The sequence below is a fragment of the Marivivens marinus genome, from assembly GCF_035969385.1.
Lineage (GTDB): Bacteria > Pseudomonadota > Alphaproteobacteria > Rhodobacterales > Rhodobacteraceae > SELP01.
This window is the reverse complement of sequence record NZ_JAYKKJ010000001.1, coordinates 1-224,145: the sequence shown is the minus strand read 5'-3', so window position 1 is coordinate 224,145 and position 224,145 is coordinate 1. Positions and strand designations below refer to the sequence as shown.

234 protein-coding genes, 3 tRNA genes, 1 other RNA gene and 1 pseudogene (1 of these 239 only partly in view) are annotated in these 224,145 nt (G+C 61.3%); 90 read left to right on the top strand and 149 right to left on the bottom strand.

All coding sequences use genetic code 11. The features are described from left to right. From U3648_RS01195 to U3648_RS01170, 6 genes are all read right to left on the bottom strand, one after another. On the bottom strand, positions 1-1,076 hold the 5' portion of the coding sequence (locus tag U3648_RS01195; RefSeq protein WP_420857410.1) for a glycerate kinase type-2 family protein. The gene continues 196 nt to the left of window position 1, outside the view; 1,076 of the gene's 1,272 nt are visible here — the first part of the coding sequence; it begins with the start codon at positions 1,074-1,076; its stop codon lies beyond the left edge, outside the window. Further along, complete coding sequence (locus U3648_RS01190) at positions 1,076-1,387, bottom strand: Dabb family protein (protein ID WP_420857409.1); 312 nt, start codon at positions 1,385-1,387, stop codon at positions 1,076-1,078. The genes U3648_RS01195 and U3648_RS01190 overlap by 1 nt, the downstream gene beginning before the upstream one ends. A 228-nt stretch (positions 1,388-1,615) precedes the next feature. Then, positions 1,616-1,735 carry a helix-turn-helix domain-containing protein gene (locus tag U3648_RS01185; protein WP_420857408.1) on the bottom strand — a complete coding sequence of 40 codons (120 nt, stop codon included), beginning with the start codon at positions 1,733-1,735 and terminating at the stop codon, positions 1,616-1,618. After that, complete coding sequence (locus U3648_RS01180; protein WP_420857407.1) at positions 1,732-1,929, bottom strand: hypothetical protein; 198 nt, start codon at positions 1,927-1,929, stop codon at positions 1,732-1,734. Before U3648_RS01180 ends, U3648_RS01185 begins: the two co-directional genes overlap by 4 nt. 111 nt (positions 1,930-2,040) lie before the next feature. After that, positions 2,041-2,169, bottom strand: coding sequence for a hypothetical protein (locus U3648_RS01175; protein WP_420857406.1), 129 nt, complete (start codon positions 2,167-2,169; stop codon positions 2,041-2,043). 124 nt (positions 2,170-2,293) lie between these two features. Then, the gene (locus U3648_RS01170; RefSeq protein WP_420857405.1) at positions 2,294-2,554 is read right to left on the bottom strand and encodes a hypothetical protein; all 261 of its coding nucleotides are present in this window, start codon (positions 2,552-2,554) and stop codon (positions 2,294-2,296) included. 548 nt (positions 2,555-3,102) lie between these two features. Here U3648_RS01170 and U3648_RS01165 point away from each other — a divergent pair. Next, positions 3,103-3,903, top strand: a complete 801-nt coding sequence (locus tag U3648_RS01165; protein WP_420857404.1) for an EAL domain-containing protein — start codon at positions 3,103-3,105, stop codon at positions 3,901-3,903. A 75-nt stretch (positions 3,904-3,978) separates the two neighbouring features. On the opposite strand, the gene U3648_RS01160 is transcribed toward U3648_RS01165, so the two are convergent. Then, the gene (locus U3648_RS01160) at positions 3,979-7,014 is read right to left on the bottom strand and encodes a calcium-binding protein (RefSeq protein WP_420857403.1); all 3,036 of its coding nucleotides are present in this window, start codon (positions 7,012-7,014) and stop codon (positions 3,979-3,981) included. 490 nt (positions 7,015-7,504) lie between these two features. On the opposite strand from U3648_RS01160, the gene U3648_RS01155 reads away from it, so the two are divergent. Both U3648_RS01155 and U3648_RS01150 read left to right on the top strand, forming a co-directional pair. Next, on the top strand, positions 7,505-10,123 hold the full coding sequence (locus U3648_RS01155) for a sialate O-acetylesterase (RefSeq protein WP_420857402.1): 2,619 nt from the start codon (positions 7,505-7,507) through the stop codon (positions 10,121-10,123). A 365-nt stretch (positions 10,124-10,488) separates the two neighbouring features. After that, positions 10,489-11,511 (top strand): calcium-binding protein, encoded by a 1,023-nt coding sequence (locus U3648_RS01150; RefSeq protein WP_420857401.1) that lies wholly within the window; start codon positions 10,489-10,491, stop codon positions 11,509-11,511. A gap of 79 nt (positions 11,512-11,590) precedes the next feature. Here the strand turns inward: U3648_RS01150 and U3648_RS01145 are convergent, their stop codons facing one another. The 3 genes from U3648_RS01145 to U3648_RS01135 all read right to left on the bottom strand — a co-directional run bounded on the left by U3648_RS01145 (position 11,591) and on the right by U3648_RS01135 (position 15,565). Next, complete coding sequence (locus U3648_RS01145; protein WP_420857400.1) at positions 11,591-13,618, bottom strand: M10 family metallopeptidase; 2,028 nt, start codon at positions 13,616-13,618, stop codon at positions 11,591-11,593. A 265-nt stretch (positions 13,619-13,883) separates the two neighbouring features. After that, positions 13,884-14,072 (bottom strand): hypothetical protein, encoded by a 189-nt coding sequence (locus U3648_RS01140; RefSeq protein ID WP_420857399.1) that lies wholly within the window; start codon positions 14,070-14,072, stop codon positions 13,884-13,886. Positions 14,073-14,938: 866 nt separating this feature from the next. After that, entirely contained in the window at positions 14,939-15,565 is a 627-nt protein-coding gene (locus tag U3648_RS01135; protein WP_420857398.1) for a hypothetical protein, read from the bottom strand. A gap of 614 nt (positions 15,566-16,179) precedes the next feature. Between U3648_RS01135 and U3648_RS01130 the strand changes: the two genes are divergently transcribed. Continuing rightward, positions 16,180-16,899: a class I SAM-dependent methyltransferase gene (locus tag U3648_RS01130; protein ID WP_420857397.1), complete on the top strand. Its 720-nt coding sequence runs from the start codon at positions 16,180-16,182 to the stop codon at positions 16,897-16,899. A gap of 72 nt (positions 16,900-16,971) precedes the next feature. Here U3648_RS01130 and U3648_RS01125 read toward each other — a convergent pair whose 3' ends face one another. Then, positions 16,972-17,733: an ABC transporter permease gene (locus tag U3648_RS01125; RefSeq protein ID WP_420857691.1), complete on the bottom strand. Its 762-nt coding sequence runs from the start codon at positions 17,731-17,733 to the stop codon at positions 16,972-16,974. 195 nt (positions 17,734-17,928) lie between these two features. Between U3648_RS01125 and U3648_RS01120 the strand changes: the two genes are divergently transcribed. From U3648_RS01120 to U3648_RS01110, 3 genes are read left to right on the top strand one after another with little or no spacing between them, the layout of a single operon-like run. Then, on the top strand, positions 17,929-19,122 hold the full coding sequence (locus U3648_RS01120) for a KpsE/RkpR family capsule polysaccharide export protein (RefSeq protein WP_420857396.1): 1,194 nt from the start codon (positions 17,929-17,931) through the stop codon (positions 19,120-19,122). Between the two features lies 1 nt (position 19,123). Continuing rightward, positions 19,124-19,804, top strand: a complete 681-nt coding sequence (locus tag U3648_RS01115) for an ABC transporter ATP-binding protein (protein ID WP_420857395.1) — start codon at positions 19,124-19,126, stop codon at positions 19,802-19,804. Continuing rightward, positions 19,801-20,724, top strand: a complete 924-nt coding sequence (locus U3648_RS01110) for a glycosyltransferase (protein ID WP_420857394.1) — start codon at positions 19,801-19,803, stop codon at positions 20,722-20,724. The genes U3648_RS01115 and U3648_RS01110 overlap by 4 nt, the downstream gene beginning before the upstream one ends. A gap of 606 nt (positions 20,725-21,330) precedes the next feature. Here U3648_RS01110 and U3648_RS01105 read toward each other — a convergent pair. The 3 genes from U3648_RS01105 to U3648_RS01095 form a co-directional block, all read right to left on the bottom strand. Then, the gene (locus tag U3648_RS01105; RefSeq protein ID WP_420857393.1) at positions 21,331-22,197 is read right to left on the bottom strand and encodes a hypothetical protein; all 867 of its coding nucleotides are present in this window, start codon (positions 22,195-22,197) and stop codon (positions 21,331-21,333) included. A 530-nt stretch (positions 22,198-22,727) separates the two neighbouring features. Further along, positions 22,728-23,990 carry a rhamnan synthesis F family protein gene (locus U3648_RS01100; RefSeq protein WP_420857392.1) on the bottom strand — a complete coding sequence of 421 codons (1,263 nt, stop codon included), beginning with the start codon at positions 23,988-23,990 and terminating at the stop codon, positions 22,728-22,730. Between the two features lie 439 nt (positions 23,991-24,429). Then, positions 24,430-24,603: a transposase gene (locus U3648_RS01095; RefSeq protein ID WP_420857690.1), complete on the bottom strand. Its 174-nt coding sequence runs from the start codon at positions 24,601-24,603 to the stop codon at positions 24,430-24,432. Between the two features lie 635 nt (positions 24,604-25,238). Here U3648_RS01095 and U3648_RS01090 point away from each other — a divergent pair. Beyond that, a pseudogene (locus U3648_RS01090) lies at positions 25,239-25,366 on the top strand (transposase); the annotation flags it as partial. A gap of 757 nt (positions 25,367-26,123) precedes the next feature. Here U3648_RS01090 and U3648_RS01085 read toward each other — a convergent pair. The 10 genes from U3648_RS01085 to U3648_RS01040 form a co-directional block, all read right to left on the bottom strand. Next, positions 26,124-27,059, bottom strand: a complete 936-nt coding sequence (locus U3648_RS01085) for a portal protein (RefSeq protein ID WP_420857391.1) — start codon at positions 27,057-27,059, stop codon at positions 26,124-26,126. Next, positions 27,052-27,513: a hypothetical protein gene (locus U3648_RS01080; RefSeq protein WP_420857390.1), complete on the bottom strand. Its 462-nt coding sequence runs from the start codon at positions 27,511-27,513 to the stop codon at positions 27,052-27,054. The genes U3648_RS01085 and U3648_RS01080 overlap by 8 nt, the downstream gene beginning before the upstream one ends. Next, positions 27,510-29,270: a hypothetical protein gene (locus tag U3648_RS01075; protein WP_420857389.1), complete on the bottom strand. Its 1,761-nt coding sequence runs from the start codon at positions 29,268-29,270 to the stop codon at positions 27,510-27,512. Before U3648_RS01075 ends, U3648_RS01080 begins: the two co-directional genes overlap by 4 nt. Beyond that, on the bottom strand, positions 29,270-29,683 hold the full coding sequence (locus U3648_RS01070) for a hypothetical protein (RefSeq protein ID WP_420857388.1): 414 nt from the start codon (positions 29,681-29,683) through the stop codon (positions 29,270-29,272). The genes U3648_RS01075 and U3648_RS01070 overlap by 1 nt, the downstream gene beginning before the upstream one ends. Then, complete coding sequence (locus U3648_RS01065) at positions 29,680-30,303, bottom strand: terminase small subunit (protein WP_420857689.1); 624 nt, start codon at positions 30,301-30,303, stop codon at positions 29,680-29,682. Before U3648_RS01065 ends, U3648_RS01070 begins: the two co-directional genes overlap by 4 nt. Positions 30,304-30,702: 399 nt before the next feature. Beyond that, entirely contained in the window at positions 30,703-31,980 is a 1,278-nt protein-coding gene (locus U3648_RS01060) for an integrase (RefSeq protein ID WP_420857387.1), read from the bottom strand. Between the two features lie 131 nt (positions 31,981-32,111). After that, positions 32,112-32,188 (bottom strand) — tRNA-Arg (locus tag U3648_RS01055). Between the two features lie 74 nt (positions 32,189-32,262). Continuing rightward, on the bottom strand, positions 32,263-33,648 hold the full coding sequence (locus tag U3648_RS01050; protein ID WP_420857386.1) for a sensor histidine kinase: 1,386 nt from the start codon (positions 33,646-33,648) through the stop codon (positions 32,263-32,265). A 19-nt stretch (positions 33,649-33,667) separates the two neighbouring features. Continuing rightward, positions 33,668-35,032 (bottom strand): dihydrolipoyl dehydrogenase family protein, encoded by a 1,365-nt coding sequence (locus tag U3648_RS01045; protein WP_420857385.1) that lies wholly within the window; start codon positions 35,030-35,032, stop codon positions 33,668-33,670. A 1-nt stretch (position 35,033) separates the two neighbouring features. After that, positions 35,034-35,765, bottom strand: a complete 732-nt coding sequence (locus U3648_RS01040; RefSeq protein ID WP_420857688.1) for a TVP38/TMEM64 family protein — start codon at positions 35,763-35,765, stop codon at positions 35,034-35,036. Positions 35,766-36,058: 293 nt separating this feature from the next. Between U3648_RS01040 and rpmH the strand changes: the two genes are divergently transcribed. The 4 genes from rpmH to U3648_RS01020 all read left to right on the top strand — a co-directional run bounded on the left by rpmH (position 36,059) and on the right by U3648_RS01020 (position 37,863). Then, a complete protein-coding gene (gene rpmH / locus U3648_RS01035) occupies positions 36,059-36,193 on the top strand; it encodes a 50S ribosomal protein L34 (protein WP_026757035.1) in 135 nt (44 codons plus the stop codon). Positions 36,194-36,216: 23 nt separating this feature from the next. Beyond that, positions 36,217-36,612 (top strand): ribonuclease P protein component, encoded by a 396-nt coding sequence (gene rnpA, locus U3648_RS01030; RefSeq protein ID WP_420857384.1) that lies wholly within the window; start codon positions 36,217-36,219, stop codon positions 36,610-36,612. Further along, positions 36,609-36,830, top strand: coding sequence for a membrane protein insertion efficiency factor YidD (yidD, locus tag U3648_RS01025; RefSeq protein WP_129678884.1), 222 nt, complete (start codon positions 36,609-36,611; stop codon positions 36,828-36,830). The genes rnpA and yidD overlap by 4 nt, the downstream gene beginning before the upstream one ends. A gap of 85 nt (positions 36,831-36,915) precedes the next feature. Next, positions 36,916-37,863, top strand: a complete 948-nt coding sequence (locus U3648_RS01020) for an NAD(P)-dependent oxidoreductase (protein ID WP_420857383.1) — start codon at positions 36,916-36,918, stop codon at positions 37,861-37,863. 44 nt (positions 37,864-37,907) lie between these two features. On the opposite strand, the gene U3648_RS01015 is transcribed toward U3648_RS01020, so the two are convergent. Next, positions 37,908-38,852 (bottom strand): alpha/beta hydrolase, encoded by a 945-nt coding sequence (locus tag U3648_RS01015; protein ID WP_420857382.1) that lies wholly within the window; start codon positions 38,850-38,852, stop codon positions 37,908-37,910. Positions 38,853-38,971: 119 nt separating this feature from the next. On the opposite strand from U3648_RS01015, the gene ttcA reads away from it, so the two are divergent. From ttcA to U3648_RS00975, 8 genes are all read left to right on the top strand, one after another. Then, positions 38,972-39,838 (top strand): tRNA 2-thiocytidine(32) synthetase TtcA, encoded by an 867-nt coding sequence (gene ttcA / locus U3648_RS01010; protein ID WP_420857381.1) that lies wholly within the window; start codon positions 38,972-38,974, stop codon positions 39,836-39,838. Between the two features lie 64 nt (positions 39,839-39,902). Further along, positions 39,903-41,429, top strand: a complete 1,527-nt coding sequence (locus U3648_RS01005) for a putative bifunctional diguanylate cyclase/phosphodiesterase (protein WP_420857380.1) — start codon at positions 39,903-39,905, stop codon at positions 41,427-41,429. A gap of 172 nt (positions 41,430-41,601) precedes the next feature. Continuing rightward, positions 41,602-43,446, top strand: a complete 1,845-nt coding sequence (gene yidC, locus U3648_RS01000) for a membrane protein insertase YidC (protein ID WP_420857379.1) — start codon at positions 41,602-41,604, stop codon at positions 43,444-43,446. After that, positions 43,446-44,201, top strand: coding sequence for an MOSC domain-containing protein (locus tag U3648_RS00995; RefSeq protein WP_420857378.1), 756 nt, complete (start codon positions 43,446-43,448; stop codon positions 44,199-44,201). The genes yidC and U3648_RS00995 overlap by 1 nt, the downstream gene beginning before the upstream one ends. Before the next feature lie 2 nt (positions 44,202-44,203). After that, entirely contained in the window at positions 44,204-44,854 is a 651-nt protein-coding gene (gene yihA / locus U3648_RS00990; RefSeq protein ID WP_420857377.1) for a ribosome biogenesis GTP-binding protein YihA/YsxC, read from the top strand. A 39-nt stretch (positions 44,855-44,893) separates the two neighbouring features. Next, positions 44,894-45,769, top strand: coding sequence for an acetylglutamate kinase (argB, locus tag U3648_RS00985; RefSeq protein WP_420857376.1), 876 nt, complete (start codon positions 44,894-44,896; stop codon positions 45,767-45,769). Continuing rightward, complete coding sequence (locus U3648_RS00980; RefSeq protein WP_420857375.1) at positions 45,769-46,407, top strand: ferredoxin; 639 nt, start codon at positions 45,769-45,771, stop codon at positions 46,405-46,407. Before argB ends, U3648_RS00980 begins: the two co-directional genes overlap by 1 nt. Further along, positions 46,404-46,910: a SixA phosphatase family protein gene (locus tag U3648_RS00975; RefSeq protein WP_420857374.1), complete on the top strand. Its 507-nt coding sequence runs from the start codon at positions 46,404-46,406 to the stop codon at positions 46,908-46,910. The genes U3648_RS00980 and U3648_RS00975 overlap by 4 nt, the downstream gene beginning before the upstream one ends. Positions 46,911-46,964: 54 nt before the next feature. On the opposite strand, the gene U3648_RS00970 is transcribed toward U3648_RS00975, so the two are convergent. The 11 genes from U3648_RS00970 to U3648_RS00920 form a co-directional block, all read right to left on the bottom strand. Further along, a complete protein-coding gene (locus U3648_RS00970) occupies positions 46,965-47,756 on the bottom strand; it encodes an amino acid ABC transporter ATP-binding protein (protein ID WP_420857373.1) in 792 nt (263 codons plus the stop codon). A gap of 12 nt (positions 47,757-47,768) precedes the next feature. Then, positions 47,769-49,076 (bottom strand): ABC transporter permease subunit, encoded by a 1,308-nt coding sequence (locus tag U3648_RS00965; RefSeq protein ID WP_420857372.1) that lies wholly within the window; start codon positions 49,074-49,076, stop codon positions 47,769-47,771. 1 nt (position 49,077) lies between these two features. Continuing rightward, entirely contained in the window at positions 49,078-50,355 is a 1,278-nt protein-coding gene (locus U3648_RS00960) for an amino acid ABC transporter permease (protein ID WP_420857371.1), read from the bottom strand. A 133-nt stretch (positions 50,356-50,488) separates the two neighbouring features. After that, positions 50,489-51,508 carry an amino acid ABC transporter substrate-binding protein gene (locus tag U3648_RS00955; RefSeq protein ID WP_420857369.1) on the bottom strand — a complete coding sequence of 340 codons (1,020 nt, stop codon included), beginning with the start codon at positions 51,506-51,508 and terminating at the stop codon, positions 50,489-50,491. Between the two features lie 214 nt (positions 51,509-51,722). After that, entirely contained in the window at positions 51,723-52,439 is a 717-nt protein-coding gene (locus U3648_RS00950) for an ATP12 family chaperone protein (RefSeq protein WP_420857368.1), read from the bottom strand. Next, complete coding sequence (locus tag U3648_RS00945) at positions 52,436-53,113, bottom strand: HAD-IA family hydrolase (RefSeq protein WP_420857367.1); 678 nt, start codon at positions 53,111-53,113, stop codon at positions 52,436-52,438. The genes U3648_RS00950 and U3648_RS00945 overlap by 4 nt, the downstream gene beginning before the upstream one ends. Further along, positions 53,106-54,161: an RluA family pseudouridine synthase gene (locus U3648_RS00940; RefSeq protein ID WP_420857366.1), complete on the bottom strand. Its 1,056-nt coding sequence runs from the start codon at positions 54,159-54,161 to the stop codon at positions 53,106-53,108. The genes U3648_RS00945 and U3648_RS00940 overlap by 8 nt, the downstream gene beginning before the upstream one ends. Then, the gene (gene crcB / locus U3648_RS00935) at positions 54,158-54,535 is read right to left on the bottom strand and encodes a fluoride efflux transporter CrcB (protein ID WP_420857365.1); all 378 of its coding nucleotides are present in this window, start codon (positions 54,533-54,535) and stop codon (positions 54,158-54,160) included. Before crcB ends, U3648_RS00940 begins: the two co-directional genes overlap by 4 nt. Positions 54,536-54,566: 31 nt before the next feature. Then, positions 54,567-55,889: a replication-associated recombination protein A gene (locus tag U3648_RS00930; RefSeq protein ID WP_420857364.1), complete on the bottom strand. Its 1,323-nt coding sequence runs from the start codon at positions 55,887-55,889 to the stop codon at positions 54,567-54,569. 38 nt (positions 55,890-55,927) lie between these two features. Beyond that, positions 55,928-56,518 carry an acyl-homoserine-lactone synthase gene (locus tag U3648_RS00925; RefSeq protein ID WP_420857363.1) on the bottom strand — a complete coding sequence of 197 codons (591 nt, stop codon included), beginning with the start codon at positions 56,516-56,518 and terminating at the stop codon, positions 55,928-55,930. Between the two features lie 60 nt (positions 56,519-56,578). After that, complete coding sequence (locus U3648_RS00920) at positions 56,579-57,190, bottom strand: autoinducer binding domain-containing protein (protein WP_420857362.1); 612 nt, start codon at positions 57,188-57,190, stop codon at positions 56,579-56,581. 75 nt (positions 57,191-57,265) lie between these two features. On the opposite strand from U3648_RS00920, the gene U3648_RS00915 reads away from it, so the two are divergent. After that, entirely contained in the window at positions 57,266-57,439 is a 174-nt protein-coding gene (locus tag U3648_RS00915; protein WP_420857361.1) for a hypothetical protein, read from the top strand. A 70-nt stretch (positions 57,440-57,509) separates the two neighbouring features. Here the strand turns inward: U3648_RS00915 and rplQ are convergent, their stop codons facing one another. From rplQ to rpmC, 20 genes are all read right to left on the bottom strand, one after another. Then, complete coding sequence (rplQ, locus tag U3648_RS00910; protein WP_420857360.1) at positions 57,510-57,932, bottom strand: 50S ribosomal protein L17; 423 nt, start codon at positions 57,930-57,932, stop codon at positions 57,510-57,512. Between the two features lie 153 nt (positions 57,933-58,085). Beyond that, positions 58,086-59,102 carry a DNA-directed RNA polymerase subunit alpha gene (locus U3648_RS00905; RefSeq protein ID WP_420857359.1) on the bottom strand — a complete coding sequence of 339 codons (1,017 nt, stop codon included), beginning with the start codon at positions 59,100-59,102 and terminating at the stop codon, positions 58,086-58,088. A 113-nt stretch (positions 59,103-59,215) separates the two neighbouring features. Beyond that, positions 59,216-59,608, bottom strand: coding sequence for a 30S ribosomal protein S11 (rpsK, locus tag U3648_RS00900; protein WP_129678859.1), 393 nt, complete (start codon positions 59,606-59,608; stop codon positions 59,216-59,218). 15 nt (positions 59,609-59,623) lie between these two features. Then, positions 59,624-59,992, bottom strand: coding sequence for a 30S ribosomal protein S13 (gene rpsM, locus U3648_RS00895; RefSeq protein ID WP_129678858.1), 369 nt, complete (start codon positions 59,990-59,992; stop codon positions 59,624-59,626). Between the two features lie 201 nt (positions 59,993-60,193). After that, positions 60,194-60,772: an adenylate kinase gene (locus U3648_RS00890; RefSeq protein ID WP_420857358.1), complete on the bottom strand. Its 579-nt coding sequence runs from the start codon at positions 60,770-60,772 to the stop codon at positions 60,194-60,196. Continuing rightward, complete coding sequence (secY, locus tag U3648_RS00885; protein WP_420857687.1) at positions 60,769-62,115, bottom strand: preprotein translocase subunit SecY; 1,347 nt, start codon at positions 62,113-62,115, stop codon at positions 60,769-60,771. Before secY ends, U3648_RS00890 begins: the two co-directional genes overlap by 4 nt. 126 nt (positions 62,116-62,241) lie before the next feature. Then, a complete protein-coding gene (gene rplO / locus U3648_RS00880; protein ID WP_420857357.1) occupies positions 62,242-62,712 on the bottom strand; it encodes a 50S ribosomal protein L15 in 471 nt (156 codons plus the stop codon). 159 nt (positions 62,713-62,871) lie between these two features. Further along, positions 62,872-63,213: a hypothetical protein gene (locus U3648_RS00875; protein ID WP_420857356.1), complete on the bottom strand. Its 342-nt coding sequence runs from the start codon at positions 63,211-63,213 to the stop codon at positions 62,872-62,874. A gap of 149 nt (positions 63,214-63,362) precedes the next feature. Beyond that, entirely contained in the window at positions 63,363-64,220 is an 858-nt protein-coding gene (locus tag U3648_RS00870; RefSeq protein ID WP_420857355.1) for a DMT family transporter, read from the bottom strand. A 368-nt stretch (positions 64,221-64,588) separates the two neighbouring features. Further along, positions 64,589-64,777 (bottom strand): 50S ribosomal protein L30, encoded by a 189-nt coding sequence (rpmD, locus tag U3648_RS00865; protein ID WP_129678852.1) that lies wholly within the window; start codon positions 64,775-64,777, stop codon positions 64,589-64,591. 12 nt (positions 64,778-64,789) lie between these two features. Continuing rightward, a complete protein-coding gene (rpsE, locus tag U3648_RS00860; protein WP_129678851.1) occupies positions 64,790-65,353 on the bottom strand; it encodes a 30S ribosomal protein S5 in 564 nt (187 codons plus the stop codon). Between the two features lie 112 nt (positions 65,354-65,465). Continuing rightward, the gene (gene rplR, locus U3648_RS00855) at positions 65,466-65,825 is read right to left on the bottom strand and encodes a 50S ribosomal protein L18 (RefSeq protein WP_129678850.1); all 360 of its coding nucleotides are present in this window, start codon (positions 65,823-65,825) and stop codon (positions 65,466-65,468) included. An 11-nt stretch (positions 65,826-65,836) separates the two neighbouring features. Next, positions 65,837-66,370 (bottom strand): 50S ribosomal protein L6, encoded by a 534-nt coding sequence (rplF, locus tag U3648_RS00850; protein ID WP_420857354.1) that lies wholly within the window; start codon positions 66,368-66,370, stop codon positions 65,837-65,839. Positions 66,371-66,382: 12 nt separating this feature from the next. Continuing rightward, entirely contained in the window at positions 66,383-66,775 is a 393-nt protein-coding gene (gene rpsH / locus U3648_RS00845; protein ID WP_129678848.1) for a 30S ribosomal protein S8, read from the bottom strand. Positions 66,776-66,788: 13 nt separating this feature from the next. Beyond that, entirely contained in the window at positions 66,789-67,094 is a 306-nt protein-coding gene (gene rpsN, locus U3648_RS00840; RefSeq protein ID WP_420857353.1) for a 30S ribosomal protein S14, read from the bottom strand. 21 nt (positions 67,095-67,115) lie between these two features. Next, on the bottom strand, positions 67,116-67,679 hold the full coding sequence (rplE, locus tag U3648_RS00835) for a 50S ribosomal protein L5 (RefSeq protein ID WP_420857352.1): 564 nt from the start codon (positions 67,677-67,679) through the stop codon (positions 67,116-67,118). Further along, entirely contained in the window at positions 67,679-67,984 is a 306-nt protein-coding gene (rplX, locus tag U3648_RS00830) for a 50S ribosomal protein L24 (protein WP_420857351.1), read from the bottom strand. The genes rplE and rplX overlap by 1 nt, the downstream gene beginning before the upstream one ends. After that, positions 67,984-68,352 (bottom strand): 50S ribosomal protein L14, encoded by a 369-nt coding sequence (rplN, locus tag U3648_RS00825; RefSeq protein WP_038073566.1) that lies wholly within the window; start codon positions 68,350-68,352, stop codon positions 67,984-67,986. Before rplN ends, rplX begins: the two co-directional genes overlap by 1 nt. A gap of 79 nt (positions 68,353-68,431) precedes the next feature. After that, a complete protein-coding gene (gene rpsQ / locus U3648_RS00820) occupies positions 68,432-68,662 on the bottom strand; it encodes a 30S ribosomal protein S17 (RefSeq protein ID WP_420857350.1) in 231 nt (76 codons plus the stop codon). A gap of 3 nt (positions 68,663-68,665) precedes the next feature. Beyond that, the gene (gene rpmC, locus U3648_RS00815) at positions 68,666-68,872 is read right to left on the bottom strand and encodes a 50S ribosomal protein L29 (RefSeq protein WP_129678843.1); all 207 of its coding nucleotides are present in this window, start codon (positions 68,870-68,872) and stop codon (positions 68,666-68,668) included. A gap of 235 nt (positions 68,873-69,107) precedes the next feature. Between rpmC and U3648_RS00810 the strand changes: the two genes are divergently transcribed. Next, the gene (locus U3648_RS00810) at positions 69,108-69,728 is read left to right on the top strand and encodes a 2OG-Fe(II) oxygenase family protein (RefSeq protein WP_420857349.1); all 621 of its coding nucleotides are present in this window, start codon (positions 69,108-69,110) and stop codon (positions 69,726-69,728) included. Positions 69,729-70,628: 900 nt separating this feature from the next. Here U3648_RS00810 and rplP read toward each other — a convergent pair. From rplP to U3648_RS00640, 34 genes are all read right to left on the bottom strand, one after another. Then, on the bottom strand, positions 70,629-71,042 hold the full coding sequence (gene rplP / locus U3648_RS00805) for a 50S ribosomal protein L16 (RefSeq protein ID WP_129678840.1): 414 nt from the start codon (positions 71,040-71,042) through the stop codon (positions 70,629-70,631). Between the two features lie 12 nt (positions 71,043-71,054). After that, complete coding sequence (gene rpsC / locus U3648_RS00800) at positions 71,055-71,762, bottom strand: 30S ribosomal protein S3 (protein ID WP_420857348.1); 708 nt, start codon at positions 71,760-71,762, stop codon at positions 71,055-71,057. Next, complete coding sequence (gene rplV, locus U3648_RS00795) at positions 71,762-72,142, bottom strand: 50S ribosomal protein L22 (protein WP_420857347.1); 381 nt, start codon at positions 72,140-72,142, stop codon at positions 71,762-71,764. Before rplV ends, rpsC begins: the two co-directional genes overlap by 1 nt. 3 nt (positions 72,143-72,145) lie before the next feature. Next, positions 72,146-72,424 carry a 30S ribosomal protein S19 gene (gene rpsS, locus U3648_RS00790; RefSeq protein WP_129678837.1) on the bottom strand — a complete coding sequence of 93 codons (279 nt, stop codon included), beginning with the start codon at positions 72,422-72,424 and terminating at the stop codon, positions 72,146-72,148. 3 nt (positions 72,425-72,427) lie between these two features. Beyond that, entirely contained in the window at positions 72,428-73,267 is an 840-nt protein-coding gene (rplB, locus tag U3648_RS00785) for a 50S ribosomal protein L2 (RefSeq protein WP_420857346.1), read from the bottom strand. A gap of 244 nt (positions 73,268-73,511) precedes the next feature. Further along, positions 73,512-73,862 carry a DUF2200 domain-containing protein gene (locus tag U3648_RS00780; RefSeq protein ID WP_420857345.1) on the bottom strand — a complete coding sequence of 117 codons (351 nt, stop codon included), beginning with the start codon at positions 73,860-73,862 and terminating at the stop codon, positions 73,512-73,514. 133 nt (positions 73,863-73,995) lie between these two features. Continuing rightward, positions 73,996-74,406, bottom strand: coding sequence for a hypothetical protein (locus U3648_RS00775; RefSeq protein WP_420857344.1), 411 nt, complete (start codon positions 74,404-74,406; stop codon positions 73,996-73,998). A 196-nt stretch (positions 74,407-74,602) separates the two neighbouring features. Next, on the bottom strand, positions 74,603-74,899 hold the full coding sequence (locus U3648_RS00770) for a 50S ribosomal protein L23 (RefSeq protein WP_129678833.1): 297 nt from the start codon (positions 74,897-74,899) through the stop codon (positions 74,603-74,605). Next, on the bottom strand, positions 74,896-75,516 hold the full coding sequence (rplD, locus tag U3648_RS00765) for a 50S ribosomal protein L4 (protein ID WP_129678832.1): 621 nt from the start codon (positions 75,514-75,516) through the stop codon (positions 74,896-74,898). The genes U3648_RS00770 and rplD overlap by 4 nt, the downstream gene beginning before the upstream one ends. Further along, positions 75,506-76,252, bottom strand: a complete 747-nt coding sequence (gene rplC, locus U3648_RS00760) for a 50S ribosomal protein L3 (RefSeq protein ID WP_420857343.1) — start codon at positions 76,250-76,252, stop codon at positions 75,506-75,508. Before rplC ends, rplD begins: the two co-directional genes overlap by 11 nt. Before the next feature lie 14 nt (positions 76,253-76,266). Next, entirely contained in the window at positions 76,267-76,581 is a 315-nt protein-coding gene (rpsJ, locus tag U3648_RS00755) for a 30S ribosomal protein S10 (protein ID WP_129678830.1), read from the bottom strand. A 126-nt stretch (positions 76,582-76,707) separates the two neighbouring features. Further along, positions 76,708-77,883: an elongation factor Tu gene (gene tuf / locus U3648_RS00750; RefSeq protein ID WP_420857330.1), complete on the bottom strand. Its 1,176-nt coding sequence runs from the start codon at positions 77,881-77,883 to the stop codon at positions 76,708-76,710. A gap of 83 nt (positions 77,884-77,966) precedes the next feature. After that, positions 77,967-80,084 (bottom strand): elongation factor G, encoded by a 2,118-nt coding sequence (gene fusA, locus U3648_RS00745; protein ID WP_420857342.1) that lies wholly within the window; start codon positions 80,082-80,084, stop codon positions 77,967-77,969. A gap of 15 nt (positions 80,085-80,099) precedes the next feature. Next, a complete protein-coding gene (rpsG, locus tag U3648_RS00740; RefSeq protein ID WP_129678828.1) occupies positions 80,100-80,570 on the bottom strand; it encodes a 30S ribosomal protein S7 in 471 nt (156 codons plus the stop codon). A gap of 12 nt (positions 80,571-80,582) precedes the next feature. Further along, positions 80,583-80,954: a 30S ribosomal protein S12 gene (gene rpsL / locus U3648_RS00735; RefSeq protein WP_129678827.1), complete on the bottom strand. Its 372-nt coding sequence runs from the start codon at positions 80,952-80,954 to the stop codon at positions 80,583-80,585. 265 nt (positions 80,955-81,219) lie between these two features. After that, complete coding sequence (locus U3648_RS00730) at positions 81,220-82,113, bottom strand: DMT family transporter (protein ID WP_420857341.1); 894 nt, start codon at positions 82,111-82,113, stop codon at positions 81,220-81,222. A gap of 63 nt (positions 82,114-82,176) precedes the next feature. After that, positions 82,177-82,644 (bottom strand): SRPBCC family protein, encoded by a 468-nt coding sequence (locus U3648_RS00725; RefSeq protein WP_420857340.1) that lies wholly within the window; start codon positions 82,642-82,644, stop codon positions 82,177-82,179. Further along, positions 82,634-82,981, bottom strand: a complete 348-nt coding sequence (locus U3648_RS00720; protein ID WP_420857339.1) for an ArsR/SmtB family transcription factor — start codon at positions 82,979-82,981, stop codon at positions 82,634-82,636. Before U3648_RS00720 ends, U3648_RS00725 begins: the two co-directional genes overlap by 11 nt. A gap of 165 nt (positions 82,982-83,146) precedes the next feature. Beyond that, entirely contained in the window at positions 83,147-87,394 is a 4,248-nt protein-coding gene (gene rpoC, locus U3648_RS00715) for a DNA-directed RNA polymerase subunit beta' (RefSeq protein ID WP_420857338.1), read from the bottom strand. Beyond that, complete coding sequence (locus U3648_RS00710; protein ID WP_420857337.1) at positions 87,394-87,747, bottom strand: hypothetical protein; 354 nt, start codon at positions 87,745-87,747, stop codon at positions 87,394-87,396. Before U3648_RS00710 ends, rpoC begins: the two co-directional genes overlap by 1 nt. Then, positions 87,744-91,883 (bottom strand): DNA-directed RNA polymerase subunit beta, encoded by a 4,140-nt coding sequence (gene rpoB, locus U3648_RS00705; protein ID WP_420857336.1) that lies wholly within the window; start codon positions 91,881-91,883, stop codon positions 87,744-87,746. Before rpoB ends, U3648_RS00710 begins: the two co-directional genes overlap by 4 nt. 245 nt (positions 91,884-92,128) lie before the next feature. After that, complete coding sequence (gene rplL / locus U3648_RS00700; protein ID WP_420857335.1) at positions 92,129-92,503, bottom strand: 50S ribosomal protein L7/L12; 375 nt, start codon at positions 92,501-92,503, stop codon at positions 92,129-92,131. Positions 92,504-92,575: 72 nt separating this feature from the next. Next, positions 92,576-93,088, bottom strand: coding sequence for a 50S ribosomal protein L10 (gene rplJ, locus U3648_RS00695; protein ID WP_420857334.1), 513 nt, complete (start codon positions 93,086-93,088; stop codon positions 92,576-92,578). Positions 93,089-93,344: 256 nt separating this feature from the next. Further along, positions 93,345-94,043, bottom strand: coding sequence for a 50S ribosomal protein L1 (rplA, locus tag U3648_RS00690; protein ID WP_420857333.1), 699 nt, complete (start codon positions 94,041-94,043; stop codon positions 93,345-93,347). Next, a complete protein-coding gene (rplK, locus tag U3648_RS00685) occupies positions 94,043-94,468 on the bottom strand; it encodes a 50S ribosomal protein L11 (protein ID WP_420857332.1) in 426 nt (141 codons plus the stop codon). The genes rplA and rplK overlap by 1 nt, the downstream gene beginning before the upstream one ends. 104 nt (positions 94,469-94,572) lie before the next feature. Beyond that, positions 94,573-95,106, bottom strand: coding sequence for a transcription termination/antitermination protein NusG (gene nusG / locus U3648_RS00680; protein ID WP_129678818.1), 534 nt, complete (start codon positions 95,104-95,106; stop codon positions 94,573-94,575). A gap of 189 nt (positions 95,107-95,295) precedes the next feature. Further along, positions 95,296-95,532 (bottom strand): preprotein translocase subunit SecE, encoded by a 237-nt coding sequence (secE, locus tag U3648_RS00675; protein ID WP_129678817.1) that lies wholly within the window; start codon positions 95,530-95,532, stop codon positions 95,296-95,298. A gap of 56 nt (positions 95,533-95,588) precedes the next feature. Then, on the bottom strand, positions 95,589-96,479 hold the full coding sequence (locus U3648_RS00670) for a hypothetical protein (protein ID WP_420857331.1): 891 nt from the start codon (positions 96,477-96,479) through the stop codon (positions 95,589-95,591). A 47-nt stretch (positions 96,480-96,526) separates the two neighbouring features. Continuing rightward, positions 96,527-96,602: transfer RNA gene (locus U3648_RS00665), tRNA-Trp, on the bottom strand. Positions 96,603-96,724: 122 nt separating this feature from the next. Beyond that, on the bottom strand, positions 96,725-97,900 hold the full coding sequence (tuf, locus tag U3648_RS00660) for an elongation factor Tu (RefSeq protein ID WP_420857330.1): 1,176 nt from the start codon (positions 97,898-97,900) through the stop codon (positions 96,725-96,727). A 142-nt stretch (positions 97,901-98,042) separates the two neighbouring features. Next, a complete protein-coding gene (locus tag U3648_RS00655; RefSeq protein ID WP_420857329.1) occupies positions 98,043-98,684 on the bottom strand; it encodes a hypothetical protein in 642 nt (213 codons plus the stop codon). Between the two features lie 82 nt (positions 98,685-98,766). Beyond that, the gene (locus tag U3648_RS00650) at positions 98,767-99,894 is read right to left on the bottom strand and encodes a M48 family metallopeptidase (RefSeq protein WP_420857328.1); all 1,128 of its coding nucleotides are present in this window, start codon (positions 99,892-99,894) and stop codon (positions 98,767-98,769) included. Continuing rightward, positions 99,891-101,267, bottom strand: coding sequence for a YjgN family protein (locus U3648_RS00645; RefSeq protein ID WP_420857327.1), 1,377 nt, complete (start codon positions 101,265-101,267; stop codon positions 99,891-99,893). Before U3648_RS00645 ends, U3648_RS00650 begins: the two co-directional genes overlap by 4 nt. A 71-nt stretch (positions 101,268-101,338) precedes the next feature. After that, complete coding sequence (locus U3648_RS00640) at positions 101,339-103,789, bottom strand: DNA topoisomerase IV subunit A (protein WP_420857326.1); 2,451 nt, start codon at positions 103,787-103,789, stop codon at positions 101,339-101,341. Positions 103,790-103,924: 135 nt separating this feature from the next. Between U3648_RS00640 and U3648_RS00635 the strand changes: the two genes are divergently transcribed. The 6 genes from U3648_RS00635 (at position 103,925) to U3648_RS00610 (ending at position 108,132) form a co-directional block, all read left to right on the top strand. Further along, complete coding sequence (locus tag U3648_RS00635; protein ID WP_420857325.1) at positions 103,925-104,524, top strand: SH3 domain-containing protein; 600 nt, start codon at positions 103,925-103,927, stop codon at positions 104,522-104,524. A gap of 48 nt (positions 104,525-104,572) precedes the next feature. Next, positions 104,573-105,400 (top strand): SDR family NAD(P)-dependent oxidoreductase, encoded by an 828-nt coding sequence (locus U3648_RS00630; RefSeq protein WP_420857324.1) that lies wholly within the window; start codon positions 104,573-104,575, stop codon positions 105,398-105,400. 66 nt (positions 105,401-105,466) lie between these two features. Then, positions 105,467-105,673, top strand: a complete 207-nt coding sequence (locus tag U3648_RS00625; protein WP_420857323.1) for a twin transmembrane helix small protein — start codon at positions 105,467-105,469, stop codon at positions 105,671-105,673. A gap of 2 nt (positions 105,674-105,675) precedes the next feature. Continuing rightward, positions 105,676-106,248, top strand: coding sequence for a cob(I)yrinic acid a,c-diamide adenosyltransferase (locus U3648_RS00620; protein ID WP_420857322.1), 573 nt, complete (start codon positions 105,676-105,678; stop codon positions 106,246-106,248). A 199-nt stretch (positions 106,249-106,447) separates the two neighbouring features. After that, complete coding sequence (locus tag U3648_RS00615) at positions 106,448-107,206, top strand: electron transfer flavoprotein subunit beta/FixA family protein (protein WP_420857321.1); 759 nt, start codon at positions 106,448-106,450, stop codon at positions 107,204-107,206. Further along, positions 107,206-108,132 (top strand): electron transfer flavoprotein subunit alpha/FixB family protein, encoded by a 927-nt coding sequence (locus U3648_RS00610; RefSeq protein ID WP_420857320.1) that lies wholly within the window; start codon positions 107,206-107,208, stop codon positions 108,130-108,132. Before U3648_RS00615 ends, U3648_RS00610 begins: the two co-directional genes overlap by 1 nt. Before the next feature lie 57 nt (positions 108,133-108,189). Here the strand turns inward: U3648_RS00610 and U3648_RS00605 are convergent, their stop codons facing one another. Next, the gene (locus tag U3648_RS00605; protein WP_420857319.1) at positions 108,190-109,044 is read right to left on the bottom strand and encodes a DUF6473 family protein; all 855 of its coding nucleotides are present in this window, start codon (positions 109,042-109,044) and stop codon (positions 108,190-108,192) included. Positions 109,045-109,210: 166 nt separating this feature from the next. Here U3648_RS00605 and U3648_RS00600 point away from each other — a divergent pair, with 166 nt between their 5' ends. Continuing rightward, positions 109,211-110,086, top strand: a complete 876-nt coding sequence (locus tag U3648_RS00600) for a 3-hydroxybutyryl-CoA dehydrogenase (protein WP_420857318.1) — start codon at positions 109,211-109,213, stop codon at positions 110,084-110,086. A gap of 83 nt (positions 110,087-110,169) precedes the next feature. Here the strand turns inward: U3648_RS00600 and U3648_RS00595 are convergent, their stop codons facing one another. From U3648_RS00595 to U3648_RS00565, 7 genes are all read right to left on the bottom strand, one after another. Beyond that, entirely contained in the window at positions 110,170-111,027 is an 858-nt protein-coding gene (locus tag U3648_RS00595) for a lysophospholipid acyltransferase family protein (protein ID WP_420857686.1), read from the bottom strand. A gap of 68 nt (positions 111,028-111,095) precedes the next feature. Beyond that, positions 111,096-111,371, bottom strand: a complete 276-nt coding sequence (locus U3648_RS00590; RefSeq protein WP_129682725.1) for an HPr family phosphocarrier protein — start codon at positions 111,369-111,371, stop codon at positions 111,096-111,098. Positions 111,372-111,374: 3 nt separating this feature from the next. Then, complete coding sequence (locus U3648_RS00585) at positions 111,375-111,779, bottom strand: PTS sugar transporter subunit IIA (RefSeq protein WP_420857317.1); 405 nt, start codon at positions 111,777-111,779, stop codon at positions 111,375-111,377. After that, positions 111,776-112,708 (bottom strand): RNase adapter RapZ, encoded by a 933-nt coding sequence (rapZ, locus tag U3648_RS00580; protein ID WP_420857685.1) that lies wholly within the window; start codon positions 112,706-112,708, stop codon positions 111,776-111,778. Before rapZ ends, U3648_RS00585 begins: the two co-directional genes overlap by 4 nt. A gap of 2 nt (positions 112,709-112,710) precedes the next feature. Beyond that, complete coding sequence (locus U3648_RS00575) at positions 112,711-113,127, bottom strand: HPr kinase/phosphorylase (protein ID WP_420857316.1); 417 nt, start codon at positions 113,125-113,127, stop codon at positions 112,711-112,713. Between the two features lie 20 nt (positions 113,128-113,147). After that, the gene (locus tag U3648_RS00570) at positions 113,148-114,899 is read right to left on the bottom strand and encodes a sensor N-terminal transmembrane domain-containing protein (protein WP_420857315.1); all 1,752 of its coding nucleotides are present in this window, start codon (positions 114,897-114,899) and stop codon (positions 113,148-113,150) included. Between the two features lie 3 nt (positions 114,900-114,902). Continuing rightward, a complete protein-coding gene (locus tag U3648_RS00565) occupies positions 114,903-115,604 on the bottom strand; it encodes a response regulator transcription factor (RefSeq protein WP_420857314.1) in 702 nt (233 codons plus the stop codon). Between the two features lie 302 nt (positions 115,605-115,906). Here U3648_RS00565 and U3648_RS00560 point away from each other — a divergent pair, with 302 nt between their 5' ends. After that, positions 115,907-117,505: a phosphoenolpyruvate carboxykinase gene (locus U3648_RS00560; protein ID WP_420857313.1), complete on the top strand. Its 1,599-nt coding sequence runs from the start codon at positions 115,907-115,909 to the stop codon at positions 117,503-117,505. A gap of 60 nt (positions 117,506-117,565) precedes the next feature. Further along, complete coding sequence (locus U3648_RS00555) at positions 117,566-118,114, top strand: DUF3859 domain-containing protein (RefSeq protein WP_420857312.1); 549 nt, start codon at positions 117,566-117,568, stop codon at positions 118,112-118,114. Here the strand turns inward: U3648_RS00555 and U3648_RS00550 are convergent. Then, positions 118,111-118,887, bottom strand: a complete 777-nt coding sequence (locus U3648_RS00550) for a sulfite exporter TauE/SafE family protein (RefSeq protein WP_420857311.1) — start codon at positions 118,885-118,887, stop codon at positions 118,111-118,113. The genes U3648_RS00555 and U3648_RS00550 overlap by 4 nt on opposite strands. Before the next feature lie 144 nt (positions 118,888-119,031). Here U3648_RS00550 and U3648_RS00545 point away from each other — a divergent pair, with 144 nt between their 5' ends. Continuing rightward, a complete protein-coding gene (locus tag U3648_RS00545; protein ID WP_420857310.1) occupies positions 119,032-120,714 on the top strand; it encodes an acyl-CoA dehydrogenase family protein in 1,683 nt (560 codons plus the stop codon). Between the two features lie 3 nt (positions 120,715-120,717). On the opposite strand, the gene U3648_RS00540 is transcribed toward U3648_RS00545, so the two are convergent. Then, the gene (locus tag U3648_RS00540) at positions 120,718-121,338 is read right to left on the bottom strand and encodes a hypothetical protein (RefSeq protein WP_420857309.1); all 621 of its coding nucleotides are present in this window, start codon (positions 121,336-121,338) and stop codon (positions 120,718-120,720) included. Between the two features lie 48 nt (positions 121,339-121,386). Beyond that, on the bottom strand, positions 121,387-122,613 hold the full coding sequence (locus tag U3648_RS00535; RefSeq protein WP_420857308.1) for an MFS transporter: 1,227 nt from the start codon (positions 122,611-122,613) through the stop codon (positions 121,387-121,389). Between the two features lie 121 nt (positions 122,614-122,734). Between U3648_RS00535 and U3648_RS00530 the strand changes: the two genes are divergently transcribed. After that, positions 122,735-123,133, top strand: coding sequence for an META domain-containing protein (locus U3648_RS00530; RefSeq protein ID WP_420857307.1), 399 nt, complete (start codon positions 122,735-122,737; stop codon positions 123,131-123,133). Here the strand turns inward: U3648_RS00530 and recO are convergent. From recO to folK, 13 genes are all read right to left on the bottom strand, one after another. Beyond that, complete coding sequence (recO, locus tag U3648_RS00525) at positions 123,130-123,852, bottom strand: DNA repair protein RecO (RefSeq protein WP_420857684.1); 723 nt, start codon at positions 123,850-123,852, stop codon at positions 123,130-123,132. The genes U3648_RS00530 and recO overlap by 4 nt on opposite strands. Positions 123,853-123,894: 42 nt before the next feature. Continuing rightward, complete coding sequence (locus tag U3648_RS00520) at positions 123,895-124,221, bottom strand: DUF1491 family protein (protein ID WP_420857306.1); 327 nt, start codon at positions 124,219-124,221, stop codon at positions 123,895-123,897. Beyond that, positions 124,218-125,138 carry a GTPase Era gene (gene era / locus U3648_RS00515; RefSeq protein ID WP_420857305.1) on the bottom strand — a complete coding sequence of 307 codons (921 nt, stop codon included), beginning with the start codon at positions 125,136-125,138 and terminating at the stop codon, positions 124,218-124,220. The genes U3648_RS00520 and era overlap by 4 nt, the downstream gene beginning before the upstream one ends. Beyond that, positions 125,135-125,815, bottom strand: a complete 681-nt coding sequence (gene rnc / locus U3648_RS00510) for a ribonuclease III (RefSeq protein WP_420857304.1) — start codon at positions 125,813-125,815, stop codon at positions 125,135-125,137. The genes era and rnc overlap by 4 nt, the downstream gene beginning before the upstream one ends. Further along, on the bottom strand, positions 125,812-126,852 hold the full coding sequence (gene lepB, locus U3648_RS00505) for a signal peptidase I (RefSeq protein ID WP_420857303.1): 1,041 nt from the start codon (positions 126,850-126,852) through the stop codon (positions 125,812-125,814). The genes rnc and lepB (U3648_RS00505) overlap by 4 nt, the downstream gene beginning before the upstream one ends. A gap of 10 nt (positions 126,853-126,862) precedes the next feature. Further along, entirely contained in the window at positions 126,863-127,708 is an 846-nt protein-coding gene (lepB, locus tag U3648_RS00500; RefSeq protein ID WP_420857302.1) for a signal peptidase I, read from the bottom strand. A 51-nt stretch (positions 127,709-127,759) separates the two neighbouring features. Further along, positions 127,760-128,182 (bottom strand): holo-ACP synthase, encoded by a 423-nt coding sequence (gene acpS, locus U3648_RS00495; RefSeq protein ID WP_420857301.1) that lies wholly within the window; start codon positions 128,180-128,182, stop codon positions 127,760-127,762. A gap of 9 nt (positions 128,183-128,191) precedes the next feature. Then, positions 128,192-128,794 (bottom strand): LysE family translocator, encoded by a 603-nt coding sequence (locus tag U3648_RS00490; protein ID WP_420857300.1) that lies wholly within the window; start codon positions 128,792-128,794, stop codon positions 128,192-128,194. Next, positions 128,791-129,540, bottom strand: coding sequence for a pyridoxine 5'-phosphate synthase (locus U3648_RS00485; protein ID WP_420857299.1), 750 nt, complete (start codon positions 129,538-129,540; stop codon positions 128,791-128,793). The genes U3648_RS00490 and U3648_RS00485 overlap by 4 nt, the downstream gene beginning before the upstream one ends. 32 nt (positions 129,541-129,572) lie before the next feature. Then, positions 129,573-130,229 (bottom strand): DUF2062 domain-containing protein, encoded by a 657-nt coding sequence (locus U3648_RS00480; RefSeq protein WP_420857298.1) that lies wholly within the window; start codon positions 130,227-130,229, stop codon positions 129,573-129,575. A gap of 20 nt (positions 130,230-130,249) precedes the next feature. Continuing rightward, a complete protein-coding gene (locus U3648_RS00475; protein WP_420857297.1) occupies positions 130,250-132,406 on the bottom strand; it encodes a RelA/SpoT family protein in 2,157 nt (718 codons plus the stop codon). A 33-nt stretch (positions 132,407-132,439) separates the two neighbouring features. After that, positions 132,440-132,793: a DNA-directed RNA polymerase subunit omega gene (gene rpoZ / locus U3648_RS00470; RefSeq protein WP_420857296.1), complete on the bottom strand. Its 354-nt coding sequence runs from the start codon at positions 132,791-132,793 to the stop codon at positions 132,440-132,442. A 107-nt stretch (positions 132,794-132,900) separates the two neighbouring features. Beyond that, positions 132,901-133,488, bottom strand: coding sequence for a 2-amino-4-hydroxy-6-hydroxymethyldihydropteridine diphosphokinase (folK, locus tag U3648_RS00465; RefSeq protein ID WP_420857295.1), 588 nt, complete (start codon positions 133,486-133,488; stop codon positions 132,901-132,903). Positions 133,489-133,585: 97 nt separating this feature from the next. Here folK and U3648_RS00460 point away from each other — a divergent pair, with 97 nt between their 5' ends. Further along, positions 133,586-134,155: a LabA-like NYN domain-containing protein gene (locus tag U3648_RS00460; protein WP_420857294.1), complete on the top strand. Its 570-nt coding sequence runs from the start codon at positions 133,586-133,588 to the stop codon at positions 134,153-134,155. Between the two features lie 75 nt (positions 134,156-134,230). Here U3648_RS00460 and U3648_RS00455 read toward each other — a convergent pair whose 3' ends face one another. Then, positions 134,231-134,401, bottom strand: a complete 171-nt coding sequence (locus tag U3648_RS00455) for a hypothetical protein (protein WP_420857293.1) — start codon at positions 134,399-134,401, stop codon at positions 134,231-134,233. Positions 134,402-134,570: 169 nt separating this feature from the next. Between U3648_RS00455 and U3648_RS00450 the strand changes: the two genes are divergently transcribed. The 5 genes from U3648_RS00450 to selD all read left to right on the top strand — a co-directional run bounded on the left by U3648_RS00450 (position 134,571) and on the right by selD (position 140,249). Further along, positions 134,571-134,699 (top strand): hypothetical protein, encoded by a 129-nt coding sequence (locus U3648_RS00450; RefSeq protein WP_420857292.1) that lies wholly within the window; start codon positions 134,571-134,573, stop codon positions 134,697-134,699. Next, positions 134,696-134,965, top strand: coding sequence for a hypothetical protein (locus tag U3648_RS00445; RefSeq protein WP_420857291.1), 270 nt, complete (start codon positions 134,696-134,698; stop codon positions 134,963-134,965). Before U3648_RS00450 ends, U3648_RS00445 begins: the two co-directional genes overlap by 4 nt. Positions 134,966-134,991: 26 nt before the next feature. After that, positions 134,992-135,642, top strand: coding sequence for an ABC transporter ATP-binding protein (locus U3648_RS00440; RefSeq protein ID WP_420857290.1), 651 nt, complete (start codon positions 134,992-134,994; stop codon positions 135,640-135,642). Next, on the top strand, positions 135,639-138,023 hold the full coding sequence (locus U3648_RS00435; RefSeq protein WP_420857289.1) for an ABC transporter permease: 2,385 nt from the start codon (positions 135,639-135,641) through the stop codon (positions 138,021-138,023). Before U3648_RS00440 ends, U3648_RS00435 begins: the two co-directional genes overlap by 4 nt. A gap of 63 nt (positions 138,024-138,086) precedes the next feature. Then, positions 138,087-140,249, top strand: coding sequence for a selenide, water dikinase SelD (gene selD / locus U3648_RS00430; protein WP_420857683.1), 2,163 nt, complete (start codon positions 138,087-138,089; stop codon positions 140,247-140,249). On the opposite strand, the gene mnmH is transcribed toward selD, so the two are convergent. Further along, complete coding sequence (gene mnmH / locus U3648_RS00425; protein ID WP_420857288.1) at positions 140,236-141,288, bottom strand: tRNA 2-selenouridine(34) synthase MnmH; 1,053 nt, start codon at positions 141,286-141,288, stop codon at positions 140,236-140,238. The genes selD and mnmH overlap by 14 nt on opposite strands. A 75-nt stretch (positions 141,289-141,363) precedes the next feature. On the opposite strand from mnmH, the gene U3648_RS00420 reads away from it, so the two are divergent. Further along, entirely contained in the window at positions 141,364-142,695 is a 1,332-nt protein-coding gene (locus U3648_RS00420) for a CoA transferase (protein WP_420857287.1), read from the top strand. Positions 142,696-142,698: 3 nt separating this feature from the next. On the opposite strand, the gene U3648_RS00415 is transcribed toward U3648_RS00420, so the two are convergent. From U3648_RS00415 to clpS, 3 genes are read right to left on the bottom strand one after another with little or no spacing between them, the layout of a single operon-like run. Next, positions 142,699-143,502 (bottom strand): SDR family NAD(P)-dependent oxidoreductase, encoded by an 804-nt coding sequence (locus U3648_RS00415; RefSeq protein ID WP_420857286.1) that lies wholly within the window; start codon positions 143,500-143,502, stop codon positions 142,699-142,701. Between the two features lie 38 nt (positions 143,503-143,540). After that, complete coding sequence (locus tag U3648_RS00410) at positions 143,541-144,512, bottom strand: class I SAM-dependent methyltransferase (RefSeq protein ID WP_420857285.1); 972 nt, start codon at positions 144,510-144,512, stop codon at positions 143,541-143,543. A gap of 24 nt (positions 144,513-144,536) precedes the next feature. After that, positions 144,537-144,878: an ATP-dependent Clp protease adapter ClpS gene (clpS, locus tag U3648_RS00405; RefSeq protein WP_129682663.1), complete on the bottom strand. Its 342-nt coding sequence runs from the start codon at positions 144,876-144,878 to the stop codon at positions 144,537-144,539. 80 nt (positions 144,879-144,958) lie between these two features. Here clpS and U3648_RS00400 point away from each other — a divergent pair, with 80 nt between their 5' ends. Then, the gene (locus tag U3648_RS00400) at positions 144,959-145,129 is read left to right on the top strand and encodes a hypothetical protein (RefSeq protein WP_420857284.1); all 171 of its coding nucleotides are present in this window, start codon (positions 144,959-144,961) and stop codon (positions 145,127-145,129) included. A gap of 12 nt (positions 145,130-145,141) precedes the next feature. Here the strand turns inward: U3648_RS00400 and U3648_RS00395 are convergent, their stop codons facing one another. The 4 genes from U3648_RS00395 to U3648_RS00380 form a co-directional block, all read right to left on the bottom strand. Then, entirely contained in the window at positions 145,142-145,609 is a 468-nt protein-coding gene (locus tag U3648_RS00395) for a hypothetical protein (protein WP_420857283.1), read from the bottom strand. Continuing rightward, positions 145,606-145,737: a type II secretion system protein gene (locus U3648_RS00390; RefSeq protein ID WP_420857282.1), complete on the bottom strand. Its 132-nt coding sequence runs from the start codon at positions 145,735-145,737 to the stop codon at positions 145,606-145,608. The genes U3648_RS00395 and U3648_RS00390 overlap by 4 nt, the downstream gene beginning before the upstream one ends. A 36-nt stretch (positions 145,738-145,773) precedes the next feature. Beyond that, positions 145,774-146,307, bottom strand: a complete 534-nt coding sequence (locus U3648_RS00385) for a hypothetical protein (protein ID WP_420857281.1) — start codon at positions 146,305-146,307, stop codon at positions 145,774-145,776. 104 nt (positions 146,308-146,411) lie between these two features. Continuing rightward, positions 146,412-147,011 (bottom strand): RHS repeat domain-containing protein, encoded by a 600-nt coding sequence (locus tag U3648_RS00380; protein ID WP_420857280.1) that lies wholly within the window; start codon positions 147,009-147,011, stop codon positions 146,412-146,414. A gap of 104 nt (positions 147,012-147,115) precedes the next feature. Between U3648_RS00380 and U3648_RS00375 the strand changes: the two genes are divergently transcribed. Beyond that, a complete protein-coding gene (locus U3648_RS00375) occupies positions 147,116-148,570 on the top strand; it encodes a serine hydrolase (protein ID WP_420857279.1) in 1,455 nt (484 codons plus the stop codon). Between the two features lie 3 nt (positions 148,571-148,573). On the opposite strand, the gene U3648_RS00370 is transcribed toward U3648_RS00375, so the two are convergent. From U3648_RS00370 to U3648_RS00350, 5 genes are all read right to left on the bottom strand, one after another. Then, positions 148,574-150,424 (bottom strand): ABC transporter ATP-binding protein, encoded by a 1,851-nt coding sequence (locus U3648_RS00370; protein WP_420857278.1) that lies wholly within the window; start codon positions 150,422-150,424, stop codon positions 148,574-148,576. Further along, positions 150,421-151,527, bottom strand: coding sequence for an ABC transporter permease (locus U3648_RS00365; protein WP_420857277.1), 1,107 nt, complete (start codon positions 151,525-151,527; stop codon positions 150,421-150,423). The genes U3648_RS00370 and U3648_RS00365 overlap by 4 nt, the downstream gene beginning before the upstream one ends. Before the next feature lie 4 nt (positions 151,528-151,531). Further along, on the bottom strand, positions 151,532-152,686 hold the full coding sequence (locus U3648_RS00360; RefSeq protein WP_420857276.1) for a microcin C ABC transporter permease YejB: 1,155 nt from the start codon (positions 152,684-152,686) through the stop codon (positions 151,532-151,534). Between the two features lie 21 nt (positions 152,687-152,707). Beyond that, entirely contained in the window at positions 152,708-154,630 is a 1,923-nt protein-coding gene (locus U3648_RS00355; protein ID WP_420857275.1) for an extracellular solute-binding protein, read from the bottom strand. Positions 154,631-154,817: 187 nt separating this feature from the next. Beyond that, positions 154,818-155,345: a c-type cytochrome gene (locus U3648_RS00350; RefSeq protein WP_420857274.1), complete on the bottom strand. Its 528-nt coding sequence runs from the start codon at positions 155,343-155,345 to the stop codon at positions 154,818-154,820. A gap of 117 nt (positions 155,346-155,462) precedes the next feature. Between U3648_RS00350 and U3648_RS00345 the strand changes: the two genes are divergently transcribed. Next, a complete protein-coding gene (locus U3648_RS00345) occupies positions 155,463-156,311 on the top strand; it encodes a prephenate dehydratase (protein WP_420857273.1) in 849 nt (282 codons plus the stop codon). On the opposite strand, the gene U3648_RS00340 is transcribed toward U3648_RS00345, so the two are convergent. Together U3648_RS00340 and nudC are read right to left on the bottom strand one after the other, a co-directional pair. Next, a complete protein-coding gene (locus U3648_RS00340) occupies positions 156,312-156,779 on the bottom strand; it encodes an SRPBCC family protein (RefSeq protein ID WP_420857272.1) in 468 nt (155 codons plus the stop codon). It lies immediately after the preceding gene. A 55-nt stretch (positions 156,780-156,834) separates the two neighbouring features. Further along, entirely contained in the window at positions 156,835-157,803 is a 969-nt protein-coding gene (nudC, locus tag U3648_RS00335; RefSeq protein ID WP_420857271.1) for an NAD(+) diphosphatase, read from the bottom strand. Between the two features lie 119 nt (positions 157,804-157,922). On the opposite strand from nudC, the gene U3648_RS00330 reads away from it, so the two are divergent. The 4 genes from U3648_RS00330 (at position 157,923) to rsgA (ending at position 161,498) form a co-directional block, all read left to right on the top strand. Continuing rightward, positions 157,923-159,806: a bifunctional 2',3'-cyclic-nucleotide 2'-phosphodiesterase/3'-nucleotidase gene (locus tag U3648_RS00330; RefSeq protein ID WP_420857270.1), complete on the top strand. Its 1,884-nt coding sequence runs from the start codon at positions 157,923-157,925 to the stop codon at positions 159,804-159,806. 51 nt (positions 159,807-159,857) lie between these two features. Further along, entirely contained in the window at positions 159,858-160,196 is a 339-nt protein-coding gene (locus tag U3648_RS00325; protein ID WP_420857269.1) for a hypothetical protein, read from the top strand. 41 nt (positions 160,197-160,237) lie between these two features. Continuing rightward, positions 160,238-160,334: signal recognition particle sRNA small type (gene ffs / locus U3648_RS00320), an RNA gene on the top strand. 141 nt (positions 160,335-160,475) lie between these two features. Continuing rightward, positions 160,476-161,498, top strand: a complete 1,023-nt coding sequence (gene rsgA, locus U3648_RS00315; RefSeq protein ID WP_420857268.1) for a ribosome small subunit-dependent GTPase A — start codon at positions 160,476-160,478, stop codon at positions 161,496-161,498. Here the strand turns inward: rsgA and serB are convergent. Together serB and U3648_RS00305 are read right to left on the bottom strand one after the other, a co-directional pair. Beyond that, a complete protein-coding gene (gene serB, locus U3648_RS00310; protein WP_420857267.1) occupies positions 161,495-162,379 on the bottom strand; it encodes a phosphoserine phosphatase SerB in 885 nt (294 codons plus the stop codon). The genes rsgA and serB overlap by 4 nt on opposite strands. 12 nt (positions 162,380-162,391) lie before the next feature. Continuing rightward, positions 162,392-163,234, bottom strand: coding sequence for a Stf0 family sulfotransferase (locus tag U3648_RS00305; protein WP_420857266.1), 843 nt, complete (start codon positions 163,232-163,234; stop codon positions 162,392-162,394). A gap of 194 nt (positions 163,235-163,428) precedes the next feature. Here U3648_RS00305 and U3648_RS00300 point away from each other — a divergent pair, with 194 nt between their 5' ends. From U3648_RS00300 to U3648_RS00280, 5 genes are all read left to right on the top strand, one after another. Then, positions 163,429-164,583, top strand: coding sequence for a phosphoserine transaminase (locus U3648_RS00300; RefSeq protein WP_420857265.1), 1,155 nt, complete (start codon positions 163,429-163,431; stop codon positions 164,581-164,583). Positions 164,584-164,674: 91 nt separating this feature from the next. Then, positions 164,675-166,270, top strand: a complete 1,596-nt coding sequence (gene serA, locus U3648_RS00295) for a phosphoglycerate dehydrogenase (RefSeq protein ID WP_420857264.1) — start codon at positions 164,675-164,677, stop codon at positions 166,268-166,270. Positions 166,271-166,418: 148 nt separating this feature from the next. Then, entirely contained in the window at positions 166,419-167,030 is a 612-nt protein-coding gene (locus tag U3648_RS00290) for a dimethylsulfonioproprionate lyase family protein (protein ID WP_420857263.1), read from the top strand. 82 nt (positions 167,031-167,112) lie between these two features. After that, a complete protein-coding gene (locus U3648_RS00285) occupies positions 167,113-167,862 on the top strand; it encodes a metallophosphoesterase family protein (RefSeq protein WP_420857262.1) in 750 nt (249 codons plus the stop codon). After that, positions 167,859-168,209 (top strand): VOC family protein, encoded by a 351-nt coding sequence (locus U3648_RS00280; protein ID WP_420857261.1) that lies wholly within the window; start codon positions 167,859-167,861, stop codon positions 168,207-168,209. The genes U3648_RS00285 and U3648_RS00280 overlap by 4 nt, the downstream gene beginning before the upstream one ends. Before the next feature lie 3 nt (positions 168,210-168,212). On the opposite strand, the gene U3648_RS00275 is transcribed toward U3648_RS00280, so the two are convergent. Further along, positions 168,213-168,602: a hypothetical protein gene (locus U3648_RS00275; RefSeq protein ID WP_420857260.1), complete on the bottom strand. Its 390-nt coding sequence runs from the start codon at positions 168,600-168,602 to the stop codon at positions 168,213-168,215. A gap of 99 nt (positions 168,603-168,701) precedes the next feature. On the opposite strand from U3648_RS00275, the gene hemF reads away from it, so the two are divergent. Next, entirely contained in the window at positions 168,702-169,595 is an 894-nt protein-coding gene (gene hemF, locus U3648_RS00270; protein ID WP_420857259.1) for an oxygen-dependent coproporphyrinogen oxidase, read from the top strand. Next, entirely contained in the window at positions 169,586-170,215 is a 630-nt protein-coding gene (locus U3648_RS00265; protein ID WP_420857258.1) for a LysE family translocator, read from the top strand. Before hemF ends, U3648_RS00265 begins: the two co-directional genes overlap by 10 nt. 279 nt (positions 170,216-170,494) lie before the next feature. On the opposite strand, the gene ribA is transcribed toward U3648_RS00265, so the two are convergent. Continuing rightward, the gene (ribA, locus tag U3648_RS00260) at positions 170,495-171,583 is read right to left on the bottom strand and encodes a GTP cyclohydrolase II (protein ID WP_420857257.1); all 1,089 of its coding nucleotides are present in this window, start codon (positions 171,581-171,583) and stop codon (positions 170,495-170,497) included. A gap of 163 nt (positions 171,584-171,746) precedes the next feature. Here ribA and U3648_RS00255 point away from each other — a divergent pair, with 163 nt between their 5' ends. The 3 genes from U3648_RS00255 (at position 171,747) to U3648_RS00245 (ending at position 174,595) form a co-directional block, all read left to right on the top strand. After that, positions 171,747-172,433 carry a response regulator transcription factor gene (locus U3648_RS00255; RefSeq protein ID WP_129682552.1) on the top strand — a complete coding sequence of 229 codons (687 nt, stop codon included), beginning with the start codon at positions 171,747-171,749 and terminating at the stop codon, positions 172,431-172,433. A 227-nt stretch (positions 172,434-172,660) separates the two neighbouring features. Then, on the top strand, positions 172,661-173,776 hold the full coding sequence (locus U3648_RS00250) for an aminotransferase class I/II-fold pyridoxal phosphate-dependent enzyme (protein ID WP_420857256.1): 1,116 nt from the start codon (positions 172,661-172,663) through the stop codon (positions 173,774-173,776). 30 nt (positions 173,777-173,806) lie between these two features. Continuing rightward, entirely contained in the window at positions 173,807-174,595 is a 789-nt protein-coding gene (locus U3648_RS00245; RefSeq protein ID WP_420857255.1) for an exodeoxyribonuclease III, read from the top strand. Here U3648_RS00245 and U3648_RS00240 read toward each other — a convergent pair. Further along, entirely contained in the window at positions 174,592-176,112 is a 1,521-nt protein-coding gene (locus U3648_RS00240; protein ID WP_420857254.1) for an ABC-F family ATP-binding cassette domain-containing protein, read from the bottom strand. The genes U3648_RS00245 and U3648_RS00240 overlap by 4 nt on opposite strands. Before the next feature lie 430 nt (positions 176,113-176,542). Here U3648_RS00240 and rsfS point away from each other — a divergent pair, with 430 nt between their 5' ends. The 9 genes from rsfS to U3648_RS00195 all read left to right on the top strand — a co-directional run bounded on the left by rsfS (position 176,543) and on the right by U3648_RS00195 (position 181,892). Further along, complete coding sequence (gene rsfS / locus U3648_RS00235; protein ID WP_420857253.1) at positions 176,543-176,905, top strand: ribosome silencing factor; 363 nt, start codon at positions 176,543-176,545, stop codon at positions 176,903-176,905. A gap of 3 nt (positions 176,906-176,908) precedes the next feature. Continuing rightward, positions 176,909-177,379, top strand: coding sequence for a 23S rRNA (pseudouridine(1915)-N(3))-methyltransferase RlmH (rlmH, locus tag U3648_RS00230; RefSeq protein ID WP_420857252.1), 471 nt, complete (start codon positions 176,909-176,911; stop codon positions 177,377-177,379). Positions 177,380-177,541: 162 nt separating this feature from the next. Further along, positions 177,542-178,351 carry a phytanoyl-CoA dioxygenase family protein gene (locus U3648_RS00225; protein ID WP_420857251.1) on the top strand — a complete coding sequence of 270 codons (810 nt, stop codon included), beginning with the start codon at positions 177,542-177,544 and terminating at the stop codon, positions 178,349-178,351. Then, complete coding sequence (locus U3648_RS00220) at positions 178,348-178,782, top strand: PaaI family thioesterase (RefSeq protein WP_420857250.1); 435 nt, start codon at positions 178,348-178,350, stop codon at positions 178,780-178,782. The genes U3648_RS00225 and U3648_RS00220 overlap by 4 nt, the downstream gene beginning before the upstream one ends. A gap of 42 nt (positions 178,783-178,824) precedes the next feature. Beyond that, complete coding sequence (gene ispH / locus U3648_RS00215) at positions 178,825-179,778, top strand: 4-hydroxy-3-methylbut-2-enyl diphosphate reductase (protein ID WP_420857249.1); 954 nt, start codon at positions 178,825-178,827, stop codon at positions 179,776-179,778. Beyond that, positions 179,775-180,224 carry a DUF3429 domain-containing protein gene (locus U3648_RS00210; RefSeq protein WP_420857248.1) on the top strand — a complete coding sequence of 150 codons (450 nt, stop codon included), beginning with the start codon at positions 179,775-179,777 and terminating at the stop codon, positions 180,222-180,224. The genes ispH and U3648_RS00210 overlap by 4 nt, the downstream gene beginning before the upstream one ends. Further along, positions 180,224-180,817, top strand: coding sequence for a class I SAM-dependent DNA methyltransferase (locus tag U3648_RS00205; protein ID WP_420857247.1), 594 nt, complete (start codon positions 180,224-180,226; stop codon positions 180,815-180,817). Before U3648_RS00210 ends, U3648_RS00205 begins: the two co-directional genes overlap by 1 nt. Before the next feature lie 2 nt (positions 180,818-180,819). Beyond that, the gene (gene rnhA / locus U3648_RS00200; RefSeq protein ID WP_420857246.1) at positions 180,820-181,275 is read left to right on the top strand and encodes a ribonuclease HI; all 456 of its coding nucleotides are present in this window, start codon (positions 180,820-180,822) and stop codon (positions 181,273-181,275) included. Beyond that, positions 181,275-181,892 carry a trimeric intracellular cation channel family protein gene (locus U3648_RS00195; protein ID WP_420857245.1) on the top strand — a complete coding sequence of 206 codons (618 nt, stop codon included), beginning with the start codon at positions 181,275-181,277 and terminating at the stop codon, positions 181,890-181,892. The genes rnhA and U3648_RS00195 overlap by 1 nt, the downstream gene beginning before the upstream one ends. Here U3648_RS00195 and dapE read toward each other — a convergent pair. Continuing rightward, on the bottom strand, positions 181,889-183,040 hold the full coding sequence (gene dapE / locus U3648_RS00190; RefSeq protein WP_420857244.1) for a succinyl-diaminopimelate desuccinylase: 1,152 nt from the start codon (positions 183,038-183,040) through the stop codon (positions 181,889-181,891). The genes U3648_RS00195 and dapE overlap by 4 nt on opposite strands. 320 nt (positions 183,041-183,360) lie before the next feature. Between dapE and U3648_RS00185 the strand changes: the two genes are divergently transcribed. Together U3648_RS00185 and U3648_RS00180 are read left to right on the top strand one after the other, a co-directional pair. Further along, on the top strand, positions 183,361-184,908 hold the full coding sequence (locus tag U3648_RS00185) for a Hint domain-containing protein (RefSeq protein ID WP_420857243.1): 1,548 nt from the start codon (positions 183,361-183,363) through the stop codon (positions 184,906-184,908). An 11-nt stretch (positions 184,909-184,919) separates the two neighbouring features. Then, complete coding sequence (locus tag U3648_RS00180; protein ID WP_420857242.1) at positions 184,920-185,996, top strand: Hint domain-containing protein; 1,077 nt, start codon at positions 184,920-184,922, stop codon at positions 185,994-185,996. A gap of 33 nt (positions 185,997-186,029) precedes the next feature. On the opposite strand, the gene U3648_RS00175 is transcribed toward U3648_RS00180, so the two are convergent. Together U3648_RS00175 and dapD are read right to left on the bottom strand one after the other, a co-directional pair. Further along, entirely contained in the window at positions 186,030-186,389 is a 360-nt protein-coding gene (locus tag U3648_RS00175; protein WP_420857241.1) for a hypothetical protein, read from the bottom strand. After that, complete coding sequence (gene dapD, locus U3648_RS00170; RefSeq protein ID WP_420857240.1) at positions 186,382-187,209, bottom strand: 2,3,4,5-tetrahydropyridine-2,6-dicarboxylate N-succinyltransferase; 828 nt, start codon at positions 187,207-187,209, stop codon at positions 186,382-186,384. Before dapD ends, U3648_RS00175 begins: the two co-directional genes overlap by 8 nt. A gap of 166 nt (positions 187,210-187,375) precedes the next feature. Here dapD and U3648_RS00165 point away from each other — a divergent pair, with 166 nt between their 5' ends. From U3648_RS00165 to U3648_RS00130, 8 genes are all read left to right on the top strand, one after another. Then, positions 187,376-188,698 (top strand): 3-deoxy-D-manno-octulosonic acid transferase, encoded by a 1,323-nt coding sequence (locus U3648_RS00165; RefSeq protein WP_420857239.1) that lies wholly within the window; start codon positions 187,376-187,378, stop codon positions 188,696-188,698. Beyond that, positions 188,695-189,672 (top strand): polysaccharide pyruvyl transferase family protein, encoded by a 978-nt coding sequence (locus U3648_RS00160; protein ID WP_420857238.1) that lies wholly within the window; start codon positions 188,695-188,697, stop codon positions 189,670-189,672. Before U3648_RS00165 ends, U3648_RS00160 begins: the two co-directional genes overlap by 4 nt. Then, the gene (locus U3648_RS00155) at positions 189,669-190,292 is read left to right on the top strand and encodes a glycosyltransferase family 29 protein (protein ID WP_420857237.1); all 624 of its coding nucleotides are present in this window, start codon (positions 189,669-189,671) and stop codon (positions 190,290-190,292) included. Before U3648_RS00160 ends, U3648_RS00155 begins: the two co-directional genes overlap by 4 nt. 63 nt (positions 190,293-190,355) lie before the next feature. After that, entirely contained in the window at positions 190,356-191,201 is an 846-nt protein-coding gene (locus U3648_RS00150; protein WP_420857236.1) for an LOG family protein, read from the top strand. Between the two features lie 3 nt (positions 191,202-191,204). Further along, positions 191,205-191,693: a gluconokinase gene (locus tag U3648_RS00145; RefSeq protein WP_420857235.1), complete on the top strand. Its 489-nt coding sequence runs from the start codon at positions 191,205-191,207 to the stop codon at positions 191,691-191,693. A gap of 42 nt (positions 191,694-191,735) precedes the next feature. After that, on the top strand, positions 191,736-192,461 hold the full coding sequence (locus U3648_RS00140; RefSeq protein WP_420857234.1) for an ABC transporter ATP-binding protein: 726 nt from the start codon (positions 191,736-191,738) through the stop codon (positions 192,459-192,461). Then, on the top strand, positions 192,458-194,821 hold the full coding sequence (locus U3648_RS00135; protein WP_420857233.1) for an ABC transporter permease: 2,364 nt from the start codon (positions 192,458-192,460) through the stop codon (positions 194,819-194,821). Before U3648_RS00140 ends, U3648_RS00135 begins: the two co-directional genes overlap by 4 nt. Positions 194,822-194,828: 7 nt before the next feature. Next, on the top strand, positions 194,829-196,064 hold the full coding sequence (locus U3648_RS00130) for an efflux RND transporter periplasmic adaptor subunit (protein WP_420857232.1): 1,236 nt from the start codon (positions 194,829-194,831) through the stop codon (positions 196,062-196,064). Positions 196,065-196,072: 8 nt separating this feature from the next. Here the strand turns inward: U3648_RS00130 and U3648_RS00125 are convergent, their stop codons facing one another. After that, positions 196,073-196,972 carry a lysophospholipid acyltransferase family protein gene (locus tag U3648_RS00125; protein WP_420857231.1) on the bottom strand — a complete coding sequence of 300 codons (900 nt, stop codon included), beginning with the start codon at positions 196,970-196,972 and terminating at the stop codon, positions 196,073-196,075. 140 nt (positions 196,973-197,112) lie between these two features. Between U3648_RS00125 and U3648_RS00120 the strand changes: the two genes are divergently transcribed. Further along, a complete protein-coding gene (locus U3648_RS00120; RefSeq protein WP_420857230.1) occupies positions 197,113-200,676 on the top strand; it encodes a hydantoinase B/oxoprolinase family protein in 3,564 nt (1,187 codons plus the stop codon). On the opposite strand, the gene U3648_RS00115 is transcribed toward U3648_RS00120, so the two are convergent. Continuing rightward, the gene (locus U3648_RS00115) at positions 200,673-201,668 is read right to left on the bottom strand and encodes an asparaginase (RefSeq protein ID WP_420857229.1); all 996 of its coding nucleotides are present in this window, start codon (positions 201,666-201,668) and stop codon (positions 200,673-200,675) included. The genes U3648_RS00120 and U3648_RS00115 overlap by 4 nt on opposite strands. A gap of 211 nt (positions 201,669-201,879) precedes the next feature. On the opposite strand from U3648_RS00115, the gene U3648_RS00110 reads away from it, so the two are divergent. Then, positions 201,880-202,407 (top strand): invasion associated locus B family protein, encoded by a 528-nt coding sequence (locus U3648_RS00110; protein WP_420857228.1) that lies wholly within the window; start codon positions 201,880-201,882, stop codon positions 202,405-202,407. A gap of 106 nt (positions 202,408-202,513) precedes the next feature. Then, positions 202,514-203,695, top strand: a complete 1,182-nt coding sequence (gene rlmN, locus U3648_RS00105; protein WP_420857227.1) for a dual-specificity RNA methyltransferase RlmN — start codon at positions 202,514-202,516, stop codon at positions 203,693-203,695. Here the strand turns inward: rlmN and U3648_RS00100 are convergent. Then, on the bottom strand, positions 203,692-204,279 hold the full coding sequence (locus tag U3648_RS00100) for a hypothetical protein (RefSeq protein ID WP_420857226.1): 588 nt from the start codon (positions 204,277-204,279) through the stop codon (positions 203,692-203,694). The two genes, rlmN and U3648_RS00100, sit on opposite strands and share 4 nt — an antisense overlap. Positions 204,280-204,438: 159 nt before the next feature. Here U3648_RS00100 and U3648_RS00095 point away from each other — a divergent pair, with 159 nt between their 5' ends. Beyond that, positions 204,439-204,663: a hypothetical protein gene (locus U3648_RS00095; protein WP_420857225.1), complete on the top strand. Its 225-nt coding sequence runs from the start codon at positions 204,439-204,441 to the stop codon at positions 204,661-204,663. An 89-nt stretch (positions 204,664-204,752) separates the two neighbouring features. Here U3648_RS00095 and U3648_RS00090 read toward each other — a convergent pair. After that, a tRNA-Met gene (locus U3648_RS00090) sits at positions 204,753-204,829 on the bottom strand. A gap of 149 nt (positions 204,830-204,978) precedes the next feature. Between U3648_RS00090 and U3648_RS00085 the strand changes: the two genes are divergently transcribed. Both U3648_RS00085 and U3648_RS00080 read left to right on the top strand, forming a co-directional pair. Then, positions 204,979-206,388, top strand: a complete 1,410-nt coding sequence (locus U3648_RS00085) for an FAD-binding oxidoreductase (RefSeq protein ID WP_420857224.1) — start codon at positions 204,979-204,981, stop codon at positions 206,386-206,388. Then, complete coding sequence (locus U3648_RS00080; RefSeq protein WP_420857223.1) at positions 206,385-207,587, top strand: MFS transporter; 1,203 nt, start codon at positions 206,385-206,387, stop codon at positions 207,585-207,587. Before U3648_RS00085 ends, U3648_RS00080 begins: the two co-directional genes overlap by 4 nt. Here U3648_RS00080 and hemC read toward each other — a convergent pair. Next, positions 207,584-208,531, bottom strand: a complete 948-nt coding sequence (gene hemC / locus U3648_RS00075) for a hydroxymethylbilane synthase (protein WP_420857222.1) — start codon at positions 208,529-208,531, stop codon at positions 207,584-207,586. The genes U3648_RS00080 and hemC overlap by 4 nt on opposite strands. Positions 208,532-208,624: 93 nt before the next feature. Between hemC and hemE the strand changes: the two genes are divergently transcribed. From hemE to U3648_RS00060, 3 genes are all read left to right on the top strand, one after another. Then, complete coding sequence (hemE, locus tag U3648_RS00070; RefSeq protein ID WP_420857221.1) at positions 208,625-209,659, top strand: uroporphyrinogen decarboxylase; 1,035 nt, start codon at positions 208,625-208,627, stop codon at positions 209,657-209,659. 335 nt (positions 209,660-209,994) lie between these two features. Beyond that, a complete protein-coding gene (locus tag U3648_RS00065) occupies positions 209,995-210,732 on the top strand; it encodes a sterol desaturase family protein (RefSeq protein WP_420857220.1) in 738 nt (245 codons plus the stop codon). Between the two features lie 54 nt (positions 210,733-210,786). Then, positions 210,787-211,281 carry a L,D-transpeptidase family protein gene (locus U3648_RS00060; protein ID WP_420857219.1) on the top strand — a complete coding sequence of 165 codons (495 nt, stop codon included), beginning with the start codon at positions 210,787-210,789 and terminating at the stop codon, positions 211,279-211,281. On the opposite strand, the gene U3648_RS00055 is transcribed toward U3648_RS00060, so the two are convergent. Then, the gene (locus tag U3648_RS00055; RefSeq protein WP_420857218.1) at positions 211,282-211,935 is read right to left on the bottom strand and encodes a YggS family pyridoxal phosphate-dependent enzyme; all 654 of its coding nucleotides are present in this window, start codon (positions 211,933-211,935) and stop codon (positions 211,282-211,284) included. A 234-nt stretch (positions 211,936-212,169) separates the two neighbouring features. Between U3648_RS00055 and U3648_RS00050 the strand changes: the two genes are divergently transcribed. Next, the gene (locus U3648_RS00050) at positions 212,170-213,204 is read left to right on the top strand and encodes a porin (RefSeq protein ID WP_420857217.1); all 1,035 of its coding nucleotides are present in this window, start codon (positions 212,170-212,172) and stop codon (positions 213,202-213,204) included. Positions 213,205-213,333: 129 nt separating this feature from the next. Here the strand turns inward: U3648_RS00050 and U3648_RS00045 are convergent, their stop codons facing one another. After that, positions 213,334-214,917, bottom strand: coding sequence for a tetratricopeptide repeat-containing sulfotransferase family protein (locus U3648_RS00045; protein WP_420857216.1), 1,584 nt, complete (start codon positions 214,915-214,917; stop codon positions 213,334-213,336). A 172-nt stretch (positions 214,918-215,089) separates the two neighbouring features. Here U3648_RS00045 and U3648_RS00040 point away from each other — a divergent pair, with 172 nt between their 5' ends. From U3648_RS00040 to holA, 4 genes are all read left to right on the top strand, one after another. Then, positions 215,090-215,539 carry a DUF3576 domain-containing protein gene (locus U3648_RS00040; protein ID WP_420857682.1) on the top strand — a complete coding sequence of 150 codons (450 nt, stop codon included), beginning with the start codon at positions 215,090-215,092 and terminating at the stop codon, positions 215,537-215,539. A gap of 84 nt (positions 215,540-215,623) precedes the next feature. After that, a complete protein-coding gene (leuS, locus tag U3648_RS00035) occupies positions 215,624-218,269 on the top strand; it encodes a leucine--tRNA ligase (RefSeq protein ID WP_420857215.1) in 2,646 nt (881 codons plus the stop codon). Continuing rightward, a complete protein-coding gene (gene lptE, locus U3648_RS00030; RefSeq protein ID WP_420857214.1) occupies positions 218,259-218,756 on the top strand; it encodes an LPS assembly lipoprotein LptE in 498 nt (165 codons plus the stop codon). Before leuS ends, lptE begins: the two co-directional genes overlap by 11 nt. After that, entirely contained in the window at positions 218,753-219,778 is a 1,026-nt protein-coding gene (gene holA, locus U3648_RS00025; protein WP_420857213.1) for a DNA polymerase III subunit delta, read from the top strand. The genes lptE and holA overlap by 4 nt, the downstream gene beginning before the upstream one ends. On the opposite strand, the gene U3648_RS00020 is transcribed toward holA, so the two are convergent. The 4 genes from U3648_RS00020 to U3648_RS00005 all read right to left on the bottom strand — a co-directional run bounded on the left by U3648_RS00020 (position 219,744) and on the right by U3648_RS00005 (position 224,039). Further along, on the bottom strand, positions 219,744-221,006 hold the full coding sequence (locus U3648_RS00020; protein WP_420857212.1) for a sugar transferase: 1,263 nt from the start codon (positions 221,004-221,006) through the stop codon (positions 219,744-219,746). The genes holA and U3648_RS00020 overlap by 35 nt on opposite strands. A 35-nt stretch (positions 221,007-221,041) precedes the next feature. After that, positions 221,042-221,251 (bottom strand): hypothetical protein, encoded by a 210-nt coding sequence (locus U3648_RS00015; protein ID WP_420857211.1) that lies wholly within the window; start codon positions 221,249-221,251, stop codon positions 221,042-221,044. Between the two features lie 104 nt (positions 221,252-221,355). Further along, positions 221,356-221,946: a YjbF family lipoprotein gene (locus U3648_RS00010; RefSeq protein ID WP_420857210.1), complete on the bottom strand. Its 591-nt coding sequence runs from the start codon at positions 221,944-221,946 to the stop codon at positions 221,356-221,358. 26 nt (positions 221,947-221,972) lie between these two features. Continuing rightward, a complete protein-coding gene (locus tag U3648_RS00005) occupies positions 221,973-224,039 on the bottom strand; it encodes a YjbH domain-containing protein (protein ID WP_420857209.1) in 2,067 nt (688 codons plus the stop codon). Positions 224,040-224,145 lie beyond the last annotated feature (106 nt).

The window sequence follows — 224,145 nt, the reverse complement described above, 5'->3', positions numbered from 1 at the left end:
CCGTCGATCCCGTCGGTATCGGCGGCCATGGCCACGATCCCGTCCTGCCCATCGATGGCCCCGGCGAAGGACAACAGAAACTCGGTGTTGCGCCCGCCCCGGCCGCCGCCGCTGCCGCGCAGGGTCACGGTGGTTTCGCCGCCCGACAGGATCACCACCGGCGCGGCAAAGGGGCGACCGCGCGCCGCCACCTCGCGGGCGATGGCCGCATGGACCAGCCCCACATCCCGCGCCTCGCCCTCGATCGCGTCGGACAGGATCACGGCGGGGATGCCCGCGGCCTCGGCCCGCGCCGCCGCGGCCTCCAGCGACAACCGGGCCGAGGCGATGACCCGAACCTCGTGACCGGCCAGCCGCGGATCGTCGGGGCGCGGCGCCCCCTGCCCCCTGGCCAGATGCGCGGTGATCGCGGGCGGCAGGGCGATGCCCCGGTTGCCGATCATCGCCAGCGTCTCCTCCAGCGTCACCCGTGACGGAACCGTCGGGCCAGAGGCCACCTCGGCCGGGTCGTCACCGGGCACATCCGAGACCACCAGGGTGACTACCTTTGCCGGATGGGCCGCCAGCGCCAGCCGCCCGCCCTTGATCCCGCTCACATGCTTGCGGATCGCGTTCATCACCCCGATCGGCGCGCCGGAGGCGAGAAGCGCCGCGTTCAGATCCTGTTCATCCTGAAGGGTCAGCCCGTCGGCAGGCATCGGCAAAAGCGCCGATCCGCCGCCGCAGACCAGCGCCACGACCAGATCGTCCGGCGTCAGGTTCGAAACCGCCTGCATCAGGGCCGCGCTGGCCGCCAGCCCCGCCGCATCCGGCACCGGGTGGGCTGCCTCCACCACACGGATGTGGCGGCAGGGCGCGGCATAGCCGTAGCGGGTCACCACCACTCCCTCGACCGGTCCCTCCCACAGGTCCTCGAAGGCGGCGGCCAGCTGCGCCGCGCCCTTGCCGGCGCCGATGACAACAACCCGGCCCTTGGGCCGCGCGGGCAGATGCGGGCGCAGGGCCTGCACCGGGTCAGCCGCCGCAACGGCCGCATCGAAAAGCCCGGCCAAAAAGGCCTTATCGTCAGGGGTCATCAGATCTCCACATCACAGACGAACACGCCCTCGGCCCCGCCCTCCAGCGCCGCCACGATATCGGCGCCGATGACCTGATGCACCTCGTCCACCAAATAGGCGTCCCGAACGGAAACATCGCGAAAATCGAACCAGAACATGTCCAGAAAGCCCCGAACCAAGGGCGTCTCGACCGAGACATTCGCCCGATGCTGGAAATCCAGAACCCCGTCGATCCGGTCCGCAAGACCGGCCAGACGGTCAAATAGTTGCTGTTTTTCAGCCTGCGATACATCCGCACGAAACCGAAGATGAACAAGATGACGGATCATGGGTTTCCTTTCTGGCCAAAGTCCGGCTGATGCTACTCGGCACGGGCAGCAACGCAATCCTTCCGCGCGCCACCGCAGCGGCACTGATGCAACGGTTCCGTCGGGATCAAACCGTCGAAGGCGAGACCTGACCCAACCCTAACAAAAGTTTGGCGGCCCTGCTTTCCCAGTCAACGACAAACTGGCCCTGGTCGACCGACACGTCGGGTCCGGGGCTGACGGGCCCGGCTATGCCAGAGCCCCGCCGGTGGCTCGGAACTCGGCCGGGGTGCGCCCCGTCCAGCGGCGGAAGGCACGTAGGAAGGAGGAAGCCTCCGAGAAACCGACAAGATAGGCGGTCTCGTTCACCGAGACCTTGCGGGCCGCTTGGACGCCGCAACCAGCGCCTTGTAAAGAGCGAGCGGGATACGCGCGTCCTGATCCGCGAGATCGGCGGCAGAGAGCCCAAGGCCTTTTGTGAGCGCCGTCGCATCAACACCTCTTTGGGCGACATGGTCGACAACCGAGCGCACAAGGCCCGCCGCCACGGTGGGTGTCTTCATCTGATCCTCGCGCTCGCCGTGCGTGCGGTGGCCCTTTGGGATCGGCACGGCCGGACTATCGACAGTGCTGCCGACACTCGCGCCGGTGACCGGGGCGGTTTTCGGGCTTGGCTACATAGTGTGGTTCGCCTGGGTCGGCGTGGCCCTCCGGCACCCCATCGACTGATCGGCCATCCCAATCAGCCACAACCAGCTCTGCACAGAACCGGCCGTCAGCCGCAGCGGCATCCAGAACAGCATCTTCGGAGACAAACAGGCCTGAATTGCGGCGTCGCTGGAACACTGTGGGCGTCTGCGCAGCGATGGAACCTAACCCATCTAGAAATCAAACCAAGTCGACAACGATCCGCGTCGTTTCATGCTGTCAGTGCGTGTCGACCAGACCGTGGCCTTGTGCTTTCAGTGGCTCCAATTGCTCATACCTTCCAGCGATCACGCCGGGGTCCAACAGGGAAACCCAGGCCTTGATTTGGGCAACAAAGCCGCGCTTGATGGTCACATCGGTGTTCAGTGTGACCACACTAGATTTCATTTGGATCAATGTCGCGAGGTCACGATATGGCGGTTTGAGCCATTTGGTGTGGCGGTCGACAAAAGGGAAAGTGGCGGACTGGGGATCCGTCATATCAATCCGTATTGTATTGTTTTTATTGTATTTTCTTCCTCAAGGTTGCCGGAAATGGGTTGCAAAATGGGTTGCAACTATTTGAACGCAATGCTCGAATCTCGAGGAGTTCTGGCGATCGCGGATGTCGACACGCCGAAACGCCAAGTGTTTGATGGTCTCTGACCTTGCAGCCTAAATCACTACGCCACTGAGCACGTCTGGGTTGATTCTGCATACATCGCCACCCAGCAAGTTTTGGTACCGAGTAATGCCGTAACGATTGAAACTCCGCGTTAGGGCCAAATTCATAGCCGAACTCTAGTTGAATTAGTTGACCAAACGATCGTCAAAGCCGGGCGTCGAAACTACGAAGCCTGATACATAATACCCCGGTAGGTCATCCAACCCGAGCCGAACGAGGACCGTCAGCTTCGAGTGAGAAATTAGCCGCTTCGATCCCTTGCGAGCGGGTCGATCAACGATCTCACAGCACAAGTTTCGGATTTGCTCAAACTTAAGACAATCCGCGTAGCCTTGCCGAAACCGCAACTACGGGATGCGACAAGATGGGGCTAGAGCACTCGGATTTCCCAACATTTCTAGACGTTGCGCGACCATCGAAGAGCGCGACTCCCGGCACAATAAGTGAGACCGATCTTCGGAGCGGTAACTACCTCGTCGCCTACCAACCGATTGTGGATATCCAATCCCAATCCATTCCATTCTATGAGGGTTTGGGGCGCCTTGTTCTTCCCGACGGTCGAGTCGTTCCAGCTGGTGCCTTCGTTGAGAAGATAAGGAATACGTCGCTTGGACGTTTTGTCGATTTGGAAATTCTTCAACGTTGGCGGTTGGATCTAACAGAGAACCCAAAGTTGAGAATATCGGTAAATGTGCCTGTGAACTCTATCGCGCATCGTGCTTGGTATGACGCTTTCGAAGCGACAGTTGCAAGCGTTCCAAGTCTGGACGGCCGTCTCGTCGTTGAGATCGATGAGCAGTCTACACTAGTGATGCCTGACCTTGTGGCCGACTTCATGAAGGAGTTCCAAGCAAGAGGCGTGCGTTTCGCTCTCGACAACTTTGGCAAGGAACACTCATCGCTGAGAAACATTGCGAATTTTCACTTCGACCTTCTCAAGATCGACGAATATTTCATACGAGACATTCATCAGAATGCGGACAAGGCGGTCCTGATGCGAGTTATCGTCAACATGTCACAAGAGCTCGACGTCATCTGTGTCGCTGAGAAGGTGGAAACAGGAGATGAGGCCAGAGCACTAAAGGCATTGGGAGTAAGATTGATGCAAGGTATGCTGATTGGCCCACCAGTCTATGCCAGTGTAATTCGAGAACGACACATCTGACCACAATTGCCGTCGCCACCTATGGCGATATGGCCAGCCTAGCACAGGTCGCGCACGCCGAGATTCGATCCAACTCTAGAATTCTGCAAGTAGGTGTTCCTCAGCTTCATCTGCGCCACATTGATCATGCCAATCGCCCTCCGTTGATGCAGTTGGCAACTCTTGTTCATCCAAGCTGTTCACATCAGGATGCCCCATGTCAGGTCCTCGACCTTCCTGAGAGTTAGCCAGCACAATCAAATGCTCGTCGGCAGTCTCCTGTATGGCGACTTCACTCACTTTTGCCGATACATCTTGGACAGATGCGTCTGCCAACCCCACCGTGATTTCGAAGATCTGCCAGTCGGAGTCGAAAGATAGACTCAGGGTTGGGGAAGTGAGTGTCTCAGTCCAAGATTCGATATCGAGCTCAAGAAAGAGGTCCCTTTCCCCGTAGAGGTCCTCGTCAAGAATTGGCAGGTCTGTTGCAACCCCGTAGATATCCCTCCACCCTTCAATCTCGTTGGGTGTCATGCTCTTGATGTCGACATGGCTGAACTCCCCCTCAATCCCGGAGAGATCGAGCTCATAGTTCATGACACCGTCTGCTGAGGTTATGTCCGTCGCACTCAAATAGATCACAACTTCACCGGACCCAGCGAATACATTCATGTTGGTACTGTCATCGGCTTCGGTAAGGCCTTGCCCGCTTACAAGGCTCTTGCCGGAAATGCTGTTTGCCAACTCCATGTACATCTGACCACCTGCCAACAGATCCAATTGCCCGGTGTCTAGGTTCTCGGCAGTGAGCATACCTGCGAGATTGTTGTCCTTGAGGCCAGCATCCTGGATGATATCAGCGGTATAGACCAAAGCTTGATCCACTCCCGCTCCTGAAAGCTCAGAAACCAGCTCAACAATTGCAGCCGGCAGCTCCTGGCCATATGGCCCATCGGCCAGACTGTCCTGATAGAACTCTTCAAATTCAGCGTTCGATCGGGAGTTCAGTTCTTCAGCGCTCAGGGCGCCATTCTCCGCCGCCCACTCATTATGGATTTCAGTTCGGGTATGATTTGCGATGCTCGTCCCAGCGATGAGTTGAAATCCTTGCTCCGAACCTGTGAGTTCCACCGAACGCAGCTCCCATGTCTGGATGGCGCTCTCCAATGTGTTGTCTGGGTCCCCACGACCTTCGCTGTAAAGATCGTCAATACCCGCAAACCTCGGAATGTATCTTTGGAAGAGAAGGCTATCTATGGCGGCGATCCCGTCGGCATCAAACTGATCCTGCAACACCTCGAGGTCGTCGACAGAACCGTTAAAGGCTCTCGCAGGGTCATCATAGGCCGGAGGGCGTTCAAATCGCCCTAGGTGCATAGCGACCTCCAGGTTCATATCGCTATGTTGGTATGCGTCTGGGTTCGCTTCAATTTCGTTGAGGGCCCCACCTATCGCCTTGGCCATTGCATTGTAGAGCTGACCTGTGGCCTCCACATAGCTGGCCCATACAGCTTCATTGCTCGCAGGGTCAGAGAACTGAAAGTCAAATTTCTGCTGACCTATCCAGTAGTACTCCTGACCGATTTGAAGAATGATCTTTTCGGGAAGCGTGTAACTCACATCCTCTCCGAACCGCGTCCCGCTCGCTAAAGACGTCACAAAGTCATGCAGATCAGAGGCAGCGGTTTCCAGATCAACCTCGAAAGTGTCTCCATCTTCGCTCTGGGTGATATACCTTGTCGTGGGCAGAACAATTATCAAATCTTGGCCCGCCTGGACCGAGAGCTGCAGGATCTCGTCCAGGCCATCCTTGTTGAACTGCTCGGTGTCGATCAAATATGGATTGTTGAGATCATAATCGTCGTCTTCAAGGTGGCCAACACCGTCGGCGATATATTGGCCAGGCCATCTGACCGCAGATGATGGCAGGAAAGTGCTGGAAGCTGATGTTGGGTCGTCAATTGCATCCCAAAGATAGTCATCTTTCCATTGGGCGCGCGCGCCCAACACATCCACTCCAAACAAGCCAGTTGAGTCATGATCGGCTTCGATCTGGCTGGCGGTTGCTTCCACGATGCCGTCCGGAAGGCCAACAAACAACTCCGCCACGCTTAGGTCTGCGACATTGGCTTCACTTAGGCCAAATAGATTGATCGAAAACTCCCCATCCGCATCACTGATGACGGTTGCTCCTGATGCGTCATCATAGCTGAAATCTAGCTCGTGCAATGACTTGTTCCAGCCATCAATCTGAATACGATCAACGCCCAGCTCAAAATCTCCAATTTCGAGGCTACCCGGTTTGGCCGACACTTGTGGCACCCAGGCTCTGAACAGATCTTCACCACCTCCCCCGTAGAGCACATCACCTCCCGAGATCGATCCGGCGTGGATCACATCATTCCCGGCCCCTCCCCAAACCGTATCCTTTCCCGATCCCGCGGTGAGCAGATCATCTCCGTGGCCACCCCTCAGAAGGTCATCGCCATCTCCTCCGAAGATATCGTCGTTCCCGAAACCACCAGAGATCCGATCAGATCCATCGCTTCCAATAATCGTATCATTCCCACTACCGGCAAAAGTGAGAGCTCCCGAACTCTTCGCTGTGAGGGTTTCCGAGACCGACGATCCAACCAGGCGGCCGTTTGCGGGAACCTCAGCTGCCTTGGATTGTACAGAAACAGTTGCCATCTGAGCGTCTTGCAACTGCGACACTGAAGGCTGCGGGTTCAAGGGGGGTGCTTGCTCGTCGGAGATACGTCGGGCTTCGGTTGACCCGATCACGACCTCGTTGCGGCTTTCGTCGCCGCTTGGACGCAGCTCGCTCTCCGTTCCATCTTCGTCTAGATCGCTGGAGTGTTGGAATGAGCCTTCCAGTGACTTGAGGGTCCGTGCCAAATCCGCAAGCGAGCCGCCGATCGAGATCCGATCCAACTGTTCAGCGCTTTGGCCGACTTCAAACAGGCTCTTGTTTTCCCACGGGCTCCCGATTGAGCCGTCTGGAGCCAGTTCGACCCCACGGATCTGATCCGGCGAACCCCAATCTACGTTACGATCCGAGCTCAAACCAAACGCCGATGGTTGTTGGACAGTTCGGCTGAATCCGAACTCCGAAAAGCGAATATACTTCATCTCGACCCACCATTCTCACCACGGATTGATCGTAGCAGGATCGAACCTCATCCCTCCACTGGAACGATCGCCAATGGTAAGTAGAAGCCTAACGAACAGGGTTGACATCTCGCTAGGCGCGTCGAGTTTGTTAAGTCATACCTCCAAAAACCACCAAAACAATATCCCTAAGGCACTGGTAATAATGAAACTTGTCAAATATCGACCCTGAAACTGAGAACTTCAATTCCTTTACCTACTAGCTACGATTAGAAGTAATTCTCTCACTCTGCTCAACGGCTCAACCGCACATTTTTGCGTCGGCCAGACAAGCCAATGCGGCCAGTCAATGACCAACGTCGTCCTTGGGCGCAGCTATTGACTCGGATGAAGCGAGAGCAAATCATGAAGCCTAGCATTGTAAGCAGCGATAGATATTCCGATCTTTTGATGAAAGACGCCGAAAGCCAAGATGTACAAGTTATTTAGATCGCCAGGAACTGGCGCATTTATGGGAGAGTTCGAAACGTTTGAAGAAACTGTTTCGGAACTGCGGGACAGGTTTAGCATCCAGCTACCAACCAGCCACGTCAATTACGAACCTATCACGATTTCAACCTACGGGAATCACCTACACACCGATGGGGGGTTCCTGACAATTCAGCTATCCGGCGATGCCACGCTTTTCTCGGTAACCGGTACGGCCGACACGGTGCTGTGGGCATCCAATCAAGAGTCTAGAATAAACCTTGGCGATGGTCGGGACATCGTTCATGGGGGAGCTGCCCGCGACATCGTTCACGCCGGCGGTGGCGATGACATGCTCTTCGGCGGGGCAGGAAATGACGTTCTCTTTGGGGATGAAGGCGACGACTTTATCTCAGCCGGATACGGCTCGGACCGTATCTATGGTGGAGATGGGCAAGATGTATTGCTGGCATCGTCTGGCCGAAACCAACTCTATGGTGGCGAGGGCGCCGACATATTTGTGCTCAACTCAACACCTGAGGCAGTACACATCATCAGAGACTTCAATCCGGACGACGGCGATGTGCTTGTCTTCAGCGGCAGTAGTAACATCGACGACTTCGCCGATTTCCTGAACGACGTAGAGATCCTGCAATCCGGTCAGAATGTTGTAATCAGAGACAATGGGTCTGACATAATCCTGATCGACACCGACATTTCCGAGTTGACGGAAACAACCGTTGAATTTGATGCGGTTCCCTATCTTCCTGAATACGCAACAGTCGAAGAGTACATCGCGAGCAATCTGTGGCAGGACGTTGATGAGATCTCAATCGATGGGGTCATCTATCATCGTCGGGCTGGAGAACCGCCGCACCAAGACCATAAATTTCAGGACGGAGCCGGCGATTGGTGGTCACCAGACTACCTAGTGGTTGTTGCCGCTGGTCAGTCCAATATGCTAGGTGCCGGCGCGGGAGGGGACATGACCATCGACCCCAACGTAGTGGCATACGATTGGGTGAATGGGGGCATCGTAGCAGCCGACTATGGAAGTGCCCCCGCAGGAGGAGATGGCGTAAGGACTGGCGACGCCCTCCGAAACAATCTCTTCTTCCCATTTGCAAATGAGCTCGCAGCGAGTTCTGGGCAGCCGGTGCTTGTCATTGCACATCCTGTGTCGGGCTCCCAGATACAAACCTGGCTTGATAGCGGTAGCGGCGAAAACTGGGGAGCGCTTTCCTCAGACATCGATGCTGCTCTCGAAATGGTGGGGCAGAGTGAAGTCGATATCGTCTTGTGGCATCAGGGTGAGTCGAACCATTCGATTCCGACAGATACCTATGCAGCGATGGTCCTAGAACTGATCGACCAAATGCGTGATGCCGCATGGGGCACGCCAGATATGAACATCTTGATCGGGGAACTGTCGCGTGACGGTGTCAACTTCGTTCAGAATGCAGCGCTTCAAACCCTTGAGCTGTTGAACGAAGACCCGAATATCGGCTTTGTTTCGTCCGTTGGACTTCAGGCCTTTGATGCCTCTGGCGTACATTTCGACGGCGCTTCGCTTGTAGAATTTGGAATCCGGTACTTCGAGGTCTATCAGCAGCTGATGAGCCAAGAGGAGTTGGCAGTCCCGCAACAGCCCAACTCCGCACCTACGGTGGGTCCCCTCGCCATCATTCCTGAGTCGATAACAATTGGAGAAGGGGAGTGGGTTTGGCTTGACACCGCTGGTTGGTTCACTGACCTCGAAGGCGACCAGCTCTACTCCTACGGCTACCTAGATGATCGCAGCGAATGGTGGGTCAGGTCCGATCCAGAGATCGGAGGAGTATGGCTCCGGCCAGACTTCGATGCCGCCGGAGACTATTTACTGAACATCTATGCCAGTGACTTCGCTTTGGACGGGGAAACTGTCTCGATTGCTTTGAGCGTTCAGGAGGTTGATCCCGGTCTTGAGATGTTTGCGAATAACTCGTGGTCGCGCTCCCTTGGATACTTCAAAGACTTCACAATATTGCAGCAAGTCGCGAGCGAAAATCGGGCTATCACGATCCTTGACAGTTCTGCATTAGAGCAAGACGCTCCAACAATCATTTCTGTGAATTCGCTCTGGATTGAAGGGAGCGAAGGAATTTCAGGTGATTTTGAATTTGCCCCCGATGTTTACCGGATCTACTTCGAAGGCGATGCGGACTTCAATGCCACTGGCGCTGCCTTGGATGACTATATTGTAGGCAATCGGGGCGACAATCGACTGCTGGGCGAGGGGGGAGATGACCGGATCTACGGCGGAGACGGTCAGGATCTGATCTTCGGTGGATCGGGAAATGACAAATTGTACGGCGATGAAGGCAACGACTTGATTGATGGGCAAGAAGGGCGTGATGTTGCGTACGGCGGAGCCGGAGCAGACACCTTCGTTTTCGAGGCGGGGGATGAGTTTCTTTCCATCAGAGATTTTGACGGCGAATTCGAGATGGATGTCATTTTCCTTGCAGGTTTCGATGGCATCACAAGCTATGAAGACATGCTCACCATGACAACGCTGCGACATTATTCAGATGGGATAATTTTGGACATCGGCGAGGATCGACTGATGATCAACGGCTTGGATGTCGACGAGCTTTCGTCCGACTTTTTTGTCTTTGCCTGAGCCGCCCTCATGCAATGAAATCGAACTGCCACCGGCTGCGGAAGAACCACCCTCGATAGCGTCATTGCTCAGCGTCCATAGGTGCGACTACCAACGCGTTGTTACGATGACCGCTTGCCGGCAGGTCGGCGACTTCAGATCGAACAGCCAGTCACACTGATTGCCTTATGCAGCCTCGTTCGGGGGAGCTGACGAAATAGCCTGGCTTATCCGAGACAGTTTTTCTTGCCATATCTGGCGCCTGGTGAATGAGAATAGGAGGTTCTTTGAGGAATAACTGACTAAAATATTTCGGTCTTGTCGGAGACACTTCATCAATGTGAAACCTATTATGGATGACGATCCCAGAAAATCGGGATTGGACCATGGAAGCGTTACTTCTTTTGCTAGTTGGCACCATCGCTCTTGCAGCTGCGTTTAGCGGATTTGAAGGCATGAGCGACGATGAGTTTGATGAAGGCTCTTCAACCGACGACACAGCCACAGGAATTCTTGAGCTTACAGGTCCAACAGTTGGGACGGACGGAGTGACCCTGGAGGGTAGTTCGATCTCAGAAATTCTTGAAGGGACTGAGAGCGACGAGACGCTGCATGGCTACGGCGGCGATGATGTGATCCTGGGTGGCGGGGGACATGACGAAATCTATGGGGGAGAAGGAGACGATCGATTTCTCGACCAGTCGCCCAATGACGTCGAAGATGATGGGAATGACACGATTTTCGGCGGCAGTGGCAACGACGTTGTCGCAGATACGTTTGCCCCATACGGGCCAACCAATGATCGAGGAGGAGACGATACTTTCTACGGTGGAAGCGGAAATGACCGGTTCGTTGACTTTGCCGGTAGCAACTTCGCATTCGGCGGAGACGGAGATGATATCTTGTCGGGACTGGACAGCGACGTTTGGGAAGACTCTTCCGGTTTTTCCAGCAGCGGTCCTTATGCGACACTTTTCCCAAGTACCGGTGATCCAGGCAATGTCGATTCCCTATTTGGCGAAGCCGGAAACGATACTCTGATTGGTGATGCGGGAGATCTACTCGTAGGAGGGGACGGCTTCGACACTTTCAAAGTTGAGCAGCATTTCGGTGCAATTACACCAACCACGATCGCAGACTGGGAGTCGCTGGGATTGTCGGGCGCCGAATCTATAGAGGTTCAAATCTGGATGGATGCCGCTACATTTCAGAGCTTCTTCCCTGGGGTAGACCCCTGGTCGGCGGAAGGTGTCCAAGCAGAAATAAGCCTCTTGAAAGTGAACCAGACTGTCCAAGTTGAAGCGCTAGGTCAAACCGTTTTGACAATCCAAGGTATTGACGACAGCACTAGCCTGTCTGAGCTTCATTCAAGCATTGTCATCAGATGCAATGCCGCGCTCTACACCTGAGCTCCAACGTTCGTCATCTCCAATAGGCCCAACAGAAGGACAGAGAACGTTTGGGCCAGGGGCGCGCTTGCTGTTCTCATCAGATCAAGAAATCGTTGCCGTCGATTTCAGTTGAGTTGACACCCAAGAGCGTAATCGTCGAATTTCCGTAGCTCAGCAGAGTGTTTGCCCCGTCCTGCGACACGACTATGTCATCCAGTTGCCCAGACTGACCAAGATACTCATTGAATGATATTTGGATGATATCAACGCCATCCTCGAAATCTACAATTACATCTTGGGTGGCCGATGTCATGTCAAGAAAGACGAAGACATCGTTTCCAACTCCACCAGACAGGGTGTCATCTCCGTCTCCCCCTGATATCCAATCATCACCGGCCCCACCATATAGGCTGTCGTCCCCACTCCCACCGTTCAGGTGATCGTTTCCGTCGCCTGCATAGATCTCATCATTGCCACTGCCGCCTGACATGCGATCGCCACCGGCCTCACCATGAAGAATGTCGTCGCCAGGACCACCGATACCTCGATCATTGCCGTCGCCAAGAAAGAGAACGTCGTCTCCGCCGTGACCGTCTAGGAAATCTGAACCACCAAGACCCTCAATCCAATCGCGACCAGAACCGCCAAGAAGGCTATCGGCCCCAGCGGTGCCATTCAACGTGGCTGGTCCAGTCGCCAAATCCAGGAGGCCTTCCATCGAGATCGTTTCGATTGGGCCATCGGTGATCGACCCGACAGCTACCTGTTCGACGTCGTAGAGCACCAATGAATTGTCTGTGTTATTGTTCTCTTGGAACTGAACAGCTCCACCTCCCAAGTCGGTTAGAACCGTGCCGTCAAGTAGCTCTGCAATGGAGGCGAAGGCCGAGAAATAGAACGTGTCAACACCGTCTTCGCCGTAGACTACCGCTTGGCTAGTCTCATCAAGGAAATAATCCTCGACTCTATCATTTCCGGATCCGCCATAGACTCTATCGTCGCCAAGACCGGCCATGAAGACATCATCCCCCCCCCCACCATACAGGTAGTCGGTGCCCAACCCGCCGATCAGGGTATCATCCCCGTCCTCGCCCAGGATCGTGTCGTTACCGGCACCACCGTTGAGCGAGTTGTTACCTTCGTTGCCGGTGATGTGGTCGGCGGCATTGCCGCCAATCGCGTTTTCGATCATCACACCGTTGGCGATGGTGAATCCACCGATGATCCCATCGGCATATGACACGAACCCGCCCGCATTGGCCGGGTCTGCCGCAAGCGGGGCATCATTCAGGTTGATGACGGCCGCATTGGTACCGCCCGCATGGCTGATGGTGTCATTGCCGCCGGTATCCCAGATGCAAGACCAAAAGGTTCCCGCGCCATTTGCGTCCGGCATACTATAGGTATCGTTCCCCGACGCATGGGTCGTGTTCGCCCCATATAGTTCCTGGATCGCCGCAATATCCAAAGCCATCGGCGTGGCCTGCCAACCATAGTTGGCATCGAAAAACGTCGGATACTCGGTTTGCCAGCCATCGTTGTAGGACATCGTGGTCCAGATGCCCTGGTTCAGGTCGTAATCACCGAAGTCACCGAATGGAGAAGTCACGCCCGGGAAATTCGTCGCGTCGATTGAACTGCCGCCGTCGTGCGGATGGGCAAGGCCCAAGCCATGGCCGATCTCGTGAATGAGCGTCACAAAACCATAGCCACCAGATTGCAACCCGGACAAAGTCCAGCCTGTGCCTTCATTGCTGAACACCCCATAGAGCGGCATGGCCGCGTTGTTTATCGGGATGTTATGCCAACCAAGTGCGCCAACCTGGGCAGCCGATCCAAGCCAGTTCTCGATATTGGCGTTACTGGTGACCAGCTGGAACTCGATGTTCGCGACCGCTTCCCATGCTGCATAAGCGGCCTGCAAAGCCGCGATCTCGTAAGCAAACCATGCAGCACCATCTCCGGTGGTGTCGAACAGCCCGCTTGGTGGCGTGCCGGATTCAATCGAATAGGTGATGGTTACGATGCCGCCAGCGTCCGTCCAATGACCGCCCCAAACAAGGCTGTCGATCCACGGATCCGATCCGTTCGTGGGGGTTCCGTCCGAAGATGTCGTCGTTGCCATCAGCCAGGCCTCCAGTCTAATGTGGGCGCTCAATCATTCCATGATGGTCCAGCACCCATCAATACCAAAACGATTGCCTGATCGAAAACCACGTTCGAAGAACGAATTTGTCTCCAATTTGTCAGCAACCTGGCTCGCTTCACTTTGCTCCGGTCGCGTCACTCGCGACAAGAATGTCGCCGTCGCCCCGAAACTCGATGGACAAGAACACACCGCGAGCAAACACCTCGTCCTCGAGTGACCAATGCCACCGAACCCGGACCAGTCAATCTTTCTGTTTGTCTCGAACCGTCAGCATCCAAAGAGAAAACCGTATCCCGACATGATCAGCCTCACCGTCGGACCAAAGGTCGAGCGCGGGCAACTGGCTTTGCGCTTCATCCGCGGCGCCAAGGGCGACTGAATTGCCGAGAACTCTTGGGGATTTGCTCATCACGAGGGAATCACTGGGCATCTGGCATCTTTTCCAAAACTTCGGAACCTGACAAAGTCTTCCGTGAAAGGGTAAATCCTTTCTTAAGAGGACCCCGAAACCTATGTCACGAGTGAGAAAACTCTACATCAGAACGAAGTACGCTTCCGGTCACAGATTAGCCCTAATCCGATCCAAGTGTTGGAGGCGGATCGATTGGCACACGCCAAGTGCGGAAAGGCGGGACCGCGTCATCGGCAGCCTCGTCCCCGCCCCGGTGGCATTACCAAAGTCCCTCGGAGCCGGTGCGCGACCAACCATCGCAGGAAGACCAAGCTCCAAGCATTGCTTGCCCCCTTAAACGCACCCCGGATCGAAACCATGGGCCGAAGCAGGAAGTGTCTAGCCTAGCCTAAACTCAACAACATTTGCGCGACTGCGTTGGCCGAACTGTCCTACACTATCGAAACAGTTCTCGATGGCTCGAGCGGCCGCGAAGATGGGAAAGGACAACTCACGTTTCCCCGATCTGGCGACCATGCAGGCAGCAAATTCGACAATGTGTGTCAAGTTTGTTGCTACGGCGTCAAACTCTCCACGCTCCGCGGCATCCATGAATGCATCACAAAGCTCTATTGTTTGGGATTCAAAGTCTGGCATGTGTCCTCCAATTCTTCGAAAAAACAGAGAACCTGGTAACGGATTGCTAACCAAAACCAGAAATGTGACCTAAATTTGACACGCCAGTGAACACTACGTGATTACCCAGGAGCCGCGACAAAGGGCAACCGGTCGGCAGCCCGGTTCCGCAGGACAGGCTGCCAAGGCCCGCAGATTGATTTGCACTGAGAAGGACCTAGACGCCTTTATCCACGAGACGTGTGAGATCCACCTTGGTTCACGATGCCCTACGGTGCCCCCTGAACCCCAAGAAACTCACCGGACAAGTCCGCAGCCACTCCGTCGACCATTGCGTCGCCGATCACATCACCGACCACAAAGGTGTATCCCAAACCATAGAGATCGCCAATGGTCAGACCATCCACGGAAATGACTTCACCATTGGGACCAATAAGGTCACCATCGATAAAGCTATCGAGGGTTGCGCCAGCTGCCGGATTGACCAGCCGAAAAATCTGCCCACCCGAAATGATCAGAGTTCCGGAGTAGTCCTGATCGTTGCTGTCAATAAAGCCGGACGCTGCACCGTCAAATGCGCTGCTGTTGCCGGCAGCGAATGAGACATCAATGTAGAAATCACCGACTATGGATCGATCTGGTCCGGCGGTGGGTGAGACGTCCAATCTCATGTCCCCCTCGTAGGTCGCGCTACCAGAGGTTGGAAGTGCAACCGTGTCTTCTCGTCCCAATGCCATCGCATCCGACCTTGCTGTCGCCAACTCACTCACACGACTATCGTAAAGGCTTTCGATGGGCGTACTGCCGGTCGAACTACCTCCGCAACCTGTCAAGGAAAAAGCGACCAAGGCAATACACGGCAGGACCCGCTTTGACTTGTTCAGTTCATACCCCATTGCAGCCTCCAGCAGCTTTCTAGCGGTTCAGTTCAGATCGCCCGGCAGTGCAAATCCAGTCGATCCAGTTGTTCTTAGAGTCTTATTGCTGTTCAACTCGCCTCTTGCGCCAAGAAGGCACGAATATCTAGATTGCCACCCTAGGGCGCCCCGATTGGCGGCTGACAACTTGTTCGCGCAACTCGACGTTCAGGGAATTGGATAACATTGCACCCTAGATGCGGAAAGCGGTTGCCGACTTCCAGTGTTTCCGGTCCTTCTTGAGCCGTTTCGACGAGGTACATCAGTTCAGTATTCTTGAGTTCCTCTGCAGTCCGTGTCAATCCAGACCGGAAGGCGGCTGTCGCAAGATCTGACAAGACCTCTTGGATCCAACTATGGTCCATACTTCGAACCTCCTGTTCGTTCCTGTCGCACGCTATTGAGGCAAGGTTAATGCATCGTAAATCAACCCACCGTTGCGTTACGTGTAGCAGTGGTCTATGTGTGGTGCATATCGATTGAAAGGCCATTGTGTGCAGTCAGGGATGGGCGCCACGGTGGTTGTTGTGGGCATTGCTTCGGACAATCGGGCTTCATTCCCCGCGCACATAACAGCTTGATGGGACAATTGGATGGCTGGCTTCTTTCGTTTCTTGAGAAATGTGCCCTCTTACCATTTCCGAAAGGGTGACATTCAGCGCCTGAACAAGCGACATCGTATGTTTATCGAACCGATCAAGTCAGAGATCGCTGGCGCCCGGATACTAGATATTGCTGCACACGACGGCCGTTGGTGCATGGCATATGCGGCGGCAGGTGCTCGTGAGGTCATCGGGATTGAAGCCCGGAGCGAATTGGTGCAGCGGTTCCGCGAGTTCCCTGTCCAATCCTATTCACACGCGATTGACCTGCAAGTCGGCGAGATGCTCACGACGATGGAGAGCATGGTAGCAGCAGGTGAGAGGTTTGATATCGTCAGTCTCCTTGGGATTTTCTACCATACGATGGAGCACCAACGCCTGCTCAATCTTGCGAGCCAACTTGGACCAAAACTGATCGTTATCGACGGTGAATTTGCGCTGAGAGACTATTCTGTAATCATCCTGACACGTGAGCGGACGGACAACGAGCTCAACACGGTCGAGCAGATTCCAGGGCAAGAGGTTGCGATGGTCGGAATTCCTTCACCCGCCGCAACGGAGGCCATGGCCGCGGTTGTTGGTTACGACTGCATCTGGGCCGACTGGGACCTGCTTCCGGTTGGAGATCGACAGTATCTTGATGACTACTACCGCACCGAAAAGAAGCGACGGCGGACATGTTTTCTGCAGCCCACCAGGGCTACGGGTTGACCCCATCAACGCATTCCGACGGCCCTCCAGAACCCTCAAATCATGTCTGGAGGACTCGTTTTTGAATCGACGCTACCGTTGGTTTATGAGTTCCTTGTGAAATCTCTGTAGCAGTTGCAGGCCGACGACAAGAACGACTAGACTGACTCCAAGCACATACGCTGGACTGACATAGTCGGCGCGATAGTCGGGGTAGAGTCCATGCCGCATTGAACCGACCAGATGAACAATCGGGTTGTACCAAAGGAACCCCCTGTAGGGATCCGGTATGCTCTCAAATACGAAGAAGACCCCTGATATGATGAATAGTGGTCGGTTCGCGATCCCCCATAGCCGCTCCCAAAGCGGGAACCGCATGAACATGAAGCAATTCATGACACCGACGCTGCCACCAAGCATGCCTGCAAGAAACAACGAGAGCGCGACGGATTCAAATCGAATTTGCAGTTGTACACCGTAGGCCACCGCAATTCCTGACACGACGATCGCGAAGACCAGCATATGGGTCAAAGCATTCAGGATCCAACGTGCGATGATCGCATCAATGTATGTGACACGAGGGTAGAACAGGAGCGGACGGGAGAACCGAATTGATGTGGCGACTTTGGCGGCAAGATCGGAGTACATCATGAAAGGCAGATAACCGGTCGCGTAGAACAAGGGGAAGTTGCTACCCAAAGATGGCGCATGGAACGCTATGGAGAACGCGACACTTAAGACTGCAATGGCTCCGACGGGTTCGGCAATGGCCCAAACATAGCCCCCCGGGGATCGTCCGTAGGTTGTTGCCATTTCCCTCAAGATCAACGCAACGACAGCTCGCGCGGTGGTCACATGAAGACGTCCGATCTTTGCCAAAGTCTACTTCCCAGAAGAACAACTCCGTCTGCACTAAGTCATATCCGAGGGTTTCTCAACGATTTGGGGAACCCTCCAGCAACACTGTGCCGACCAAAAGACCGCCTTGGGCTTGCGAACTGCACGGATGAAGCGATAACTCCCTCTACGGACCACAACCGGGGATTTCGCATGACGGACGTTCGAAGTGAGACCGCTTCCGAGCTGGACCAGAAATCGACGGAACGTGCGAGCTCGAAGCAGCCAACGCCAAACTCGAGAAAGCCGCGATGGAAGTTTCGCCACCGGCTGCTGCTCTGGAGTTTCGTGATTTGGGTTCTGGTTCCCAGTTTGCTGACAGCCTACTATATGTTCGCCCGCGCTGAAGACCAGTTCTCATCAGACGTGGCATTTTCCGTTCGCTCCGAGGAACTATCGCCGACCCTTGACCTCTTGGGTGGTTTGCAGGCCCTGGGCGGTTCAAGCTCCTCCGATACTGATGTCCTTTATCGATTCATTCGCAGCCAGGAGCTTGTCGAGCGCCTAGATGCGAACGTAGACCTCCGATCAATCTACTCAAGAGGATACGATACTGATCCTGTCTTTGCGTTTGACCCCAACGGTTCTGTCGAGGACCTAGTGGACTACCTTGAGCGTATGATCCTCGTGAACTACGATCGAAGCACAGGATTAATCGAAATCCGGGTGAAGGCCTTTGACAGCGAGAGTGCCACTCTCATTGCCTCCGAAATCAAGGCTATTAGCACGGAGATGATCAACTCGCTCGCGGCAACCGCCCGCGATGATGCCACCAGATATGCTTCATCTGAGCTGGCCCAGTCCTTGGAAAGGCTTCGAGCAGCTCGACAAGCGATGACCGAGTTTCGCTCGCGAAACCAAATCGCCGATCCACAAACCGAAATTGGCGTTCAGTCTGGACTTTTGACTGCCCTCCAAACTCAGCTATCCGAGGCTCTGATAGAACTCGACCTCCTGACTGACAGCACAAGATCAGGCGATCCTCGCCTTGACCAAGCACGTTCCAGAGTAGAGGTCATACAGGCGCGCATTGATGAAGAACGCTTGAGATTTGACGAGAATGGCACCAACGGCGGCTTGTCGAAGCTGATCGGTGAGTATGAAAGCCTGTTGGTTGACCGCGAATTTGCGGAACAGGCATATCTAAGCGCTCTTGCGGCCCACGAACTCGCACAGACCGAAGCAAGGCGCCAATCCCGTTATCTTGCTGCATATGTCAACCCGACGAGCGCAAGCGAGGCCCGTTATCCCCGCCGCTGGACAACTCTGCTACTTTTGGCAGCAGCCTACCTGTTGACTTGGGTCTCGGCTGCTCTCGTCGGCTACACACTCGCGGACCGTCGCTAAAATGATCAATATCGAAGGCCTCTGGAAGAGCTACAAGGTTGGCAATACGCGAAAGTACGTCGCGCGCGGCATTGATCTCACCCTGCCCACCGGCAGTTCGGTCGCACTCCTCGGTCGAAACGGCGCGGGGAAGTCAACACTCCTCAGGATGATCGCGGGAATTGAAGATCCAGACGAAGGACAAATCACATCCACCGGCTCGATCTCGTGGCCTGTCGGCTTTGCCGGCAGTTTTCACCCTGATCTAAGCGGCGCTCAAAATGTACGATTTGTCGGCCGAGTCTATGGCGTCGACACTGACGACCTCGTCAGCTATGTTCGCGAATTTTCAGACATCGGGCCGCACTTCAATGCACCCTTCAGGACATACTCAGCAGGTATGCGATCACGGCTGGCCTTTGGCCTTTCCATGGGTATCGATTTTGATACCTACTTGATTGATGAAGTTACCTCCGTAGGGGATGCTGCCTTCCGGGAAACAAGTGCCAAAGTGCTCCAAGAACGAACCAAAGACAGATCTGCCATAATAGTCACGCATTCGATGCCGCTGCTGAAACAACTCTGCAGTACAGCAGTGCTTTTGACGGAGGGTCGGGCAACCTTTTTTGACGACATCGAGGATGCGATAAAGGCACACGAAGATGCAATGAGCGCGAACCGATCTGAAGGTCGGCAGAAATGAGAAGCCAACATGTCTGCATCTTGCTGGCGGCCTTTGACGGCGAACGTTTCATAAGGGATCAAATTGATAGCATAATCAAACAGACACACTCAGATTGGATGCTAGTTGTATCCTGTGATCCGTCGAATGATCGTACACCTGACTTACTCACTGAAATCTGCCTAGAAAACCCAGAAAAAGATATTAGAATCGTGAGAGGGCCTGGAAAGGGCTCGACGGCGAACTTCATCAGCATGTTTGATCTTGTCCCGGACGAAGCCAGCTTCGTCGCATTTTGCGACCAAGACGATGTTTGGCTTGAAGACAAGCTCGCTTACCAGGTCTCGCTACTAGAACATGAAGACGAACCGACGATGGCCTGCGGAGCCACATTTGTCGCGAACGAAGACCTAAGCACTATGCACCTATCGCTAATTCCGAGGCGCCCACCTGGGTTCGGTAACGCGCTCGTTCAGAACATTGCGTCTGGAAATACAATCATGCTGAATCGCGGAGCATTCGAATGCCTACAGGAGGCAAAACATCACCTTTGCACTGAAATCGTCCATGATTGGTGGTGCTACCTAGTCGTTACGGCCATGGGAGGTAGGGTTATCTATGACTCTCACCCTCTCGTGCTCTATCGTCAACACACCAACAACCAAATCGGTCAAAGCAACGATATCCTATCAAAGGTTCGGCGACTTAAGCGCCTATTTTTGGGAGACCATCGCAGGAGAAACGACAGGATTGAAGAGTCTTTAGTGCCTTTGAAAGACAGGTTTCTCGATCAGAACCAAGAAATACTGGATGCATTCAACCAGGCGAGACGATCTGGCACCTTGAGGCGGCTGCTAGCATTTGGACAAACTGGTGTGTACCGCCAAAGAAGAAGCAGTCAGATGCTGCTGCTCCTCTCATTCGTTCTCGGAAAACTATGACGGCAGTTTCGATTTGGAATAGCCACCTGAATTTGGCCAGCCAACTAGGTTAGATCTGTCCCGCAATTGGAGCATCACCGATGGCCGGAAAACGATATAAGCCCGAAGATATTGAGTCGAAGTTTTGGCAAGTTGAAGCGTGGGCGGACGATGCGGGTCACGACGAAGCGGCCCGGCACATACTCCAGTTCCTCGTGACCTGCCACGGGATATTTCCTCCACCGTCGAGTAGAGTCCGGCCCAACTTGTGGACAAAAAATGAAGCGAACGAGATTCATGGATGAACAGATCATCGGCATCCTGGCTGAGCGACGGAAACGCCCGGGACATCGCCTGCAAACAGATCGGCCGGCTCTGCTCGTTCATCCAAAGCCGCTTCGTCAGTCGCACAATTACGCACCCAAAGTACCCGCTACCCCATAGCGGAAACTATCGTTCACCCTCCACCCGAGGCATTGCAGAGACACCGGACGATGACCCCAAGAATTCATTGCCAATCAATCCATATATGCCCGCCAGAACGAGCATGAAAACATGTTCAAATAGATCCAACCTCAGTGCAGCCTGAGAGTGATATCGGATCATTTCTCAACGAAAATCAAAAATCTAGATCTCCACAGCAGTTCTAGAGTTGGCGCCTTCAACTTTCTGAGATTCCACTGAATACTTAGTCTGCGAAGAAATCAGATAAAGCTCGGGAGAATTTTGAATATTTGAAACGGCTTCCTTGAACTCATCAGGTGTCGGATTACAACCCACGAATTGCACAAGAGTCTCCACGAATTCTTCAGGTATTGACATAACCTTTTCATAGCTTACTAACATCTTTGGCACATCGATACTCAGTGCGAAATCAATTAGATCACTAATCTCCCTGGCCGCGTTCCGAAGGGCCATTTCAATGGACACATCAACAGATATGGCATTTCGTTTGGAAATTGCCAGAGGATCTCGAAACATAACTACGATTCGCGGGTTTCGAAATCTCTTTATGTGCTTCTTCAGTAGCTTGAAAGCCATAGGACGCTTGAAACCCCAAATATCATACCGACTATTGTAGTCCTGAATTACACCTGACAGATCCTCGACTCTTCTTTCTAGCGCATCTGCCAATCTTACATCTTCAAAGACAGCCTGGTCGATGCCATCCCCCATCCAAACGCCAAGATCATGCAGAGCTTTCGCTGGCATACTAGTTCCAGATCTAGGGAGGCCCACAATTATTATTGTGCGAAAATGAGGACTATCGTTATCTCCGAGAATAACAATTCCATCATTTCCAAGTTGGCTAATGTCCGATAACGGCGGAAGCCCCCTTGGCCTCGGCAAGCCCTCTGAAGGCTTGTACTTCCTACCCTCCTCAATCCCATGTTCCAAATAATGCCGCGCGGCGTCTACTCCAGCAGCCCTGACGTCACGATGCAACTCCAAATATACTTTGGCATCAAAATCTCTTGGCAACTTCTTTTTCATGACTTCTTCCGCCCGTCCGCGAAGCTCAACTTAGCGCCCCTGTAGCAAAGAACAAGAGCTTAGAATGAGTGCTCTACTTCCTCAAATGAATAGGCAAGCTCGTTCTATAAGGTTCAGAAGTATCCTGCCGACTTTCTTCTATTCCGGATCTCAGTTCATCGCCGGAATTTCGCAACCTCCAAGACCTCAGTCATTTGGCCAATGGTCATTATGTTAATTGGCCGCCCATACAACTTAGGGCTGCTTAGCGATTGACGAATTCTTTCTCGTTGCCAAGCGAGACAATGTTCTACATGGCATTTGCGAAATTTTGCACACCCATCATTGTAACACCATTCCACCCGTCGATCCACCTGCATCTTCAGAGTGGCGTTCGACGTGAGCTCTGTCTCATTTTGCTCGACCACGACAGATGGGAAGCCCCACAGCTCGTCGATGCTATCCAGTTCACGGGTGAACCGGATCCCCCAAAGAGCGGTGTCAAGACCGTCGCTAGACATTCCCGGCAGAAATAATCCGGCGCTTCACGATTATATCAACCCTGCCTCAAACGCCGCTCGTTTCCATCCGGTTAGATACCGTCCACCGTAGGGGCGTGAGACCAAAATGGAGAGTAGCTCGACCGCCTCCGACGGTTCGATCAAGGCGGAAATTCGATTGACATCCTCCAAAGAAAATATGCCCCTATAGAGACCATCGTTCTTTATGAAGGGCAAACCTATTTCGAGAAGTATACAAGCGTTCTGATGCACTTGACTTCCGGATAGAAATCCCTCGCCCAATTCCGCGACTACCATATTTCGCAAATCGCTCTCATTGATATTATCGGCCTTCAAGACTTCTTTGAAGTATGATTGAAGAGAGTCGAAATTGGCAAGATAAACTTCCTCAAAGCTCTCATGCGACGACACCTCGACACCCTTGGTGAATGCGCTAGGGTCTTCCTTTCGCATAGCATATCTGTCACGGAACTCGACTGCGACGCTCTTCAAAGATGCGCGTTTCCAAGCGAAAATTTTCGAAGTTCTGACATTTGCGATTGCGAAGTCCAACAATGCAAGGTCTGTTTTGATTGCCTGGATATAGCGTGCTGCGCCATATAGTGCAGCGAACTGATCGGGTCCTGTTGCGCACCTCTTGAGGACTTTGGATAGCTTCAATTCGCCCCGGTTGATCACAATCGGGCGCACGTCGGTCAGCCGATAACTGTTCCAGTACTTTCTGAACAGTTTGTGGCGCAAGATTACCGATCCAAATGCGATACAGAAAGAACCCATGTGGTGTTCGATATCGAAATTCTCGGTGCTGCCGAGGACCTCGATGTCGGATGCCATCATGTCATTGAGAAATTTGGGAAGCCGTTTTTCTGAGTAGAACACACTATCGTTCAACATCAAGAGGCGTGGACAATGACCTTCCCACCGACGATGGAAAATATGTAGAAAGCCCGTCTTGTAGCTTCCGAAGTCCCGACCAAAATTTGGGCGCTCAATATAGCAATCGACCAGATCGCGCAATTCCTCGGGATGTGTCAGCTTTAGAGTATTGACGCCCAACACATAGAGGCCCTGCGCCCTTGCAGCCTCTATCAAGCGGATGAGATCGGGACGCAGCCGGCCTTTCTGATAGAGCGCCAGAAGCATGATGGGCTGACCACCATATGGTTCGTCGAAATGGACTACCGGAGACTTGCCCACGGTTCGGATCCGCTGCAACTCGGATTGTGCGGTTACGATGACGCGCGCGGCCGGATACAGTAGAATGGAGAGAGCTTTTCGAACAAAACCAATCACTTTGTTACCTTTGTATTGAGAGGATGCGGTTAATCGGCGATAGTAGTGCCAACGCCCCTGCAACCGTCAGGAACCTGTTCCCAGTTTTCGGCGCTGAACTCTCGTCCGGTGGCCACGCTTCTCAACCTTCTGCACCAACTTGCGTGATGGTTGCAACCCTTACGAATGGGGCTTGGTGGATCGCGGGATGAGTCAAGGTAAAGTTGCTAGGCGAGCGAAGCGAGCACGTTGCTTTCACTACTAGATACTGTATCTCTCAAGCCGTCGCCGTAGTCCATTTCCGACGGATCTTACACGTTGCGTTCGCGATGGTGACGTGCTTTGTGGCGACGGCAGTGATGGTTTTCTTGTGCGGTTTTCCTGTCTTGCGGAGGCGAACTGCGAAGGATTCTTGGCTCAGGTTGCGATATGCCGCGAGCAGTGCTGCCCGAAACATCATCTATCGCAGAGTACGGCGACCTCGTGCAATAACCCGTTTCCCGCGACGGGTTCCACTGTTGTGCGCGACCGGGGCCAATCCATTGAGCGCGGTAGCCTCTTCGCCGGTGATTTTGCCGAACTCGGACATTTTGGCGATCAGCATCGCGCTAGCGACCGGTCCGATCCCCGGGATGGAACGAAGGACGATGGCGGCCTCCTACAGGCGATCGTCAATGGCGATGGCTTGGGAAATCCGGTATTTCAGTACCTGAAACAGGCTGTCGATCCGTACCCGCAAATCAGCGTTGCGTCCTCGAGAATCACGGCGGCGCCCAGTTTCCGATGCGCTCGAATCTGGGTCGGCAGCTGTTTGCGCGACTCGACAAGCTGCGCTCTTTGGACGTCAAAGCTCTGAGAATGCGTAGCTTTTCCGCAGGAAGACAGCGGCCCTCTTCGGGTCGGAAATCAGATTAGTGGGCGACGAGGTCGGCATCGTTTCGGTCTATATTGGCGCGTTTGCCAAGGCTCTACGCAAACCCTTTTAACTGAGCCGGCGGGGGGGGGGCACATGGCGCACTGCAAGACTCTCTGTCTCTAGAAGCGCCAAGAGTTGCTACTCCCGGTCGCCAATCAAATCAAAGCAGGCCATGGTGCCGAGGGGTTAGGAGACGTGGTGGTAACACAGGCTCAGACGTCGTGCACCAGCCCGTCAACGGCCCTAGCTTGGGAGCTGACAGGGTCAGTTAAGCAGAAACCAGATACAGAACGCTCTGGACCCATTGGTCTCCACAAGGGGTCATGATTCACCGCCGAAGAGTGAGCTGGGACATGTCTGATCTTTTCTGGTTGAGCGACACATAGATGGCACATCTTGAGACCGCCTTCCCAAGTCCCGCGTCGATGACCGGCTTGTCTTGAACGGCATGAACTTCATCAACCGCAATGGTTTAAGGTGGTAAGATTAGTTGCGCCTAGATCTTCGGACGCTTTGCCCCCTAGGATTGAGACTCTCGGAACGATCCTGTTTTGTCCAACAGCCGTCTTGCCAATTCCCCGTCAATCTTGCTAGTTTCAAACTGCGGAACGGGTTGCACCCAAACATCCGGGTGTACTTCTCCCCACTCTGACCTTGGAAGAACACGCCTAACTCGCCGCGAAGTTCTCTCGCTGCCCGTAACTAGTGAGCTAAACTCCACGCTACACCGAACATATCGACCATTCTTTTTCGAACAGATGTGCAGATGAAAATCTGAGAACTTGCTTAGAAAATCCACATCCGCGTCGCTTCCAAGTCGATAGCGAATGGGATTTGTACTGACCAAACGGAATGCCTCTTCAGCCTCCTCCAGGTTTCTGGCCTGAAAAAGCACAAAGGAGATGAGAACGGCCTCCAGGTAGCTTCTCGGACCATCCTTAACAAGCTCTAGGAGCTCACTTGCAGCCAGATTCCAATCACCTTTGGCCCGAAGCTGCCTTGCTGACGGGAGGCGCCTCGGCATTCTAAACCACCGAGTAGTATCAATGAGCTTCTGCAGCATTCGTCTTCCGCTCGGGCTCGCCACACCATAGTGGGCATTCACTTCGGCATTCGACACAGTACCAGGTTGGCCTGATGGCGAAGTGCCTGTCGATCAGACCATATAGCAATCTTTGACAAGACTACCAGCGCTTGCGCACCGCATGGGCAGTCGGAAATGACGGCATCTCATGGACTCAGCTGCTGGAAAGGTTCGACATCCATTTCTCGCTCTCCGGGATGCGCAACCAGCATTTAATGAGCCTGACCTGCTGATGGCTTGAGGCGCAATTGTACGGGGCAAGGGTGGCACTGGTGAGGCCAGCATCGTCAAGCTGCTCCTCTTTCTCGTCCATGGGGTCATCAAGCCCGCCTCCGAGACCGGAGAAATAGTCGAAGGTGTCTTGAGCGGATGCCATGATCATGGCTTTCCGGTCGGGGAAGAGCGCGCAGGCGGTGTCGACATCAGTCCAGCGGACCCGGAAGAGGTAGCGGGCATCGCTCAGATCATCCTCGGTGGCCCGGCTGTCATGGATCATGTTCCGCCAGCTTTCGTAGCGGTCATACACGGGTTCGCGGTTGTCGGCGTCCTGCACCCCGGATTCCAGCCAGCCAAGCCCGGTGATCGTGCTGTCCTTGAAGGCGCGTGAGATACCAAACTCTGACCGGTTCACATCGGAGAGGTATTTCATGATCGAGGTTTTGTGTTCGGCGGCCTTGGTGCCTTCCTTGCGGCGGGCGAGGAGGCGGAAGTCGGTGCGTCCGCGTCTCTCGGTCCCCAGAAGCCAGTTCACAGAGGTAGCGGAGACGTTGAAGGTCAGAGGCACTTGGCCGCGGTAATTTAGGACCTCTTTATCGTCGGGATCCCATTGCCCCCAGCCATCATAGAAGCTTTCGTATTCGGCGCGGCGGCGGCGGTTGCTGTTCTGGATCTCCAGTTCGGTGAAGAAATGGCTGATCAGAGCGGTGTGGCGGCTGACAATCGCGGTGCTATCCAATTTGGACGGGGCCACGGCTTTGAGGTCCGGTGTCGGATCCTTGAGGTGCCGCATTGGGTCGGTGTCGATGGCGCGGGCGAACTTCGCACCCTCGGGGCGCTCGGGGTCGTAGTCGTGCTCGTTGTTCTCAAACATGTCGGGATACCTCGATCTGGCGGGTCTTCCCGGTGTTGCGGTTGGTTACGGTGAGTTCGGCGACCACGGCATGGGACTCGGTGTGGGTCATGTTGGGTAGGGCCAAGAGTTCGCCCAGATTGTCGCGGATGATGGAAAGGATGCGGTGGGTCATGGGGATCGATCGGGTGAACCCCAGCGCCTCGGTGAAGATGCCTGCGGCGTCATATGCCCAGCGGGTGTCTCCGATCTTCTCATCCCAGCGCCAAGCGTTGGTCAAAAGGATGATGGGCGGGACAAAGGCGGCTTTGTGACGCTGAAGAACCGGGGTCAGCACCATGCAGGGCTGACCGTCCGGGATATACCAGGTCAGGGTGAGGCGGATGTCGCCATAGTCGGCTTCCATGGCGGGGTAGCGCAAATCCACGGCCATTTCCGGGGTGTTGGCGATCTGTTGGGGCTGGGTCTGCATCATACTGCCATTCCTGAAATTGCGCGGCGGTGGGGTCTGGGCCGTCTGCCGTGGGCTTCGTGGTTGCGAGGGATCGATGCGAGGGGCCGGTAGCCTTGCGCCTTCTGGCGCAGCGCGTCGGCGGCCTCGGAGTGTTCGTCATGGAGCGGTTCATCGGTGTATCCGCCCTGCACGGTGTTTCGCTTCTTCGAGTAGCGTTCGAGGTGCACGATCCCAGCCGCACATTCGGTGGCATCGAACCAGTAGGAGGCGAACTCTTCGCGCACCGCATTGATGCCGTTGATGACGCGATCCACGCGCGGGACGATGTGAAACCGCCAGTCCGGTCGGAGGGTTTGAAGCATTTCCTCGGCGCTGTTGACCCGGCGGCCCTCACGTCCGACACGGGCCTTCATCTGCTGGCGCTTCTGGATCGCGTCGTGGGGGAGGTGGTGATAGCCCCAGCGATAGCCGTGCTTGTCGGCTTCCTCGTCCAGCCTGCGGCAATAGAACTCGTAGTCCTCTTCCCATTCCTCGATGAAGCCGACCCAACGGAACTGAGCGCCTACCTCTTGACCCAGCCAGATCGAGGTTCCGTCGCCGTGGCCGATATCCCAGAAGGTGTGGGTCGCAACGGTGGTCAGCTTGGGAAGGCTCGGGACGATACGGCCCTGTTTGCGGGCGGCGGCAAGCTGCTTGGCAAACCATGTCCCTTCTGTGCTGGCCTTCCATGCCTCTTCCGGGGTGGAGGGATACTCCTGCCACATCTTTTCGGCATCGCCGCCCTGCTCGTCTTCGCGGGTCATCACATACCAGGCGCGTTGCTCCGGTGTGATTTTGCGACCGATCTGGGATTCGAGGTTGAGGAAGTATTCCTCATCCGCCGGCGTCAGATCCACATTGGCGGGGTCTTCGACATAAGCGGCCTCTTCCCACCACGGGAAGAAATGGAAGTTCCAAGCCTTTGCGGCCAGCCTGCGGCCTGTGGCCTCCGCGATCTGGGTATTCTTTTCCGCGCGGGTGGCGATGCGGTAGAACTCGCCCGATCTTCCCTCTGCGGTGGACTCGATGACGGTGATCCCGGTCTTGGGAACCGTGGGAAGCGAGCCTGTGACGATTTCCTTGGCCTTCAGGGGGAACTTGGCCCCGATCTTCCCCATCTCGGAGACATGAAGCCGGTGGTAGGTGCCTGACCGGGCAGATGTGGCGACCCGAACGGAACTGTTGTTGTGGCCGAAGACAATCTCGGTCTCGCTATCCTTGGAAAGCCAGAGAAGCGGCAACTCGTTTTGCCCTTCCTCGCCGATCAGGTAGGAGGGGAGATTGTTGAAGGCGAACTTCACCTTGTCGCGCAGGATGACGCCAGCATCTTCGAGGCTGTGCGCGATGATGGCGCAACGCTGGTCCGCGTTGAACAGGGCGTGGTCGAGCCAAAGGATGGCGATCAGGGTGGTAAAGCCCAGCTGACGGGCCTTGAGGATGACATTGCGGGTGTGGAGCCGGTCGAGGAACTTCCGCTGCGCCCGGTTAGGGATGAAGGGGACGACGAGAACGGCGGTTTCGTCGTCCTCGTCGGCCTCTGGATCCTTGGTCATGATCTTGTAGAGTTGGCCGCTGAATATGCGCCACTCCCAAGAGGCGAGACAGGCGATCAATTCCACATCGGTCTGCGGCACCATGTCCGGTGTGACGCTTAGGGCAAGCGCCTCACTGACGATTTCGGGCGGCGCATCGCGCAGCGTGTCGATCATCCGCCGGTTTATGATGCCGCGTTGTGCCATCAGTGGATGGTCTCGCCGGTCGACGGGGTGTCGCTGCGGTCGTCCTCTTCCGGTTCATCGAACTCCCGGCCCTCGGAAGCGGCTTGGAAGTAGTCAGCGGACAGACAGAGGCAGGAGGCAACAATCTCGGCGACAATGACTTCCCTGCGAACCATGCCGGGGACGAGAAAGGCGATGGGGCAGCGTGTCTGCGAAGGCGATCCCGCCCATTCGATCACAAGAGCGACAAGCGGGTTCCCGGGTTCCAGGACTGTCCCAGCGGATTCGACGTGACAGTTGCGGGCGATGCGGTGGGGGAGGTCGTTGCCCTGCTTTGAAAACTCCAGGAGCGCCGCATTGGCGACCTCGACAAGGTTCTGTCGGGTGCCATCGGCGTCGTTGATGTAGATCGGGGCAATGTTGAGCATAGTCATGGGTCAATATCCTCTTCTTCCAAATCACTTTGAGGCTGCGAGCCTTGCCCGGTCTTGATCGGGGCGGAAGAGCCGCGTGACTGGATTGTCGCGATTGCGGCGGCCAAACGGTCGATGCTTTCCGCCGGATCGCGTGGCGCATCCTCCAGCTTGGTGAAGCGGGACAGAAACTCGGTGGCCTTGATCTGATCGTGAAACAGCACCTCGATGCCGTGCTGGGTCTGTTTGACCCCTTTGATCAGGGCCTTGGCCTGCGGGGGCAGACTTGCCAGATCGGCGATGTAGATCTCGGGTTCCCCTTCCCCCTCGCAGTAGGGACACTCGGGATGAGGGGGACGGAGGCGCTTGTAGCCGAAGCCCCCTTCCATCGAAGGCGCCTCATGGGCGTGCTTGGCCTTGTAGTCCTCAGACCTCGCATTGAAGCGGGCGCATTCCTTCAGATACTCGGCCTCATTCCGCCACTGGTATAGATGGCTGGCTCCGTAGCAGTAGCGGCAGGGGACACGCCTGATCTTGATGGCGTCGGTTGGGTCGGCCCGGAAGATGTTGACCCACTTATCCAGCACCTCAGTTGCGGTGATCTCGGCTTTCTCGATGTGCTTGTTATCGAGGCGATCGATCTAAGCGATGATGTTAGGTTTCTTTAACATCCGCGTTGCCGCAAGACTGCCATTCACGGCAAGAAATCATGGGAACAGGGCAGCAATCGTTGGTGAGCCCAACGGCATAGTGAGCCAATTCGCCAGAGGCTGGATTTCTACTTCTAGTGATGCGTTCGAAGCTTAGGATTCCTTAGCATCCCACATCGCAAAATTATAGGGAAATCATACCGTTGAGTCCAAGGTCCAATGAGGTGCCCGAAACCTCAACTGAGTGGACATTTGGAGAACCTTGGGCGAGTTCCGTCGCCGCCCATCCACCTCGTCCAAACCCACAGATGCCATTCCGAAAATGTAATGTAGTGATGGCAATACATACACACGCCTCGCAGAACTTGTCCAAGCACAAGAACTAGCAAATCAATAGATAGCGGCGGCCCGCAACTGATCCCGCTTCACATCAAGACCGGGGTCGCCATACTTCTCTTCGGTCAGCCGGTGGCCGAAGAGTTCCCGCCTGATCCGGTCATCGACCCTGGCCGCGATCATGCGTTCCTGAAACGAGTGCCTGAGACTGTAAAGGGAATGGGCCGGGGTTTCGCGTAGCCCGTTCTCGGTCAGATACTTGTTGATCGTGTTCGAGACGTTCCCGCTCTTGTGGTAGCGCTCAAACCCGTTGGGGAACTCCCGGAAGATTTCGAGGCTTACACCAAGAAGCGGGATCTTCCGTTTGGCCTGCTTGGTCTTCAATGTGCGCCCAACCGGTTCAATCGAAATATAGGGGATGTTGACGTCGAGGCGGATCTGCGCCGATGTCAGGCAAGCACCTTCGGAGGGGCGGTAGCCTGTGTTGATCATCCCGATGACCAGCCCGCGGGCGTCCGGGTTCAACCCGGCCAGCGCGTCAGGCGCCAGCAGTTTCTCCTTGATCCAATCTGTCGAAAAGGCCGGACGCTCCGGCCGATCCTCGCGGTTCCGAATGTTCCAGCCGCGCACAGGAAGCGCGAGACCGAGACGCTTGCCCTGGTTCACTGTCTCCATGATATCGCCGAAGTAAACAAAATCCTTGTTCGCGGTCCCCGCGGTGACTTCGCCAGACCGCACGCGGTCAAGCCACCATTCCTTCCAGTCGAGCATGTCGTCGGCGGAGATATGGTCGATCCGAATATCGCCGACGGCCTTGATAAAGTTTGCTACCGCCTTCTTTCGCGGGTTCTCCCATCGCCGGATCTGGTCCGTATTCTTTCCAAGGGTTCGGTCGGCCGCCAGATCCCAAAAAGCTTTGAGCGCGCGTGACACGGTTATCTCTGGGGCACGGGCGGTGCCAAGGGTGCCCTTCGAAATTTCGATAGATGGCTTCCCGTTCGGCCCGATGGTCGCCAGCACGCGGTCAATGATCTCGTCGATTGGTAGCTCTGCCACCTCCTTGACTGGCATAAACCGGAAGCCCTTCGATCTCGCGATCTCCTTCGCCGCTTTGTAGCTTTCCTCTGCGTCGTTACTCCGGCCTCGCAGCCGCAACTCCCAACTTTCAATCAAGCCGGACCAGGCCCCGGCGGCCCTCGTTTCAGCTTCCCGTCTGCTATCGGTGTGAAGGGATATGCAGACCTTCTCGCGTGAATCTACTTCGGCGTATCGCGTTGGAACGCGCCGCAGCAGGTGGAACGTCTTGCTCTTTCCGCGCTGAATCAGGGTCATACGACCGGCATACATTCAAGCAAAGCCGTGGCGCAAGACGGCAAATGGGTCGCAAAATGGGTTGCAAAATGGGTCGCAACTTTAAGGAATCCCCTAAAAATAACGTGTTTTCTCAAGTTTTTGGGGATATCTGGCGGACTGGGGAGGATTCGAACCCCCGACCCCTTGATTCGTAGTCAAGTACTCTATCCAACTGAGCTACCAGTCCGCAGTAGAGTGAGCGCGATGTAGCCCTATGGGTCGGCCAATGCAAGGGGGCTTGGCAAGAAATTTCAGACCATACTATCCGGCCATCCCGGCCTTGGGCAGGCAAATGGCAAAGACGGTTCCGGCCTCGTCGGTCCGCCCCAGTTCCAGCCGTCCACCGTGGCCCCGGACAAGCTCTGCCGCGATCACAAGGCCCAGCCCGGCACCGCCTTTCCGGGTTCCACCCTGAAAGGCCTGGAACAGGTGTTCGCGGGCCTTGGGCGGCAGGCCGGGACCGGTATCGGCCACTGTTATCCACCAATGGTCTTCGTCCTCGTGGGCGTGAACGCTGATCTCGCCGCTTTTGCCGGTGGTGACGATGGCCTGACGGGCGTTGCGAACAAGGTTTCCGATCACGCGGTAGAGCTGTTCTGCGTCCGCCCTGACGATCAGATCGGCGGGTATGTCTTCCGAGAACGACAGGTCATGGTCACCCGCTGCAAGCCGTTCGCTGTCGATCACCTCGGCCACAACCTCGGCCAGACGGATCCGCTCAAGGCGGGGCGGCGGCTCTTTGGCGCCGCCAAAGGCAAGGGTGCTTTCACACAGGTGCACCGCGCGGGTGATCGAATTCACCAGCTTGGGCGCCATGCGTTTGACCGCCGGGTCTTCTGACGCCTCGATCCGGTCGGTGAACAACTGCGCCGAGGTAAGGATATTGCGCAGATCGTGGCTCACCTTGGCGACGCCTTCGCCAAGCTGGGCAAGCCGCTCACGCTGTTTCAGGGCGGCGGCAAGCTGGGTCTGAAGGTCGTGCAGCGCCATTTCGGCCTCGTGCAACTCGGTCACGCCGGCACTGGGTTCGATGATCCGCCGCGCGTCTTCCGGGGCCTGCGCGAAGGACTGCATATGCCGCACCACGCCCTTGATCGGTTTCACCAGAAGCATCTGAACCGCAAAGAACAAGAGGCTGGCGGTCATCACCGAAATCACCGCCGACAGGGCAAGAATATTCAGACCATAGTCGATCATCGCCGCGCGCAGCGGCCCCTGTTCCATCGTCACCTCGATCAGCAACCCGCCATCCTGAACCGGGTTGCCGATCACCCGGATAATCGGGTTGCCGGGATTGAACAGGGTGCTCATCGCGTCGCGGATCAGCATCCATCCGGGCGTGCCCCGCATATCGAATGTCGCCTCGATCGGGGCCGGGATGGGGGACGACAGGGCAAGTTGCCGAACCTCGTTGCGGCGCAGGACAACGTTGAAAACACCGGCGTTCTTGAGAAGTTCAGCCTCAAGCTCGGGCGTGATCATGTCGTCCGCTTCCAGCGACAGCGAGGCGATCTGTGCCCGTTCCAGCCGGTTCATAAGATAGTCCTGCCGGAACCGCGCGATGGAGGGCACGAAGATCATCACTTCGGCCAGCATCACGAAGATGACCGTCAGGACAAGGAACCGACCGGACAGGGTTCTGAACATCACACCTCCGCGCCGGGCTTCAGGGCAGCCAACGCTGCACGAAACCCACCACCCGTTTCACCATGGGGCTGTCGAACAGCCTTGGGCTAAAATAGGCGCCCGCGGCGCGTTTGTTAATCTCGCCCATGGTCGGATAGGGCAAAACGGTGCCCGCGACGGCCGACATTTTCAGATTGTTGGCAATGGCCATGGCCCAGAGGCCGATCAATTCACCCGCGCCCGCCCCGACAATCGAGGCACCAACGGGCCGTCCCTTGACCACCATGACCTTGATCAGGCCCGTGGTCTGGCCGGTCGCAATGGCCCGGTCGTTATGGTGTAACTCAAACCGGGCGACCTCGGCACGGTCACCGTATCGGGCCTGTGCCTCGGCCTCGGTCAGGCCGACCTGCGCCAGTTCCGGGTCGGTATAGGTTGCCCAGGGGATATGGCTGACCTTGGCCTTTGACGGCAGGCCAAACAGCATCGACCGGATGATGACCCCGGCGTGATAGCCGGCCACATGGGTAAATTGCAGCCCACCGGCCACATCGCCAATCGCGTAGACACGGCGGTTTGACGTTGACCGCAGGCCCGCATCCACGGTGACCCCGCGCCGGTCATGGGCCACCTGCCCCGCGTCAAGGTTCAGCTTGTCGATGTTCACCTTGCGGCCCACTGCCATCAGCAGGTGCGATCCGGTGAAATCGCCCTTTGTGGTGTGGACCGTCACGCCGCCCTCGGCGCTGACCTTTTCGGCCTGTGCCCCTTCAACGATCTCGATCCCGTCGGCACGCATCCGGTCCAGCACAATCGCGGCCAGCTCCGGGTCGTCTTTGCCCAGCGCCTTTGCCCCTTCGATCACCGTGACCTTACACCCAAGCCGCCGGTGCGCCTGCGCCATTTCCATCCCGATCGGTCCGCCCCCGATGATCAGCAGGTGATCGGGCTTTTCGCGCAGGTCAAAGATGGTTTCGTTGGTGTGCACGGTGACGGTATCCAGACCCGGAATCGGCGGCACGAAGGGCGACGACCCGGTCGCAATCACGAACCGGCGGGCGGTGATGATCGTGTCACCTGCCTGCACCTCGCGCGGGCTGATGAAGTGTCCGTAGTCGCGGATGACAGTGCAGCCCAACCCTTCGAACCGTTCCTGGCTGTCGACTGGCGCGATTGTGTCGATAACGCTGGCAACATGGTCCTTCGCCTCGGCATAGCCCAGCCCCATTTTGCCCGCCGCCAGCAGCGCCTTGGAGGGAACACAGCCGTAGTTCAGGCAGTCACCCCCCATCTTGTGTCCTTCGATCAGCACGACAGAAGCCCCCATTTGCACCGCGCCGGCCGCAACCGAAAGCCCGCCCGATCCAGCCCCGATCACACAGATATCTGTCTTGATCCGTTTCATCTCAGGCTCCTTTCCGGGCCGACACGGCCTTGATCACGATGGGCAGGGCCGCCAGCAGGCACAGGCCAAGAATGGGCAACAGGATGTGGGGTTCGAAAATGATCCCAAGGTTCGGGGTCTCGCCCCGTGCGAAGACTTCGCCCAGTCCCGCACCCACGCTGGTATAGACGACTGCACCGGGAATGATCCCTAGGAAGGTGGACACGACAAAGCGGTAAAGCGGCACCTCAAGGAAGGCCGGGACAAGGTTCGCCACAAAGAAGGGCACCGCAGGGACCAGTCGGATCAGGAACAGCATCGACCACTGGTTTTCGTCGATCCCGTCCTTGATTCGCTTCACCGCGCCGTCCGACCCTTCCAGTTTCGCGCCCAGCCGGTCGCCCAGTCCCCAGCGGGCCGCAAGGAAGATCAGCACAGCGCCGATCGTGGCCCCGGTGACGTTGAACAATGCGCCGGGGAATGTCGCAAACAGGAACCCGCCGGTCAGCGTGGCGATGGTCGCCCCGGGAAGTGAGAAGGCCACGATGACGACATAGGCGGCGATGAACGCCAGAACCGTCAGGACATAGTTGGCATCCCGGAACGCAATCAACGCCTCGCGGTTGTCGCGCAGCGCCTCGAAGCTCAGGTAATCGCGCAGGTAGATCGCCCCCAAGACCGCAGCGGCAGCGATGGCGATCAGCGGCAAGCGCCGCAGCAAGGGATGTTGGGTGGGCTCGGTCGGGTTTGTCATCTCGGCCATGTTCTGTCCTGCGTGTTGTTTGATAGGGCCCTAGATGACCGCCAAGGTCCAGCACGGGAAGCCTCCTCACCATTCGGTGATAGGTGGTGAACGGCTGTTTCAGGAATTGCAGGCCACGCGACCATTCCTGTAACAATCGGCGCGGGCGGAATCGGCAATTGTTGCAGGATTTCCCCGCCACCTATGTTGACAGCCTGCCGGTGCCGCCTTATTGGCAGGGCTTCGAATGCCCCGGGCCTCGAATCTGATTGGTTCGGCCCCAACGATGAATACGGAGAGACGCGATGAAGCGCACGTTCCAGCCCTCGAACCGGGTTCGCAAGAACCGCCACGGTTTCCGCGCCCGCATGGCCACCAAGGCCGGCCGGAAGATCCTGAACGCCCGTCGCGCCCGCGGCCGGAAATCGCTGAGCGCGTAATGCCGCTTGGCGCGGGGTCAGACATGACACCGCAGGATGTGGAAAAGACCGAAACCGCCGGGGCCTCGCCCGCGGCGGTTTTGCTTCGTCCCGAGGTCATGAAGAAGCGGGCCGATTTCCTGCGCGCGGCACAGGCGCTGCGACAGGGCACGCCGTCGTTTCACCTTCAGGCCCGGAACCGCAAGGACGATGTCCCCGCCGTCCGTATCGGGTTCACCTGTTCCAAGAAGGTCGGCAATGCCGTCGCCCGTAACCGGGCCAAACGGCGGCTGCGCGAAATTGCCCGGCTGGTTCTTCCGGTGCACGCCCGTCCCGGCTGGGACTATGTGTTGATCGGCCGCCGCGACGTGACGGCAACCCATGACTTTGCCCAGATGCAGGATGATTTGATCCGCGCGCTTGAGAAGGTGCACGGATGAGCCCCCTTGCCTGGACCCTGTCGCTGCCGGTGAAGTTCTACCGGATGGTGTTTTCGCCATGGGTCGGGCACGGCTGCCGGTATCAGCCGACCTGTTCGGCCTATGCGCTGGAGGCGCTGGAAAAACACGGCGGCATCAAAGGGGGCTATCTTGCCGCCCGCCGCATCCTGCGCTGCCACCCGCTGGGCGGGTCCGGCATCGACAATGTGCCAGACTGATTTCTATGCGGATTGAGGCGCAGACAGGCTAGACGCGGTCGGTTTTCCCTGTTCGGGTGCGGGCAACCACGAACGGGAGGAATACATGAAAGTTGGTTTTATCGGGCTGGGCAACGTCGGCGGCAAACTGTCCGGCAGCCTGCTGCGCAACGGGATGGACCTGACGGTGCACGATCTGGACGCCGAAAAGGTCGCCAGTTTCGTTGCCCGCGGCGCGAAATCGGCGGATAGCCCGGCCGAACTGATGCGGGTCTGCGACGCGGTCATCACCTGTTTGCCCTCGCCCGCCGCGTCCGATGCGGTCGTCACCCAGATGCTGCCCGAGGTCGGCCCCGGCAAGATCTGGATGGAAATGTCCACCACCGACGCCAGCGAGATTCAGCGCCTTGCAAAAGAGGTCGAGGCGCGCGGCGGCACCGCCGTTGAATGCCCTGTATCGGGCGGGTGCCACCGGGCGGACACCGGCAATATCTCGATCTTCTGTGGCGCCCCGCGCGACACCTTTGAACGCATCCTGCCCTTCCTTACGGTCATGGGCCGCCGCGTCCTGCACACCGGCGATCTCGGTACCGCTTCGATCCTTAAGGTGATGACCAATTACCTTGCCACCGCGAACCTTCTGACCCTGTGCGAGGCGCTGGTGACGATGAAGGCGGCGGGCCTCGACATGGCGACCACCTACGAGGCGATCAAGATCAGCTCGGGCACCTCTTTCGTTCATGAAACCGAAAGCCAGTTGATCCTGTCGGGATCGCGCGACGTGAATTTCACCATGGACCTTGTCCAGAAGGACATCGGCCTGTTCCAGAAGATTGCAGACGATCACAACGTTCCCCTCGAAATCTCGCCCCTGATGATCGAGATCATGACCGACGGGCAGAAACGCTATGGCACCCGCGCGCAATCGGACAAGATCGTCGAACGACTGGAAGAAGCGACCGGGCTCAAGGTTCTGGCCGACGGGTTCCCGATGGAACTGATCGACGACGAACCGGAAGAGCCGGGCTACGAGGTGGTCCCCCCCGGTCGCTAGGCCCAGATCCGGCGCAGCCGACGGTTTCGGCTGCGCCCCCGACGTCACGGCAAAAGCACGAGATTCCCCTCGGACCCCATCGCACGTCCGGGGATCAGGTTGCGGTCGACATCGCCCCGCAGGGTGAACAAGACATCGCGCAGGAAATCCGGGTCATAGAAATAGAATGTGTGCGGCGCGCTTTTCACGCCGCCAAAGTTCGCCTTGCGCGCATCATACCAATTGCCCACGTTCACGTTTACGGCCTTGCGCGGCACATTCGCCGGTGCCCCGACCCGGCCTGCGCGCGGCGCAACGCCAACCCGCTTGACGTTGGACAAGCTGAGGACATCGTCAAAGGGATTGAAGTAATTGGTCAGCCGGACGCAATGCCGGTAGAGCGACGACGATTTCGCATTCCCGTCCTCCAGCGACCCGGCCGAGATATCCGCCCCGCACAAAATCACCTGGCTGGCCGACCAGCTGTGCGCCGCAACGCCGGGGCGGTCGTCCGCGTCGTCGAATGCCTCGCGGACCACATAGCTGCCCATGGAATGCGCCATAAGATGCACATTGATCCGGCAGTCCGGCCGCTGGATCGCGGCAAAGGCGGCAATGCCTTCGTCCACCAGCCGGATCGCGGTCATCTTGGCGTCGGTCCGGTCCTCCAGATAATTCAGCGCGGTCGAGGCGCAGGGCCAGTCAAAACTGATCACCGCCCCTTCATAGCCCAGCGCCTCCAGCCCGGCGCGCAGGTTGCGGTGCCGTTCCATCATCACGTCCTGCGGCGTGTTGAACCCGTGAACATAGATCAACACATCCCCGACCGGGCCGTTGTCCTGCGGTCCGTGGCGGGCAATCTGCTGCACCTCCTTGAACCATGTCGACTTGGCGATCTTATGGGCCGGATCGGGCGACTTGCCGGACGGAACCTTTAGGAAATGGGTCGCGCCCGGCTCGTCCCCGAACGCCCCGTTCTTGATACTGCGCACACAGAAAACATAGTCCATCGGTCGGTCCCCCCATTTTGATCCCAGAATGCAGGTTCTTGCCCCAACCGCCTAGTCAGGTATTCCGGCCCCTGCCGCCGCCCCTTGCCGGAACGCCCCAACTGCACTAATCCCGCGCCATGCTTGACGATCTTGATGACATCCATCCGCTGTTCCACGGCGCTCCGAAATCGACGGAGTTCAAGAAGCTGCGCAAACGGATCGTCCAGAACGTGCGCGAGGCGATTGACCAATACGGGATGATCGAGCGGGATGCGCGCTGGCTCGTCTGCCTATCGGGCGGCAAGGACAGCTATACCCTTCTGGCCATCCTCTATGAACTGAAGTGGCGCGGCCTGCTGCCGGTGGACCTGCTGGCCTGCAACCTTGACCAGGGGCAACCGGGGTTTCCATCGACCGTGTTGCCGGAGTTCCTTGAAAAGATGGGCGTCCCGCACCGGATCGAATATCAGGACACCTATTCCATCGTCGTCGACAAGGTCCCGCAGGGACGGACCTATTGCGCGCTGTGTTCCCGGCTGCGGCGCGGGAACCTTTACCGGATTGCGCGGGAAGAAGGGTGTTCGGCAGTGGTTCTCGGACATCACCGCGACGATATCCTTGAAACCTTCTTCATGAACCTGTTCCACGGATCGCGCCTTGCGACGATGCCGCCGAAACTTGTGAACGAGGAAGGCGACCTCTTCGTCTATCGCCCGCTGGCCCATGTGGCCGAGGCCGATTGCGAGAAGTTCGCCAAGGCGATGAACTATCCGATCATCCCCTGCGACCTGTGTGGATCGCAGGACGGGCTGCAACGGCAGCAGGTAAAGGCGATCCTTGACGGCTGGGAAAAGAACGCCCCCGGTCGGCGGCAAAAGATGTTCCGCGCCCTGATGAACACAAGGCCATCGCACCTGCTCGACCCTGCGATCTTCGACTTTAAAGCGTTGACGATATCCAAAGGAAAATCGGAAAATTCTTCCGACATTCCTGTATTGCGTTAACAGACCCCTCAGTTTTCGGCCCCTAGGGTTCAGGTAATCACGACCGACCCGAAAAGGCCGAACAATGGCAAGCCCTGCTTCAAACCTGTTATTCCCCCTTCGCGCGCTGCGTCGTCCCCATCTACTCGCATTCCTACCCCTGACGTTTCTTGGGGCCTATCTGGCGGCCGGACCTGCGGGCGTGGCGGTGGCGGCGGTCGTGGTGCCGATCCTTCTGGCCGTGGCTGCCCCATCGGATCTGGCGCTTTCCAGCGGCGCAATCGACAAGGTCACAGGGCTGGCTCAACGCGAAGCAATCATCGACAAGCTCAGGAACGGGTTGGACCGTGGCGCGAAAACCGGGCGGGTGACGGGTGCGCTCGTTCTGGAAATCGACCGGTTCAAGCTCTTGGAAGAAAGGCACGATCGGGCGGCGATCGAACGCATCCTTCGCGAAACCGCCGACCGGGTTACTTCGGTGCTGCGCGATACGGATCTTGCCGCGCGCCTGGAAGGGCCGACATTCGCGATCGCGCTTTGCCCGGTCCGGCGCCTTGACCTTGAGGTTGCAATCCAGCTGTCCGCGCGGGTGCAACAGGCCGTCGCCCAACCGATCGCCATCGACGGCGCCAACGTTTATGTCACCGCTTCCATAGGGTTCAGCCTTGCATCGCGGCTGTCCAACCCGACGCCCGAGAACCTCCTGCAAAGCGCAACAAGCGCCCTGATCGAGGCGCAGCGCTATGCCCCCGGCGCCATTCGCAGTTTTTCCGAAGCGATGCAAAGCCGGATCAGCAGCCGCAACGAACTTACCGATCATGTCGCCGCCGCAATGGAGCGCGGCGAAATCCGTGCCTTTTTCCAGCCCCAGGTTTCGTCCCGCACCGGGGCCATAACCGGCTTTGAGACTCTCGCAAGATGGCAACACCCCGGACGCGGGTTGATCCCGCCGGTCGAATTCCTGCCCGCATTGCAACAAGCGGGGCTGATGGACAAGCTGGGCGAAATCATGGTCTACGACGCCCTGACCGCGCTGCGCCGCTGGGACGAGGCAGGGTTCAACATTCCCCGCGTCGGCGTCAATTTCTCGAACGAGGAATTGCGCGATCCGCGACTGGTCGACAGGATCGCCTGGGAACTGGACCGCTTCAACCTGCAGGCCGAACGGCTGGCAATCGAGGTGCTGGAAACCGTCGTCGCGAACCATGCCGAAGATATCGTGCTCCGCAACCTGAAGTCCCTGTCGCGCCTTGGCTGCAGCCTCGACCTCGACGATTTCGGAACCGGCCATGCCTCCATCACTTCGATCCGGAACTTTTCGATCGAACGGATCAAGATTGACCGGTCCTTCATCACGAATATCGACGCTGACCCCGAGCAGCAGAAAATGGTCTCTGCGATCCTGACCATGGCCGAAAGGCTGGGGCTTGATACCTTGGCGGAGGGGGTCGAAACCCCCGAAGAACAAGCGATGCTGGCCAAGCTGGGCTGCGGCCACCTGCAGGGCTTCGGGATTGCCCGCCCGCTTCCCCCCGAAGACGTCGATGCCTGGATTTCCGGCCACAGCGCACGCCTGTCGGGGGCGATTCCCTTTCGCCGCAAAGCGATCTGATTTCGCCACCAGCGTCCGCGCTGCGTGCGGCCCGCGCCGGTGCCGGATGCCCGTCCGGCGTCCAAACGCCGCCCCCGGGGCATTTGCCCCCGATTTCCCTGAAAACCGCTTGACCTTTGGGGTTCCGGCCTGTTGAACCGGCCTGACCTATCCATACCTTATGGCGGCTTTGATGGACGATCAGAACAAGAACCTCATCCTCGCAACCGGGCTCAGCTTCCTCGTAATCCTTGTCTGGTTCTGGCTGTTTCCCCCGGAAACCCCGGTCACCCCGACCGGAGAGGATGCGGCCAGTGTCACCGTCACCCCGGATGCGGGCGATGCCCTGACCCCGACGGCCAGCGCCGAGGCCGGCACCAGCCCCGGGACCGAACCGGCAGCAGCGGAGACGGCCGGTGCCGAAGCCGCGCGCATCGCGATCGAAACGCCCGAGATGACTGGCTCTATCTCGCTTCTTGGCGGCCGGATCGACGACGTCTACCTGTCGCAATACCGCGAAACACTGGACCCAAACTCTGACACTGTCCGCCTGCTGAAACCGGTGGGCGAAAATGACGCCTATTACACCGCCTTCGGGTGGGCCGCGGTCGATGGCGTGGACGGCTCTGCCGTGCCCACCCCCGATACGCTCTGGACCCTTGAAAGCGGCGACACCCTGACCCCGGACAGCCCCGTGACGCTGATCTGGGACAACGGCGCCGGGCTGATCTTCCGCCAGACCTATGAGATCGACGATCAGTTCATGTTCACCATCACGCAGGATGTCGAGAACGCCAGCGGCGCGGCGGCCAGCCTGCGGCCCTACGGGCTGATCCGCCGTGTGACGCGCCCGGACAACCTGACCGGCATCTTTGTCGTGCACGAAGGCCTTGTGCGCCTTTCCGACGGCACGCTCGACATCCAGAAATACAGCAACATCGAAGACTATTCCGAAGTGAACGGCAGCCAGATGGAGCGGATCGAGGTCGCCGAGGACGGCTGGATCGGCTATACCGACCACTATTGGCTGACCACACTGATCCCGGCGCAAGGCACGCCGTTCCAATCCAACTCTCGCTATTTCGAGGGCCGGGAACTGTTCCAGGCAGAGGCCGTCATGCCGGTCGAGGCGGTTGAGGCTGGCGCATCTGCATCCGTTGCGACCCGCCTGTTTGTCGGGGCCAAGGAATGGGAAACCATTCGCCACTACCAAAGCGAAGAAGGCGTACGTGGCTTCATCGACGCCATCGACTGGGGCTGGTTCTTCTTCCTGACGAAACCGATTTTCGCCGTGTTGCACTGGCTGAACGGGCTGATCGGCAACATGGGTTGGGCGATCATGGCGCTGACCCTTGTGCTGAAGATCATCGTGCTGCCGCTGGCCTATAAATCCTACGTCTCCATGGCGCGGATGAAGGAACTTCAGCCCGAGATGGAGAAGCTGAAGGAACGCGCTGGCGAAGACCGGCAGGCCATGCAGCAGGGGATGATGAAACTGTATAAGGACAACAAGGTGAACCCGGCCTCGGGCTGCCTGCCGATCCTGATCCAGATCCCGATCTTCTTCTCGCTTTACAAGGTGATCTTCAACACCATCGAGATCCGCCAGGCGGCCTGGGTGGGCTGGATCAAGGACCTGTCCGCGCCCGATCCGTCGACCATCTTCAACCTGTTCGGCATCCTGCCCTACAGCGTGCCGAACCTTGGGTTCCTTGAAATCTTCAGCCTTGGCATCCTGCCGATCCTGCTGGGTGTGTCCATGTGGCTTCAGCAGAAACTGAACCCGGCGCCCACCGATCCGACGCAAAAGATGATCTTCGCCTGGATGCCCTGGGTCTTCATGTTCATGCTGGGCAGCTTTGCCAGCGGGCTTGTCCTGTACTGGATCACCAACAACGTGATCACCTTCATCCAGCAATACACGATCATGCGCAGCCACGGGCATAAGCCTGACGTCTTCGGCAACATCATCGCCAGCTTCCGCCGCAAGCCGGCGCAGGCGGCGGCGAACAGCACCAAGAAGCCGGGCGACAAGTGATGGCGGCTGTCGCCGCGCTGTGGCGGCACCCGATCAAGAGCCATGGGCGCGAGCCCCTGACCGGCGTCAGTCTGACCGCCGGTCAGGCCATGCCCTGGGACAGGACATGGGCCGTGACCCATGACAACACGCGCGACGACCCCGAAAGCGGCTGGATCTCCTGTCAGAATTTCATGATCGGCACCCGGACCCCGGGCCTGGCCGGGATCACCGCCCAGTTCGACGAAGCCACCGGGCAGATCACGTTGACCCATCAGGACCTTGGCAGCCTTACTTTTGATCCCGACGCGCTCGGCGCCAGCAGCACCCTTACCGCCTGGACCGCGCCGCTGTGTCCCGCTGACCGGGCGCGCCCGGTTGCCATTGTCCGCAGCAAGGGCGGCCGCGGCTGGACAGATACCGATTTCCCATCGGTCACGATTATGAACCGGGCCTCACACCGGGCCGTGTCACAGCGGTTGGGCCGCCCGATCGAAGAAGAGCGTTGGCGCGGCAACATCTGGGTTGACGGGCTTGCCCCATGGGAAGAACGAGAGTGGATCGGGAAAAGCATCCGGATCGGCGCCGCGGTCCTGACCATCCGCGAAGAGGTGGTGCGCTGCCTGCACACCGCCGCGAACCCCGTGACGGGCAAGCGCGATACCGATACGCTGGGCACATTGGAAGACGGCTGGGGCCACCGTAATTTCGGGGTCTATGCCGAGGTCACCACGGGTGGCGACATCCGGGTTGGCGACCCGCTGGAGGTTCTTTGACCATGCAACTCCCCTTTCCCGAGGTGGAAACCCCAAGCGATGCCGCACTGGAAACCGGGCGCAAGCTGTTCGCCGGGCCCTGCGATTTCCTGAAAGGTGTCGTGGCCATGTCCGGGATGCCCCCGGCCGATAGGATCGAGTTCTGCTTTGCCGGGCGATCCAACGTCGGGAAATCGTCGCTGATCAACGCGCTGACCGGGCGCAAGGGACTGGCGCGGGCATCGAACACGCCGGGCCGCACGCAAGAGATCAACTTTTTCGGGCTGGGCGACGAACGGTATCTGGTGGACCTTCCCGGCTATGGCTTTGCCAATGCGCCGGTGGCCGTTGTCGAAAAATGGCAGCGGCTTTTGAAATCCTACCTGTCGGGCCGGCCGACCCTGCGCCGCGCCTTCGTCCTGATCGACGCACGGCACGGGGTAAAGCCCGTCGATGAAGAGATCATGAGCCTGCTGGACAAATCCGCCGTGGCCTTTCAGGCGGTGCTGACCAAGACCGACAAGGTCCGTAAATCGGAACTGGATGCCAGCCTGACCAAGACCCGCGCGGCCCTGAACCGCCATCCCGCCGCCTATCCCGAAATCGTCCTGACGAGTTCGGAAAAAGGCGATGGGATCGAGACGCTTCGCGCTATCATCGCCGCGCTGGACTAGCGCAGGAACAAGGACAAGACGCCCGTGAGGACGCAGAACATGAACCGTGACTGGATCGCCACCGCCCGCACCCTTTCCGAAGCGCTGCCCTATTTGCAGCGCTATTCCGGCGCGGTCGTCGTCATCAAATTCGGCGGCAACGCCATGGGCGACGACAAGGCCATGGCTGATTTTGCCCGTGACATCGTGCTGATGCGACAGGTCGGCGTGAACCCGGTCGTCGTCCACGGTGGCGGCCCGATGATCAACGATCTTCTGGGCAAACTGGGGATCGAATCGAACTTTGTGCGGGGCAAGCGCGTCACCGACAAGGCCACCGTTGAAGTGGTTGAGATGGTCCTGTCCGGCCTTGTGAACAAGCGCATCGTGCAGGCCATCAACGATCAGGGTGGCCGCGCCGTGGGCCTGTCTGGCAAGGACGACGACATGATCGTGTGCGAGGCCGATGATCCGGAACTGGGGTTTGTCGGGCGCCCTGTGGAAATGAACGTTCAGGTGCTGCGTGACCTCTTCAATGCTGGGATCATCCCGGTCGTTGCCCCCGTCGCCACCGGTATGGCCGACAATGAAACCTTCAACGTCAACGGTGACACCGCCGCCGGTGCCATTGCCGGGGCGTTGAAAGCAGACCGTCTTCTGCTTTTGACGGACGTCGCGGGTGTGAAGGACGACAGCGGCGAGGTGGTGACCCAGCTGACCCCCGATCAGGTGCGCGACATGACCGCCAAGGGCGTGATCGCGGGCGGCATGATCCCCAAGACCGAAACCGCGCTCAAGGCGATCGAAGACGGCGTGCGCGCCGTGGTCATCCTTGACGGGCGACTGCCCAATGCCTCGCTGCTTGAACTGTTCACCGAACACGGCGCCGGGTCGATCATCCGGTCCACGGAACCAAGCGTAAAGCCCCGCCGGTGATGACCCCGCTGGCCGAGATCGAGGCCCTGGCTGCCCGCAACCACCTGATGGTGGCCGGGGTCGTGACCGGGGTCGGGTCTCTGCCCAAGGGCACGCAAAGCCTGATCCTTCTGGCCCCGGACGAACCCGCCTTCTGGCCCGGGATAACCGACAGCACCGAATGGCAGGACGGGCAGGCCGACCCGATTGACCGCTGGTCCAAGCGGATCATCGGCAGTCTGTCGCAGACGCTTGGTGGCACTGCGATCTTCCCCAGCGACGGGCCGCCCTATGCGCCCTTCTTCACATGGGCGCTGCAAAGCGGGCGCTGCTGGGCCTCGCCGGTAAACCTGCTGGTCCACGACGTGGCGGGCTTGTTCATTTCCTTTCGGGGCGCCATCGCCCTGCCCCATGCCCTGCCCGCCGTCTCCGAAACCCGGCCCTGCGATACCTGCACGCAGCCCTGCCTTGCCGCCTGCCCCGTGGGCGCCCTGACGGACGCGGGCTATGACGTGCCTGCATGTCACACGCATCTGGACGCGGCAGAGGGGGCGAACTGCCTGACCCGGGGCTGCCTTGTGCGCCGCGCCTGCCCGGTTGGGCAGGACCGGCGGCTCCCCGAACAATCCGCTTATCATATGGGACGGTTTCACCGATGACCCTGCGCCTGATCCTGACCCGCCACGCGAAATCAAGCTGGGACGATCCCTTTGCCGAAGACCATGCACGGGTGCTGAATGCACGCGGCCGGGCCTCGGCCACAGCGATCGGCAAATGGCTGGCCAGCAATGGCTACCTGCCGCGGGAAGTGCTGTGTTCCGATGCCGCGCGAACGGCCGAAACCTGGGCGCTGATCGCGGCGGAACTGCCCGACCCGCCTGGGGAGGAGTATTTCCACCGGCTCTACCATGCGCCCGCAACCCGGATGCTGGCAACGCTGGCCATGGCCGGGGCCGATACGGTCCTGATGGTTGGGCACAATCCGGGTATCGGGGATTTCGCCTCTGGCCTGCCGGCTACGCCCCCGGCCCATCCCCGGTTCTTCGACTATCCAACCGCGGCGACGGCCATCTTTGACTTTGACGCAGACAGCTGGGCCGATGTGCGCCCCGGCACCGGGCAGGTGGTGGATTTCACGACCCCCCGTGACCTGATTGGTTAGGACAACGAAAAAGGGCGGGCCAGACGGCCCGCCCTTGTCGCTCATTGCAATCGCTTAGTGACCCAGGATCTGGCTGAGGAACAGCTTGGTCCGGTCCGACTGCGGGTTGTTGAAGAAGGATTCCGGCTCGTTCTGTTCGACGATCTGGCCCTGATCCATAAAGATCACGCGGTTCGCCACCTGCCGGGCAAAGCCCATCTCGTGCGTGACGCACAGCATGGTCATGCCTTCCTCGGCCAGTTCGATCATGGTGTCGAGAACCTCCTTGATCATCTCGGGGTCAAGCGCCGAGGTCGGTTCGTCGAACAGCATGATCCGCGGCTTCATGCACAGCGACCGGGCGATGGCCACACGCTGCTGCTGACCACCCGAAAGCTGGCCGGGATATTTGAGCGCCTGATCGGGGATCTTCACCTTTTCAAGGAAGTGCATCGCCGTTTCTTCGGCTTCCTTCTTCGGCACCTTGCGGACCCAGATCGGCGCCAGCGTGCAGTTCTCAAGGATCGTCAGATGCGGAAACAGGTTGAAGTGCTGAAAGCACATGCCGACCTCGGACCGGATCTTGTCGATGTTCTTGAGGTCCGACGACAATTCCGTGCCATCCACCACAATCTGCCCGGCCTGATGTTCCTCAAGCCGGTTGATGCAGCGGATCAGCGTGGATTTGCCAGACCCGGACGGGCCACAAATCACGATCCGTTCGCCGCGGTAGACCGTCAGGTCGATATCCCGCAGGACGTGGAACGTTCCATACCACTTGTTCATATTCGTGATCTGGATCGCAACCTCGTCAGAGACCTGCATGTGGCTGCGGTCGATTTCACGTTCGATAGCAAGTTCAGACATTGCTGGTCTCCCTTAACGGTGTTCGCGCTGGAGTTTCTTCTCCAGGAATAGTGAGTAACGGCCCATGCTGAAGCAGGCGATGAAGAACATCAGGCCGATGAAGATGAACAGTTCCCAATAGACGCCGTTCCAATCCGTGGTGGCACGGATGGCCGACGCGATCCCAAGCGGGTCGAACAGGCCGATGAACACGACGAGCGTGGTATCCTTGAACAGGCCGATGAAGGTGTTCACGATCCCAGGGATCGAAATCTTCAGCGCCTGCGGCAGGACGATCAACTGCATGGACTGCCAGTAGTTCAGGCCGAGACTGTCGGCCCCTTCGTATTGTCCCTTCGGCAAGGCGGCCAGGCCGCCCCGGATCACCTCGGCGATGTAGGCCGAAGAGAAGAAGGTCACCATGATGATCACCCGCAGGGTCAGGTCAAAGTTGGTCCCCGGCGGCAGGAAGTAGTTCAGAAGAAGCTGCGCCGTGAACAGCCAGACGATCAACGGGATACCCCGGATCACCTCGATGAAAGTAACCGATGTATACTTGATGATCGGCAAGTTCGACTGGCGGGCAAGTGCCAGAAGAATGCCAAGCGGCAGCGACAGAACGATGGCCGAAAGCCCGATCACAGCCGAGAGCATAAAGCCCCCAAAGGCGCGGGATTCGACGAACTCGATCCCGATCGGGACTGCGTTGCCCAGCCCACTGCCCAAGGGGCCGGCAAGGAACAGCCAGTACAGGATCGGCACAAGGATGGTCAGGACCGTTCCTGCAAGCGTTCCGATCACGGGGGCCAGCACCTTCAGCACAACAAACCCAAGGACGAAACCCAGCGCCACCGTCACAGGAAGCCAGATCGACCCACCCCACAGCAGCCAGAAGGCCGCGAAGGGGGCAAGGGCCGTCAGGATCAGCATCTTGCGCGACAGGCCGGTGAACAGCACCGGCGCAAGCCCGGCGAGGAAGATCGCCAGCGCAAGCGCGGGACGCCAGTACAGCTCGGACGGGTAGTAGCCAAAGACGAGCTGGTGCCAGCGATCGCCAAGAACCGCGAAACAGGCGCCGCCATGTCCTTCAACCTCATGGGCGGCAAGGATTTCACGGCACTCGGTCAAGCTGTCTGCGTCCCAGACGGAATTCAGCAACCAAGGTGCGAGGGTCGAGACCACGACGTAGATCACGATCAGCGATGCGATTGTCAGCAACGTGTTCACAACGGAGCTGAACAGGTTTTCCCGCATCCATTTGAACACCCCCTTTTCCGCCAGCGGCGGTTCTTGCTGGGGCAGCATTTCGGTGCGGACGTAGCTGAGATTGGTATTGCTCATATCACCGCTCCTTCAGCTTGACGCTGTTGTTGTAGAGGTTCATCCCGCCAGAAATCAGCAAGCTGAGGATCAGGTAGAACAGACCCAGAAGAAGCATCCCCTCCAGCTCTCGACCCGTCTGGTTGATGGTGATGCCGCCCAGCGTGGCGCGCACGTCCATGTAGCCCACCGCAATGGCAAGCGAGGAGTTCTTTGTCAGGTTCAGGTATTGCGAAATCAGCGGCGGGATGATGACCCGCATCGCCTGCGGCAGGATGACAAGGTTCATCGTTTTGCCGGGACGCAGGCCCAGTGCAAAGGCAGCCTCGGTCTGGCCCTTGTTGATGGCAAGGATACCGCCCCGGACGATTTCAGCGATGAAGGCGCCGGTATAAAGGGTCAGCGCCAGCCACAACGCCATGAGAGAATTGCGGATATGGGTGCCGCCAGAGAAGTTGAACCCCTTCAGTTCGGGATACCCAAGGTGGAACCCGAGCACCCACAAGAGCGCCCCAAGCGGCACGAAGAACACAAGTAGATTGACCCACCAGGTTGTCGGTCGGACCCCGGTTGCGTTCTGAATGCGGTGTGCCCGTTGATTGTTCAGCCGGATCAGCAGGATGCTGGCGACAATCGTCATGACGATCACCACAAGGTCGATGCTGACCGCAAAATAGAGATCGGAGAAGATCCAGCCCGGCTTTACGTCAACATCACCCAGGCCATTGGAAAACAGCGGTTCGGGAATGTAGGTGCCGCGGTTGGTGATGGCTACGGTGTCCCCAAGGATCATCGAGGCCGCCGGGTCTTCACCACGAAAATCACGCGGCTGCGGGGTGGATTCGTTGAAAACCGCAAAGATCAGCACGATCCACAGAAGCAGGGGAACGTTCCGGAACCCTTCGACGTAGACCGACATCAGCCGCGACACGATCCAGTTCTTCGACAGCCGAAGAACCCCTGCGATAACACCGACGATGGTGGCAGCAACACAGCCCAGAACGGCCACAAGCAGCGTGTTCAGGATACCGACAAGCGCCGCGCGCCCGTGACTGGCCTGACTGTCGTATTCGATCAGCCGCTGGTTGATGTCGTATCCCGCAGGCTGCCCAAGGAACCCAAAATTGAAGTCCTTGCCCAGCGCATTGAGGTTTTCGATCGTGTTCGACACGAGCCAGAAGATCGCCGCCATCAACAGGATGAAAGCGACGGTCTGGATCGTCATCGATCGGTAGCGCGTGTCGTAGATAAGCTGACTAGGCCGAAAACCCGGTTTCGGCGGGTCGGATAGGGTCGTCATTGATGTCTCTCCCCGGCGTCCCTTGGTGCGGTCCACCGGTTGATCCGGCGTGACCCTTGTGTTGTGGGACTGCGTGCTTCGTCTTGTTGGAAAAAGGGCGCGGGTCACCCCGCGCCCTTTTCCGTTTTGAAACTTACCGGAACGGCGGCGAGTAGATCAGGCCACCTTCGGTCCACTGAGCGTTCAGGCCACGAGCCAGACCGATCGGGGTGTTCTCACCGATGTTGGTTTCGAACAGTTCACCGTAGTTGCCGCCGGCAGCGATTGCCTTGACGGCCCAGTCGGCCTCGAGGCCGAGCATGGCGCCCAGTTCACCTTCGGTGCCAAGCAGACGGTTGACTTCGGGGTTGCCGGTCGGGCCAGCGGCCAGTTCAGCAACGTTGGCCGAGGTCACGCCCAGCTCTTCGGCGGAAACCAGAGCGTTGAGGGTCCAGCGCACGATGTCGCCCCACTCGTTGTCGCCGTGGCGAACCAGCGGGCCCAGCGGCTCTTTCGAGATGATTTCCGGCAGGATCACGTGATCGCCCGGGTTCTCGAAGGTGGCGCGGGTCGCGGCAAGGCCGGACGCGTCGGTGGTATAGGTGTCGCAGGAACCGGCCAGGTACAGCTGCTGACCTTCGGCGTTGGTTTCGATCGGCACCGGTTCATAGCTGATGTTGTTGGCGCGGAAGAAGTCCGCGAGGTTCAGTTCGGTGGTGGTGCCGGTCTGGATGCAGACGGTCGCGCCGTCCAGATCTTTGGCCGAAGACACGCCGAGCGAACGCGGCACGATGAAGCCCTGGCCATCGTAGTAGTTGATGCCGGTGAATTCGAACTTCAGGTCAACGTCGCGCGAGAAGGTCCAGGTGGTGTTCCGGGCCAGCATGTCGACTTCGCCCGAAGCCAGAGCGGTAAAGCGGGTCTGACCGGTGGTCGGAACGAATTCAACGGCGGTCGCGTCGCCCAGAACGGCGGCAGCAACAGCGCGGCAAACGCCGACATCAAAACCTTCCCAGACGCCGTTCGCATCGGGGGCTGCAAAGCCGGTCAGGCCGGTGGTGACGCCGCAGTTCAGCTTGCCGCGAGCGCGCACGTCATCAAGAGTGGCCGCCGAGGCAGCACCGGCAGCAAGACCAGCAACGGTCAGGGCGCCGAGGATTACGGATTTTTTCATTTTTACCTCTTCCTGAGTTTCCGCCCCTCGCTCGAGGCGGCTGTTATCTTCCGTTCAGTTCAAACGGTGGCGATACTTGAGAAGTTTCTCCCCTCTCAACAGGACATAGAGTGTTCGGATTCATACCGGATGGTCAAGTGCGCCGGCTCGAATTAACCCACCGTTCATCAGGAAATCAGCCTTTGCTTGCCTCGAATCGCAGCCGATCTTCCCGCTATGCCTTAGAACTGGCCAAAGAGAAAACCTTGGCCGCCATCGCAAATGCCTCTTGTTTGATCGCTGCGGCCTCGGCCGCTTCGTCATCGACGCCCCACTGCTCTGCTTGCCAATCCTCGTCCAGCCGGGACAGCGACCATGCTGTATCCGCAGCAAGTTGACCCGACGTCACCGCCAGCCCGAGCACAAGAGACCCCGACAGGGCGACGAGATCATGGAACGCCGCCAGAGAGAACGAATCGAATTTCGCGATCTCCTCGCGCAGGCGGGGCAGGCTATCGACGGGTTGCTGCGCGAACATGACCCCCGAAATCGGCCGCAGCGCGACCCCATATCGAGCGTTGGCCCAGGCAAGGACAGGGTCCCATCGCTCTGCCTGACGCAGGACCAGTTCCTGCGGGTCCGTTGCGCGATAGCAAAGAAGGTCCGTCTCGCCATAGGCAGCAAGCATGTCGATGACCTCTTCCCGTTGGATGGAAAGCTTGTCGATGGCGGCATTGGCTGACCGGGTCACCGGCATGGTCGCGGGGTCGACCTCTTCCAACTGGGCATCCCATTCGGCGGCCACGGCCTCGGCATAGGCGCGGGTCGGCACCGACAGGGCCGCCTTGGCCGGCGTCCGCACCCGCCGCCCATCCAGAAGGACCTGCCAACCCGTATCGGCCTTGACGACAGTGGCTTCTTTCCAGAACCGCTTTGGTTTCCAGTTGCTCATCTCGCGTGCTCCAATACCTCTGCAATCAGGCCGGGCAGGTCCGCCGCCGTCCTTGCGATGGCGTCCGCCTGCAAGCCTTCCGCCGGATGGTAGCCCCAGCCAACCCCGATCGTGCGAACCCCGGCCGCCCGGCCCATATCCATATCAAAAGTCGTATCCCCGATCAGGACCGTATCCCCGGCACCCACGCCGGTTTCGGACAGGGCCGCAAGAACCATCGACGGGTGGGGTTTGGACGGGTGGTGATCGGCCACCTGTCGGGTCACGAAATACTGGTCCAGCCCATGCCCTTCGATCAGCTTGGTCAATCCGCGTAGGGATTTCCCGGTCGCCACACCGATCAACGTCCAGGGATCGGCGGACAGCGCGTCCAGCACCTCGCGGATGCCCGGATACAGCGGGCTTGTCTCTTCCACCGGGGCCGCCTGCCGCAGGGCGACGTAGGTGTCTTTATAGGCTTCGACCATCCGGTCGCGCCGCGCCGGTTCCACGCCCGGCAACAGCCGTTCCATCGCAACCGGCAGGGACAGACCCACGATCGAAAGGGTGTCTTCGCGCGACGGCGGCGTCAGCCCTTCTGCCGCGAAGGCCGCCCCCATGGACGAAACGATATCCGCCTGACTGTCGACCAACGTGCCGTCGACATCGAAAAGGACAAGGCGCAGTCTACTCATCGGGCATGTTGAACGGATCAAGCGGCGCGTGGGTCACATCCCAGCCGACATAGTCCCATGTGGCCTGCATGTGCGGCGGCAGTGGCGCCTCGAGCGTGATCATCTTCTTGGTGATGGGATGTTCAAAGATCAGCGTCCGCGCGTGCAGATGAAGCCTCGCATCCGACACGCCGCCGCCCACGCCAGCGCCCCAGCCATCGCCCTGATTTTCCTGCGCCGACCCGCCGTATTTCCCATCGCCGATGATCGGGTGGCCGATTTCGGAGATATGGGCGCGCAGCTGGTGCGTCCGGCCCGTGACCGGAACCATGGCCAGCCAGGCCATCCGGGTGCCAAGCGAGGTCAGCACGGCATAATCCGTGACCGCCCGCTTTGCGCCTTCGGTCGCCTCCACCTCCTTGGGGTGAATGCACAGCATCTTTTCGCCCTCACCGCCGCGTCCGCGACCCGGCGCCTTGACCAACCCATACTTGATCGTGCCCGCGCGGGGGTGCGGTGTGCCTGCGACAGCAGCCCAATAGATCTTGCGCACATTGCGGTGCCGCAGCGCCTCGGACAGGCGGCGGGCGATCCGGTCGGTTCGGGCCAGCAGCAAAAGGCCAGAGGTGTCCTTGTCCAGCCGGTGGATCAGCTTGGGCCGCTCCTTGTAACCGAATTTCAGCGCCTCGCTGAGGGCATCTACATGGCGGTCCCCCTGCCCCGATCCACCCTGCGACGGCAGGCCAGAGGGCTTGTTGAGCGCGATGATGTGTTCGTCTTTCCACAACACGCAGGATTGGATCATCTGCGCGTCGGTCGGCTTGATCTTGCGTTCCATCTTGGGGGCGGGCTGGTCAGCGGCATCGCCCAGCGGCGGGATGCGCACGGTCTGCCCTTCATCCAGCCGGGTTGCCGGTTTGACCCGGCCACCGTCGACCCGCAACTCGCCCTTGCGGCACATCTTTTCAATGCGGCCCTGTGTCAGGTGGGGGAACTGTTTCTTCAGCCAGCGATCCAGCCTCTGTTCGGCGTCATCGGGGCCGATCTTCCGGTTCTGAACGCCACTCATGCCACTATCCCCCGTGCCAAGACCATGCCGACGGCCAATGCCGTGACAGACAGAACAACCGACCCAATCACATAGGCCCCCGCCTGCGCCGTTGCCCCCCGTTCGATCAGAATCATCGTGTCCAGCGAAAACGCCGAAAACGTGGTGAACCCACCGAGAACCCCGGTCATCAGGAAGGGCGCGAACCGCATGCCGCCCTTATGGGCCAGCACCACGACCAAGACGCCCATCAGGAACGATCCGGCCACATTGGCCACGACCGTGCCCCAGGGAAATCCCGGCCCGACAAGGCGCATCACGGCCGTGTTGGTCAGGTAGCGGGCCGTGGCGCCAATGGCCCCGCCAGCGGCAATGGAAAGGAGTGTTGTCATCATGCGCACCCCTTGGCCCTTTGGGGGGCAAGAGTCAATTCCGGCCCTTGGCCTGCCGCTTGGCCCGCAGGCCCGCAAAGAAATCGACCCGCTTCTTCAGATCCCTTTCGAAGCCTCGATCAACGGGTTGGTAATAGACCCCGCGCTTCATCCCGTCCGGGAAATAGTTCTGCCCCGAAAACCCGTCTTCCGCGTCATGGTCATAGGCATAACCGGCCCCGTACCCCTGATCTTCCATCAGTTTGGTCGGGGCGTTCAGGATGTGCTTCGGCGGCGGCTCCGAGCCGGTTTTCTTCGCCGCTGCGCGGGCGGCCTTATAGGCGACATAACCCGCATTGGATTTCGGGGCGAGCGCGAGATAGGTCACCGCCTGCGCCAGGGCCAGTTCACCTTCGGGGCTACCCAACCGTTCGTAGGTTTCCCAGGCATGCAGGCAGATCGTCTGGGCCTGCGGGTCGGCCAGACCGATGTCCTCGACCGCCATCCGGGTCAGGCGGCGGGCCAAGAACCGTGGGTCCTCCCCCCCTTCCAGCATCCGGGAAAACCAGTAAAGCGCCGCGTCCGGGTCGGACCCACGCACGGATTTATGCAGCGCGGATATCAGGTTGTAATGCTCGTCGCCCGATTTGTCGTATTTCGCCGCCCGCTTCATCAGCCGGGTGGTCAGCGCGTCCGGCCCCAGTTTCCCGTCGACCTTCCACGCCGCGACCTGTTCGATCAGGTTCAACAGCGCGCGCCCGTCCCCGTCGGCCATGTCCAGCAGCGCCTCGCGCGCGGGGCCGTCTAGCGGCAGGGCGCGGCCCAATTCCTTTTCGGCCCGCTGCGCCAGCCGCTCCAGATCGGACAGGGACAGCCGGGTCAGGACAAGGACCTGCGACCGCGACAGCAGGGCGGCATTCAATTCAAAACTGGGGTTCTCGGTCGTGGCCCCGACCAGAAGGATCGTCCCGTCTTCCATATGCGGCAGGAACCCGTCCTGCTGGGCCTTATTGAAGCGGTGTATTTCGTCCACGAACAAGAGCGTTCCCTTGCCGTTCCGGTGGCGCAGCTTCGCCGCCTCGAACACCTTTCGCAGCTCTGGCACGCCCGTGAAAATCGCGCTGATCTGTTCGAAGTGCAGATCGGTTTCGCGGGCAAGAAGCCGGGCGATCGTCGTCTTGCCAACGCCGGGCGGACCCCAGAAGATCAGCGACGACAGCGAGCCGGATGCCAGCATGACCCCTAGCGGGGCGTCCGGCCCCAAAACCTGTTCTTGGCCGATTACTTCGGCCAACGTGCGTGGACGCAGCCGATCGGCCAAGGGGCGCGGGCCCTTCGGCGTATCGGTGTTTGTCGCGGTATCGAACAGGTCTGCCATGGCCGCAGATTATGCCGCCACCTTGGGCTTGGAAAGACTCAGTGAAGCTGGGTGGAGAAGTCGATCCAGACCGCCTGATAGTCGATCCCGCCCATGTTCATATTGCGGCCAGCGGCCTTCATCTCAAGACTGCACCGGGCTGCCCAGCGATGCCAGTTCGATGGCAGCAGCGCCAGCATCCGGCGGATGCCCTCTTCGCGCGAGGTGCGCAGCATCTGCAGCACCAACCGCATCCGGACCCGATGCCGAAGAGACGCCGGAATGTCGTGAACGACGAAACCGCGTGTGACCTCCCATGTGCCGTCGTCCACCGGGGCCTGATCGAACAGCAGATCATCGGGGATCGACTCCAGAAGGCCCCGCTGCGCATCCCTGATCATGTAGGAATAGATGCCGCAGCGGGCCGTTGTCGGGGTCAACCGAACCCCGGCCAGAACCCGGCCCGTATCATCGTGAACAGCCAGCCAGCGGCTTTGGGGCGTGTCGTACTGGTCGTATTCCATGCCCATGGTTTCGGGCAGGTCCCACCGATTGCGGACAATGAAGGATTCACGCCGGGCGCGCAGAAGGTTAACAAAAAGCTCGCCATGGTTGTGCATGTTGGCGAAAGATAGCGTGGTGCTGTGCATCATCGTCTCCAGCGAGAAGGTTAGGGTTACACAACCCTGCCGTCACATCGCGAAGGATGGTCAGAGCAGCCGGTAGTCCCTCGCCCGCTGGATCGCTTCGGCGGTGGTTCGGGCCAGGAGGGCGCTGCGCGCCGAAGAAAGTCTGGCCTTGAATGCGCTTTCGGATATCCCCAATCGTGCGGCGGCAGCTGCGTGACGATCCCCTTCGGCGACACACCGCAGGGCTTCTACTTGGGCGTCCGTCAAGGACGATGGGGGTTCAGTTATGTCATGGAGTTTGCTGATCTCGTGGGCGAAGTCCGCGATTTCGTCATCCCGAAACTCGCGATCCGCACGCGCGGCAGAGGCAATGGTGCGGGATTTCATCGGTCCGCAAGACACCGCCACCCCAAAGATCATTCCAAATTCCTTGGCCTGTCCAAGAATATTGAACGGGTCCGGTATGTCGATTTCGCTCCAACGTGCGGCCCCGATCTGGCTAAACCCCCAGGCAATGATCGGATCGCGAAGCGCATAGGCCTCCTCTGTATATCTATCGGTCCAGCCCTTGGGATAGGTTTGGTGATGAAGCAGCGGCAGCGCGAACCGAATGTGCAGCGCATAGAAGAAACCACTCGGCGCGAGCAGCGCGAGCCTGGTGGTATGTGCTTCGATTCCCGACCTCAAGGACATATCCTTTTAGACAAGTTGCCCGAATCTTGGTCAACTTTAAATTGAGTTTGGTCGCAATTATCAATGAGTAGAACGATGGGTAGCAGAGATATTGATCTGGAAAGTGCTTTCAAGAAAATCGGCGCGGCGCAACGCGCTGAAATCATTTCCTTTCTTGGCTTTGAAAGCGATGCGAGTGAGGAGCCGAAACGGAGTTCTGCAGAAATATCCGCCGACTCGACAAGCAATTCGGACCGGAAAACCAATTGACGTAACGTAAATCAAAAAGGGCCCCGTCCTACGACAGAGCCCCTTGAAAATTCGAACCGTTCGATACGGCTTATTCTTCGGCGTCAGCCTCTTCTTCGGCCAGACGTGCCTTGTCGGCTGCGCCCTTTGCGGCCGGGTCGCGGTCGACCAGTTCAATGATCGCCATCGGGGCCATGTCGCCGTAGCGGAAGCCGGCCTTCAGGACGCGGGTGTAGCCGCCGTTGCGTTCGGCGTAACGGGGCCCGAGCACTTCGAACAGCTTGGCAACGTGCTGGTCCTGCTTGAGCTGCGCCGCGGCCTGACGGCGGGCGTGCAGATCGCCACGCTTCCCAAGGGTGATCATCTTGTCCATGATCCGCTTGAGTTCCTTGGCTTTCGGCAAGGTGGTCTTGATCTGTTCATGTTCGATGAGCGAACCGGCCATGTTAGCCCAAAGGGCCTTACGGTGTTCGTGGGTCCGGTTCAGGCGGCGGTATCCGCGAGCGTGACGCATTTTCGATCTCCTAATTCGTCTTTTGCTTTGTCTGGCGACCGATGCGTGTCAGCCGCTCTCCTTGGGGCGTTTTGCCCGGTTTGTACAAATCCGGGACAGTGAAATGCCCGGTTTGTACATCGGCCCCCAACCGAAATCGGGGGCCGAAATTCCTTAGAACTGGTCTTCGAATTTCTTGGCCAGGTCTTCGATGTTGTCCGGCGGCCAATCCTCGACATCCATGCCAAGGTGCAGGCCCATGCCCGACAGAACTTCCTTGATCTCGTTCAGCGACTTGCGGCCGAAGTTCGGGGTGCGGAGCATCTCGGCTTCGGTTTTCTGGATCAGGTCGCCGATGTAGACGATGTTGTCGTTCTTCAGGCAATTCGCCGAACGGACGGAGAGTTCCAGCTCGTCCACCTTCTTGAGGAGGAGCGGGTTGAATTCCAGACCGTCGTCGTCGGAGGACGCAGAGGCGCTTTCCGGCTCGTCGAAGTTGACGAAGATGCCCAGCTGGTCCTGAAGAATGCGGGCGGCATAGGCCACGGCATCTTCGGGGCTGATGGAACCGTCGGTTTCGACCTTCATGGTCAGCTTGTCATAGTCCAGAACCTGACCTTCGCGGGTCGGCTGCACGTCATAGCTGACTTTCTTGACCGGCGAATAGATGGCGTCGATGGCCATCATGCCGATCGGCGCGTCTTCCGGCTTGTTCTTGTCGGCCGAGACATAGCCCTTACCGGTGTTGACGGTCAGTTCCATGTAGAGGTCGGCGGCTTCGTCGAGGTGGCAGATCACGTGATCCTTGTTCAGGATCTCGATCCCGGCGCTTTCCGAAATGTCGGCAGCGGTGACGATGCCCGGGCCCTTGGCCTGAACCGTCAGGCGCTTCGGCCCTTCGACTTCCATGCGGATCGCGACACCCTTGAGGTTCAGCACGATGTCGGTCACGTCTTCACGGACACCGGACACCGAGGAGAACTCGTGCAGGACGTTGTCGATCTGGACGGCAGTGATCGCGGCGCCCTGCAGCGACGACATCAGGATGCGGCGCAGCGCGTTGCCCAGCGTCAGACCAAAGCCGCGCTCCAGCGGTTCGGCGACAACGGTCGCGGACCGCATCGGGTCGTTGCCCGGCTTTACTTCAAGCTGGTTCGGCTTGATCAGTTCTGCCCAATTCTTGTGGATCATGCGTCCCTCCATTCCTGTCTGTGCCCCATGTCCTAAAGGCCCAGACGCCCGAGGTTTCAAAATGACGGACTGGGGCCGCACCAAACGGGCGGGCCCCAGCCAATAAAATTCGCTTAGACGCGGCGGCGCTTCGGCGGACGGCAGCCGTTGTGTGCGATCGGCGTCACGTCACGGATCGAGGTGATGTTGAAGCCAACAGCAGCCAGAGCGCGCAGTGCCGATTCACGGCCCGAACCGGGGCCCTGAACTTCGACTTCCAGCGTCTTCACACCGTGTTCCTGGGCTTTCTTGCCAGCGTCTTCAGCAGCAAGCTGAGCGGCGTAAGGGGTCGATTTCCGCGAGCCCTTGAAGCCCATGGTCCCGGCCGACGACCAGGCAATCGCGTTGCCCTGCACGTCCGAGATCAGGATCTTGGTGTTGTTGAAGGTGGAGTTCACATGCGCCACACCGGCGGCGATGTTCTTGGAGACCTTTTTCTTGCCCCCGCGGCGGGTATCACGTGCCATGATTGCAGCCCTCCCTTATTTCTTCTTACCGGCAATGGCCTTTGCGGGGCCTTTGCGGGTGCGAGCGTTGGTGTGGGTCCGCTGGCCGCGGACGGGGAGGTTGCGGCGATGACGCAGGCCACGGTAGCAGCCGAGGTCCATCAGGCGCTTGACGTTCATCTGCACTTCGCGGCGCAGGTCGCCTTCGACAGTGTAGTTGGCGTCGATATGTTCGCGGATGGCGAGCACTTCGGCGTCGGACAGTTCGTTGACCCGGCGGGTCAGGTCGATGCCAACGGCTTCGCAGATTGCGACGGCCGAGGTGTTACCGATACCGGTGATGTAGGTGAGGGCGATGGGAACCCGCTTTGCAGTCGGGATGTTCACGCCGGCAATACGTGCCACGTTTAGCTTCCTTTCGTTGCGGTTCCGTATTCCCGGAACCTTTTTTCACAACGGAGGCCCGACGGGTTTCCCCACGGGCCGCTGTCATTCGAGGTGATTGTCAGATGCGGGAGCGACCCGGAGCCAACAGATTGATTCCCTTGCGGGATGGGGCTGATTAGAGGGGATTGGGCAGAGGGTCAAGCCCCTGCCCGCCCGTTCTTAGCCAAGCACCGCTGCGATGCTGGCGGCGACGTCGTCCATGCTGGCCAGACCGTCGACCGACTGCAGCTGACCCTTGGCGTGGTAGTAGCCGATCAGCGGGCTGGTCTGTTTGTAATAGGCCATCAGACGGATCTTCAGGCTTTCCTCGTTGTCATCGGCGCGGGCGGTGCCGCCGGCGGCCACGGCCTCGGCCGCGCGGCCAAGGATTCGCTCGACAAGAACGTCGTCGTTGACCTGAAGCTCGATCACGTGGTCAAGGCTTTGGCCCAGTTCGTTCAGAAGCGCGCCAAGGGCATCGGCCTGCGCCAGCGTGCGCGGGAAGCCGTCGAAGATGAACCCGCCGTGATCGCCGCCTTTTTCCAGCTGTTCGCGGATCAGGCCGATCACGATCTCGTCGGTGACAAGTTCACCGCGGTCCATGACCCCGGCAACGATCTTGCCCATCTCGGTCCCGGACGTGCGGGCGGCGCGCAGCATGTCACCGGTCGACAGCTGCACCATGTTGCGTTCGTCCACAAGCCGAGCAGCCTGAGTACCTTTGCCCGCCCCCGGCGGTCCGAGAAGAATGATGTTCATCGACGCGACGGTCCCTTCGTCCGTTTCTTGGTTCCACGCTTTCCGCGCAGTTGCGATTTCTCGATCAGCCCTTCGTACTGGTGCGCCAGCAGGTGCGACTGGATCTGTTGGATCGTGTCCATCCCCACGGACACGATGATCAGCACTGACGTACCGCCAAAGTAGAAAGGAATCGAGAGTTGCGAGCGGATAATCTCGGGCATGAGACAAACTAGCGCAAGGTAGGCGGAGCCGAGGACAAGCACGCGGGTCACCACGTAGTCGAGGTATTCGGCGGTCCGCTTGCCCGGGCGGATACCGGGGACAAAGCCGTTTTGGTTCTTCAAGTTGTCGGCCACGTCATCGACCTTGAACGCCACTTCCTTGGTGTAGAAGTAGGTGAAGAAGACGATCATCGACGTGAAGAACAGAAGATACAGCGGCTGGCCCGGCCCGAAGTAGGCAAGGATCCAAGACATGACCGGCCCGGCGGAGCCGCCCGAGAAGGTCGACAGCGTGGTCGGCAGCAGCAGCAGCGCCGAGGCGAAGATCGCCGGGATCACCCCCGCCGGGTTGACCTTGATCGGCAGGTGGCTGGACCCGCCGTCATAAACCTTCATGCCCACCTGACGGCGGGGATACTGGATGTGGATCTTGCGCAGCGAGCGTTCCATGAAGACGACGAAGGCCAGCAGCAGGGCAAGGCCAATGATCACGCCGATGATCAGAAGCGCGCCGGTTTCCCGGTTGGCGGCGGCGGTCGACAGGAATTGCGCGGCGGCGGCGGGCAGTTCGGCGACGATGCCCACGAAGATGATCAGCGAAATCCCGTTGCCGATCCCGCGCGAGGTGATCTGTTCACCCAGCCACATCAGGAACATGGTGCCCCCGACCAGCGTCACCACGCAGGAGGCCTGGAAGAACAGGCCCGGATCGGACGCCAGGCTGCCAGCCTCGAGGCTGCGCGCAAGGGCGAAGGCCTGGAAGGTGGCCAGAACCACGGTGCCGTAGCGAGTGTATTGGTTTAGCTTCTTGCGGCCCTGTTCGCCTTCTTTCTTCAGCTGCTTCCAGGGTTCGTACATGGACCCGAGAAGCTGCACGATGATCGAGGCGGAGATATAGGGCATGATCCCCAGCGCGAAGATGCCCATCCGGCTGAGCGCGCCTCCGGTGAACATCGACAGGATGCCCCCGATACCGCTTGCCGCCTGTTCCATGAAGTCACGCAGGGCGCCCGTGTCGATCCCGGGAACCGGGATATAGGTGCCAAGACGGTAGACCATGAGAAGGCCGATGGTGAACAGGATGCGTTGCCGAAGCTCGGTCGCCTTGCCGAAGGCAGACCAGCTCAGGTTTGACGCCATTTGTTCTGCTGCTGAAGCCATTTAGGATCTCTTTTCGCTGAAACGCCGCCAACCGGGTCCCCGGGCGGCGGCGTTGGGAAAACTCTGCAAGCGATGTAAGCGCCCCGCAGGGCGCCGACAACCCTTTTACTCGGCCGCCACCGCGGAAGTGACCGTCAGCGAGCCGCCGGCCTTTTCCACCGCTTCGACAGCGCCCTTGGAGGCACCGGTCACGGTGATGGTCGCCTTGGCGGTCAGTTCGCCCTTGGCCAGAACGCGGATGCCGTCCAGCTTGCGACGGATCAGGCCGGATTCAACAAGGGTGTCCTCGGTGATGTTCTTGGCGTCGAGCTTCTTGTCGTCGATGAACTTCTGGATCAGGCCCAGGTTGACGACGGCGAATTTCTTGCGGTTCGGCTTGTTGAAGCCACGCTTGGGCAGACGCTGGTAGAGCGGCATCTGGCCACCTTCGTAGCCCTTGATCGCCACACCCGAGCGGGATTTCTGACCCTTGATACCACGGCCACCCATTTTACCCTTGCCAGAGCCCGGGCCGCGGCCAACGCGCATACGCTTCTTGGTTGCGCCTTCGTTGTCACGAAGTTCGTGAAGTTTCATGTCGCTTCTCCTTTGCCGGAACTGCCCCCCAGCGACGGAACGGGCAAACACGGCTTTTCCAATTGAGTCGGGCCCCGTCACGAGGCCACCGGGGGCGTATACGGGTTGGGGGCGGGACGTTCAAGCCCTCTGTGTACCGTCGCGCCGGGTCTGCCAGGTTCAGGAAGTCGGCGACACCTCCGGGCACCGGACCAGAAACGCGGAGCAGTCAAAAAAGCTCCAGTGCGTTGCCCGCCAGCAGAGCGCGTCAGGGCCGGCAAATCGCAGTTCCCAGACGACGGGAATGCCTTCGTTCGTCATCCGGGTTTCGCCGTCGATCTCCATGGTAATGGAATTCGGGCCGTATTTGTGAACGCGGTAGACGACAAGTTCTTCAAACTCCTCAATGTCGCTATACATGACGTCCATTTCATCGTTGAACGTGAAATGGCGGAGGTCGTCGACACAAACATTCTCTGAGACGGTCCAGCCCCAGGGCGTCCTTTCGATCAGGTCGACCATCTGTCTGAGGTCATAGGCCGACGTCGCCCCAGCAAAGCCGACGGCAAAGACAATACTCGTAATCAACCTTGTAATCATGTTCGCCCCTCGATTTTGCTGAGGTCATGTTAGATACCCGGGCGTGCATCGCAAGGTGCCAACGCGAGGTTCTAACGGCCCGGTTTGTTCCTTGCGGTGAACTGCACGACGCCCAATGCGATGCCGCCCAGAACCAAGACCGAGGCGAGCACGGCCCGTGTGGTCAGTGGTTCCGACAGGAACAGCGCGCCGCCGATGAGTGCGAGAACCGGGGCGGACAGCTGCGCGATTGCGCCTTTGGTGGCCCCCAGTGACGGCAGAACCCGATACCAGAGCGCATAGCCAAGCCCCGAGGTGATGGCGCCGGAGAGAACGCCCAGCCCGATCCCGGGTGCCGACAGCGCCGGACTTGGATGCAGCGCCAGACCGGCCAGAACCACCACGGGGCTGGCATAGATGAAATTGGTGGTCGTGGCGGCCAGCGGGTCCGACACGCGCCGCCCGGCCAGCGAATAGACGCCCCAACCGACCGAGGCGATCACCATCAACCCGATGGAGAGCGGTGGAAGGGCGACGGTTTCGGTCGGCCAGACCAAATAGGCCAGCCCCGCCAGCGACACCGCCATGCCAAGCCAGCGGGCCGCAGGTGGGTTTTCCCCTTCGGCCAGCGCCCCGGCGAACATGGTCAATTGGACCCCGCCGAAGAGCACCAACGCGCCAAGACCGGCGTCGACATGAAGGTAGGCGTAGGAAAACCCGACCAGATAGGCCACCAGCCCGGCAACACCGCGCCAATCCGGGCGGCGCAGGACCGGTCGCGTCCGGGACTGGAGCGTCATGAGAAGCCAAAGCATAATCGCGCCGCTGAGGACCCGGACCGAGGCGAATTCAGAGGCGCCGATGTGTCCGCCTGACAGGGCCGCCCTGTTCAGCAGCGAATTTGCCGCGAAGGCGATCATGGTGAGGCTGGTCAGCAGGAACAGACGCATCGGCGGGGCTTTCGTTGGGGTGGCCCCAGCATTGCCACAACCGGGTCCGGTTCCCAATCGCCTTTGCGCTGGTGGTGTGTGATCCCTACTGACGGGCACCTTGGGTTTGGTGCAGGTATTCGGTCCAGCAGGGGACGGGGCCGTTGGCCCAGGTGGCTTTGATCTTGGCGGCGAGGGTGCGGAGGAAGGTCATTGTGGTGCCTTTTGTCTGGGGTTGACCGCTGCCTACGCCCACCGCGCGCGCCGCACCACCGCCAATCCCGAAGCCCCGGAATGCAGAAAACGCATGGGACTACCAAGGGGGCCAAACGAAAACGCCCCGGCCGTTGCGGGCCGGGGCGCTGCAGGGTTGCGGTGCAACCGATGACTTAGCCGCGCTCTTCGATGATCTCGACGAGGTGCGGGATGCTTTCGACCATGCCGCGGATCGACGGGGTGTCTTCCAGCTCGCGGGTCTTGTGCATTTTGTTCAGGCCAAGGCCAACCAGCGTGGCACGCTGCTTGGCGGGGCGACGGATCGGCGAGCCGATCTGCTTGACGACGATGGTTTTTGCCATGGGTCCGTCTCCTTACGCTTCGGCTTCGGCAGGGGCATCGCCCTTGGAGCCGAGGATGTCAGCGACCTTCTTGCCACGACGCTGAGCGACGTTGCGCGGCGACTGCGACTTCTGCAGGCCGTCGAGGGTGGCGCGGATCATGTTGTAGGGGTTCTGCGAGCCGTTCGACTTGGCGACGACGTCCTGAACACCCAGCATTTCGAACACAGCACGCATCGGACCACCGGCGATGATCCCGGTCCCGGTCGGCGCGGTGCGCATGATGACCTTACCGGCGCCGTGACGGCCTTCGATGTCGTGGTGCAGCGTGCGGCCTTCGCGCAGCGGCACGCGGATCATCTGGCGCTTGGCTTGCTCGGTGGCTTTGCGGATGGCCTCGGGGACCTCCTTGGCCTTGCCCTTACCAAAGCCGACGCGGCCTTTCTGGTCGCCCACGACGACGAGAGCGGCGAAGCCAAAGCGCTTACCACCTTTCACGGTCTTGGACACACGGTTGATCGCGACGAGGCGATCGGCGAATTCGGGGGCTTCTTCGCGTTCGCGACGATTCCCACGCTGTTGCGGTTCACGAGCCATTTGGCTTCCTCTCTCATGGCGCGACGGGCGCGCCGTTCAACTCGATCCTTGGTGCACGCGACAGGCGCGGGCCCGGATCATCGGGGGGGCGCGAACGCCCCCCGCAAGACATTTAGATCTTCAGGCCGCCTTCACGCGCGGCGTCGGCCAGGGCCTTCACCTTGCCGTGGAACAGGAACCCGCCACGATCGAAGTAGGCTTCGGTCACACCGGCCTTCTTGGCGCGCTCGGCAAGAGCGGCACCAACCTTGGCGGCGGCTTCGATATTGTTCTTGCCGACCACGCCGAGATCTTTCTCGAGCGAGGAGGCAGAAGCGAGGGTGACGCCGTTCACATCGTCGATCAGCTGGGCGCTGATGTTCTTGTTCGAACGGTGCACCGACACGCGCATCTTGCCGTCGTTGACCTTGCGAAGCTTGTTCCGGACGCGCAGGCGACGCTTCAGAAACAGGGTACGTTTGCTGTTTGCCATCTGTCTGGTCCTTACTTCTTCTTGCCTTCCTTGCGGAAGATGTACTCGCCCTTGTAGCGGATACCCTTGCCCTTGTAGGGCTCGGGCTTGCGCCACTCGCGGATGTTGGCAGCAACCTGCCCCACCAGCTGTTGGTCGATACCTTCCACAACGATTTCGGTCTGCTTGGGCGCGGTCACGGTCACGCCAGCGGGGATTTCGAAATCCACGTCGTGGCTGTAGCCGAGAGCGAGCTTGAGCGTGTTGCCCTGCATGCTGGCACGGTAACCAACCCCGGTGATCTCGAGCTCTTTCTTGAAGCCCTCGGTCACGCCGGTCACAAGGTTTTCCACCTGGCTGCGGGACATGCCCCACTGCTGACGGGCCCGCTTGGACATGCCACGCGGGGTGACCTTGATCGCGTTTTCTTCAACGGTCAGGGTCACATCGTCGGTTGCGGTGAAGCTGCGGGTCCCTTTCGGGCCCTTCACTTCGATGGTCTGGCCGGAGATGGTCGCCGAAACACCCGACGGCATCTCGACCGGCTTTTTCCCAATACGAGACATTGCCAATCCTCCTTAGAAGACCGTGCAAATCACTTCGCCACCAACATTGTTGGCGCGAGCGTTCGCATCCGACATCACACCCTTGGGGGTGGAGACAATCGACACACCCAGGCCCTGACGGACCGACGGAATGTCCTTGACGCCCATGTAGACGCGACGGCCGGGCTTGGAGACCCGCTTGAGTTCGCGAATGACAGGGGTGCCTTCGTAGTACTTCAGGCTGATTTCAAAAGCCGGGTGGCCGTTGACATCAGTCGAGCTTTCATAGCCCCGGATGTAGCCTTCGTCGGCCAGCACATCCAGAACCCACGCACGCAGCTTGGACGCGGGGGTCGACACGGTCGACTTGCCACGCATCTGGCCGTTGCGGATACGGGTCAGCATATCACCGATAGGATCGTTCATTTCTCAACCCTCCTTACCAGCTGGACTTGACCAGACCGGGAATCTCGCCGTTCGAGCCAAGCTCGCGCAGCATGATCCGGCTGACCTTGAGCTTACGGTAGTAGGCGTGGGGACGCCCCGTGAGCTGGCAGCGGTTGTGAAGACGGGTGGGCGAGCTGTTGCGGGGCAGCTTGGCCAGGGCCAGGCGCGCCTTGAAACGCTCTTCCATCGACTTCGTTTCATCGTTCGCGATTTCTTTCAGCGAGGCGCGCTTGGCGGCGTATTGCGCCACCAGCTTTTCACGCTTCTTTTCGCGTTCGACCATGGATTTCTTAGCCATTTCTCTCTCTCCTCCCGCGCGTCACGAGTTGAAGGGCATGTTGAAATGCTTCAACAGCGCCTTGGCTTCCGCGTCGGTTTTCGCGGTGGTGCAGATGACGATGTCCATCCCCCAAACTTCGTCGACTTTGTCGAAGTTGATTTCGGGGAAGACGATGTGTTCCTTCAGGCCGGTGGCATAGTTGCCGCGGCCGTCGAAGGAGGTGCCCGAAACGCCGCGGAAGTCGCGGATACGGGGCATCGCCACGGTGATCAGACGATCGAGGAATTCATACATCCGGTCGCCGCGCAGAGTGACCTTGGCGCCGAGCGGCATGTCTTCACGGACGCGGAAGCCGGCGATCGACTTCTTGGCCTTGGTGGTGACAGCGCGCTGACCGGCGATGGTGGTCAGATCGTCGACAGCCGACTTGGCTTTCTTGGAGTCGCGCACAGCTTCGGCACCACAGCCGATGTTGAGCACGATCTTATCCAGGCGCGGGATCTGCATGTCGTTCTTGTAGCCGAACTCTTCTTTCAGAGCGGCCTTGATCGACGCAGCGTACTGGGCCTTCAGACGCGGGGTGTAGTTCGCGGTATCGAGCATCAGATCACGTCTCCCGTGGTCTTGGCGAAACGAACCTTCTTGTCGCCTTCCATGCGGAAGCCAACGCGGGTCGCCTTGCCATTGGCATCGACGATGGCCAGGTTCGACAGGTCGATCGGCATCGCCTTCGGCGTGCGGCCACCCTGGCTGGTCTGGCTTTGCTTGACGTGACGGATGGCGATGTTCACGCCTTCGACGACGGCCTTGCCGGCCTTCGGATCGACGGACGAGATTTCACCGGTCTTGCCCTTGTCCTTACCGGCAAGAACGACGACCTTGTCACCTTTTTTCAGCTTGGCGGCCATTAGAGCACCTCCGGAGCGAGCGAGATGATCTTCATGAAGTTCTTGGCACGCAGTTCGCGCACGACCGGCCCGAAGATACGGGTGCCGACCGGTTCACCTGCGTTGTTCAGGATCACGGCGGCGTTACGGTCAAAGCGGATTGCGGTGCCGTCTTCACGGCGAACTTCTTTGGCGGTGCGCACGACGACGGCCTTGCGGACGTCACCTTTTTTCACGCGACCACGCGGGATGGCTTCCTTGACGGAAACGACAATGATGTCGCCGACCGACGCATAGCGACGGTGCGAACCACCCAGAACCTTGATGCACTGAACCCGGCGAGCGCCAGAGTTATCAGCAACATCCAGATTGGTCTGCATCTGGATCATTTGGTTTCTCCCGACCTTTGGGGGGGCTTGCAGTTTGCCCTAGTCCCCAGGGTTTCGATTAACTGGAGTGTCCCCGCCCTTAGGAGGCGATGACCTCCCAGCGTTTGGTCTTCGACTTCGGCGCACATTCCTGAATACGGACGGTATCGCCGACGTTGAATTGGTTGTTTTCGTCGTGGGCCCGGTACTTCTTGGACTTACGGACGGTCTTTTGCAGCAGCGGGTGCTTGAAACGACGTTCGACCTGAACGGTGACGGTCTGGGCGTTCTGGTTCGAGGTCACGACACCCTGAAGAATACGCTTGGGCATGGATTAGGCCTCCGACGCGGCAGCGGCCGCTTTTTCGTTCAGGATGGTGTTCACACGGGCAACGGACCGCTTGACGGTGCGCATGCGTGCGGTGTTCTCAAGCTGGCCGGTGGCCTGCTGGAAGCGCAGGTTGAAGGCTTCCTTCTTCAGGTTGACAAGCTCTTCCCGGAGCTGGTCCGGGGTCTTGTCGCGCAGTTCATTGGCGTTCATCGCCTTTTTCCTTTCAACATCACCGGCGAGCCGCCCATAGGGACGTGACCCGATTCTCCGGTGGAGTGGGTGTAGAAGTGGGCCGTATAGGGGGGTTCCGGGGGGTTGGCAAGGACTGTTTTCCCGGTTTCTTGCCGGGGTGTCTGTCCCTGCCCCAGATGTAGCGGTTCGCGGGGCGAAGGCCAATAAACAAAAGCCTCTCGCGCCGGAAAACGCCCTGCGCTATGACGGGCCTATGGCTGATATCAAATCCCTCTTCGTGACCCGCCTTTACCGTGCCGAACTGTCCGAGTTCGGCACCCCCGTGGACAATGACGAACTGGTCGCCTCCTGCTATTCCATCGCGGAGGATGACGAGGCCGGGCAGGAATGGTGCGAGGAGAAGGGATACCCCGGATACACCTCTTACGCCTCGCTGACCGACCTGCCGTGGCGGTTTCCGGTGTTCAAGCAGATCGCCGATGCGCTGGACCAGCATGTCGCGGCCTTTGCCGAGGATCTGGAGTTCGATCTGGACGGACGGGCGCTGGTGCTGGAGGACCTGTGGATCAACATCCTGCCGGAAGGCGGAATGCATTCGTCGCACATCCACCCCCATTCGGTGATTTCCGGCACCACCTATGTGCAGATGCCCGACGGGGCCAGCGCGCTGAAGCTGGAAGACCCGCGCTCGGCCCGGATGATGGCCGCCCCGACCCGCAAGAAGGGCGCGCGGGAAGAGCTGCAGACCTTCGTCTACGCCGCGCCCAAGGTGGGCGAGGTGCTGCTGTGGGAAAGCTGGCTGCGGCACGAGGTGCCGATGAACATGGCCGAGGACGACCGGATTTCAGTGAGCTTCAACTACCGGTGGGAGTGAGGGGAGGCGTCCTGCCCCCTCGCCCGGACCCCAACGGCACATCTTTCGATTGACCCATCAGGCACGTGCCCGACCGGGTGGGCGTGGAACACGCCCGCCTTGGGGGCGGGCGGGCGTGTGCCGGGCCGCAGGCGTCCCGGCGGGTTCAAGGGATCTCTTCGCGCATTCATCCCTTTTCATAAGCCCAATTCGTGGTCAAACTACCAACTACCAACTACCAACTACCAACTACCAACTAACGACTAACGACTAACGACTAACGACTAACGACTAACGACTAACGACTAACGACTAACGACTAACGACTTGTTTCATGGACATACCACTCTTGAGGACGCTTCACGCGAGGCCCTGACACAGTCGAAAGAAGGAAGCGTTTCATTATTCCATGACAGGCAATTCAAGGGTTTCGATCAACCGGAATTATTTCTTGCCCAAGAATGATGATATCAAAATGTGCCCAGTTTGCGGATATCCGGCGTTTGAAGCATTTGACCAAAATGGCCTCACGACGTTCGAGATTTGCCCGTGTTGTCGCTGTCAGGCTGGCTACCACTATGTCGAATCTCATTCGATTGATCGTTTCGTGGAGCTGCGGCGAAAGTGGATCACCGACGACGGTGCCAACTGGCAGTCAGAGAACGAAAGCCCGCCTAAAGGCTGGAGCGCTGCTAGGCAGCTGAGGCTAGCAGGCTTTGACAACTAGCTCATTTCCGACAGCGTTTGACTTCGGCGAATAGCGAGCGGATCGGAGACACATGGCTTCGTCGCGTTGTGGCAAAATGGCAAAACCCCCGCCGATCTCTCGGCGGGGGTCTTTTCGTTTCGATCCGGGCGGGGCCGCAATTGACTGGGTCAATCGCTTTCCCCCGCTGGCTCAAATCCAATGGATTTGACCAGTTACCAGTCTTCCCGAACGACGGTGCGGGTCTTGACCGGAAGTTTCATCGCGGCGAGGCGCAGGGCTTCGCGGGCGATTTCTTCGTTCACGCCGTCGATTTCGAACATCACGCGGCCCGGCTTGACCTTGCAGGTCCACCGGTCAACAGAGCCCTTACCCTTACCCATACGAACTTCGATGGGCTTGGCGGTGACGGGGGTGTCCGGGAAGATGCGGATCCAGACCCGGCCCTGACGCTTCATGTGACGGGTCAGGGCACGACGGGCAGCCTCGATCTGGCGCGCGGTGACGCGCTCCGGCTCGGTGGCTTTCAGACCGTAGGTGCCGAAGTTCAGGTCAGACCCGCCCTTCGCCTGACCCTTGATCCGGCCCTTGTGCATCTTGCGGAATTTCGTGCGCTTCGGTTGCAGCATCTGTTCTACTCCTTAGCGACGGCCACCGGCACCGCGGGGCGCGGGGCCATCCTGCAGTTCGGCAGCTTTGCGGTCACGCGCGCTCGGGTCATGTTCCATGATCTCGCCTTTGAAGATCCAGACCTTGATCCCGATGATACCATAGGGGGTCATTGCTTCGGAGAGAGCATAGTCGATGTCGGCACGCAGGGTGTGCAGCGGCACGCGGCCTTCGCGATACCATTCAGTCCGTGCGATTTCCGCACCGCCAAGACGGCCGGCAACGTTCACGCGGATGCCAAGGGCACCCATACGCATGGCGTTTTGCACGGCGCGCTTCATGGCGCGGCGGAAGGACACGCGGCGTTCAAGCTGCTGCGCGATGGATTCACCCACAAGGGCAGCGTCCAGTTCGGGCTTGCGCACTTCAACGATGTTGAGGTGCAGTTCGCTCGAGGTCAGGTTCGCAAGCTTCTTGCGGAGCGTTTCGATATCGGCGCCTTTTTTACCGATGATCACGCCCGGACGTGCAGTGTGAATGGTCACACGGCACTTCTTGTGCGGACGCTCGATGATGACGCGGCTGACGCCGGCCTGCTTGCACTCTTTCTTCACGAATTCCTTGATCTTGAGGTCTTCGAGCAGAAGGTTGCCATAGTCCTTGGTGTCGGCGTACCAGCGGCTGTCCCAGGTGCGGTTGACCTGGAGGCGCATCCCGACGGGATTGACTTTGTTACCCATTAGGCTTGCTCCTCGACTTGACGCACCTTGATGGTCAGTTCCGAAAACGGCTTGATGATCTTGCCGAACCGGCCACGCGCCCGCGGGCGACCGCGCTTCATGGTCAGGTTCTTGCCGACATAAGCCTCGGCGACGACCAGTTCATCGACATCCAGGTTGTGGTTGTTCTCGGCGTTGGCGATGGCGGACTGAAGGCATTTCTTCACGTCCTGCGCGATCCGCTTTTTCGAGAAGGTCAGATCGGCCAGGGCCTTTTCCACCTTCTTGCCACGGATCATGCCGGCGACGAGGTTCAGTTTCTGCGGGCTGGTGCGAAGCATGCGCAGTTTTGCCATTGCTTCGTTGTCGGCCACGCGGCGGGGGTTCTGTGCCTTGCCCATGACTTACTTCCGCTTCGCTTTTTTGTCGGCAGCATGCCCGTAGTAGGTACGGGTCGGCGAATATTCACCGAACTTCTGGCCGATCATGTCCTCGGTCACGTTGACCGGAATGTGCTTCTGGCCGTTGTAGACGGCGAACGTCAGACCCACGAATTGGGGCAGGATCGTCGACCGGCGGGACCAGATCTTGATGACTTCGTTCTTGCCCGACTCGCGAACAGCTTCGGCTTTCTTAAGCACGTAAGCGTCAACGAACGGACCTTTCCAAACAGAGCGTGCCATGTGTTAGCGCCCTTTCTTGGCGTGACGCGAGCGAAGGATGAGCTTCTGCGACGCCTTGTTCTTGTTGCGGGTCCGACGACCCTTCGTGTCCTTGCCCCAGGGGGTAACCGGGGTCCGGCCACCCGAGGTGCGGCCTTCACCACCACCGTGCGGGTGGTCGATCGGGTTCATCGCGACACCGCGGACCGACGGACGCTTGCCGTAGTGACGGACGCGACCGGCCTTGCCGAGGTTCTGGTTCGAGTTGTCGGGGTTGGACACGGCACCGACGGTGGCCATGCATTCCTGACGCACCAGACGCAGTTCGCCCGAGGACAGACGGATCTGGGCATAGCCCCCGTCACGACCAACGAACTGGGCGTAGGTGCCTGCAGCGCGGGCGATCTGGCCGCCTTTGCCGGGCTTCATTTCGATGTTGTGAACGATCGTCCCGATCGGCATCCCCGAGAAGGGCATCGCGTTGCCCGGCTTGATGTCAGCCTTGGCCGAAGCGATGACCTTGTCACCAACAGCCAGACGCTGCGGGGCAAGGATGTAGGCCTGTTCGCCGTCTTCGTACTGGACGAGGGCGATGAAGGCGGTCCGGTTCGGGTCATATTCGATGCGAACGACGGTCGCGGAGATGTCGAACTTGTTCCGCTTGAAGTCCACGATGCGATAGAGACGCTTTGCGCCACCACCACGACGACGTGCCGTGATCCGTCCGGTGTTGTTCCGACCGCCCTTTTTGGTCAGACCCTCGGTGAGGGACTTGACCGGACGACCTTTCCAAAGCTCCGAACGGTCGATCAGCACCAGCCCACGCTGGCCAGGCGTCGTCGGCTTATACGACTTGAGTGCCATGTTTTCTGTCTTCCGTTGCTTTGCGGGCGGTAAGGCCCGGCAGGTGAAGGGCCCCGAAGGTCCCCATAGTCAAAAACACACGGCCCCGGACGAATCCGGGGCTGTGGATGGGCGGGGTTTAGAGGGGGACGGGGGTGGGGTCAAGCCCATTGGTGCAAGCCATGCATCGCAGCGCGGCGGCCATCCTATTGCCGAAGTGCCCGGGCAGGAGCATCTGCACCGACGGCCGTCGTCAAGATCAAGCCTAGAGCTTAACGATCCGTTCAATCGGGCGTCCTTTGGAGACCTCTTCGACCAGCTTGTCGAGATAACGTATCTCGCGCATCAAGTCTTCCTCGATCTCTTCCACCCTGATCCCGCAGATCTTCCCCTTGATCCCTGCCCGCGCCGGATTGAGCGCCGGCGCCTCGGCAAAGAACGTTCGGAAATCGGTCTTTTCGGCAAGAACCCGGTCCAGCCCCACGGCGTCATAGCCGGTCAGCCAGTGGATCGCCTGGTCAATCGCGTCTTTCGAGGACTTCCGCCGCTCGGCCTTGGCCACGTAGTGGGGGTAAACCGATGCGACAGAAATGCTATAAATACGATGTTCGGACATGAGGGCCTCCACCCCAAGAATACATCAGCCCGCATCAGCACAAAACAAAAACCCCGACCGCAAACGCAGCCGGGGGTCTTGCTGTTCCAGACCGCGTCCGGGCCATAAAAGGCGGACGCGTCGCTTCTTCTGCCTACCGCCCCAACAACCGTTTCAGGAGCGAGCCGGATTTGGGGCTGGGGGCGGTGTCCTGGGCCGGGGCCAGTGGGACGGCGGACTGGAGTTTGGTCGCCGGGCTGGCTGGCCGTGCGGGGGTGACGGGCCGGGCCGGGGTCACCGGTTTCGCGGCGGCGCGCATGTGCGGCGGCGTTTGCAGCGGCAGGACGTGCGGCGAGGCCTCTGGCTCGGCCGGTTGCGGGGCCGGGGCGGGGGTCTGTTTCCGCTCGGCCGTCGCGGCCTGCTGTCGGATTACCTCTTGCACGGCTGCCCTGTCGCCTGTCCGCGCCAGTTCCTCGTCCAGAAGCTGCTTGATCGACTTCATCGTGACCGCGGTCTCTTCCTTCCCCGAGACGCCGGCGATCGGTTCAATACGGCCATATTCCATTTTCGACCAACCTTTCGTCTGATCCAGCCCATTTGATTCAACTCGGGCCCTACAAACCCCCGATTTCGCCAGCCAAAAGCGGCGATTCAGAGGCGGGACCAAGGCAAAACAATGCGCCTTCGGACGGACCGGCAGGCAAAGAAAAACCCCGGCCGCTGACGCAGCCGGGGTTCTGTTCGTTTCCGATGTGCGGGCCTTAGAGGCCGGTCGACACGTCGATGGTGTTGCCTTCGGCCAGCGTCACATAGGCCTTCTTGACGTCAGCGCGCTTGCCGAGGGAGCCCCGGAACCGCTTGACCTTGCCTTTGGTGATGGTGGTGTTGACGGCCTTCACCTTCACACCAAAGAGAGCCTCGACGGCTTCCTTGATCTGCGGCTTGTTGGCGTCCATGGCCACTTCGAAGACGATCGCACCGTTTTCCGACGCCATGGTCGCTTTTTCGGTGATGATCGGCTTGCGGATCACGTCGTAGTGTTCTGCTTTCGCGCTCATTTCAGACGAGCCTCCAGAGCTTCGACACCAGCCTTGGTGAGCACGAGCGTGTCACTGCGGAGGATGTCGTAGACGTTGGCACCCATCGAGGGCAGCACGTCCAGGTTGGCGATGTTGCGCGCAGCCTTGGCGAAGTTTTCGTTCACCGCGGCCCCGTCGATGACGAGCGCACGCTTCCAGCCCAGAGCGTTGACCTGCTTGGCCAGCGCGCCGGTCTTGGCTTCTTTCACGTCAGCCACGTCCAGGATGACCAGCTCGCCCGCCTTCAGCTTGGCCGACAGCGCATGGCGCAGGCCCAGCTTGCGGAACTTCTTGGTCAGGTCGTGGGCGTGCGACCGCGGGGTCGGGCCCTTGTAGACGCCACCGTGACGGAAGATCGGGGCCTTCTTGGAACCGTGACGTGCGCCACCGGTGCCCTTCTGGCGGTAGATCTTCTTGGTCGAGTAGCTGACTTCCGACTTGGTCAGGACCGAGTGAGTCCCGGCCATGGCCTTGTTCCGCTGCCAGCGAACGACGCGGTGCAGGATGTCGGCGCGGGGCTCGAGGCCGAAGATCTCGTCCGAGAGATCGACAGCGCCGGCGGCTTTGCCGTCAAGCTTGATCGCTTCAGCCTTCATTGTTCTCGCCTCCTTCAGCGGCTTCAGCCGGAGCGTCAGCAGCGGTTGCAGCGGTCACGGCAGACCGCAGCGCGGCCGGGGTAACCAGGTTTTCAGGGAGCGGCTTTTTCACGGCGTCCTTGATGGTGACCCAGCCACCCTTGGAGCCCGGAACGGCGCCCTTCACCATGATCAGGCCACGGTCCACATCGGTGCGGACGACCTGCAGGTTCTGGGTGGTGACACGGGCAGCGCCCATGTGACCGGCCATTTTCTTGCCCTTGAAGATACGGCCCGGATCCTGACACTGGCCGACCGACCCGTGCGAACGGTGCGAAATCGACACACCGTGCGAGGCCCGCAGACCGCCGAAGTTGTGCCGCTTCATGGCACCGGCAAAGCCTTTACCGATCGAGGTGCCGGACACGTCAACGAATTGGCCTTCGTTGTAGTGGCTGGCGACGATCTCTTCGCCGACTTCGATGAGGTTGTCGGGGGACACGCGGAATTCCGCGACCTTCCGCTTGGGTTCAACCTTGGCAGCGGCGAAGTGGCCACGCATGGCCTTCGTGGTCCGCTTGGCCTTGGCCGTGCCGGCGCCCAGCTGAACAGCGGTGTAGCCGTCCTTGTCCTGGGTCCGCTGGGCCACAACCTGCAGGTTGTCCAGCTGAAGAACGGTCACAGGGATCTGCTTGCCGTCTTCCATGAACAGTCGGGTCATGCCGACTTTTTTCGCGATAACGCCAGAGCGCAACATAGCTGGTGCCCTCCTTAGACCTTGATCTCGACATCCACGCCAGCGGCGAGGTCGAGCTTCATCAGGGCGTCAACGGTCTGCGGGGTCGGGTCCACGATATCAAGCAGGCGCTTGTGGGTGCGGATCTCGAACTGGTCACGCGACTTCTTGTCGATGTGCGGACCGCGCAGAACGGTGAATTTCTCGATCTTGTTCGGCAGCGGAATCGGCCCGCGCACGGATGCGCCGGTCCGCTTCGCGGTGCTTACGATCTCGGCGGTGGACGCATCCAGAACGCGATAATCGAAAGCCTTGAGCCGAATGCGAATGTTTTGGCTTTGGACTGCCATTTTCATTGCCTTTCGCGGCTTAAGGTTGAGAGGTGAGAGGAGCGGGATTGCCCTGCCACGTCGAACCCGAATTCAACGGTGTGGGGCGGGCCTTACAGCCCGCCCCACGAAATTGCAATCACCGAATTATTCGATGATTTTGGAGACGACGCCGGCGCCGACGGTGCGGCCGCCTTCGCGGATGGCGAAGCGCAGGCCGTCTTCCATGGCGATCGGCGCGATCAGTTCGACGCCGAACTTCAGGTTGTCGCCCGGCATCACCATTTCGGTGCCGGCCGGCAGTTCAACGGTGCCGGTCACGTCGGTGGTCCGGAAGTAGAACTGCGGGCGGTAGTTGGCGAAGAACGGGGTGTGACGGCCGCCTTCTTCCTTGGTCAGGATGTAGGCTTCGGCTTCGAACTTGGTGTGCGGCTTCACCGAACCCGGCTTGCACAGCACCTGGCCACGCTCGACGCCGTCACGGTCAACACCACGCAGCAGGGCGCCGATGTTGTCGCCGGCCTCACCACGATCCAAGAGCTTGCGGAACATTTCCACACCGGTGCAGGTGGTCTTCTTGGTGTCGCGGATGCCGACGATTTCAATTTCGTCGCCAACGTTGATCACGCCACGCTCCACACGACCGGTCACAACCGTGCCGCGGCCCGAGATCGAGAACACGTCTTCGATCGGCATCAGGAACGGCTGGTCAACGGCGCGCTCCGGGGTCGGGATGTAGCTGTCGACAGCGGCCATCAGCTCGCGGATCGAGTTCTCGCCGATCTCCGGGTCACGGCCTTCCATCGCGGCCAGGGCCGAACCCTTGACGATCGGAATGTCGTCGCCCGGGAATTCGTAGGACGACAGCAGTTCGCGGATTTCCATCTCGACGAGCTCGAGAAGCTCTTCGTCGTCGACCTGGTCAACCTTGTTCATGTAAACGACCAGCGCCGGAACGCCGACCTGACGGGCCAGAAGGATGTGCTCGCGGGTCTGCGGCATCGGGCCGTCAGCAGCGTTCACAACCAGAATGCCGCCGTCCATCTGGGCCGCACCGGTGATCATGTTCTTGACGTAGTCGGCGTGGCCGGGGCAGTCGACGTGGGCGTAGTGACGCGCCTCGGTCTCATACTCAACGTGCGCGGTCGAGATCGTGATCCCGCGGGCCTTCTCTTCCGGCGCGCCGTCAATCTGGTCATACGCCTTGAAATCACCGAAATACTTCGTGATCGCAGCCGTCAGCGTCGTCTTGCCGTGGTCAACGTGACCAACAGTCCCGATGTTCACGTGCGGCTTATTACGTTCAAACTTTTCCTTAGCCATTGTGGCCTCCTTGATGTCGAGCGGTGCGTTGGAACACGCACCCTACAGGGGTGGTAGGGTGGGCCGGTCGGCCCACCGCGGGTTTAGGCGAATTTCTTCTGAATCTCGTCCGACAGGTTCTGCGGGACGGGGTCGTAGTGGTCGAACTGCATCGTGAACTGCGCACGGCCCGAAGACATCGAGCGCAGGGTGTTGATGTAGCCGAACATGTTGGCCAGCGGCACCATCGCGTCGATGGCAATGGCGTTGCCGCGGGTGTCCTGACCCTGCACTTGGCCCCGACGCGATGTCAGGTCGCCGATGATCCCGCCGGTGTATTCTTCCGGGGTAATCACTTCGACCTTCATCACCGGTTCCAGCAGCTTGGCGCCAGCTTTCCGCATCCCTTCGCGCATGCACATACGGGCAGCGATTTCGAAGGCCAAAACGCTGGAGTCCACGTCGTGGAACTTACCGTCGACCAGAGCAACCTTGAAGTCGATCACCGGGAAGCCAGCCAGCGGGCCGGAGTCCATGACCGAGGTGATGCCCTTTTCCACGCCGGGGATGTATTCCTTCGGCACGGCACCGCCGACGATGCGGGATTCGAAGGAGTAGCCTTCGCCCGGCTCGGTCGGGGTGATGATGAGCTTGACCTCGGCGTACTGACCCGAACCACCCGACTGTTTCTTGTGGGTGTAGGTGTGTTCGACCTCGTGCGAAATGGTTTCGCGGTAGGCCACCTGCGGAGCACCGATGTTGGCTTCGACCTTGAATTCGCGCTTCAGACGATCGACGAGAATGTCGAGGTGAAGTTCGCCCATGCCCTTCATGATGGTCTGGCCCGACTCGAGGTCGGTTTCGACACGGAAGGACGGGTCTTCGGCGGCAAGCCGCTGCAGGCCCTGGGACATCTTTTCCTGGTCAGCCTTGGTCTTCGGTTCGACCGCGATCTCGATCACCGGATCCGGGAAGGTCATGGTTTCCAGGACGACCGGGTCGTTGACGGCGCAAAGCGTGTCACCGGTGGTGGTGTCCTTCAGACCTGCCAGGGCGATGATGTCGCCGGCGAAGGCTTCGGTGATCTCGTCCTGCTTGTTGGAGTGCATCATCACCATGCGGCCGATGCGCTCTTTCTTGCCTTTGGTCGAGTTCAGCAGGGTGTCGCCCTTGGCCAGCTTGCCCGAGTAGACGCGGGTGAAGGTCAGGGTGCCCATGTAGGGGTCGTTCATGATCTTGAACGCAAGGCCCGAGAACGCCATGTCGTCGTCCGCGCGGCGGGCGATGTTACGGGTTTCGGTTTCGTCGCCCGGTTTGAAGCCCATGTAGTCGACCACGTCGAGCGGGCTCGGCAGGTAGTCGATCACGGCGTTCAGAAGCGGCTGGACGCCCTTGTTCTTGAAGGCGGAGCCGCCAAGGATCGGAACGAAGGTCAGCGACAGGGTGCCCTTGCGCAGCAGTTTGCGCAGGGTCGGCACGTCGGGCTCTTCCCCTTCGAGGTAGGCCATCATCGCGTCGTCGTCCATTTCGACGGCGGCTTCGATCATCTTGCCGCGCCATTCGTCGGCCAGGTCCTTCAGGCTGTCACGGATCGGGGCCTTGACCCACGATGCGCCAAGGTCTTCACCCTGCCACAGCCATTCTTCCATGGTCACGAGGTCGATCAGGCCTTCCAGCTCGTTCTCGGCGCCGATCGGAATACCGACGGGAACGGCGCGGGCGCCGGTGCGGTCTTCGATCATGCGAACGCAGTTGAAGAAGTCGGCGCCGATCTTGTCCATCTTGTTGACGAACACGATGCGCGGAACCTTGTAGCGGTCAGCCTGACGCCACACGGTTTCGGTCTGGGGTTCAACGCCGGCGTTGGCGTCGAGAACGGCAACGGCACCGTCAAGCACAGCCAGCGAACGTTCGACTTCGATGGTGAAGTCAACGTGGCCGGGGGTGTCGATGATGTTCATCCGGTGCTTGGGCGTGTCCGGGTTCACGCCATCTTCGGTGCGTTCCCAAAAGGTGGTGGTCGCAGCCGAGGTGATCGTGATACCGCGTTCCTGCTCCTGCTCCATCCAGTCCATGGTGGCGGCACCATCGTGCACCTCACCGATGTTGTGGGATTTGCCGGTATAAAACAGGATCCGCTCCGAGCAGGTGGTCTTGCCTGCGTCGATGTGGGCCATGATGCCGAAGTTGCGGTAGCGGTCGAGGGGATAATCGCGAGCCATGGAAAGGTCTTCCTCTTACCAGCGGTAGTGGCTGAACGCTTTGTTCGCGTCGGCCATCTTGTGGGTGTCTTCCCGCTTTTTCACAGCCGAACCGCGGCCGTTGACCGCGTCCAGAAGCTCGCCGGCAAGGCGCTCTTCCATGGTGTTTTCATTGCGGGAGCGCGAAGCGGTGATCAGCCAGCGGATGGCGAGCGCTTCACGGCGTTCGGGGCGAACTTCGACCGGAACCTGATAGGTGGCACCACCAACCCGGCGCGAACGAACTTCGACCGACGGTTTGATGTTGTCCAGCGCCTCGTGGAACACTTCCACGGGGGCCTTCTTGAGCTTGCTTTCGACCCGGTCGAAGGCGTTGTAGACGATCCGTTCGGCAACAGATTTTTTGCCATCGATCATCAGGTTGTTCATGAACTTCGTGACAACCCGGTCGCCAAACTTGGCGTCGGGCAGGATTTCACGTTTCTCGGCGGCGTGACGACGCGACATTGCGGTCTCTCCTTACTTCGGACGCTTGGCGCCGTACTTCGAACGGCGCTGCTTACGATCTTTGACACCCTGGGTATCGAGGACACCGCGCAGGATGTGGTAACGGACGCCCGGAAGGTCTTTTACCCGGCCGCCACGGATCAGAACCACCGAGTGTTCCTGAAGGTTGTGGCTTTCACCAGGGATGTAGCTGATCACTTCGAAACCGTTGGTCAGGCGCACCTTGGCGACCTTCCGCATGGCCGAGTTCGGCTTCTTCGGGGTGGTGGTGTAGACGCGGGTGCAAACACCACGCTTCTGCGGGCAGCGCTCGAGGTGCTGCGACTTGGACTTGGTGACTTTCGGCTGCCGCGGTTTGCGGATCAGCTGCTGGATCGTTGGCATTGGGCTTTGTTCCCTATCCTACACTAGTGTAGCGGCCCCGTAGGTCCGCGGTTTTCGATGACGTGCCGCACGCGTCCGCAACAGCACAAAAAACCCGCAGTCGATCCCTTACCGGAGGATCGGTGCGGTGTGTCTTCAGAGGATCGGGGAAGTAGTATCCCGGATCATGACCACGACGACTCTGATATCGGGCACGGGAAGACCCCCGGACCCGGATGGGCGGCGTATAGGGGGAGTCGTTCCCCCTGTCAACAGCACCCGGTGGTTATGCCGCCGCGCGGGCGTTTCGCCGCGCGATCCGCCGTTCCCGATGGAAGGTATAGAGCCCAGTACCCACCAGAATGGCCGCCCCCAGAAGCGTCGGCCAGGCGGGCCAGTCGCCGAAAACAAGGAACCCAAGGACCAGCGCGACCAGCAGGCTGGAGTAGCGGAACGGGGCGACGATGGCGATTTCCCCGATCCGCATAGCCGAGACCGAGGCGACATAGCCGACCATCAGGCAGAGCGCGGCACCACCGAGCATCAACCCCCCTGCCCCGTCGACCGGGACCCAGTCTTCGCTTAACCCGCCGATGATGCCGAAGGCTGTCACCCCGAGCGCGGCCACGACCGCAACCATCAGGCTGGGCACCCCCGCCGACAGCCGCCGCGCTGCAAGATCCCGCACCGTCACGGCCAGAACCGCACCGACCCCGAGGACGGAATAGATGGTGAACCCCTCGGTTCCCGGCCGCACGATCAGAAGCACCCCAAGAAAGCCGACCCCGATCGCCGTCATCCGCCGCCAGCCAACCGGTTCGCCCAGAAAGATTGCGGCGGCCAGTGTGACGGTCAGCGGCAGCGATTGCAGGATCGCCGACAGATTGGCGAGCGGCATATGCACCAGCGCGGTGAGGAACAGAAGCGTGCCGACGATCTCGGCCGCGGTGCGCAACCCGATCCGGCCCCAGTCGCGCCGGGGCAGGTTGACCCGCAATTGCCCCCGCCACAGCGCCAGCGTGATCAGCCCGATGGAAATACCGACGCCCCGCAGGGTGATCGCCTGATAAAACGGCACATGCGCCGCCGCCGCCTTCATGAAGGTATCGTTGACCGTGAAGGCGGCCATCGACAGCATCATCAAAAGGGCGCCAGAGATATTGGGACTGAGGGCTTTCATGGGCAAAGCATTAGCGGGCGACTTGGGGAGGCGCCAGAGGGTTCGCCCGCTTTGTCTTTGGCGTCAGGACAGGCTTTGCGCGTAGGCCTCCAGCTGCGTTACAACGGTGCCCCAGCCATCGAAGAAGCCCATGGATTCGTGGTTCTGGGCGGCTTCCTGCGACCGGTGCCGCGCGGTTGCAGTATAGATGGTGCCGCCGTTGCCATCGTCCTCAAGGTCGATGATGGCGGTCATGAAGGGGTCGGCCGCCGGCTTCCAGCCTTCGCTGTAGCCATCGGTGAAGACAAGCCGCGTGCCCGGCACGATTTCCAGATAGACACCTGTGTTTTCCATCACGTTCCCTTCCACCTCGAAGGTGGTGTTGAACCGGCCGCCGACCCGCAGGTCGATATCGCAGGCGGTGACGCTGTGCGGCTTGGGGATGAAGAAATTCATGATGTGTTTCGGGGTCGTCCAGCATTCCCAGATAAGCTGCCGGGGCGCGGCAAGGGTGCGGGTGAAGGAGAGGTCGGTCTGAGGATCAAGGTTCATCGGGATTATCTTTCAGAAGTGAAGTCACATAGGTGTCGAGGGTATCGAGGCGGTGTTCCCAGAGGTCTTTCTGTTCGTCGAGCCACGACCGCGCCGGGAGAAAGGCATCGGCCGAGAGGGTGCAGAACCTTGTCCTGCCACTTTTCCGGGTAACAACCAGTCCGGCCTCCTCCAGCCGCCGCAGGTGCCCCATGAAGGACGGCAACGCCATGTCATGCGGGGCCGCCAGTTCGCTTACGGTTGCCTCGCCGCGCGCAAGGCGGGCAAGGATCGCGCGTCGGGTGGGATCACTCAGCGCCGCGAAACAGAGGTCGAGAGTCGCTCCATACTTAGCCATGTAGCTAAGTATGACCGGAAACCGACCCCTGTCAATATTAGTTAGCTATAATCCTAACTTTCCCGCGGGCCGCTACGGTGAGGTTTGCAGAAAAGGGCCGTGACGGAAACGAAAAGGCCCCCGCGTTTCCGTGGGGGCCATTCGGTGTTCCTAGGTCAGTCGCGATTATTCTTCGCGGCTTTCGGGGATGTCTACGACCAGCGTGTCGAAGTCGTCCCCGCCGACCACATCATCCATGTCCGGCGCGGCAAGGGCGACGGCGGCTTCGGCTTCTTCGCGCCGGGCCTCGATCACCTTGTTGTCGCGTTCGCTGGCGATGCGGCGCACGCGGCTGGTGGCGCCACCGGTCCCGGCCGGGATCAGACGACCAACGATGACGTTTTCCTTCAGGCCGACCAGCTTGTCGCGCTTGCCCTGAACCGAGGCTTCGGTCAGCACGCGGGTGGTTTCCTGGAAGGATGCGGCCGAGATGAACGAGCGGGTCTGGAGCGAGGCCTTTGTGATCCCCAGAAGGATCGGCTCGCCCTGAGCCGCACGGCCACCGCGGGCCAGTGCCTTTTCGTTGGCGGCGTCGAATTCCGACTTGTCGACATGTTCACCCTTCAGAAGGGTGGTGTCGCCGGAGTCCATGATCTCCCACTTCTGCAGCATCTGGCGAACGATCACCTCGATGTGCTTGTCGTTGATCTTCACGCCCTGAAGCCGGTAGACGTCCTGCACTTCGTTGATCATGTAATCTGCAAGGGCCTCGACCCCCATGATCGACAGGATGTCATGCGGAGCCGGGTTGCCGTCCATGATGTAGTCACCCTTCTGGACGAAGTCACCTTCCTGAACCGGAATGTGCTTGCCCTTGGGCACCATGTATTCGACGCGCAGATCCGGATCCTCGGCGGACTCGATCGCGATGCGACGCTTGTTCTTGTAGTCCTTCCCAAAGCGCACATAGCCGTCGATCTCGGCGATGATGGCGTGGTCCTTGGGACGGCGGGCTTCGAACAGTTCCGCCACGCGGGGAAGACCCCCGGTGATGTCCTTGGTCTTGGCGCCTTCGCGCGGGATACGCGCGACCACGTCACCGGCCTCGATCTTCTGACCGTCTTCGATCGACAGAATGGCATCCACCGACATCGGATAGGTGACGGGGTTGCCGTCCTCCTTGCGCACCGGTTCGCCATCTTCGCCCGCGATGATGATCTCGGGCTTGAGGTCGCTGCCGCGCGGCACCGACCGCCAGTCGGTCACGATCCGCTGGGTCATGCCTGTTGCATCGTCGGTTTCCTCGCGGACGGCGATGCCGTTCACAAGGTCGACGAAGCGGGCGATACCGCCCTTTTCGGCGATGATCGGCAGGGTGTAGGGGTCCCATTCGAACAGCTTGTCGCCACGCGCAACCTTGGCGCCTTCCTTGACGAACACCTTGGAGCCGTAGCCCACCTTGTGCTGCGCCAGTTCCTCGCCGTTGTCGTCCATGATCGCGATGACCATGTTCCGGCCCATGACGATCTGTTCGCCCATCGCGTTTTCCAGCAACGAGGCGTTGCGGAATTCGACCTTGCCGTTGGTGGACGCCTCGAGGAAGGACTGCTGCCCGCCCTGCGCAACGCCGCCGATGTGGAAGGTCCGCATGGTCAGCTGGGTGCCCGGTTCGCCGATCGACTGTGCCGCGATGATCCCGACGGATTCGCCGATGTTCACCTTGGTGCCGCGGGCAAGATCACGCCCGTAGCAGGTGGCGCAGACGCCATCCTCGGCCTCGCAGGTCAGCGGGCTGCGGATGCGCATCTTGGCGACGCCGGCGGTTTCGATCAGGTCGGCGCGACGTTCGTCGATCAGCTCGCCTGCGGCGACGATGACCTCGTCCGTGCCCGGACGTAGAACGTCGTCGGCGGACACACGGCCCAGCACACGCTCGGCCAGCGAGGACACGACCTCACCGTCGTTCACGGCTGCTTCGGCGGTGATCGCAAGATCGGTGCCACAGTCGTTCTGACGCACGATGCAATCCTGCGCCACGTCGACCAGACGACGGGTCAGGTAGCCCGAGTTCGCGGTCTTCAGAGCGGTATCCGACAGACCCTTACGGGCGCCGTGGGTGGAGTTGAAGTACTCCAGCACGGTCAGACCTTCTTTGAAGTTCGAGATGATCGGCGTTTCGATGATCTCGCCCGACGGCTTGGCCATAAGGCCGCGCATGCCGCCCAGCTGCTTCATCTGGGTGACAGAGCCACGGGCCCCGGAGTGGGCCATCATGTAGACCGAGTTCGGTTCCTGTTCGGCGCCGTTCTCGTCGACCTTGTTGGCAGAGATGGTGGACATCATCGCCTCGGTGACCTTGTCGTTACACTTCGACCAGGCATCAACGACCTTGTTGTACTTTTCGCCCTGGGTGATCAGGCCGTCCATGTACTGCTGTTCAAAGTCCTTCACCTGTTCGCGGGTCTCGTCGACCAGCGTCCACTTGGTGTCGGGGATGACCATGTCGTCCTTGCCGAAAGAGATCCCGGCCCGGAACGCTTCCTTGAAGCCCATGCCCATGATCTGGTCGCAGAAAATGACCGACTCTTTCTGACCGCAGTAGCGGTAGACGGTGTCGATGACCTGCTGCACTTCCTTCTTGCGCAGAAGACGGTTCACCAGATCGAAGGGCGCCTTGGCGTTCTTCGGCAGAAGCGCACCCAGCCGCAGGCGGCCCGGAGTGGTTTCCACACGTTCGATGACTTCGTTGCCTTCTTCGTCGATCTGCGGAATCCGCGCGGTGATCCTGGCGTGCAGGTGCACTTCGCCAGCGGCCAGCGCATGTTCGACTTCTTCGATGTCAGAGAAGGCCATGCCTTCGCCCTTCATCCCGTCACGCTGGATGGTGGTGTAGTAGAGGCCAAGGATCATGTCCTGCGACGGAACGATGATCGGCGCGCCGTTGGCGGGCGACAGAACGTTGTTCGTCGACATCATCAGAACGCGAGCTTCCAGCTGCGCCTCAAGGCTCAGCGGGACGTGCACGGCCATCTGGTCGCCGTCGAAGTCGGCGTTGAAGGCCGAACAGACCAGCGGGTGCAGCTGGATCGCCTTGCCTTCGATCAGGACCGGTTCGAACGCCTGGATGCCCAGACGGTGCAGGGTCGGCGCGCGGTTCAGAAGAACCGGGTGCTCGCGGATCACCTCGTCAAGGATATCCCAAACCTCGGGGCGTTCCTTTTCGACCAGCTTCTTCGCCTGCTTCACGGTCGAGGACAGCCCTTTGGCTTCCAGACGCGAATAGATGAACGGCTTGAACAGTTCGAGCGCCATCTTCTTGGGCAGGCCGCACTGGTGCAGCTTCAGTTCGGGGCCGGTCACGATGACCGAACGGCCCGAGAAGTCGACCCGCTTACCCAGAAGGTTCTGACGGAAGCGGCCCTGCTTGCCCTTGAGCATGTCCGAGAGCGATTTCAGCGGACGCTTGTTGGCGCCGGTGATGACGCGGCCGCGACGGCCGTTGTCGAACAGCGCGTCAACGGATTCCTGCAGCATCCGCTTTTCGTTGCGGACGATGATATCGGGCGCGCGCAGTTCGATCAGCCGCTTGAGGCGGTTGTTCCGGTTGATCACGCGGCGATAGAGGTCGTTCAGGTCCGAAGTCGCAAAGCGGCCACCGTCCAGCGGGACCAGCGGGCGCAGTTCCGGCGGGATGACCGGCACGACGGTCAGCACCATCCATTCCGGGCGGTTACCGGATTCGATGAAACTTTCGACGATCTTCAGTCGCTTGATGATCTTCTTGGGCTTCAGTTCGCCGGTGGCTTCCTTCAGCTCTTCACGCAGCTGTTCGGCGGTCGATTCAAGATCGATCATCGACAGCATTTCCCGGATCGCCTCGGCACCGATGTTCGCCTGGAAAGCGTCCATGCCATAGACGTCCTGCGCGTCGAGGAACTCTTCCTCGGTCATCAGCTGGCCAAAGGACAGGTCGGTCAGGCCCGGTTCGATCACCACGTAGTTTTCGAAGTAGAGAATGCGTTCCAGATCCCGCAGGGTCATGTCCAGCATCAGGCCGATCCGGCTGGGGAGCGACTTGAGGAACCAGATGTGCGCGACGGGCGCGGCCAGTTCGATGTGGCCCATGCGTTCGCGGCGAACCTTTTGCAGGGTAACTTCGACCCCGCATTTTTCGCAGACAACGCCGCGATACTTCATCCGCTTATATTTGCCGCAGAGGCATTCGTAGTCCTTGATCGGCCCGAAGATGCGGGCACAGAACAACCCGTCGCGCTCGGGCTTGAAGGTCCGGTAGTTGATGGTCTCGGGCTTTTTGATCTCGCCATAGGACCACGAGAGAATCCGCTCGGGCGAGGCAAGCGAGACCTTGATCTCGTCAAATGCCTTGGCCGGGGTGAGCGGGTTGAACGGGTTGTTGGTCAGTTCCTGGTTCATCAGGTATCCTTTCCAGGCTGGATGCATTCGAAGAAAGCTGAGCGACGGTAAACATCGGCACTCATTCGGCCTTCTTGAGTATCAGTTTGATAGTAGCCAAGTGCTTGAAGCGGGGGGCGCTGCGCAATGAGTTGGAACCCGTTGCCACACGAATGGGAAACATGTTCCGGAGGGAAAAATTGCGCGACCAACGGCAGGCTGCGCACTCCGATAGGAGCAACAGTCTGCACATAATGCATCTGTCGGTCTTCAACGGTGTAGACAACCCCTGGGGTCGGGTTGACGTGCGTATTCGCCGCCAACCCAAGCAAGGTTGCAAACACCGTCAAGACAGTGACAGACAGCCCCTTCACTCGTCCTCCTCCGCATCCAGAAGTTCCATGTTGAGGCCGAGGCCCCGGACTTCTTTCACCAAGACGTTGAACGACTCGGGCACGCCGGCCTCGAAGTTGTCCTCGCCCTTGACGATCGACTCGTAGACCTTGGTCCGGCCTGCCACGTCGTCCGATTTCACCGTCAGCATTTCCTGCAGGGTGTAGGCGGCGCCGTAAGCTTCCAGAGCCCAGACCTCCATTTCCCCGAAACGCTGGCCACCGAACTGCGCCTTACCACCCAGCGGCTGCTGCGTGACGAGGCTGTACGGCCCGGTCGAACGGGCGTGGATCTTGTCGTCGACAAGGTGGTGCAGCTTCAGCAGGTACTTCACGCCGACCGTCACCTTGCGGGCGAACTGCTCGCCGGTGCGGCCATCGTAAAGAACCGACTGACCGGATTCGTCGAAGCCTGCCCGCTTGAGCGCGTCGTTCACGTCGGCCTCTTTCGCGCCGTCGAACACCGGGGTGGCGATCGGCACACCACGGGTCACGTTCGACGCGGCGTCGATCAGGTCTGCCTCGTCCATGCCGGCGATGCCTTCGTCATAGACATCGTCGCCATAGGCAAAGTGCATCGCTTCACGAACCGGAGTCAGGTCGCCGGACCGGCGGTATTCCTGCAGCGCCTCGTCCACCTGGATGCCCAGACCGCGCGCGGCCCAGCCCATGTGGGTTTCGAGGATCTGACCGACGTTCATACGCGACGGCACACCCAGCGGGTTCAGCACGAAGTCGACGGGCGTCCCGTCGGCAAGGAACGGCATGTCTTCCATCGGCACAACCTTGGAAACCACACCCTTGTTCCCGTGACGACCGGCCATCTTGTCGCCCGGCTGAAGCTTGCGCTTCACGGCGACGAAGACCTTGACCATCTTCATCACGCCCGGCGGCAGGTCGTCGCCACGACGGACCTTTTCGACCTTGTCTTCGAAACGGGCGTCCAGCTGGCGCTTCTGCGCCTCGTACTGTTCGTTCAGGGCCTCGACGATCTGCGCATCGGATTCTTCCTTCAGCGCAAGCTGCCACCACTGGCCACGGGTCAGGTCGGCAAGGACCTCTTCCGTCACCTCGGTGTTGGCCTTGAAGCCCTTCGGCCCCTTCACGGCCACCTTGCCCAGAAGCATCGACTTCAGGCGGGCATAGATGTTCCGGTCAAGGATCCCCATTTCGTCGTCCCGGTCACGGGCAAGGCGTTCGACCTCTTCCCGTTCGATCTGGAGCGCACGTTCGTCCTTTTCCACGCCGTGGCGGTTGAACACGCGGACCTCGACCACGGTGCCGAAATCACCCGGCGGCAGGCGCAGCGAGGTGTCGCGCACGTCAGATGCCTTTTCACCGAAGATGGCGCGCAGAAGCTTTTCTTCCGGCGTCATCGGGCTTTCGCCCTTCGGGGTGATCTTGCCGACGAGGATATCCGCGGGCCCGACCTCGGCGCCGATGTAAACGATGCCAGCCTCGTCGAGGTTGCGTAGCGCTTCTTCACCAACGTTCGGGATGTCGCGGGTAATCTCTTCCGGCCCCAGCTTGGTATCGCGGGCGGCGACTTCGTATTCCTCGATGTGGATCGAGGTGAAGACGTCGTCACGGACGATCCGTTCCGAGATCAGGATGGAGTCTTCGTAGTTGTAGCCGTTCCAGGGCATGAAGGCGACGACGACGTTTTTGCCGAGCGCCAGTTCACCCATGTCGGTCGACGGACCATCGGCAACGACCTGACCCTTCTGCACGGTGTCGCCCACCTTCACCAGCGGACGCTGGTTGATACAGGTGTTCTGGTTCGACCGCTGGAACTTGCGCATCCGGTAGATGTCCACGCCCGGATCGCCCACTTCGAGGTCTTCGGTGGCGCGTACAACGATACGCTGCGCATCGACCTGGTCGATGATCCCGGCGCGCTTCGCCATGATCGCAGCACCCGAGTCGCGGGCCACAACGCCTTCGATCCCGGTGCCGACCAGCGGGGCCTCGGCCTGAAGAAGCGGCACGGCCTGACGCTGCATGTTCGACCCCATGAGGGCGCGGTTGGCGTCGTCGTTTTCAAGGAACGGGATGAGCGAGGCGGCAACCGACACCAGCTGCTTGGGCGACACGTCGATCAGGTCCACGCTTTCGCGCGGGGCCATGGTGTAGTCGCCCGACTGGCGGGTGTTGACCAGATCGTTCTGGAACGCGCCCTTGTCATCCAGCGTCGCGTTGGCCTGGGCCACGGTGTGACGCATTTCCTCGGTCGCGGACATGTAGATGACCTCGTCGGTCACCTTGCTGTCCACAACGCGGCGGTAGGGGGTTTCGATGAAGCCGTATTTGTTCACGCGGGCGAAGGTGGCCAGCGAGTTGATCAGACCGATGTTCGGCCCTTCCGGCGTTTCAATCGGGCACATCCGGCCATAGTGGGTCGGGTGCACGTCGCGCACTTCGAAGCCTGCACGTTCACGGGTCAGACCGCCCGGCCCAAGGGCCGACAGGCGGCGCTTGTGCGTCACTTCGGACAGCGGGTTGGTCTGGTCCATGAACTGCGACAGCTGCGAGGAGCCGAAGAATTCGCGCACGGCGGCGGCGGCCGGTTTCGCGTTGATCAGGTCCTGCGGCATCACCGTGTCGATTTCGACCGACGACATGCGTTCCTTGATCGCGCGTTCCATCCGCAGAAGGCCGACGCGGTACTGGTTTTCCATCAGTTCGCCGACCGACCGGACGCGACGGTTGCCGAGGTGGTCGATGTCGTCCACGTCGCCCTTGCCGTCACGCAGTTCCACCAGCGCCTTGACGCAGGCAACGATGTCTTCGTTGCGCAGGGTGCGCTGGGTGTCTTCGGCATCCAGATCGAGGCGCATGTTCATCTTGACCCGGCCAACGGCGGACAGGTCATAGCGCTCGCTGTCGAAGAACAGGCTGTCGAACAGGGTCGAGGCGGCGTCGACGGTCGGCGGTTCACCCGGGCGCATGACGCGATAGATGTCCATGAGCGCGCTTTCGCGGTTCATGTTCTTGTCCGCGGCCATGGTGTTGCGGATGTAGGGGCCGACGTTGATGTTGTCGATGTCGAGCACCGGGATATCGGTGATGCCCGCGTCCAGCAGATCCTTAACGGTGCCGCCGATCACGTCGCCGTCCTTGTCCATCTCGAGCGTCAGTTCGTCACCGGCTTCGACATAGATCGCGCCGGTTTCCTCGTTGATGATGTCCTTGGCGACGTATTTGCCCACGATGTGGTTGAAGGGCACCAGCAGGTCGGTGACCTTGCCTTCGTCCTTCAGCTTCTTCACGGTGCGCGGGGTGACCTTTTCACCGGCCTTGGCGATGACTTCGCCGGTCTTGGCGTCGACAAGGTCATAGGTCGGGCGGGTGCCGCGGACACGGTCGGGGAAGAACTTGGTAACCCAGGCCCGGCCCTTCTTCTCGAACTTGTAGTCCACGGTGTTGTAATAGGCATCCATGATCGCCTCCTGGTCCATGCCAAGGGCATAGAGCAGGGTGGTCACGGGAAGTTTGCGGCGACGGTCGATCCGCGCGAACACGAGGTCCTTGGCGTCGAATTCGAAGTCCAGCCAGCTGCCGCGGTAGGGGATGATGCGGCAGGCGAACAGCAATTTGCCCGAAGAATGGGTCTTGCCCTTGTCGTGGTCGAAGAACACGCCAGGCGACCGGTGCATCTGGGACACGATGACGCGTTCGGTCCCGTTCACGATGAAGGTGCCGTTCGGGGTCATCAGGGGCATGTCGCCCATGAAGACGTCCTGTTCCTTGATGTCCTTGACCGACTTGGCGCCGGTGTCTTCGTCGACATCAAAAACGATCAGGCGCAGGGTAACCTTCAGCGGGGCGCTGTAGGTCAGGTCGCGCTGCATGCATTCTTCAACGTCGAACTTCGGCTTTTCCAGTTCGTACTTCACAAACTCCAGAACGGAGGTTTCGTTGAAGTCCTTAATCGGGAAAACCGACTGGAACACGCCTTTGATGCCTTCGCCGTCGGCGGGAATATCCGCGTCGCCGGACCGCAGGAACAGGTCGTAGGACGACTTCTGAACCTCGATCAGGTTCGGCATTTCAAGAACTTCGCGGATCTTGCCGTAGTACTTGCGCAGGCGTTTCTGGCCAAGGAACGATTGAGCCATGTGCGTCATCACCTTTTCATATCTCGTCGCGGGATCACGCCGCTGGGCTACGGCACGAGACCCATCTGAGAGCGGGCTTTCCGGTCAATTCCTGGCGTCCGTCCCACCGGACACCTCCCGACCATTGGAACCTACCCAAGAAGGGGGCCTTCGCGTCGCCCCCTGCTAAGACAGGTTCGGCTGGACCCGCGATTTCGCGGGCCCAGCCTGTGTTTGCAGGGCCAGAGCGGCCCCGGTCGTCTGGCTTAGGCCAGCTCGACGGTGGCGCCAGCGGCTTCCAGCTTCGCCTTGATTTCTTCGGCTTCGGCTTTGGCAGCGCCTTCTTTGACCTTGCCACCAGCTTCGACCAGGTCCTTGGCTTCTTTCAGGCCAAGACCGGTGATGCCGCGGACTTCCTTGATCACGTTGATCTTCTGGGCGCCAGCGTCCTTCAGAACGACGTCGAATTCGGTCTTTTCTTCGGCAGCCGGGCCAGCGTCAGCAGCCGGGCCAGCCATCATGACAGCGCCGCCAGCAGCGGGCTCGATGCCGTATTCGTCTTTCAGGATGGTTTTCAGTTCCTGGGCTTCGAGAAGGGTCAGGCCCACGATCTCTTCAGCAAGTTTCTTCAGATCAGCCATTTTATGCTTTCCGTTCGTTTGATGTGTGTTCCAACGTGTGGGAATTGATCCCCACGAGGGCAGTCAGGTTGCTTATGCAGCTTTCTCTTCGATGGTCGAAAGAATGCTCGCGATGTTCGAAGCAGGCGCGCCAATGGCACCGGCGATGTTCGCGGCGGGTGCACCGATGCAGCCGACGATGGAGGCAATAAGCTCCTCGCGCGACGGCATTTCGGAGACCGCTTTGACACCAGCGGCGTCAAGCGCCGTGTCGCCCATTGCACCGCCGAGGATCACGAGCTTGTCGTTCCCCTTGGCGTATTTCTGAACAACCTTGGCCGCAGCCACGGGATCTTCAGAATAGGACAGCACGGTCATGCCCGTGAGATAGTCAGCGATGCTTGCGCAGGGCTTTCCCTCAAGGGCGATCTTGGCGAGCTTGTTCTTGGCAACGCGCACGGACCCACCCGCTTCACGCATTTGCGCGCGCAGGTCCTGCATTTCGGCAACTGTCATGCCTTCGTAGTGGGCAACCACCACGACGCCAGAGCTTTCAAAGATCTGGCCGAGTTCGTCGACCAGCTTCTCTTTTTGTGCTCTATCCACAGTTTCACTCCAAGTTTGGAGGGTTTCCCCTCCGGCTCAATTTAACCCCCGGTCTTCTGGGGGCATTCGGGTCCAATTTCAGGGTCCCGAGGCCGTGATCGCCCGAAGGAACGCGGATGCGCCCAAACGGAAATCTTGTCTCGTTCCCCATCTCGGGAAGGAATTATTGGGATCTCTCCCAACCCTCCGTCTCGGACAGGACGGGGCCGGTTTGGCGGCCCCGCCATTCGTCACCCCTTGCGGGGCAACAAATCTCTTAATTACCAGTCGCCGAGGACACGTCGACGGACACGCCCGGCCCCATGGTGGAGCTGATCGCGACCTTCTTCATGTAGGTGCCCTTGGCACCCGACGGTTTGGCTTTTTGCACGGCGTCGACGAAAGCCAGCAGGTTTTCTTCCAGCTTCTTGGCGTCGAACGAGGCCTTGCCGATCCCAGCATGGACCACACCGGCCTTTTCAACCTTGAACTGGACCTGACCGCCCTTGGCAGCTTCGACAGCTTCCTTGACGTCCATGGTCACGGTGCCGACCTTGGGGTTCGGCATCAGGTTGCGCGGGCCAAGAACCTTACCCAGACGGCCGACGATCGGCATCATGTCCGGGGTGGCGATGCAGCGGTCAAAGTCGATCTTGCCAGACTGCACGGTTTCCATCAGGTCTTCGGCGCCAACGATGTCGGCACCGGCCGCCTTGGCTTCGTCGGCCTTGTCGCCACGGGCGAACACGGCGACGCGGACGGTCTTGCCCGTGCCGTTCGGCAGGTTGACAGAACCACGAACCATCTGGTCGGCGTGACGCGGGTCAACACCGAGGTTCAGAGCGATTTCGACGGTTTCGTCGAACTTGGCGCTGGCGTTTGCCTTGACCAGTTCAATCGCGTCGGCGACCGACAGGTCTTCCTTGCCGGCGAATGCTTCACGGGCTGCACGGGTGCGCTTACCAAGCTTGGCCATTACTTCACCTCCACGCCCATCGACCGGGCGGAGCCCAGGATGATCTGCATTGCGGCCTCGACGGAGTTTGCGTTGAGGTCTTTCATCTTGGCTTCGGCGATTTCGCGAACCTGGGCCACGGTCACGGTGCCCACGGTTTCCTTGCCCGGCTTGTTGGCGCCGGACTTCAGCTTGGCCGCCTTCTTCAGGTAGTAGGACGCCGGCGGAGTCTTGATCTCCATCGAGAACGACTTGTCCTGATAGTAGGTGATCACGGTCGGGCACGGGGCACCCGGCTCCATCTCCTGCGTCTTGGCGTTGAACGCCTTGCAGAATTCCATGATGTTGATGCCGCGCTGACCCAGTGCGGGGCCGACCGGCGGGGAGGGGTTGGCTTGCCCGGCTTTCACCTGGAGCTTCAGCTGCCCTACGACTTTCTTGGCCATTTGGCCTCTCCTTCTTTCAACCCCCGATCCGGCGCGCCGGTCAGGGCCTTACGTTGCGTGGTCCGGTCCGGCGGTCGCGACCGCCTCGCCTCCCACAAGGTTCATCAGGCCTGCTTGGAGACCTGAGTGAATTCCAGTTCGACCGGGGTGGCCCGGCCAAAGATCGACACCGTCACCTTCAGGCGCTGGTTGTCTTCGTCCACTTCCTCGACCATCCCGTCGAAATCCTCGAACGGGCCGTCGTTGACCTTCACCTTCTCGCCCACTTCGAAGTGGATGAGGGTCCGCGGTGCTTCCTGGCCCTCTTCGACCCGGCCAAGAATCGCCTGCACCTCTGCGTCGCGCATCGGCATCGGGCGGCCCTGCGGACCAAGGAACCCGGTCACCCGGTTGATTCCGTTGACGAGGTGATAGCCCTCGTCCGACATTTCCATGTGGACCAGAACGTAGCCCGGCATGAACCGGCGTTCGGTCGTCACCTTCTTGCCGCGGCGAACCTCGATCACTTCCTCGGTCGGCACCAGAACCTCGTCGATCTGGTCTTCCAGCCCCGATTCAGCCACCTTGGCGCGGATCTGTTCGGCGATCTTCTTCTCGAAGTTCGAGAGCACGCTTACCGAATACCACCGTTTCGCCATGTTCCTCGACACCTCGCCGTCAAATGCCCGAAGGCAAAAATTTCCATTCGTATCAGGCAGTTGGCCTGATTATTCCCGAAAACAAAAATCGGCGTGCAACACGATTCGCCGCACGCCCTATCCGGAAGTCGGTGGCTGATACCCCTCAAAGCCAATGAATTCAAGGGGGTCAGCCCACTTTCCTGGGCGTCAGCTCCCGAAGTAGGTCAGAACCCCATCCAGCCCGGTGCGGATCAGAATATCCACCAGCGCGAAGAAGGAGGCCAGAAGCACGGCCATGATGAAGACCATCAGGGTGGTCAGCAGAACCTCGCGGCGGGTCGGCCAGACAACCTTGGCGATTTCCGCGCGGGTCTGTTGGATGAACTGAACCGGAGAGGTGCGCTTGCGCTTTTCCTGCGGTTGGGCGGTGCCACCTTGTGCCATGGGCTGTTGCTTCCTTGTTTGAACGCCCGCCGACATACGCAGTTGCGGCGCGGTTTTCAAGCCTGCGCGGTGGGGTCGATGAACCGGACCTTGGGCAAGTCCCGGATCGCGGCGATCTGCGCGGTATAGCGGCGGTCCTCTGCCGCGCGGATGTCATCGGAATAAAGCTGCATCCGTTCCCGACCGCCCGCCACCGGGAACCGGGCGCGCGCCGTGTCGATCGGATCGGCGTTCGGATCGGCGGCCAGCTGGGCAAAGACCCACTCCATCCCCTCTTGCGACAGGCCGACATTCGGGCGGCCCGGCTCGGGCTCGAACCCGTCGGCCGCGGCCTCGCCGAGGAGGGCCGGAATCAGGCGGTTCTGAATGCGGTTGTAGTCCTCGTAGCGCCAGACATTGATCGCCGCTAGCCCGTCGATTTGAGTCAGGTCTGTCAGTATCCGCAGCCAGTCAAGGATGGCGGGATCATGGGCCGCGCAGAAGTCCTCGGGTGTCATGTAGATGCGGCTGTAAATCAGCTGGCTATACATTGAGGCGATCATCCGCAGCGGATGGCGCAGGCTGATGAACAACTCGACCTCGACACCGGGCAGGACCGAGACCAGGTCTGCGACCTTGGCCGGACCATCGGGATAGAGCGGTTGCGGCAGCGATCCGTCATCTTCACGCAACCGCCCAAAGAAGTTTTCTTCGCTCAGGATGACACGATGCCCGTCCTTGGCCAGAAACCGCAACTGGTCGTGCGGGGCCCGATGCGATGCCCTCCCCCCGGCCAGACCGAACAGGCCCGAAACGTTCCGCCCCCTGTCCCGCAAGTAGTCGGGGCCGTAGAACCGCACCCCGTGGGCGATCAGCCGTTCCTTGTTCCGTTCCATCGCGCGCTGCAAATGGGTCGTAGCCGTCTTATGCGGACCGACGTGCAGGGCAAGGGTGGGAAAGTTGGTCAAGGAAACCTCTCGGCAGGACATGCGCCCGGTGGCGCCCGAAAAGGTGGTGGCAGGGGCAGCAGGGTTCGAACCCGCGACCTACGGTTTTGGAGACCGTCGCTCTACCAGCTGAGCTATACCCCTAGGACCAAGGAGGCAATTACTGGCACCCACGACCAAGATCAAGGGGGTCCAGACGTGAAAAGGCCCTGCGCCAAAGAAAAAGGGCCGCCCGAAGGCGGCCCCTATCGCGATATCCCGAAGGATCACTCGATGATTTTGGAGACGACGCCAGCGCCGACGGTGCGGCCGCCTTCGCGGATGGCGAAGCGCAGGCCGTCTTCCATGGCGATCGGCGCGATCAGTTCGACGCCGAACTTCAGGTTGTCGCCCGGCATCACCATCTCGGTGCCGGCCGGCAGTTCAACGGTGCCGGTCACGTCGGTGGTCCGGAAGTAGAACTGCGGGCGGTAGTTGGCGAAGAACGGGGTGTGACGGCCGCCTTCTTCCTTGGTCAGGATGTAGGCCTCGGCTTCGAACTTGGTGTGCGGCTTCACCGAACCCGGCTTGCACAGCACCTGGCCACGCTCGACGCCGTCACGGTCGACACCACGCAGCAGGGCGCCGATGTTGTCGCCGGCCTCACCACGATCCAAGAGCTTGCGGAACATTTCCACACCGGTGCAGGTGGTCTTCTTGGTGTCGCGGATGCCGACGATTTCAATCTCGTCGCCAACGTTGATCACGCCACGCTCCACACGACCGGTCACAACGGTGCCGCGGCCCGAGATCGAGAACACGTCTTCGATCGGCATCAGGAACGGCTGGTCAACGGCGCGCTCCGGGGTCGGGATGTAGCTGTCGACAGCGGCCATCAGCTCGCGGATCGAGTTCTCGCCGATCTCCGGGTCACGGCCTTCCATCGCGGCCAGGGCCGAACCCTTGACGATCGGAATGTCGTCGCCCGGGAATTCGTAGGACGACAGCAGTTCGCGGATTTCCATCTCGACGAGCTCGAGAAGCTCTTCGTCGTCGACCTGGTCAACCTTGTTCATGTAAACGACCAGCGCCGGAACGCCGACCTGACGGGCCAGAAGGATGTGCTCGCGGGTCTGCGGCATCGGGCCGTCAGCAGCGTTCACAACCAGAATGCCGCCGTCCATCTGCGCCGCACCGGTGATCATGTTCTTGACGTAGTCGGCGTGGCCGGGGCAGTCGACGTGGGCGTAGTGACGCGCCTCGGTCTCATACTCAACGTGCGCGGTCGAGATCGTGATCCCGCGGGCCTTCTCTTCCGGCGCGCCGTCAATCTGGTCATACGCCTTGAAATCACCGAAATACTTCGTGATCGCAGCCGTCAGCGTCGTCTTGCCGTGGTCAACGTGACCAACAGTCCCGATGTTCACGTGCGGCTTATTACGTTCAAACTTTTCCTTAGCCATCTGGCTCGGCCTCGCAAGTTCGGGGGCCCGGCATTGCATTCCCTGCGGCCCGTTTCGACATCGCGGGCGATGTATCGACGAACCGCAAAGAAATCAAGCACCCTTGCCCCGAAGTTTTCGAACCGCCGTGAGGGCGGCAGACTTACTGCGTCGCTGCGCCTTCGGTGGCGGCACTCGCTTCGGCCTCGGCCTGAATTTCGGCCATGCGGTTGCCGGACAGGATGGTAGCGTCCTCTTCCAGCACCTCGGGCGTCCCGCCGAACCAGTCGGCGTTTTCGCGCATGGTCCGTTCGATGGCCCGCGCGGCGTTGAAGGCAAGCCCTTCAAGCTGTTCCTCGCGGGACTTGGACAGGCCGGACCCAAGGAAGGGAATCGAACAGCAGGGTTCGAACACGGTCAGTTGGATCGGCTCTTCGTTAAGCTTTTGCTGGGTCGCGTCTTCGAAGAAGGTCACTTCGAAGATCAGGACGGATTTCGGGGCGTAGACCGCCGGGATGCCGGGCAAGGCCAGAACATAGCCCTGAATGCCGATGGCAACGTGGTAATAAGCGTCACCGTCATAGCGCCCCAACCGGTCCGCAACGGCCTGTTCAACCGCCGCTTCCCATTCGTCGTTCGTCGCATCGCGCGAGAACGGGCCCTTTTGCGGATCGACCGCAACGGCAATGTTATGACCCAGAAGGAAATTGCCGATCGGGTCAGGCGCCGTGGTCAGGTCATCCCGAATGCCCCCGCAGGCGGCCAGGAATGTCAGAACGGCAAGAACGGCAATGCGGCGGATCATATCGGGCCCTTTCAAAACAGATTCCACAATGGTTAGCCCAGCCCGTCCCGGCTGGCAATCGTTGGCCCGGGGTTGCTGGACCCTAGGACCGGTCGCAAATCCGCCGCAGCGCCTGCCACTCTGTTTCGGTCAGAAGTGGGCGCCCCTCATAGCCCGCCGGTGTCGCCGCGCGGGCGGCGGCGATCCGGTCGCCCATTTCGGGGTGCGACAGAAAATGCTGCAGGATTTCCGGTTCGTCCCCATAGCTGGCCTGAAGCCGTTCAAAGAAGGAAGCGATCCCATTTGGCGGCAGGTCTGCAGCAAGCAGCAGGTCATGGGCATAGGTATCGGCGGCGGCCTCGGCCTCGCGGGTATAGTCGGCCTGAATCAGGCGTTCTGTCATGAACAGGACAAGCGCCCCGCCTGCGAAATCCCCGAACAGCAGCCCCAGCACCCCGATCGACCCGGCCGACCGCAGGGCGATGCGCGTGGGGTCGCGCGCCTCGACATGCCCCATTTCGTGGGCAAAGACGGCGGCGACCTCTTCGGGCGTTTCCGCTTCTTCGATGAGGCCCCGGAAAAACACGATATGCCCGCCCGGCAGAGCAAAGGCGTTGACCATCGGGTGATCCAGGACATGCACCGTCAGGTCGACCGGCAGATCCGCCTGCGCCGAAAGTCGTCGTTCGATCTGTTGCAGGGCGAATGTCCCTTTGCGGTCTTCGCAGAACGGCAGTTCGCTAAAGCCGGTTTCGTCCAGCGCCCGCCGGATCTGCAACAACGTCGCATCCCCCAGCGCCTTTTCACCCGCAGGCGGAAGAAACCGCGCCAGTTGGTCGGCCATCACCGGAACAAGGACAAAGATGATCAGCGCGACAGAGCCAATCGCCGCCGTGGCCCAGCGCAGGATACGCCCCTTGTTCGGGATTGGTTCCTTGTCGGTCAGGCGCCGTGCACTGGCCCGGACAAGGTTGATATCGGTGGCATTGGCGACCAACAGGCGCGCCGTTCCGGTTCCGGTCAGCCGCAGTGCCAACTGGTCCGTCCCCGCCAGGTCCGGAACCAGCCGGATGTCGTCCAGCCGCCAGATAATCGTTTCCCCGTCGTCAGGCAGGATCACCAGTTGCTTTTCAAGCGTCCGCACCTCGGCCCGGCCTCGCCGGATCGCGGCGCTTTGGCCATCCAGAAAAGCGATGGGCGCGGAAAGGGCTCGGGGTGGATACAGGCTCATATCGCGGCCCCCACATCCAGCGCTTCGGCAAAGCCTTCGGCCTCGGAAAATTCGTCGCGGTCCCGTTGCCGCACCTGGGCAAGGTCATCGGCCCCGGTAATGATCAGTGTTTCAGCATAGTGCCGCCACAGTGGCAGCGTGACCAGCGGATGTCGCAGGACTGACCAGCTTAGAAAAATCGAGAAATAGAGCAGCAGGCTGATCACGATCACGATCCATTCGGGGATTTCGCTGAAGGGATCGGCCCCGACCATCGGCCCCATCCGTGAAAAGTAGTATCCAAGCAAGAAGAGCAACGGGATCATCAGCGCGACCATGGCAAGATAGGTCAGGAAATACCCCATCGAATAAATCCACAGCACCCGCCCGGTGCGTGGCGCGGCGATCAGACCGACGCCACCGGCCGTCTTGTGGTTGGCCATGATTGCCTTGGACTGCACGATATAACGGACCACGCCGATCATACCGACCGTCCCAACAAGAAACAGAAGCCAGATCCGTTCCGGGTTGCGCGGCCCTAGGTAGATTTCTGTGCTGTAGGGGTCGGGGACCATTGGACCGATGGGGTCGATGAAGAAAATCCAGACCACCAAGCCGACCATCGCCAGCCCGGACAGGATAGGCAGCCATGCGACGCGGTAGAGCATTCGCCAGTTGCCGCCCTGATGCAGCCGCACCGACCCGAAGGAGGTCCTGTCGATCTTGTATTTCTCAAGCGCGAAGGTCATGCGCGGCCACAAAAGCCCGAGGCTTAGGATCGTTACGATCCAGTGCAGGATCGCCCTCCAGGTATAGCCCCATGCGCCCGGCTCCAGCCCGAAGCGGATGCCCCGCCAGCGGGTCCGCGCCAGCACATAGCGCCGGGACCGGTAAGAGGCATAGAACCAAAGTGGGATCACCCCCAGGAAACTGGTCAGATAGGCGGCGAAATTGTCGGCCAGAACCGCAAAACTGACGAACATCAGGACCAGATTCACGATACCGATGTAAAAGGCCATGATCACCACGGCCATCAGGAAACCAAGCAGCTTTTCAATCGGGGTGCCGGTATATTCCAAGGGCGCGCCGCCGGGCCGGATCGCGGACCAGTACCAGCGCCGAAGCCGGGTTTTCATCCAGAACCGGTAGAACCCGAGCGTCAGGATCGTCAGCAGGCTGGTGCGAAAGGCGAGCCCGAAAAGCCGCCCCCGGCGCCCGCCAAACCCGGTGAACAGTTTTCCTTCCGACTGTGGAACCGAAAATTGTGGCCGTCTGTCGTCTTGCGAGGTGACACGGGGCGACGGATCAGCGCCCGCGGCATGGGGCCAGGGGCTGCGGCTGGTGCCGGTGTCCAGTCTCTTGCCGCCCGCCCACGGCCCCTGCCCCTCTGTCATACACGCCTCGATTGCTCTTTGACCCTGATCTTCGCCAAAGAGCGGTGCCGGGGCAAGCCCGGCGCGCCGGTTCAGCTAAACTTGTTATCGCGGGGGAAGCCGTGGGGGGGCTGTTTTCCGACGCCCGCCCGCTTGCCCAGCCATTGGCCAAGGTCCTTTTCGGTCCGGGTGTTGCCGCCGCCCATGGTCCAGCTGAGCCCCTCTTCGATGTTGAAGGTGGTCAGGTCGGACAATCCGCCGTCAAGTTCCAGCATCCCCTGCGCGCCGCGCGCCTGATTGTATTTCTGCAGCCGCACGCCCTTGCCCCGGCCCATTTCCGGCACCTCGGCCAGCGGGAAGACAAGGAACCGGCGGTTCTGCGACACAACGGCCACATGATCGCCCTTGATCCGATGGACAATGCAGGCGGTTTCCCCGTCCTTGACGTTCAACACCTGCTTGCCGGTGCGGGTCTGGGCCAGAACCTCGGTTTCCGGCACGACAAAGCCGTTGCCCACGTTCGAGGCGACCAGCAGCTTGCCTTCGGGGTCGTGCTTGAAAATATCGACGATGTCGCTGTCGTTGGGCAGGTCCACCATCAGGCGCAGGGGTTCACCCATGCCGCGCCCGCCCGGCAGGTTTGCCGCCGACAGGGTATAGAACCGGCCATTCTGCCCCATAATCAGCAACCGGTCGGTGGTTTCCGCGTGGAAGATGAACCGGCCCTCGTCCCCATCCTTGAACTTCAACTCGCGGGTCAGGTCGATATGTCCGGTCATGGCCCGGATCCAGCCCATCTTGGAACAGATGACGGTGATCGGTTCGCGTTCGATCATCGCCTCCAGCGGCACGTCTTCGACTTCGCCCGCTTCGGCGAACTGGGTGCGGCGGGCGCCGCCGGGGCTGTCCTTGCCAAAGGCCTTGCGGGTCTCGCGCAGTTGGTCGGCGATCTTGGCCCATTGCAGGTCTTCGCTGTCGAGAAGATCCTCCAGATCGGCCCGTTCGATCATCAGCGCATCGCGTTCCTTGACCAGCGCCTCTTCCTCAAGCCGCCGCAGGCTGCGCAGCCGCATGTTGAGGATCGCATCGGCCTGCACATCCGACAGGCCGTTTTCCCGGCCCGCGTAGGACGACGGGATCTTGCGTTCGCTGTCTTCGGCAAAGGCGGGGGCAACGGCGTCTTCGTCAACGATCAGCGCAAGGCTGGACACATCGACACCGGCGAGCGGCGACAGGTAATCCCGTTCCGAGGTGGCGCGGCGAATGGTGGACTGGTGCGGTGTGCTCCAGTCCTCGTACATCAGCGCGGCCTTGGGATCGTCGTCGTAGCGGATGATGTCGATCACCCGGTCAAGATTCAGGAACGCGGTGATCAGGCCCGACAGCACCTCGAGCCGGTTGTCGATCTTGTCCATCCGGTGACGGCTGCGGCGTTGCAGCACGTCGCGCCGGTGATCGAGAAAGGCGCGCAGCACTTCCTTCATCGAACAGACCTTGGGCGTCAGCCCGTCGATCAGAACGTTCATGTTCAGGCTGAACCGGATTTCCAGATCGGAATTGCGGAACAGCATCCCCATCAGCATGTCGGGTTCAACCGTGCGCGACCGGGGTTCAAGCACGATGCGCACATCATCGGCGGATTCGTCGCGCACATCTGCCAGAAGCGGCACCTTCTTGGTCTGGATGACCTCGGCCAGTTTTTCGATCAGCTTCGACTTCTGCACCTGATAGGGAATTTCCGTGACGATGATCTGCCACTGGCCACGGCCAAGATCCTCGACCTCCCATTTCGCGCGCAGACGGAACGATCCGCGCCCGGTGCGATAGGCCTGCGCGATGTTTTCGCGCGGTTCGACGATGATGCCGCCGGTCGGGAAATCCGGGCCGGGCACATAGTTCAGAAGGGTATCGTCGCGGGCATCTGGCGTCTTGATCAGATGCAGGCAGGCATCGATCAGTTCGTGTAGATTATGCGGCGGGATGTTGGTCGCCATGCCCACCGCGATCCCGCTGGCCCCATTGGCCAGAAGGTTCGGAAAGGCGGCGGGCAGCACGACAGGTTCTTCCAGCGTCCCGTCATAGTTCGCCCGGAAATCCACCGCGTTTTCATCCAGCCCTTCCATCAAGGCCTCGGCCGCGGCGGTCATCCGCGCCTCGGTATAGCGGCTGGCGGCGGGGTTATCGCCGTCGATATTGCCAAAGTTCCCCTGCCCATCGACCAGCGGGTACCGCACCGCGAAATCCTGCGCGAGGCGGGCCATGGCGTCATAGATCGCCGCGTCGCCGTGCGGGTGGTAGTTCCCCATCACATCGCCGGAGATCTTGGCCGACTTCCGGAACCCGCCGGTGGGCGACAGTTTCAGCTCGCGCATGGCGTAGAGAATCCGCCGGTGCACGGGCTTCAACCCGTCGCGTGCGTCGGGCAGCGCCCGGTTCATGATGGTCGACAGCGCGTATGTCAGATAGCGGTCGCCAATGGCGCGGCGCAGCGGTTCACTGACAACGGCAGAGCCGATATTGGGGTCTTCGGGAAGATCATTCATGGATGTTGTGTAGCGGCGCCCGCGACCGTCGTAAAGACGGGTTGGGGGGAGGAAATTTTGGGTTTTCCCTCCGAAAAATCCGCGAATCCCGCTAATATATTCTGGTGTCTGCTGTAATTGCCGGTTGGGGGTGACGTGGTGAAAGTTTATGTGCCGTTGACTTTTGTCTTCATGGGATGGGCGTTCTACGAGGCGTCCGGCGGGGCGGAGTTTGTGCCGCAAGAACGCGAGCGCGTCGTCGCGACAACTGCCGAACCGGCGGCCGTCTCGAAATCAACGCTGGCCCCGGCCGCACCCGAGGCGCAGGTCATCCTTGCCAGCGCCAAGGCCCCCGAACCCACGGCACCAGTTGTTGAGACTTCGCCCGCCGAGGCGCTTGAGGCGGCACTGGCCCTTGCCATGAGCAGCGAGGACACCGTGGCACCCGCTCCGACGACCGAGGATGCCGAAGCTGAGGCCGAAGCCACGACGCTGGTCTTCCAGTCGCTTGCCCAACCCCTGATCGACGTCTCCGCGCCCGCTCTGGCGGCAGAGACGGACCTACGGGCCGTGTCCGGGTCGCGGGTGAACATGCGGTCCGGCCCCGGCACAAGTTATGGCGTGATCGTGACCCTGACGCGCGGCACCGAGGCCGAGGTTCTGGAAACGCTGAACGGCTGGGCCCGTATCCGCACGGTCGAGGACGGCAAGGTCGGCTGGATGGCCGAACGCCTGCTGGTCGAGATCGGCGCCTGAGCCGCGAAAACGCTTGCTCCCTATCGGGCCGCCCGGCATGACTGCGCCATGACGCAGAAATCCATCCTGATTACCGGCTGTTCCTCTGGCATCGGACTTGACGCGGCGCATGGGCTGCGAGCCGCCGGATGGCGGGTCTTTGCCAGTTGCCGCGCCCAATACGACTGCGACAAGCGGATCGCCGAAGGATTCGAAAGCCCACGCATCGACTACACCGACCCAAAGCTGATCCAGAAAGGTCTGGCCGAGGTATTGGAGGCCACGGGCGGCACGCTGGACGCGCTGTTCAACAACGGCGCCTATGCCTGTCCCGGCGCGGTCGAGGATGTGCCGACCGATGCGCTGCGGGCGATTTTCGAAACCAATGTCTTTGGCTGGCACGAGCTGACCCGCGCGGTGATCCCGGTCATGCGGCAGCAGGGCCACGGGCGGATCGTGCAATGTTCCTCGATCCTCGGGTTCGTCCCCTACAAATGGCGCGGCGCCTATGTGTCCACGAAATACGCGCTGGAAGGGCTGTCCGATGTGCTGCGGCTCGAAATGGCGGAGACGGGCATCAAGGTGGTGCTGATCGAACCGGGGCCGATCACATCGAAGATCCGGCAGAACGCCATCCCGCATTTTGAACGCTGGATCGATTGGCAGGCGTCGGCACGGGCACAGCAGTACGAAACCCTGCGGCATCGTCTGTATGAAGAAAGCGAACCCGACCGGTTCGAACTGCCCGCTGCCGCGGTGACGAAGGTGCTCTTGCGGGCGCTGAACAGCCCAAACCCAAAGCCGCGTTACTATGTCACAACGCCGACCCATGCGATGGGCCTTCTCAAGCGGATGTTGCCCAGCCGGGCGCTGGACTGGATCATTTCCAGGGGCTAGACCCCTTTCTTTTCGGGACAGCCCTGCTACATCGGGGCGAAACCGCAGACCCGCACGAGGTTCCACATGCTGCAAGACCCGCTGTTCATTGTCGTCGCCCTGTCCTGTTTGCTGGTGGCCGGCATTCTGCTTTGGGGCATCGGATCCTTTTCAAAGGGTGGGGAATACAACAAGCGGAACGCCAACAAGATCATGCGCTACCGGATCGCGGCGCAGTTCGTGGCGGTGCTGCTGATCCTGCTGTTCGTCTGGATGCGCAGCGGGGGGCAGTAACCATGGTTGTTCTGAACAAGATTTACACTAAAACCGGCGACCACGGTGAAACCGCGCTTGGCAATGGCGCGCGGGTCGCGAAACATTCGATGCGGGTGGCCGCCTACGGCACATCGGACGAATTGAATTGTTTTGTCGGCGTGGCCCGTCTGGCTGCCGAAGGCGATACCGCCGCCGCGCTGGAGCGGATTCAGAACGACCTGTTCGATCTGGGCGCGGACCTGTGCCGCCCCGACATGGAAAAGGATGCCGAGGCGGAATACACGCCACTGCGGATCGTCGACAGCCAGGTTGACCGGCTGGAGCGCGAGATCGACGCGATGAACGCAAGGCTGCAACCGCTGCGCAGCTTCATCCTGCCGGGCGGATCGGCCCTGTCGGCCCATCTGCATGTGTGCCGGACCGTGGCGCGGCGCGCCGAACGCAAGGCCGTCGAACTGGCGACGATGGAATCAGTGAACCCGGCGGCGGTGAAATACCTCAACCGTTTGTCCGACTGGTTCTTCGTCGCGGCGCGGATCGCGAACAACAACGGACAGGACGATGTCCTTTGGGTGCCGGGCGCGACCCGATAGGCCGCGATCCCCTTTCCACATTGGGACGTGACCGCTAACACCGCCACGGCGGCCGGTTTCCCTTGCGTCACCGAAACGGCGGACGTGGCGTCCCTGATCCATGCCGCGTCGATTTTGCACTGTTTTCGACGTGCTGCGCTTGCTAACACCACCCTCGAGTCAGTGCATCCTGCACAGCAAACTTGGGAGATTTACGCTTATGAAGGTCTTGGTGCCTGTGAAGCGCGTGATCGACTACAACGTGAAGGTTCGTGTTAAGGCGGACGGCACGGGTGTTGATCTTGCCAATGTGAAGATGTCGATGAACCCGTTCGACGAGATTGCGGTTGAAGAGGCGATCCGTCTGAAGGAAGCGGGCAAGGCCGAGGAGGTCGTTGCGGTTTCGATCGGCGTGAAACAGGCGCAGGAGACCCTGCGCACCGCTCTGGCCATGGGCGCCGACCGGGCGATCCTTGTTGTGGCCGCCGATGACGTGCACACCGACATTGAACCGCTGGCCGTGGCCAAGATCCTTGCCAAGGTCGTGGAAGAGGAACAGCCGGGTCTGGTTCTCTGCGGCAAGCAGGCGATCGACAACGACATGAACGCCACCGGGCAGATGCTCTCGGCGCTTCTGGGCTGGTCGCAGGGCACCTTTGCCTCGGAGCTTTCGGTCGAGGGCGACAGCGCCACCGTCACCCGCGAGGTCGACGGCGGTCTGCAGACCATCACCGTGAAGATGCCCGCCATCATCACCGTGGACCTGCGCCTGAACGAGCCGCGCTACGCCTCGCTGCCGAACATCATGAAGGCGAAGAAGAAGCCGCTGGATGAGAAGACCGCCGCCGATTACGGCGTCGATGTCACCCCGCGCCTGACCATCGTGTCGACCTCGGAGCCCGAGGCGCGCAAGGCCGGTGAAATCGTTGGCTCGGTGGACGAGCTGGTATCGAAACTCAAGGAAGCGGGGGCGCTCTGATGGCTGTTCTTCTTCTAGGCGAAGTCAACAATGGTGAGCTGTCGATGGACGCCACCGCCAAGGCCGTGGCCGCCGCGGGCAAGCTGGGCGATGTGACCGTGCTCTGCGCCGGGGCGTCGGCCGCCGCCGCCGCTGCCGAAGCCGCGACGATCAAGGGTGTGGCCCGCGTGCTCTGCGCCGAGGATGCCTCGCTCGGTCATCGTCTGGCCGAACCGACCGCCGCGCTGATCGTGTCGCTGGCCGGCGACTACAGCCACATCGTGGCCCCCGCCACCACCGACGCCAAGAACGTGCTGCCCCGGGTGGCCGCGCTTCTGGACGTGATGGTGATCTCGGACGTGTCGGGCGTGGTTGACGCCGACACCTTCGAGCGGCCGATCTACGCGGGCAACGCGATCCAGACCGTGAAATCGGGTGACGCGAAAAAGGTCGTGTCGATCCGGACCTCCAGCTTTGACGCCGCCGAAACCGGCGGGTCGGCTGCGGTGGAAACCATCGGCGCCGCCGCCGATCCGGCCCTGTCGTCCTGGGTGGAAGACAAGGTTGCCGCAAGCGACCGTCCGGAACTGACCTCGGCCGGGATCGTGGTCTCGGGCGGGCGCGGCGTGGGCTCGAAGGACGACTTCGCGCTGATCGAAAGCCTGGCCGACAAGCTGGGCGCTGCCGTGGGCGCGTCCCGCGCGGCGGTCGACAGCGGCTTCGCCCCGAACGACTGGCAGGTCGGCCAGACCGGCAAGGTCGTGGCCCCTGACCTCTACGTCGCCGTCGGCATCTCGGGCGCGATCCAGCACCTTGCGGGGATGAAGGACAGCAAGATCATCGTCGCGATCAACAAGGACGAAGAAGCCCCGATCTTCCAGGTCGCCGACTACGGCCTCGTCGCAGACCTCTTCACGGCCGTCCCGGAACTGGTCGAAAAGCTGTAAGGTTTCCGAACCGAAATCTGGAAAGGCCCGCCAATCTGGCGGGCCTTTTCGTTTGGATCAGTGGCGGGTGGGCTTGCCCATCAATCGCCGCAAGGCTGGGGCGATCCGCGCTGCCGCCTCCTCATGCGCCGCGACACCCAACATCTCGGTCGCGGCCTCGTTGTTGAGCAGCGGAAAGACCATGCCTTCGGTCCCGCGGGACAGGGCCTCGGCCGAGGGCTGCGCCTCGATCACGTCACGCACCAGCGGGCGCAGCTGTTCCACCATCGACCGTGTCACGAACAGCGGATCGGCCCTCAGCGGGTTGGGCCGCTCCATCCAGGGATCGTCGGTCAGGGGGGAATCCGACAACCACAAAAGAACGACATTGTCACCGATCCCCGCGATCAGGGATTTCATCCGTGCCAGCCAGGCCTGTTCCAGCTCGCTCCGCAAGATCTCGAACCGTTCCGGCGCGCGCGTGTAAAGCGCCCCAAGCAAATGCCGGGTAAAGCTGAAATCGGCGAAGTCCACATCGCTGAACAGCGCCTTCATCACCGTTGACGCCGACAGGAACCTGTCGTTGCGCCGGGGGTGGACCTTGTAGAACCGGTTCGACAGGTTGTGTGCGCCCATGATCTGCACCACCGTCAATTCCGCATCATGGGCGGCGGCAAGGATCGTCGGGTCGTTGTGAAACACGTCGATCCCGGCATTCACCACCCCGAAGTTCACGCATTTCTCGCCCAGCGCGGTTTCCACAAGCGTCGGGAATGGATGTTCGATGAATTTCCCATAGGTTTCGGTGCCACCGATAAAGGAAATATAGCGCCCATTCAGATCCCGGCGGGGTCCCCGAAAAGTCACTCTGCTCATGCCATAGCGACAGGGCGCATATGACAAGCCGGATTCGCCCAAAGGCTCATGTTTCATGGTTCCCACCACTCGTTGCTGTTTCACTCACCAAGGACGAGATTCGGACAAATCTCTTGCCAAAAGGCTAAGCTGCAAATTCGCCGCAAGTTTTCACGGCTCCTTCCGCTTGAAGGCAGGTCGGGTTGGGGCCTATGGTGCCCGCAATCTAGGAAAGGGCTATGGAATGGCGATCGAACGTGTGGGGGTTGTCGGGGCCGGTCAGATGGGCAACGGGATTGCCCATGTGCTGGCGGTTGCGGGCTATGAGGTCTTGCTGACGGACGTAAGCGAAGACGCCATGGCAAATGCGATCAAGCTGATCGACCGCAATATCGACCGGCAGGTCGGCCGGGGCCTGATCACCGAGGCCGACAAGGCCGAGGCGATGAAGCGGATCGGCACCACGCCGAAGCTGGCCGATCTGGGCCAGACCGATCTTGTGATCGAGGCCGCGACCGAACGCGAGACGATCAAGCAGGCGATCTTTGAGGACCTGCTGCCGCATCTGAAGCCCGATACGATCTTGACCTCGAACACCTCGTCCATCTCGATTACCCGGCTGGCCAGCCGGACCGACCGGCCGGAAAAATTCCTCGGTTTTCATTTCATGAATCCGGTTCCGGTGATGCAGCTGGTGGAACTGATCCGGGGCATCGCCACGGATGAACCGACATTCAAGGCCTGCGCGGAAGTGGTGCAGCGCCTGGGCAAGACCGCCGCGACGGCAGAGGATTTCCCGGCCTTCATCGTCAACCGCATCCTGATGCCGATGATCAATGAGGCGGTCTATGCGCTCTACGAGGGTGTCGGCAACGTTATGTCGATCGACACTTCGCTGAAGCTGGGCGCGAACCACCCCATGGGGCCGCTGGAACTGGCCGATTTCATCGGGCTGGACACCTGCCTTGCGATCATGAACGTGCTGCACGACGGGTTGGCGGACACCAAGTATCGGCCCTGCCCGCTGCTGACCAAATATGTCGAGGCCGGTTGGCTGGGCCGCAAGACCCAGCGCGGGTTCTATGACTATCGGGGCGAAACGCCTGTTCCGACCCGATAGGTCCGCAAGGGGTATGGTGGGTCAAGACCCACCTTACGCAAATTTCAAGGCCGGGTCGCAAGGTCGGTTTCAACCCACCTTACCTATGTCTCTTTCAGGCTCAGCACCCGTTGCCGCAGCCAAGCCATGAACCCGCGCTGGTCCCCGGCCCGCTCGGCCCATTCCTCGGGCGGAATCGGTTTGCCGATCACGGGTTTTTGCGGCTTGTCAAAGGCATGGACCACTTCGAACAAGAGAAGGCTTTGCCGCAGGGTTGACGAAATCCGGTTCGCAATCTGGTAGGCGCGGCTGTTCGAGCCCGGAAAATAGCAGGGCACCACCGTCGCGCCCGAGGTCCGGATCATCTTGGCGGTGAACACGTTCCACTCCGCCTCGATCACTGGGCCGAACATGGTCTTCGATGTCGCAACTACCCCCGAGGGGAACAGCGCAATCAGCCCGCCATCGGCCAGATGGGCCATGGCCTTCTTGCGCATCTCGATCATCTTGCGCTGCGCGTCTTCCTCGTGCGGGAAGGGCACCGGGATCATGTAGCTGCCCGCGCTTTCGTCGATCCCGGTCAGGATCGACCGGGTGAGGATGCGGTAGTCATTGCGGCGGCGCCCGATCAGATCCGCAAGGATCATCCCGTCCACAAGCCCGTGCGGGTGGTTGGCCACGAAGACCACAGGCCCTTCGGCCGGGATATTGTCCAACTGGTCCTGCGGGGTCAGAAGGTCGATCCCCATCACTTCCATCGTCGCGGGCCAAAAGGCCTGCCCGACCGGGGTCGGCCGCTGTTCGAACTGGCGGATACGGCGCACGATCCGCATTTTCGCGGTCAGCAGTTCGATGGTTCGGATGACGGTGCGCTTGAACGGGCTGTCGAAGGTTTCCGAATAGGTCAGGCTGCGCCGATCATAGATCACCGGGGCCTCGGCAGGATCGGCGGGCTTCACGATCTCGTCTTGTGTAGTGTCGCTCACGCGGCCTGTCCTTTCGGCACTGGGTTCAGAAGACCGGCCCTATCCTAGTCCCCTTCGCCGAACTTGTCAGCCACCAGCGCCTCGATGGCGTCGGCAAGGGCCTCGGCCTCTGGGCCGCTGGTCTCGACCTCAATAGAGGTTCCCTTGGAAGCTGCCAACATGAGAAGCCCCATAATGCTGTCGCCTGCGGCATCTAGCCCATCTTTCGAGACCGTCGCCGAGGCATCGAACTGTTCGACAACTTCGGCCAGTTTGGCTGAGGCGCGGGCGTGCAGCCCCTTGATGTTGACGATCTTGAGGGTCCGGTGGGTCGACGACATCGGCTATTTCACGCTCAGGTCAGGGGCCACGCTGTGGCTGTTGATGTATTTCCGGCCCGCGGTCAGGGCCGCTTCGACAGCTTCCGGCACGGACTTGGACCGGGACTTTGCCAGTTTGATCAGAAGGGGCAGGTTCATCCCGTAGAGGATGCGCCGGTTTGACGGACTGCACGCCCGCAGCGACAGGTTGGACGGAGAGCCGCCAAAAAGATCGGTCACGATCACGACCCCGTCGCCGGCATCCACCGCGTCGGCGGCATCGCAGATCTCGTCCTGTTTGCGGGCACGGTCATCCTCGGCCTCGATGGCAATCGCGACAACGCCTTCTTGCCTGCCGACGACATGTTCGACAGCGGCAAGGTATTCCCGTGCCAACCCACCATGTGCGACGATCACGATCCCGATCATTCGCCAGCTTCCCGTGTCGTTCGGACCAGATCGGCCCTGCGTTCCAGCTCCCGATGGCGTTTAGACACCTGCCACCCCTCGGCGGCAAGTATATTTGCCAGTGTCTCGGCCATTGCGACCGACCGGTGTTGCCCTCCGGTACACCCAAAGGCCAGGGTCAGGTGCGATTTGCCTTCGGCGTGATAGGCCGGAAGCAAGAGGCGGGCGAGGGACAGCACCCTGTCGAGGAAATCGGCATAGAGCGGGTCGGCCTCGATATGGGCCGCGACCTCGGGCGCGCGGCCATCCAGCGGACGCAGCCCCGCCTCCCAATGCGGATTGCGCAGGAAGCGGCAATCGAGCACGAGGTCCGCGCCGCGCGGCAGGCCCCGCTTGTAGGAAAAGCTCTGGACCGACACCGAGAGAGTCTTGCCGCCGTCCGCGCACAGCAGGTCCTCGACCTCGGCCCGCAGGTCGTGCGGGGTCAGCCCCGTGCTGTCGATCAACAGGTCGGCCCGCGCCCGGATCGGGGCAAGCAGGGCCAATTCACGCTGAATACCTGTCAGCGGGTCACCTTCGGGCGCCATCGGGTGCCGGCGGCGGGTTTCGGAATACCGCCGCAGCAGGACCGTTTCATCGCAATCCAGATAGAGCACATGAACGGACAGGCGGTTTTCGTGAAGCAGGCGTTCAAGGGAAGCGATGAAGGCGTCTACGGTGAAATCCCGGTTCCGGACGTCAATGCCCAGCGCGATGGGCCGGTCCAGCGGCGGACCGTCCAGCAGCCGATCCAGTAGGGTCAAGGGCAGGTTGTCGATCACCTCGAACCCGCGATCCTCAAGCGTGTTGATCGCGGTGGAACGTCCGGCCCCGGACGGGCCGGTCACAAGCACCAGCTTCTGGCGTCCCTCGTCGGGAGAGATCGGGTCTTTGTCAGGATCGTAGGGCATCATCACGCTTTCCGTCCTGACCGAAGATATTGCACAATTGCCGCAGGGAAATGGTGCATCTCGATCTTGTGTACGACCGGAAAGGAGACCCCCAGTATCGTCGTGGTCCGGATCGGCGGCAGTCTGTCGGTTTCAACCTGCCCCATATCCACCACCAGCGCGACCGGGACCGGCCCGACTGCATGGGCCCGCAACAGTCCTACAAACCGGGCTTCGATCATGCCGCGGATCGTGTCGGGGCAACTGGCAAGAATTCCTTCGGGCGTGGCCGACAGCGCGGTTTGGTCATCGGCGACAAGGTCACAGCCCAGCGCCATCAGGTTCAACGCCAGCGCGGATTTCCCGCTCCCGCTTGGACCCTTGATCAGGACGGCCCGTCCGTCGATTGCGACGCAGCTGGCGTGAAGGATGTCTTGCATATCCCGCGCGCCCCGACCGGTCAGATCGGCAGACCGACAACGAACCGGGCCCCAAGCGGTTCCGAGGTGATGTCTGCCTCGGTCGGGCGGATGTTTTCGGCCCAGATGACGCCATTGTGCGCCTCGACAATCTGCTTGGAAATGGCAAGGCCAAGGCCGGAATTGCTGCCGAACTGCTGTTCCGGGCGTTCCGAATAGAAGCGCTTGAATATCTTGGTCAACGCGCCGTCAGGGATACCCGGTCCGGTATCTTCGACCACCACAAGCACCCGGTTGTCGCGGCGCCGGGCCCAGACACGGATTGCATCGCCGTCCTCGCAGAAGGAAATCGCGTTGGTGATCAGGTTGACGAAAACCTGTGCCAACCGCCCTTCCAGCCCCGAAATCACAATCGGCTCTGTCGGCAGGTCGGTGATGTATTCGACGCCCTTGGCGTTCGCTTCTTTGGCCAGAAATTCGTTGAGATTACCCAGCATCTTGAGAAGGTTGAATTCCTCCTCCTCCTCGCGGACCAGTTCGCTGTCGAGCCGCGAGGCGTTGGAGATGTCAGACACCAGCCGGTCCAGCCGCTGCACGTCATGTTCGATCACGTCGAGCAGCTTTTCCTTGTGCTCTTCCTTCTTGACCATCCGCAGCGAGCCGACCGCCGACCGCAGAGACTCAAGCGGGTTCTTGATCTCGTGCGCGACGTCGGCGGCGAATTGTTCGTTGCCTTCGATCCGTTCGTAGAGTGCCGACACCATGCCGCGCAGCGCGCCGGACAGGCGGCCGATTTCGTCGGGCCGCGCGGTCAGGTCGGGAATGCGGATGCGCGTCGGGCTCATCTTGCGGGCATTCTTGTCGCGGCCAAGTTCGGCGGCGGTGGCCAGTTCGGCCAGTGGGTTGGCGATGGTCGAGGCGAGCACGAGGCTGAGCCCGATGGACACGATGATGCCGATCACGAACATCTGCAAAACCTGTTCCCGTTCCCGGCGCACAAGCGCGTCCAGTTCGCCCGCAGCGCTGATCATCGACACGACCCCGACGGGCCTGTCGCCCTGCAGGATCGGCGTCGAGACCAGAAAGATCGTTCGCCCGTTTGAATCGATCTCGGAATCAACGCGGGTGCCCTGCGCAAGCGTGTCCGGCAGCGTCCGGTTCAGTTTCAGCAATGGATCAATCGGGGTCAGATCTTCGTTTGCCGGCCGGAAGATCCCGGCGATCCCATCCCAGGCACGGTTCAGCAAACCGGTCAGGAATGTTCCCTCGTCTTCGAAATCCAGCCCGATCACCTGATTGCTGCCGACAAGGGCGGTGCGGCTGGCCACGAGAACGCCGCTGGGGTCGAAGACGTAAACGTCGACGCCGCCGCGCAGATCAAGGTTGTCGAGGGTAAGGACCGGGTCAATTCCGTCGCCCGCCACGAGGTTCACTGGCGCGCCAAGCGGCAGTTGTGCCTCGAACACATCGGCGACCAGTTCCGCCTCGCTCACCAACCCGTCGGCGCGTTGGAACGCAAGGTTGTCGCGCGACGGATTGAGGTAGAGCACCCCGGCCACGAGGATGATGATCGCAAGCAGATTGAAGGTGATGATCTTGCGGGCAAGCGGCGACCGGTTGATCATGATCAGCCCACGCCGCGCGCGGGCCTTGCGAAGGTCAGGGTTCACGGTCACATCAGGTGACACCCAGTCGTCCCCTAGAACGACATCGCTGTCCTGATGTGCCGACGCCGCCTTGCGAACCGATCGAAGGTCGCGAACGTCGATCTCGTGGTCCGAGGCGGCGGTCATCGCTTACTCTTCGTTGTAGCGGTATCCGATGCCATACAGCGTTTCGATCGCGCTGAATTCATCGTCGACCTGCCGCATCTTCTTGCGCAGCCGCTTGATATGGCTGTCGATCGTGCGGTCATCGACATAGACCTGATCGTCATAGGCCACATCCATCAGCTGATCGCGCGATTTGACGAAGCCGGGTCGCTGGGCCAGCGCCTGAAGCAGCAGGAATTCGGTCACGGTCAGCGAAACGTCCCGGTCTTTCCATTTCACGGCATGGCGCAGCGGGTCCATCGTCAGTTGGCCGCGCTGCATGATCTTGGTATCTTCGCTGTCGTCGGTGACTTCGTCCGAGATCGCATCCTGACGGCGCAGCAGCGCCCGGATACGTTCCACCAGAAGCCGCTGGCTGAACGGTTTCTTGACGTAGTCGTCCGCGCCCATCCGCAGACCCAGAACCTCGTCGATCTCGTCATCCTTGGAGGTCAGGAAGATGACAGGCATCGAAGTCTTCTGCCGTAGCCGCTGGAGCAGGTCCATGCCGTCCATACGGGGCATCTTGATGTCCAGAACGGCCATGTCGGGAAGGCGTTTGTTGAACGCGTCCAACGCCGCCTGACCATCGTTGTAGGTTTCGACTTCGAAGCCTTCGGCCTCAAGTGTCATGGAAACGGAAGTCAGAATATTCCGGTCGTCATCCACCAATGCAATCTTGTGCATGACCGTTACCCCTTTGTGCTCGCGATTATGTTGCCTGCCATTATTATTGCTGTGTTTTTCCCTTTTTTGCCGTGCCGAATCAATCCCCAAGTGTGATTCGCGCCCGGCCTGAGTCCAAACGGTCACGTATTTCGGTTAGGAATGGCTAAATTGCAGCACTTGCTGCGCAGCTTTCCGCATGTTGTGCGCTAACACCAAAATGGTTGCGCTAACTGCGACAAAGGCTCCTTTTCTCAAAGAAAATCATGGTGCTATGTGGACCTATCCGGGCCGAACGGCGGCCCCAGATCAGGAGCAAGACAATGGACCACGGACGGGTCAACCCTACCATGAAGCTTGAAAACCAAGGCATCACGGGTCTGGGCCATGTCTATTACAACCTGATGGAGCCAGACCTGGTGCAGGCCGCGATCAAGGCGGGCGAAGGCACGCTGGGTCAGGGCGGCACCCTGCTGGTGACGACCGGCAAACACACCGGCCGCAGCCCCAAGGACAAGTTCGTCGTCCGCACGCCCGAGGTCGAAGACACCATCTGGTGGGAAAACAACGCGCCGATGGAGCCCGCCAAATTCGACGTGCTGCACGCTGATATGCTGGCGCATATGAAGGGCGGCACCTACCACGTGCAGGACCTTTTCGGCGGCGCCGATCCGGCGCACCGGCTGGATGTCCGTGTGGTGACCGAACTGGCGTGGCACGGGCTGTTCATCCGCCACCTGCTGCGCCGCCCCGCGCGGGACGATCTGGACGGGTTCACCCCCGACTGGACGATCATCAACTGCCCGACCTTCAAGGCAGACCCGGAAAAGCACGGCTGCCGGAGCGAAACGGTCATCGCGCTGAACTTCGAAAAGAAGGTCATCCTCATCGGCGGCACCGAATACGCGGGCGAGAACAAGAAGTCGGTCTTTACCCTGCTGAACTACCTGCTGCCGGAGAAGGGCATCATGCCGATGCACTGTTCCGCCAACCACGCGCCGGGCAACCCGGTGGACACTGCCGTCTTCTTCGGCCTGTCCGGCACCGGAAAAACCACCCTCTCCGCCGACCCGACCCGCATTTTGATCGGCGACGACGAACACGGCTGGTCCGATCGCGGCACCTTCAACTTTGAAGGCGGCTGCTATGCCAAAACCATCGGGCTGGATGCCGAGGCAGAACCGGAAATCTACGCCACCACCCAGAAGTTCGCCACGGTCATCGAGAACATGGTGTTCGACGAAGAGACCAAGGAGCTGGATTTCAACGACAGTTCGCTGACCGCGAACATGCGTTGCGCCTACCCGCTGAACTATATCAGCAACGCCAGCGATACCGCCCTTGGCGGACATCCGAAGAACATCATCATGCTGACCTGCGATGCCTTCGGCGTGCTGCCCCCGATTTCGCGGCTGACCCCGGCGCAGGCCATGTATCACTTTCTGTCGGGCTTCACCTCGAAGGTGGCCGGCACCGAACGCGGCGTGACCGAGCCGGAACCGACCTTCTCGACCTGCTTTGGCGCGCCCTTCATGCCGCGCCGGCCCGAGGCCTATGGCAAGTTGTTGCAGGAAAAGATCGCCAGCCACGGCGCGACTTGCTGGCTGGTCAACACCGGCTGGACCGGTGGGGCCTATGGCACGGGCAAGCGGATGCCGATCAAGGCGACCCGCGCGCTTCTGTCCGCCGCGCTGGATGGCACGCTGATCGAATCCACTTTCCGCAAGGACCCGAACTTTGGCTTCGAAGTGCCGGTGACGGTCGATGGTGTGGATGCGGGCCTTCTGGATCCGCGCAGCACATGGGCGGACAAATCCGCCTATGACGCGCAGGCGCAGAAGCTGGTCAACATGTTCGCCGACAACTTCGCCCAATACGTCCCCTTCATCGACGAGGACGTGAAGGCCGCTGCGATCGGCTAGGCCGCGCCGAAAACGATAGAACCGCTTGCTGGGGGCGGGCTGCCGTGGCAGCCTGCCCCCATGCATTTCCGGTCTCTCCTGTTCTCTGCCCTTGTCCTGATCTCCGGTGCCGCCACGGCGCAGGACACCCCCCTACCCGATATGATCGGCCCGGCGATTTCACGGTTCGAGGCCGGGATCATCTGCGCGCCCGAGGTGGTCGGCTTTCGCGAAGCGCCCGATACCGTGGCGGGCGTGACCAACATCATCGACAACGAACCTGATTTCGTGTCGACCGGGCGCTATGTGCCTGCGGTCGAGGGTATGGGGTTCGGGGTCAAGACCCATGGGCGCGGCGTGGACCTGATCGGGGTGACGGTCACAACGACCCACCCGCCGATGGGCGCAGAGGGGATTACCCAACAGACCTATGTCAGGGATATGTCGGGAACTGGCGTCGGCATCATCCTCTACCAGTTCGATTTTCCTTATGAACTAGTCCTTGGCCGATGGACCTTTACCGCCGAACACGAGGGCGAGATCCTGTTCCGGGCCAGTTTCACCGTGGTCCCACCAGAGGCCGTGCCGTCATTGGCCGGGGTCTGCGGATACGAGGAACTTCTGGGCTAGAACAGCGCCCGCCGCATAAGGTTCAGCCCGGCGATCACCAGCACAACCAGCGTCACCTTGCGAAAGGTTGCCTGGTCGATCCGGTCCTGCACCTGCATCCCGATGGCCATGCCGCCCAGCGCGGGCAGGACCATCAGGGCCGAAAATGGCCATGTGTCTTCGTTTAGGACGCCGGACTGCACATGGGCCAGCGCCAGCGCCACCGCCCCCAACCCGTAGACGACCCCCTGCACCCGGACATGTTCCGCCTTGGGCGTGTTGATCGCGGTCAGGTAGGCCACCGTGGGCGGCCCCCAAACCCCGCTCAGTCCGCCGATGAACCCGGCGACCGCGCCAACCGCCGCCTCTGTCCTTCGGGTGGCAGACAGGGCGGGACGCCAGCCAAACAGTTGCATCAGGGCAAAGGTCGTGATGGCCACCCCGATCAGCCCGAACAGAATCTTCGTATCAAAGACATTGACCAGTTGCGCGCTGCCCAGAAGAACTGCACCACCAACCCCGAGGAAAAGGCCAAACTTGCGGATCGCGTCCCAGGCGGCCCGCCATCCCTGCCGCAGGGCCTGCCAGATGTTGGTCACCGCGGTCGGCAGGATCAGCGCGGCCAGCGCCAGTTCGGGCGACAGAAAGGTGGTCAAGCCCGAGATCATCACCATCGGCATCGCGAATCCGGTGACGCCCTTCACGAATCCGGCGAAGATGCCCACACAAAGTGCGGCAACAAACAGCGGAAGGGTGAAGGATCCGGGCAAAAGGGGGGCGAAAATCTCTATCATTCTGTCCCCTTAGCGCGGTTTCGCCCCTGTCGCAGCAAGATTCTCGCGCGACATTAACGCTCAAGTCGCCGCCCCGTATTGAAATAAAGTTGCGCTGCGGTTGCGAAGGCGCTATTTCTGCAACAGCAAAATGAGGAGTCGATCATGCCGCGCGACGCACAGGATACCCAGATGACCCAGACACCGACCATCCCGAACCTTCTGGACCTGACCGGGGCCGTTCAGCCCGCACTGACGACGCTTCTGGACACCGCGATTTCGACCCTGCGCGCAGCGGTCACGGACGAGGCGGGCAAGGTCTCCGGCGCGGCTCTTGAAACGCTTCAGGCTGAGGCGCATGGCCTGTCGTGGATCGCCACCTATGTTGAAAGCCTGCGGCAGATGCACGGCTGGGCCGATCGGTTGCAGGCCGAGGGCAAGCTGGGCGAGATCGAACAGCTTATCCTTCAGATCGCTTTCGGGGAATACTTGAGCCAGCTGCGCGGCGGCATCCCGATGAGCCAGGGCGAGATCTGCCGCCTGTCCGACCTTGGGCTGGACGTAGGCATCCTTGCCACCGCCGAGATTGACGCGCTGTGCGCCGGGGGGAACACCCCCGCCGCCCGCGCCCGCCTTGTCGAGATGATGGAACAGCAAAGCGGCGCAACCATGTTCGGCGCCTCTGGCCTTGAGGAAGAGCTGGAGATGATCCGCGACCAGTTCCGCCGCTATGCCGTGGAAAATGTCGAGCCCTTCGCCCATGACTGGCACCTGAAAGACGAATTGATCCCGATGCAGGTGATCGAGGAACTGGCCGAAATGGGCGTCTTCGGCCTGACCATCCCCGAAGAATACGGCGGCTTTGGCCTGTCCAAGGCATCGATGTGCGTGGTGTCTGAAGAGCTGTCGCGCGGATATATCGGGGTCGGGTCGCTGGGCACCCGGTCCGAGATCGCCGCCGAACTGATCCTTGCGGGCGGCACGGAAGAGCAGAAGCAGAAATGGCTGCCGGCGCTGGCGAGCGGGGAAAAGCTTCCAACTGCGGTCTTTACGGAACCGAACACCGGGTCCGATCTTGGATCGCTGCGGACCCGCGCGGTGAAGGATGACAGTGGCGACTACCGGATCACCGGCAACAAGACCTGGATCACCCACGCCGCGCGCACCCATGTGATGACCCTTTTGGCGCGGACCGATCCGGACACATCCGATTATCGCGGCTTGTCCATGTTCCTTGCCGAGAAGACCCCCGGCGATGATACAACCCCCTTCCCGACCGAGGGCATGACCGGCGGCGAGATCGAGGTGCTGGGCTATCGCGGCATGAAGGAATACGAACTGGGCTTCGACAACTTCCATGTGAAGGGTGAAAACCTTCTGGGCGGAGAAGAGGGCAAAGGGTTCAAGCAGTTGATGCAGACCTTTGAATCGGCCCGCATCCAGACCGCCGCCCGCGCCATTGGCGTCGCCCAATCGGCGCTGGACGTGGCGATGCAATACGCGATCGACCGCAAGCAATTCGGCAAATCCCTGATCAATTTCCCGCGCGTCGCCAACAAGCTGGCAATGATGGCCGTGGAAATCATGATCGCCCGCCAGCTGACCTATTTCAGCGCCCGCGAGAAAGACGCCGACCGCCGCTGTGATCTTGAGGCGGGGATGGCCAAGCTGTTGGGCGCGCGCGTCGCATGGGCCGCCGCCGACAACGGGCTGCAGATCCACGGCGGCAACGGCTTTGCCCTTGAATACAAGATCAGCCGCATCCTCTGCGACGCCCGCATCCTGAACATCTTTGAAGGCGCGGCAGAAATTCAGGCACAGGTGATCGCCCGGCGGCTTCTGGGATAAGGCTTAGCGCAGCGGCAACAGAAGGCAGGGCATGTCTTCAAGATCGGGCAGGTGGCTGATGCGGTAGGTTTCGCAATCGGCCAGCGCCGCCGCCCCGGCCGCGCTTTGGCTTTCATAACCCCAGTTCAGGGAATAGGCCCCGTCATGGCTGAACGCCATGGCAATGTAGGGCGGCCGCTTGCCGGGGTTGAAGAAGAGGTCGGCCACCTCGGTCGTCAACACGATCTCGCCCGGGCCGATCCCCTGATAGCCGACGGGGTGTAGCTCGGCGTAGATCAGGCAGCTGTCATTGGCATTCAGGCATTCGGCCAGTGCTATGGCGCGGGCGGCTTCGGCGGAATTGACCCCGATCGAATAACCATAACCGCCGCTCTTTGAGATCGCGAAAGCGCCGAAATAGGGGGCAGAGGCAAAGATTTCCTGAAAGTCGGCCCATGTGCTGTCGGGCACCGGAAGCTGGGACCGCGCGATCAATTCGGTTTCCGGGCCAAAGTACAGAACCCGAGAGACGGATCCCCGAAAATCCACGGACTGCAACAGGCGCTGGGTTTCGGTTTCGGGCAAGGACCCGGTTCCGACACCATGTATCCCTGCGACAAGTCCAAGTGCGAGTGTCAGGTTCATCTGTATCCCCTTTTCCGGCTGCTTCCCTGCGGGAAGTCTGCCCCGAAATCAGGCTCGGGCCAATGGTTTTGTCCCGTCGCGCGGCACCCCAAGGCGCGGATGGATGCGCCCGGCCAACCCCGCCGCGACCGCCATGCCAAGGGCTGTCGCCCCGAACACCCCGGACAGCGGCAGCACCAGAAGAACCGCCCAGGCAATCGCCGGGGTCAGAATACCCGACACGTCCCGGTAGCTGGCATAGACCGCCGCCATTTCCGTCCGCTCGGACGGTTTCACCGCCATCAGGAAGGGCAGGCTTCCGCAGACGTCCAGCATGACCAGAAGGACCGAGGCCGTCAGCAATGCGCCAAAGGCGATCCATGGCCAACCGGCGGCAAGCGCCCCGACCAGGAACAGCGCCCCGGCCCCGATAAAACTGCCCTGCACCGACCGCCGCACCCCCAGCCGCCGCACCAGACGCAGGAATGCCCCCGAGATGAACAAGAGCCCGTTGGCCAGTGACAGGGCCACAGCCCCCGCCTGATCGCCAAGGCCGTTTTCGATACAGAAGATCGGTAGGTAAACGATGAACACCCACCACCCACAGGACCGGATCACCGCGAATAGCCAGCCCGCCACCAGCCGGGGTTGCTTCACGAAGCGGCCAAGATAGGCGACCGGGTTCGGCGCGGGCGCGCGGGCGCGGGTGATCTGTTTGCCATCCCCGAGCCGCAGCGCCCAGAAGGCCGCCAGTAACGCAATCCCGAACCCGGCGGCGGCCAGAAACGGCAGCGGCGCCCAAAGATTCATCAGCCAGACACCAAGCACCGGCCCGGCGGACCAGGGCACCGCGCTATAGACCAGTCGCAGGCTTTCGTTCTGCCCTAGATCGACGCGGGCGATATAGTCCAGCACATAAGCGCTTAGGCAGATTTGAAAGGTTACGGTGCCAAGGGTGGTCGAAATCAGTGCCGCGGTGATCCCTGTCGTGTTCCCCGTCAGGCCCAGCACCGCGCCCAGAAGGTAAAGACCTACCGCTGCCGTGGTCATCCATCGGCGCGGGATGAGCCGCGCCAGCGCCGGAACCAGCCCGCCCCAAAGAAGCGATAGAAACCCGGCCGACAGGTAAATCAGGCTGACCGCCTCGGCATTTCCCCATGCCCGGTAGATAACCAGCGGCCAGACCGACAAGAGCATCCCCCTGATCCCCGCCTCCAGCGCAGCCAGAAGCGCGAAGTGGCGGATCTTGGGAACCGGGGCATGGGTGACATAAACGGGCGCGCGGGGGGAAAGCATTGACCAACCACTTCAAATCTTTCGCCCACCTTCGGCCCGGCGATATCCCGGCGTCTGAGACTTTTGCGACCGGATCGGGTCGCTGCTGGGCTTTGCCCCCAAAGCATGGCAGGCTGCGGTCATGAGACCCGGACCCCTGCCTCTTGTGTTGCTGCCCTTCCTTCTGGCGGCCTGCGACCCGGATGAAAGCCTGACGGCCTACGGCGCGGCAGACACCGTCTGGCAGCTTGAAACGCTGGACGGGGCCCCGCTTGGCGCAGCCGCAACGGTGGAATTTCCCGAACCGGGCCAGATCGCGGGGCAAGCCCCCTGCAACCGGTTCTTCGGCGAACAGCGCGCGCCCTACCCTTGGTTCGAGGTTGGGCCCCTTGCCGCGACCCGAATGGCCTGCCCCGATCTGGACAAGGAACAAAACTTCCTGTCGGCTCTGGCCGCGATGACCGAGGTGGAGGTCGCGGGCGACATCCTGATCCTGCGGGGGGACGACGGGCGGGAAATGCTTTTTCGCGCTGCCCCCTAAGCGCGGGCGATCAGATCAAGCAGGCGGCCCCGCGCGGCAGGCATCGGCCGGTCGCCCAGCCCATGCAGAACCCGGTTTTCAAGGAAATACCCGGTGGTGCCCAGCGCCCGCACGATCTCGGGGCCTGTCGCGTCGCCTTCGCCCTTCATCACCGGCGGCAGGGGCAGCATCCGGTCGGCCCATTCGCCCGCGCCCTGCGCGCTGACCGCGCGGCCCGATTTGGGCGAGACATAGCACAGGTCCTCGTTCATCCCCGTCGCGGCGCAGGCGGACAGGTCCAGCCCAAAGCCCAACTCCTCCAGCAGGTCCATTTCCCAGCGCAGATAGGCCAGCGGCCAAAGGTCGGGCTGGCCCAGCAGGTCCAGTATCCGCACCGTCCGGTCATAAAGAGCCGGATGCGGTTCCCGTTCAGGCAGGGTCAGGGACAAAAGGGCGCAAACCGTCGTCAGGCCGGCCAGCGCCAGACGATCGTTCATCACCAGCGCAGACCGGCTGCGGATCGGCTCGACCGTGAATGCGCCCAGATGATCCTCCAGACGGGCCTTCCACGTCACGTCGATCTGCGATCCCGGCTGCAGGACCGGGGTCATCTTGCGGCTGACCCCGCCCCGCACCACGCCTGCATGTCGGCCATGGGCAGGCGTCAGCACCTCGACAATCACCGAGGTTTCGCCATGCCCGCGGGCGGCGATCAGGACAGCTTCATCACGCCATTCGATCATTGGGGTATCAGGCCCCGGCGGGGCTGGATTGGCAAGGGGCTACTCCAGCCCCGGTTCGTCCAGCAGGTGCCGCCCTGCGCGGTCTTCCACCTCGATCAGCCAGAGGTCGGGGTCGAATTCCCGTTGCCGCGCGGCGGAGGCATCGACGTCTGCCTCGTCCCCTTCGGTCAGGATGACCCATTTCCGGTCGCCGGTCATCAGGTCGAACGACCGCTGGAACAGGCATGCCTTGCCGTCCAGCGTGTTCAGCTTGACCAGAACCGCCCCGGCGGTGCCGTCGCCCCGTTTGACCACGAAGGCCGGGATGTCGGCCAGCCGGAGCCGTGTGAGATAGGCCGATACCCAGATATCGGCGGTCAGCCTCACGCGTTGCCGTCCTTGAAGTCCAGTCCCATCTCGGAGTAACGCTCGGCCTCTTCCAGCCAGTTCGGACGCACCTTGACCTGCAGGAACAGGTGGATCTTGCGGCCAAGGAACTCTTCCAGCTCCTTGCGGGCGGCAAGGCTGACCGCCTTGATGGTTTCACCCTTTTTGCCCAACACGATCCCCTTATGCCCGTCGCGGGCCACATAGACCACCTGATCGACCCGGGCCGATCCGTCCTTGCGCTCTTCCCAGTGCTCGGTCTCGACGGTCAGCTGGTAGGGCAGTTCCTGATGCAGCCGCAGGGTCAGCTTTTCACGGGTCATTTCGGCGGCGATCATCCGCAGCGGCAGGTCGGCGATCTGGTCTTCGGGATAGAGCCAGGGGCTTTCCGGCATCTGCCCGGCCAGCCACTCTTTCAGGTCCTCGCAGCCATAGCCCTTTTCAGCCGAGATCATGAAGCTTTTGGCAAATGGATAGGCGTCGTTCAGCTTTTGGGTCAGGGCCAGAAGTTCCTCGGCCTTGACCATGTCGATCTTATTGATGGCAAGCGCGACCTGCGCCCGCTTGCCGACCTTTTCGTTCAGCCCGTCAAGGATGGCCTGCACCCCCTCGGAAATGCCACGATGCGCTTCGACCAGAAGGACCACCACATCGGCGTCGGCCACCCCGCCCCATGCAGCGGCGACCATCGCGCGGTCCAGCCGCCGTTTCGGGCGGAACAGGCCGGGGGTGTCGACGAAAACGATCTGCGTGTCACCGTGCAGGGCAACGCCCCGGATGCGGGCGCGGGTCGTCTGGACCTTATGGGTGACGATGGACACCTTGGCCCCCACCATCCAGTTGGTCAGGGTGGATTTCCCGGCATTGGGTTCGCCGATCAGGGCGACGAAACCCGCGCGGGTCTGGGCGTTGGTCATTTCGATACCTTTTCAAGAAGCGCCTTCGCGGCGCTTTGTTCGGCCTGCCGTTTCGATCCGGCGCGGGCCTGTTCCGTGGCGCCCGATTGCAGGCGCACCTCTATGGTGAATACGGGGGAATGGTCGGGACCCTCGCGGGCGACCTCGATATAGCGGGGGGGCTGTTCGCCGCGCGCCTGCGCCCATTCCTGAAGTGCGGTCTTGGCGTCCTGGGCAACTTCTTCGACCCCGTCGATCCTGTCGCGCCACAGGGCCAGCACGACATCGCGGGCCGCGTCATAGCCCGCGTCCAGATAGACGGCGGCGATCACCGCCTCCATCGCGTCGCCCAAAAGGGCCATCTTGCGCCGTCCGCCACTTTTCGTCTCGGACCGGCCAAGTTTCAGGACGGCGCCAAGGTCGATCTGCTGGGCCACTTCGGCGCAGGCCTCCTTGCGCACAAGCGCGTTGAATCGGGGCGCGAGCACCCCTTCTGTCGCCCCTCTGTCGGCGGTGAACAGCGCCTCGGCCATGACCAGCCCCAGCACCCGGTCTCCAAGGAATTCCAGCCGCTGGTTGTTGTCCCGGTTGGGAGAGCTCATCGACGGATGGGTCAGCGCCCGCACAAGCAATTCGGGCCGGGAAAACCCGTGCCCAAGCCTGTCCGAAAACGCCTGCATCTCTGTCGAAAGCTTCATCTGATCCCTTTCAGGAACCGGTCTGGCCGCCAGTTCCAGAATTCAAGATACCCCTGCCCGGCGGTGGAAACCAGCACCCGCGCGGCCCGACCCCGGATCAGGTCCTCGGGCACAAAACCATAGCCCCCCGCGACCGGCGCGATCCGGCTGTCCGTTGCATTGTCGCGGTTGTCGCCAAGGAAGAACAGGTGGCCATCGGGGACAGTAAAGGTGCCGGTGTTATCCATCGCCGACGACCCAATGTTCAGGACCCCATGCTGCCGCCCATCGGGCAGGGTTTCGATCCACAGCCGTTTCTCGCAGATGGCCCCCGGCCCGACCGCGCCGTTGTAGCAGCGGGGCAAGACGCGGGCCGGACCCTGCGGTTCCATCACTTCGGTGAACAGGCCGGCGTCGGTCTGGACCAGCGGCGCATCGTTCAGATGGACAACACCGTCCACGATCTGCACCCGATCCCCCGGAAGCCCGATGAGCCGCGCGACGTAGTCCTGCCCGTTCGCGGGGTGGCGAAACACATAGACCGCGCCGCGTTCCGGTGCTGGTCGAAACAGCGACACAACCATGTAGTCCCCGACCAGCAAGGTCGGCTTCATGGACCCCGACGGGATGGTATAGGGCGCCCAGAAGGCCCGGCTTGCGACAACGACGACCAGACCGGCCGCGACAGCGAACCCGATCGCACGCAGCCCGGTCGGCTCATGCGGGTTGCGCCGACCGCCGGGCATCAGCAAAAGCGCAAGAATGAACAGGATATTCAGATAAGGCACCAGCGACAGAAGCCACAGCCAGCCGCTTTGCCCCAGATCGTTCAACCGCCGCAAGAGATGCCCGTAATTGGGGATCGTCAGAAAGGCGAGGCCAAGCCACCCCGCGATTTCCGCCGCCCGACTATTTTCCGCACCCCAAACCGCCATCCCGATGGCAGTGGCCGACACGGCAAGGATAGTCAGGAACGCCAGCCTGCCGCTGCGCCCCGTCCAGTCGTAACCGTCAGCGATAAGCCTGACCGGGTTGAAGGAATATCCGGTGCGGGCCATGGGCGCGGCCCTAGTTGATCGGCTTGAAGTAGCGGTCAGACCGCCAGGTCCAGAAGAACAGCATCGAATTCCCCGCCGACGAGAACATGATCCGGTCAGCGCGGCCAACGATGTCTTCGTAGTTCACGAAACCCACGCCGCCCTGTGCCCGAAGAACGCGACTGTCCGTGGAATTGTCGCGGTTATCGCCCATGAAGAAATACTGCCCTTCGGGCACAGTGAAGACACCGGTATTATCGGTGTCCTGGGTCCTAATATTCAGGATGGAATGGCTTACCCCGTTGGGCAGGGTTTCGATGAACCGCTCTTTCGAACAATCATCCCCCAGCGACAGGTTGCGTTCCATGCAGCGGGGACCGGACCGTTCCGGGCCCTGCGGTTCAAAGGTTTCGACGAACAACCCGACCGGTTCCAGACCCACGGGTTCGTCATTGATGATCAGCCGCCCGTCCGTGACCTGAATCCGGTCGCCCGGCAGGCCGATCAGCCGCTTTATGAAATCGCGGCCCGTGACAGGGTGCCGGAAGACGACAACATCGCCCCGCTCCGGCTCTCCCCCGAACAGGCGTTCATTGCTGCCCTTGAAGACCCCGCAGAAGTCCTCGGCGTCCACATCAAGTCCAAGGGCCGGGATCCGGATCGAGGGGCAAGACGCGTAGGAATAGCCGTAGGCCATCTTGTTGACAAAAAGGAAATCCCCGATCAGCAGCGTGTCTTTCATCGACCCCGACGGGATCCAGAACGGCTGGAACAGGAAGGTTCTGAACACGCCCGCGATCAACAGGGCGTAGACAACCGTTTTCACGGTTTCCTTGATGGTCTCGAACAGTCCGGACCCCTGCACTTCGTCAGACATGATGCATCCTTCGTTGAATTTCGCGCTACATGCGGGGCGGGCGTGCCGGAGTCAAGCTTTGCCCCCATTCTGGGCGGCAAGGGGTCGCGCCTCGATCACCACAAAGGCCTGCGCCCAGGGGTGATCGTCGGTCAGGGTGACGTGGATGATCGCCTCGTGCCCCGGTGGGGTCATGCTGTCCAGCCGTTCTTTGGCCCAGCCGGTCACATGCATCACGGGCTGGCCGCTGCGCAGGTTGGTCACCGCCATATCCTTCCATGAAATCCCCATGCGCAGGCCCGTGCCCAGCGCCTTGGAGCAGGCCTCTTTCGCGGCCCAACGCTTGGCGTAGGTTCCGGCAACATCCTTGCGGCGCTCGGCCTTGCGCTGTTCGACCTCGGTAAAGACACGGTTGCGAAACCGGTCGCCGAACCGATCCAGCGTCCCGGCAATCCGGTCGATGTTCGCAAGGTCAGTGCCGATGCCAAGGATCATGATCTACCCCTACCCGACGAAGACCTTGACCGATGCGGCGCCAAACAGCCCGGCAAAGGCGAATTCGAACCAGCGGCGCAGACGTTTGTATCCCCGCGCGATGGCCGGATTGGAAAACAGGATCGCGTAGCCCAGAAACACGGTGGCGGAGGTTGAAATCATGGCGGCATAGACCTCCCAGATCACAGCCGGGCTTGCCCCGACAGGAACGGCGATCGCAAAGACGGAACCCCAGGCAAAGATCGCCTTTGGATTGGTCAGATGAATAAGCGCGCCTTTGAGATAAAGCCGGTCTTTCCGGGCGGTCGCTTCAAGCGACTTGGGACGCATTGCGGAGCGCAGGGATCTGACCGCAAGGAACAAGAGATATGCAGCCCCGAAATAGCGCAGCACCTCGGCCACCCACGAATTTGCCATCATCACGGCGCTAAGCCCCAAGGCGGCTGCAATGCCCCAGATCGCCGATCCGGTCAGGACACCCGACGCGATCGCCAATCCGGCGCGACGGCCATGCGCCATGGAGGTTCCAGAAATTGCGAGCGTTGCGGGGCCGGGGCTACCAGCGGCGATGGCCCAGCCCACACACAAGAGCAAGAGTGCCGAAACTGTCATGTCCGTGCCTCCTCCATAAGGGCCCGCATCTCGCGGATTGCCGGGTCAAGACCCCGGAAGATCGCCTCGCCGATCAGGAAGTGACCGATGTTCAGTTCCATCACCTCTGGAAAGGCGGCGACGGGTTTGACGGTGTCATAGGTCAGCCCGTGGCCCGCGTGCACTTCCAGCCCCAGCGAATGGGCGAAAGCCGCCATGTCGCGCAGCGCCTCAAGCTCTGCGTCGCGGGCGGCGAAATCGCCCTCGGCATGGGCGTCGCAATAGGCACCGGTGTGCAATTCGATCACCTCTGCCCCGATCCGGTGCGCGGCTTCGATCTGCTTGCGGTCGGCGGCGATAAAGATCGACACGCGGCACCCGGCCTCGCGCAGGGGGGCGATGAAATGGGCAAGGCGGTTTTCCTCGCGCGCAACTTCCAGCCCGCCCTCGGTTGTCCGTTCCTCGCGCTTTTCCGGGACGATGCAGACCGCGTGGGGGCGGTGACGCAGGGCGATCTTCTGCATCTCCTCGGTCGCGGCCATTTCGAAATTCAGTGGAACCGTCAGCGCCGCCATCAGCGCGTCGATATCGGCGTCGGTGATATGGCGGCGATCCTCGCGCAGGTGGGCGGTGATTCCGTCCGCGCCGGCGGCCTCGGCGATCTGGGCGGCGCGCAGCGGGTCGGGATAGGCCCCGCCGCGTGCGTTCCGCACGGTCGCCACGTGGTCGATGTTCACGCCAAGACGGAGTTTTCCGGTCGCCGTCATCGGTCGCCCTCCCTATTTGATCAAGTTTGAGACTAGCCGGAACCGGGGCCGTCGTCAGCGGGATTCTCGGCACTTCGCGACAACTGGCCCAATTTGGCCCGAAGCGCCTTTTTCCTGCGGTTCTGATAAGCTCGGATCAGGGGCACCGACAGGTAATATGCGACGGACCCGGCCACGATGCCCGGAATGATGCCGCCGACCATGAAGGGAAAGAACACCTCGTCATAGAACAGGCGCAGCCCGTGCCAGTCGGCCCGTTCGGCTGTGAAGGCAGCCATGATGTTGTGCCACAGATCGCCCCAGGCCCCGGCGAATTTTTCCCCAAGCGAGGTTTCGATCGGCCCGTGCGGTCGCCGCCCAAGCAGCAGGTGCCCGGTTTGCAGCGACACCGCGGCAATCGGCACATAGGTCAGCGGGTTGCCAAAGAAAGTCGCCAGAAGCGCCGCAAGGATATTGCCCCGCATGATTTTTGCGACCGTGAAGGCAATGATGAAATGCAGCCCGAAGAAGGGCGTGAAGGTGGTGAACACCCCGGCCCATATCCCGCGCGCGATCTTTTCGGGCGTGTCGGGCAGCCGGCGGACCCGGTGCTTGACATATTCGAACGCCCGGACCCAGCCGCCGCGGGGATAGAGAAATTCGGCCGCGACCTTCCACAGTGGCCGCCTATCCCTGCGTTTGAAGACCAACGTCGTTCCTTCCTTGCGCCTCAGGCTCCGGTTTCGGGCCGCTGTGCGGCTATGCAGCGTGCCGGATCCCGCAGGCGACGGATGGACGAAACATTACTTTCCGCCTCAAGCGCCGTCATCACCCTGTGCAGGTGTTCCGCGTCACGCAGGTCTACATCAAGATAAAGCCGGTAGTAGTCCGGTTTGCGGTCGATGAAGACAAGGTCCGAGATATTGGCGCTTTGTTCCCCGATCAATGTGCAAATTCGCCCCAGCACCCCGGCATCGTTCGAGATGGTCAGATCGAGCGTCACATTGTTGTGTGCGGAGTGGGTGCCCTCCTGCCAATGCAGGTCCAGCCAGCGTTCCGGCTGGTCCTCGTATTCGGCAAGAGCCTGACAGTCGATGGCGTGCACGACCACGCCCTGCCCCCGGAAGGTGATCCCGATGATCCGCTCCCCCGGCACTGGCTGGCAACAGGGGGCGCGGCGAAACGACTGCCCGTGGGCAAGACCCACGACGGCGCGGGCAGCTTCGACCTCGTCCCCGTCCTTTTCGGCAAGATCGGGGTAGATGGCCCGCACCACCTCGCGCGAGGTCAGCTCGGCCGAGCCGAGCCGGGCGAGGAGTTCCTTTTCGTTTTCCAGCGCCAGCGCCTTGGCGGCGGTTCTCAGGGCCTTTTCGGTCGACTTCTTGCCGATGTTTTCAAAGGCCACCCGCGCCAGTTCCGCCCCGAGCTTGACATAGCGTTCCCGGTCCTCTTCGCGCAGGGCGCGGCGGATGGCGGATTTCGCGCGTCCCGTCACGGCGATGTCGATCCATGTGGCCTGCGGCGTCTGTCCTTCGGCGGTGATCACATCGACCGACTGGCCGTTCTTCAGGCGGGTCCACAGCGGCACCCGCAGGCCGTCCACCTTGGCGCCCACACAGGCGTGGCCGATCCGGGTATGGATCGCATAGGCAAAGTCGATGGGCGTCGCCCCGCGCGGTAGCTTGATCACATCGCCCTTGGGCGTGAAACAGAACACTTGGTCCTGATACATCTCGAGCTTGACTGCCTCGAGAAACTCGTCGTGGTCGTGTTCATCGTCCAGCCGTTCGGTCAGCGAGGAAATCCAGTGGACCGGATCGACGGCGAAGCGGTTTTCGACCCGTTCCCCGTTCTTGTAGGACCAATGGGCCGCAACCCCGGTTTCCGCCACCTCGTGCATTTCACGGGTGCGGATCTGTACCTCGACCCGTTTACCGTCGCGGCCTGATACGGTGGTGTGGATCGACCGATAGCCGTTCGATTTGGGCTGGCTGATGTAGTCCTTGAACCGGCCCGGAACCGCGCGCCAGCGCTGGTGGACCGCGCCCAGAACCCGATAACAATCCGCCTCGGTCGCGGTGATGATGCGGAACCCGTAGATATCGGACAGGCGGGAAAACCCCTGATCCTTCTCCTGCATCTTGCGCCAGATCGAATAGGGGCGTTTGGCCCGGCCCGAAACCTCGGCCGTGATATTGGCGCGGTCCAGTTCGATGCGCATATCGGCGGTGATCTTTTCGATCACGTCGCCCGATTCCTTTTGCAGGGTCAGAAACCGCCGCATGATCGAGGTCCGCGCCTCTGCATTCAGAACCGAGAACGCAAGGTCCTCCAGCTCTTCGCGCATCCACTGCATCCCCATGCGGCCAGCAAGGGGGGCGAAGATTTCCATCGTCTCGCGGGCCTTCTGGGCCTGCTTGTCGGGGCGCATCGATTTGATCGTGCGCATGTTGTGCAACCGGTCGGCCAGCTTGACCAGCATCGCGCGAATGTCGCGGGACATGGCCATGAACAGCTTGCGGAAGTTTTCCGCCTGCTTGGTCTGGGTCGAGGACAGCTGCAGATTGGTCAGCTTGGTGACCCCATCCACCAGCTCGGCCACTTCGGCACCGAACTTTTCCGCGACCGTGGAATAGGACGCCTTGGTGTCTTCGATGGTGTCGTGCAGCAGCGCGGTGACGATGGTGGCATCGTCCATCTGCTGTTCGGCCAGAATACGGGCCACGGCGACGGGATGGGTGAAATAGGGTTCCCCCGAATGGCGGAACTGCCCATCATGCATCTGTTCGCCAAAGGCATAGGCCTCGGTCAGCAAACGCGCGTTTGTTCTGGGGTTATAGGCCCGGACAAGGGCGACAAGATCGCCGACGCTTGTGCTTTGCTCCATCGGCGCCACCGCCCTTGGACGGGCCGGACGCGATTAGCGCTGGCCCTGTGCTTCCATCAGCGCCCGAAGAAGCTTTTCTTCGGACATGTCGTCCTCGACCGGCTTGTCGGCCTCGGCCCCCATCAGAAGCGCCATCGCGTCTTCTTCCGGCTCGTCCACCTCGATCTGGGTCTGGAGCGATTCGATCATCCGCTCGCGCAGATCGTCGGCAAGTTGGGTTTCATCGGCGATTTCGCGCAGGGCAACGACCGGGTTCTTGTCGTTGTCGCGGGACACGGTCACCGGAGCACCGGACGAGATTTCACGGGCGCGGTGCGAGGCAAGCATCACCAGTTCGAACCGGTTCGGAACCTTGTCGACGCAATCTTCTACGGTAACGCGGGCCATCAGCGCTCTCCAATCTTCATTCGGGCAGGTCCTAGGAAGCCCCCCACATAAGGGCTGCATCCAGAAATGACAAGCAGATAGTACCGCAATCCCCAACGGTTGCGGGATCAATAGGGAACCACTTCGGCCCGCTGACCGGCGGGCAGCGCATCGCACAGGGCGCGTGCAGTTTGGCCCAGGGCGGGATGCACCCAATCGGGGGCCACATCACACAGCGGAACAAGGACAAAGGCCCGGTCCTGAATGCGCGGATGCGGCAGAACAAGGCCATCCGGCGCCCGTGTCTTCTGAAGATCAAGCGGCAGCGTCACCCAATGGGTCCAGGTCGCCAAGTCCGGGTATATCCGGTCACCGCAGGCCAAGAGGTCAAGGTCGAGCGTGCGTTCGCCCCACCGCTGTACACGCTCTCGTCCATGGTCGGCCTCGATCGCGTGCAGGCGGGCCAAGAGGTCGGGCGGTGCCAGTTCGTTCTGCACCTCGATCACCGCATTTGCATAGTCGGGGCCAGCGCCGACCGGGAAACAGGGGGTCCGATAGATCGGACTTTGGCATAGGACCGGGCCGATGGTTTCGGCCACCTGATCGATCGCCAGTTGCAGCCGGTCCGCCGGGTTACGACCAAGTGACGTAACGTTCCCGCCCAGAGCAATCAGCGGATTTTGGCCTTTTGTGCAGCCTTGCAAACCTTGCAGCAATGAAATGTTTCCCTAAATTGGCCGACAGCCTTGTCCACCCCTTTCACAAACCACACTCACGGACAACGGGCAGGGCAGATTTCTGAAGGACTGATTTATGTTTTATCGTGATGAGCGTATCGCTCTGTTTATAGACGGGTCGAACCTTTACGCCGCTGCAAAGGCTCTTGGGTTCGATATCGACTACAAACTCTTGCGTCAGGAGTTCATGCGCCGGGGCAAACTCCTCCGCGCGTTCTACTACACGGCGCTTTTGGAAAATGACGAGTATTCCCCGATTCGGCCGCTGGTCGATTGGCTGCACTACAACGGGTTCTCCATGGTGACCAAACCGGCCAAGGAATACACCGACAGCATGGGCCGCCGGAAGGTCAAGGGAAACATGGATATCGAACTGACAGTCGATGCTATGGAGATCGCGCCGCATGTCGATCACATCGTCCTGTTCTCTGGCGATGGCGATTTCCGCCCGCTGATTGAGGCCGTGCAACGCAAAGGTGTCCGGGTTTCCGTCGTATCGACCGTGCGCAGCCAACCGCCCATGATCGCCGACGAACTGCGCCGACAGGCGGATAATTTCATCGAACTTGACGAACTGCGCGATGTGGTCGGGCGGCCACCGCGCGAACCCCGCCCGGAGAACCAGGAAGCCTACGCCGAAAGCTGATGGCGCAGACCAAGTGACAAGAAAGGCCCGGTCCCTCGCGGATCGGGCCTTTTGCTTGGGCCTGTGGTCCGACAGCTAGCGCAGCGCCCGGTTGCTGACGGTCAGATCACGCAGGGTTTCGGCCCCGGTCAGCAGCGTCCAGATATGGAACATCGCGAGGGAGTCGCTGGGCCGGCCGTGTTCACTGGCATGTGTTTCCGAAAGCTTGATCACCTTCACACCGTCGATCATCGTTGTTGTCTTCATACTCTCACCCTTTTCACCTGTTGCACCCCCGTGTCCGACAACCTGCGCGGCGGGTCATTTCCAAACCGTTAATTGGCGACGGGACCTTTGCTGGCATTTCACTCAAACCCGACAGACTTGACCTTTGAGTGAGGGCTGCCACTGTATTCAGGCCAAAGGGGGGCTTGGGATGCGTGGGGACTGGGGCGAAAGCGCCATCAGACTGACCTGCCGGTTCATACGGGTGAGCGCCCGCTTTTATGCGGTCGGCGTTGTCGTGCCGGGGCTTGCAGCGCCACTTGCGGGGCTTTTGTCATGACCGTTCCGCTGCTTCTGATCCTGCAAGGGGTCGTCTTTGCCCTTTGGGCCGGTCTGGCGTTCAGAATTCTGTTTCACCTGCGGCGGCGGGCGATGGACCGGACCGGCGCCATGTTCCCCGGCCCCTTCAGCTTTGTCCGGGTCACCCGCGAATGGCTGGCAGACCCGGAAGAACGGGGATGGCACCTTGCCCTGCTAATTCTGACAATCCTGCTGATCAGCGTTTCGGCCCTGTTCACATTGACGCGCGCACCCGTGTTGCCTTGACCGCCTTGTCCTGCAATCAATCGGCCATGCTTTTGTCGATTGAATCCCTTGCAAAGTCCTTTGTTGGTGCGGAAGGCCCGGTGCCCGTGTTGCAGGGCGTCTCTTTTGACCTTGCGGCCGGGGAAACCGTGGCCCTGACAGGCGAGTCCGGCAGCGGGAAAAGCACGATCTTACATCTGGTTGGGGGATTGGACGCGCCCAGCGGCGGCTCTATCACGATTGAGGGCAAGGATATTTCCGGGCTGGGAGACGACGGGCGCGCGGCCTTGCGGCGCACGACAATCGGCATCGTCTTTCAGCAGTTCAACCTGATCCCCTCGATGACGGTCGCCGCCAATATCGGCTTTCAGGCGCGGCTGGCGGGCCGGATAGCGCCGGTTGCGCATCTTGCCGCCCGGATGGGGCTAGGTGCCCAGTTGGACAAGTACCCGGAGGACCTGTCTGGCGGGCAACAGCAACGGGTCGCCATTGCCCGCGCCCTTGCCGCCGATCCCCGCCTGATCCTTGCCGATGAACCAACAGGCAACCTTGACGAGGCGACCGCCGACAGCGTCATGGACCTCATGCTCGAGGCTATTTCCGACAGCGGCGCGGGCCTGTTGATGGTCACCCATTCCGACAAGCTGGCCGCCCGGCTGTCGCGCCGCCTCCACCTGTCGGGCGGGCGTATCGCATGATCTTCGCGGTCCTGTCCGCGATCCTGTCGCATTGGCGGCGCGCCCCGTTGCAGTTCATCTCCCTTCTTGCGGGGCTTGCCCTGGCGACCGCGCTTTGGTCCGGTGTTCAGGCTATCAACGGCGAGGCGCGGGCCAGCTATGACGCGGCCGCGCAGACCCTTCTGGAGGGGCAGTTGGATCGGCTGCTTCCCGCAGATGGCGGCGCGGTCACGCAGGCGGATCATCTTGCCCTGCGTATGGCGGGGTGGCGGGTCAGCCCGGTTGCCGAAGGGCGCCTGAACGGGGTGCGCGTTCTGGGCCTTGATCCCAATACCGTGCCGACGGGCGTCGGTCAGATCGACCTCGCGGACCGCGCGGATGCGGACGCGTTTCGAAACGGCGCCGGGCAGGTCTTCGGCCGACGTGATGCATTGGACCGGCTGGGACCAGTGCCGCCCGAACCGGTCGCGGTGGAGGACATTGCGCCAGGGACCGTCATTACCCAGATCGGCGTTGCCCAGCGGCTTCTGGACCGACCACCGGGACATATCGATTTTCTTCTGCTGGACCGGGACCAGCAGGACGGCCTGCCTCCTCTGGCCGAGATCGCGCCGGGGCTGTCACGCGTGGCGGCCGGTGGCGGAACCGACCTGTCACGGCTGACCGACAGCTTTCACCTGAACCTTACGGCCTTTGGCGCGCTGTCCTTCGTCGTGGGACTGTTCATCGTGCATGGGACCGTCGGGCTGGCCATTGAACAGCGCCGGCCGATCGTGCGGACTTTGCGGGCATTAGGGGTCCCTTTGCGCAGTCTGCTGACTGCCCTTGGGTGTGAACTGTTTGTCTTCGCCCTTGGTGGCGGGGCCCTTGGGCTTGTCCTTGGGCACCTGATTGCCGGGGCGCTTCTGCCAGATGTCGCATCCAGCTTGCGGGGGCTATATGGCGCGTCCATCAACGGAGAACTGACCCTACGCCCCGGCTGGATCGCTGCGGGTCTTGCCATGTCGATCGCGGGTGTGGGCGTGGCCGGTGCCGGCGCGCTGATCAGGATTGCACGGCTGCCGATCCTTGCGGCGGCGCGTCCGCGCGCCTGGGTGATGGGACACGGAAAGGGCCAGACGTTCCAGACGATCCTTGGCCTCCTCGCACTGACCGGGGCCGCCGTGCTGGCGCTGTGGGGCACGTCGCTTGTTGCCGGGTTCGCTCTGGTCGGGGCGGTTCTTCTCGGGGCGGCGGCGATCCTGCCCGCGATCCTGTCAACCGTGCTGCGGCTGGGTGAAAACAACGCCCGTAGCCCGGTGGCGCAATGGTTCTGGGCCGACAGCCGCCAGCAGCTGCCGGGCCTGTCACTGGCCCTGATGGCGCTGCTTCTGGCCATGGCCGCGAATGTCGGTGTGTCAACGATGGTCTCGTCGTTCCGCCTGACCTTCATCGGCTTTCTGGATCAGCGGCTCGCGGCAGAGCTTTACGTCGATACGAACGGGGTGCCGGGGTTGGAACACTGGTTGACCGACCGGGCGAACGCCGTCTTGCCCGTCCAATCGGTCGAGGTCGCGGTCCGCGGCCTGCCAACCGACCTTTATGGAACGCGCCCCGATTCGCTCTACCCCGACAACTGGCGCCTGTTGCAGGGGGACGCAAAGGCATGGGACACGATGTTCGAGGGGCGCGGCGTTCTGATCAACGAACAGCTGTCCCGGCGGGGCGAAATTGGCATTGGGGATGTGTTGCAGCTTGCAGGGCGCGACCTGCCCGTCGTCGGCATCTTCGGCGACTACGGCAACCCCATCGGTCAGGCAATGATCGCGGAACCCCTGTGGGCTGCCGCCTACCCGAACGAAGTGCCGCGCCGCTTTGCCGTTCGCACCGACCCTTCAACGGTGCCCGCGATGATCACCGATATTCAGGATAGGTTCGGGCTGTCCCCGGACGGCATCGTTGATCAAGCCGGGATCAAAGCAATATCGCTACAGGTCTTTGAACGGACCTTCGCAGTGACCGGCGCGCTAAACGTCCTGACCCTTGGCGTCGCGGGCTTTGCAATCCTGATGAGCCTTCTGACATTGGGCGCCATGCGGCTTCCGCAACTGGCACCGGTCTGGGCCATGGGCCTGACCCGCGCACGGCTTGGGCAGCTGGAACTGGTGCGGGCTGTTCTGCTTGCCGGGCTGACCGCCGTTCTGGCGATTCCGCTGGGGCTGGTTCTTGCCTGGGCGCTTCTGGCCATTGTCAATGTTGCGGCTTTCGGCTGGCGGCTGCCGATGTTCCTGTTCCCGGCGGACTATGCCCTACTTGGGGTCGAGGCGATCCTTGCGGCCGCGCTGGCGGCGGGGTGGCCCGCGATCCGCCTGTCGCGAATCCCGCCGGACCGATTGTTGCGCGTCTTCGCGGCGGAACGCTGATGCCGGGCCTGTGACCACCGGTCACTGGAACAGGGTCAAGGGTTCTGCTTATCTGCCGCCATGATGATGCAGCTTCCCCTGACCCGTGATCTTGTTCTTGTTGGCGGTGGGCACACCCACGCGCTTGTCCTGCGGATGTGGGGGATGAAGCCCTTGGCCGGGGTGCGGCTGACGGTGATCAACCCGGCCCCGACCGCGCCCTATTCGGGAATGTTGCCCGGTTTCGTCGCCGGTCACTATTCCAAGAACGATCTGGATATCGACCTTGTGCAACTCGCGCGGTTCGCAGGGGCACGGGTGATCTTGGGCGAGGTGACCAGGATCGATCCGGACAAGAAGACCATCACGGTGCCGGGCCGCCCGCCGATTGCCTATGACGTGGCCTCGGTCGATGTGGGGATCAACACGCGGATGCCTGACCTGCCCGGGTTCGCGGACAACGGCATTCCCGCCAAACCGCTGGACAGCTTTGCCCGCCGCTGGGCCACGTTTCGGGATGCCCTGGACGCAGGGGATGTCGCGGTGATCGGCGGCGGTGTGGCCGGGGCCGAATTGTCCATGGCAATGGCCTTTGCCCTGTCCGAGCGTGGCAAAAGCGCGAAGATCACACTGATCGACAGCGGCCCGGTGATGAAGGGGTTCAACAGGACCGCGCGAGGCCATCTGTTGCGGGCGCTGGCGGACACCGGCGTCGAGGTCATCGAGAACGCCCAAGTTGCACGTGTCACCGAGGCAGAGGTCATCCTTGGGGACGGACGACGCATCCCCTCTGCCTTCACGACCGGGGCAGCGGGGGCGCGGCCCCATAACTGGGTCTCAGAAATCGGACTGGCGCACGAGGGCGGCTATTTGACCATCGACGACACGCTGCGGACCAGCGACCCGGCAATTTTCGCGGCGGGCGATTGCGCCCATATGGGGTTTGCCCCCCGCCCCAAGGCCGGGGTCTTCGCGGTGCGGCAGGCCCCGGTCCTGTTCGACAACCTGCGTGCGGCCCTGTCGGGCGGCGAGATGGAGCATTTCGCGCCGCAGAAGGACTATCTGAAGCTGATCTCGCTTGGCGGCAAAAGGGCGCTGGCCGAAAAACTGGGCACTGCGGCGAAGGGGGGGCTTTTGTGGCGCTGGAAGGACCGGATCGACCGGACCTTCATGTCCCAATTCAAGGACTTGCCGGACATGCCCGGCCCGGACCTGCCGCTAACCATGGCAGAAGGGGTACGCGAGGCACTGGGCGACAAACCGATGTGCGGCGGATGCGGCGCCAAGGTGGGTCGGGGGGCCCTGCGCGATGTGTTGGCAGAGTTGCCAACCACCCCGCGCGATGATGTCGAAAGCCTGCCGGGCGACGATGCGGCTGTCCTGATTACCGGTGGGTTGCGCCAGATCATGACCACCGATCACCTGCGCGCTTTTACCCACGACCCGGTCCTCATGGCCCGGATTGCGGCAATTCACGCGCTTGGCGACTGCTGGGCGATGGGGGCCGATCCGCAGGCCGTCACAGCCTCGATCATCCTGCCGCGCATGTCCGCGGCCCTGCAGCGCCGGACCATGGCCGAAATCATGGCCGCCGCGCAGGATGTGATCGACGCCGCCGGGGCGGTGATCGTGGGCGGGCATTCTTCGCTGGGGGACGAGCTGACCATCGGATTTACCGTCACCGGGATATGCCCTGGGGTGCCAATCACCCTTGCGGGCGCAAAGCCCGGGGATGCGCTGATCCTGACCAAACCGATCGGGTCGGGCACGATCATGGCCGCCGAAATGCAGCGCAAGGCGCGGGGTCAGGACGTGGCGGCGGCCTTTGCCCTGATGGAACGTCCGCAGGCGGTTGCGTCGCGCGTGCTGCGGGACGTGGCCCATGCCATGACCGATGTGACGGGCTTTGGGCTGGCGGGCCATCTGGCCGGGATATGCGAGGCATCGGGAACAGGGGCGGAAATCGACATTGCCGCTGTCCCGTTCATGGATGGTGCCGAGGACTTGGCCGAGGCCGGGGTCAGGTCCACACTTTACGCCGACAACCGCGACGGGGCGGGGCCGGTGTTTGGCGCGAACGGGCCGAAGGGCGACCTGTTGTTCGATCCGCAAACAGCGGGCGGGCTTTTGGCCGCCGTGGACCCAAGCCGGGTTGATGAGACCTTGGGTAAGCTCTGGCTGGCTGGCTACCCGGCGGCGCGTATCGGGCGGATCATCGACCAGCCGGGCCGGATCACAGTGATCTGACAATCTCGGCAACGTTGCGGGCCGCCGCGTCCTGCCCGGCGTCGTCCAGACGGGGCACGTCCACCGTCCCGATCACCACGGGGTCATGGGCCGCGCGGGACTTCGTATAGGACGGGTCGTAGTGATCCACGATCAGGGACCGTGCCAGTTCCGGCATATCCCCCGCCTGCAACAGCGCCTCCCACCGGTCGACAAGATCGTGTCCCCGGTGATGGCGGATCGGCTGAAACCGCGCCTTGAGCCAATCCGTATCCGCCGCCGCGTCGGCGTAGGCCCGGCATAGATATTCAACCCGCGATGGGACGGGGGACCGGACCTCGATCCGGGGAGCGGCACACATCGCCTCCCAGACCGTGGGTGGGATGATCCGGCGGCCGATCTTGCTGCTCTCGGCCTCCATCACCACGGGACGGTCCGGGTCCAGACGCGCAAGCGCACAGGCAATCGCCCCCTCGAACGCCTTCTGGCTGGGCTGGCCACCCTCCAGCGCTCCGATCAGTGACCCCCGGTGGTTGGCCAACCCTTCAAGATCGACGATCTGAATCCCAAGGTTCGGCAGGCGGTTGAGGATGTCGGTCTTCGCGGTGCCGGTCAGCCCATCCAGCAAAATGACACGATGCGGAACCCGTTCCTCATAGACCGCCCGATAAACAAGCCTGCGATAGGTCTGATACCCGCCCTTGATCGTATCGGTCCGCCATCCGATCTGCGCCAGAATGGTCGAGAAGCTGCCAGAGCGTTGCCCGCCGCGCCAGCAATAGACCAGTGGACGCCAGCCGCCATCCTTGTCCTGCATCTGCGTCTCGATCGCCGTTGCCGCATTGCGGGCAACCAGAACCGCCCCGGCCTTCTTCGCCTCGAACGGGCTAACCTGCTTGTAGATCGTGCCGATGTGGGCGCGTTCCGCGTTCGACAGGGCGGGCATGGAGACAGCGCCCGGCACATGGTCCTCGACATATTCAGCAGGCGACCGAACGTCGATCACCGTGTCAAAGCCATGGTTCAGCAAGTCAGACAGAGAGTCGAATTCTTGGGGCATTCCAGTGATCTAACCGCTTGTTGAAGCAGAGTGAAGAGTATTGCGCGGCCCGCGAAACGCGGCGAAAGTTCAAGAATGAAAGAAATCGCCGAATCTCTTGACCTGCCCGAGGGCGGGTTTGACATCACCGGCACCGGCGACTTCCCGTCCGCCTTCGCGGTCACCGATCTTGCGACAGCGGCCTACGGATATCTTGGGGCTTCCCTTGCCGGGCTGATCGGGCAGGATAAGTCCCGTCCGAATGTGACGGTCGATCGACGGCTCGCCTCGCTTTGGTATGCGCAGTCCATCCACCCCTTTGGCTGGGAACTGCCGCCGGTCTGGGACGCCCTTGCAGGGGTCTATGAAACCCGCGACGGATGGGTCCGCCTGCACACGAACCTGCCGCACCACAAGGCGGCCGCGCTGCGCGTCCTGGGCTGCGAACCAGACCTCGATGCGGTGCAGCGCGCGATCAGGTCCTGGGGCGCGGACGAGGTGGAAACCTCCATTGTGGCCGAAGGTGGCGTTGCGGCCATGATGCGGTCAGAGGCGGAATGGGCGGCGCACCCCCAAGGGGCCGCGGTCGCCGCCGAACCGCTGATCCAATGGTCGAACTGGTCTGGCCCGGCGAAATCTTGGGATATGCGGCCCGACCGTCCGCTTTCGGGGTTGAAGGTGCTGGACCTGACAAGGGTTCTTGCGGGGCCGGTTTCGACCCGGACCCTTGCCGGATATGGGGCAGAGGTCCTGCGTATTGATCCTCCGGGTTGGGACGAACCGAACCTCGTGCCCGACATCACCCTTGGCAAGCGCTGCGCCCGGCTCGACCTGCGGCACCTGACCGACCGGGGCCCGTTCGAGGCCTTACTGGCCGAGGCCGACATCCTGATCCATGGCTATCGCCCCGGTGCTCTGGCGGGGCTTGGATATGACGAAGCGACCCGCCGGGACATTAACCCCGGCCTGATCGAGGTCACGCTGGATGCCTATGGCTGGACCGGCCCGTGGGCAGGACGGCGCGGGTTCGACAGCCTTGTCCAGATGAGCTGCGGGATCGCCGACACGGGCAGGGTCTGGGCGGCGTCGACCAAACCCACTCCGCTGCCCGTTCAGGCATTGGACCATGCGACCGGATACCTGATGGCAGCGGCGGCCGTGCGTCTTCTGGACCGTGCCGCCCGGGGGAAGGGGATCGGAACCGCGCGCCTGTCGCTTGCCCGAACGGCGGAGCTTCTCAAACCCTATCGGCAGGATCGGATCGGAACGCTGGACAAACGGCCCGAACAGGCCGACCTGTCACCTGAAACGGAATACACGCCATGGGGGGCGGCCTTCAGGCTGCGCCCTGCCCTGACCATCGAAGGGGCGCCGATGAAATGGGATCGCCCGGCATCGGCGCTTGGGTCGGTCGCGGCAAGTTGGTAGGGGTCAGTGCGCCCCGACCGCAACCGGGTCGATCAGGGTGCGCCCGCCGTCCACAGTAATCACCTGCCCCGTCACAAAGGCGCTGGCGTCCGACGCAAGGTATTGCACGGCATCGCAGACCTCTCCCGGGCCAGCGATGCGGGAAAGGGGCGTGTGGTCGATGATCTCGGACCGGAATCCCTCGTGCGCTTTCAGCGCCCCTTTGAGGCTCGCACTCATCACCGATCCGAAGGCCACGGCATTCACCCGGATCCGTTTGGGGGCCAGCGCCACGGCCATGGAGCGGGTCATCTGGTCCAGCGCCGCCGTTGAAATGGAATAGCCAAGAAGTTCCGGATGGGCCCGGCGCGAGGCAATGGACGACAGGTTGACGATCGACCCGACGCAGCCCTCGTCCTGCCCCTCGGCCTGCTTGATCATCCGCTTTGCCACGGCCTGCGTCAGCCGCAGCGACGTCAGCATGTTCTGTTCCAGAAGCGCCATGACGGAATCGTCGTCCGGGTTCAGCGGGTCGGAGGTTTCGACCTGCCGGGAGGCATTCACAAGGATATCCACCTTTTCGAAGGCATCAACGGTGGCCGACAGCAGGTTCGCGATGGTCAGCTTCTTGCGCAGATCGCCCGCGAAAATCCTGACCTGCCCGTCCTCTGTCACCTCGCCCGAAAGCTCCTTCTCCAGTCGCGCTTCGTCCATGTCGCAGAAGACGACATTCGCGCCCTCTTCTACGAACTGCCGCCCGATGGCGAGCCCGACCCCATTGGCCGCGCCGGTGACGATTGCGGTCTTGCCTGCGATGGAAAAGGACATGGGTAGCCTCCTTCTGACCCGGTGGACCCTAGGCGGTTTCAGCGCAAAGGGCGAGTCGCGTGAAACAGCTTGAAACTGCGGTCGCCGCCGATCTCGTCAACCGTGCGAAACCGTTCCCGCAGGGCGGTCTCATAGGGCAGATGACGGTTGGCCACCATCCAAAGCTGACCGTTGGGGGACAGTGCCGCCGCCGCCGCCGCGATGAACACCCGGCCCAGCGCCGGGTCGCCCGCGCGACCGGTATGAAATGGTGGGTTCATGACAATGCCGCCATAGGGCTCTTTCGGCTTGTGGAGGGTCGCGTCGGCCCACAGGAAACTGGCGCGCGGGTCGGTGACGTTCAGGCGCGCGCAGTCCAGCGACAGCGCCTCGGCCTCGATCAGATCAAGGCTGGTTACCCCGTCGCGTGACAGGACCGCCTGCGAAAGATAGCCCCAGCCCGCGCCGAAATCCGCCATCCGGGCGGGCAGCTTGGCGGGCAGCGCCTCGGCCAGAAGGGCAGATCCCTTGTCCACCGCGCCATCGGAAAACACCCCGGCGGTGGTATGAAACCCGTGATCGCCCAGCGCCGGCGGCGGGGCGGCCCAATCGGCGAACGCATCGGTGCGGTCAAACCAGAACAAGCGGCCATGCCCCTTGGTCACGCTCGGCAGATCGCCCAGCCGCTTGCGGCATTCCTTGAACAGGCTGTCGACCCCGTCGGTCTTTTGCCCATCCACGAGAACGCGCGCGGCACTGCCCGCCGCCTGCGCGACCAGCGCCCGGGCAAGGGATTTCGACCGGGGCACAACCACGATGGCAAGATCGCATTCGGGCATGTCGCGGGTGACAGTGCACCCCCGCGCGGCCCAGGCATCCATATCCGGGCGAAACCCGTGCACGACGGTCAGATCGGCGGGGGTCAGCCCCTCGGCATCCCAATCAGCGGCAGGACGCAGCAGGGCGATCCCGCCTTCGGGCAGGGACAAAAGCCCCTCGTCAAGGGCGGTGGCAAGTCGGGTCTGGGACATCTGTCTTGCGGAAAGGCGCGGGGCCTATTCCTTCTCCATCGTGCATTGCAGGGGATGTTGGTGGCGATGGGCGAAATCCATCACCTGCGCCACCTTGGTTTCGGCAATCTCGTGCGAGAAGACGCCCACGACCGCGACGCCCTTCTTGTGGACGGTCAGCATCAGTTCCACCGCCTGCGCGTGCGACATGCCAAAGAACCGCTCCAGAACATGCACGACGAATTCCATCGGCGTGTAGTCGTCGTTCAGGATCAGCACTTTGTACATCGGCGGGCGCTTGGTCTTCGGGCGCGTTTCCAGCGCAACGCCGACGCCGGTCTGGTCGTCATCGTCCTTGTCGGCCATCATGTAGATCGTTGAAGCCATGGAGCCCTTCGGGTCAGTGGTCATGCCAGTCCGGCTGGTCTTATATAGGCCAGGGACGGGACATGGGAACCCCTCACCGCATGAGAGGTGAACGCCGGCCGACCGAGCGGGTCACCGCCTGCGACGTGGCTCGGCCGAAGGTCTGCAACAGGCGCGGCGCGGCCAAGGCCGTGATCATCGCGATGATGGCAAGGACTACGAAGACCTCGAGGATGGTCACGCCGTTGCAGCCGGAACGGATCTTCCTTTGACTTTCGGCTTTACTATTGAATACCTTCGTATCCATACCCCAGCAGCATCCACCTTTCCCAGAAGACCAGATACGGCGTTTTCGTGAATTCGGCGGTGCCAGATTGCAGATGAGAAAAACTAGAATTGTTTAACATCACTGAAACAGGACTGTCACTGCCTTCGGGTTGGATACTCAGTATTGCGACGGACCTACACTCTTCAAAGAATACGGGGTGAGTCCTGTCTAGAACATCTGGAAAAGTCTCTCTAAAGTTGGTCTCCATCGCCGCCCAAAAGAAATCAAGTGTATCGCCTGACAATGTGGACGCGTAACGCGGAACACACGGACCAAATGACGTCATCGTCGGTAAATCTAACGGCGTTTCTACCGGAGCCTCCTCCAAAATTGTAGATCTTGCTTCAGAATATACTGGCGCTGCAAAGACATTCATCGCTGCAATCAAGAAAAGAACCTTTCTGACGAGACCTAGTCTGCTCATTTCCAGCACTCCATACTGCAAAAATCTCCATGCGCGTAGCCGCCGAAAGCCGTGATCATCGCAATGATGGCAAGGGCGACAAGGAACTCGAGCAGGGTCACGCCGGAGCGGGGATTGCCAAAAGTCACCTCTATCGACTTTCTAGTAATTTCATCAACCTGCTTTCACACACTCATCAAACGCTCTAGGATAAAACTACCAAAATATCGTCTCTCGACAATCGATATCTCGAACTCTTGGCTCATCGGCTCACAGGTCGCTTCCCCGGAGCACGAGTGCAGCTCAAGTTCAATCCGGACAGGATCTTCAGGCATTTCAAATCCTTCGAAATAGAAGCGCTCATCCGGGTATGGATGGGTTTGATGCGCGACATTAGTTGAATTCATAGACGTTTCCCAAGATAGAACCGTTATGACTGCTCCATATTGATCTAAGAACTTGATATCGATCCTTCTGATCTCACTTCGTCCAACACCGTTGTCCAACATCAGCACTTCTAAATTGAATGGTGATCCGATCTCGACTCGATCGAAAAGGAAACGATCAGACAGAACGATTGTCTCGCTGAACCATAGTGAATACCCAATACTACCTCCGCCAAGATAACTTGGCTCAAACGTTCTCTCGTGATATGGGTTGATACACTTTGCCATAAGTAGAAAAAGGGAAAGTGATCCAAGTATGCCAGTCCATTTCATTTTGACTACTCCTAATCTTCTTGCCGACTAGTCCTTACCTCAACCATTCTTTTAACCAACCTCGTCGTTCAGGTTGTCGCTGTTCGTTTGTTGCCTCCAGGCTATTAGCAGGAAGGGGAGGGGGAATTCTGAGAGTTTCTAGCGAAATGCAGTTCCTCGACCAATACCGTAGTTTTCATGACGGCTATTCCGGGATTCAACCATCCCGATATCCCAAAAAATCTACTGATTTCACGGTAGGGCTCCGCTATGCTTTCATTCCCGCCCGGATCCCGCGCATTCAACGGATCGTTCCCCGAGTACGCATACCTGTTCGTCCCGACGCCTGCCTTTGTGACCTCGAACCAGTCGGGTTGCAGGAGTGAGGCGGGCAGGAAAGGCCCCAGTGGGGCGTTTCCTCGCCGAACACCCAGTTCGGGGTCGTAGTAGCGGGCGTTGAGGTATTGGAGGCCTGCGCCTTCGTCGTAGCGTTCCCCGATGAAGCCGTGGGCCTCGTCGGCGGTGACCTGCTCGATCACCTCCCAGGAGATCTCGCCGAAGGGCCGGTAACGCCGCCGGGTCGCCCGCTGGCCCGCCGCGTTGGAGATCGCCTGCACCGAGGCCAGCTGATCGCGGGGGATGATGCGGGGATCAGCATCTTGAATGTCTGCTTCCGCCTCCCCCAAGATGTAGATGGACCCCTCTACGAACAGACAAAAACCCATTGAAAATAGACGGTTTTCTCATCGCTGTCTTTCTGCTAGGCTAGCCGCAAATCAAAAGGCACCGCCAAAGAAGCGGGCCCTGAGGCAGAAGAAGAGGCAGCGACGTGGCAAGTCGTTTGGGACAGGCAGCCCGGGCAGGGCTATTCCTTATCGTATGGGTATTCCTTGCGGTCATTACCCCGTTTTCCGTGGCGGCGGCGCCCTATGCCGCGCTGGTCATGGATGCGCGGACCGGAGAGGTTCTGCATTCCCGAAATGCCGACACCCGCCTGCATCCCGCGTCTTTGACCAAGATGATGACCCTGTACATCGCCTTTCAGGCCGTGGAGCGGGGCGAGATCAGCCTTGATACCCTTGTAACCGTGACCGCCGCCGCCGCCGCCGAACCACCGTCAAAGCTGGGCCTGCGGGCGGGACAGCAGATCCGCCTGCGTTACCTGATCCGCGCGGCGGCCGTGAAATCCGCCAATGACGCGGCCACGGCCATCGGGATTGCCATCGAAGGGTCCGAGGCCGCCTTTGCCCGCCGGATGAACCGCACCGCCGAGGCGATGGGCATGACCCGTACGACCTTCCGCAATGCCAACGGGCTGACCGAAAATGGCCACCTGTCCACCGCCCGCGACATGACGATCCTTGGGCGGCATGTGATCTATGACTACCCGCAGTATTACAACATCTTCTCGCGCCGGTCGGCGGATGCGGGAATGGCCACGGTGAACAACACCAACCGCCGGTTTCTTGACGCCTATGAAGGGGCGGATGGGATCAAGACCGGCTATACCAATGCCGCAGGGTTCAACCTTGTCGCCTCGGCCGAACGCCGGAACGTGCGGATCATCGCGACCATGTTCGGCGGGTCGTCCACTGCCGCCCGGAACGCGCGGGTAGCCGAACTTCTGGACATGGGATTTGCCCGCGCCCCGGCGAACGCGCGGTTCCGCGCCCCGACGATGGGGCCGATGGGCAACCCTTCGGCCGAAATCGTGGTCGGGTCGAATGACGGCGAACAGGGGGTCGCGGGCAAGACGATCCGCGTAACCGGTCAGGTCACCGCATCGCTGCGCCCTGTTGCCCGGCCAACGCCCGAGCCCGCCGCGCCGCCGCCGGAGCTTCTGGTGGCCGAGGCGGATGTGATCGCCGAAGCGCTGGCCGAGGTGGTGCAGACCGCCGCCGTCGCGCCACCGCCGTCCGACCTTGCCCCGACCGAAGTGGGTGTGACCCCCCGCGCCCGGCCGGAGGTTGTCATGGCCGCCAGCCAGGTCGCCGCGCCAGAGGCTCCGCCCCAGCCCGAGGTCGTAACCCGCGTGTCCACATCTGGCGGGCGCCACTGGGGGATCAACGTTGGCCGCTACAGTTCCCGCTACGAGGCGGAACGGATCTTGCTGCGGGTCGCCTTGAACGAGATGGCGACGCTGGACGGGTCGCTGCGCCGTGTGGTTCAGCGGTCGGGCGGGTTCGACGCCAATTTCATGGGGCTGACCCGGGAAACTGCCGATCTGGCCTGTCGCAGGCTTCAGGCGCGCGGCATGACCTGTTTCATGATTGGAACGGACTAAGGTTCAGGCGACGCGGCCCTCGAAGGCCGCGGCCATCAGCGCCTTGGTGTAATCCGACTGCGGGTCGTCGAAGACTTGCTGGACCGGACCGGCTTCCACCACATCGCCCGCCCGCATCACCATGACCTTGTGCGACAGGGCCCGGACCACCTTGAGGTCGTGGCTGATGAACAGATAGGCGAGCCGGTGCTTGCGCTGCAACTCGCGCAGCAGTTCCACGATCTGCACCTGCACGGTCATGTCCAGCGCACTGGTCGGTTCGTCCAGAACCAGAAGGCGGGGCCGCAGGATCATCGCGCGCGCAATGGCGATCCGCTGCCGCTGCCCGCCAGAAAACTCGTGCGGGTAGCGGTCGCGCAATTCGGGATCAAGCCCGACTTCGCGCATTACCTCGACCACAAGATCGTCGTGGCTGCGGGTGCTGTCGACCCCGTGGATGCCCAGCCCCTCGGCGATGATTTCGGACACGGTCATGCGCGGCGACAGGCTTCCGAACGGATCCTGGAACACAATCTGCATATCCCGGCGCAGGAGGCGCATCTGTTTCTGGTTCCGCCCCTCCAGCGACTGGCCAAGAAAGGCGATCCGCCCCTCGGACCGGATCAGCCGCATGATCGCCAGCGCCAAAGTCGTCTTGCCCGACCCGCTTTCGCCCACGATCCCCACGGTTTCGCCGGCCCGAACCGACAGGCTGGCCGCGTTCACCGCCTTGATATAGCCCGCCGTGCGTTTCAGCAGGCCCCGGTGGATCGGGAACCAGATCTTCAGGTCTTCGGTTTCGGCCACGACCTCGGCCCCGTCGGGCACCGGGGCGGGTTCACCCGCGCTTTCAGCGGCCAGCAGCATGCGGGTGTAGGGGTGCTGCGGGTTCGCGAAAATCTCGGCCGTTGGTCCCTGTTCGACAATCTGCCCGTCCTTCATCACGCAGACGCGGTCGGCGATCTTGCGGACGATGGTCAGGTCGTGGGTGATGAACAAAAGACTCATCCCCGCCTTGGCCTTCAGGTCCGCCAGAAGTTCAAGGATCTGCGCTTGAATGGTGACGTCCAGCGCCGTGGTCGGTTCGTCCGCGATCAGCAGCTCGGGCTGGTTGGCCAGCGCCATGGCGATCATCACCCGCTGCCGCTGCCCGCCGGACAACTGGTGTGGGTAGGAGGACAGGCGCTTTTCCGGTTCACGGATACCGACCTGTTCAAGAAGTTCGATAACTTTGACACCAACAGGATCTCTTTGCCGCAATTTGGACCGATCAAGCGCAGTTACGCTGCCCTTACTCTTCCACCTCTTGCCGAGGAACCAACCTAGCGAAGCACAAACAACAAATCCCAGAGCCCAAATGAGGAGGAACCCCCCAAATCGAGTCTCCAGCCCTGACAAAAGTGCAATAGTTGGGATGAAGACAGAAAGCGCTCCAAAAATGTAGGCGCCACGCTCTGGTGACCACGCATTCGGTCTTGCGATCCTCGCCCTAGACCTGCGACCGAGGCTAGTGCCCTGATGCAGCTCGATGCTTTCGCGCAACTGCTTTTCGATGGTGTGCAGCGGATTGAGCGAGGTCATCGGCTCCTGAAAGATGAAACTGATGTCATTGCCCCGGACCCGGCGCAGGTCCGCATCCGACGCGCCGATCATCTGGGTCCCCGCATAGGTCACCGATCCCGACACCTCTGCGCTGTCGCCCAGAAGCTGCACGGTGGACAGGGCAGTGACGGATTTGCCCGACCCGCTTTCGCCCACCAGCGCGACTGTTTCACCCTTGCCCACGGTAAAGGACACGTCGCGCACCGCATCGGTCACCTGCCCGTCCTGCCGGAAGGTCACGTTCAGGTTGGACACGTTCAGAACCGCGCTCATTTGAAAGTCTTTCGCGGGTCAAAGGCATCGCGGACGCCTTCGAAGATGAACACCAGAAGCGACAGCAGGATCGCGAAGGTGAAGAAAGCCGTGAACCCGAGCCAGGGGGCCTGAAGGTTCTGTTTCGCCTGCCGGGTCAGTTCCCCAAGGCTGGGGGAAGAGGACGGCAGCCCATAGCCAAGGAAATCAAGACTGGCGAGCGTGCCGATGGCCCCGGTCACAAGGAAGGGCAGCATTGTCACGGTCGCCACCATTGCGTTGGGCAGGACGTGCCGGAACATGATCGTCCAATTGCCGACCCCAAGCGCCCGCGCTGCCCGCACATATTCGAAATTCCGCGCCCGCAGGAATTCGGCCCGGACCACGCCGGTCAGGGCGGGCCAGCCGAAGATCACCGTCACAAAGACCAGCAGCCAGAAACTTCGTCCAAGGATCGCAAAAAGGATGATGATGACATAGAGGGACGGAACCCCGGTCCAGATCTCGATAAAGCGCTGGAACAACAGGTCGGTCCAGCCCCCGAAAAAGCCCTGCACCGCCCCCGCGATGATCCCCACGATGGACGACAGGGTGACCACGATAAGCGCGAACAAGACCGACAGGCGGAACCCATAGATAACGCGCGCGACCACGTCCCGTTTCGTATCGTCGGTGCCCAGCCAGTTGGTGTCCGACGGCGGCGAGGGCGCGACGCCGGGGATATCGACGATCGTGTCATAGGAATACCGGATCGGCGGCCAGAGCACCCAACCCCGTTCGAACCCTTCGATCTCGACCGCGCCCGCCGCGGCGGCTTCGACCAGCGCCTCGGGGTCGTCGAAACATTCTTCCAGCCCGCCGGTGACGATCAGGCATTCGACCTCTGGATAGCGGTAGGTCGCCTCGGTCGCGAAATCGCCGCCGAAATCCCGCTCTGAATAGAAGCTGAAGATCGGCATCCGCACCTCGCCCCGGTAGCTGACGAGGATCGGTTTGTCATTGGCCAAAAACTCGGCAAAGAGGCTGAGGACGAAAAGCACGGAAAAGATGACCAGCGACCAATAGGCCCGCCGGTTCTTGCGGAAATTGCGCCAGCGGCGCTGGTTGAGGGGGGACAGGCGCATCCGGTCAGCCCTCTCTGCTTTCGAAATCGATCCGGGGATCGATGAAGATATACGTAATGTCGGTGATGATCCCCACGATCAGACCCATCAGCGAAAAGGCAAAGAGCGTTCCAAAGACCACCGGGTAATCGCGGGCAACCGCCGCCTCGAAGCCAAGTCGGCCCAACCCGTCAAGGCTGAACAGGGTTTCAATGATCAGCGACCCGCCGAAGAACACCCCGATGAACAGTGCCGGAAAGCCCGAGATGACGATCAGCATGGCGTTGCGGAACACATGGCCATACAGCACCCGCCGTTCGTTCAGCCCCTTGGCCCGCGCGGTCATGACGTAGTGCTTCTTGATCTCGTCGAGGAAGCTGTTCTTGGTCAGAAGCGTCAGCGTCGCAAAGGCCGAAATGGTCGAGGCCAGCACCGGCAAGGTGATGTGCCAGAGGTAGTCCTTTACCTTGCCCCAGGCACTGAGGTCTTCCCAGTTCGCGCTGGTCAGCCCGCGCAGCGGGAAGGTCTGGCGGCAAGTCGGGTTCCAGTCGTAAAGCCACGGCAGGTATTGCCGGAAGAAGTCCGACACGCCAAAGCCAAAGCGGTAACAGTTCCCCCCGGCGAACAGCACGATCAACAGGATCGCGAAGAGGAATCCGGGGATCGCATAGCCCACGATGATTGCGGCGCTGGTCCATGTGTCAAAGGACGACCCGTCGCGCACCGCCTTCCTGATCCCGAGCGGGATCGACACGAGATAGGCAATCAGCGTGGACCACAGGCCCAAGGTGATCGACACCGGCATCTTTTCCAGAACAAGGTCCACGACGCTGATATTGCGGAAGTAGCTTTCGCCGAAATCGAAGCGGATATAGTTCCACATCATCAACAGGAACCGCTCTAGCGGCGGCTTGTCGAACCCGAATTCCGCCTCCAGTTCCTTGATGAAATCCTCGGGCAGCCCGCGGGCCCCGGCATAGCTTGAATCCGTGTCGGTTTCGGCAATTTCGGCCGAGCTGCCCGAGATGGTTTCAAAGGCATCACCGGACCCTTCCATGCGGGCGATGATCTGTTCGATCGGGCCGCCCGGCACGAATTGGGTCAGGGTGAAGTTGATTATCATGATCCCCAGCAGTGTGGGGATCACGAGCAGCAGTCTGCGCAGGATATAGGCGCCCAAGGCGAACCCGTCCTTTCGTTTTTACTGGAAGGCGCCTTCGGACCGGAGCCGTTCGGCGGCCTCGGCGTCGTACCACCAGAAGGACATCTCGCCCAGTGCGAAGGGGGGGAGATTTTCCGGATGCCGGTACATGTCGTAATAGGCGACGGTGTGCACATCCTTGAACCATTGCGGCACCCAGAACCCTTCGTGCCGCAGCACGCGGTCCAGCGCATGGGTCGCGGTTGTCAGGTCTTCAAGGGTTTGGGAGTCCACCACGGCGGTAATCAGGCGATCTACAGCCGGGCTGCGCAAACGTTGCAGGTTGCGACTGGAATCATCCGCTGTTTCAGATCCGAAATGTTGCCTTAGGCCGACACCGGGTTCAAAAGACATCGAATAGCCGTGACCAATGAAATCATAGTCGCCACTTCGGGTTCGCTCGACATACTGGGCGGTGTCCACTCTCTCAAGTTTTGCATCAATGCCCAGCGCGCGAAGATTTTCGATGTAGGGATTGTTTATGCGGTCGAAGGCGGGGCTATACGCAAGGATGGTCAGGGCCAGCGACACGCCATCTTTGGACCGCATCCCATCGTCGCCAGCAACCCAGCCTGCCGCGTCCAGCAGGTCGGACGCCGCCCGCAGGTTGCCCCGATCCAGCGACCGGGAGCCCGAGGTCGGGGCCATGACCGCCTCTGCCGTCAGGATCTCGGCGGGCAATAGGCCCTCGTCCACCAAGGGCTTCAGCAGGGCAATTTCTGCATCTGACGGGGTGCCCGTCGCCTCAAGATCGCTGTTTTCCCAGAAGGAATTCACGCGTTCGTACAAGCCGTAGAACAGCGCCTCGTTCGACCATTCGAAATTGAACATCAGACGCACCGCCTCGCGCACTTTCGGATCTTGCCAGACTTCCCGATCCAAATTGAAGACCCAAGCCTGAGCCCGACCGATACTGCCATTTGGCAGCTCAACCTTTTGCACCCAGCCATTTTCCAGCGCCTGAAAGTCATAGCCCGTCGCCCATTGTAGCGAGGAGTTTTCATTGCGGAAGGTATATTCGCCCACCTTGAAGGCTTCGAAGGCGGCAGAGCCGTCGGCAAAATACTCAACCCGGATCGTGTCGAAATTGTTCTGTCCGACGTTCATCGGATGATCCGCGCCCCAGAAATTGGGGTTGCGGCCATAAACCAGCTGCCGCCCAATATCCATGCCTTGCAACATATAGGCCCCAGTGCCGAGGAAAGGCGCATCGGCCGCCTCGTCCAGCCGGATGCCCTGCTCCTCGAACCAGGATTTGGAGAACACCGACGTGCCCCCGGCAAAACTGATCACATCGCGGCGCGGCGCTTCTTCGGTAAAGGTGAATTTGATCTGGTAGTCGCCCAGAACCTCAACCTCGGACACGAAACCGGACACGACATTCCGGTATTCCGCGATGCCCTGCTCCATGAACAGGTTGAAGGTGAACTCCACATCCGCCGCCGTCATCGGGCGGCCATCCGAGAATGTCACATCCTGACGCAGGTTGAAGATCACCCAGTCGCGGCTTTCGGGGTATTCGATGGTTTCGCACAGGTAGCAGTAGACGCCATAGGGGTCGTCCGCCGTGCCGACCATGATCGATTCCTGCGCAATCGTGGCCATGGATGCAGGCACGCCTTCGCGGGCGAAGTTGTTGAAGCTGTCGAACGTGCCCTGCGCCCAGATGCTGATCTCGCCGCCCTTCGGCGCGTCCGGATTGACATAGTCGAGATGGGCGAAATCGGCGGGGTATTTCAGGTCGCCAAAGTTGGTGTAGCCGTGGCTGACCGTGACCTCCTCGTGCCCGGCGGCAAAGGCCTGACCGGCGATCAGCGCCAGACCAAGCAGCGCCCCCGCGCCGAACAGCCACGGCCGGGCGTCCACCCGGAGGGCCTTTGCCTGCGCCTTGGTTCTGGGGCGGTGCGGTTCGGGACGGTTCATTGCGCTCTCCTGATGGGATCTTTGGGTATTGTTGGCTACCAAGATAAAGCTAACGGGGGCGGTGTCACGCATTCAAGTTGAGAATGCGTGATCAAGCGGTGAATGGACCGTGACGGTGGGTGCCCGCGCAAAGAAAAAGGGGCCGCACCGGCGGTGCAGCCCCAAATCAATTCCATAGAACCGCTGATCAGCCGCCGATGGTCGACAGGTAGGCGATCAGGTTGGCGCGGTCTTCGATCTTGGGCAGACCGCGGAAGTTCATCTTGGTGCCCGGCGCAGCGCCCTTGGGGTCGGCCAGGAAAGCGTTCAGGTTTTCCGGGGTCCAGGTCTCGCCGACCTCAAGAAGGGCGCCGGAATAAGCGAAACCGTCGATCGCGTCGATCGGACGGCCGACAACGCCGTAAAGCGACGGGCCGGTGCCGTGCTGGCCCTCTTCCAGAGCATGACAGGAGCGGCAGTTGCGCCACAGGCCTTCGCCCGCAGCCGCATCGGCCGAGGCAAACACTTCGGCAAAGTCCGGGCCTTCTTCGACAGCGACTTCTTCGCCGCCGTGGTCAGCGCCTTCAACCTCGATCACATAGGCCTGAGCGTGTTCATCACCGTGGGCACCGCCACCATGATACAGGGATTCAGCAGCCCAGTTGCCGAAGAGGAAGACCAGAAGCGCGCCGCAAACGCCGGCCACCGCCTTGGTGAGGGTCATTGTGTCGAACATGTCGCGTTCCATCTCGTTCGCAGTTTCGCGGCTATGTATCCGGTTACGGCGGGGTCTTGCAAGCTATAGTACCGCGACTTATTGCCCTTTTTTCAGAACAACGTTTGGATGACCGTCATGACTGGCAAGATCGCATTTCAGGGGGAACTGGGCGCTTATGGCCATCAGGCCTGTATCGAAACGCGCCCCGGGCACGAACCCCTGCCCTGCCCGACCTTCGACGCCGCCATTGAAGCGGTGCGCAAGGGCGATGCCGAACTGGGCATGATCGCGGTCGAGAATTCGACTTATGGCCGGGTTGCCGACGTGCACCACCTGTTGCCCGAAAGCGGGCTGCATATCGTCGACGAAGCCTTTGTTCGGGTCCATATCAACCTTCTTGGCCTGCACGACGCGCGAGTCGACGATATTGAAACCGCTTTGGGTCACGTCGTGATCCTTCCGCAATGCGCGGGGTTTCTGCGCGAACACGGAATCAACCCGGTGGCAAGTTCGGACAACGCACGGGCCGCGCGCGATGTTGCCGAAGGCGGGGACAAGACCAAGGCCGCACTCGCGTCAGAGCTTGCTGCCGATATTTATGGCCTGAAGATTCTGGCCCGCCACATTGAAGACCATGATCGCAACACCACCCGGTTCCTGATTATGGCGCGCGACCCCGACTTCACCCGGCGCGGCAAGGCGGGGATGATGACAAGCTTTATCTTCCGGGTCCGCAACATTCCTGCCGCGCTGTACAAGGCCATGGGCGGCTTCGCGACCAACGGCGTCAACATGACGAAACTGGAAAGCTACATGGTCGGCGGCAACTTCAACGCCACCCAATTCTATGCCGAAATCGAAGGCCACCCCGACGATCGGAATGTTCAGCTTGCTTTGGAAGAGCTGGACTATTTCACCGACCATATCCGGCTGATGGGGGTTTTCCCGGCCTCTGCGCGGCGACACGAAAAACCACAACGCTGATCAGGCTTTGGCGTTGTAGTCTTCCTCGACGTCCTCGGCAAAGTCGGCGACCCGCGTCTTGAATTTGCGCTGCAGGTTCGTCTTGGCCAGTTTCAGCGACTGGATCAGCAACCGCGCGGCCAAGGTCTTTGGGGTCATCTCGACCGAAAGGGTCAGGCGGGTCCGGGCCGGCGACAGCGGCACCAGTTCGATCAGGGTTTGCCCCTGTAGCCCACCGGATTCAAACTTGGCGGCAAAACCATTTGGCGGATCGAAGTCCGCGATGACCGCCTCGGCGTTGCGCGGCTTGCCACGGAAGATGAATTCGACCCGCCACGACGCGCCGCGCCCGACCTTGGCACCATCATCTAGCCGGTGAACTTCAACGCCGCGCCGTAGCGCCGACCGCTCGAAGCTCGCGAAATCGGTGGTTCGCGCAAACACATAGTCGATTGGTGCCTCGATATCTTCCCGCGTGCTGAGTTTCATCCCGCTGCCCCCTCTTTTTGATTGGTTAACCTTTCAGCCAGCCTTGGCCCGCCTGTCAAGTCAACTGATCCGAAAGCCAGTTCCACAGAAGGAAATGCGCGATTGATCCCTTTCGGGCGGGTTTGATCCGGGGGTGCTGTCCGATGAACGCCTGCGCGATCTCCTCGCGCGTCGCCCAAAGCGCATCTTCCAGTTCCGCCGGATCCAGAACGATGTCATTGCTCAGCGCCTCGCCCCGGCATCCAAACATCAAGGATGTAGGAAAGGCCCAAGGCTGACTTGCAAGATAGTCGACGCGTCCCACCGTGATCCCGGCTTCCTCCAGCACCTCGCGCCGCACCGCCGCCTCGATCGGCTCGCCGGGTTCGACAAAGCCGGCAAGGCAGGAATACATCCCGTCGGGCCAACCCGGCGACCGCCCCAGAAGGACAGAATTGCCATGCGTGATCAGCATGATGACGACAGGGTCCGTTCGTGGGAAATGCTGACCACCGCAGGCGGGGCAATTGCGCTGCCACCCCGCCATAGCCATCGCGCTTGGCGCACCGCAGCGGGAACAAAACATGTGCGTCTCGTGCCAACCGAATATCGCCTTGGCCGTTGCCGCAAGTTCGGCGTCCCGCGCATTCAGGCCGGTCATGATCGACCGCAATTCGGCAAACACCACCCCTTCTGGCGCATCGGGATGCACCTGAAGCGATGGGTCAAGAAATCCAGACGGGTCCGGTGCGGTCTCGGAGTCAGGTTCCCACGGGCTAATATCGGCCGCAAAAACAGCACCCCCACCGTCAAGGCCCAGAAAGATCATCGGACCGCCGGCCGCCCGGCAAAGCGCGTGGCGCAGATCCACGCGGACCAGCCCACCACCGTCGGGGCCCACCACCAACGGCTTTCCGCGCCACAGGATGATCGCACGGCTTTCAGCATTGTCACACAGGGCGTCTAGCCGGGCCGGGTCGCCCCGCAATTGGGCCGCCCGATCAAGGCCAGAGCCGCCAAAGGTCACTGTTTCCGCATGTCTCATGGCCGACCTCTGGCACGATACCTGCAAAAAGACAAACCCGGAAACCCGGTCGGGGCTTCCCTTGGTCGCCTTCAGGTTGTTAGGCTGCAATCGGGACGGTATTGCAAAAGGACTAGGCTGTGGAACAGGTCCGCCCTTTGAAAGGACGCGAACCGCGGACGTGTGCACATCTGCGCATTCTGGCGACAACCGACCTGCACGCGCATCTGTTGCCCTATGACTACTTCGCGGATCAGCCGGTTGCCCACTTCGGGCTGGCATTAACTGCCAGCCTTGTCCGGCAGATGCGGCAGGAAAGTCCCAATTGCCTGCTGTTTGACAACGGCGACTTCCTTCAGGGCACACCGCTTTCAGACCTGATCATCGAAACCCGGTCGAACGATCCCGATTGCATCCATCCGGCCATCGCGGCGATGAACCGGCTTGGCTACGATGCCGCCTGTGTCGGAAACCACGAATTCAACTACGGTCTGGATATTCTGGATTGTGTCGCGGGGTCCGCACGGTTTCCGATGTTATCGGCCAACGTGTCGCGAACACTTGGTGGGTCCCCGCTTGACGATGACACACTTCTGCCTGCCACGGTGATACTGGACCGGATGGTCGTCGCGTCAGACGGCTCTTGGCTGCCGCTTCGGATCGGGGTCATTGGCCTGACGCCACCGCAGGTGATTGACTGGGACCGGCACCAGCTTGCCGACAGCCTGAAGACCCGGGACATGATCGAAACGGCAAAGGCGCATGTCCCTGACCTGCGTCGGCGCGGTGCCGAAATCGTTGTGGTCCTGTGCCATTCCGGGATCGGGGGCCAGCGGCACAAGCCGGGGATGGAAAACGCGATCGTCCCGCTTGCCGCTGTTCCTGGAATAGATGCGATCATCGGCGGGCATACCCACCTTGTCTTTCCCGGTCCCGACGTATCGGCAGACGGCCCGGTCGATCCGGTGCGTGGAACCATTCATGGAACACCGGTGGTCATTCCCGGCTCGCTGGGATCGCACCTGGGAGTGATCGACCTGACGCTTGATCGCACGCGGGACGGATGGTCCGCGCAAAAGGGCACATCAACCGCAGCCTGGCCGATTGCACGGCGGCGACCGGACAACAGCTATGAACCGCTTGTCCCGATCGATCCGGAGATCATTGCCTCTGTAACCGAAGCGCATGAAATCACGCTTGCGCATATCCGCCGCCCGATTGGCGAAACCGCGGTTCCGCTGCACAGCTATTTTTCCCGCGTTGCCCCCGACCGCCCACTGGCCCTGATCGCGGATTCGCAACGCAATGCGATTGGCGAACTGCTTCAAGACACACCCTATGCAAGCCTGCCGTTGATCGTAGCGGCCCCTCCGTTTCGGGCCGGCGGGCGATCAGGTGTGACCAACTATGTCGATATTTCACCAGGGCCCCTGACCCTACGAAACGCCGCCGAACTCTACCCCTATCCCAACACGATCTGCGCGATCGAGATTTCGGGCTCCGCGCTGGTCGACTGGATGGTCCAGACAACAGATTGCTTCATGCAGGTTGGGCCGGGTCAGGTCGATACCTGCCTCATCAACGAGGATATGCCCAGCTACGCCTTCGATACCTTTGACGGGGTCGACTACACCATCGACCTTGCCGCCCCTCTTGGGTCCGATGGCCGGATCCGCGACGTTCGCGTCAACGGAAAACCACTTGCCCCGCATGACCGCCTTGTTGTCGCCGCGTCAAGCTATCGGGTCGGGGGCGGTGGCGATTTTGCGATGCTTGCGCTTGCAAGAACCATTGTCGAGACCCGCACAGCCGCCAGAGATATCCTGATCGAACACATCCGGCGGTCCGGGCCAATCAACCCCGCGGCGCGGGCGGGGTGGCGGCTGGCGAATGTGGCCGAAAGTTCCGGACTGTTCCTGTCCAGCCCGAACGCCGCAGGATTCGCGGCGGAAGCAACCCGCGGGCGGGCCACACATGTGGGTCCGGGGCCCGAGGGATTCGACTGGTTCCGATTGATGCTTTAACGATTTGCCGCAATAACGCGAGGAACCTGAACCTGTCCGGGGGGCTCGACCGTGTTTCGCCTTATCGTATTCCTTGTCCTTGTGACTATTTCCGCTGCCGCACTGACACGTCCGGGACCGGATGCCGTCGAAACCGCGATCGGGACCATGATCCGCGACGAAATCGAGGCAGGCAGCCTTGACGACATCAATGACCCGGTTGCCGCGCTGTTGTTTCAGGCGTGCAAGGCGGATGCGGCGGCCTGTGCCGATCTGGCCCGGTTGGGTATTTCGGTCGACTATCTTGACCACAAACTCTTTGCCCAGGTCGATGTCGCCGGCTACGGCAGAAGCGCCAGCTGCTACGCCGCATTCACCCAGTTGTTCTGCCCCTCTGGCCTTCGCCGCTAGCCGGGTTGCGCCACGCGCGGTCCGGCCCTATATGCAAAGTCGAGAGGTTGGCGCGGGCGAGCGCCTCGCCAACCCGGTCAGGTCCGGAAGGAAGCAGCCGCAACGAGCCCCGCTTGGGTCGCTGTCCAGCCTCTCACCTAGAAACGCCAATTGGACGGAGGACGATCATGGAGAATGTGACCTGCCTCCGGGCCGCGCCGTCGAAGTGACCCGCGCCGCCCGATGTGACCATCGCTGTGTCCGCACAGCCAATCCTCACACGTTCAAGGGCTTTCCGAATTGACCCGATTTTCCCTTTCCGACCTTGGATGGTCGACCCATTTCGCCCGTCAGCTTGACGCTGACGAAACCGCAACCCCCGTGCGACTGACTGCGATCAACCGGCGCGATGTCGAGGGGCTTGGCCCCGATGGGCCGGTGACCCTGGTGACTCCGATGGAAACCGGCGCCTATGCCGTTGGTGACTGGGTCTTGTCCGAGGGCGGCCGCGCCACCGCTCTGCTGGACCGGTCCACGCTGATCCAGCGCCGCGCCGCCGGGCACGAGGTCAAGGGCCAGCTGATCGCCGCAAATGTCGATACGCTGGGGATCGTCACCAGCTGCAACGCCGATTTCAACCCGGCGCGGCTGGAACGCTACCTTGCCATGGCGGCCGCCGCGGGCTGCCTGCCGCTGATTATCCTGACCAAGGCCGACGAGGCAGAAGACCCCGCCGACTATGTCCGCCGGTCCGAGGCGCTGTCGCCCCTTGTGACCGCCTTGGCCATCGACGCCCGCGACCCGGAGGAGGTGAAACGCCTTGTGCCATGGTGCAAGGATGGCCAGACGCTGGCCCTTGTCGGATCGTCCGGGGTTGGCAAGACCACGATTCAGAATTGTCTGACCGGGATAGAGGACGCTACCCAGGGCATTCGAGAAGATGATGCCAAGGGGCGGCATACTACGACATCCCGCGCGCTCCGCCCGACCTTGTTCGGCGGGTGGCTGATCGACACGCCCGGGATGCGCGAACTGCGCCTGACCGAGGCCGCCGAAGGGATCGACGCGGTCTTCGCCGATATTGCCGATCTGGCGCTGGAGTGCCGGTTCAGCGACTGCCAGCATGATACCGAACCGGGATGCGCCATCCGCGCGGCAATCGACGCAGGGAGTCTGGATGAGGCGCGATACGAACGCTGGCAGAAACTGGCTCGCGAAGACCAGTACAACACGGAAACCGTCGCCGAATCCCGCGCCCGCTATCGCAAGCTGAACAAGCTCTACAAGACCGGCAAGGCGCGGGGAGAGGCGAAGCGGCGCTAGGCCGCGAAGTCGCTCTTGGTATAGCCCTGAACATACAAAAGGGCCGTCAGGTCGCCGTGATTGATCCGCACATCGCATTGGGCCTGCACGCTGGGTTTGGCGTGCAGGGCAACGCCCGTGCCCGCGCGTGTCAGCATCCCCAGATCATTGGCCCCATCCCCCACGGCAAGCACATCGGCTTCTGACAGTCCGAGACGGGCGGTGATCTCTTCCAAGGCCTGCACCTTGGCCTCGCGCCCAAGGATCGGCATTCCGACCTTGCCCGTCAGCTTGCCGTTTTCGGTCAGCAGCGTGTTGGCGCGGTTTTCGTCGAACCCAAGGTCCGCCGCCACCCTTGCGGTGAAGGATGTGAACCCACCCGACACCAGCGCCGCATAGGCGCCGTCCGCCTTCATCGTCGCCAAGAGCGCCCGCCCGCCCGGCATATGGGTGATCCGGGTTTTCAGAACATGGTCGATGATCGCCTCATCCAACCCGGCCAAAAGACCGACCCGTTCGATCAGCGCCCCTTCGAAGTCCAACTCGCCATTCATGGCCCGGGCCGTGATCTCGGCCACGCGTGGGCCGACACCCGCCTCGGCGGCCAATTCATCGATGCATTCCTGCTGGATCATGGTGCTGTCCATATCCGCCAGAAGCATCTTCTTGCGCCGCCCTTCGGCGGGCAGGATCACAAGGTCCACCCGCTGATCCTGAAGACTGGCCCAGATCTCCTCGGCATTGCCGGGAACTTGCGGAACACCAAATTCCGCAGCTTCGTCCACGGAAAGCCAGCGCGCTTCGCCACCGCCCCAGGCGTTGCGCAGGGCCTCGACCAACGCGGGGTCGAGTGCGGGATTGGCGGGGTTGGTCAGCAGGGTGACGATATGCGAATGGGTCATTGTGTTCTTTCTTCAGCCCAGGTCGGTGAGGCGCGCAAGCATCGGGGCCCGCTGCCGTTCCACGCGAGCGACAAAATCGGCGTTCTCGGCCCGGAATTGCTCGGCGAAACTGCGTCCTTTGCTTCCGGACAATTTCCGGTGCTTTTCGACGATTTCGACGTCGGGGTCCAGATCAACCCCCAGATGCCCGGCCATTGCCGCAAGGACGGTTGTCGGCGGGTGGGCGATACACTGTTCATAACTCAGCCGCAGCGGTTGCAGCCCTTTTCGGTGAAACAGCGCCTCTGTCCGGGTTTCCATCCAGCGCAGAAACCGGATGATCCGCCGGATCGCACGCGGATCGTAGACAAACAGCGCCTCTGCATCTGCTTCGATCGCTGCCGTTGCTGCGGTCGCGTGGCCCAGCCGGGTCTGCCGCATACGGCTGATCGACACTGCCTGCGCAACGATATCCTCCCGGCACAACCACATGACGTGGGTGGGGTCCGTCGCGACGAGGAACCTATGTCCTGTTCGGAACCGCGACAGGATCTGCGAATAAGTGATCTGGCACCCGAATGTCCCCCCGTGGTTCCGGGCCCGGCTCAGAAGGTCAACATAGTCGCCCATATTCTTTGCGCCGTAATGCCCGGCGATCTTGGGAAGGAGGGCGGGATTGAAGATTTCTCCCGGTCGGCCAAGCACCTTTGTCTGATCGGCAAGTTCCGTCAGACGAGACGATCCACTGCGCGGCGTAAAGAACATGGCATAGCGGCGTTCCGGCGCTGGCATGGCAAGAATCTGGGCGTGGTAGTCGGGCTTTTGCGGAATATCCCGGAACGGGTCCGACAGCGACTCGGTCAGTTTCTTCAACACCCAATTCACGCCGTGTCCCGCCTTCCCGGATGCGGATGCAAGTTTCCGATCGTAGTCGCCAAGGGTCGCATTTCGCACCTCAACCGGCGGTCTAGCCGCATTTTGCCCGTTGTGAAAGCCCTCTGCCCCCCGTATCTCCGGCCTTGGGACACCCCTCCCCAACGAGGGGCGAATATCTGAGAGGGTATCAGATAATGGCTTTGACCAAACCGGCTGCGCGCCCGGAAAATCCGCGCTTTTCTTCTGGCCCCTGCACCAAACCCCCCACATGGAATCTTGCCGCGCTTGGTGACGCCCCACTGGGCCGGTCGCACCGTGCCGCAGTCGGCAAGGCCAAGCTGAAAGAGGCGATCGACCTGACCGCTGAAATCCTTGGGGTTCCGTCTGACTACCGGATCGGCATCGTTCCGGCCTCGGATACCGGCGCCGTCGAAATGGCGATGTGGTCGCTTCTGGGTGAACGGCCTGTGGAAATGGTCGCTTGGGAAAGCTTTGGGGCTGGCTGGGTCACCGATGTGGTCAAGCAGCTCAAGATCGAGGCGACAGCCCACACCGCCGACTATGGCGATATCGTCGATATGTCGTCGCTCAACTACGACAACGATGTGGTCTTCACCTGGAACGGCACCACCTCGGGCGTGCGTGTGCCGTCGGGCGAAGTAATCCCGTCGGACCGCAAGGGTCTGACCATCTGCGACGCAACCAGCGCCGCCTTTGCGCAGGATCTGCCCTGGGACAAGCTGGATGTGGTGACCTTCTCCTGGCAGAAAGTTATGGGCGGTGAAGCGGCCCACGGTATGCTGATCCTCAGCCCTCGTGCCGTTGAACGGCTCGAAAGCTATACCCCCGCCTGGCCCATGCCGAAGATCTTCCGCATGACGAAGGGTGGAAAGCTGATCGAAGGTATCTTCCGCGGCGAGACCATCAACACCCCGTCGATGCTGGCGGTCGAGGACTACCTGTTCGCGCTGAAATGGGCCAAGTCCATCGGCGGGCTGGACGCCTTGATCCACCGGGCCGATGCGAACGCCCGCGCCGTCTGGAATTTCTGCGCCAGCCGCGACTGGATCGCCAACCTTGCCAATGACAAGGCCACCCGGTCCAATACCAGCGTCTGCCTGAAGTTCACCGACGATCGGATCACCGATGGCGCGGCCTTTGCCAAGGCGGTTGCCAAGCGGCTGGAGGCGGAAAACATCGCGTTGGATATCGGCGCCTACCGCGACGCTCCCGCCGGTCTGCGGATCTGGTGTGGTGCCACCGTGGAAACTGCCGATATCGAGGCGATGCTGCCCTGGCTCGAATGGGCCTTTGCCGCCGAGATCGAAGCGCTGTCCGACGCTGCATGATGCGTAAGGTGGGCCTTGGCCCACCCTACCCCCATACCCCTGAACCGTAAGGTGGGTTTCAACCCACCCCCGCCCAATGAAAGGACCAGACATGGCCCCCCGCGTACTTATTTCCGACAAGCTGTCCGAAGCCGCCGTCCAGATCTTCCGTGATCGTGGCATTGACGTCGATTTCCAGCCCGAACTTGGCAAGGACAAGGACAAGCTTCTTGAAGTCATCGGCCAATATGACGGCCTTGCCATCCGTTCGGCCACGAAGGTGACCGAAAAGATCATCGCCGCCGCCGACAATCTCAAGGTCATCGGCCGCGCCGGGATCGGGGTCGACAACGTCGATATCCCTGAGGCATCGAAGAAGGGGATCATCGTGATGAACACCCCCTTCGGCAACATGATCACCACCGCCGAACATGCCATCGCGATGATGTTCGCCGCCGCCCGCCAGATTCCCGAGGCCAGCGCCTCGACCCATGCTGGCAAATGGGAAAAATCGAAATTCATGGGGGTCGAGTTGACCGGCAAGACCCTTGGCGTGATCGGTGCGGGCAACATCGGGTCGATCGTCTGCAACCGCGCCCTTGGTCTGAAGATGAAGGTCGTCGCCTACGACCCCTTCCTGTCCGAGGAGCGCGCCACCGAAATCGGCGTGGAAAAGGTGGATCTGGAAGAGTTGCTGAAGCGGGCCGATTTCATCACCCTGCACGTGCCGCTGACCGACCAGACCCGCAACATCCTCAGCCGTGAGAACCTTGAAAAGACCAAGAAGGGCGTTCGCGTCGTCAACTGCGCCCGTGGTGGTCTGGTGGACGAAGCCGCCCTTGCCGACCTGCTGAAGTCGGGCCATGTCGCCGCCGCCGCCTTCGACGTCTTTGCGGAGGAACCGGCCAAGGAAAACCCGCTGTTCAACCTGCCCAACGTGGTTTGCACCCCGCACCTTGGCGCGGCCACGACCGAGGCGCAGGAAAACGTCGCCCTTCAGGTCGCCGAGCAGATGGCCGACTACCTGCTGACGGGCGCGGTGCAAAACGCGCTGAACATGCCCTCCGTCACCGCCGAAGAGGCCAAGGTCATGGGCCCATGGATCAAGCTCTCGGGCCATCTGGGCAACTTCATCGGCCAGATGACGGACGAGCCGATCAAGGCGATCAACATCCTGTTTGACGGTGAAGCCTCCGAGATGAACCTCAAGGCCCTGACCGCCGCGACCATCGCCGGGATCATGAAGAAGACGAACCCGGACACGAACATGGTGTCGGCCCCGGTCATGGCCAAGGAACGCGGCGTCCAGATTTCCACGACCAAGCAGGACCAGTCCGGCGCTTTCGAGGGCTATGTGAAGGTCACGGTTGTCACCGCCGAACGGGAACGCTCTATCGCGGGCACAGTGTTCAGCGATGGCAAGCCGCGCTTCATCCAGATCAAGGGCATCAACATCGATGCCGAGGTCGGCGCGAACATGCTGTACACGACCAACGAGGACGTGCCGGGCATCATCGGCACCCTTGGTCAGACCATGGGCGAGAACGGCGTCAACATCGCCAACTTTACCCTTGGCCGCGCCGCCCGGAATGGCGAGGCGATCGCGCTTCTCTACGTCGACGATCCGGTTCCGGCCCCGGTCATCGCCAAGTTGGAATCGACGGGCATGTTTCGGCAGATCAAGCCGCTGACCTTCGACGTGGCCTGATCCACCCGATACCCCTGACCGAGCCGCCCAGACCGGGCGGCTCGTGTCGTTTTCAGGCTTCCCGTTTTCGACCCGCCGATGTCGTGACAGTGTCAGACCGCGCCGCCCGCTCGCGCAACCCTCAGGCATTGAGTTGCCGGAGGGCGACATGGCCTATCAACCCCGATTTACCGCCCTTCTGGACGAGCTTGCCGCTGTCTACCGCGCCGAAGGACGTTCGGAAGGCGCAACGGCCGCCAACGCGCTGACCCAGACCGCCATCGACATGCCCGTCACCCCGTCAGCCTGTGCCTTTGACCTGGGTATCCGGACCTGTCTGGCCGGGTCGGACCATCCGGCCGCACGGGCCGCGCTTGCCACCCATGACCTGATCGACTGGAGCGTGAACCCGGTACAGGACCAGATGACTGCCGCAGCCGCCGCCATCATCGCTGTTGCGACGCTGATGGGTCCGGACGGCCCGATTCCCTGCCCCGATCACCGGCTCGGCCTCGTCTATATGGCGCCGAACAGCTACTACGGCCTGCACAATCACGACGCGGATGAAACCTATGTGATCCTCGCGGGGTCCGCCCTCTGGACCGCAGGGGACGACACCCGGCACCGGCCAGCGGGCGACATGATCCACCATCCATCTCTGATGCCGCACGCGTTCCGCACCGGCCCCGAAGGCTTTGTCGCGCTTTGGCGGTGGAGCGGTGACATCAACACCCATTCCTATCGGTTCCTGCCGGACCCGCAGGTCGAGGCGCAGGCCTGACCTCACTGCAAGGCTGCCTTGATCCGGAGGGCGTTCCCCACCCGTCTGACGCGTGCTATTCCGGCCCCGAAAGGCGGACCCCATGATCTACGCAGTCGGCGACATCCACGGACAGAAGACACAGATGGACCGCGCACTTGCGCTGATCCATACAGATGGCGGCACCGGGGCAGAGGTGGTCTTTGTCGGCGATTATACCGACCGTGGCCCGGATACACGCGGCGTGATCGACGCCCTGATCGCAGGCGTTGAGGCGGGCCGGAACTGGACCGTCCTGCGGGGCAACCATGACCGGATGTTCACCCGCTTTGTCCGTGACGGGGTCATCGACGACCCGCAGATCGCATCGGGCAAGGGCTGGCTCCATCCCGCTCTGGGTGGCCGCGATACGCTGCGGTCCTACGGGGTGACCCTGCCCGATGCCGACGCTGAAATCCGCGACCCCGGCCTTGTCGACGAGATTGCGAAAGAAGCTCGTGCCAAGGTCCCCGAAACCCACCTCGATTTTCTGGAAAGCCGTCCGCTGTGGCACCGGACCGAGGCGGCAATCTTTGTCCATGCGGGCATTCGCCCTGGTATCGAGATGGTCGATCAGGCTGAAGATGACCTGATCTGGATTCGCAACGGATGGCTGGACGATACGCGCGATCACGGCACCATGATCGTCCACGGACATACCGCGCTGGACGAACCGGCCCACCACGGCAACCGGATCAACATCGACGGCGGGGCGGGCTATGGCCGTCCGCTGGTGCCTGTGCATTTCGACGGGGACGATTGGCACACGGTTCATGAAACTGGGCGATCGCTTCTGTGGCCCCGCGCGGAATGAACTGGACCTACGATCACACGCAGCTTGCCATTCCAAAGGGCAGAGAGGACGACGCGCGCGCCTTCTGGGTCGGTATCCTTGGCATGACTGAGCTTCCGAAACCCGAAGCCTTGGCCGGTCGGGGTGGGCTTTGGCTGCGGGCGGGAGAGGTCGACCTGCACCTTGGCGTGGAAGAACCGTTTAGCCCAGCGCGCAAGGCGCACCCCTGTTTCCGGGTGCCTGACCTTGACGCAATCGCCACAAGGCTTGTCACAGAGGGGCACGAGGTCAGGTGGGATACGTCCCTGATAGATCGCCGGCGGTTCTTCACCGACGACCCCTTTGGCAATCGGGTCGAGTTTACCTGAACCCTATTCCGGATGGGTGGCGATGCACTGCTGGATGGTGGCCTGTGCAACCCGTTCGGCGGCGGCCCGCCGCGATTGCAGGTCGGCCAGCTTTGCCCGTTCCTCGGCCACGTTGATCGCCACAGGTTCCTGCCGGTCAAAGACGCGAGTCTTTTGGCAGGGGAAGCTGAAGGTCGATCCGTCCTCATTCGTGCCCTGACAAACGTCGTTCACCACCCGCACGTCCTGCACCGTGGCAATCGCATAGCCGCGGCTGATGTTGCCCTGTGTCGTTGTAATTTGCTGATCCAGAAGAGCCACTTGGCGGCGCGCATCGTTGATACAAGCCTCGCGCGGGGTGGCGCAGGCGGCAAGGATGCCAAGAACAGGCAGGATCAAAAGGGTCTTACGCATGGGAACTCTCCGAGACAGCAACTGCGACCACCGGGCAGTGGAAGCCTGCCCCAATGAATGCTAGAGGGCGTGGTTATACAATATCAAGGACAGCCGACCATGACCGAGACCGCGATGCAGACCGAAAAGGCGACCGCTTCCAATTGGTTCCGACAGCTTCGAGATGACATCGTGGCGGCCTTCGAGGCGCTGGAGGACAGCCAGTCCGAAGGCCCGTTCGCGGACCTGCCCGCGGGCCGGTTCGAGGTGACGGAAACCAAACGGGCCAGCGACGACGGGTCCGACGCGGGCGGCGGGCTGATGAGCGTGATGCGCGGCGGCCGGGTGTTCGAAAAGGTTGGGGTCAATGTGTCCACCGTCTATGGCACCCTTGGCAAGGCCGCGCAGCAGGCAATGGCCGCCCGTGGCGTACCGGGGATCGAGGCCGACCCGCGATTCTGGGCCTCTGGCATTTCGCTGGTCGCGCATATGCAGAACCCGCATACCCCTGCGGTGCACATGAACACCCGCATGTTCTGGACCCCCGGCGCGTGGTGGTTCGGGGGTGGGTCTGACCTGAACCCTTGCATCGAATACGACGAGGACACCGCGCATTTCCATGCGGTCCAGAAACAGCACCTCGACCCGCATGGGGCCGAGCTTTACCCCCGCCTGAAGGACTGGGCCGACGAATATTTCTATATCCCGCACCGGGGCCGCGCCCGTGGCGTTGGCGGCATCTTCATGGATGACCACTGCACCGGTGACTGGGCAAAGGATTTCGCGCTGACGCAGGACATTGGCCGCGCCTTCCTGCCCGCATTTGTGCCGGTCACGGAACGGCGGCGAAATACCCCCTGGTCCGAGGCCGACAAGGAGACCCAGCTGGTTCATCGCGGTCTTTATGCCGAATATAACCTTGTCTACGACCGGGGCACGAAATTCGGGTTGGCGACAGGGCATGACGCGAATGCGGTTCTGATGTCGCTGCCGCCGTTGGCCAAATGGATCTAGCAGGGCTGCCGCTCGCAACTGTTGGGGCCTTCGCCCTGACCTCGGCGCTGATCGAACTGACGCCGGGGCCGAACATGGCCTACCTTGCGCTGGTCGCCGCGACCGAGGGGCGCAAGCCCGGGATGTCCGCCGTTGCGGGCGTGGCGCTTGGGCTCGGGTTGGTCGGACTTGCCGCCGCACTGGGGCTGGCCGCGATCATTTCATCTTCGGACCTGCTCTATCAGGCCTTGCGTTGGGGCGGGGTGATCTACCTGCTATGGCTGGCATGGGACGGCTGGCGCGGCGCGGACGAGGATATCGAACACGCGCCATTGGGATCGACGCTGGCGCGGTATTTCCGTCGAGGGCTGATCACCAATCTGCTGAACCCCAAGGCCGCGGTCTTCTACATAGCCGTTCTGCCGGGGTTTACTGTGACCACTGCCAATGTCACCGCGCAGACGCTGACCCTGTCCACGATTTATGTCGCGGTCGCAACAGGCATTCACGCGGCAATTGTCTTGCTTGCCGGAACGGCGCGTGTGCTGCTGGAGGACCCTCGGCGCAGCGGGATTGTACGCCGCACGCTTGCGCTCGCGCTGGCCGGGGTCGCGATCTGGTTCGCGTGGAAAACCGCCTGATAATGGCCGTCGAACACGGATTCCCCATCAAGAGCAGGGCAACGAATACCTACAAGGCAGACCTGAATGAAGCCGTCAGAAGGTTGCTTCGAGCCCAAGCCCGACGTTTGGCAAGCGGCCCATCGCCAGCCCCGTAGGCGGTCCGGCGATGGGCCGGCACCTTCGGTGCTATGCGGCCCGGGCCCGTGAATGACCGCTAGGTCCCGCATGGCCGCCTTTGGCGTGGCAGGCTCGGACGCGAACGTTGGTTCTGGTGCGTCGGCGCTACGTCGAAATTCGCTAGAACAGATGCCCCGATTTCCGGGCCTTTGTGGCTAGGTAGTGATGGTTGTGCCGGTTCTCTCCAACCTTCAGGGGCACCCGTTCGGTGACCGTGATGCCGCTTTCTTCCATCCGGGCGACCTTGCGTGGGTTGTTGGTGAGCAGGCGGACCGCCCCGAACCCCATTCGGCGCAAAATCTCTGCCCCGATCCGGAAGTCGCGTTCGTCGTCCTCGAACCCCAGCCGGTGGTTGGCTTCGACCGTATCGAACCCCTGATCCTGAAGCGAATAGGCCCGCATCTTGTTGGCCAGCCCGATTCCCCGCCCCTCCTGATTGAGGTAAAGAAGAACACCCGCACCCTCTGCCCCCATCTGCGCCAGTGCGCCGCGGAGTTGCGGGCCGCAATCGCATTTGAGGCTGCCCAGCACATCGCCGGTGAAACAGGCCGAGTGAAGCCGGGCGAGAACCGGCTTTGAGCGGTCCGGCTGTCCGATCTCTATCGCGTAATGCTCTTCGGCCCCGTCTTGCGGGCGAAAAATGTGGAGGCGGCCGGCCTCGGACGCTTCCATCGGCAGGCGGGCTGCGATGATGGGATCATGGGCGGCAAGTCCGGGGTATAGGGCGGCTTTGGCGGGGACGCGCGTCAGGTCATGTTCAAGGGCGAAGGCCACCGGATTCGGCAGGTCAAGCACCAGCGCGGCGGGAAGAAGGCGCGCCGCCTTGCACAGGGCGATCGCGGCGCGGTGCATGTCGGCATCGCCATCACGTTGGGTCTGCAGCGGTCCCTTCATCGGTGCGCGCAAGTCATCCGCCGGATCGGCAATGGCCCGAACCCATGACAGGGTCGCGTCGTGTGGAACGACCAGCCGGGCAATATCCCCGTCATAGGCCCGCGCCTTGAGGGTTTCGGCGCGCCAGTTGGTGATCGCAAGGGTCGCCGTCCCCGACAGGGCGCGAAGGTCCGCAAGGCGGACCGCGTCGACGGTTTCGGCGGACAGAACAAGCGCGCCCACCGCCCCCTCGGCATCCAGCACAACGGGCACCCCCATCCGCAGGTCGGATCGGGCGCGTGCCAGCCGTTCGGTGATATCCGGGGTAAATCCCATCGTCCGGGCCCTTGTCGTTTCCACTTCCAGATAGCGGTTTCGGTTTCGGATTGAAACATTTCCCGGCAAATCCGACACGAGCGCGTGAATGAGGTGTCATAATCCTTGCCGGCTTGGCAGAGCTGCCACAAATCCGTGAGGACAGACGTGAACGGAGGCCAAGATGGCACAGTTGAAGAAGATCCTTCTTGTCGATGACGATGAAGACTTGCGCGAGGCGCTGGGCGAACAGCTGATCATGACCGAGGATTTCGACGTGTTCGAGGCCGGGTCCGGGTCCGAGGCCATGAAGAAGGCCAAGGAGGCGCTCTATGATCTGGTGATTCTCGATGTCGGCCTGCCGGATACCGATGGCCGGGAGCTGTGCAAGCTGATGCGCAAGCAGGGGGTCAAATGCCCGATCCTCATGCTGACCGGTCACGACACGGACAGCGACACGATCCTTGGTCTTGATGCGGGCGCAAATGACTACATCACCAAGCCCTTCAAGTTCCCGGTGCTTCTGGCCCGTATCCGGGCGCAGCTACGGACCCACGAACAATCCGAGGATGCGGTGTTCCAGCTTGGGCCCTACACCTTCAAGCCCGCCCAGAAGATGCTGGTGACGGAAGACGACAAGAAGGTGCGCCTGACCGAGAAGGAAACCAACATTCTCAAGTTCCTGTACCGGGCGTCTGACGGCGTGGTTGCCCGTGATGTGCTGCTGCATGAGGTTTGGGGCTATAACGCCGGGGTAACCACCCACACGCTCGAGACGCATATCTACCGGCTGCGGCAGAAAATCGAACCCGATCCCTCCAATGCGCGCCTGCTGGTCACTGAAAGCGGTGGCTATCGGCTGGTCGCTTGATCTGGGTCAAATACAGGGCGCATCGCCGGGGGTAATACCATTCCGTCCCCCGGTGGTGGGTCCGCTCATCACCTCCCTGTTGGACTTTTTGCCCCGGCTCTCCCGCCGGGGCTTTTTTCTGGGGGACGGGGCTTCTTTTCCGCAAGATGCCCTAGTAGACTTCCTGGTATTCAGGGTGCTGCTCCGTGCTGGAATAAAGGCCCGACCTTGAACAGCAGGAGAGCAGGATGCAGATCGAACCCTTCGGCGTCGAACAGTGGATGAACAAGTGGGAGACACGGTGCGAGATCAACCTCGCGGAAACCTGCGTCGCCTCGCTGACCCTTAAAGAATTGATGCAGATGGCGGGCCGGAGTCAGGTGATGCCCGCCGAGATGTCGGCCCTGAAAATGACCTATGGCGACATTACCGGGTCTCCCCAGCTGCGGGCGGCTGTTGCCGGCCTTTACGCGCGGCAAACGCCCGACACTGTGATGATCACCCACGGGACAATCGGGGCGAACCATCTGATCTATCAAACCCTTGTCAGTGCAGGGGATGTGGTGGTGTCGATCACCCCGACCTATCAGCAGCACACGGCGATTCCCGAAAGCATTGGGGCAGAAGTGCGCTGCCTGCTGCTTCGGGCCGAGGATGGATACCTTCCCGATCTGGACAGGCTGGCGGATCAGGCGCAGGGCGCGACGTTGATTTCCCTGACTAACCCCAACAACCCCACCGGGGCCGTAATCGGGCAGGAGGGGCTGACCCGGATTGCAGAGATCGCCCGCGCCAATGGGGCTTGGGTGCTATGCGACGAAGTCTATCGCGGCACAGAGCAGCACAGCGATACCGCCGGACCCTCCATCGCGGACCTCTACGAAAAAGGGATCAGCACCGGCTCCACCTCCAAGGCGTTTTCGTTGGCAGGGCTGCGGCTGGGCTGGATCGTGGGGCCGCGTGATCTGATGCAGGCGGTGGAGATACATCGCGACTACACGACGATCAGCGTGGGTGTGATCGACGACTATTTCGCCACGATGGCGCTGGAAAATGCCGACCTGATCCTTGATCGAAGCCGGGCGATCACACGAACCAACCTGTCGATCCTGTCCGATTGGGTGGCCGCGACACCGGGCGTTGATTTTGTTGAGCCAACCGGGGGGACGACAACCCTTCTGTCCTACGATCTGGACATGCCGTCCTATGACCTGTGCGAGGCGCTGATCCGCGACACCGGGGTCATGTTCACGCCCGGCTCTGTCATGGGGATGGAAGGCACGGTTCGGGTCGGGTTCGGGAATGCGACAGAAAACCTGACTTCGGGGCTGCCGCGGGTGGCGGACTGGCTGGCATCCCGCTAGTCTGCGCCGGATCACGAACAGGAGTCCCCAATGCCCTTCACCCTTGCCACCTGGAACATCAATTCGGTTCGCCTGCGTGAAGGGCTGGTCGCCAAGCTGATGGCGGAAGAGGGGCCGGATGTCCTGTGCCTGCAAGAATGCAAGAGCCCGGTCGAAAAGATCCCGCTCGATCAGTTTCAGGCGCTGGGCTACCACCACATGGTTGCGCGCGGGCAGAAGGGATATAACGGCGTCGCGATCCTGTCGAAGATCCCGATGGTCGAAGCAGGGGGCGAGGATTTCGCGGCGCTTGGCCACGCCCGCCATATCGCCGGACGGTTGGAAAACGGGGTGACCGTCCACAATTTCTATGTGCCCGCTGGGGGCGATGTTCCCGACCGCGAGGTGAACGAGAAATTCGGCCAAAAGCTCGACTACCTGACCGAGATGCGGGACCATTTTCACGCCAATCGCCCGGAAAAGGCGATTCTGGTCGGCGATCTGAACATCGCCCCGCGCGAAGATGATGTTTGGGACCACAAGAAGCTTCTGAAGATCGTCAGCCATACCCCGATCGAAGTGGATCACCTTGCCGCCACGCAGGATGCAGGCGGTTGGGTCGATGTGACCCGCAAGGATATCCCCGAGGGCCTGTTGTATAGCTGGTGGTCCTACCGGGCCAAGGATTGGGATGCCGCCGACAAGGGCCGCCGGCTGGATCATGTCTGGGCCACGCCCGACATCGTGAACGCGGCCCATTCCAGCCGCGTCCTGCGCGATGCCCGGGGGTGGGAGCAGCCCAGCGACCACGCCCCGGTTTTCGCGACCTTCGACCTTTAGGCGCTATCGGCCAATTGTTCGGTAAGAAAGGCTTCGGGGCTGTCGACCTCGACCAGCCGCTTGCGCTGAATTTCCCAGAACCTTGTGCCGACATTGCGCACGAAGGTCCGGTCGTGGCTGACCAGAAGGCAGCTTGCCTCATGAGCCTGCAACTCGTCCTCAAGCGCCTCTTGCCCTTCGATATCAAGGTGGTTTGTCGGTTCGTCCAACAGGTAGAAGTTTGGGTTGGTCAGACGCAGGATCAGCATGGCCAGCCGGGACTTCTGACCGCCTGACAGGGCCGATAGTTTCGCATTCTGCAAGTCCACGTTCATCCCGGCCCCCGCCAGAAGGGCCCGCGCCCGCTGGTCGCCCACGTCGAAGGCATGGGTCACGGCCTCCATCGGGGTGGTATAGCCGTCCAGCTGGCTGACGGACTGGTCGGAATAGCCAAGGATCGCTGTCGCGGCGGCCCGGATATCCGGGTCCTCTGACGCAAATGCGGCATGGACCCGGCGCACCAGCTGGGTCTTCCCGGCCCCGTTCCGGCCCAGAAGAACCACCCGGTCGCCCTTGTTGATCCAGATCTTCGGCGTCTGGAACAGGACCGTGCCGTCAGGCGCCGTGATCACTGTTTCCTCGAACGCCAGCAGGGCCTTGGCGTGCGTGTCGGAGTTCGTCAGGCGGATCGCCCCGGCGGATCGGTCCTGATACGCGGGGCGGGCAGCGGCCTCGATCTTTTCGGCGCGGTCTTTCAACTGCTTGGTCTTGTTCACCAGCAGGTCCGAGCCGGAGTTGATCCCGATGTTCTTCAGCTTGGCCGCCTGCCGCCGCAACTGGTCGGCCTTCTTCATTTCGTTTTCAAACCGGCGACCGTCTGCCGCGTCGGCCTCATCAAGCGCGGCACGGGCCGGCGTGAAGGGCAGGGCGAACTGGCGCGACCCTTCGGCGCGCAAAAACAGAGTGCGGTTTGTCACCTCGTCCAGAAAGGCGCGGTCGTGGCTGGCGATCAGGCAGGGCGTGTCGCGGGCAACGGTCGTCAGCCAGCGTTGCAGGAACCCGACCCGGCCAAGGTCAAGGTGGTTGGTCGGTTCGTCCATCAACAGCAGATCCGGTTCCGTCACCCAGACTCTCGCCAGAAGGGCGACGCGCTGCCAACCGCCCGAAAGCCCCGACAGCGGGCGGTCGCGCAAGTCTGCGGGAACGGCAAGGTCATCAAGGACGATATCGACCCGCCAGCTTTCATAGTCGGCCTGATCTTCGGGAAGGGCGTTCAGCACGGCATCGTAGAATGTGTGGGCCAGCAGGTCTGCGGGCGGGTTCTGATCCACCAGCCCGACCCGAAGCCCGCGCGCGCGGGTGATATCGCCTTCGGTCGGGTCGACCAGCCCGGCAAGGCAGCGCAAAAGGGTCGTCTTACCCCGGCCATTGGCAGCAACCAGCCCGATCCGATCGCCCTTGGCGATGGTCAGGTCCAGTCCGGTGAATAGAGATTGCCCAAGGGTCAGCGAAAGGGCGCGGGTGTTCAGCAAAGTCATATCGGTCCTGTCATATCATGGGGTTGGGCGCGGAGTCGCACCGGGCCCGAAAGGCCGACCAGAGGGGGAAGGATGTGTCCCGAAGGTCAGCCCTGCAAACGGATTTGCAGGGCAGCGACAGGACCGCGGGTCCGATCGTGAAAACGCTTTGCCATGGCCACGACCCTCCTGCGGTTGATGTGACAGATGCCGAAACGCTACTTCCACAGGCCGGGCCTGACAATCCCCCCATGCAATTGTGTGCTTGCAGCCACGCGCGTTTTGCGTGAAATGGCCTGTCTTCGGGCTGTTCATTGATTTGACACCTGTCCGTTGCTACCTTTTTGACAGGCCCAGCGCCGGGGCCCGCTGACGGCGCGCCACGCAGGAGGACAATGTTCTGTCTCTTGAACCATTGGCGGCGAATGCCGTCCAGCCGGGCGGGGTCGATATGACCGCCACACCTCAGGCCACCAGCGAAGCGACTCTCGCTGCCGTGCTTGCCTCTCTTGACGACGACAAGGCCGAAGACATCGTGGAGATTCCGCTGCGCGGGAAATCGACGATCGCGGACTACATGGTCATCGCATCCGGGCGGTCCAGCCGTCAGGTGTCGTCCATCGCGGACAAGCTGGCCGAACGTCTGAAATCCACGCTTGGGATTCTGTGCAAGACCGAAGGCGGCGACGTCGGCGACTGGGTGCTGATCGACGCGGGCGATGTGATCGTCCATGTCTTCCGCCCCGAAGTGCGCGAATTCTATCAGCTGGAGAAGATGTGGCTTCCGGCAACGGACGCCACCAAGGCCCGCTAGGCCATGCGGGTCCATCTTGTCGTTGTGGGCCGCCTTCGGGCGGGCCCGGAACGCGACCTTGTCGATGATTACCTGACACGATTTGACCGGACCGGCCGGGCGCTTGGGCTTGGCCCGGCGCAGGTGATCGAGGTCGAGGACAAGAAGGGCGGCGGAATGCCGGCCGAGGCGGCGCTGTTGGAAAAGGCCGTTCCGAACGGGGCGTTGATCTGCATTCTGGACGAACGTGGCAAGGTTCAAAGCTCTCCGCAATTCGCCGACATGCTCGCAGGCTGGCGGGACACCGGGCGGCAGGACGTGGCTTTTGTCATCGGCGGGGCAGACGGAATCGACCCGGTTTTCCGGGCCAAGGCGGATGCGGCGCTGTCCTTTGGCAAGATGGTCTGGCCGCACATGCTGGTTCGGGTGATGTTGACCGAACAGCTGTATCGCGCGGCCTCTATTCTTGCCGGGGCGCCATACCACCGCGTCTAAAGCGCTTCGACTTTCTAGTGAGTCACCCTGTATCGGCGTTCGCGTTTGAGCCGCAGGCGAAAGGCAGCGAACGGCCGATTCAAGGTCAAATCGAAACGCTTCGGGGCTGGAACCCGTGTCTGGTTTCGGCAAGAGTGGCCGGGCAATCAGAAAGGTCCGACCATGGCGCACCCCCTTTTGTCCCCCTCAGATATCGAAACTTATCAGCGCGACGGCGTGGTCCTGATCCGCGGCCTCTGGAAGGACCACGTGGACACCCTGCGCGCCGGGATCGACAGGAATATGGCAGACCCCGGCCCCTATGCCGCCGAGAACCTGAAACCGGGCGAGCCAGGCCGGTTCTTTGACGACTACTGTAACTGGACCCGCATCCCCGAGTTCGAACAGGTGATCCGGACCTCGCCCGTAGCCGAGGTCGCGGCGGATCTGATGCAGTCGGAGAGCGTGCAGATGTTCCATGACCACGTGCTGGTCAAGGAGCCGGGCACCTCAAAGCCGACCCCATGGCATCAGGACGGCCCCTATTACTTCGTCGATGGGGAGCAGACCGTCAGTTTCTGGTCGCCGCTTGATCCGGTGAAAGAGGCATCGCTGCGCTGCGTGGCCGGATCGCACCGGTGGGACAAGCCGGTGCTGCCCAAACGCTGGCTGGCCGATACGGATTTTTATCCCGATCCCGAGGCCTATATGCCCGTGCCGGACCCCGACGCCGAAGGGATGAAGGTGCTGGAATGGGAGATGGAGCCCGGCGACGCCGTGGCCTTCAACTACAAGATCCTGCATGGTGCCCGCGGTAACGAACATGCCAACCGGCGGCGTGCGTTTTCATTGCGGCTGGTCGGGGACGATGCCCGCTATGTCGAACGTCCGGGCCGCACGTCGCCACCGTTCCCGGGTCATGACATGCAGCCGGGCCAGCGGTTGCGCGAAGACTGGTTCCCGGTTCTGCTGGATCGTCGGGCGGGGCTATGACGGCCCCGCTGGACCCCGTCATCGACGCCAAGGTCCGGGCGAGTTTCGCGGCGCAGGCGATGATGACCACCCTTGGCGCAAGGCTCGATTCCGTGACGCAGGGCGCGGTGACGATTAGTGCAGAGGTAACTGCCACGTTGACCCAGCAGCAGGGCTATTCACATGCTGGTTTGATTTTTTCTATCGGTGATAGTGCTGCGGGGTATTCCGCTTTGACTATGATGCCTGAAGGGGCAGAGGTCATGACGGTCGAAATGAAGATCAATCTTCTGGCGCCGGGCACAGGCCGCCTGATCGCCGAGGGGCGGGTGATCCGCCCCGGGCGGCGGTTGGTTGTGGTCGCGGCCGATGTCTGGGCCGACGATCCCAAAGTTGGGCGGCGGCATGTCGCCATGCTTCAAGGCACGATGATTCCGGTGGATCGGGGCTGACACGGGCTGGACCTGATGGGCCGGTCAGATTACCTAACGCACATGACACAGAAACCGTCCCTGACACTCTACCTTGCCGCGCCGCGCGGGTTCTGCGCGGGCGTGGACCGCGCCATCAAGATCGTTGAAATGGCGATCCAGAAATGGGGCGCACCGGTCTATGTCCGTCACGAGATTGTCCACAACAAGTTCGTGGTCGACAGTCTGCGGGATCAGGGCGCGGTTTTTGTCGAGGAATTGAACGACTGTCCCGACGACCGGCCGGTGATCTTCTCCGCCCACGGCGTGCCCAAGGCGATCCCGGCAGAGGCCGCGCGGCGCGAGATGATCTATGTGGATGCGACCTGTCCCTTGGTCAGCAAGGTGCATATCGAGGCCGCCCGCCACGCCGAAAACGGTCTTCAGATGATCATGATCGGCCACGCCGGTCATCCCGAAACCATCGGGACCATGGGGCAACTGCCGGACGGCGAGGTGCTTTTGGTCGAAACGGTCGAGGATGTGGCGCGGGTGCAGGTGCGCGATCCGGCCCAACTGGCCTATGTCACCCAGACAACCCTGTCGGTCGATGACACGGCGGATATCGTGGCGGCCCTTCAGGCCCGGTTTCCGGCCATCGTCGGGCCGCATAAGGAAGACATCTGCTATGCCACCACCAACCGGCAGGAAGCGGTCAAGGCCATCGCGCCGAAGTGTGACGCGCTTTTGGTCGTTGGTGCGCCGAATTCCTCCAACTCCAAGCGACTGGTCGAGGTCGCGGCGCGGGCGGGCTGCCAATACGCGCAACTGGTCATGCGGGCAGACAATATCGACTGGCGCGCGCTGGAGGGTATCAGGTCGGTTGGCATCACCGCCGGGGCTTCGGCCCCCGAGGTTCTTATCAACGAAGTTATCGACGCCTTCCGCGACCGGTTCGACGTAACTGTCGAAATCGTGGAAACCGCGAAAGAGAACGTGGAATTCAAAGTGCCCCGCGTCTTGAGGGAGCCGGCATGACCCGAATCCCGCTCTCGGCACTGATCCTTGGCCTTGCTGGGTTAATCCCCTTTGTCTGGGGGGCGCTGACGCAACTGTCCCCGGCCTTGGGGCAGTGGAGCCTGTCGTCTTTGGGCGGGCGGTTCACCGGCCCCTATGTCGGTCTGGCCTATGGGCAGGTGATCCTTGCCTTCATGTCCGGCGTATTGTGGGGCTTTGCAACCAAGGCATCGGGCGCACGTGCCGCGACCGGCTATGCCCTATCGGTCATTCCGGCGCTTTGGGCCTTCTTCATGGTCGGCGGGGGGCCGGTCGCAGCCGCAACAAACCTGATCTTCGGGTTTATCGGGTTGCTGATCCTTGATTGGTTCTTCGTCCTTTGGGGGCTGGCGCCGCGCTGGTGGATGTCCCTGCGGATCGGGCTGACTGCGGTTGTGGTTCTTTCCCTTGGCGTAACCGTCCTCTGATGGTGGATCGGCAAACACTCGACGTCTATGCGCGGCAGGCTGCGGACTATGCCCGGCTGTTTTCAGGAAGCGAGCCGGATGCCGACCTTCTAGCGTTCATGGGGCATTTGCCCAAGGGCGGGCGGGTTCTGGACCTTGGCTGCGGCCCCGCGACAGCCTCGGCCCATATGCGGGCGGCGGGGTTTGATCCGGACCCGTTGGATGCCAGCCCGGAAATGGTGGCGCTTGCGAATGAGACCCATGCCATTAGCGCACGGGTCGGCACCTTCGACGATGTCGATGCAACGGATGAATACGACGGGGTCTGGGCCAACTTCAGCCTGCTGCATGCGCCCCGCGCAGACCTGCCACGGCACCTGTCGGCCATCCATAACGCCCTCAAACCCGCCGGACTGTTCCACATCGGGATGAAGACGGGCACGGGCGAGGCGCGCGACCCGATCGGGCGCGCCTATACCTATGTCGCGGTCGATGAACTGCACAACCTGTTGCGCAGCGCTGGGTTCACCGCGGTCAGCACCCGCGAGGGCACCGGCAAAGGACTGGCCGGAAGCGACGATCCCTTTGTCATCTGCCTGTCCAGGAAAGGCTGATCATGCCGGATCTTTACGCCTACACGGATGGTGCCTGTTCCGGGAACCCCGGACCCGGTGGCTGGGGCGTGCTGATGCTGGCCAAGGACGGGGAGCAGATCGTCAAGGAACGCACCCTCTGTGGTGGCGAGGCGGAAACCACCAATAACCGGATGGAGCTTCTGGCCGCCATCACCGCGCTTGAAACGCTTGCCCGTCCGTCAACCATCACCATCGTAACCGACAGCGCCTATGTCAAAGACGGGATCACCAAGTGGATCCACGGTTGGAAGCGGAACAATTGGACCAAGAAGGGCGGGTTGAAGAATGTCGATCTGTGGCAGCGGCTGGATGCGGCGCAGGCACGACACAGGGTGACGTGGGAATGGGTCAAGGGGCACGCCGGACACCCGGAAAACGAACGGGCCGATGAATTGGCCCGCGAAGGCATGGCCCCTTTCAAGCCGAAGGGCAAATGATGATCGCCCTCCTCGATATCGCCTCGGTCTTCATCTTCGCGTTGACCGGCGCCCTTGTGGCCAGTCGCGCCCAACTGGACATCATCGGGTTCCTGTTCGTCGCCAGCCTGACAGCCGTCGGCGGCGGCACCCTGCGCGACCTTCTGCTGAACCGTCATGCGGTGTTCTGGGTGGCGGACCCGTCCATCCTGTGGGCCGCCGTCGTGCCCGCCGTTGCCGTCTTCTTCCTTGCACACTTGCTCGAAAGCCGTCTGCGAGTTCTGACCTGGCTGGATGCCTGCGCCCTTGCGGTGGCCGTTCCGGCCGGGGTCGGGGTGGCGTTGGATCTTGGGCAACCGGCGACCGTCGTCCTGATCATGGGGGTGTCGACCGGGTGTTTCGGCGGGCTGTTGCGGGATGTCGTCTGTAACGAGGTGCCGCTGGTTCTGAAACAGGGAGAGCTTTACGTCACCTGCGCCTTTGCCGGGGCGGGGGCAGCAATGCTGGCCCTGTCAATTGGCCTGACCGAACCTGTCGCACTGATCGCTTGCGCAGCGGTTACGCTGCTGCTGCGGTCGGGGAGCCTCGCCTTCGGGTGGCGGTTGCCGGTCTACAAGGCCCGCCCACCCCGAAGCTAGTCGGCGAAATAGTCCCGAAGGATGCGGCCGTAGATCGCTTTCAACTGGTGGATCTGCTCCACGCTGACCCGTTCATCGACCTGATGCATGGTCTTGCCGACCAGGCCGAATTCGACCACCGGGCAATGATCCTTGACGAAGCGGGCATCGGATGTGCCGCCCGAGGTGGACATTTCCGGCATGCGCCCGGTCTCCGCCTGAACCGCCTTGCCGATCAGATCGGAAAGGTCGCCCGGCGGCGTCAGGAAGCTTTCCCCGGACACGCTCACCTCCATCGCGATTTTCACGTCGAAGTCCGTGGCGACCGCATTGGCCTCGGCCTGCATCCAGTCGGTCAGGGTTTGGCTGCTGTGCAGGTCGTTGAAGCGGATGTTGACGGCGGCGGTGCCCTTGGCGGGGATCACGTTGGTGGCGGGGTTGCCGGTGTCGATGGTGACAATGGCAAGGCTGGACGGGTCGAAATGGTCTGACCCCCCGTCAAGCTTGTGGCTGGCCAGCCGGTCCATCAGACGGGCAAGGGGCGGCAGGGGGTTCTTGGCCCGGTGAGGATAGGCAGAATGGCCCTGAACGCCGGTCACAGTGAACCGCGCGGTCATCGACCCGCGTCGGCCGATTTTCATCGCCTCGCCCATCTCGTTTGGGCTGGTGGGTTCGCCGACAAGGCAATCTGTCATCCGCTCGCCTGCCTCTGCCATCCAGTCCAGAAGCGCGGTGGTCCCGTCCAGTGCCGGCCCTTCCTCATCGCCGGTAATGGCAAGAATAATGGCGCCGTCGGGCGGGGTTTCGCGGGTGAAATCAATGGCGGCTGCAGCAAACGCCGCGACGCCGGATTTCATATCGGTCGCGCCCCGACCCCAAAGATACCCATCGCGGATTTCCGCCCCGAAGGGATCAACGGTCCAGTCGTCGGGGTTGCCGATCGGAACCACGTCGGTATGTCCGTTGAACCCGAACGTCCGGTTCGCGCCCTTGCGGCCCCAACGGGCGAACAGGTTGGATACGCCCCCCCGATCAACCCGCGTGCATTCGAAACCTGCAGGGCCAAGAAGGTTTTCCAGCAAGACCAGCGCGCCGCCTTCGTCCGGCGTAACAGACGGGCAGCGGACAAGCCGCGCGGTGAGGTCTACGGGATCGATCCGGTCAGTCATGGCAGTCTCCTTGGTCTGTCCCGTAGCCCGACAGCCAGCGGGATGCAATGAAGGCTGGCAACCAGAGCTGGGATGCGGATGCAACACCGATTCATTGGACAACAAAAAGTGGTGCTCACGCCCTGCATTGATGCTAAAATGAAGACAATAAATGACCCGAGGCAGGGCAAGCACACAATAGGCTGTGACGAGCAGGTTCAGCTACCAGATATAGCGCCCACGTTTCCTGGGTGCGTGCGTGCGCTGTCTCGACAATGTCGAGGCGGTAAATGGTTCAGGCAAGCGAACTGTCATATGATATAAACGCATCCGCGTTGGAAATGGCACAAACGATCTTTGGCACTGGCACTCAGGTCGTCGGCGCGTCCTATTCGGGCTCCTACTACTCTTCCGGGATCTATTCGAACGGCGACGCCCTTTCGCCCACGGCGACACCGGGCGATACGGGCGTTATCCTGTCTACCGGTCAGGTCCGGTCTTTCACCAACTCATGGGGGCAGTCGAACCAGAGCAACAGCACATCGACGAATACAGGTGGCGCCAACAACATTTCCGACTTCAACGCGATCGCCGGGACAAGCACCTATGACGCGTCCTATCTGGACATCCAGTTCATTCCGGACGGCGACGTGATGACGATTCAGTTCGTTTTCTCGTCGGATGAATACCCAGAGTATTCAGCGTCGATCTACAACGATTTCTTCGGTGTTTGGGTAAATGGCGAACACGTGCCGTTGTCGGTGACTGAAGGGCCGACACAGGTCGGTGGCGTAAACCAGTCGGACAATACGAACCTGTATCACTCCAACACCAACGACCAATACAATACAGAGATGGACGGTTTTACCGTCTCGATGACGCTGACCATGCCCGTCAACTCCGGAGAGGTGAATTCGATCCGAATCGCAATCGCAGACGTTTCAGACAGTTCGTATGACTCGAATGTCTTGATCGCCGCCGGTTCGGTGCAGACCGCACTTGTGGCGATCGAAGATGAGATCACCTTGCAGGAAGGAGCGTCGGGCACGTTGGACGTTCTGGGCAATGATGTGAACATGACCGGTCTTACCTTGCAGATCACCCATATCAACGGGATCGCAGTGAGCGCGGGCGACACGGTGACCCTAGGCAGTGGGCAACAGGTGACGCTCAACGCGGATGGAACCTTTCAGATCGTCACCGACAGCGATCACGACACGGTCCATTTCACATACGAGGTTGCCGCAATTAATCCGGCTGGCAATATTGCCCAAACCGATATCGGCTTTGTAAGCGTTACAACCATCCCATGCTTTGTCGCCGGAACGATGATCCGAACCGCAGAGGGTGATGTCCCGGTTGAGACCCTTCAGCCGGGAACACTTGTTCAAACTGTGGACAATGGGCTGCAACCGCTGCGCTGGATCGGGAGGCGACAGGTCAGCGGCCTGGGCGAGTTGGCGCCGGTCCGGATCAAGGCCGGGACCTTTGGCCCCCATGGCTGCCTGCGCGTTTCGCCTCAACACCGTATACTTGTGCGCGATTTTCTTGCCGAGATGCTGTTTGGGGAGGGTGAGGTGCTCGTGAAGGCGAAGGACCTCGTCAACAGCCGTTCGGTCAAGCGTGCGCCCTGTGACAGGGTCGAATATGTTCATCTACTGTTTGACCGGCACGAAGTCATCTACTCGGAGGGACTTGCCACCGAGAGCTTCCTCCCGGGCAACCAGACGTCAGAGATGTTCGACGCCGACGTCCTAAGGGAGATTTGCCGTATCTTCCCTGAACTCAACCCGAAGACAGGGGAAGGATATGGTCCGGCGGCACGGCGCATCCTGAAATCCTACGAAGCGGAAGTCCTTTTCGAAGAGCTCCGGGCCCAAGTGGCCTGAGCTGACGCGCAATGGGTTGGATCGCACTCAGAGACAAGCACGGAGCCAGTTACCGGCCACAGGGGTTGGAGCATGGCGGCGAAATCGGTGCGCTGCGTGATCCGGATAGCTTCCTTCCATGCGGCACAGTGCGACTGGAGTTTTTGTTCGATCCGGATCAGGGCAGGCGGAACCTGTTGCGATATGTTGCACGTGATCCGTGGTTGAGCAGCCTCATTCTATGTCTCGATCCCGACGGAACCCTGAGCCTTCTGCAAGGGCAGGCAGAACGGTCGGAGTGCACTCGCCTCCAGATCGGCGAACGTATGCCGGGCGACACCATTCAGGTCACATTTTCCTGGGATGCGCCAATGAAGACCGGGCTTGTCGCGGTTGATTTCCCAGACAAGGAAGAAACACTGATTGCCGAGATCTCTAATCCGATCCCCCTATGCAATCGGGATGTGATGCGGATCGCCGGGACCGAAGCCACCGCATTCGTGCAGCCGGAAGTGACCTACCTCGCGATTTCCGACGAAGTGGAACCCATCGGGCCGGTTGCCACAATTGCACCGGGGTCTGTCGTAGAAACCCCAGACGGTCCTGTGCCGATAGAAATGGTTCGGTCGGGACAGGTGGTCCGAACCGCTGACGGCGAAGAGGCACAAGTTCGCTGGGTTGGTTCACAGGTCTTGCCGGCGCGTGGTCGACATGCGCCCCTGACGGTGCGCCAGCCCTACTATGGGCTCCGCTACGACCTTGTTCTGGCCTGCGATCAGAAGATTCGAATGAAAGGATCAAAGGTTGAATACTTGTTTGGCCAAGAGCAGATCTGCACAGCGGTCCGGCACCTGATCGACGGCAAAGCCATCTTGCGGGGGCCCTACAGGCTCGTGCAGCGTTATTACCAACTCGTGCTTGACCGACACTCGATCTTCCCGGTCAGCGGGGCCGCCCTGGAAAGTCTTGATCCTGCACGGTTCCTGAAAGACCCGAGGCTGCGTTCACATTCGGTTCTGCGGGACATGCCAGCCGAGCTTCTGCCCCACAAAGGCTCTCTGGAAATCACGGTCTTGCGCGACTACGAAGCCCTGACGCTTGCTTGCTAGGACATTGAGTGAAGGGCCTGCGACAGAGGTCCGTCAGACGCTCTCGGTGTCCTCGCCGTCGTAGAACGGGGTCATCTGTGCAACGATAACCGCGTTTTCATCCATCGCCCGCTGCATCAGGTCCCGTTCCTCGTCCGGCACCTCGTGCCCTTCGGCAAGGCGTTCTTCCAGCGTGCCGTATCCGGTCACGTCCAGCGGGGCGAGGTCCGCCTGCTTCAGGATCGCAACTGTTTCCCGCACGGCCTCTGCCTCGTCCACACCGGAGGCATAGCAGATCAGCGCGGCGCCGGTGCTGCCATCTGGCAGCCCGTCGCCGTCCTTGCGGCCCACGTCGACCAGCAGGGTATAGACTTGCTGGCGTTTTGGGGTCTTGGTTTTCGGTGTCTCAGTCACGTAGCAGCTCGTTGATGCCGGTCTTGGACCGAGTCTTTTCGTCCACCCGCTTCACAATCACGGCACAGTACAAGTTGATCCCGTTCTTCGACGGCATCGACCCGGCCACGACCACCGAATAGGGGGGGACCTCGCCGTACATGACCTCGCCAGTCTCACGGTCAACGATCTTGGTCGATTTGCCGATGAAGACACCCATGCCAAGAACCGAGCCCTCGCGCACGATGCAGCCTTCGACGACTTCGGACCGGGCGCCAATGAAACAGTTGTCTTCGATAATGGTCGGGCCGGCCTGCATCGGTTCCAGCACGCCGCCGATGCCCACGCCGCCCGACAGGTGCACGTTCTTGCCGATCTGGGCGCAGCTGCCGACGGTGGCCCAGGTGTCAACCATGGTGCCCGAATCAACATATGCGCCAAGATTCACGAAGGACGGCATCAGAACCACACCCGGCGCGATATAGGCGGACCGGCGCACGATGCAGTTCGGAACCGCGCGGAACCCGGCGGACTGGAATTCTTCATCGCCCCAGCCCGCGAACTTGCTGTCGACCTTGTCCCACCAGCCGGCACCCTGCGGGCCACCGGACTGGAATTCCATGTCCTTGATCCGGAAGCCAAGCAGAACAGCTTTCTTGGCCCACTGGTTCACATGCCAGTTGCCGTCTTCCTGCTTCTCGGCGACGCGGAGGCTGCCGCTATCCAGCGCGTTCAGCGTATCTTCGATCGCGTCCCGGGTCTCGCCCTTGGTGGCGGGGGTGATCTGGTCGCGGGTTTCCCACGCGGCTTCGATGGCGGATTCGAGTTGGGCGTTGGACATGGGGCCATTCCTTCCGGTCAATCTGACGTTGCGTTGCCCTATAACGGCAGGTCGTGGCTGGCACAATGCGACCTGTCACCTTCAGCGAGCGGCGAAGCGCGTTTCCTGTTGTGGCGATTGGACCGGAGCCATAGATATCAGGCCCAGTCCATGCAAAGGTCAGCCCGTGCAGCACAGCCCGAGCGACAGAGAGATACAGCATACACGCACCGGCACGCCCCCTGCGCCGGTGTTCCTTAGGCTATGGCGGGGTCTGGGTCGGGCGCTGCCCGGTGTGTTTCTGTCCGCGGCCTACCTAGTCCATGCCCGGCAAGGGTCGGCAAAGGAGCGCCGTCCGGAACGGGCTGGCCGCGCCACGATAGCACGCCCCAAGGGGCCGCTGGTCTGGATACATGGCGCCAGCCTGGGCGAGGTCAGCCAGTTGCGTCTACTGGTTCCCGCTCTGCAAAAAGATCTGGGTGTGTCGGTGTTGATCACAACAATGACCCAAACCGGGGCGGATTGGGTGGCAGCGCAGTTGCCGGATGCGCTCCATCAGTTTCAGCCTTCAGACACTGCCGCGCACTGGAACCGGTTTCTGGATCATTGGCGCCCGACAGTCGGTTTGGTGATCGAAAACGACCTTTGGCCAACCATGCTGTCGGCCACCGCCAATCACGGTATTCCCGTGATGATGCTGAATGCCCGACTGTCGCGCAGCTTTGACCGTTATCCGGGGGTCTATCGGCACCTTCTTGGGTTTATCTGTTCGATCCATTGTCGAAACGATGCTGTTGCTGCCCAGTTCGACCGGCTCGGATACGACCGGGCGAACCTGCTGGTCGGGGGTGACCTGAAGGCTTTTGGCGGTGCCCTTCCCAAAAGACCGGCGGAAGCGGCGGAACTGAAGGTCATGATCGGGCATCGCACGACCTGGATTGCCGCCTCGACCCATGCGGATGACGAACCTGTCGTATTGTCTGCCGCGCGCGCGCTGAAGACCCAAGGCGGCCCACTGCTTGTCTGGGCCCCCCGTCACCCGCGCCGCGCGCCACAGATCATTGCGGCAGCGCAGGCCGCGGGCCTGACGGTCGCGCAAAGAAGTCAGCGAACGCCCATCGGCCCGTCGACGGATATTTACTTGGCCGATACAACGGGCGAGATGGGCACCATCCTTGCGCTGTCAGATATCGTTTTCCTTGGCGGTGGGTTCGGTACCGAAGGGGGGCACAACCCCTATGAACCCGCGGCAGAGGGTAAGGCGATACTATCCGGCCCCCGTGTCCGCCACTTTGCCGAAGCATTCGATGTCTTGGCGCAATCCGGCGCCGCGACCTTCGTCAACGATGCGCCCGGACTGACAAGAGCGGTGACAGAGCTTTCACAAGATCAACGGGCCAAAGACGCGGGCCGCGCCGCGAAACAGGTCATTGCGTCCATGCCCAATCCGATTGAAGCGATTGTCGGCATGATCCGCCCCTTTGTCCCGAAGGCCGAGGCGGAGCGATGACCAGAGCTGTTTTGCTGAACGATACTTCGGCCCGATACCACCACGGGTGCAGCCGGGTGTCCCGGTTGCTGAAGTCCGGCCTGACGGCGCGCGGGATCAACATCACGGCAACCGCGCTTGCCCATACCGATTGGACCCGGACCCCGGGCTTTGTCGACCGGCTCGGTCAGGCCGATCTGATCGTCATCAACGGCGAGGGGACGTTTCATAGCGGAAGTGACAAGGGACAGCGCCTTCTTGATGTCGTTGACCATCCCGCCGCGCGAGGCAAGCCGGTGGCGATCGTCAACACCATCTGGCAAGACAATCCGCCGGACTGGGCAGAGGTGATCAGACGCTGCGCCCTTGTTTCCGCACGGGACAGCGCCAGCCATGCGAACCTCGTGGCGGCTGGGGTTGGGCAGGCGATCCTTGTGCCCGACCTGTCCCTGTCTGAACGGGTGCAGGTGCCTGCGGGCTATCGGGCGGGGCTTGTGGTTGGTGACAGCGTTCGGCATTCGGTCCGCACCCACCTTGCGCGCTATGCCCAAAGTCAACAGGCGACCTATGTCCCGTCCAAGACGCTGTCTTCGGCAATATGGCGGCATTGGCCCGCCCATCAATTGTTGTGGCGCGTCTATAACGGGGTCTATTCAGGCAAGGTTCCGGCCTTCACGATGGCTCCGGACGAAGCGGCCTATCTGCACATTCTGTCGAATGCGGCAGGCCACGTCACGGGGCGGTTCCATGGGCTGTGCTACTCCCTGTTGGCAGAGCTGCCGTTTCTGGCTGTCGGTTCTGTCACGTCCAAGGTTCAGGTTCTGGTTGCCGATGCCGGGTTGAACCCTGCTCGGGTCGTCCCGGTAGAGGCGCTGTCGTCCTTGCCGGTCCCACCACCTTTCGACCAGACGGAGTTGACCAATCTCAGGGCGTACAAGGCCCTTGCGCAGGACCGGGCAGCGGACCTTTTCAACCGTATCGCGGGTCTTGTATGAACCGGCTGGCCTTCACCCTTGCCAAGTTGCGCAAAGACGATCGGGCGCTTGAACGCCTGTCAGATGACCTGTCCGCCCTGTCTGCGGAAACCGCCGACAAATCGGTCGCGGTCGTCGGCAACGCCCGATCTTTGGAGGCAACGGACCTTGGACCCATGATCGACGCGGCGGATATCGTGGTGCGGATCAATTCCGCGCCGATCCCGTCGGTCAAATCGCATGGGGCGCGAACCGATTGGCTGGCGATTTCGATCCCTGTGGATGCGGCAATCGTTACAGCCCGCGCCCCGTCAAGGCGGCTTTGGATGACACCAAAGCGCAAGCGCCTGCCCTATGGTTTCGTACAAAACGCCGGGTTCTATCTTTTTCCGCGGGCAGAGCATCAGCGCCTATCTTCGGCGATCGAAGGGCGGCCCACGACAGGGCTGATGGTGATCGATCTTTTGTCACGGCTGCCGACGAACAAGGTCGCCCTTTACGGATTCGATTTCTTTGCATCGCAGTCCTTGTCCGGCGCCCGCACGGGCGATCAGGTCCCGCATGATTTCAATGCCGAACGGGACTGGGTCGAAACCCTGATCGCCAGGGATCACCGGTTTTCCCTGATCGCTGCTGGCTGAACGCTGGCCATGCGGCGTGGCAGGCGGTAGGCATAACCAACCAAGACTTACGAGGACCGGGCCATGAATGAACACCGCCGTCACCCCTTTCGCCACAGCCATCAGGACCGCGAAGCCGCGACCCATATCCCCGATACCGCGCAAACCCGGTCGCCCGCCTATCGGCTTGCCTTTGCGGATGACGATTTCCTGTGCCGGGACGAGTTGCGCCCGGTTCGCTTGCAGCTGGAGCTGCTCAAGCCTGAGTTGATGATGAACGAGGCCGGGATCAATTCCACCATCGTGCTGTTCGGCGGCGCGCGCATTCCAGAGCCCGCAAAGAAGGACACGGCCCGGACCAAGACCCTTGCCGATCTGTCCGCCTACTACGAGGAAGCCCGGCGCTTTGCCCGTCTAGTCACTGAGAAGGGACAGGCGAACGGGGGCCTTGAAAACGTCATCGTCACCGGTGGCGGCCCGGGGGTGATGGAGGCCGGAAGTCGCGGCGCAGCAGAGGCCGGGGGGAAGTCGATCGGGCTGAACATCGTGTTGCCACACGAACAGGCCCCAAACGAATACGTCACCCCGGAGCTGTGCTTCAACTTCCACTATTTCGCGATCCGCAAGATGCATTTCCTGATGCGGGCCAAGGCGATCTGCGTCTTCCCCGGCGGGTTCGGGACATTGGACGAATTGTTCGAAAGCCTGACCCTGATCCAAACCGGCCGCATGGAACGTGTGCCGTTCCTACTGTTCGGACGCGCCTTCTGGGAAAAGATCGTCAACTGGGACGCGCTGGCCGACGCTGGCACGATTTCGGATGAAGACCTGAACCTGTTCCGCTTTGTCGAAACCGCCGAAGATGCGCTTGCTGTCATCGATTCATGGGAAGGCAAGGGCGAACGGAGGGGCGCGATTCCGGGACGCTGAGCCATGCAGAAGATCGTTGTCATGGGGGTGTCGGGATCGGGAAAATCCACCTTGGGGGCCGCGTTGGCCGATGCCTTGGGCGCTGCGTTCATAGACGCCGATGACCTACATCCGGCCGAAAACGTCGCCCATATGGCCGCCGGTCAGCCGCTGACCGATGCAATGCGCTGGCCCTGGCTTGATACCTGCGCGGCGGCAATGGCAGAGGGTGGCGACGTGGTTCTCGCCTGTTCCGCACTGCGAAAGGCCTATCGGGACAGGCTGCGGGACGGGGTTGCAGGGCTGACGCTGGTCTACATCGATGCCAAACCAGCACTGACGGCGCAGCGCATGGCGGGGCGGGCGGATCATTTCATGCCACCTTCCCTGTTGGACAGTCAGTTCGCGACCCTTGAACCGCCCACCGCCGAAGAGGCACCTATCTTGTGCGATCCCGCACTGCCGGTGGCCGAACAGGTTGCTGACATCACGGCGAAATTGCGCGACGTTTGACTAGGATCAGGGTTTGGACCGCTGATCCTGCTAGGGTGAGGCATGGACGAACCGCAGGACAAATCGAAAACCGCGTTCCGCGCCAAGGGTCTAACCAAAACCTATGGCGAGGGACACAGTGCCGTGCACGCGCTGCGCGGCGTCGATCTTGAGATCAAGTCGGGCGAGATCGTCGTGCTTCTGGGGCCGTCTGGCAGCGGCAAATCAACCCTTCTGAATATCCTTGGCGGGCTGGATCGGGCCACATCGGGCGAGGCCCACTTCGGTGACGACTGCCTGACCGAGATGACCGACCGGGCATTGACCGCCTATCGGCGCGACCATGTCGGGTTTGTCTTCCAGTTCTACAACCTCATGCCCAGCCTGACTGCACGCGAGAACGTCGAATTGGTGACCGAAATCGCGCGCCATCCAATGGAACCCGAGGCCGCGCTGTCCCTTGTGGGCCTGTCGGAACGGGTGGATCACTTCCCGGCGCAGCTGTCGGGCGGCGAACAGCAGCGAGTTGCCATCGCCCGCGCCGTCGCCAAGGAACCGGAGGTTCTGTTCTGCGATGAACCAACCGGCGCTTTGGACAGCACGACCGGCCGGGCCGTGCTGCGGGTGTTGCGGGATGTGAACGACAGGCTGGGCACCACGATCCTGATCGTGACCCACGCCGCCGCGACCGCGGCCATGGCTGACCGGGTGATTCATTTCGCCGACGGCGAGATACGTCAGGTGGTGAAGAACAAGACCCGCAAGGCTCCCGAGGAGATCGAGTGGTGACGCCGCTGCACGCGAAACTGACCCGCGACCTGTGGCGGATGAAGGGGCAGGCCATCGCCATCGGTCTTGTCATTGCCATCGGCGTGGCGATGCAGGTGATGATGACCGGGCTTGTTCTGTCCCTCACAGAAACCCGAAACGCCTATTACGACCGCTACCGGCTGGCCGATGTCTTTGCCCCGTTGGCCCGGGCCCCGGAGCGGGTCGCGGAAACGCTGGCGCGGATCGACGGGGTGGCGCAGGTGGAAACCCGGATCACCGGCATGGCGCTGGTCGATATTGCGGGGCGGGATCTGCCGGTATCGGCGCGGACCTTGTCCTTGCCCGAACACGGTGCGCCGCGCCTGAACGACATCCTGCTGACGGCAGGCCGGATGATCGACAGGTCGCGACCAGAAGAGATACTGCTGCTTGACGGATTTGCGGCGGCTAACGGGTTGCGGCCCGGCGACCGGATCCGGACCACCATGAATGGCGCCCGCCGCAGCCTGCTGATTGTCGGAACCGCGCAATCGCCGGAATTCCTCTATACGACCGCACCGGGCGAATTCGTGCCCGATGACGCCCGGTTCGGGGTGATCTGGATGAACCGTTCTGTCCTAGCGGCAGCCTATGATCTGGAAGGGGCCTTTAACGAGGCGCTGGTGTCCCTGACCCGCAACGCGCGGGAAGAGGCGGTGCTGGATGCGATCGACCGGGTTCTGTCGCCTTTTGGCGGGCCGGGCGCATATGGGTTGGCTGATCAGTTCTCGAACCGATTCGTGTCCGAGGAAATCGCCGGGCTGGAGGTGTCCTCGACCGGCGTCCCGCCGATCTTTCTCGCCGTTGCGGCCTTCCTTCTTTACATCGTGATCAGCCGCCTCGTGCAGTCAGAACGCGAAGAAATCGGCCTGATGAAGGCCTTCGGCTACCGCAATGGCGAGGTGGGCTGGCACTATATGCAGCTTGTGCTGACCATCGCGTTGGGCGGGGCGTTGCTCGGGTGCCTTTTGGGGATCGCGGCGGGGCGGGCGATGATCCCGGTCTATACAACCTACTACAAGTTTCCATTTCTCCTGTTCCGGCTCGAACCGGCTTCGTTTTTGACGGGGATCGCGACCAGTGTCTTTGTCGCCTCCATCGGCGGGTTGTTCGTACTTCGGCGCATCTTCCGGCTTGCCCCGGCCGAGGCGATGCGCCCGCCCACACCGCCCGACTACAGCCGGACAGGGCGGTTCGGGGCCGGGTTGTCGCAATGGCTGGACCAGCCCAGCCGGATGGTCCTGCGCCGGATCACGCGGCAACCGGGGCGGATGGCGGGGGCCGTCTTTGGAATCGCAGCGGGCATGGGGCTCAGCCTTGGGATGCTGACGATCTACGAAGGGTTCGATGTGGCGCTTGACCGGACGTTCAACGTGATCGACCGGTCCGACGCGACTGTGACATTCGCCTATCCGGCGTCAGACAAGACGATCCTTGAACTGGCCCGGATGGACGGGATCACCCTGGCCGAGCCGGTGCGGCAAGTGCCGGTCGTGTTCCGCAACGGGCGTTTGGACCATCAGGGCGCGATCACCGGTCTGGCGCCGGGGGCGCATCTGTTCCGGGCTTTGGACGCCAACGAACAGCCCATCGCCCTGCCAGAACGGGGGGTCGTCCTGTCGACCGCGCTGGCCTCGATCCTCGCGTTGGAACCGGGCGACCCGGTGACGGTCGAGGTGCGCGAGGGGAGCCAGCCGGTGCTGACCGTTCCTGTCACCGGGATTGCGGACAGCCTGATGGGGTCGCCCGCCTATATGGATCTGGCGGCGCTGAACCGATTGCTGGGCGAACCGGGGCGGGTCAGCGGGGCCTATCTTGCCGTTGATCCCGACCGTCAGGCCTCGGTTCATGCCGCGCTGAAGGACATGCCGGTGGTCGCCGGTGTCAGCCTGCGGACCGAGGCATTGGCCGCCTTCCAGACCATCATGGACAGTGGGGCCGGGTCGATCCGCTATGTCATGGGGTTCATGGCCTTCATCATCACATTCGGGATCGTCTACAATGCCGCCCGCGTGGCGCAGGCCGAACGGTCCCGCGATCTGGCCAGCCTGCGGGTGATCGGTTTCCATACCGGGGAAACGGCCTTTGTCCTGCTGGGGGAACTGGCCGTGGTCGTTCTGGCCGCGCTGCCCTTGGGCATCCTGATCGGGCGGTCCCTGTCGTCCGGCATCGCCGCCGGGTTTTCGACCGAACTTTACCAGATCCCCGTCATCTTTGCGCCGCAGGCGCAGGGCCTTGCCATCGCCGTGGTTGTCGCGGCGGCCCTGTTGTCCGGTTGGCTTGTGAAACGCGATATTGACCGGGCCGATATGATCGAAGCCCTCAAGACAAGGGAGTGACCGTGCCATGGCCCGTCGCCGTAAATTGTCCCGTAGTTTTCTGACCCTTCTGGCGGCGGTTGCCGTCGGCGGGGCGCTGACCGCCGCCTTCTGGCCGCAACCGACCCTGGTCGATATGGGACAGGTCGTGCGCGGCGATCTTCAGGTCACCATCGACGAAGAGGGGCGCACCCGTGTGCGCGAGGCCTATGTCGTGTCGACCCCGGTCGCGGGCCGCCTGCTGCGGGTGCAGGTGCATCCCGGCGATCAGGTGACCGGCGGTGAAACGGTCGTGGCCCAGATGCGGCCAACTAACCCTGCCGCGCTGGACGTGCGGACCCGCGAACAGGCGCATGCGGCCGTTCAGGCGGCAGAGGCGGCGCTGCGTGTGGCGCAGGCCGATCTGAACGCGGCCATCGCCGCAGATGATCTTGCAGAGTCCGATTTGCAGCGCACCCAAAGCCTGTTCGATAGCGAAATCGTCAGTCAGGCGGCGCTGGACCGGGCGCAAAGCGCCGCCCGCGCCGCCCGGGCCAGCCTTGATACCGCCCGCGCCGCAATTTCCATCCGCGAGGCGGAACTGAACAATGCCCGCGCCCAGCTTATCGGTTTCGACGACGTGTCGCTGGCCAATGCGATCGGCGGGGCGTCCGGCGACGAGATCCCGCTCTACGCCCCGATCACCGGTCGGATCTTGCGGATCGTGCAGGAAAGCGAAACCATCTTGCCCGCCGGTGCGCCGGTGATGGAGATCGGCAATATTGAAAATGACCTTGAGGTCGTCGTGGACCTGATTTCCTCGGACGCGGTGCAGGTCACTGTGGGCGATCTGGTCAGCCTGGAGGATTGGGGCGGACCCGTCGCGCTTGAGGGGCGGGTCGCCCGGATCGACCCGTTCGGAGTCACGAAATATTCTGCGCTGGGCGTGGAAGAACAGCGCGTCGGGGTCGTGGTCGACATGCTCAGCCCGCCCGAGGCGCGGCCCAGCCTTGGCCATGGCTACCGGCTGGAGGCGCGGATCATCATCTGGCAGGCGGATGATGTTCTGAAGGTTCCATCCAGCGCTTTGTTCCGGGAAAGCGACGGCTGGGCTCTCTTCCGGGTTGTCGACGGCATCGCGCGGCTGACCCCGGTCGAATTGGGACATAGCGACGGGATCCAAACCGAGGTGATGTCAGGGCTGTCCGAAGGCGATCCCGTGATCCTCTATCCATCTGCTGGATTGGCGGATGGGGCACAGGTCGCCCCAAGGGGCAACGGCTAACGGGGGCCTTACTTAGCCCCCTTCCAGCGACGGTGGCTCCACAGCCATTGTTCCGGATTTGCGCGGACGCGCGCTTCCAGACTGTCATTCAAGGCCTGGGTCATTTCTTCGGCGGTCCCTCGTTCGACCGGTGCCTCCAGAACCAGTTCGAATGAAAGTCCATCGGGTTGGCGGATCGAATAGAAGGGGACAATCGGCGCGTCGTATTTGATCGCGAGCTTCGCGGTCGAGGTCGCCGTCATGGCCGTCTTGCCAAAAAAATTCAGTGGTTCGCCTTGCCGCATGTGCTGGTCAATCAGGACGGCCAGTGCCCCGCCCCGTTTCAGAAAACGCACCATGTCTGCCATGCCTTCCCGGCCACGGGGAAACAGCGGGGCCCCGATCTGAAGGATCGAGGCGAGATAGGCGTCATTGAAATACCGGTTGTCCATTGGGCGATACAGCGCGCCGATCTCGAACCCGCGCGCGCCCAGTCCTGCGCGCACCACGTCGTAGTTCCCGAAATGTCCGGAGACGAGGATGACGGGCCGCCCAGCCGCCCTGCATTCTTCGAGGACCGCAAGACCCGGGCCGGTGACTGGTGCCTGTCGTGCGACCTCGGAAAAATCGCGCGGTGAAAAGAGCTCGGTTACGGTCCGGCCGACGAAATTGGGAACTTGCCGGACAAGGTCCTCCACCCGATCGCGCGGCAGGTCAGACCAGACAAGGGCAAGATTGGCGCGAATGCGCTTTCGGTGGCCCGCCACGGGCGCCAACAGATGCTGGAACAACCATCCGCCGACGGCCACGCGTTTTGGGTAGGGCAAGAGGCGCAAAAACCACAAGAGCGACAGGACGACCTTGGCTTGCAGCCAGTCACCCGGTCCACGGCCCTTGGTGTCGCCGGTCTTGTTTGGGGTGTCAGACATTCTCAATCCGGGCCATCTTTGCAGCCCGGGTTATCCTTTGAAATGGCAGGTGACGCAACTCTGCCGTGGCGTGTCGAGGGCGCCATTGCATTCCCGGCACCGATGGGGTCACTTCCTCCGGGCAGAACAGGAGAAGCGGCATGACCAAGCGGCAATGGGAATTCTGGATCGACCGGGGGGGCACCTTTACCGATGTCGTGGCCAAGCGCCCCGATGGGACATTGGAAACCCACAAGCTGTTGTCGGAAAACCCGGAACGCTATCGCGATGCGGCAGTTCAGGGCATCCGCGACCTGATGGGCACGGATGCGCCCGCGCCGGGGTCGATCCGCGCCGTGAAGATGGGGACGACCGTTGCTACCAACGCCCTTCTGGAGCGCAAGGGCGAACCCGTCCTTCTGTTGATCACCGAAGGGTTCCGCGACCTTCTGCAAATTGGCTACCAGAACCGTCCCCGCCTGTTCGATCTGCATATCAAACGGCCCGATCTTCTGTATTCCGATGTCGCCGAGGTGCGCGAGCGACTGGATGCCGAAGGGCAGGTTCTGACCCCGCTTGACGAAGGTGCCGCCCGTGTTGCCCTGCAGGCCGGATATGATGCGGGACTGCGCGCTGTGGCGATTGCCTTTCTGCACGCCTACCTCAACCCCGCACACGAAGACCGGGCGGCCCAAATCGCGGCCGAGGTCGGCTATACGCAGATCACCACATCTAACGCGGTTTCGCGGCTGGCCAAGCTGGTGGGTCGGGGCGACACGACCGTTGTCGATGCCTACCTGTCGCCGATCCTGCGCCGCTATGTCGATCAGGTCGCCGGGGCGCTGGATGTGGGGACAGTTTGCGAACGGCTCTTGTTCATGCAGTCTAACGGCGGGCTGACCGACGCGCGGCTGTTTCAGGGCAAGGATGCGATCCTCTCCGGCCCGGCGGGCGGGATCGTGGGCATGGTCAAGACGGCCGAGGCCGCGGGCTTTGACCGGCTGATCGGGTTCGACATGGGTGGCACCAGCACCGATGTCAGCCACTACGCCGGTACCTATGAGCGCAGTTTCGAAACCGAAGTGGCGGGCGTGAGGATGCGTGCGCCGATGATGGACATTCACACGGTCGCCGCCGGGGGCGGGTCGATCTGCAAGTTTGCCGAAGGCCGGTTTCAGGTTGGCCCGGAAAGCGCGGGTGCTGATCCCGGCCCCGCCTGCTATCGCCGGGGCGGGCCGCTGACCGTGACCGATTGCAACGTGATGCTGGGCAAGCTGAACCCCGATCATTTCCCGGCGGTCTTCGGGCAGAACGGCGATGAAAAGCTGGATCTGGAGGCCGTGCGCGCGGGCTTTGCCGCGCTAGCCCGTCAGGTGGCCGAGGAAACCGGAGACCCGGAGCGGACGCCCGAGGACATGGCCGAAGGCTTCCTGAGGATCGCCGTCGACAACATGGCCAACGCGATCAAGAAGATCAGCGTGCAGCGCGGCCATGACGTGACCGGCTATACCCTGCAATGCTTTGGCGGCGCGGGCGGGCAGCATGCCTGCCTTGTGGCCGACGCCTTGGGCATGCGCCGGGTGTTCATCCATCCCTTCGCCGGCGTCTTGTCTGCCTTTGGCATGGGCCTTGCCGAAATCCGCGCCCTGCGCGAGGTGCAGGTCGATGCGCCCCTGTCCGACCTGGACACCGCGTCCGATGCGCTGAACCGTATCTCTGCGGATGCGAGGCAGGAGGTCGCCTCGCAAGGCGTGACCGAGGTCCGGATCGAGGCGCAGGCCCATCTGCGCTATGACGGGTCGCACCAGCCGCTGCCGGTGCCCTTTGGCTCGGTCGCCGAGATGCAGGCGGCTTTCGAGGCCGCGCATGACGCGCGGTTCGGTTTTACGTCACCGGAACGGGCGATCCTGTTCGACATGATCAGCGCCGAGGCAATTGGCACCGCCGACAGCCTGCCGCCGATGGGCACGCCGCAAGGCGCGGCCCAGCCTGTCGCCCATGTGCCGGTGCACGGGGCAGGCGATGTGCCATTGTTCGATCGGCTGACCCTGCCCGAAGGTTGGACGGTGAAGGGCCCGGCCATCATCACGGAACCGACCGGAACCAATATGGTCGAACCCGGCTGGTCCGCCCGGATCGACGAAGCGGGCAACCTGATCCTTGACCGGACAGACGCCGCCCGCCACGCCCCGGCAGCGGGGACCGAGGCGGACCCGGTCCTGCTTGAGGTCATGTCGAACCTGTTCATGTCGGTGGCAGACCAGATGGGCGCGACGCTTGCGCTGACGTCCTGGTCGGTGAACATCAAGGAGCGGTTCGATTTCTCCTGCGCGATCTTCGATGCCAACGGCGATCTGGTGGCCAACGCGCCCCATGTGCCGGTGCACCTTGGGTCGATGTCGGACAGCATCAAAACGGTCATGCGCCTGAACCCAGATGTGCAGGACGGCGACGCCTTCATGCTCAACAGCCCCTACAATGGCGGCACCCACCTTCCGGATGTCACGGTGGTGACACCTGTGTTCGTTGATGGGCGCGCGACTTTCTGGATGGGGTCGCGCGGGCACCATGCCGATTTTGGCGGACGCACCCCCGGCAGCGCCCCGCCCGACAGCAGCCACATCGACGAGGAAGGCGTGCTGATCGACAACGTGCAGCTTGTGCGGGGCGGCCGGTTGTTGGAGGAGGAAGCGCGGGCGGTGCTGTCCTCTGGCCGCTACCCCTGCCGCAATCCCGATCAGAACATGGCCGACCTCAAGGCGCAGGTGGCGGCGAACGAAACCGGCAAGCGCGAGCTTTTGAAGGTTTGTGCCGCCTATGGGGCGGATGTGGTCAGCGCCTATATGGGGCATGTTCAGGACAACGCCGAAGAAAGCGTGCGCCGGGTCATCGACCGGCTGTCCGATGGGCAGTTCACCTATCCGATGGACATCGGCCAGCAGATCGAGGTTCGAGTGACCGTGGACCGCGCGCGCCGGGCGGCGGTGGTCGATTTCACCGGCACCAGCGCCCAGCACAGCGGCAACTACAACGCCCCCTTCGCTGTGTGCCGGGCTGTCGTCCTTTATGTCTTCCGGACCTTGGTGGGGGCCGAAATCCCCCTGAACGAAGGTTGCCTGAAGCCACTGGATATCATCGTGCCGGAAGGGTCGATGCTGAATCCGCGTTATCCTGCGGCGGTTATTGCGGGGAATACCGAGGTGAGCCAGGCAGCCTGCAACGCGCTATACGGTGCGCTGGGTGTGATCGCAGGCAGTCAGGGGACGATGAACAATTTCATCTGGGGCAACGACGATTTCCAGAACTACGAAACCATCGCCGGGGGAACCGGGGCTGGCCCGGGCTTTCCGGGCTGTGACGCGGTTCAAAGCCATATGACCAACACCCGCATGACCGATCCGGAAATCCTTGAAAAGCGGTTCCCGGTCCGGCTGGAGGCTTTTGGCATACGTCCCAATTCTGGCGGGGCGGGGACATGGCCGGGGGGCAACGGCGTGTCACGGCGGATGCGCTTCCTGACGCCGGTGACGGTCACGACGCTGACCTCGCACCGGATTGTTCCGCCGTTCGGCGGCGCGGGTGGGGCGCAGGGGGCGGTCGGTGTAAACTGGGCCGAAATGCCGGACGGAAGCCGCAAGGACATGGCCGGGAACGACGAGATCGACCTGCCCGCCGGCGCGGCCTTCGTGATGGAAACGCCCGGCGGCGGCGGCTGGGGCCGCTAGCGCAGCCCCGGCCCCGGCCGGATCGTCCCGGTTTCGATCCCTCGCCAGTTGCGGATCGGCGCGTTCAGATATTTGCGGGCCGCCGGATGGTTGGGGTCCAGCACGCCCAACCGAGCAAGGATCGCTGTGATCGCCAGTTCGCTGCCGCGCTTCGCGCCGTCCTCGACCTTCAGCGCAACGCCAAGTTTCAGCCCCGGCAGAATGGCGACGTAGTAGCCTTCGGCCCCGCCCTTGATCGCCGCCTGTCCCTTGCAGGCGCGCATCAGATCGGTGCAGGCCTTGTCGTTGCCGGAAACCAGTTCCGGATGGGTCATCATCGCCTCGCGCAGCCGGACCATGGCCGCGTCGCGGTGCCCTGCCGCCGCACCCGCCGCCGCGAATTTCGCCATGCCCGCGGCCATTGCACGGACCGAAGTGGCGAAATTCGGGGCGGAACAACCGTCCACGGCCCAACGGGGGCTTTCCATCCCGGTCACCTCTTCAAAAGCGGATCGGACGGCGGCCTGAACCGGGTGGTCGATGTCGACATACTCCGGCCCCGCGCCCAGATGTTTTGCGAGGGTCAGGAACCCGGAATGCTTACCCGAACAGTTGTTGTGATACTGGCAGGGGCTCTGGTCGGTCTTGATCAGGGCGGTGCTGGCCTCAGGATCCGAGGGCATCTGCGGGCCGCACCGGAAGGCGGCGTCGGTCAGGCCCAGTTCCGCGATCCAAGCGCGGACCCGATCCGTATGGTAGGCGGCCCCGATATGCGAGGCGCAACTGAGCGCCAGACGGTCCGACGTCAGGCCAAACCTGTCCGCCGCGCCACTTTCGACAAGGGGCAATGCCTGTATCATCTTCGACGACGAACGGGGATAAGCGACCGCGTCAGGATCTCCCCAGCTTTCCATCAATTCGCCGGTCGCATTACAGATCGCCGCATGTCCCCGGTGAACACATTCAACGATGTCGCCGCGCCAAACCTCGGCCAGTATTTCGGAACCAGACATCAACCCTTCCATCCACTCGACGTCTACCCAAACACGCGATTTCCCGCGCAATCCAAGGGGCACCCGCCCCTTTGGGGCTTTCACAAACCGGCAATTTCTTGCTATTGCTAGTGCTATCGAGTTGAAAGGCTGCTCGCCACAGGAAATGGTGCCACAAGAATGCACCGCAGGCGCAGGAGCAAGAGGCAAGGACAGCTTGGAGGCTGTAGGCATGTTTTCACGAATTTCGCGCATGATTTGCGTGTCCGCTGCATTGGTCAGCGGTGGGGCCGCGTTGGCGCAGGAATCCGACAACCGGGTCGCGGCCAATACGGACTGGAGCGTATTTGAAGAGGCCGATCCCCGCGAATGCTGGGCGGTCTCGGCCCCGAAGGAAACCGTCAACACGCGGGATGGCAATGTCGTCGCCGTGCGGCGGGGCGAGATCCTTTTGATGGTCTTCTATCGCCCGGGCGAAAGCGTCGACGGACAGCTTGCCTTTACCGGTGGATACCCCTTCGCGGGCGGGTCGACCGTTTCAGTCGATATCGGGGGCACCCAGTACCAGCTGTTCACCGAAGGCGAATGGGCCTGGCCCGCCTCGCCCGAAGATGACCAGCGGATCGTTGACGCCATGAAGCGCGGCGCCGATGCGACCTTTGTCGCGCGCTCCAGCCGGGGTACGGTCACGACCGACAAATTTTCGCTCCTCGGCTTTACTGCTGCCGTGGAAGAAGCCGGGCGTCGCTGCAACAGCTGATCGCCGGGCGCAAGGCCGGCATGACACTGCGGGCGGCGGAATCCTTTGGCTTTCGCCGCCTTTTCCTATATGTGGCCCATCTGCCCAGACTAAGGACATTTGACCCATGACCGCCAGCGCCCCCATCACGCAGGACCTTGTCACCATTCCGCGCAAACTGCCGGAGGGGCCGGTCAACATCGTCGGACTGACCCGCGACAAGCTGCGCGAGGCGCTGATCGAGATCGGCACGCCTGAAAAGCAGGCCAAGATGCGGGTCAACCAGATCTGGCAGTGGATCTATCATTGGGGCGTGCGTGATTTCGCCACGATGACCAACCTTGCCAAGGACTACCGCGCCAAACTGGCCGAGAATTTCGTGATCGACCTGCCCGAACTGGTCACCCGTCAAGTCAGCGCGGATGGCACCCGCAAGTATCTGGTGCGCATCGCGGGCGGGCACGAGGTCGAGGTGGTCTATATCCCCGAAGAAGATCGCGGCACGCTGTGCATCTCGTCTCAGGTCGGCTGCACGCTGACCTGTTCGTTCTGCCACACCGGCACCCAGAAACTGGTGCGCAACCTGACCGCCGGAGAGATTATCGGGCAGGTCATGCTGGCCCGCGACGATCTTGGCGAATGGCCCGAGCCCGGTGTCGGCACCGGCGACAACGGCCCGCGCCTTCTGTCGAACATCGTGCTGATGGGCATGGGTGAACCGCTTTATAACTTCGACAACGTGCGCGATGCGATGAAGATCGCGATGGATGGCGAAGGGATCGCCCTGTCGCGCCGCCGTATCACCCTGTCCACGTCCGGCGTCGTGCCGGAAATCGCCAAGACCGCGCAGGAAATCGGCTGCCAGCTGGCGGTATCCTTCCATGCCACGACGGACGAGGTGCGCAACATCCTCGTCCCGATCAACAAGCGCTGGAAAATCGAAGAATTGCTGAACGCCCTGCGCGAATACCCCAAGGCGTCGAATTCCGAACGGATCACCTTTGAATACGTGATGTTGGACGGGATCAACGACAGCGATGACGACGCGCGGCGGTTGGTCAAGCTGATCAAGGGTATCCCGGCTAAAATCAACCTGATCCCCTTCAACGAATGGCCCGGCGCGCCTTATCAGCGGTCGCCGTGGGACCGGATCGAAGCCTTTGCCGACATCATCTACAAGGCCGGGTACGCCAGCCCGATCCGCACCCCGCGCGGAGAGGACATCATGGCGGCCTGCGGACAGCTGAAGTCGGCGACCGAACGCGCCCGCAAATCCCGCAAGGAGATCGAGGCCGAGGCCGGGCTTTAAGCCTTCAGGAAACCGGAAATGGCGATCGCCAGTTTCGAGGATCCCGCCGCTTCGACAATCTTTTGCCGGTCTTTCTTGTCGAGTGCCGTGACATGGGTGCGGGCACCGGTGAACGCGCTGTAGATCTCCGACGTTCTGGCAGTCGGGTCGTTCTTGATGCTGTTCCAGACCGCCTCGGGGGTACCGGATTTGCCATCCAACGCCAGTTCCAGCCGCCGAAAAGCCACCGCGGCTGCAAAGACAGCCTGCGACACGCCGGCCCAAAGCCCGGTTCCCGCGATGGGATAGCAATGGTTGGGTGTTTCCTGATTGGCGGGTGAGCTGTTGTCGACCCGATAGGTCCGCCCGCTTCCCAACGAATAGTCGCCGAACATCGCCCGTCCGGTCAGCTTCTTTTCCAGCAACCCGCCAAGGGCCATGAGGTCCTGTTCGATTGCGCCGTCGGTTACGGCATTCCCCAGAATGCTGTTCATCGGTTTGGCCTGGGCCTGGTCCAGATTGCGCCATGCGTGCCGTTGAAGGCTCATATCAAGGTTGAAGGTGACACGCTGCGCCTCCGGACCGATGGAGACGGTCAGGCGCATTGCGTTTGGCGATCTGACAACGGTTACCGGCATGGCAGTGCCTTTCCTCTGGAATATGGAACATCCCCAAGAACCGCGTTTTCGCGCCATTGTCTGTGAGACGGGACACAATCGGGCGCGTTAACCAAGATGAAAGCCTGCCAAGGCGATCCTTTCCCCATGAAAGCAATTCGAATCACCACATTCCTCGCCCCCGATGTAGAGGCCGCCCTGCGGGACACCGCCGCCGAAGATGGTATGACCGTCGCCGAATTCCTGGATGAGGCGATCGGCAAGGAGGTCCGGCGCCGCATGGCCCGGCGCAAGGCGCTTTATCGAAACCGCCTGTCCGCCCGGCTTGAGCCGCTGGAACCCTCGGCCTTTCTGGATTGGCAACAGAAGTAGGTTCGCAGACGGCGGCCCGTTCAGGATCGGGAAGGCAATCCAAGGCCGTCTACCTTGGGCCAGCACTGTCGTCATATTCAGGGAAGGGATGGTAGCGGAGGAGGGACTTGAACCCCCGACACGCGGATTATGATTCCGCTGCTCTAACCAACTGAGCTACTCCGCCAGACGCGGTGCAAGTAAGCCGCACCGCCGGGGAGGTCAAGAGAAAAACCGCACCTGCCTGACCGCTTTCTGCGCCCATTCGATCGATGCCGCTTTTCCCCGCCGCCTGCTGGGGGTAGCACTTGACCAAACTGCGTTTGGGTGGCGGCGATGGACCTTCTTGAACAGCTTGGCAACGTGATCGGACCGGCCAATGTCCTGACGGGCGATGACCGTGGGCCGTGGCTTTCGGATTGGACCTTGGCCTACCCAAGCGACCCTATCGCGGTGCTGCGTCCAGCGAACACGGCCGAGGTTTCCGACATCCTGAGGATCGCAAATGACACGGGGACCCCGGTGGTCCCCGCCGCGGGCCGAACCGGCCTTGTCGGCGGGCTGAAGGCCAACGGCGCGCTGGTCCTGTCCGTAGATCGTATGAACAAGATCCGCGAAGTCCGGCCCGACGGTCGGGTCGCCATCGTCGAAGCGGGCGTGATCCTGTCGTCGCTGCATGACGCGGCAGAGGCCGAGGGGTTGATCTTTCCCCTGACCTTCGGCGCGCGCGGGTCGGCGATGATCGGCGGGGTTCTGGGCACCAATGCGGGCGGGTCCAATGTTCTGCGCTACGGCAATACCCGCGACCTGTGTCTGGGGCTCGAGGTGGTTCTGGCCGACGGTCGGGTGATGAACCTGATGAGCGAGCTGCACAAGGACAACAGCGGTTTCAACCTGCGCCATCTGATGATCGGGTCCGAAGGGACGCTGGGCGTGATCACCGCCGCCGTGCTGAAGTTGCGGCCCAAGCCCCGCGCCTATGCCACCGCCATGGTCGCACTGCCCTCCCTTGCCGATGCCCTGGGCCTGCTCAACCGGGTTCAGGATGAGACCGGCGGTGCAGTCGAGGCGTTTGAATACATGCCGCGCGGCTACATCGACCGCCATCTGGAGGTAATCGAAGGGGCAAAACCCCCATTTGAACAACGCCATGATGTCAACATCCTGATCGAGGTCGGCGCGACCGCGCCCCGTGATGCGACCGCAGGTGACGACGGGCAGATTCCGGTCGTGGCCCATCTGGAAACGGTTCTTGCCGAGATGCTGGAAGACGGGACCCTGCTGGATGCCGTCATTGCCCAGAACGAGGCGCAGCGTCGCGACATGTGGGCCCGCCGCGAGGCCGCCGCAGAGATCGCCCATGGCTGGATGCCCTTTGTCGACACCGATATCGCCCTGCCGCTGGATAAGGTCGCCACGTTCTTCGATATGGTCCGCCCCAGGATCGAAGCGATCAAACCCGGCTGCGCCGATTTGGCGGTTGCCCATCTGGGCGATGGGAACATCCATTATTCCATGTATCCCGAAGACGACGACAAAGGACTTCAGGATCGGCTTATGGAGGCCGTCGAAGACGTGGTTGAAATGCTTGGCGGGTCCTTTTCGGCCGAACACGGGATCGGCTTGTCCAAACTGTCGTCGATGCGCCGCCGCAAGGATCCTGTCGCGCTTGACGTGATGCGGACGATCAAAGCGGCGCTTGATCCCAAGGGCATCCTGAACCCCGGCAAGGTCCTGCCGGAATGACCCACCATCTGCGCCAGTATTTCGCGAACCCGGTTCTGCGCATGGTGTTCTGGGCCACGGTCCTGTCCGGGGCGATGGCCGCGCCGATTGGCACCTATCAGTCGCTGATCGCCATCGAGCGGCTGGGCGTGGCGGATGGCCAATTCGCCGTGATCCTGATTCTTGGGCTATTCGTGGGGACGGTCGCCTCGCTTTGGATCGGGGTCGTCACCGACCAGCGCCCGTGGCGGCGCAAGGCGGGGCTTGCGGTGGCGGGCGGTCTGGCGCTTGGCAACATCCTGATGTGGCTGGCCCCTTCTGCCCCGATGTTTCTGGCGGTCCACGGGTTCCTGATGCCGCTGATGGTGACGCTTTTTGGACAGTTGTTCGCGGTGGCCCGGCTTGCCGCCGGAAACCTTCCTGCCGCTGACAGGGACGCGGCAGTGGCCAATGTCCGCGCCTTCTTCGCTGTGCCTTTTATCTTCGTTCTGCCGATCTGGGGGTGGCTGGTCGGGGCGGGGGCTTCCCTTCTGGCGGTCTATGGCGCGGGCAGCGTGCTGGCCCTGATCATGGTGGCGGTGATCTATCGGGGCTGGCCCGACGACTCGAACGCCCCTTGGGAAGACCGGAAATCGGGCCTGACCCTGCGGGGATCACTGGCCGAGATCGCCGACCCGGCGGTTATCATCCGGGTCGCGCTGATCGGGCTGATCCATGTCGGCGCCTCTGCGTCGGGCATCGTGCTGGGCCTGATTTTTGCCCGTGCGGATGGGCAGGGGGCGGGCGATGTGGCCCTGTTCTTCGGGGCCTTTGTCGCCATCGAATTCACCGTGATGATGATGATCGGAAGCCTGCGCGCCCGCTGGCGGCGCCTGCATATCATTACCGTTGGGGTGATCCTTTATGCGATCTATCTGGTCGGCCTGCCTCTGCTGGCCGGGTCGCCGCTGGTCTGGCTGCTGATCCTGCCCGCCGGGGCCGGGGGCGCCATGATCTATGCACTGGCGGTCGGGTATTTGCAGGATCTGCTGGGCACGCGGGCCGGGGCCGGATCGTCCCTGATTGCCCTGCAGCGTGCGGTGGCCGAAGGCACGGGGGCGGCGATCTTTGCCTTCGGAACATGGGTCTATGGATATGCGATCGTGCCGTGGATCGCGGCGACGATTTCAATCCTAGCCATGATGGCGATCATCCGGCTGGACCGGTTCCGCCCGAACTAAAAGAAGTCGGGCCCGGCAAGGGCCAGCAGCTTTCGGGCCATGTCCTCGGCCAATGCAACGGCATCCTCGACAGCACAGTCTTGGTCGTCAGACAGCACCTCGGATCCGTCCACACGCAGGATTTCGCCCCGTAGGCGCAACGTTCCGCTGTCCAGCGTTGCCAGCCCGCCGATGGGGGTCTGGCACGACCCGTCGAGCCGGGCAAGAAACGCCCGTTCAGCAGACAGGCGCAGGCCGGTTGGGGTGTCGTGGATCGCCTCCAGCATCTCGGCGGCGCGGCTATCGGCGCTGCGCCGTTCGATGCCAATTGCCCCCTGCGCCACAGCGGGCAGCATGTCGTCCTCGCTGATCGGGGTTGCGGGCACATCCGCCATCCCCAACCGGTTCAGCCCGGCCATCGCGAGGAAGGTCGCGGTTGCCACACCATCGTCCAGCTTTTTCAGCCGGGTCTGCACATTGCCCCGAAACTCCACCACGTTCAAATCGGGCCGCCGCGCCAGAAGCTGTGCCCGCCGCCGCAGCGACGAGGTGCCGACGGTCGCGCCTTGGGGCAGATCGGCAAGCCCGGCCACGGTGGGCGAAACGAAAGCGTCGCGCACGTCTTCGCGCGGCAGGTAGCAGTTCAGCAGCAGCCCGTTGGGCTGATCCACCGGCATGTCCTTCATCGAATGCACGGCAATGTCGATCGACCCGTCCAGAAGCGCATCCTCGATCTCTCGGGTGAACAGCCCCTTGTTGCCGATGGCCTTCAGTGGCGTGTCGCTCGCGATCAGCGACCGGTCATCGCCGCGCACCTTGATCACCACGACTTCGAACGCCTCGGTCGGCAATGAAAACGCCGTCGACAGCCGGTCGCGGGTTTCATGCGCCTGGGCAAGGGCCAGCGGGGAACCACGGGTTCCGATCCGGAAGGGCGAGGCGGGAGAGGGCAATTCCAATGTCATATGCGCTTTCTAGCCGCGCCCATTGCCCCCTACAATGGCTTGACAACACCTGCGGCACTTGGGACCACCCATGCCAAGTTGCACGAGGCTCCAATGACCCAGAAAACCATCCTTCGCGCCCTTGCGGGTGAAACGCTGCCCACCCCGCCGATCTGGATGATGCGGCAGGCGGGTCGCTACCTGCCGGAATACCGGGCCACCCGCGCGCAGGCGGGGGATTTCCTGTCTCTGTGCTACAATCCGGAACTTGCGGCCGAAGTGACGCTTCAACCAATCCGCCGCTACGGGTTCGACGCGGCGATCCTGTTTGCCGATATCCTCCTGCTGCCGCAGGCTCTGGGCGCTGATCTGTGGTTCGTGACCGGCGAAGGGCCGCGTCTGTCCACCGTGACCACCGGTGCCGAACTGGCCGCGCTGAAGCCCAAAGAGGCGATCCACGACACCCTGTCGCCGGTCTATGAAACCGTGCGCATCCTGTCGCGGGAACTGCCCAAGGAAACCACGCTGATCGGTTTTGCCGGGGCGCCCTGGACCGTGGCGACCTATATGATCGCCGGGCGCGGCACGCCGGATCAGGGTCCGGCCCACGCGCTCAAAGATTCGGATAGGGCGACCTTTCAGGGCATTATTGATCTGTTGACCGACGCGACCGTCGATTACCTGTCTGCCCAGATCGAGGCCGGGGCCGAAGTGGTCAAGATCTTCGACAGCTGGGCGGGCAGCCTGCAGGGCGCAGATTTCCACGATTTTGCTGTGGAACCAGCCCGCAAGATCACCGCCGCGATCAAGGAACGCCACCCCGGTATCCCGGTCATTGCCTTCCCGCGCGGCGCGGGTGAACGCTATGCGGGGTTGCATCAGGCCATCGGCGCGGACTGCATCGCGCTGGATGACGGGGTGACCGCGGATTGGGCGGCGGCGAACGTGCAGACCGGCGGATGCGTTCAGGGCAACCTGAAATCCTCTCATATGGTGACGGGCGGCGATGATCTGGTTCGGGAAACCCGGCGGATCGTCGATGCCCTGTCGAAAGGGCCGCACATCTTCAACCTCGGCCACGGGATCACCCCGGATGCGGACCCTGAAAACGTGCAGTTGATGATCGACACGGTGCGGGCGGGCGGCTGACCTAGTTTTTGCCTCCCGGCAAAAGAACCTCATCCTTCCTCTGGTATGGCCGAATTGCGCGTGAATTGCGTGAGGCCGGGTTGCGGACCTAGCGGTCATTTCTAGCCCCGGTTCGAAGCGCGCCGTAGGTGCCGGTCCATCGCCATACCGCCCCCCGGGCTGGCGATCGGCCACACTTCGAATGGCGCGATTGTGCCCAAAGTTGCCACCTGTCCGTTTCGGTGAAGTCCCCGTTACACATGTTCGGTCGCGATCACCGGTCGGTTGACGCCACGTGACGGTTGATTCGGAGGCATGCGACCGGAATCCTTCTGGCGCAAACCCGGAGAACCCCAATGATCCCGACCCTGCGTGTTCTGATCCACATGGGCACCCTTCAACGCCTGCTTCCTTTCTGGCTCTTGGGCGTGATCACCATCTTCCTATGGTTCACCCCATGGCTTTTCCTGGCGATCGTCTATGGGATCGTTATGCAGTTCTTTGTCGAATATGCGATGCACCGCTTTCTGCTGCATCGGGAACCGCCGACCGATCAAGGGGTGTTCAACCAACTTTATCGCAGCCATATCGCCCATCACGAATTTCCCGGCGACGCGGAATTCTTCACCGGGGGCGACCATTGGTATCCGCTGCGGTTCGGGCTGATCTCCTTTACCATTCACACTGTTCTGCTCTGGCCGTTCCTCGGGATCGGCGAGGCGGCGCTTTTCGCCTATGTCGCGCTGTTCGTCGGATCGGTCAGCGGGTTTGCCTTTTATGAATACTGCCATACGCTGGCGCATCTGAACGTGCGGAAGGGGTGGTTCGGCCAACGGGTGACCCGCAAACATCTTGCCCACCATTTTCAGGACCACGAGGCGACGTTCCACGTCAGCCTTGGGATGGAGTGGATCGACCGGCTGTTTGGCACCGCCCACGACCCGGATACCGCCCGCGCCCGCTATGACCGGGACACGATCCTGTCGATGGGGATGGACCCCGAAGACCTGCGCCTTGTGACCGCGCGCAAGGCCTATGGGATCAATAAGGTGCCACGGGGCCGCGCCGCGCGCGCCAGCAAACCGGCCTCTTGATCCGATCTGGCCTTGCGGGGACAGTAGGGCACCCTTCCGACCAAAGGCACCCCGATGTCCCCAGATGATCTTGTCGTGACCCCGACCGGCTTGCGCTTTGGCGGGCGGATCTACCCCTGCACCCGTGGCCGGGGCGGCGTGACCGACACCAAGGTTGAAGGGGACGGCGGGACGCCACGCGGATCGCACCGTATCGTGGGGCTGCTCTATCGACCGGATCGGATCGCGCCCCCTGCCGACTGGGCCATTCCGATCCGGCTCGGTGACCTGTGGTCAGACGACTCCGAAGCGCCCGACTACAACCTGCAGGTCCGGGCCCCCTACTCCCGCAGTCACGAGACGCTGCGGCGGGCCGACCCGATGTATGACCTTATCCTGATCACCGATTGGAACTGGCCACGGGCCGAGCCCGGTCGGGGATCGGCGATATTTGTTCACCAATGGCGCAGGCCGGGGTATCCGACGGCGGGGTGCATCGGGCTGCGGCGTGATCACCTGCACGCAATCGCCGGTCAGGTCGCACCCGGTACCCGGCTGATCGTGCTGTAATCAGGAATAATCGCGTTCGCCGAAGATGGCAGAGCCGACCCGAACATGGGTCGCGCCGAAACTGATTGCCTTCTCGAAATCGCCAGACATGCCCATGGACAGGCCCGCAAGGCCATTGCGTTCGGCCATTTTGGCCAAGAGCGCGAAATGCATCGACGGTTCCTCATCCACCGGCGGGATGCACATCAACCCCACGACCGGCAGATCAAGCGCGCGGCACTCTGCGACGAAACCATCCACTTCCGCGGGCAGCGCCCCGGCCTTTTGCGGCTCTTCGCCGGTGTTGACCTGGATGAACAGGTCGGGGCAGTGGCCCATTTCCTGCGCCAGCCGCGCCAGCGTATGCGCCAGTTTCGGACGATCGACCGAGTGGATCGCCTGCGCCAGGTCCATCGCCTGACGGGCCTTGTTCGTTTGCAGAGGGCCAATCAGATGCAGCTCGATCCCGTCGTAGATCTTGCGAAAATCGGGCCATTTCCCGGCCGCCTCCTGCACCTTGTTTTCGCCGAACACCCGATGTCCTTCGTCCAACACGGCGGCGACTCGCTCGTTCGGTTGGACCTTGGAAACGGCGATCAATGTCACCGATCCCGGCGTGCGGCCAGCAGCCAAAGTAGCGGTTTCGATGCGGGCTTTGATCTCTGACAGGGACAAGGGCGGGCTCCGTTCCGGGCGGGTTTTATTCAACGGTTCCTGCATTATAGGCCACGATCGGCCCTGTCACGATCCAAATCGGGCTGCATCGTGTGTGGCGCAGTTGCATCATATCCCCGCAAGACGGGCGATTGTCGGGGCAATTTGCTTGAGTGTGCGGGGGGATAGGAGCAAACACACCATCAATGCTGGTTCAACTGGCATTCTCGGGAATGCAAACACGAGGGAAAAACCATGAAAAGCATCCTTCTCGCTTCTGCTTCGGTTATCGGCCTTGCCGGTGCCGCTGCTGCTGAAGTGACCTTCGGTGGCGACGCCACCTTCGGCTACAACAACGACGACACCACCGGTGATCACTCCGGCTTCTACTGGTCGGGCAACGTTGCCGTGACCATGTCGCAGACTCTCGACAACGGCCTGACCGTGTCGGCGACCTTCGACTGGGACATCGACAACCACGGCTGGGGCATCATCGAAGGCGATGACAACCACACCGCAACCGGCGGCTACGTCCTGGCTCTGACCTCGGACAATGCTGGCCTGTACTTCGGCGACACCGACATGTCCGCTGACATGCACTGGTCCGGCGTTTCCGGCATGGAAGCCGACTCGTTCGACGAAGACCGTGTTGGCGACGCTGTCCTGCGTGGCGAATACACCTTCGGCGACATCACCGCCTCCGTTTCGTACAACGTGTACGAAGAGGGCGACATGGACGCCATGCAGTTCGCTGTTGTTGGCTCGCTCGGCGGCGCTTCCTTCGGCCTGGCCTACCAGGACGCTGACGGTGACTCCGGCGACGAAATCTTCGGCATCTCCGTTGGCACCACCCTGGGCGGCGCTGACCTGTCGCTGGCCTATGCCGACAACTCGAACGGCGAAAGCTCGATCGGTCTCGGCGTGTCCTACCCGGTTGGCCCGGTCACCCTGGGCATGACCTACGCCATGAACGAAGTTGCTGACGACGCTTGGGAAATCACCGTTGGCTACGCCGACGGCCCGATCACCGTCGACGTCGCTTTCGACTCCACCGAAGACTGGTCGCTGGAAGGCTCCTATGACGTCGGCAACGGCATCATGGTTTACGCCGGTCTGGCTGACGCTGGCGACGACATCTACGTCGGCGGCACCTACGATCTGGGCGGCGGCGCTTCGCTGCTGATCTCCTACGCTGACGACGGCAACCTGGACTCCGGTTCGGCTGACGACGAAATCGGCGCTCAGGAATACCAGAACGGCATGACCGTTGAGGTTTCCTTCGAGTTCTAATCGAACCCGAAGATCGACCTAAGGAGAGCGGGCTTCGGCCCGCTCTTTCTTTTTGGCGAATGTGACGGAGTACGAACGCCCCTAAGCACCGTGCGCGCTGCCGGGCTTTCAAAGTGGGCAGGGTGACTGCTAGTCGCCAATGCCGTTCGGATAGAGTGCTTCCAGCTCTTTCTTCAATGGCTCCAGAAACTGCTCGTACCTTTTCCAGCGCCTGACTGACGACTGATAGATCGGCTGGCGAACCTGCCAGGCAGAAAAGGTCTTGGCCCGGTTTTCGGTCTCTCGGAATCGCAGGCAGGCATCATTCCATTCGAGCCCCAGAAAACCGATGACTTTCCGCGCCGTATCCTCGGAATTATCGACCATGTCTTCGTAGTGGACGTCCATTATCGGGTTGGGAAGAATCGTTTTCCAATGCGCCATCAGGTCGATGTGTTCCCGATAATACTGCCCCAATGAAGCAAGATCGTCCGTGTAGCTGTGCCACGACGAAAGGCGTTGCAGATAGCAGGCAACACAGTTGTCCATCGGGTCACGGCGTGCATGAATGATCCGTGCCTTTGGAAACATGCGCGCGAACAGCCCCAGAAAATGGAAGTTGTGCAGGTTCTTGTCGACGACACGCAGTGCGCCTGGTCGCTTGTCGGCCGTAAGATCAAGGTAGATCTGTCTTGCTCTGTCCAGCTTTTCGTCCGAGACAGATTTGATGACCTTCGCGAGGGACGCCCCGTCTTCCTTGGGCGCGCCCAGAAACCGCGCAATTGACCGCAATGCGCCGCTTTCGCCAACTGCAGCCGTTTCCGGATGCCCTGCAATGATCTGTTCGAGAAGGGTGCTTCCGACCCGTGGCATGCCAACGATCAGCACCGGCCTTGTTTCTGGATGGGCCGTCCGCCCAAAGAAGTCAGCGATCGTAACGCGCTCCTTGATTTCCTTGACAAATGTGCCGTGCCGGCTTCGGTCATGTGAGGACGGGACGACCCCCTTTGCTTCCTTGAATAGCAGGAACGCCGTCTCGTGTTCTCCAGCATCCAGCCGAGCCTTGGCAAGCAACCCTAGCGCAAGCTGAAGCTGCGCGGATTGTGATTGTTCACGCAATGCCGGTATGACCGTTTCTTTCAAGGTGGTGATATGCGGATCGTCCGCCTTCAACCGCACCGCTTCGACATAGACCGCCATCGCCGCCAAGCTGTCAGGGTGTGTTCGGAGAATATCCCGACAGATTTCGGCCGCTTCGTCCAGCCTCCCCAAGGACCGGATCGACTTGGCATACAGAATCCGCGATGGCAGGTGATCCGCCCGCTTCCCGAGGGCCTTGTTCAGACATTTGACCGCAGTGTCGAAGTCATCCAGTTTTTCGAAGATCGTCGCCGCAACGTAGAGGGTGTCAGGGTCCCCACCACCCCTCACCAACGATGCCTGGGCGTAGCTCCTCGCATCCTCTAGGTTATTCTTGCGAAAGTTCAGTTCGGCTGCTTCACGCAGAATCTCTGGATCGGCCTTATCCACCTTCAGCGCATGTTGGATAACCTGTTCCGCGTGCGCCTCTCTACCCATATGCCGCATCAACAATCGGGCCAGCGCAGCAAGCAGCTTTACATCTTTGGGCCTGTTCCGGATCGCCTCCTGATACAGCCTCTCTGCGTCCGCAAGACGGCCCTTTTCGATCAAGGCTTCTCCTGTCTTGAGTGTTTTCACGCGGTTCAGATGCATTGCACGCTCCGTCCTGTGCCCCTAAGCCCTTGAACACTTCCCCCTTGATTGTTGCAAGTCCGCGCTATGGACTTGCCGCGAAGTGCTGTGTTGGCTAGACCTTGGTAGAGTTACAAAGGGGGCTGCCTTGCGGTTTGGTCTAGGAAGTGTTCGCGCGGGTGTCGCTGTGGCGATGGTTGCTGCATTGGCCGCCTGTGGTGGCAGCGGCAGTGGCAGTATTGGCAGCAACCCGCTTGGCAGCATTGGCAGCCTTGGTATTTCCGGCGGCGGCGCCCGCGCCAATGACAGCGCGACCCGGCAGGCGGCCCGCGTTCGTGGCACCGAAAGTGTCGCCGTGAACCGCTATCTCTGGGCGGCGTCGCTGGATGTTCTCAGCTTCCTGCCCATCGAAAGCGTCGATCCCTTCACCGGCGTGATCGTGTTCGGCTACGGCACGCCGCCGGGGGGCGGCCGCGCTTATCGCGCGACGGTTCATATCAGCGACCCGGCACTGGACGCCCGCGCCCTGAACGTGGCGTTGCAAACCCGGTCCGGCCCTGTCGCCACCGAAACCCAACTGGCGGTCGAGGATGCAATCCTGGCCCGTGCCCGTCAGCTACGGATTGCTGACGGCCGCCTATAGAAACCGCCCGCAAAACCAAGTAAACGAACGCCGGGCCACAGCGCCCGGCGTTTTCCTGTCCCCCATATGGACCCAGACCGACCCATGTCACGCTATTCCCCCGCCGAGATCGAATCCAAATGGCAAAAGTCCTGGGACGAAGCCGGAATCTTCCGCGCCACCCGGACCGCCGACAAGCCGAAATACTACGTGCTCGAGATGTTCCCCTATCCTTCGGGGCGCATCCACATTGGACACGTCCGCAACTACACGATGGGCGACGTGGTCGCGCGCTACAAGAAGGCGCAGGGGTTCAACGTTCTGCACCCGATGGGCTGGGATGCCTTCGGGATGCCGGCGGAAAACGCGGCGATGGCTTCGGGCGGGCATCCGAAGGACTGGACCTACGCCAACATCGACGTGATGAAATCGCAGATGAAGCCGCTGGGCTGGTCGCTGGACTGGTCCCGCGAACTGGCGACCTGCGACGCGGAATATTACGGCCAGCAACAGGCGCTGTTCCTTGATATGCTGGAAAAAGGATTGGTCTACCGCAAGAACGCCGTGGTCAACTGGGACCCGGTCGATATGACCGTTCTGGCCAACGAACAGGTGATCGACGGCAAGGGCTGGCGGTCCGGGGCCGAGGTTGAACGGCGCGAACTGACCCAATGGTTTTTCAAGATCTCGGACTTCTCCGAAGATTTGCTGGACGCTATCGACGGGCTGGATGACTGGCCCGCCAAGGTGAAGCTGATGCAGGCCAACTGGATCGGCAAGTCACGCGGGTTGCAGTTTGCCTTTGAACGCACCGATGGCGGCACCCCGATCGAGGTTTATACCACGCGCCCCGACACGCTGATGGGCGCGTCTTTTGTCGGTATTTCGCCCGATCACCTGCTGGCCAAGGACCTGGCCGCGACCAACCCGGCCGTGGCCGAGTTCCGCGCCCAATGCGCCAAGGGTGGCACCACCGAAGAGGCGCTGGAAAAGGCCGAGAAGCTGGGCTTTGACACCGGCATCACCGTGCGCCACCCGCTGAACCCGGAGTGGGAGCTGCCGGTCTGGATCGCCAACTTCATCCTGATGGACTACGGCACCGGCGCGATTTTTGCCTGCCCGGCCCATGACCAACGCGACCTTGATTTCTGCCGGAAATACGATCTTCCGGTTGTCGATACCTTCTTTGCGCTCGACGACCCGAAACCGGTGGAGGCAGAGGCCTTCGTGCCGCCGAAAACCGACAAGGTGAAATGGGTCAACCATTTCGCCGGGCTTGACGTGGCCACCGGCGAGGAAGCGATCAACGCCACCATCGACTTTGCCGAAGCCGCAGGCTGGGGCAAGGGCGTGACCAAGTTCCGCCTGCGCGATTGGGGCCTGTCGCGGCAACGCTATTGGGGGTGTCCGATCCCTGTTGTGCATTGCGACGCCTGCGGGGTCGTCCCCGAGAAGAAGGAAAACCTGCCGGTCGAGCTGCCCTATGACGAAGGCGGCAAGCCGATTGATTTCTCTATTCCCGGAAACCCGCTGGATCGCCACCCGACCTGGCGCGACTGCGCCTGCCCGTCCTGCGGTGCCCCCGCCCGGCGCGAGACAGACACGATGGATACCTTCGTGGATTCGTCCTGGTACTATGCCCGCTTCACCGCGCCGCGCGCCGACACGCCCACGGTGATGGAGGAGGCCGAGTACTGGATGAACGTCGACCAGTATATCGGCGGCATCGAACACGCGATTCTGCACCTTCTGTATTCCCGGTTTTTCGCCCGCGCGATGAACCTGACCGGCCACCTGCCCGAGAAGAGCCGCGAGCCGTTCAATGCCCTGTTCACCCAAGGCATGGTGACCCACGCGATCTATCAGACCCGCGACGCCGATGGCCGCGCCGTCTATCACTTCCCCGAAGATGTTGTGGAGTTCAGTGGGAAAGACGGAAAGAAATATGCGGCTTTGAAAGATGGCCTTGGCGACCTGACTGGTGCGGCGGAACGACTTGCGCAAGCGCATATGGAGGGCAAGCTTGCCGAACACGACTTGGTCGAACTAATCCCCTCTGCCAAGATGTCCAAGTCCAAGAAGAACGTCGTCGACCCGGTCAACATCGTGCAGCAATACGGGGCAGACACCGCCCGCTGGTTCGTGTTGTCCGACAGCCCGCCGGAACGGGACGTGGAGTGGACCGCCTCGGGCGCAGAAGCGGCAAGCAAGCACCTTGCCCGCGTGCATCGCATCGTGTCCGACATCTGCGAGATGGAAGACGGGGACGGGGCCGAAGACCTCGACCTGCGCCGCGCCATGCACAAATGCATCGACGACGTGACCAAGGGCGTCGAAAGCTTTGGCTTCAACGCAGCCATTGCCAAGCTCTATGCCTTCACCAACACCCTGCAAAAAACCAAGGCCGGCGGCACCGCCCGCAAGGAGGCCGCGAAGGTTCTGGCGCAACTGATGTCCCCGATGACGCCGCACCTGTCCGAGGAACTTTGGCAGATGCTGGGCGGCGAAGGTCTGATCTCGGTTGCGGCCTGGCCGGTGGCCGATGCAGCCATGTTGGTCGAAGACACCGTGACCCTGCCGATCCAGATCAACGGCAAACGGAAGGCGGAAATCGTCCTGCCCAAGGACATGGGCAAGGAAGAGGTTGAAAAGGCCGTCCTTGCCGATGATGCTGTGGCAAAGGCGCTGGCAGGGGCCAGCCCGAAGAAAGTCATCGTTGTCCCCGGCCGGATCGTGAACCTTGTCATCTAGACCCCAGACCAGCCCGCTGACCCGCCGCGCAATCCTTTTCGGGGGGTGCGCGGCACTGGCGGGCTGCGGCTTTGCCCCCGTCTATGGCACAGGTGGACAGGCCGCCGCGCTGCGCAATGCGACCGTGGTCGAGACCGAAGACACTGTCGAAGGCTACCGGATCCGGCAACATTTGGAGGACCGGCTTGGTATCGCCGCGACCGCACGCTTCCGGCTTTCGATCACCGTTGATGTGACGCGCCGCGCGGTTGCTGTCGCCTCTGACAACAACACCACGCGGCAACGGTTGGAAGGCGCGGCCTCTTACCGCCTGATCAATGACGCAGGCCAGGTTGTCACCCATGGCACCGTCAGCACCTTTACCGCCTATTCTACAACCGGCAGCACGGTTGCCACCGCCGCGGCCGAGGAAGACGCGCAGGACCGATTGATGATCGCCCTCGGCGACCTGGTCGTGACCCGCCTGATCGCCGCCGCGCCGCAATGAAACTGCCGCCCCGAGACGCCGCCGCCTATTTCCGGAAACCGGACCCGGCCAAGACCGGGTTGCTGATTTTTGGACAGGATGCGATGCGCGTGGCGCAGCGGAGGCAAGAAGTGATCGCCGCCCTTGTCGGGCCCGAGGGCGAGGCCGAAATGCGGCTTGCCCGTATCCCGGCGTCCGACCTGCGCAAGGATCCGGCCATGTTGCTGGACGCGGTCAAGGCGCAGGGGTTCTTTCCCGGTCCCCGGGTCGCCTTTGTCGAAGATGCGACTGACGGGCTGGCCAAAACGATCGAGGCCGCACTTCAGGATTGGAAAGATGGCGACGCGCAGGTGATCGTGACCGCCGGCCAACTGACCGCGAAGTCGGCCCTACGAAAGCTGTTCGAGGCGCACCCGAATACCTATTCGGTCGGCATTTACGACGAGCCGCCAAGCCGCGACGAGGTTGAGGCGGCGCTGTCCCATGCCGGGCTGACACAGGTCGGGCGTGAGGCAATGGACGCCATCCTTGCCCTGTCCCGCACTCTGGACCCCGGCGATTTCCGCCAGACCATCGAAAAGCTGGGGCTCTACAAGCGGGGCGACGCGACCGACCTGACCATCGACGATATCACCGCCTGCGCGCCCCAATCGACCGAGGCCGATCTGGATGATGTTCTGTCCGTCGTGGCCGAGGCCCGGGTGCAGGAGATCGGGCCGGTCCTGAAACGGATCTACGCACAGGGCGTCAACCCTGTGGGTCTTTGCATCGGCGCGACCCGCCATTTCCGGACCCTGCACCTTGTCGCCTCGGACCCGGGCGGGCCCTCTGCCGGGATCGGACGAATGCGCCCGCCGATCTTTGGGCCGCGCCGCGATGCCATTGTGCGGCAGGCAAGCAATTGGGGGCGTGACCGGCTGGAACAGGCGCTGATGCTGTTGACGGACACGGACCTTCAGCTTCGGTCATCATCCCGCACGCCGCAGCACGCGCTTGTCGAAAGGGCACTTATTCGTCTTGCAATGATGGCCCGCCGATCCTGACGCCCCGCAGCACGCGCCGCCCAAGGAAAGTGGCAAGGATGATCTTCGCATCCAGTGGCAGGGAACGTTCGTTCAACCAGTCTTCATCAACCCGAGCGAGCCGCTCCGGGTCGCGCATGTCGATGCCGTTGACTTGGGCCCAGCCGGTGATTCCCGGCCGAACCTTCAGGACACCGCGCGCCTGCCGTGCCGCGATCAGGTCGGTCTGAACCGGCAGGCAGGGTCGCGGCCCGACGAACGCCATATCGCCACGGATCAGGTTCAGGACCTGCGGCAGTTCATCCAGCTTTGCCCGCCGCAGGATCCGGCCGATGGGCGTCACGGCGCTTTCTGGTACCTCGTGCGTTCCGGCCACCTTAGTCCCTTCGGCCATGGTCCGAAACTTGTAACACCTGAAGATCCTGCCATTCCGGCCAACCCGGTCCTGCGCCAAGACGCCCGGTCCCGGCGACCCGAGTTTGACGCCCACCCAGATACCAAGAAGCAGCCACCAGAACCCAAAGATGACAATCGCGGAAAAGAGCAGATCAAAGGCCCGATGCGCAAAGGCATATGTCACCGAGTCATCTTGCCGGTCAGTCAGCACGCGGAACCCCGGTCCACCGGTTTCGATTGCATCGCACAGGCGGCCGATCGAAGTGGTCGGACGAAGCGACATCAGAACTGACAGCGCAATTGGCCGCAAGGGGACCGGCAGGCGCTGCGCCCGGCCCAGCCTGCCGGCCGCCATACCCGCAGCGTGAACCGTGCCTAGACGGTAGATGCTCAGCGTCGGGTCGTCTGCCGCCAGCAGCGCCTGTTCCGCCTCGTGTTTGGTTTGATCGTAGGGGGCGCCACCCTTGGCCCGCGCCGCATTGATGGAAGACGCAAAGATGAACCGCTGCACGCCTGCCGCCCGCGCCGCCAATCGGGCCCTTACCGCAGCCTCGACATTGTCCGCGCGGAACTCTGCAAGCGTCCCGGACCGATTGTTGTTGCGCGCCGCAAGGTGGACAACACAATCCGCACCGGAAAAGGCCGTCGCCAGATCATCGGTTCCGAACCTTGGCAAGGTTGGCCAGGCCCCAATGATCACCTCTGGACGATCAGTCACCAGCCGCAGGTCATGTCCCCGCGCCAAGAGGCGCGGCACCAACATTCGTGCCACGAAGCCGGATGCCCCAGTCAGGACGATCAGCACGCTGCCTCCACCCGTCTTTGCCCCCAGAACGCAAAAAGGGCGAGCCATCGCTGGCCCGCCCGAATTTCATGCTGTGCGTCGGATCAGGAACCCGAGGCAGAGCTTGCCGAGGCCAGCGCGATCACGCCGCCAATCAGAGCAAGCGGCAAAAGCAGACCAAAGCTACCACGGTCATCGTCCTGGACCAGAACGGTCGGCGGGGTTTCGATGACAACGGGGCTCAGGTTACCAGCCTGGGCGGCCACGCCGGACAGCGACAGGGCAACAGCGGCGATTGCGATCTTGGTTTTCATGCGAACGCTCCAACTAAAACGTAAATGTTGGCGCGATCGTAGCGCCGCGTTCCATTCGATACAACTCCAGATATTCTAAAACTGTCTGAATTGGCGGCCTGTTGCTAGATGCGCACGATGGCGACATAGCCCAATGCGGGCGATGCCAGTTCAAGCGATTGCAGAACCCGCCCGCCCCGGCCGCGCCAATAGCGGTTTGAGAATGTGAAGGCGTCGTTGGTGCAGGTTTCCTCGAAAATCGTCGTTTGGAATTCCTGGCGCAGGGCGGACAAAACCTCATCGCCTTTCCGGGTGGTTTCGCAATCGAACACCCAGGTCGTGATCTGATCCTGTCCGTCTAGCACCTCGATCACCCTTTGGTGGCGGGCACCGTCGCGAAGGATCTGGTTCAGCGGAGGTACGGCCCCGCCCATCATGTCGTTTCCAAAGCCTCGGGTCCCGACCAGACCGCCGCCACGAAGAACAATAGCCAGACCGTCAGGATGCATAAATGTGTCTTTGCCTGCGTTCTCGGCCACACGGTAAAAGCGGCCGGTTGCACCGGTTGCGACGACCTGCACGACAACAGACGGTCCATCGGGCGTCGTCCCATTACTAGGCGCAGTCGTCGCCTCGCCCGTCTTCAGAATGCGCCCGGCCACGGCGGACATCGGCGAATCCGATACCATCGGTCCGCACCCCAGAAGAAGTGCCATTGCCAGAAGGCTGGCTCCGATCCTACCTAGCGCCAAAACCGCCCCCAACTGTCTTCGTACTCAAAGATGTGGCCATCCCGGACCACATCATACAACCGTCCGTCGACGTTCAGCCGCGCCCCACCGTCCCGTGTCAGTGAACTGAGGTTGGTTTCGATCTCGCGGCGGCTGGGTTGTCCGAACGCCCAATCAAACGGCACCGTCACCCGGATGCCCTTGTCAAACGATCCTTCGCCAAAATCTTCGTAGGATACATCGGTTAGCGTAACATAGGCCCCGACCCGCCAACCGTTTTCAAGTTCCCGGTCGAGCGAGAATGTCGCGCCCCAGTCTCCGGCCAGATAGCGGCCGACATCGACTTGCGCATGGAATCCGTTGTCAAAGGCGTAATAGGCCGAAAGATGCCCCGTCACGACGTCATAATCCTGGAACCCAAGCATCATATCGTAGTCACGCTGTGCGACGTAGTTCAACTCGGCACCCAGGGCGAGCGGGCTATTGACCGGCTTCCACAGAAGTTCCGTCGACACACCACCAAACATGCGTTCAAGGTATCCGGCGGTCACCCGGGAATAAAGATTTGCACCCGGATGCCCGTACCAGGCCAGCGTCAGGTATTCGATGCCCGGATCACCTTCGGCTGCATAATAGGGCGCATTGCGCCGTACCGGCGGCAAGGTCGAGGGCGAGATTGATCCAATTTCGTCCCGGTTGCCGATCAGGCGCTTGCGGATCGCCCCCTCCAGCACAAGGTTCGGCCGGATTTCGTAACGTGCAGACAGTTCTAGCCCAAGGTCGCCACGAACGGGCTGATCACCATCGAAGATGGTCAGCTCTACATAGGGTGCGAGGCCCCACGTAAAACTGGGCCGAACATTCGCCGTCGGATCCAGCCCCGCCGCATCCCCTGCGGCCGCCACGACAGCCCGATCAAAGATAGCGCGCGCGGCCCCCGGTTCGTTTTCCAGTCTTTCGATATCACTTCGGCTCAGGGTGATCGACGCCAGCGGAATACCCGCCTGAACCGGTTCAAGCACGAAGGTTTCGATCGACCATGGGGCGACATGGGTCAGGATGCGGGCAACGCGGCCAGCGGCCTGCGCTTCGGCCCGGTAGCGCGTATTCTCATACCGCAGGCGCAAACGACGGTCGGATAATTCCAGCCCGAGAACCTCGACACCTTCCTGCGCGAGGACAGTCGTCAAGGCATCGCGAATGGCGGTATCGGGAAGGATGGACCTGTCCCAGCTTTGCGCCGCCCGTGCCCCGTCCGGCCGGACAGATACCGGGATCGGGGCGGTTTCAAGCCCGCTCGGCGCGGCGCCGGTTGTCGGGTCAAGTACGATGGTTGCCCCAACAGAAATCTCGGACCCATAAAGATAGGACGCCGACAGTTGATAGCCTGGGCGCGGCGTATAGGTCACGCCGAAATTCAACGGCGACGCCTGGTCGATTGCCGCGACGGAGACCTCGTCGACATATGCGTCAGAGGAGTATTCCAGCTTGACGCCCCAGTCCGCGTTCACCTGCCATTCCAGGCCGCCAAAGAACGCCGCGTCGCCGCGGAATAGAACATCGGTGGCGACGGTTCCCCCAACCCCGAAATCGTTCGGGGGGCGCACATCAAGTCCGAATGGGTTGCCGAACCCGCCCCGCGTGCCAAGCCGACCCCAGCCCAGCCCGCCAGTAACGCGCAGGTTGTCGCCGACGCCCTTGGTCGCAACGATGTATTCGGAGGTATAGAGACCCGTCCCGATGAAATCGCGCAACCCGATAGCGACGGCGGGGAAGACGTCTCCCTCTTCGACGATCTGATAGCGTAAATCGAAGCTGCGATCGTAGATTTCATCAAGCGTCGGAAGCCAGAAATCATCAATGTGGGAGTAGCGAAAGCTTCCCGACAAACGCGGCGTGACCTGAAAGGTAAACGTTGTCCGCTGCTGGGATGAAAAGCCGCCGATGCTCGCCGCGACTTCCGCGTCCGGGGCCATGTCCGCTGTTGGCATGTCGATCAATCCGACCTCACCGAATAGGTTATAGGTCGGCCGCCAGTCCTGCGCCGACGCCAACGTCGCGCAGGCTACAAGAGCCATGAAAGAAGTGGTCAACCTGTACAAATCGGTGGCGTGCCCCCATCGGGTGGTCCGGTTTGATTGTTAGTGCATCGTGGGCCTCTGGTCCATCGGAACGATGCTTTCT

Excerpts from the sequence above, each read along its gene's own strand:
- U3648_RS00400 (WP_420857284.1), top strand. The coding sequence starts at position 144,959 with ATGAGAGGTGAACGCCGGCCGACCGAGCGGGTCACCGCCTGCGACGTG.
- rplQ (WP_420857360.1), bottom strand. The coding sequence starts at position 57,932 with ATGCGTCACGCTCGCGGATACCGCCGCCTGAACCGGACCCACGAACAC.
- U3648_RS01115 (WP_420857395.1), top strand. The coding sequence starts at position 19,124 with ATGATCAATATCGAAGGCCTCTGGAAGAGCTACAAGGTTGGCAATACG.
- U3648_RS01020 (WP_420857383.1), top strand. The coding sequence starts at position 36,916 with ATGAAAGTTGGTTTTATCGGGCTGGGCAACGTCGGCGGCAAACTGTCC.
- U3648_RS00245 (WP_420857255.1), top strand. The coding sequence starts at position 173,807 with ATGCCCTTCACCCTTGCCACCTGGAACATCAATTCGGTTCGCCTGCGT.
- U3648_RS00590 (WP_129682725.1), bottom strand. The coding sequence starts at position 111,371 with ATGTCGTCGACCCACCGGACCCTCAAGATCGTCAACATCAAGGGGCTG.
- U3648_RS01075 (WP_420857389.1), bottom strand. The coding sequence starts at position 29,270 with ATGGCACAACGCGGCATCATAAACCGGCGGATGATCGACACGCTGCGC.
- U3648_RS00130 (WP_420857232.1), top strand. The coding sequence starts at position 194,829 with ATGGCCCGTCGCCGTAAATTGTCCCGTAGTTTTCTGACCCTTCTGGCG.
- rpsL (WP_129678827.1), bottom strand. The coding sequence starts at position 80,954 with ATGCCAACGATCCAGCAGCTGATCCGCAAACCGCGGCAGCCGAAAGTC.
- clpS (WP_129682663.1), bottom strand. The coding sequence starts at position 144,878 with ATGGCTTCAACGATCTACATGATGGCCGACAAGGACGATGACGACCAG.
- U3648_RS00550 (WP_420857311.1), bottom strand. The coding sequence starts at position 118,887 with ATGATAGAGATTTTCGCCCCCCTTTTGCCCGGATCCTTCACCCTTCCG.
- U3648_RS00340 (WP_420857272.1), bottom strand. The coding sequence starts at position 156,779 with ATGAAACTCAGCACGCGGGAAGATATCGAGGCACCAATCGACTATGTG.
- serB (WP_420857267.1), bottom strand. The coding sequence starts at position 162,379 with ATGACCCATTCGCATATCGTCACCCTGCTGACCAACCCCGCCAATCCC.
- U3648_RS00725 (WP_420857340.1), bottom strand. The coding sequence starts at position 82,644 with ATGAACCTTGATCCTCAGACCGACCTCTCCTTCACCCGCACCCTTGCC.
- U3648_RS00125 (WP_420857231.1), bottom strand. The coding sequence starts at position 196,972 with ATGTCTGACACCCCAAACAAGACCGGCGACACCAAGGGCCGTGGACCG.
- U3648_RS00610 (WP_420857320.1), top strand. The coding sequence starts at position 107,206 with ATGGCTGTTCTTCTTCTAGGCGAAGTCAACAATGGTGAGCTGTCGATG.
- U3648_RS00775 (WP_420857344.1), bottom strand. The coding sequence starts at position 74,406 with ATGGAATATGGCCGTATTGAACCGATCGCCGGCGTCTCGGGGAAGGAA.
- rpsH (WP_129678848.1), bottom strand. The coding sequence starts at position 66,775 with ATGAACGATCCTATCGGTGATATGCTGACCCGTATCCGCAACGGCCAG.
- U3648_RS00655 (WP_420857329.1), bottom strand. The coding sequence starts at position 98,684 with ATGATCCGCCGCATTGCCGTTCTTGCCGTTCTGACATTCCTGGCCGCC.
- U3648_RS00185 (WP_420857243.1), top strand. The coding sequence starts at position 183,361 with ATGGCACAAACGATCTTTGGCACTGGCACTCAGGTCGTCGGCGCGTCC.
- U3648_RS00120 (WP_420857230.1), top strand. The coding sequence starts at position 197,113 with ATGACCAAGCGGCAATGGGAATTCTGGATCGACCGGGGGGGCACCTTT.
- secE (WP_129678817.1), bottom strand. The coding sequence starts at position 95,532 with ATGGCACAAGGTGGCACCGCCCAACCGCAGGAAAAGCGCAAGCGCACC.
- U3648_RS00440 (WP_420857290.1), top strand. The coding sequence starts at position 134,992 with ATGCTTTTGTCGATTGAATCCCTTGCAAAGTCCTTTGTTGGTGCGGAA.
- U3648_RS01040 (WP_420857688.1), bottom strand. The coding sequence starts at position 35,765 with ATGACAAACCCGACCGAGCCCACCCAACATCCCTTGCTGCGGCGCTTG.
- fusA (WP_420857342.1), bottom strand. The coding sequence starts at position 80,084 with ATGGCTCGCGATTATCCCCTCGACCGCTACCGCAACTTCGGCATCATG.
- U3648_RS00060 (WP_420857219.1), top strand. The coding sequence starts at position 210,787 with ATGTCCCCAGATGATCTTGTCGTGACCCCGACCGGCTTGCGCTTTGGC.
- U3648_RS00255 (WP_129682552.1), top strand. The coding sequence starts at position 171,747 with ATGGCACAGTTGAAGAAGATCCTTCTTGTCGATGACGATGAAGACTTG.
- U3648_RS00975 (WP_420857374.1), top strand. The coding sequence starts at position 46,404 with ATGACCCTGCGCCTGATCCTGACCCGCCACGCGAAATCAAGCTGGGAC.
- U3648_RS00650 (WP_420857328.1), bottom strand. The coding sequence starts at position 99,894 with ATGAGCCTGTATCCACCCCGAGCCCTTTCCGCGCCCATCGCTTTTCTG.
- nudC (WP_420857271.1), bottom strand. The coding sequence starts at position 157,803 with ATGAGACATGCGGAAACAGTGACCTTTGGCGGCTCTGGCCTTGATCGG.
- U3648_RS00435 (WP_420857289.1), top strand. The coding sequence starts at position 135,639 with ATGATCTTCGCGGTCCTGTCCGCGATCCTGTCGCATTGGCGGCGCGCC.
- U3648_RS00285 (WP_420857262.1), top strand. The coding sequence starts at position 167,113 with ATGATCTACGCAGTCGGCGACATCCACGGACAGAAGACACAGATGGAC.
- U3648_RS01070 (WP_420857388.1), bottom strand. The coding sequence starts at position 29,683 with ATGACTATGCTCAACATTGCCCCGATCTACATCAACGACGCCGATGGC.
- rplL (WP_420857335.1), bottom strand. The coding sequence starts at position 92,503 with ATGGCTGATCTGAAGAAACTTGCTGAAGAGATCGTGGGCCTGACCCTT.
- hemF (WP_420857259.1), top strand. The coding sequence starts at position 168,702 with ATGACCGAGACCGCGATGCAGACCGAAAAGGCGACCGCTTCCAATTGG.
- U3648_RS00050 (WP_420857217.1), top strand. The coding sequence starts at position 212,170 with ATGAAAAGCATCCTTCTCGCTTCTGCTTCGGTTATCGGCCTTGCCGGT.
- rnc (WP_420857304.1), bottom strand. The coding sequence starts at position 125,815 with ATGAAGCTTTCGACAGAGATGCAGGCGTTTTCGGACAGGCTTGGGCAC.
- U3648_RS00945 (WP_420857367.1), bottom strand. The coding sequence starts at position 53,113 with ATGAGTAGACTGCGCCTTGTCCTTTTCGATGTCGACGGCACGTTGGTC.
- U3648_RS00205 (WP_420857247.1), top strand. The coding sequence starts at position 180,224 with ATGGTGGATCGGCAAACACTCGACGTCTATGCGCGGCAGGCTGCGGAC.
- rplO (WP_420857357.1), bottom strand. The coding sequence starts at position 62,712 with ATGAAACTTCACGAACTTCGTGACAACGAAGGCGCAACCAAGAAGCGT.
- U3648_RS01180 (WP_420857407.1), bottom strand. The coding sequence starts at position 1,929 with ATGAAGACACCCACCGTGGCGGCGGGCCTTGTGCGCTCGGTTGTCGAC.
- U3648_RS00565 (WP_420857314.1), bottom strand. The coding sequence starts at position 115,604 with ATGCACAAGATTGCATTGGTGGATGACGACCGGAATATTCTGACTTCC.
- U3648_RS00585 (WP_420857317.1), bottom strand. The coding sequence starts at position 111,779 with ATGATCGGGATCGTGATCGTCGCACATGGTGGGTTGGCACGGGAATAC.
- rpoC (WP_420857338.1), bottom strand. The coding sequence starts at position 87,394 with ATGAACCAGGAACTGACCAACAACCCGTTCAACCCGCTCACCCCGGCC.
- rpoZ (WP_420857296.1), bottom strand. The coding sequence starts at position 132,793 with ATGGCCCGCGTTACCGTAGAAGATTGCGTCGACAAGGTTCCGAACCGG.
- rpsE (WP_129678851.1), bottom strand. The coding sequence starts at position 65,353 with ATGGCTCGTGAACCGCAACAGCGTGGGAATCGTCGCGAACGCGAAGAA.
- U3648_RS01080 (WP_420857390.1), bottom strand. The coding sequence starts at position 27,513 with ATGATGCAGACCCAGCCCCAACAGATCGCCAACACCCCGGAAATGGCC.
- U3648_RS01150 (WP_420857401.1), top strand. The coding sequence starts at position 10,489 with ATGGAAGCGTTACTTCTTTTGCTAGTTGGCACCATCGCTCTTGCAGCT.
- yidD (WP_129678884.1), top strand. The coding sequence starts at position 36,609 with ATGAGCCCCCTTGCCTGGACCCTGTCGCTGCCGGTGAAGTTCTACCGG.
- leuS (WP_420857215.1), top strand. The coding sequence starts at position 215,624 with ATGTCACGCTATTCCCCCGCCGAGATCGAATCCAAATGGCAAAAGTCC.
- rplB (WP_420857346.1), bottom strand. The coding sequence starts at position 73,267 with ATGGCACTCAAGTCGTATAAGCCGACGACGCCTGGCCAGCGTGGGCTG.
- rpsJ (WP_129678830.1), bottom strand. The coding sequence starts at position 76,581 with ATGGCAGTCCAAAGCCAAAACATTCGCATTCGGCTCAAGGCTTTCGAT.
- argB (WP_420857376.1), top strand. The coding sequence starts at position 44,894 with ATGAACCGTGACTGGATCGCCACCGCCCGCACCCTTTCCGAAGCGCTG.
- nusG (WP_129678818.1), bottom strand. The coding sequence starts at position 95,106 with ATGGCGAAACGGTGGTATTCGGTAAGCGTGCTCTCGAACTTCGAGAAG.
- U3648_RS00100 (WP_420857226.1), bottom strand. The coding sequence starts at position 204,279 with ATGCGCCTGACCGTCTCCATCGGTCCGGAGGCGCAGCGTGTCACCTTC.
- U3648_RS00020 (WP_420857212.1), bottom strand. The coding sequence starts at position 221,006 with ATGGCTCGCCCTTTTTGCGTTCTGGGGGCAAAGACGGGTGGAGGCAGC.
- U3648_RS00730 (WP_420857341.1), bottom strand. The coding sequence starts at position 82,113 with ATGAAAGCCCTCAGTCCCAATATCTCTGGCGCCCTTTTGATGATGCTG.
- U3648_RS00490 (WP_420857300.1), bottom strand. The coding sequence starts at position 128,794 with ATGACAGTTTCGGCACTCTTGCTCTTGTGTGTGGGCTGGGCCATCGCC.
- U3648_RS00225 (WP_420857251.1), top strand. The coding sequence starts at position 177,542 with ATGGCGCACCCCCTTTTGTCCCCCTCAGATATCGAAACTTATCAGCGC.
- hemC (WP_420857222.1), bottom strand. The coding sequence starts at position 208,531 with ATGACATTGGAATTGCCCTCTCCCGCCTCGCCCTTCCGGATCGGAACC.
- U3648_RS01045 (WP_420857385.1), bottom strand. The coding sequence starts at position 35,032 with ATGAAACGGATCAAGACAGATATCTGTGTGATCGGGGCTGGATCGGGC.
- U3648_RS00485 (WP_420857299.1), bottom strand. The coding sequence starts at position 129,540 with ATGACGGCGACCGGAAAACTCCGTCTTGGCGTGAACATCGACCACGTG.
- acpS (WP_420857301.1), bottom strand. The coding sequence starts at position 128,182 with ATGATCCTTGGCATCGGCACTGACCTTGCGAACATCGACCGGATTGCC.
- U3648_RS00150 (WP_420857236.1), top strand. The coding sequence starts at position 190,356 with ATGAATGAACACCGCCGTCACCCCTTTCGCCACAGCCATCAGGACCGC.
- U3648_RS00250 (WP_420857256.1), top strand. The coding sequence starts at position 172,661 with ATGCAGATCGAACCCTTCGGCGTCGAACAGTGGATGAACAAGTGGGAG.
- U3648_RS00280 (WP_420857261.1), top strand. The coding sequence starts at position 167,859 with ATGAACTGGACCTACGATCACACGCAGCTTGCCATTCCAAAGGGCAGA.
- U3648_RS00905 (WP_420857359.1), bottom strand. The coding sequence starts at position 59,102 with ATGATCCACAAGAATTGGGCAGAACTGATCAAGCCGAACCAGCTTGAA.
- U3648_RS00620 (WP_420857322.1), top strand. The coding sequence starts at position 105,676 with ATGGTTGTTCTGAACAAGATTTACACTAAAACCGGCGACCACGGTGAA.
- ttcA (WP_420857381.1), top strand. The coding sequence starts at position 38,972 with ATGCTTGACGATCTTGATGACATCCATCCGCTGTTCCACGGCGCTCCG.
- U3648_RS00560 (WP_420857313.1), top strand. The coding sequence starts at position 115,907 with ATGGACCACGGACGGGTCAACCCTACCATGAAGCTTGAAAACCAAGGC.
- U3648_RS00095 (WP_420857225.1), top strand. The coding sequence starts at position 204,439 with ATGAAAGCAATTCGAATCACCACATTCCTCGCCCCCGATGTAGAGGCC.
- U3648_RS00155 (WP_420857237.1), top strand. The coding sequence starts at position 189,669 with ATGAACCGGCTGGCCTTCACCCTTGCCAAGTTGCGCAAAGACGATCGG.
- rplD (WP_129678832.1), bottom strand. The coding sequence starts at position 75,516 with ATGAAGGCTGAAGCGATCAAGCTTGACGGCAAAGCCGCCGGCGCTGTC.
- rpsS (WP_129678837.1), bottom strand. The coding sequence starts at position 72,424 with ATGGCACGCTCTGTTTGGAAAGGTCCGTTCGTTGACGCTTACGTGCTT.
- rpsC (WP_420857348.1), bottom strand. The coding sequence starts at position 71,762 with ATGGGTAACAAAGTCAATCCCGTCGGGATGCGCCTCCAGGTCAACCGC.
- U3648_RS00395 (WP_420857283.1), bottom strand. The coding sequence starts at position 145,609 with ATGAGCAGACTAGGTCTCGTCAGAAAGGTTCTTTTCTTGATTGCAGCG.
- rplC (WP_420857343.1), bottom strand. The coding sequence starts at position 76,252 with ATGTTGCGCTCTGGCGTTATCGCGAAAAAAGTCGGCATGACCCGACTG.
- lepB (WP_420857303.1), bottom strand. The coding sequence starts at position 126,852 with ATGGCCCGCACCGGATATTCCTTCAACCCGGTCAGGCTTATCGCTGAC.
- U3648_RS00040 (WP_420857682.1), top strand. The coding sequence starts at position 215,090 with ATGGTTGCTGCATTGGCCGCCTGTGGTGGCAGCGGCAGTGGCAGTATT.
- rplA (WP_420857333.1), bottom strand. The coding sequence starts at position 94,043 with ATGGCCAAGCTTGGTAAGCGCACCCGTGCAGCCCGTGAAGCATTCGCC.
- U3648_RS00995 (WP_420857378.1), top strand. The coding sequence starts at position 43,446 with ATGGCGGCTGTCGCCGCGCTGTGGCGGCACCCGATCAAGAGCCATGGG.
- U3648_RS01175 (WP_420857406.1), bottom strand. The coding sequence starts at position 2,169 with ATGCTGTTCTGGATGCCGCTGCGGCTGACGGCCGGTTCTGTGCAGAGC.
- U3648_RS00570 (WP_420857315.1), bottom strand. The coding sequence starts at position 114,899 with ATGACCGCCGCCTCGGACCACGAGATCGACGTTCGCGACCTTCGATCG.
- tuf (WP_420857330.1), bottom strand. The coding sequence starts at position 77,883 with ATGGCTAAGGAAAAGTTTGAACGTAATAAGCCGCACGTGAACATCGGG.
- U3648_RS00345 (WP_420857273.1), top strand. The coding sequence starts at position 155,463 with ATGACTGGCAAGATCGCATTTCAGGGGGAACTGGGCGCTTATGGCCAT.
- U3648_RS00450 (WP_420857292.1), top strand. The coding sequence starts at position 134,571 with ATGCGTGGGGACTGGGGCGAAAGCGCCATCAGACTGACCTGCCGGTTC.
- rnpA (WP_420857384.1), top strand. The coding sequence starts at position 36,217 with ATGACACCGCAGGATGTGGAAAAGACCGAAACCGCCGGGGCCTCGCCC.
- U3648_RS00645 (WP_420857327.1), bottom strand. The coding sequence starts at position 101,267 with ATGACAGAGGGGCAGGGGCCGTGGGCGGGCGGCAAGAGACTGGACACC.
- U3648_RS01085 (WP_420857391.1), bottom strand. The coding sequence starts at position 27,059 with ATGTTTGAGAACAACGAGCACGACTACGACCCCGAGCGCCCCGAGGGT.
- dapE (WP_420857244.1), bottom strand. The coding sequence starts at position 183,040 with ATGACTGACCGGATCGATCCCGTAGACCTCACCGCGCGGCTTGTCCGC.
- U3648_RS00365 (WP_420857277.1), bottom strand. The coding sequence starts at position 151,527 with ATGCGCCTGTCCCCCCTCAACCAGCGCCGCTGGCGCAATTTCCGCAAG.
- U3648_RS00615 (WP_420857321.1), top strand. The coding sequence starts at position 106,448 with ATGAAGGTCTTGGTGCCTGTGAAGCGCGTGATCGACTACAACGTGAAG.
- U3648_RS01120 (WP_420857396.1), top strand. The coding sequence starts at position 17,929 with ATGACGGACGTTCGAAGTGAGACCGCTTCCGAGCTGGACCAGAAATCG.
- serA (WP_420857264.1), top strand. The coding sequence starts at position 164,675 with ATGGCCCCCCGCGTACTTATTTCCGACAAGCTGTCCGAAGCCGCCGTC.
- U3648_RS00145 (WP_420857235.1), top strand. The coding sequence starts at position 191,205 with ATGCAGAAGATCGTTGTCATGGGGGTGTCGGGATCGGGAAAATCCACC.
- U3648_RS00770 (WP_129678833.1), bottom strand. The coding sequence starts at position 74,899 with ATGAGCGCGAAAGCAGAACACTACGACGTGATCCGCAAGCCGATCATC.
- U3648_RS00065 (WP_420857220.1), top strand. The coding sequence starts at position 209,995 with ATGATCCCGACCCTGCGTGTTCTGATCCACATGGGCACCCTTCAACGC.
- era (WP_420857305.1), bottom strand. The coding sequence starts at position 125,138 with ATGACCAACGCCCAGACCCGCGCGGGTTTCGTCGCCCTGATCGGCGAA.
- rplV (WP_420857347.1), bottom strand. The coding sequence starts at position 72,142 with ATGGGCAAGGCACAGAACCCCCGCCGCGTGGCCGACAACGAAGCAATG.
- U3648_RS00545 (WP_420857310.1), top strand. The coding sequence starts at position 119,032 with ATGCCGCGCGACGCACAGGATACCCAGATGACCCAGACACCGACCATC.
- U3648_RS00220 (WP_420857250.1), top strand. The coding sequence starts at position 178,348 with ATGACGGCCCCGCTGGACCCCGTCATCGACGCCAAGGTCCGGGCGAGT.
- rplN (WP_038073566.1), bottom strand. The coding sequence starts at position 68,352 with ATGATCCAGATGCAGACCAATCTGGATGTTGCTGATAACTCTGGCGCT.
- rnhA (WP_420857246.1), top strand. The coding sequence starts at position 180,820 with ATGCCGGATCTTTACGCCTACACGGATGGTGCCTGTTCCGGGAACCCC.
- rlmH (WP_420857252.1), top strand. The coding sequence starts at position 176,909 with ATGCGGGTCCATCTTGTCGTTGTGGGCCGCCTTCGGGCGGGCCCGGAA.
- U3648_RS00445 (WP_420857291.1), top strand. The coding sequence starts at position 134,696 with ATGACCGTTCCGCTGCTTCTGATCCTGCAAGGGGTCGTCTTTGCCCTT.
- U3648_RS00455 (WP_420857293.1), bottom strand. The coding sequence starts at position 134,401 with ATGAAGACAACAACGATGATCGACGGTGTGAAGGTGATCAAGCTTTCG.
- rapZ (WP_420857685.1), bottom strand. The coding sequence starts at position 112,708 with ATGCCCTACGATCCTGACAAAGACCCGATCTCTCCCGACGAGGGACGC.
- U3648_RS00555 (WP_420857312.1), top strand. The coding sequence starts at position 117,566 with ATGCATTTCCGGTCTCTCCTGTTCTCTGCCCTTGTCCTGATCTCCGGT.
- U3648_RS00115 (WP_420857229.1), bottom strand. The coding sequence starts at position 201,668 with ATGTCTGGTTCCGAAATACTGGCCGAGGTTTGGCGCGGCGACATCGTT.
- U3648_RS00930 (WP_420857364.1), bottom strand. The coding sequence starts at position 55,889 with ATGGCAGACCTGTTCGATACCGCGACAAACACCGATACGCCGAAGGGC.
- mnmH (WP_420857288.1), bottom strand. The coding sequence starts at position 141,288 with ATGCCCCAAGAATTCGACTCTCTGTCTGACTTGCTGAACCATGGCTTT.
- U3648_RS00410 (WP_420857285.1), bottom strand. The coding sequence starts at position 144,512 with ATGTCCCAGACCCGACTTGCCACCGCCCTTGACGAGGGGCTTTTGTCC.
- U3648_RS00720 (WP_420857339.1), bottom strand. The coding sequence starts at position 82,981 with ATGGCTAAGTATGGAGCGACTCTCGACCTCTGTTTCGCGGCGCTGAGT.
- U3648_RS00085 (WP_420857224.1), top strand. The coding sequence starts at position 204,979 with ATGGACCTTCTTGAACAGCTTGGCAACGTGATCGGACCGGCCAATGTC.
- dapD (WP_420857240.1), bottom strand. The coding sequence starts at position 187,209 with ATGTCCAACGCCCAACTCGAATCCGCCATCGAAGCCGCGTGGGAAACC.
- U3648_RS00890 (WP_420857358.1), bottom strand. The coding sequence starts at position 60,772 with ATGAACATCATTCTTCTCGGACCGCCGGGGGCGGGCAAAGGTACTCAG.
- U3648_RS00350 (WP_420857274.1), bottom strand. The coding sequence starts at position 155,345 with ATGTTCGACACAATGACCCTCACCAAGGCGGTGGCCGGCGTTTGCGGC.
- rpsQ (WP_420857350.1), bottom strand. The coding sequence starts at position 68,662 with ATGCCCAAGCGTATTCTTCAGGGTGTCGTGACCTCGAACCAGAACGCC.
- U3648_RS00460 (WP_420857294.1), top strand. The coding sequence starts at position 133,586 with ATGTTTTATCGTGATGAGCGTATCGCTCTGTTTATAGACGGGTCGAAC.
- rpoB (WP_420857336.1), bottom strand. The coding sequence starts at position 91,883 with ATGGCTCAATCGTTCCTTGGCCAGAAACGCCTGCGCAAGTACTACGGC.
- rplE (WP_420857352.1), bottom strand. The coding sequence starts at position 67,679 with ATGCTCGATACCGCGAACTACACCCCGCGTCTGAAGGCCCAGTACGCT.
- U3648_RS01155 (WP_420857402.1), top strand. The coding sequence starts at position 7,505 with ATGGGAGAGTTCGAAACGTTTGAAGAAACTGTTTCGGAACTGCGGGAC.
- rpsN (WP_420857353.1), bottom strand. The coding sequence starts at position 67,094 with ATGGCTAAGAAATCCATGGTCGAACGCGAAAAGAAGCGTGAAAAGCTG.
- rplF (WP_420857354.1), bottom strand. The coding sequence starts at position 66,370 with ATGTCTCGTATTGGGAAAAAGCCGGTCGAGATGCCGTCGGGTGTTTCG.
- rpmC (WP_129678843.1), bottom strand. The coding sequence starts at position 68,872 with ATGAACGCCAATGAACTGCGCGACAAGACCCCGGACCAGCTCCGGGAA.
- rlmN (WP_420857227.1), top strand. The coding sequence starts at position 202,514 with ATGACCGCCAGCGCCCCCATCACGCAGGACCTTGTCACCATTCCGCGC.
- U3648_RS00415 (WP_420857286.1), bottom strand. The coding sequence starts at position 143,502 with ATGTCCTTTTCCATCGCAGGCAAGACCGCAATCGTCACCGGCGCGGCC.
- U3648_RS01135 (WP_420857398.1), bottom strand. The coding sequence starts at position 15,565 with ATGGGGTATGAACTGAACAAGTCAAAGCGGGTCCTGCCGTGTATTGCC.
- U3648_RS01160 (WP_420857403.1), bottom strand. The coding sequence starts at position 7,014 with ATGAAGTATATTCGCTTTTCGGAGTTCGGATTCAGCCGAACTGTCCAA.
- U3648_RS00380 (WP_420857280.1), bottom strand. The coding sequence starts at position 147,011 with ATGGGTTTTTGTCTGTTCGTAGAGGGGTCCATCTACATCTTGGGGGAG.
- U3648_RS00940 (WP_420857366.1), bottom strand. The coding sequence starts at position 54,161 with ATGAGTGGCGTTCAGAACCGGAAGATCGGCCCCGATGACGCCGAACAG.
- U3648_RS00630 (WP_420857324.1), top strand. The coding sequence starts at position 104,573 with ATGACGCAGAAATCCATCCTGATTACCGGCTGTTCCTCTGGCATCGGA.
- yidC (WP_420857379.1), top strand. The coding sequence starts at position 41,602 with ATGGACGATCAGAACAAGAACCTCATCCTCGCAACCGGGCTCAGCTTC.
- U3648_RS00140 (WP_420857234.1), top strand. The coding sequence starts at position 191,736 with ATGGACGAACCGCAGGACAAATCGAAAACCGCGTTCCGCGCCAAGGGT.
- U3648_RS00005 (WP_420857209.1), bottom strand. The coding sequence starts at position 224,039 with ATGGCTCTTGTAGCCTGCGCGACGTTGGCGTCGGCGCAGGACTGGCGG.
- rpmH (WP_026757035.1), top strand. The coding sequence starts at position 36,059 with ATGAAGCGCACGTTCCAGCCCTCGAACCGGGTTCGCAAGAACCGCCAC.
- ribA (WP_420857257.1), bottom strand. The coding sequence starts at position 171,583 with ATGGGATTTACCCCGGATATCACCGAACGGCTGGCACGCGCCCGATCC.
- U3648_RS00605 (WP_420857319.1), bottom strand. The coding sequence starts at position 109,044 with ATGAAACATGAGCCTTTGGGCGAATCCGGCTTGTCATATGCGCCCTGT.
- rplR (WP_129678850.1), bottom strand. The coding sequence starts at position 65,825 with ATGGCAAACAGCAAACGTACCCTGTTTCTGAAGCGTCGCCTGCGCGTC.
- U3648_RS00240 (WP_420857254.1), bottom strand. The coding sequence starts at position 176,112 with ATGACTTTGCTGAACACCCGCGCCCTTTCGCTGACCCTTGGGCAATCT.
- U3648_RS00195 (WP_420857245.1), top strand. The coding sequence starts at position 181,275 with ATGATCGCCCTCCTCGATATCGCCTCGGTCTTCATCTTCGCGTTGACC.
- U3648_RS00810 (WP_420857349.1), top strand. The coding sequence starts at position 69,108 with ATGGCTGATATCAAATCCCTCTTCGTGACCCGCCTTTACCGTGCCGAA.
- U3648_RS01190 (WP_420857409.1), bottom strand. The coding sequence starts at position 1,387 with ATGATCCGTCATCTTGTTCATCTTCGGTTTCGTGCGGATGTATCGCAG.
- rplP (WP_129678840.1), bottom strand. The coding sequence starts at position 71,042 with ATGCTGCAACCGAAGCGCACGAAATTCCGCAAGATGCACAAGGGCCGG.
- U3648_RS00475 (WP_420857297.1), bottom strand. The coding sequence starts at position 132,406 with ATGGAGCAAAGCACAAGCGTCGGCGATCTTGTCGCCCTTGTCCGGGCC.
- U3648_RS00915 (WP_420857361.1), top strand. The coding sequence starts at position 57,266 with ATGGGTAGCAGAGATATTGATCTGGAAAGTGCTTTCAAGAAAATCGGC.
- holA (WP_420857213.1), top strand. The coding sequence starts at position 218,753 with ATGAAACTGCCGCCCCGAGACGCCGCCGCCTATTTCCGGAAACCGGAC.
- U3648_RS00080 (WP_420857223.1), top strand. The coding sequence starts at position 206,385 with ATGACCCACCATCTGCGCCAGTATTTCGCGAACCCGGTTCTGCGCATG.
- U3648_RS00300 (WP_420857265.1), top strand. The coding sequence starts at position 163,429 with ATGGCTTTGACCAAACCGGCTGCGCGCCCGGAAAATCCGCGCTTTTCT.
- U3648_RS00290 (WP_420857263.1), top strand. The coding sequence starts at position 166,419 with ATGGCCTATCAACCCCGATTTACCGCCCTTCTGGACGAGCTTGCCGCT.
- U3648_RS00540 (WP_420857309.1), bottom strand. The coding sequence starts at position 121,338 with ATGAACCTGACACTCGCACTTGGACTTGTCGCAGGGATACATGGTGTC.
- rplX (WP_420857351.1), bottom strand. The coding sequence starts at position 67,984 with ATGGCCGCCAAGCTGAAAAAAGGTGACAAGGTCGTCGTTCTTGCCGGT.
- U3648_RS00960 (WP_420857371.1), bottom strand. The coding sequence starts at position 50,355 with ATGACGACCCTATCCGACCCGCCGAAACCGGGTTTTCGGCCTAGTCAG.
- ispH (WP_420857249.1), top strand. The coding sequence starts at position 178,825 with ATGACACAGAAACCGTCCCTGACACTCTACCTTGCCGCGCCGCGCGGG.
- U3648_RS00180 (WP_420857242.1), top strand. The coding sequence starts at position 184,920 with ATGGGTTGGATCGCACTCAGAGACAAGCACGGAGCCAGTTACCGGCCA.
- U3648_RS00045 (WP_420857216.1), bottom strand. The coding sequence starts at position 214,917 with ATGCATCTGAACCGCGTGAAAACACTCAAGACAGGAGAAGCCTTGATC.
- rsfS (WP_420857253.1), top strand. The coding sequence starts at position 176,543 with ATGACCGCCACACCTCAGGCCACCAGCGAAGCGACTCTCGCTGCCGTG.
- U3648_RS00625 (WP_420857323.1), top strand. The coding sequence starts at position 105,467 with ATGCTGCAAGACCCGCTGTTCATTGTCGTCGCCCTGTCCTGTTTGCTG.
- U3648_RS00275 (WP_420857260.1), bottom strand. The coding sequence starts at position 168,602 with ATGCGTAAGACCCTTTTGATCCTGCCTGTTCTTGGCATCCTTGCCGCC.
- U3648_RS00780 (WP_420857345.1), bottom strand. The coding sequence starts at position 73,862 with ATGTCCGAACATCGTATTTATAGCATTTCTGTCGCATCGGTTTACCCC.
- U3648_RS00920 (WP_420857362.1), bottom strand. The coding sequence starts at position 57,190 with ATGTCCTTGAGGTCGGGAATCGAAGCACATACCACCAGGCTCGCGCTG.
- U3648_RS01005 (WP_420857380.1), top strand. The coding sequence starts at position 39,903 with ATGGCAAGCCCTGCTTCAAACCTGTTATTCCCCCTTCGCGCGCTGCGT.
- U3648_RS00640 (WP_420857326.1), bottom strand. The coding sequence starts at position 103,789 with ATGAATGATCTTCCCGAAGACCCCAATATCGGCTCTGCCGTTGTCAGT.
- U3648_RS00370 (WP_420857278.1), bottom strand. The coding sequence starts at position 150,424 with ATGAGCGCGGTTCTGAACGTGTCCAACCTGAACGTGACCTTCCGGCAG.
- U3648_RS00925 (WP_420857363.1), bottom strand. The coding sequence starts at position 56,518 with ATGCACAGCACCACGCTATCTTTCGCCAACATGCACAACCATGGCGAG.
- U3648_RS01165 (WP_420857404.1), top strand. The coding sequence starts at position 3,103 with ATGGGGCTAGAGCACTCGGATTTCCCAACATTTCTAGACGTTGCGCGA.
- U3648_RS00210 (WP_420857248.1), top strand. The coding sequence starts at position 179,775 with ATGACCCGAATCCCGCTCTCGGCACTGATCCTTGGCCTTGCTGGGTTA.
- U3648_RS00160 (WP_420857238.1), top strand. The coding sequence starts at position 188,695 with ATGACCAGAGCTGTTTTGCTGAACGATACTTCGGCCCGATACCACCAC.
- U3648_RS00530 (WP_420857307.1), top strand. The coding sequence starts at position 122,735 with ATGAGACCCGGACCCCTGCCTCTTGTGTTGCTGCCCTTCCTTCTGGCG.
- selD (WP_420857683.1), top strand. The coding sequence starts at position 138,087 with ATGATGCAGCTTCCCCTGACCCGTGATCTTGTTCTTGTTGGCGGTGGG.
- U3648_RS00575 (WP_420857316.1), bottom strand. The coding sequence starts at position 113,127 with ATGCAAGACATCCTTCACGCCAGCTGCGTCGCAATCGACGGACGGGCC.
- tuf (WP_420857330.1), bottom strand. The coding sequence starts at position 97,900 with ATGGCTAAGGAAAAGTTTGAACGTAATAAGCCGCACGTGAACATCGGG.
- U3648_RS01130 (WP_420857397.1), top strand. The coding sequence starts at position 16,180 with ATGGCTGGCTTCTTTCGTTTCTTGAGAAATGTGCCCTCTTACCATTTC.
- U3648_RS00420 (WP_420857287.1), top strand. The coding sequence starts at position 141,364 with ATGAAAGAAATCGCCGAATCTCTTGACCTGCCCGAGGGCGGGTTTGAC.
- U3648_RS01105 (WP_420857393.1), bottom strand. The coding sequence starts at position 22,197 with ATGAAAAAGAAGTTGCCAAGAGATTTTGATGCCAAAGTATATTTGGAG.
- secY (WP_420857687.1), bottom strand. The coding sequence starts at position 62,115 with ATGGCGTCAAACCTGAGCTGGTCTGCCTTCGGCAAGGCGACCGAGCTT.
- U3648_RS01015 (WP_420857382.1), bottom strand. The coding sequence starts at position 38,852 with ATGGACTATGTTTTCTGTGTGCGCAGTATCAAGAACGGGGCGTTCGGG.
- U3648_RS01060 (WP_420857387.1), bottom strand. The coding sequence starts at position 31,980 with ATGACCCTGATTCAGCGCGGAAAGAGCAAGACGTTCCACCTGCTGCGG.
- yihA (WP_420857377.1), top strand. The coding sequence starts at position 44,204 with ATGCAACTCCCCTTTCCCGAGGTGGAAACCCCAAGCGATGCCGCACTG.
- U3648_RS01145 (WP_420857400.1), bottom strand. The coding sequence starts at position 13,618 with ATGGCAACGACGACATCTTCGGACGGAACCCCCACGAACGGATCGGAT.
- U3648_RS00385 (WP_420857281.1), bottom strand. The coding sequence starts at position 146,307 with ATGAAATGGACTGGCATACTTGGATCACTTTCCCTTTTTCTACTTATG.
- U3648_RS00535 (WP_420857308.1), bottom strand. The coding sequence starts at position 122,613 with ATGCTTTCCCCCCGCGCGCCCGTTTATGTCACCCATGCCCCGGTTCCC.
- U3648_RS00875 (WP_420857356.1), bottom strand. The coding sequence starts at position 63,213 with ATGGTCGACCTGATCGAAAGGACGCCCTGGGGCTGGACCGTCTCAGAG.
- U3648_RS00265 (WP_420857258.1), top strand. The coding sequence starts at position 169,586 with ATGGATCTAGCAGGGCTGCCGCTCGCAACTGTTGGGGCCTTCGCCCTG.
- rpmD (WP_129678852.1), bottom strand. The coding sequence starts at position 64,777 with ATGGCAAAAACCATCGTCGTCAAGCAGATCGGCTCGCCGATCCGTCGC.
- U3648_RS01110 (WP_420857394.1), top strand. The coding sequence starts at position 19,801 with ATGAGAAGCCAACATGTCTGCATCTTGCTGGCGGCCTTTGACGGCGAA.
- rpsK (WP_129678859.1), bottom strand. The coding sequence starts at position 59,608 with ATGGCACGTGATACCCGCCGCGGGGGCAAGAAAAAGGTCTCCAAGAAC.
- U3648_RS00355 (WP_420857275.1), bottom strand. The coding sequence starts at position 154,630 with ATGAACCGTCCCGAACCGCACCGCCCCAGAACCAAGGCGCAGGCAAAG.
- U3648_RS00015 (WP_420857211.1), bottom strand. The coding sequence starts at position 221,251 with ATGAAAACCAAGATCGCAATCGCCGCTGTTGCCCTGTCGCTGTCCGGC.
- U3648_RS01170 (WP_420857405.1), bottom strand. The coding sequence starts at position 2,554 with ATGACGGATCCCCAGTCCGCCACTTTCCCTTTTGTCGACCGCCACACC.
- U3648_RS00950 (WP_420857368.1), bottom strand. The coding sequence starts at position 52,439 with ATGAGCAACTGGAAACCAAAGCGGTTCTGGAAAGAAGCCACTGTCGTC.
- U3648_RS01050 (WP_420857386.1), bottom strand. The coding sequence starts at position 33,648 with ATGTTCAGAACCCTGTCCGGTCGGTTCCTTGTCCTGACGGTCATCTTC.
- U3648_RS00110 (WP_420857228.1), top strand. The coding sequence starts at position 201,880 with ATGTTTTCACGAATTTCGCGCATGATTTGCGTGTCCGCTGCATTGGTC.
- crcB (WP_420857365.1), bottom strand. The coding sequence starts at position 54,535 with ATGATGACAACACTCCTTTCCATTGCCGCTGGCGGGGCCATTGGCGCC.
- U3648_RS01140 (WP_420857399.1), bottom strand. The coding sequence starts at position 14,072 with ATGCCCAGTGATTCCCTCGTGATGAGCAAATCCCCAAGAGTTCTCGGC.
- lepB (WP_420857302.1), bottom strand. The coding sequence starts at position 127,708 with ATGTCTGACGAAGTGCAGGGGTCCGGACTGTTCGAGACCATCAAGGAA.
- U3648_RS00965 (WP_420857372.1), bottom strand. The coding sequence starts at position 49,076 with ATGAGCAATACCAATCTCAGCTACGTCCGCACCGAAATGCTGCCCCAG.
- U3648_RS00870 (WP_420857355.1), bottom strand. The coding sequence starts at position 64,220 with ATGCGTCTGTTCCTGCTGACCAGCCTCACCATGATCGCCTTCGCGGCA.
- U3648_RS00980 (WP_420857375.1), top strand. The coding sequence starts at position 45,769 with ATGACCCCGCTGGCCGAGATCGAGGCCCTGGCTGCCCGCAACCACCTG.
- U3648_RS00010 (WP_420857210.1), bottom strand. The coding sequence starts at position 221,946 with ATGGCACTTCTTCTGGGGTGCGGACCGATGGTATCGGATTCGCCGATG.
- U3648_RS00955 (WP_420857369.1), bottom strand. The coding sequence starts at position 51,508 with ATGAAAAAATCCGTAATCCTCGGCGCCCTGACCGTTGCTGGTCTTGCT.
- rpsG (WP_129678828.1), bottom strand. The coding sequence starts at position 80,570 with ATGTCGCGTCGTCACGCCGCCGAGAAACGTGAAATCCTGCCCGACGCC.
- rplK (WP_420857332.1), bottom strand. The coding sequence starts at position 94,468 with ATGGCCAAGAAAGTCGTAGGGCAGCTGAAGCTCCAGGTGAAAGCCGGG.
- U3648_RS00600 (WP_420857318.1), top strand. The coding sequence starts at position 109,211 with ATGGCGATCGAACGTGTGGGGGTTGTCGGGGCCGGTCAGATGGGCAAC.
- U3648_RS00970 (WP_420857373.1), bottom strand. The coding sequence starts at position 47,756 with ATGTCTGAACTTGCTATCGAACGTGAAATCGACCGCAGCCACATGCAG.
- hemE (WP_420857221.1), top strand. The coding sequence starts at position 208,625 with ATGACCCAGAAAACCATCCTTCGCGCCCTTGCGGGTGAAACGCTGCCC.